Annotated in this window: 207 protein-coding genes and 2 tRNA genes (1 of these 209 only partly in view); 105 read left to right on the forward strand and 104 right to left on the reverse strand. The window is 61.4% G+C overall.

The window, feature by feature from the left end; genetic code table 11:
* Positions 1-248: 248 nt before the first annotated feature.
* The 3 genes from NKJ18_RS15090 to NKJ18_RS15100 form a co-directional block, all read right to left on the reverse strand.
* Entirely contained in the window at positions 249-2,129 is a 1,881-nt protein-coding gene (locus NKJ18_RS15090; protein WP_352758560.1) for an ABCB family ABC transporter ATP-binding protein/permease, read from the reverse strand.
* A gap of 24 nt (positions 2,130-2,153) precedes the next feature.
* The gene (locus tag NKJ18_RS15095) at positions 2,154-2,489 is read right to left on the reverse strand and encodes an ArsR/SmtB family transcription factor (protein ID WP_023805680.1); all 336 of its coding nucleotides are present in this window, start codon (positions 2,487-2,489) and stop codon (positions 2,154-2,156) included.
* Positions 2,490-2,719: 230 nt separating this feature from the next.
* Positions 2,720-4,405: a LysM peptidoglycan-binding domain-containing protein gene (locus NKJ18_RS15100; RefSeq protein ID WP_352758562.1), complete on the reverse strand. Its 1,686-nt coding sequence runs from the start codon at positions 4,403-4,405 to the stop codon at positions 2,720-2,722.
* A gap of 125 nt (positions 4,406-4,530) precedes the next feature.
* Between NKJ18_RS15100 and NKJ18_RS15105 the strand changes: the two genes are divergently transcribed.
* The 4 genes from NKJ18_RS15105 to NKJ18_RS15120 all read left to right on the forward strand — a co-directional run bounded on the left by NKJ18_RS15105 (position 4,531) and on the right by NKJ18_RS15120 (position 7,980).
* The gene (locus tag NKJ18_RS15105) at positions 4,531-5,142 is read left to right on the forward strand and encodes an LOG family protein (protein ID WP_023673582.1); all 612 of its coding nucleotides are present in this window, start codon (positions 4,531-4,533) and stop codon (positions 5,140-5,142) included.
* The gene (locus tag NKJ18_RS15110) at positions 5,129-5,404 is read left to right on the forward strand and encodes a hypothetical protein (RefSeq protein WP_156033733.1); all 276 of its coding nucleotides are present in this window, start codon (positions 5,129-5,131) and stop codon (positions 5,402-5,404) included. The genes NKJ18_RS15105 and NKJ18_RS15110 overlap by 14 nt, the downstream gene beginning before the upstream one ends.
* Before the next feature lie 121 nt (positions 5,405-5,525).
* A complete protein-coding gene (locus tag NKJ18_RS15115; protein WP_352758564.1) occupies positions 5,526-6,830 on the forward strand; it encodes a sulfotransferase family protein in 1,305 nt (434 codons plus the stop codon).
* A gap of 157 nt (positions 6,831-6,987) precedes the next feature.
* Positions 6,988-7,980, forward strand: a complete 993-nt coding sequence (locus NKJ18_RS15120) for a transporter (RefSeq protein WP_023709767.1) — start codon at positions 6,988-6,990, stop codon at positions 7,978-7,980.
* A gap of 66 nt (positions 7,981-8,046) precedes the next feature.
* Here the strand turns inward: NKJ18_RS15120 and NKJ18_RS15125 are convergent, their stop codons facing one another.
* From NKJ18_RS15125 to cysS, 9 genes are all read right to left on the reverse strand, one after another.
* A complete protein-coding gene (locus NKJ18_RS15125) occupies positions 8,047-8,733 on the reverse strand; it encodes a glutathione S-transferase family protein (RefSeq protein ID WP_023673578.1) in 687 nt (228 codons plus the stop codon).
* Between the two features lie 11 nt (positions 8,734-8,744).
* On the reverse strand, positions 8,745-9,674 hold the full coding sequence (gene rarD, locus NKJ18_RS15130) for an EamA family transporter RarD (RefSeq protein WP_023673577.1): 930 nt from the start codon (positions 9,672-9,674) through the stop codon (positions 8,745-8,747).
* A 138-nt stretch (positions 9,675-9,812) separates the two neighbouring features.
* Positions 9,813-11,429 (reverse strand): citramalate synthase, encoded by a 1,617-nt coding sequence (cimA, locus tag NKJ18_RS15135; protein WP_352758566.1) that lies wholly within the window; start codon positions 11,427-11,429, stop codon positions 9,813-9,815.
* 187 nt (positions 11,430-11,616) lie between these two features.
* A complete protein-coding gene (gene pip, locus NKJ18_RS15140) occupies positions 11,617-12,579 on the reverse strand; it encodes a prolyl aminopeptidase (protein WP_352758568.1) in 963 nt (320 codons plus the stop codon).
* 8 nt (positions 12,580-12,587) lie between these two features.
* Positions 12,588-13,064, reverse strand: coding sequence for a GFA family protein (locus NKJ18_RS15145; RefSeq protein ID WP_023687309.1), 477 nt, complete (start codon positions 13,062-13,064; stop codon positions 12,588-12,590).
* Positions 13,061-13,567 carry a GFA family protein gene (locus NKJ18_RS15150; protein WP_023687308.1) on the reverse strand — a complete coding sequence of 169 codons (507 nt, stop codon included), beginning with the start codon at positions 13,565-13,567 and terminating at the stop codon, positions 13,061-13,063. Before NKJ18_RS15150 ends, NKJ18_RS15145 begins: the two co-directional genes overlap by 4 nt.
* A 22-nt stretch (positions 13,568-13,589) precedes the next feature.
* A complete protein-coding gene (locus tag NKJ18_RS15155) occupies positions 13,590-13,976 on the reverse strand; it encodes a VOC family protein (RefSeq protein WP_023673572.1) in 387 nt (128 codons plus the stop codon).
* The gene (locus NKJ18_RS15160; RefSeq protein WP_352758570.1) at positions 13,973-14,377 is read right to left on the reverse strand and encodes an endonuclease domain-containing protein; all 405 of its coding nucleotides are present in this window, start codon (positions 14,375-14,377) and stop codon (positions 13,973-13,975) included. The genes NKJ18_RS15155 and NKJ18_RS15160 overlap by 4 nt, the downstream gene beginning before the upstream one ends.
* Before the next feature lie 283 nt (positions 14,378-14,660).
* Positions 14,661-16,094, reverse strand: coding sequence for a cysteine--tRNA ligase (cysS, locus tag NKJ18_RS15165; protein ID WP_352758572.1), 1,434 nt, complete (start codon positions 16,092-16,094; stop codon positions 14,661-14,663).
* Between the two features lie 390 nt (positions 16,095-16,484).
* On the opposite strand from cysS, the gene NKJ18_RS15170 reads away from it, so the two are divergent.
* Positions 16,485-16,640, forward strand: coding sequence for a hypothetical protein (locus NKJ18_RS15170; RefSeq protein ID WP_023673568.1), 156 nt, complete (start codon positions 16,485-16,487; stop codon positions 16,638-16,640).
* 138 nt (positions 16,641-16,778) lie between these two features.
* On the opposite strand, the gene NKJ18_RS15175 is transcribed toward NKJ18_RS15170, so the two are convergent.
* Positions 16,779-17,537: an SOS response-associated peptidase gene (locus NKJ18_RS15175; RefSeq protein WP_352758574.1), complete on the reverse strand. Its 759-nt coding sequence runs from the start codon at positions 17,535-17,537 to the stop codon at positions 16,779-16,781.
* 126 nt (positions 17,538-17,663) lie between these two features.
* Between NKJ18_RS15175 and NKJ18_RS15180 the strand changes: the two genes are divergently transcribed.
* From NKJ18_RS15180 to NKJ18_RS15195, 4 genes are all read left to right on the forward strand, one after another.
* Positions 17,664-18,071: an NUDIX hydrolase gene (locus NKJ18_RS15180; protein ID WP_023753097.1), complete on the forward strand. Its 408-nt coding sequence runs from the start codon at positions 17,664-17,666 to the stop codon at positions 18,069-18,071.
* A 67-nt stretch (positions 18,072-18,138) separates the two neighbouring features.
* On the forward strand, positions 18,139-18,516 hold the full coding sequence (locus NKJ18_RS15185) for a TIGR02301 family protein (protein ID WP_023705383.1): 378 nt from the start codon (positions 18,139-18,141) through the stop codon (positions 18,514-18,516).
* 328 nt (positions 18,517-18,844) lie between these two features.
* A complete protein-coding gene (locus tag NKJ18_RS15190) occupies positions 18,845-19,102 on the forward strand; it encodes a hypothetical protein (RefSeq protein ID WP_023673564.1) in 258 nt (85 codons plus the stop codon).
* 106 nt (positions 19,103-19,208) lie between these two features.
* Positions 19,209-20,012: a hypothetical protein gene (locus NKJ18_RS15195; RefSeq protein WP_352758576.1), complete on the forward strand. Its 804-nt coding sequence runs from the start codon at positions 19,209-19,211 to the stop codon at positions 20,010-20,012.
* 41 nt (positions 20,013-20,053) lie between these two features.
* On the opposite strand, the gene NKJ18_RS15200 is transcribed toward NKJ18_RS15195, so the two are convergent.
* Positions 20,054-20,431 carry a hypothetical protein gene (locus tag NKJ18_RS15200; protein ID WP_023816816.1) on the reverse strand — a complete coding sequence of 126 codons (378 nt, stop codon included), beginning with the start codon at positions 20,429-20,431 and terminating at the stop codon, positions 20,054-20,056.
* A gap of 239 nt (positions 20,432-20,670) precedes the next feature.
* Complete coding sequence (locus NKJ18_RS15205) at positions 20,671-22,002, reverse strand: dihydroorotase (RefSeq protein WP_352758578.1); 1,332 nt, start codon at positions 22,000-22,002, stop codon at positions 20,671-20,673.
* 82 nt (positions 22,003-22,084) lie between these two features.
* Between NKJ18_RS15205 and ygfZ the strand changes: the two genes are divergently transcribed.
* The 3 genes from ygfZ (at position 22,085) to NKJ18_RS15220 (ending at position 25,783) form a co-directional block, all read left to right on the forward strand.
* Positions 22,085-22,945, forward strand: coding sequence for a CAF17-like 4Fe-4S cluster assembly/insertion protein YgfZ (gene ygfZ / locus NKJ18_RS15210; protein ID WP_352758580.1), 861 nt, complete (start codon positions 22,085-22,087; stop codon positions 22,943-22,945).
* Complete coding sequence (locus NKJ18_RS15215) at positions 22,945-23,583, forward strand: HD domain-containing protein (RefSeq protein ID WP_023687298.1); 639 nt, start codon at positions 22,945-22,947, stop codon at positions 23,581-23,583. Before ygfZ ends, NKJ18_RS15215 begins: the two co-directional genes overlap by 1 nt.
* Positions 23,584-23,650: 67 nt before the next feature.
* The gene (locus NKJ18_RS15220; protein ID WP_352758583.1) at positions 23,651-25,783 is read left to right on the forward strand and encodes a putative bifunctional diguanylate cyclase/phosphodiesterase; all 2,133 of its coding nucleotides are present in this window, start codon (positions 23,651-23,653) and stop codon (positions 25,781-25,783) included.
* Here NKJ18_RS15220 and NKJ18_RS15225 read toward each other — a convergent pair.
* On the reverse strand, positions 25,752-26,600 hold the full coding sequence (locus NKJ18_RS15225) for an AraC family transcriptional regulator (protein WP_352758585.1): 849 nt from the start codon (positions 26,598-26,600) through the stop codon (positions 25,752-25,754). The genes NKJ18_RS15220 and NKJ18_RS15225 overlap by 32 nt on opposite strands.
* 91 nt (positions 26,601-26,691) lie before the next feature.
* On the opposite strand from NKJ18_RS15225, the gene NKJ18_RS15230 reads away from it, so the two are divergent.
* A complete protein-coding gene (locus NKJ18_RS15230; RefSeq protein WP_352758588.1) occupies positions 26,692-27,858 on the forward strand; it encodes an amidohydrolase in 1,167 nt (388 codons plus the stop codon).
* A gap of 12 nt (positions 27,859-27,870) precedes the next feature.
* On the opposite strand, the gene NKJ18_RS15235 is transcribed toward NKJ18_RS15230, so the two are convergent.
* On the reverse strand, positions 27,871-28,788 hold the full coding sequence (locus tag NKJ18_RS15235; protein ID WP_352653175.1) for a fatty acid desaturase family protein: 918 nt from the start codon (positions 28,786-28,788) through the stop codon (positions 27,871-27,873).
* Positions 28,789-28,873: 85 nt separating this feature from the next.
* Between NKJ18_RS15235 and NKJ18_RS15240 the strand changes: the two genes are divergently transcribed.
* A complete protein-coding gene (locus NKJ18_RS15240) occupies positions 28,874-29,773 on the forward strand; it encodes a LysR substrate-binding domain-containing protein (RefSeq protein ID WP_352758590.1) in 900 nt (299 codons plus the stop codon).
* 13 nt (positions 29,774-29,786) lie between these two features.
* Here the strand turns inward: NKJ18_RS15240 and NKJ18_RS15245 are convergent, their stop codons facing one another.
* The 8 genes from NKJ18_RS15245 to NKJ18_RS15280 form a co-directional block, all read right to left on the reverse strand.
* On the reverse strand, positions 29,787-30,059 hold the full coding sequence (locus NKJ18_RS15245; RefSeq protein WP_023670254.1) for a DUF3303 domain-containing protein: 273 nt from the start codon (positions 30,057-30,059) through the stop codon (positions 29,787-29,789).
* Between the two features lie 38 nt (positions 30,060-30,097).
* Positions 30,098-31,561, reverse strand: a complete 1,464-nt coding sequence (locus NKJ18_RS15250; RefSeq protein ID WP_023692866.1) for a RimK family ATP-grasp domain-containing protein — start codon at positions 31,559-31,561, stop codon at positions 30,098-30,100.
* 5 nt (positions 31,562-31,566) lie between these two features.
* On the reverse strand, positions 31,567-32,664 hold the full coding sequence (locus NKJ18_RS15255; RefSeq protein ID WP_023692865.1) for a peptidase C39 family protein: 1,098 nt from the start codon (positions 32,662-32,664) through the stop codon (positions 31,567-31,569).
* 159 nt (positions 32,665-32,823) lie between these two features.
* Positions 32,824-33,615, reverse strand: a complete 792-nt coding sequence (locus tag NKJ18_RS15260; protein WP_023687291.1) for an anti-sigma factor family protein — start codon at positions 33,613-33,615, stop codon at positions 32,824-32,826.
* Complete coding sequence (locus NKJ18_RS15265) at positions 33,612-34,130, reverse strand: RNA polymerase sigma factor (protein WP_023692862.1); 519 nt, start codon at positions 34,128-34,130, stop codon at positions 33,612-33,614. Before NKJ18_RS15265 ends, NKJ18_RS15260 begins: the two co-directional genes overlap by 4 nt.
* A gap of 162 nt (positions 34,131-34,292) precedes the next feature.
* A complete protein-coding gene (locus NKJ18_RS15270; protein WP_352758593.1) occupies positions 34,293-34,709 on the reverse strand; it encodes a type II toxin-antitoxin system VapC family toxin in 417 nt (138 codons plus the stop codon).
* Entirely contained in the window at positions 34,709-34,951 is a 243-nt protein-coding gene (locus NKJ18_RS15275) for a type II toxin-antitoxin system VapB family antitoxin (RefSeq protein ID WP_023670248.1), read from the reverse strand. Before NKJ18_RS15275 ends, NKJ18_RS15270 begins: the two co-directional genes overlap by 1 nt.
* A gap of 47 nt (positions 34,952-34,998) precedes the next feature.
* A complete protein-coding gene (locus tag NKJ18_RS15280; RefSeq protein ID WP_352758596.1) occupies positions 34,999-37,797 on the reverse strand; it encodes a DUF2339 domain-containing protein in 2,799 nt (932 codons plus the stop codon).
* Positions 37,798-38,044: 247 nt separating this feature from the next.
* On the opposite strand from NKJ18_RS15280, the gene NKJ18_RS15285 reads away from it, so the two are divergent.
* A complete protein-coding gene (locus NKJ18_RS15285; protein WP_023687287.1) occupies positions 38,045-38,509 on the forward strand; it encodes an NUDIX hydrolase in 465 nt (154 codons plus the stop codon).
* A gap of 100 nt (positions 38,510-38,609) precedes the next feature.
* On the opposite strand, the gene recO is transcribed toward NKJ18_RS15285, so the two are convergent.
* The 11 genes from recO to rpoZ all read right to left on the reverse strand — a co-directional run bounded on the left by recO (position 38,610) and on the right by rpoZ (position 48,024).
* Complete coding sequence (recO, locus tag NKJ18_RS15290) at positions 38,610-39,401, reverse strand: DNA repair protein RecO (RefSeq protein ID WP_023692858.1); 792 nt, start codon at positions 39,399-39,401, stop codon at positions 38,610-38,612.
* A gap of 102 nt (positions 39,402-39,503) precedes the next feature.
* Positions 39,504-40,397 carry an aminoglycoside phosphotransferase family protein gene (locus tag NKJ18_RS15295; protein ID WP_023742629.1) on the reverse strand — a complete coding sequence of 298 codons (894 nt, stop codon included), beginning with the start codon at positions 40,395-40,397 and terminating at the stop codon, positions 39,504-39,506.
* 45 nt (positions 40,398-40,442) lie between these two features.
* On the reverse strand, positions 40,443-41,369 hold the full coding sequence (era, locus tag NKJ18_RS15300) for a GTPase Era (RefSeq protein WP_023670243.1): 927 nt from the start codon (positions 41,367-41,369) through the stop codon (positions 40,443-40,445).
* A complete protein-coding gene (gene rnc / locus NKJ18_RS15305; protein WP_023692856.1) occupies positions 41,366-42,082 on the reverse strand; it encodes a ribonuclease III in 717 nt (238 codons plus the stop codon). Before rnc ends, era begins: the two co-directional genes overlap by 4 nt.
* Positions 42,082-42,831, reverse strand: a complete 750-nt coding sequence (gene lepB, locus NKJ18_RS15310; RefSeq protein WP_023670241.1) for a signal peptidase I — start codon at positions 42,829-42,831, stop codon at positions 42,082-42,084. Before lepB ends, rnc begins: the two co-directional genes overlap by 1 nt.
* Before the next feature lie 90 nt (positions 42,832-42,921).
* Entirely contained in the window at positions 42,922-43,335 is a 414-nt protein-coding gene (acpS, locus tag NKJ18_RS15315) for a holo-ACP synthase (protein WP_023670240.1), read from the reverse strand.
* Complete coding sequence (locus NKJ18_RS15320) at positions 43,332-43,916, reverse strand: DUF2062 domain-containing protein (RefSeq protein WP_023670239.1); 585 nt, start codon at positions 43,914-43,916, stop codon at positions 43,332-43,334. The genes acpS and NKJ18_RS15320 overlap by 4 nt, the downstream gene beginning before the upstream one ends.
* 274 nt (positions 43,917-44,190) lie before the next feature.
* Positions 44,191-44,571, reverse strand: coding sequence for a VOC family protein (locus NKJ18_RS15325; RefSeq protein WP_023835278.1), 381 nt, complete (start codon positions 44,569-44,571; stop codon positions 44,191-44,193).
* An 11-nt stretch (positions 44,572-44,582) separates the two neighbouring features.
* Positions 44,583-45,161 carry an orotate phosphoribosyltransferase gene (pyrE, locus tag NKJ18_RS15330; protein ID WP_023754778.1) on the reverse strand — a complete coding sequence of 193 codons (579 nt, stop codon included), beginning with the start codon at positions 45,159-45,161 and terminating at the stop codon, positions 44,583-44,585.
* Between the two features lie 102 nt (positions 45,162-45,263).
* Entirely contained in the window at positions 45,264-47,495 is a 2,232-nt protein-coding gene (locus NKJ18_RS15335; RefSeq protein ID WP_023670236.1) for a RelA/SpoT family protein, read from the reverse strand.
* A gap of 127 nt (positions 47,496-47,622) precedes the next feature.
* On the reverse strand, positions 47,623-48,024 hold the full coding sequence (gene rpoZ / locus NKJ18_RS15340) for a DNA-directed RNA polymerase subunit omega (protein ID WP_023670235.1): 402 nt from the start codon (positions 48,022-48,024) through the stop codon (positions 47,623-47,625).
* 331 nt (positions 48,025-48,355) lie between these two features.
* Here rpoZ and NKJ18_RS15345 point away from each other — a divergent pair, with 331 nt between their 5' ends.
* Positions 48,356-48,937, forward strand: a complete 582-nt coding sequence (locus tag NKJ18_RS15345) for a LabA-like NYN domain-containing protein (protein WP_023670234.1) — start codon at positions 48,356-48,358, stop codon at positions 48,935-48,937.
* Positions 48,934-49,599: a uracil-DNA glycosylase gene (locus NKJ18_RS15350; protein WP_023822745.1), complete on the forward strand. Its 666-nt coding sequence runs from the start codon at positions 48,934-48,936 to the stop codon at positions 49,597-49,599. Before NKJ18_RS15345 ends, NKJ18_RS15350 begins: the two co-directional genes overlap by 4 nt.
* Positions 49,600-49,867: 268 nt before the next feature.
* Here NKJ18_RS15350 and NKJ18_RS15355 read toward each other — a convergent pair whose 3' ends face one another.
* The 3 genes from NKJ18_RS15355 to dapA form a co-directional block, all read right to left on the reverse strand.
* Positions 49,868-50,575, reverse strand: coding sequence for a glycoside hydrolase family 25 protein (locus NKJ18_RS15355; RefSeq protein ID WP_352758601.1), 708 nt, complete (start codon positions 50,573-50,575; stop codon positions 49,868-49,870).
* An 82-nt stretch (positions 50,576-50,657) separates the two neighbouring features.
* Positions 50,658-51,137, reverse strand: a complete 480-nt coding sequence (gene smpB, locus NKJ18_RS15360; RefSeq protein ID WP_023687280.1) for an SsrA-binding protein SmpB — start codon at positions 51,135-51,137, stop codon at positions 50,658-50,660.
* A gap of 25 nt (positions 51,138-51,162) precedes the next feature.
* Positions 51,163-52,044, reverse strand: coding sequence for a 4-hydroxy-tetrahydrodipicolinate synthase (gene dapA, locus NKJ18_RS15365; protein WP_031355741.1), 882 nt, complete (start codon positions 52,042-52,044; stop codon positions 51,163-51,165).
* A gap of 277 nt (positions 52,045-52,321) precedes the next feature.
* On the opposite strand from dapA, the gene NKJ18_RS15370 reads away from it, so the two are divergent.
* Both NKJ18_RS15370 and NKJ18_RS15375 read left to right on the forward strand, forming a co-directional pair.
* Entirely contained in the window at positions 52,322-54,355 is a 2,034-nt protein-coding gene (locus NKJ18_RS15370) for a lytic transglycosylase domain-containing protein (protein WP_352758603.1), read from the forward strand.
* 322 nt (positions 54,356-54,677) lie between these two features.
* Complete coding sequence (locus NKJ18_RS15375; RefSeq protein ID WP_352758606.1) at positions 54,678-55,580, forward strand: alpha/beta fold hydrolase; 903 nt, start codon at positions 54,678-54,680, stop codon at positions 55,578-55,580.
* Between the two features lie 59 nt (positions 55,581-55,639).
* On the opposite strand, the gene NKJ18_RS15380 is transcribed toward NKJ18_RS15375, so the two are convergent.
* Together NKJ18_RS15380 and NKJ18_RS15385 are read right to left on the reverse strand one after the other, a co-directional pair.
* The gene (locus NKJ18_RS15380; protein WP_352758609.1) at positions 55,640-56,716 is read right to left on the reverse strand and encodes a tyrosine-type recombinase/integrase; all 1,077 of its coding nucleotides are present in this window, start codon (positions 56,714-56,716) and stop codon (positions 55,640-55,642) included.
* A gap of 240 nt (positions 56,717-56,956) precedes the next feature.
* The gene (locus NKJ18_RS15385; RefSeq protein WP_352580049.1) at positions 56,957-58,129 is read right to left on the reverse strand and encodes a porin; all 1,173 of its coding nucleotides are present in this window, start codon (positions 58,127-58,129) and stop codon (positions 56,957-56,959) included.
* A gap of 464 nt (positions 58,130-58,593) precedes the next feature.
* Here NKJ18_RS15385 and NKJ18_RS15390 point away from each other — a divergent pair.
* From NKJ18_RS15390 to NKJ18_RS15400, 3 genes are all read left to right on the forward strand, one after another.
* A tRNA-Ser gene (locus NKJ18_RS15390) sits at positions 58,594-58,684 on the forward strand.
* 268 nt (positions 58,685-58,952) lie between these two features.
* The gene (locus NKJ18_RS15395) at positions 58,953-59,195 is read left to right on the forward strand and encodes a GIY-YIG nuclease family protein (protein WP_023829059.1); all 243 of its coding nucleotides are present in this window, start codon (positions 58,953-58,955) and stop codon (positions 59,193-59,195) included.
* Between the two features lie 122 nt (positions 59,196-59,317).
* A complete protein-coding gene (locus NKJ18_RS15400) occupies positions 59,318-60,493 on the forward strand; it encodes a porin (RefSeq protein ID WP_352758612.1) in 1,176 nt (391 codons plus the stop codon).
* A 91-nt stretch (positions 60,494-60,584) separates the two neighbouring features.
* On the opposite strand, the gene NKJ18_RS15405 is transcribed toward NKJ18_RS15400, so the two are convergent.
* Positions 60,585-60,746 (reverse strand): hypothetical protein, encoded by a 162-nt coding sequence (locus NKJ18_RS15405; RefSeq protein ID WP_352758614.1) that lies wholly within the window; start codon positions 60,744-60,746, stop codon positions 60,585-60,587.
* Here NKJ18_RS15405 and NKJ18_RS15410 point away from each other — a divergent pair.
* The 9 genes from NKJ18_RS15410 to NKJ18_RS15450 all read left to right on the forward strand — a co-directional run bounded on the left by NKJ18_RS15410 (position 60,745) and on the right by NKJ18_RS15450 (position 69,213).
* Positions 60,745-61,857 carry a pyridoxal phosphate-dependent aminotransferase gene (locus NKJ18_RS15410; RefSeq protein ID WP_023692834.1) on the forward strand — a complete coding sequence of 371 codons (1,113 nt, stop codon included), beginning with the start codon at positions 60,745-60,747 and terminating at the stop codon, positions 61,855-61,857. The genes NKJ18_RS15405 and NKJ18_RS15410 overlap by 2 nt on opposite strands.
* 155 nt (positions 61,858-62,012) lie before the next feature.
* Positions 62,013-62,297 (forward strand): acylphosphatase, encoded by a 285-nt coding sequence (locus NKJ18_RS15415; RefSeq protein ID WP_352459652.1) that lies wholly within the window; start codon positions 62,013-62,015, stop codon positions 62,295-62,297.
* Between the two features lie 69 nt (positions 62,298-62,366).
* The gene (locus NKJ18_RS15420; protein WP_023692832.1) at positions 62,367-63,011 is read left to right on the forward strand and encodes a TetR/AcrR family transcriptional regulator; all 645 of its coding nucleotides are present in this window, start codon (positions 62,367-62,369) and stop codon (positions 63,009-63,011) included.
* Positions 62,980-64,143, forward strand: a complete 1,164-nt coding sequence (locus NKJ18_RS15425; protein WP_023692831.1) for an isovaleryl-CoA dehydrogenase — start codon at positions 62,980-62,982, stop codon at positions 64,141-64,143. The genes NKJ18_RS15420 and NKJ18_RS15425 overlap by 32 nt, the downstream gene beginning before the upstream one ends.
* A gap of 1 nt (position 64,144) precedes the next feature.
* A complete protein-coding gene (locus tag NKJ18_RS15430) occupies positions 64,145-65,752 on the forward strand; it encodes a carboxyl transferase domain-containing protein (RefSeq protein WP_352758616.1) in 1,608 nt (535 codons plus the stop codon).
* Between the two features lies 1 nt (position 65,753).
* Positions 65,754-66,284, forward strand: coding sequence for an O-acetyl-ADP-ribose deacetylase (locus NKJ18_RS15435; protein WP_352758619.1), 531 nt, complete (start codon positions 65,754-65,756; stop codon positions 66,282-66,284).
* 120 nt (positions 66,285-66,404) lie between these two features.
* A complete protein-coding gene (locus NKJ18_RS15440) occupies positions 66,405-66,779 on the forward strand; it encodes a hypothetical protein (protein WP_352758622.1) in 375 nt (124 codons plus the stop codon).
* Positions 66,780-66,824: 45 nt separating this feature from the next.
* Entirely contained in the window at positions 66,825-67,202 is a 378-nt protein-coding gene (locus tag NKJ18_RS15445) for a hypothetical protein (protein ID WP_023684512.1), read from the forward strand.
* Positions 67,203-67,251: 49 nt separating this feature from the next.
* Positions 67,252-69,213, forward strand: coding sequence for an acetyl/propionyl/methylcrotonyl-CoA carboxylase subunit alpha (locus tag NKJ18_RS15450; protein WP_352758625.1), 1,962 nt, complete (start codon positions 67,252-67,254; stop codon positions 69,211-69,213).
* Between the two features lie 65 nt (positions 69,214-69,278).
* On the opposite strand, the gene NKJ18_RS15455 is transcribed toward NKJ18_RS15450, so the two are convergent.
* A complete protein-coding gene (locus NKJ18_RS15455; RefSeq protein WP_023670204.1) occupies positions 69,279-70,400 on the reverse strand; it encodes an ABC transporter substrate-binding protein in 1,122 nt (373 codons plus the stop codon).
* A 386-nt stretch (positions 70,401-70,786) separates the two neighbouring features.
* Positions 70,787-71,053 (reverse strand): SEL1-like repeat protein, encoded by a 267-nt coding sequence (locus NKJ18_RS15460; RefSeq protein WP_006199745.1) that lies wholly within the window; start codon positions 71,051-71,053, stop codon positions 70,787-70,789.
* 438 nt (positions 71,054-71,491) lie between these two features.
* On the opposite strand from NKJ18_RS15460, the gene NKJ18_RS15465 reads away from it, so the two are divergent.
* From NKJ18_RS15465 to NKJ18_RS15485, 5 genes are all read left to right on the forward strand, one after another.
* Positions 71,492-71,833, forward strand: coding sequence for a DUF2147 domain-containing protein (locus tag NKJ18_RS15465; RefSeq protein ID WP_023687258.1), 342 nt, complete (start codon positions 71,492-71,494; stop codon positions 71,831-71,833).
* Positions 71,834-72,060: 227 nt separating this feature from the next.
* Positions 72,061-72,213 (forward strand): hypothetical protein, encoded by a 153-nt coding sequence (locus NKJ18_RS15470; protein ID WP_023692826.1) that lies wholly within the window; start codon positions 72,061-72,063, stop codon positions 72,211-72,213.
* A gap of 39 nt (positions 72,214-72,252) precedes the next feature.
* Positions 72,253-72,447, forward strand: a complete 195-nt coding sequence (locus NKJ18_RS15475; protein ID WP_023702175.1) for a hypothetical protein — start codon at positions 72,253-72,255, stop codon at positions 72,445-72,447.
* Between the two features lie 278 nt (positions 72,448-72,725).
* A complete protein-coding gene (locus NKJ18_RS15480) occupies positions 72,726-74,186 on the forward strand; it encodes an AMP nucleosidase (RefSeq protein WP_023731828.1) in 1,461 nt (486 codons plus the stop codon).
* A 140-nt stretch (positions 74,187-74,326) separates the two neighbouring features.
* Positions 74,327-75,340, forward strand: a complete 1,014-nt coding sequence (locus NKJ18_RS15485; RefSeq protein ID WP_502906164.1) for an endonuclease/exonuclease/phosphatase family protein — start codon at positions 74,327-74,329, stop codon at positions 75,338-75,340.
* A 25-nt stretch (positions 75,341-75,365) separates the two neighbouring features.
* Here NKJ18_RS15485 and NKJ18_RS15490 read toward each other — a convergent pair whose 3' ends face one another.
* Positions 75,366-76,112 (reverse strand): DUF922 domain-containing protein, encoded by a 747-nt coding sequence (locus NKJ18_RS15490; RefSeq protein ID WP_502906163.1) that lies wholly within the window; start codon positions 76,110-76,112, stop codon positions 75,366-75,368.
* Complete coding sequence (locus NKJ18_RS15495) at positions 76,109-77,788, reverse strand: electron transfer flavoprotein-ubiquinone oxidoreductase (RefSeq protein WP_352758630.1); 1,680 nt, start codon at positions 77,786-77,788, stop codon at positions 76,109-76,111. Before NKJ18_RS15495 ends, NKJ18_RS15490 begins: the two co-directional genes overlap by 4 nt.
* A gap of 302 nt (positions 77,789-78,090) precedes the next feature.
* On the opposite strand from NKJ18_RS15495, the gene NKJ18_RS15500 reads away from it, so the two are divergent.
* The 3 genes from NKJ18_RS15500 (at position 78,091) to NKJ18_RS15510 (ending at position 80,702) form a co-directional block, all read left to right on the forward strand.
* Positions 78,091-78,645: a hypothetical protein gene (locus tag NKJ18_RS15500; RefSeq protein WP_023698594.1), complete on the forward strand. Its 555-nt coding sequence runs from the start codon at positions 78,091-78,093 to the stop codon at positions 78,643-78,645.
* Positions 78,646-78,786: 141 nt separating this feature from the next.
* Entirely contained in the window at positions 78,787-79,665 is an 879-nt protein-coding gene (locus tag NKJ18_RS15505) for a uracil-DNA glycosylase (RefSeq protein WP_023731830.1), read from the forward strand.
* A 224-nt stretch (positions 79,666-79,889) separates the two neighbouring features.
* A complete protein-coding gene (locus NKJ18_RS15510; protein WP_023687252.1) occupies positions 79,890-80,702 on the forward strand; it encodes a helix-turn-helix domain-containing protein in 813 nt (270 codons plus the stop codon).
* Between the two features lie 19 nt (positions 80,703-80,721).
* Here the strand turns inward: NKJ18_RS15510 and NKJ18_RS15515 are convergent, their stop codons facing one another.
* Entirely contained in the window at positions 80,722-81,624 is a 903-nt protein-coding gene (locus NKJ18_RS15515; protein WP_023687251.1) for a DMT family transporter, read from the reverse strand.
* A 419-nt stretch (positions 81,625-82,043) separates the two neighbouring features.
* Between NKJ18_RS15515 and pepN the strand changes: the two genes are divergently transcribed.
* Both pepN and NKJ18_RS15525 read left to right on the forward strand, forming a co-directional pair.
* Complete coding sequence (pepN, locus tag NKJ18_RS15520; RefSeq protein WP_352758633.1) at positions 82,044-84,683, forward strand: aminopeptidase N; 2,640 nt, start codon at positions 82,044-82,046, stop codon at positions 84,681-84,683.
* Between the two features lie 310 nt (positions 84,684-84,993).
* Positions 84,994-87,315, forward strand: a complete 2,322-nt coding sequence (locus NKJ18_RS15525; RefSeq protein ID WP_352758635.1) for a PAS domain-containing sensor histidine kinase — start codon at positions 84,994-84,996, stop codon at positions 87,313-87,315.
* Positions 87,316-87,418: 103 nt separating this feature from the next.
* On the opposite strand, the gene NKJ18_RS15530 is transcribed toward NKJ18_RS15525, so the two are convergent.
* The 5 genes from NKJ18_RS15530 to NKJ18_RS15550 form a co-directional block, all read right to left on the reverse strand.
* A complete protein-coding gene (locus NKJ18_RS15530; RefSeq protein WP_352758638.1) occupies positions 87,419-87,892 on the reverse strand; it encodes an EF-hand domain-containing protein in 474 nt (157 codons plus the stop codon).
* A gap of 64 nt (positions 87,893-87,956) precedes the next feature.
* The gene (locus NKJ18_RS15535; RefSeq protein ID WP_352758639.1) at positions 87,957-90,923 is read right to left on the reverse strand and encodes a bifunctional [glutamine synthetase] adenylyltransferase/[glutamine synthetase]-adenylyl-L-tyrosine phosphorylase; all 2,967 of its coding nucleotides are present in this window, start codon (positions 90,921-90,923) and stop codon (positions 87,957-87,959) included.
* Positions 90,923-92,398: a sensor histidine kinase gene (locus NKJ18_RS15540; protein WP_023705427.1), complete on the reverse strand. Its 1,476-nt coding sequence runs from the start codon at positions 92,396-92,398 to the stop codon at positions 90,923-90,925. The genes NKJ18_RS15535 and NKJ18_RS15540 overlap by 1 nt, the downstream gene beginning before the upstream one ends.
* Positions 92,399-92,505: 107 nt before the next feature.
* Positions 92,506-93,180, reverse strand: coding sequence for a response regulator transcription factor (locus NKJ18_RS15545; RefSeq protein WP_023670185.1), 675 nt, complete (start codon positions 93,178-93,180; stop codon positions 92,506-92,508).
* A 254-nt stretch (positions 93,181-93,434) separates the two neighbouring features.
* Positions 93,435-94,988, reverse strand: coding sequence for a Do family serine endopeptidase (locus NKJ18_RS15550; RefSeq protein ID WP_023752740.1), 1,554 nt, complete (start codon positions 94,986-94,988; stop codon positions 93,435-93,437).
* Positions 94,989-95,179: 191 nt separating this feature from the next.
* Between NKJ18_RS15550 and NKJ18_RS15555 the strand changes: the two genes are divergently transcribed.
* A complete protein-coding gene (locus NKJ18_RS15555) occupies positions 95,180-95,449 on the forward strand; it encodes a CopG family ribbon-helix-helix protein (RefSeq protein WP_023670183.1) in 270 nt (89 codons plus the stop codon).
* Positions 95,446-95,754, forward strand: a complete 309-nt coding sequence (locus tag NKJ18_RS15560; RefSeq protein WP_023670182.1) for a type II toxin-antitoxin system RelE/ParE family toxin — start codon at positions 95,446-95,448, stop codon at positions 95,752-95,754. The genes NKJ18_RS15555 and NKJ18_RS15560 overlap by 4 nt, the downstream gene beginning before the upstream one ends.
* On the opposite strand, the gene NKJ18_RS15565 is transcribed toward NKJ18_RS15560, so the two are convergent.
* From NKJ18_RS15565 to NKJ18_RS15600, 8 genes are all read right to left on the reverse strand, one after another.
* Entirely contained in the window at positions 95,751-96,215 is a 465-nt protein-coding gene (locus tag NKJ18_RS15565) for a cytochrome c-type biogenesis protein (RefSeq protein WP_023743737.1), read from the reverse strand. The two genes, NKJ18_RS15560 and NKJ18_RS15565, sit on opposite strands and share 4 nt — an antisense overlap.
* Positions 96,212-98,203 carry a heme lyase CcmF/NrfE family subunit gene (locus NKJ18_RS15570; RefSeq protein WP_023743736.1) on the reverse strand — a complete coding sequence of 664 codons (1,992 nt, stop codon included), beginning with the start codon at positions 98,201-98,203 and terminating at the stop codon, positions 96,212-96,214. Before NKJ18_RS15570 ends, NKJ18_RS15565 begins: the two co-directional genes overlap by 4 nt.
* A complete protein-coding gene (gene ccmE, locus NKJ18_RS15575; RefSeq protein ID WP_023670179.1) occupies positions 98,203-98,646 on the reverse strand; it encodes a cytochrome c maturation protein CcmE in 444 nt (147 codons plus the stop codon). The genes NKJ18_RS15570 and ccmE overlap by 1 nt, the downstream gene beginning before the upstream one ends.
* Positions 98,647-98,649: 3 nt before the next feature.
* Positions 98,650-99,804 (reverse strand): c-type cytochrome biogenesis protein CcmI, encoded by a 1,155-nt coding sequence (ccmI, locus tag NKJ18_RS15580; protein WP_352758643.1) that lies wholly within the window; start codon positions 99,802-99,804, stop codon positions 98,650-98,652.
* A gap of 85 nt (positions 99,805-99,889) precedes the next feature.
* Complete coding sequence (locus NKJ18_RS15585; RefSeq protein ID WP_023687241.1) at positions 99,890-100,333, reverse strand: RT0821/Lpp0805 family surface protein; 444 nt, start codon at positions 100,331-100,333, stop codon at positions 99,890-99,892.
* Positions 100,334-100,507: 174 nt separating this feature from the next.
* Positions 100,508-101,926: an ATP-binding protein gene (locus tag NKJ18_RS15590; protein WP_352758646.1), complete on the reverse strand. Its 1,419-nt coding sequence runs from the start codon at positions 101,924-101,926 to the stop codon at positions 100,508-100,510.
* The gene (locus tag NKJ18_RS15595) at positions 101,910-102,575 is read right to left on the reverse strand and encodes a response regulator transcription factor (protein WP_023670175.1); all 666 of its coding nucleotides are present in this window, start codon (positions 102,573-102,575) and stop codon (positions 101,910-101,912) included. Before NKJ18_RS15595 ends, NKJ18_RS15590 begins: the two co-directional genes overlap by 17 nt.
* An 81-nt stretch (positions 102,576-102,656) precedes the next feature.
* A complete protein-coding gene (locus NKJ18_RS15600) occupies positions 102,657-102,917 on the reverse strand; it encodes a hypothetical protein (RefSeq protein ID WP_023670174.1) in 261 nt (86 codons plus the stop codon).
* Between the two features lie 279 nt (positions 102,918-103,196).
* Between NKJ18_RS15600 and NKJ18_RS15605 the strand changes: the two genes are divergently transcribed.
* Positions 103,197-103,583: an ester cyclase gene (locus NKJ18_RS15605; RefSeq protein ID WP_023732030.1), complete on the forward strand. Its 387-nt coding sequence runs from the start codon at positions 103,197-103,199 to the stop codon at positions 103,581-103,583.
* 6 nt (positions 103,584-103,589) lie between these two features.
* Here NKJ18_RS15605 and NKJ18_RS15610 read toward each other — a convergent pair whose 3' ends face one another.
* Positions 103,590-103,997, reverse strand: coding sequence for a DUF3168 domain-containing protein (locus NKJ18_RS15610; protein WP_023670173.1), 408 nt, complete (start codon positions 103,995-103,997; stop codon positions 103,590-103,592).
* A gap of 217 nt (positions 103,998-104,214) precedes the next feature.
* Here NKJ18_RS15610 and NKJ18_RS15615 point away from each other — a divergent pair, with 217 nt between their 5' ends.
* Both NKJ18_RS15615 and NKJ18_RS15620 read left to right on the forward strand, forming a co-directional pair.
* Complete coding sequence (locus tag NKJ18_RS15615; protein ID WP_023670172.1) at positions 104,215-104,424, forward strand: hypothetical protein; 210 nt, start codon at positions 104,215-104,217, stop codon at positions 104,422-104,424.
* Positions 104,425-104,455: 31 nt separating this feature from the next.
* Complete coding sequence (locus NKJ18_RS15620; protein WP_352758648.1) at positions 104,456-104,623, forward strand: hypothetical protein; 168 nt, start codon at positions 104,456-104,458, stop codon at positions 104,621-104,623.
* 42 nt (positions 104,624-104,665) lie between these two features.
* Here NKJ18_RS15620 and NKJ18_RS15625 read toward each other — a convergent pair whose 3' ends face one another.
* Together NKJ18_RS15625 and NKJ18_RS15630 are read right to left on the reverse strand one after the other, a co-directional pair.
* Positions 104,666-104,932 carry a DUF1488 family protein gene (locus NKJ18_RS15625; RefSeq protein WP_023670170.1) on the reverse strand — a complete coding sequence of 89 codons (267 nt, stop codon included), beginning with the start codon at positions 104,930-104,932 and terminating at the stop codon, positions 104,666-104,668.
* Positions 104,929-105,192, reverse strand: coding sequence for a hypothetical protein (locus NKJ18_RS15630; protein ID WP_023670169.1), 264 nt, complete (start codon positions 105,190-105,192; stop codon positions 104,929-104,931). Before NKJ18_RS15630 ends, NKJ18_RS15625 begins: the two co-directional genes overlap by 4 nt.
* A gap of 247 nt (positions 105,193-105,439) precedes the next feature.
* Here NKJ18_RS15630 and NKJ18_RS15635 point away from each other — a divergent pair, with 247 nt between their 5' ends.
* The 3 genes from NKJ18_RS15635 (at position 105,440) to NKJ18_RS15645 (ending at position 107,795) form a co-directional block, all read left to right on the forward strand.
* Positions 105,440-105,802: a co-chaperone GroES gene (locus tag NKJ18_RS15635; RefSeq protein ID WP_023727642.1), complete on the forward strand. Its 363-nt coding sequence runs from the start codon at positions 105,440-105,442 to the stop codon at positions 105,800-105,802.
* A 64-nt stretch (positions 105,803-105,866) separates the two neighbouring features.
* Positions 105,867-107,495, forward strand: a complete 1,629-nt coding sequence (gene groL, locus NKJ18_RS15640) for a chaperonin GroEL (protein ID WP_023687238.1) — start codon at positions 105,867-105,869, stop codon at positions 107,493-107,495.
* Positions 107,496-107,630: 135 nt separating this feature from the next.
* Positions 107,631-107,795 (forward strand): hypothetical protein, encoded by a 165-nt coding sequence (locus NKJ18_RS15645; RefSeq protein WP_023687237.1) that lies wholly within the window; start codon positions 107,631-107,633, stop codon positions 107,793-107,795.
* A gap of 12 nt (positions 107,796-107,807) precedes the next feature.
* On the opposite strand, the gene NKJ18_RS15650 is transcribed toward NKJ18_RS15645, so the two are convergent.
* Positions 107,808-109,361 carry a trimethylamine methyltransferase family protein gene (locus NKJ18_RS15650; RefSeq protein ID WP_023727643.1) on the reverse strand — a complete coding sequence of 518 codons (1,554 nt, stop codon included), beginning with the start codon at positions 109,359-109,361 and terminating at the stop codon, positions 107,808-107,810.
* Positions 109,343-109,648 carry a glycine cleavage T C-terminal barrel domain-containing protein gene (locus tag NKJ18_RS15655; RefSeq protein WP_023727644.1) on the reverse strand — a complete coding sequence of 102 codons (306 nt, stop codon included), beginning with the start codon at positions 109,646-109,648 and terminating at the stop codon, positions 109,343-109,345. Before NKJ18_RS15655 ends, NKJ18_RS15650 begins: the two co-directional genes overlap by 19 nt.
* 127 nt (positions 109,649-109,775) lie before the next feature.
* Between NKJ18_RS15655 and NKJ18_RS15660 the strand changes: the two genes are divergently transcribed.
* The 4 genes from NKJ18_RS15660 (at position 109,776) to NKJ18_RS15675 (ending at position 114,540) form a co-directional block, all read left to right on the forward strand.
* Entirely contained in the window at positions 109,776-111,935 is a 2,160-nt protein-coding gene (locus NKJ18_RS15660; RefSeq protein ID WP_023687235.1) for a transglycosylase domain-containing protein, read from the forward strand.
* 73 nt (positions 111,936-112,008) lie between these two features.
* Complete coding sequence (locus tag NKJ18_RS15665) at positions 112,009-112,593, forward strand: DUF1214 domain-containing protein (protein WP_023670163.1); 585 nt, start codon at positions 112,009-112,011, stop codon at positions 112,591-112,593.
* A complete protein-coding gene (locus NKJ18_RS15670; protein WP_023735535.1) occupies positions 112,586-113,134 on the forward strand; it encodes a DUF1254 domain-containing protein in 549 nt (182 codons plus the stop codon). Before NKJ18_RS15665 ends, NKJ18_RS15670 begins: the two co-directional genes overlap by 8 nt.
* Positions 113,135-113,529: 395 nt before the next feature.
* Positions 113,530-114,540, forward strand: coding sequence for a hypothetical protein (locus NKJ18_RS15675; protein ID WP_352625965.1), 1,011 nt, complete (start codon positions 113,530-113,532; stop codon positions 114,538-114,540).
* On the opposite strand, the gene NKJ18_RS15680 is transcribed toward NKJ18_RS15675, so the two are convergent.
* The 3 genes from NKJ18_RS15680 to NKJ18_RS15690 form a co-directional block, all read right to left on the reverse strand.
* Entirely contained in the window at positions 114,527-114,874 is a 348-nt protein-coding gene (locus NKJ18_RS15680; RefSeq protein WP_352758652.1) for a DUF1491 family protein, read from the reverse strand. The genes NKJ18_RS15675 and NKJ18_RS15680 overlap by 14 nt on opposite strands.
* A gap of 76 nt (positions 114,875-114,950) precedes the next feature.
* Positions 114,951-115,739 (reverse strand): peptidoglycan-binding domain-containing protein, encoded by a 789-nt coding sequence (locus NKJ18_RS15685; protein ID WP_023670159.1) that lies wholly within the window; start codon positions 115,737-115,739, stop codon positions 114,951-114,953.
* Positions 115,714-117,459: a sensor histidine kinase gene (locus NKJ18_RS15690; protein ID WP_352755845.1), complete on the reverse strand. Its 1,746-nt coding sequence runs from the start codon at positions 117,457-117,459 to the stop codon at positions 115,714-115,716. Before NKJ18_RS15690 ends, NKJ18_RS15685 begins: the two co-directional genes overlap by 26 nt.
* Positions 117,460-117,990: 531 nt before the next feature.
* On the opposite strand from NKJ18_RS15690, the gene NKJ18_RS15695 reads away from it, so the two are divergent.
* Entirely contained in the window at positions 117,991-118,359 is a 369-nt protein-coding gene (locus NKJ18_RS15695) for a DUF5330 domain-containing protein (protein WP_031355805.1), read from the forward strand.
* 116 nt (positions 118,360-118,475) lie between these two features.
* On the forward strand, positions 118,476-118,904 hold the full coding sequence (locus NKJ18_RS15700) for a SufE family protein (protein WP_023684547.1): 429 nt from the start codon (positions 118,476-118,478) through the stop codon (positions 118,902-118,904).
* A gap of 126 nt (positions 118,905-119,030) precedes the next feature.
* On the opposite strand, the gene NKJ18_RS15705 is transcribed toward NKJ18_RS15700, so the two are convergent.
* A complete protein-coding gene (locus NKJ18_RS15705) occupies positions 119,031-119,456 on the reverse strand; it encodes a Ros/MucR family transcriptional regulator (protein ID WP_023673680.1) in 426 nt (141 codons plus the stop codon).
* Between the two features lie 412 nt (positions 119,457-119,868).
* Positions 119,869-120,243: an SH3 domain-containing protein gene (locus NKJ18_RS15710; protein ID WP_023702200.1), complete on the reverse strand. Its 375-nt coding sequence runs from the start codon at positions 120,241-120,243 to the stop codon at positions 119,869-119,871.
* 114 nt (positions 120,244-120,357) lie between these two features.
* Here NKJ18_RS15710 and NKJ18_RS15715 point away from each other — a divergent pair, with 114 nt between their 5' ends.
* The 3 genes from NKJ18_RS15715 to NKJ18_RS15725 all read left to right on the forward strand — a co-directional run bounded on the left by NKJ18_RS15715 (position 120,358) and on the right by NKJ18_RS15725 (position 123,664).
* On the forward strand, positions 120,358-122,505 hold the full coding sequence (locus tag NKJ18_RS15715; RefSeq protein ID WP_023708426.1) for a S9 family peptidase: 2,148 nt from the start codon (positions 120,358-120,360) through the stop codon (positions 122,503-122,505).
* Positions 122,502-123,128 (forward strand): LysE family translocator, encoded by a 627-nt coding sequence (locus tag NKJ18_RS15720; protein ID WP_023692796.1) that lies wholly within the window; start codon positions 122,502-122,504, stop codon positions 123,126-123,128. The genes NKJ18_RS15715 and NKJ18_RS15720 overlap by 4 nt, the downstream gene beginning before the upstream one ends.
* Before the next feature lie 146 nt (positions 123,129-123,274).
* Positions 123,275-123,664, forward strand: coding sequence for an SET domain-containing protein (locus NKJ18_RS15725; protein ID WP_023673684.1), 390 nt, complete (start codon positions 123,275-123,277; stop codon positions 123,662-123,664).
* Between the two features lie 20 nt (positions 123,665-123,684).
* Here the strand turns inward: NKJ18_RS15725 and NKJ18_RS15730 are convergent, their stop codons facing one another.
* From NKJ18_RS15730 to NKJ18_RS15745, 4 genes are all read right to left on the reverse strand, one after another.
* A complete protein-coding gene (locus tag NKJ18_RS15730; protein WP_023705447.1) occupies positions 123,685-124,635 on the reverse strand; it encodes a cytochrome c in 951 nt (316 codons plus the stop codon).
* 9 nt (positions 124,636-124,644) lie between these two features.
* Positions 124,645-125,082 carry a c-type cytochrome gene (locus NKJ18_RS15735; RefSeq protein ID WP_023684552.1) on the reverse strand — a complete coding sequence of 146 codons (438 nt, stop codon included), beginning with the start codon at positions 125,080-125,082 and terminating at the stop codon, positions 124,645-124,647.
* Positions 125,083-125,241: 159 nt separating this feature from the next.
* Positions 125,242-125,844 carry a superoxide dismutase gene (locus NKJ18_RS15740; RefSeq protein WP_352535151.1) on the reverse strand — a complete coding sequence of 201 codons (603 nt, stop codon included), beginning with the start codon at positions 125,842-125,844 and terminating at the stop codon, positions 125,242-125,244.
* Positions 125,845-125,949: 105 nt separating this feature from the next.
* Positions 125,950-126,828 carry a branched-chain amino acid aminotransferase gene (locus NKJ18_RS15745; protein ID WP_023673688.1) on the reverse strand — a complete coding sequence of 293 codons (879 nt, stop codon included), beginning with the start codon at positions 126,826-126,828 and terminating at the stop codon, positions 125,950-125,952.
* A gap of 168 nt (positions 126,829-126,996) precedes the next feature.
* Between NKJ18_RS15745 and NKJ18_RS15750 the strand changes: the two genes are divergently transcribed.
* The 9 genes from NKJ18_RS15750 to NKJ18_RS15790 all read left to right on the forward strand — a co-directional run bounded on the left by NKJ18_RS15750 (position 126,997) and on the right by NKJ18_RS15790 (position 138,250).
* Positions 126,997-127,659, forward strand: coding sequence for a haloacid dehalogenase type II (locus tag NKJ18_RS15750; protein ID WP_023743721.1), 663 nt, complete (start codon positions 126,997-126,999; stop codon positions 127,657-127,659).
* A gap of 175 nt (positions 127,660-127,834) precedes the next feature.
* Positions 127,835-128,644 (forward strand): L,D-transpeptidase, encoded by an 810-nt coding sequence (locus NKJ18_RS15755; protein ID WP_023692792.1) that lies wholly within the window; start codon positions 127,835-127,837, stop codon positions 128,642-128,644.
* A 289-nt stretch (positions 128,645-128,933) separates the two neighbouring features.
* On the forward strand, positions 128,934-129,134 hold the full coding sequence (locus tag NKJ18_RS15760) for a hypothetical protein (protein WP_023684556.1): 201 nt from the start codon (positions 128,934-128,936) through the stop codon (positions 129,132-129,134).
* An 809-nt stretch (positions 129,135-129,943) separates the two neighbouring features.
* Positions 129,944-130,879: a helix-turn-helix domain-containing protein gene (locus NKJ18_RS15765; protein WP_306413643.1), complete on the forward strand. Its 936-nt coding sequence runs from the start codon at positions 129,944-129,946 to the stop codon at positions 130,877-130,879.
* Positions 130,880-131,112: 233 nt separating this feature from the next.
* On the forward strand, positions 131,113-131,532 hold the full coding sequence (locus NKJ18_RS15770; RefSeq protein ID WP_023684558.1) for a hypothetical protein: 420 nt from the start codon (positions 131,113-131,115) through the stop codon (positions 131,530-131,532).
* Between the two features lies 1 nt (position 131,533).
* A complete protein-coding gene (locus NKJ18_RS15775) occupies positions 131,534-136,483 on the forward strand; it encodes a YadA-like family protein (protein ID WP_352758655.1) in 4,950 nt (1,649 codons plus the stop codon).
* Positions 136,484-136,492: 9 nt separating this feature from the next.
* On the forward strand, positions 136,493-137,068 hold the full coding sequence (locus NKJ18_RS15780; protein WP_352758658.1) for an invasion associated locus B family protein: 576 nt from the start codon (positions 136,493-136,495) through the stop codon (positions 137,066-137,068).
* Between the two features lie 13 nt (positions 137,069-137,081).
* Positions 137,082-137,777, forward strand: a complete 696-nt coding sequence (locus NKJ18_RS15785; protein WP_023727661.1) for a hypothetical protein — start codon at positions 137,082-137,084, stop codon at positions 137,775-137,777.
* Positions 137,774-138,250 (forward strand): DUF4189 domain-containing protein, encoded by a 477-nt coding sequence (locus NKJ18_RS15790; RefSeq protein WP_023687219.1) that lies wholly within the window; start codon positions 137,774-137,776, stop codon positions 138,248-138,250. The genes NKJ18_RS15785 and NKJ18_RS15790 overlap by 4 nt, the downstream gene beginning before the upstream one ends.
* Before the next feature lie 4 nt (positions 138,251-138,254).
* Here the strand turns inward: NKJ18_RS15790 and NKJ18_RS15795 are convergent, their stop codons facing one another.
* Positions 138,255-139,124: an aldose 1-epimerase gene (locus NKJ18_RS15795; RefSeq protein WP_352758659.1), complete on the reverse strand. Its 870-nt coding sequence runs from the start codon at positions 139,122-139,124 to the stop codon at positions 138,255-138,257.
* A gap of 70 nt (positions 139,125-139,194) precedes the next feature.
* On the reverse strand, positions 139,195-140,745 hold the full coding sequence (locus NKJ18_RS15800; protein WP_352758662.1) for a helicase HerA-like C-terminal domain-containing protein: 1,551 nt from the start codon (positions 140,743-140,745) through the stop codon (positions 139,195-139,197).
* Between the two features lie 349 nt (positions 140,746-141,094).
* Here NKJ18_RS15800 and NKJ18_RS15805 point away from each other — a divergent pair, with 349 nt between their 5' ends.
* The 3 genes from NKJ18_RS15805 (at position 141,095) to NKJ18_RS15815 (ending at position 144,956) form a co-directional block, all read left to right on the forward strand.
* Positions 141,095-142,537 carry a methylmalonyl-CoA mutase subunit beta gene (locus tag NKJ18_RS15805; RefSeq protein ID WP_352758665.1) on the forward strand — a complete coding sequence of 481 codons (1,443 nt, stop codon included), beginning with the start codon at positions 141,095-141,097 and terminating at the stop codon, positions 142,535-142,537.
* Positions 142,534-144,654 carry a methylmalonyl-CoA mutase gene (scpA, locus tag NKJ18_RS15810; RefSeq protein WP_352758667.1) on the forward strand — a complete coding sequence of 707 codons (2,121 nt, stop codon included), beginning with the start codon at positions 142,534-142,536 and terminating at the stop codon, positions 144,652-144,654. Before NKJ18_RS15805 ends, scpA begins: the two co-directional genes overlap by 4 nt.
* Positions 144,655-144,719: 65 nt before the next feature.
* The gene (locus NKJ18_RS15815; RefSeq protein WP_023698162.1) at positions 144,720-144,956 is read left to right on the forward strand and encodes an AbrB/MazE/SpoVT family DNA-binding domain-containing protein; all 237 of its coding nucleotides are present in this window, start codon (positions 144,720-144,722) and stop codon (positions 144,954-144,956) included.
* A 7-nt stretch (positions 144,957-144,963) separates the two neighbouring features.
* Here NKJ18_RS15815 and greA read toward each other — a convergent pair whose 3' ends face one another.
* The gene (gene greA / locus NKJ18_RS15820; RefSeq protein WP_023698161.1) at positions 144,964-145,437 is read right to left on the reverse strand and encodes a transcription elongation factor GreA; all 474 of its coding nucleotides are present in this window, start codon (positions 145,435-145,437) and stop codon (positions 144,964-144,966) included.
* A 139-nt stretch (positions 145,438-145,576) separates the two neighbouring features.
* Between greA and NKJ18_RS15825 the strand changes: the two genes are divergently transcribed.
* Entirely contained in the window at positions 145,577-146,932 is a 1,356-nt protein-coding gene (locus NKJ18_RS15825; protein WP_352758669.1) for a TIGR03808 family TAT-translocated repetitive protein, read from the forward strand.
* Here NKJ18_RS15825 and NKJ18_RS15830 read toward each other — a convergent pair.
* Entirely contained in the window at positions 146,925-147,929 is a 1,005-nt protein-coding gene (locus tag NKJ18_RS15830) for an asparaginase (RefSeq protein WP_023709825.1), read from the reverse strand. The two genes, NKJ18_RS15825 and NKJ18_RS15830, sit on opposite strands and share 8 nt — an antisense overlap.
* A 27-nt stretch (positions 147,930-147,956) precedes the next feature.
* Positions 147,957-149,123 (reverse strand): acetyl-CoA acetyltransferase, encoded by a 1,167-nt coding sequence (locus NKJ18_RS15835; protein WP_023834449.1) that lies wholly within the window; start codon positions 149,121-149,123, stop codon positions 147,957-147,959.
* Positions 149,124-149,312: 189 nt separating this feature from the next.
* Here NKJ18_RS15835 and betI point away from each other — a divergent pair, with 189 nt between their 5' ends.
* Genes betI through betB form a run of 5 tightly spaced genes read left to right on the forward strand, consistent with a single transcriptional unit; the run spans position 149,313 to position 155,625 of the window.
* Complete coding sequence (betI, locus tag NKJ18_RS15840; protein WP_352758673.1) at positions 149,313-149,903, forward strand: choline-binding transcriptional repressor BetI; 591 nt, start codon at positions 149,313-149,315, stop codon at positions 149,901-149,903.
* A gap of 23 nt (positions 149,904-149,926) precedes the next feature.
* Positions 149,927-151,453, forward strand: coding sequence for a choline-sulfatase (gene betC, locus NKJ18_RS15845; protein ID WP_352758809.1), 1,527 nt, complete (start codon positions 149,927-149,929; stop codon positions 151,451-151,453).
* Positions 151,450-152,454: a threonine/serine dehydratase family protein gene (locus NKJ18_RS15850; protein WP_023805736.1), complete on the forward strand. Its 1,005-nt coding sequence runs from the start codon at positions 151,450-151,452 to the stop codon at positions 152,452-152,454. The genes betC and NKJ18_RS15850 overlap by 4 nt, the downstream gene beginning before the upstream one ends.
* Before the next feature lie 3 nt (positions 152,455-152,457).
* Positions 152,458-154,110 (forward strand): choline dehydrogenase, encoded by a 1,653-nt coding sequence (gene betA / locus NKJ18_RS15855; RefSeq protein WP_352758676.1) that lies wholly within the window; start codon positions 152,458-152,460, stop codon positions 154,108-154,110.
* 51 nt (positions 154,111-154,161) lie between these two features.
* Positions 154,162-155,625: a betaine-aldehyde dehydrogenase gene (gene betB / locus NKJ18_RS15860; protein ID WP_023715688.1), complete on the forward strand. Its 1,464-nt coding sequence runs from the start codon at positions 154,162-154,164 to the stop codon at positions 155,623-155,625.
* Positions 155,626-155,698: 73 nt separating this feature from the next.
* Here betB and NKJ18_RS15865 read toward each other — a convergent pair whose 3' ends face one another.
* Both NKJ18_RS15865 and NKJ18_RS15870 read right to left on the reverse strand, forming a co-directional pair.
* A complete protein-coding gene (locus NKJ18_RS15865; protein WP_023670740.1) occupies positions 155,699-157,936 on the reverse strand; it encodes a mannose-1-phosphate guanylyltransferase/mannose-6-phosphate isomerase in 2,238 nt (745 codons plus the stop codon).
* A gap of 11 nt (positions 157,937-157,947) precedes the next feature.
* A complete protein-coding gene (locus NKJ18_RS15870; RefSeq protein WP_352758679.1) occupies positions 157,948-159,468 on the reverse strand; it encodes a phosphomannomutase/phosphoglucomutase in 1,521 nt (506 codons plus the stop codon).
* Positions 159,469-159,668: 200 nt separating this feature from the next.
* Between NKJ18_RS15870 and NKJ18_RS15875 the strand changes: the two genes are divergently transcribed.
* Both NKJ18_RS15875 and NKJ18_RS15880 read left to right on the forward strand, forming a co-directional pair.
* Positions 159,669-159,745: transfer RNA gene (locus tag NKJ18_RS15875), tRNA-Pro, on the forward strand.
* Positions 159,746-160,176: 431 nt separating this feature from the next.
* Positions 160,177-160,842 carry a hypothetical protein gene (locus tag NKJ18_RS15880; RefSeq protein ID WP_352758682.1) on the forward strand — a complete coding sequence of 222 codons (666 nt, stop codon included), beginning with the start codon at positions 160,177-160,179 and terminating at the stop codon, positions 160,840-160,842.
* A gap of 209 nt (positions 160,843-161,051) precedes the next feature.
* Here NKJ18_RS15880 and NKJ18_RS15885 read toward each other — a convergent pair whose 3' ends face one another.
* The 4 genes from NKJ18_RS15885 to NKJ18_RS15900 form a co-directional block, all read right to left on the reverse strand.
* Positions 161,052-161,804, reverse strand: coding sequence for a DUF5677 domain-containing protein (locus NKJ18_RS15885; RefSeq protein ID WP_352758684.1), 753 nt, complete (start codon positions 161,802-161,804; stop codon positions 161,052-161,054).
* A gap of 259 nt (positions 161,805-162,063) precedes the next feature.
* Complete coding sequence (locus NKJ18_RS15890) at positions 162,064-162,861, reverse strand: hypothetical protein (RefSeq protein ID WP_352758687.1); 798 nt, start codon at positions 162,859-162,861, stop codon at positions 162,064-162,066.
* A gap of 613 nt (positions 162,862-163,474) precedes the next feature.
* Positions 163,475-165,382 (reverse strand): UvrD-helicase domain-containing protein, encoded by a 1,908-nt coding sequence (locus NKJ18_RS15895; RefSeq protein ID WP_352758690.1) that lies wholly within the window; start codon positions 165,380-165,382, stop codon positions 163,475-163,477.
* Between the two features lie 53 nt (positions 165,383-165,435).
* Positions 165,436-167,421 (reverse strand): ATP-dependent nuclease, encoded by a 1,986-nt coding sequence (locus NKJ18_RS15900; protein WP_352758692.1) that lies wholly within the window; start codon positions 167,419-167,421, stop codon positions 165,436-165,438.
* A gap of 683 nt (positions 167,422-168,104) precedes the next feature.
* Here NKJ18_RS15900 and NKJ18_RS15905 point away from each other — a divergent pair.
* From NKJ18_RS15905 to NKJ18_RS15930, 6 genes are all read left to right on the forward strand, one after another.
* Positions 168,105-170,006, forward strand: coding sequence for a gluzincin family metallopeptidase (locus NKJ18_RS15905; protein ID WP_352758695.1), 1,902 nt, complete (start codon positions 168,105-168,107; stop codon positions 170,004-170,006).
* A gap of 1 nt (position 170,007) precedes the next feature.
* Positions 170,008-171,555 carry an MBL fold metallo-hydrolase gene (locus NKJ18_RS15910; protein WP_352758697.1) on the forward strand — a complete coding sequence of 516 codons (1,548 nt, stop codon included), beginning with the start codon at positions 170,008-170,010 and terminating at the stop codon, positions 171,553-171,555.
* A gap of 45 nt (positions 171,556-171,600) precedes the next feature.
* Positions 171,601-172,629, forward strand: a complete 1,029-nt coding sequence (locus tag NKJ18_RS15915) for a patatin-like phospholipase family protein (RefSeq protein WP_352758699.1) — start codon at positions 171,601-171,603, stop codon at positions 172,627-172,629.
* Positions 172,630-172,897: 268 nt separating this feature from the next.
* Entirely contained in the window at positions 172,898-173,380 is a 483-nt protein-coding gene (locus NKJ18_RS15920; protein ID WP_352758702.1) for a hypothetical protein, read from the forward strand.
* Between the two features lie 3 nt (positions 173,381-173,383).
* On the forward strand, positions 173,384-174,289 hold the full coding sequence (locus tag NKJ18_RS15925) for a ComEC/Rec2 family competence protein (RefSeq protein WP_352758705.1): 906 nt from the start codon (positions 173,384-173,386) through the stop codon (positions 174,287-174,289).
* Positions 174,290-174,312: 23 nt separating this feature from the next.
* On the forward strand, positions 174,313-175,149 hold the full coding sequence (locus tag NKJ18_RS15930; protein WP_352758707.1) for a S1/P1 nuclease: 837 nt from the start codon (positions 174,313-174,315) through the stop codon (positions 175,147-175,149).
* A 406-nt stretch (positions 175,150-175,555) separates the two neighbouring features.
* Here the strand turns inward: NKJ18_RS15930 and NKJ18_RS15935 are convergent, their stop codons facing one another.
* The 4 genes from NKJ18_RS15935 to NKJ18_RS15950 form a co-directional block, all read right to left on the reverse strand.
* Positions 175,556-178,108: an MBL fold metallo-hydrolase gene (locus NKJ18_RS15935; protein ID WP_352758709.1), complete on the reverse strand. Its 2,553-nt coding sequence runs from the start codon at positions 178,106-178,108 to the stop codon at positions 175,556-175,558.
* An 846-nt stretch (positions 178,109-178,954) separates the two neighbouring features.
* A complete protein-coding gene (locus tag NKJ18_RS15940) occupies positions 178,955-180,442 on the reverse strand; it encodes a caspase family protein (protein ID WP_352758711.1) in 1,488 nt (495 codons plus the stop codon).
* A 674-nt stretch (positions 180,443-181,116) separates the two neighbouring features.
* Positions 181,117-181,965: a hypothetical protein gene (locus tag NKJ18_RS15945; protein WP_352758714.1), complete on the reverse strand. Its 849-nt coding sequence runs from the start codon at positions 181,963-181,965 to the stop codon at positions 181,117-181,119.
* A 37-nt stretch (positions 181,966-182,002) separates the two neighbouring features.
* Positions 182,003-182,701 (reverse strand): hypothetical protein, encoded by a 699-nt coding sequence (locus NKJ18_RS15950; RefSeq protein WP_352758716.1) that lies wholly within the window; start codon positions 182,699-182,701, stop codon positions 182,003-182,005.
* Positions 182,702-183,798: 1,097 nt separating this feature from the next.
* On the opposite strand from NKJ18_RS15950, the gene NKJ18_RS15955 reads away from it, so the two are divergent.
* Positions 183,799-184,458 (forward strand): hypothetical protein, encoded by a 660-nt coding sequence (locus NKJ18_RS15955; RefSeq protein ID WP_352758719.1) that lies wholly within the window; start codon positions 183,799-183,801, stop codon positions 184,456-184,458.
* 880 nt (positions 184,459-185,338) lie between these two features.
* Here the strand turns inward: NKJ18_RS15955 and NKJ18_RS15960 are convergent.
* Positions 185,339-185,941: a DUF924 family protein gene (locus tag NKJ18_RS15960; RefSeq protein WP_352758721.1), complete on the reverse strand. Its 603-nt coding sequence runs from the start codon at positions 185,939-185,941 to the stop codon at positions 185,339-185,341.
* 325 nt (positions 185,942-186,266) lie between these two features.
* Here NKJ18_RS15960 and NKJ18_RS15965 point away from each other — a divergent pair, with 325 nt between their 5' ends.
* Together NKJ18_RS15965 and NKJ18_RS15970 are read left to right on the forward strand one after the other, a co-directional pair.
* Positions 186,267-187,787, forward strand: a complete 1,521-nt coding sequence (locus NKJ18_RS15965; RefSeq protein ID WP_352758724.1) for a winged helix-turn-helix domain-containing tetratricopeptide repeat protein — start codon at positions 186,267-186,269, stop codon at positions 187,785-187,787.
* Between the two features lie 208 nt (positions 187,788-187,995).
* The gene (locus NKJ18_RS15970) at positions 187,996-188,784 is read left to right on the forward strand and encodes a DUF8453 domain-containing protein (protein WP_352758726.1); all 789 of its coding nucleotides are present in this window, start codon (positions 187,996-187,998) and stop codon (positions 188,782-188,784) included.
* Between the two features lie 411 nt (positions 188,785-189,195).
* Here NKJ18_RS15970 and NKJ18_RS15975 read toward each other — a convergent pair whose 3' ends face one another.
* The gene (locus NKJ18_RS15975; protein WP_352758728.1) at positions 189,196-189,867 is read right to left on the reverse strand and encodes a helix-turn-helix transcriptional regulator; all 672 of its coding nucleotides are present in this window, start codon (positions 189,865-189,867) and stop codon (positions 189,196-189,198) included.
* A gap of 309 nt (positions 189,868-190,176) precedes the next feature.
* Here NKJ18_RS15975 and NKJ18_RS15980 point away from each other — a divergent pair, with 309 nt between their 5' ends.
* The 9 genes from NKJ18_RS15980 (at position 190,177) to NKJ18_RS16020 (ending at position 200,416) form a co-directional block, all read left to right on the forward strand.
* Positions 190,177-192,078, forward strand: coding sequence for a BTAD domain-containing putative transcriptional regulator (locus NKJ18_RS15980; protein ID WP_352758730.1), 1,902 nt, complete (start codon positions 190,177-190,179; stop codon positions 192,076-192,078).
* Positions 192,079-192,092: 14 nt separating this feature from the next.
* Complete coding sequence (locus NKJ18_RS15985; protein ID WP_352758733.1) at positions 192,093-192,605, forward strand: hypothetical protein; 513 nt, start codon at positions 192,093-192,095, stop codon at positions 192,603-192,605.
* 12 nt (positions 192,606-192,617) lie between these two features.
* Positions 192,618-193,904, forward strand: coding sequence for a YcaO-like family protein (locus NKJ18_RS15990; RefSeq protein ID WP_352758734.1), 1,287 nt, complete (start codon positions 192,618-192,620; stop codon positions 193,902-193,904).
* Entirely contained in the window at positions 193,901-194,629 is a 729-nt protein-coding gene (locus NKJ18_RS15995; RefSeq protein ID WP_352758737.1) for a TfuA-like protein, read from the forward strand. The genes NKJ18_RS15990 and NKJ18_RS15995 overlap by 4 nt, the downstream gene beginning before the upstream one ends.
* A 182-nt stretch (positions 194,630-194,811) precedes the next feature.
* Entirely contained in the window at positions 194,812-195,852 is a 1,041-nt protein-coding gene (locus NKJ18_RS16000; RefSeq protein ID WP_352758740.1) for a hypothetical protein, read from the forward strand.
* A gap of 514 nt (positions 195,853-196,366) precedes the next feature.
* Positions 196,367-197,053 carry a hypothetical protein gene (locus NKJ18_RS16005; protein WP_352758742.1) on the forward strand — a complete coding sequence of 229 codons (687 nt, stop codon included), beginning with the start codon at positions 196,367-196,369 and terminating at the stop codon, positions 197,051-197,053.
* 15 nt (positions 197,054-197,068) lie between these two features.
* Positions 197,069-198,073 (forward strand): hypothetical protein, encoded by a 1,005-nt coding sequence (locus NKJ18_RS16010; protein ID WP_352758744.1) that lies wholly within the window; start codon positions 197,069-197,071, stop codon positions 198,071-198,073.
* 25 nt (positions 198,074-198,098) lie between these two features.
* Positions 198,099-198,911: a hypothetical protein gene (locus NKJ18_RS16015; RefSeq protein WP_352758746.1), complete on the forward strand. Its 813-nt coding sequence runs from the start codon at positions 198,099-198,101 to the stop codon at positions 198,909-198,911.
* A 659-nt stretch (positions 198,912-199,570) separates the two neighbouring features.
* Positions 199,571-200,416 carry a hypothetical protein gene (locus tag NKJ18_RS16020; RefSeq protein ID WP_352758748.1) on the forward strand — a complete coding sequence of 282 codons (846 nt, stop codon included), beginning with the start codon at positions 199,571-199,573 and terminating at the stop codon, positions 200,414-200,416.
* A gap of 748 nt (positions 200,417-201,164) precedes the next feature.
* On the opposite strand, the gene NKJ18_RS16025 is transcribed toward NKJ18_RS16020, so the two are convergent.
* The 3 genes from NKJ18_RS16025 to NKJ18_RS16035 all read right to left on the reverse strand — a co-directional run bounded on the left by NKJ18_RS16025 (position 201,165) and on the right by NKJ18_RS16035 (position 211,550).
* Positions 201,165-204,635, reverse strand: a complete 3,471-nt coding sequence (locus NKJ18_RS16025; protein ID WP_352758750.1) for an AAA family ATPase — start codon at positions 204,633-204,635, stop codon at positions 201,165-201,167.
* Entirely contained in the window at positions 204,632-205,891 is a 1,260-nt protein-coding gene (locus NKJ18_RS16030; protein WP_352758752.1) for a metallophosphoesterase family protein, read from the reverse strand. Before NKJ18_RS16030 ends, NKJ18_RS16025 begins: the two co-directional genes overlap by 4 nt.
* A gap of 70 nt (positions 205,892-205,961) precedes the next feature.
* Complete coding sequence (locus NKJ18_RS16035; protein WP_352758755.1) at positions 205,962-211,550, reverse strand: DUF3320 domain-containing protein; 5,589 nt, start codon at positions 211,548-211,550, stop codon at positions 205,962-205,964.
* Positions 211,551-212,341: 791 nt separating this feature from the next.
* On the opposite strand from NKJ18_RS16035, the gene NKJ18_RS16040 reads away from it, so the two are divergent.
* On the forward strand, positions 212,342-212,791 hold the full coding sequence (locus NKJ18_RS16040) for a Ros/MucR family transcriptional regulator (RefSeq protein ID WP_352758756.1): 450 nt from the start codon (positions 212,342-212,344) through the stop codon (positions 212,789-212,791).
* A 270-nt stretch (positions 212,792-213,061) separates the two neighbouring features.
* On the forward strand, positions 213,062-213,655 hold the full coding sequence (locus tag NKJ18_RS16045) for a thermonuclease family protein (protein ID WP_352758812.1): 594 nt from the start codon (positions 213,062-213,064) through the stop codon (positions 213,653-213,655).
* 33 nt (positions 213,656-213,688) lie between these two features.
* Here NKJ18_RS16045 and NKJ18_RS16050 read toward each other — a convergent pair whose 3' ends face one another.
* The 6 genes from NKJ18_RS16050 to NKJ18_RS16075 all read right to left on the reverse strand — a co-directional run bounded on the left by NKJ18_RS16050 (position 213,689) and on the right by NKJ18_RS16075 (position 220,165).
* Positions 213,689-214,843, reverse strand: a complete 1,155-nt coding sequence (locus NKJ18_RS16050) for a DUF4236 domain-containing protein (protein ID WP_352758758.1) — start codon at positions 214,841-214,843, stop codon at positions 213,689-213,691.
* A gap of 59 nt (positions 214,844-214,902) precedes the next feature.
* Entirely contained in the window at positions 214,903-215,943 is a 1,041-nt protein-coding gene (locus NKJ18_RS16055; RefSeq protein WP_352758761.1) for an OmpA family protein, read from the reverse strand.
* Positions 215,940-217,253: a methyl-accepting chemotaxis protein gene (locus NKJ18_RS16060; protein WP_352758763.1), complete on the reverse strand. Its 1,314-nt coding sequence runs from the start codon at positions 217,251-217,253 to the stop codon at positions 215,940-215,942. Before NKJ18_RS16060 ends, NKJ18_RS16055 begins: the two co-directional genes overlap by 4 nt.
* The gene (locus tag NKJ18_RS16065) at positions 217,253-218,023 is read right to left on the reverse strand and encodes a hypothetical protein (RefSeq protein WP_352758766.1); all 771 of its coding nucleotides are present in this window, start codon (positions 218,021-218,023) and stop codon (positions 217,253-217,255) included. The genes NKJ18_RS16060 and NKJ18_RS16065 overlap by 1 nt, the downstream gene beginning before the upstream one ends.
* Before the next feature lie 40 nt (positions 218,024-218,063).
* Positions 218,064-219,533 carry a hypothetical protein gene (locus NKJ18_RS16070; protein ID WP_352758768.1) on the reverse strand — a complete coding sequence of 490 codons (1,470 nt, stop codon included), beginning with the start codon at positions 219,531-219,533 and terminating at the stop codon, positions 218,064-218,066.
* Between the two features lie 338 nt (positions 219,534-219,871).
* Entirely contained in the window at positions 219,872-220,165 is a 294-nt protein-coding gene (locus tag NKJ18_RS16075) for a hypothetical protein (RefSeq protein WP_352758771.1), read from the reverse strand.
* 95 nt (positions 220,166-220,260) lie between these two features.
* Between NKJ18_RS16075 and NKJ18_RS16080 the strand changes: the two genes are divergently transcribed.
* The 4 genes from NKJ18_RS16080 to NKJ18_RS16095 all read left to right on the forward strand — a co-directional run bounded on the left by NKJ18_RS16080 (position 220,261) and on the right by NKJ18_RS16095 (position 221,925).
* On the forward strand, positions 220,261-220,539 hold the full coding sequence (locus tag NKJ18_RS16080; RefSeq protein WP_352758773.1) for a hypothetical protein: 279 nt from the start codon (positions 220,261-220,263) through the stop codon (positions 220,537-220,539).
* Positions 220,540-220,571: 32 nt separating this feature from the next.
* Positions 220,572-221,264 (forward strand): SOS response-associated peptidase, encoded by a 693-nt coding sequence (locus NKJ18_RS16085; RefSeq protein ID WP_352758776.1) that lies wholly within the window; start codon positions 220,572-220,574, stop codon positions 221,262-221,264.
* A 181-nt stretch (positions 221,265-221,445) separates the two neighbouring features.
* Positions 221,446-221,709 carry a hypothetical protein gene (locus NKJ18_RS16090; RefSeq protein ID WP_352758779.1) on the forward strand — a complete coding sequence of 88 codons (264 nt, stop codon included), beginning with the start codon at positions 221,446-221,448 and terminating at the stop codon, positions 221,707-221,709.
* An 81-nt stretch (positions 221,710-221,790) separates the two neighbouring features.
* Positions 221,791-221,925 (forward strand): YHYH domain-containing protein, encoded by a 135-nt coding sequence (locus NKJ18_RS16095; protein WP_352758782.1) that lies wholly within the window; start codon positions 221,791-221,793, stop codon positions 221,923-221,925.
* Between the two features lie 304 nt (positions 221,926-222,229).
* Here NKJ18_RS16095 and NKJ18_RS16100 read toward each other — a convergent pair whose 3' ends face one another.
* Together NKJ18_RS16100 and NKJ18_RS16105 are read right to left on the reverse strand one after the other, a co-directional pair.
* Positions 222,230-222,724, reverse strand: coding sequence for a hypothetical protein (locus NKJ18_RS16100; protein WP_352758784.1), 495 nt, complete (start codon positions 222,722-222,724; stop codon positions 222,230-222,232).
* 29 nt (positions 222,725-222,753) lie between these two features.
* A complete protein-coding gene (locus tag NKJ18_RS16105) occupies positions 222,754-223,629 on the reverse strand; it encodes an ATP-dependent DNA ligase (protein ID WP_352758814.1) in 876 nt (291 codons plus the stop codon).
* An 82-nt stretch (positions 223,630-223,711) separates the two neighbouring features.
* Between NKJ18_RS16105 and NKJ18_RS16110 the strand changes: the two genes are divergently transcribed.
* From NKJ18_RS16110 to NKJ18_RS16120, 3 genes are all read left to right on the forward strand, one after another.
* The gene (locus tag NKJ18_RS16110; RefSeq protein WP_352758787.1) at positions 223,712-224,083 is read left to right on the forward strand and encodes a hypothetical protein; all 372 of its coding nucleotides are present in this window, start codon (positions 223,712-223,714) and stop codon (positions 224,081-224,083) included.
* 265 nt (positions 224,084-224,348) lie between these two features.
* On the forward strand, positions 224,349-225,179 hold the full coding sequence (locus NKJ18_RS16115; RefSeq protein ID WP_352758788.1) for a thermonuclease family protein: 831 nt from the start codon (positions 224,349-224,351) through the stop codon (positions 225,177-225,179).
* Positions 225,180-225,201: 22 nt separating this feature from the next.
* Positions 225,202-225,807 carry a BRCT domain-containing protein gene (locus NKJ18_RS16120; protein WP_352758789.1) on the forward strand — a complete coding sequence of 202 codons (606 nt, stop codon included), beginning with the start codon at positions 225,202-225,204 and terminating at the stop codon, positions 225,805-225,807.
* Positions 225,808-226,958: 1,151 nt separating this feature from the next.
* On the opposite strand, the gene NKJ18_RS16125 is transcribed toward NKJ18_RS16120, so the two are convergent.
* Together NKJ18_RS16125 and NKJ18_RS16130 are read right to left on the reverse strand one after the other, a co-directional pair.
* The gene (locus tag NKJ18_RS16125; RefSeq protein WP_352758791.1) at positions 226,959-227,456 is read right to left on the reverse strand and encodes a hypothetical protein; all 498 of its coding nucleotides are present in this window, start codon (positions 227,454-227,456) and stop codon (positions 226,959-226,961) included.
* A 22-nt stretch (positions 227,457-227,478) separates the two neighbouring features.
* A protein-coding gene (locus tag NKJ18_RS16130) for a primase-helicase family protein (RefSeq protein WP_352758792.1) crosses the window boundary here: on the reverse strand, positions 227,479-228,270 show its end. It continues 1,602 nt past the right edge of the window; only the last 792 of its 2,394 coding nucleotides appear in the window; the start codon falls outside the window, past its right edge; the stop codon is at positions 227,479-227,481.

Genomic DNA, 228,270 nt, shown 5'->3' on the forward strand with positions numbered 1-228,270 from the left:
CGCCAAAATCTCCATGCCTTGCGATATCGCTGGCGCGAACCACCACGAAAGCGCAAATTTCAGTCCATGCCAAAGCTATCTTAGCGCCTATGCCCTTGAGGGGGAGATGGCCGGCAGGCCAGAGGGGGTCGGTTCGACTGGATGCGCCCCCTTGCGACCGATGAAGGTTAGCGCTCCACGCGCGGCGACCCCCTCTGTCGCCTTCGGCGACATCTCCCCCTCAAGGGGGGAGATCGGCGCTCCGCCGCCTAGCTCACCTCCGAAGTCCGCCTGCGCACAACCACACCCAGCTCATCGCTCTCGCGTGCAACTCGAAGCCTCTCTTCGGCTTCTGTCGCTTCGCGCTGGCGGTCCCACATCGACGCGTAGAGGCCATGCTTTTGCATCAGCTCGGCATGGGTGCCGCGCTCGGCGATCTCGCCGTCCTTGAGCACGATGATCTCGTCGGCGGTGATCACCGTCGACAGGCGGTGGGCAATGACGATGGTGGTGCGGCCCTTGCTGACCAGGTCGAGGGCGGCCTGGATTTCCTGTTCGGTGTGGCTGTCCAGCGCCGAGGTCGCCTCGTCGAGCATCAGGATCGGCGGCGCCTTCAAAATCGTGCGGGCAATCGCCACGCGCTGCTTTTCGCCGCCCGACAGTTTTAGCCCGCGCTCGCCAACCATCGAGCGGTAGCCTTCGGGCAGTCGTTCGATGAACGGGCCGATCTGGGCAAGCTCGGCGGCTTTCTGCATGTCTTCCTCGCTGGCGCCGATGCGGCCGTAACGGATGTTGTAGGCGATGGTGTCGTTGAACAGCACGGTGTCCTGCGGCACCATGCCGATGGCGCCGCGCAGGCTCGCCTGCGTCACATCACGGACATCCTGGCCGTCGATCAGCACCTGACCGCCCTGGACGTCGTAGAAGCGGAACAAGAGCCGCGAAATCGTCGACTTGCCGGCGCCGGACGGACCGACAATGGCCACCGTCTTGCCGGCCGGAACCTCGAAGGAGACACCTTTCAGGATCTTGCGGCTGGGGTCGTAGGCGAAGTGCACGTCGCGGAACTCGACCTTGCCGGCTGTAACAGCCAGTGGCTTGGCATCGGGCTTGTCGGTGATTTCCTGCGGCACATCGAGCAGGTCGAACATCTGCTCGATGTCGGTCAGCCCCTGGCGGATTTCGCGGTAGATGAAGCCGATGAAATTGAGCGGCACCGAAAGCTGCATCAGCATGGCGTTGATGAAGACGAAATCGCCGACCGTCTGCGTGCCAGCCTGCACCTCCAGCGCCGACATGCACATGACGATGACGGTGCCGAGACCGAAGATGATGCCCTGGCCGAAATTCAGCCAACCGAGCGAGGTCCATATTCTGGTCGCCGCCATCTCATAGCGTGCCATTGAGCGGTCGAAGCGCTCAGCCTCCATACCCTCGTTGTTGAAGTATTTGACCGTCTCGTAGTTGAGCAGGGAGTCGATCGCCTTGGTATTGGCGTCGGTGTCGCTGTCGTTCATGTCGCGGCGGATCGAGATGCGCCAGTCGCTGGCGCGCACCGTGAACCAGACGTAGAGCCACACCGTGGCCGCCACCACGACCACATATTTCCAGCCATAGGTGTAGGCGAAGATGCCGGTGGTCAGCGCGAATTCGAGGATGGTCGGCGCCGTGTTCAGCATGATGAAGCGCACGATCGTCTCGATGCCCTTGGTGCCGCGCTCTATGATGCGCGACAGGCCGCCGGTGCGGCGCTCGAGGTGAAAGCGCAGCGACAGCTGGTGCATGTGAACGAAGGTGCGGAACGCAAGCTGACGCACCGCATACTGGCCGACGCGGGCAAACAGCGCGTCGCGCAGCTGGTTGAAGCCGAGTTGCACCAGCCGCACGACATTGTAGGCGACGACCAGCATCACCGGCGCCAGCAGGAAGGATGGCAGCGGCGGCGGCGATTTGGCGTCACCGGCCAGAGAATCGGTCGCCCATTTGAAGAAGTACGGCCCGGCAACCAGTGTCAGCTTGGCAACGACTAGAAGCAGCGTCGCCCAGGTGACGCGTGCCCTGAGATCGGCGCGGTCGGCCGGCCACATATAGGGCCACAGATTGCGCAAGGTGCTGAAGGTCGAGCTATCGGAAACGGTTTTTTCTGCCACTTGTCTTGCCTTTTGGGTGAGAAATCAGCGGCCGGAGCAGCAGGAATTGACGAGTGCGGTCAGCGATGCGGAAACGTCGGCGAGCGCGGCGCGGTCGAGCTGATAGCGCGAGCGCTGGCGGTCGGGCTCGAAGCGGACCAAGCCTGCTTCGACCAGGATTTTCAGATGCTGGGAGACCGTCGACTGCGCGAGGTCGAGATGGTCGACAACCTCACGGCAGCAGCAGGAGCGGCTGGCCGACAGATGTCTAAGGATCTCGATGCGCGCCGGGTGCGAGAGTGCGGCGAAGCTCGCGGCAACGGCGCGGCTTTGGGGCGGTGCGCAGTTTGCGTGGTCTGGTTCAGTGAGCGAGTCTGCCATCGTTCATCGGCGATAGACGATGAACGGGTGCGTGGCAAGCTAACCCGATGGGTAGAGCGACCTAATCTCCCCCCTCGAGGGGGAGATGTCGCCGAAGGCGACAGAGGGGGTCGGTACGTCCTGACGCAACGTCGTTTGCAGCAAAGAGAAGGTCGGCGTTCTATGCGCGGCGACCCCCTCTGGCCTGCCGGCCATCTCCCCCTCAAGGGAGGAGATCAAGCGCTCGGCCGCTACTGCGTCTTCACCGGCGCCGTTGTCACCTGCTCGCCCATCGCCTTGAGGTCGGCGGCTTCGCCTTCCTTGGACTTTTCCGGAACCTTGAACACCTGCCCCGGCCAGATGCGGTCGGGATCGCTGATCTGGTCCTGGTTGGCGAGATAGATGGTCGAGAAGCGCACGCCGTGACCGTAGACGCGCCGTGAGATCCGCCACAGCGTGTCGTGCCTGCGGATGATCACCGCGCCGTCGGCATGTTCAAGCTTTGGCGCCACCGTCTCTGGCACATCGGGCGTTGCCGCCGCGACGACGGCTGGAACCTCAGCGGCAGGCGCTGCCGGTGCCGCAGGTGCCCCGGCAACCGCCGGGGCAGCCGGAGCCGGCGCTTCAGCCGCCGGTGCGGCTGGTGCGGACGCGGCAGCAGTTGGTGCGGGCTTCGCAGGGGCAGCCGCGATAGTGGCTGGCGCCGCAGGCTTCGGAGCGGCCGGTGCTTCGGCAGCAGCCGGTGCGGCCGGCTCAGCAGGCTTTGCTTCGGCGGGCTTGGTCTCGGTGGGCTTGGCCTCCGCGGGCGCCACGGCGGCGATCGCTTCGCCGGGTTCGCGCTCGAACGGCACGGCGGCGCGGGCCACGACCTTCACGCCGTCGGCGTCGAGACCGTCGACATGGATGGTGTAGCTGCCGACCGGGATGTCGCGCGTCGCCTCGACCAGGAAATGACCGTCGGGCGAGGTCACCGCATCACCAAGCAGGATATCGTTGGCATAGGCGCGCACCTTGCGGCCGGCGTCAGCCAGACCGGCGACGAAGATCTTGTTGCCGTCGATCTCGACCGCCTCGACGACGATCTTGGGTGCAGCCACGCCTGCCGCCGGCGGCGCTGCAGGTACTGCTGGCGCTGCAGGGGCAGTTGCGGCTTCCACAGCCGGAGCAGCAGGTGCTGTTTCAGCGGCCACGGCAGGCGCAGCCGTAGCAGGCGCCTCAGCGGCTGGGGCAGCGGCCTGATCGCCGGCGGCCGGTGCCGCGGGCTTGGTCTCAGGCGCCGGGACGCTAAGCAGCTCGGCCGGCTTGCCGGGTTCCTCGACCATCGCCAGCACCTGGCCGGCGGCGTCCTTGGGAACCGAAACGACGGCGGTCTGCACGGAAGGGGTAACCACATCGCCGGCCGTCGCGCGCAACGCAATCGTATAGTCGCCGGGCTTCAGCGGATCGTCGAGAACGATGACGAAGGCGCCGTCCGGACCGGCGACAGTCGAGCCAAGCACCGAGGAGCCGTTGAGGATCTCGATCTTCGAATTGGGCGCAGCATTGCCGGCAACGACGATCGAGCCGTTGCTTTCGACGCGCACGACGTCGAAGCTCGGCGCAACCGGGCCGGCCGCGGCCGGCGCTGGGGTTGTTGGGGCAGCAGCGGGCGCGGCAGGTGCCGCCGGAGCCGCAGCTTCGGTCGCGGGAGCCGTTGCGTCGGCAGGCGCGGGTGCTGCGGGAGCCTTGGCATCGGTGGGCGCGGCGGGCGCCGGCGGCAGCCTTCCCTCGGTCCCCGGATCGGCCGGCTTTTCAGCCGGCGGCGTCAGCGATGCAATCGCCGCAGGCGGCGTGGGATTCAGATACGGGTCGAGTGCGCCCGATACATAGGCGGTTCCGACGACCGCGACGGTCCCACCGGCCGCGAACAGAAACGCCTTCAATGGATTAACAGCCATATTTCCCCTACCCCTTAGCCACCTGAAGCCGGTCTAGCGTGTTTTGCCGGCACCGACAAGAAAAAGCCCGGGCTTGTCAGCCCTTGGGGCTTGACCCCGCATTCAGACCCAATCACCAATCACGAATGAACACGATTCGATCCGTCTGCGTCTATTGCGGCTCGTCTCCGGGCCGCGATGAAATCTATGCCAAGGCCGGGCACCTGCTTGGCCGCTCGCTCGCCAAAGCCGGCCTGCGGCTGGTCTATGGCGGCGGCACCAAAGGCATTATGGGCGCAGTCGCCGAAGGCGCGCTCAAGGCCGGCGGCAAGGTAACGGGCATCATTCCGCGCTTCCTCATCAACAAGGAGGCGACCGAAACCGCGCTTGACCGGCTCGACGAGTTGCTGATCACCGACAACATGCACGAGCGCAAGCACAAGATGTTCGAGAAATCCGACGCCTTTGTGGCGCTGCCCGGCGGCATCGGCACGGTCGAGGAAATCGTCGAGATCATGACCTGGGGCCAGCTCGGCCATCACCGCAAGCCGATCGTCTTCGCCAACGTTCAAGGATTCTGGGATCCGATGCTGGCGCTGCTCGACCATATGGCCAGCGAAGGCTTCATCCACACCGCGCAACGGGTCAAGCCGCTGGTGGTCGAAGACCCCGAGGCCATCGTCGCCGCCATCATGGTGGCGGGGTCGTCGGTCGATGCGCCGACGGAAGGCGTGCAGTCTGTAATTGACAAGATGTGAGGACGAAGCCGGCCTTGGCTCAGGCGGCCAGGAATTGAGCCCGGTTGGTGTCGTCGGCCTGGCGCACCAACTGCGCCGCGTCGTGCTGGCGCTCAAGGCTGCCGGCTACGAAACACTGGGCAACACCTGGATCGGCGACAGCAACAAGGCCAGCCTGGCCCAGAAGCAGAAGTCCAATGCGAAGCCACTGATCGACTGCATCTGCTTGGCAAGGATCTGTAGCGTTGGGGCAGCTGACTTCGATCTGTCCAGCTTTTCTTGAGCTCCGTCTTGTGCGCAATGTAAGCACGTTGGCGACGATTTCCATTTGCAGCCCGCTTCGCAGTTGGTTATCGGAGAACATTGGGCGGGAACGGAAATTTGGAGAGCGAGACAAAGGGGAGATGAATCCGCGCGAGCGATTGACGGCCGCGAAGGGCGAGATCGCGTCGGAACCAAGGACGGCGATCCTGGTCCTCGGAATGCACCGCAGCGGCACCTCGGCGCTCGGCGCCCTCGTCGCCGCGCATGGAGCCACGCCGCCGAAACATCTGCTGCCCGGGAGCCTCCACAATCCCAAGGGACATTGGGAAAGTACCCCACTCACCATCGCCGACGACCACCTGCTCACGGCGGCCGCCTCCTCCTGGCAAGATTGGCTGCCGCTAGATCGGCAGTGGCTGCAGTCGCCGGCAGCCGAGCGATTTCGGCCCATGATGACGGCGATCATTGCCAGCGAGTTCGGCGATGCCCCCCTGTTTTTCGTCAAGGATCCGCGGATCTGCCGGTTCCTTCCCTTCATAGCCTCGATCCTGGCCGATCTCAGGATTGACCCGATCGCATTTCTGCCTGTTCGCAACCCGCTCGAAGTCGCCTGTTCGCTGCAGGAACGGGATCAAATGGCACTGCCGACAGCGTTCATGCTGTGGCTCAGGCACGTGCTCGAAGCGGAGCATCATTCGCGACACATGCCGCGCTGTATCCTGCGCCACGAAGACCTGTTGAGCGACTGGCGACATCAGATGGACCGCGCGGCCAGGGAGACCGGAATCGTCTGGCCTGTCACGTCCGATCACGCCGACGCCGCAATCGCCGAGTTCCTGGACAAGGATCTGCATCATCAGCGGGCCTCGGTCGCTGATCTGCAAAACCATCCGGATGCCACGCCGTTAGTCCGCAGTGCCTATGCCATTTTGCGCAGTATGGCGTCTGAAGGCGACAGCCAGGACTTGCGCGACCAGCTCGACAGGGTGCGGGCGACGTTCGATGAGAGCTGCGATGTGGTTGGCAAGGCCGTTGCCGCAGGGAACCTGGCCGCTAAACGGCTACACGGCGAACTGGGAAAGGGCATCGTCGAGCGTGACGCCCTCGCTGACGCCCAACAGGCCCTCATCCGAGACCGAGACAGCTTCATGGCGGAGCGTGACGCGCTCGCTCACGCCCAGCAGGACCTCATCCAAGCCCGAGACAGCTTCATGGCGGAGTGTGATGCGCTTGCTCACGCCCAGCAGGACCTCATCCAAGCCCGAGACAGCTTCATGGCGGAGCGTGACGCGCTCGCCCTGGGCCAAGACGGCCTCGTAGCCGAGCGTAGCGCGCTGGCCAGGATCCGAGACGACCTGGTGGCGGAGCGCGATGCGGCGCTTGCGTCACGCAGATGGCGATTGACCGGACCGTTGCGATGGGTGAGCTCCATTCGTCGGCGATAGCAGCAAACACTCTAAACGCTGCTCGACAAACTGTGATCGCCTGTCAAGAAACCGTCACACGGAACCCGCCTCCCTCGTGTTACGAAGGACGGGTCGGCATCCGCGCGTCGGCATAGTCGAAATCTGAACCTGGTCGAAATTCTTGGCGAGGCGAGCCGTGAACATTGCTCTCAACGCGGAAGGCCTGTCGCCTTACCTGCCCGACGAGCACGGGCTGTTCTTCATCTACCATTTCACCGCCGAGGGCCTGCGCACCAAGGACGCGGCCGAGGTTGCATGGACATGGCGCAGCTACCAGCTGTCCGACCTGCGCGCCCGTCATGAGATCGCCGCCGAGCAGGCTCTGCCCGGGCCGGTGCGCGAAGCTTTCCTCGGCGCCAGCCAGGGTTGCCACATCGATCTCGAGGATGCCTGGCTTTATGGCGACCTGCCGGATCTGCGCCACGACTATTCGGCGGAAGCGCGCGGGCTCGGCCATTTCCGTTTTGCGCTCAACGACAAGACGCTGATCGGCGCGCGCAAGCAGCCACTGGAATCGGTCGATCTCATCCGCAAGGCGGTGGAGAGCGGCTCGCGCAAATTCCGCTCCCCCGCCGACCTGGTCGAAGCGGTCATGGGCCAGTCGCTCGACGGCATGGCGGCCGAGCTCCACGGTCTTGGCGATACGCTGGACGGCATCGAGGACCGTATCGTGCGCGATGCCTGGCACGGCGAGCGGCAGCCGCTGGTCGAGGCGCGCCGTCAACTGGTGGTCATCCACCGGCAGATGGCGACGCTCACAAACCTTTTTCGCCATCTCGACCATTCGCATCGCAATGAGCTGCCCGATCGGATCAATGACATGGCGACAAGGCTCTCGCACCGGGCACACACGCTCTATCACGACGGCGAGCAGTTGCAGGCACGCGCAAGGTTGCTGCAGGACGAGTTGATGGCCAAGCTGACAATGCAGTCCAACCAGCTGCTCTATGTGCTGTCGGTGATGACGGCGGTGCTGTTGCCGATGACCATCATATCAGGCCTGTTCGGCATGAATGTCGGTGGCCTGCCCATGGTCAATACGCCGATGGGCTTCTGGGTGGTCTCGGCGGTTTCGATCGTGATCGCCGCGGCGACCTACATGTTCGTAAGGCGGCTCGGGCGGACGTAACGCCTCGATCCCTTTGTTTTCACTCAATTCCCAAGGGAACGCGACGCGCTTTTCCTGGAATGCCCATCACGCCGTAGCGCGAAGATCCTCGACGATGGTGCCGGCGGCAGCGACCTCCGCCTCATGGTCCGGCTCCCGCCAGGTCTCGGCGAGACCCGCGGCATACCATTCCTGCATGGCCGGCAGGCCAAGCAATTGCGGGGGATAGGCTGCAGCTGCCCCTTCGAAAGACAGCCCATAGGATAGCACACGGAACGCCACCGGAGCAAAGAAGGCGTCGACGGCGGTAAAATGGCCGCCGGCAAGGAACGGCCCGCCGAACAGGGCAAGGCCATCGTTCCAGAGATCGCCCAAACGGAACAGATCCTGCTTCAGCGCGTCCGACATCGGCAACGGTTTCACCCGCAAGCCGCAATTCATCGGGCATGCGCCGCGCAAGGCCGTGAAACCAGAATGCATTTCGGCGGCGGCCGAGCGCGCCCAGGCTCGCGCCTTGGCCTCAGCAGGCCACACACCATGGTGGCGCTCGGCGAGATACTCGGCAATAGCCAGCGAATCCCAGACAGCCCAGCCGTCATCCACCAGGCAAGGCACGCGCCCGCTGGGCGAGAACGCCCGGTAGAGATCGAAACTGGGCCCGGTCGGAAACGGCGTCAATTGCTCCTCGAACGGAATGTCGAGGGTGCGCATCAGCACCCATGGCCGCAGCGACCATGACGAATAGTTCTTGTTGGCGATATGCAGCACGTACATCGAAAGGCTCCCTACTTCGGGGCCAACGCCACCGGGCGGATTTCACGGCCACGAAACATCGACCAGGAATACATCGCCAATGCCGCCCAGATCAGCGCGAAGGCAATTGCTTGCGTGGTGCCGAACGGCTCGTCGAAAATCAGCACGGCGATCAGGAACACCATGGTCGGTGCGATGTACTGCATGATGCCGATGGTGGAGAGGCGCAGAAGCTTGGCGCCGAAGGCGAACAGAAGCAGCGGCACCGAGGTGACTGGGCCGCAGCCGATGAGCAAAGCCATATCGGTGCCGTTGCTGGAGATGAAATGGTCCTGGCCGTTGACGACCAGGAAGACGATGTAGGCAAGCGCCGGCACCGACAGCAAAAGCACTTCGAGCAGAAAGCCCTGGCTCGGGCCGATCGGCAACGTCTTGCGGAAGAACCCATAGGCAGCGAAGGAAAAGGCCAGCGCCAGCGACACCCAAGGCAATTTGCCGGCATCGACGGTCAGAACGGCAACTGCGACCGCCGCCAGCAACACGGCCGCGATCTGCAGCCGGTCGAGCTTCTCGCCGAGCAACAACGCGCCGACGACGATGCTAACTAATGGGTTGATGTAGTATCCGAGCGCCGTCTCGACGGTGCGGTCGACCGAGATCGCCCAGACATAGATGGCCCAATTGACGGAGATCAGGGTCGCCGTCAACGCCGCCATGGCGATGCTGCGTGGTGAGCGGATTGCCGCCTTGAAATCGGCGGTCCGACCGGCCCAGACCAGCACCGCGGCGGCAATCGGCACCGACCAGACGATGCGGTGGGCGATCACCTCGATCAGCGGCAGATGCGCAACCGCCTTCATGTAGAAGGGCAACAGGCCCCATAGCAGATAAGCGCCGAGCGCGAGGAGAAAGCCGCTGCGGGCTTTGGAGTCGGCGTCGGGCTGGATCGTGTCGCTGGCCATGGCAACCGCTATGGCCCAGTGGGCCATCCAAAACCATCGCAAAATTATGATGGATCAATGGACTTCCGCTGATGGCTCAAGGGGCGGCGCAAGTTCCTCGCCCCACTTCGGGGGCGAGGAAACCCACGTCTTGCAACCCTACTCCGCCGCCACCAATCCCGCCATGTCGCGGTTCTTCATCAGCTTGTAGACGATCGAATCCATCAGCGCCTGGAAAGAGGCGTCGATTATGTTTTCCGACACGCCGACCGTCCACCAGCGTGCGCCGGTGCCGTCATGCGATTCGATCAGGACGCGAGTGATCGCCTCGGTGCCGCCATTGAGGATACGCACCTTGAAATCGGCGAGCTCCATGTCGGCGATCTCGCTCTGGAATTTGCCGAGGTCCTTGCGCAACGCGATGTCGAGCGCGTTGACCGGGCCGTGGCCTTCGGCCACCGACATCTTCTCCTCGCCCTCGACCATCACCTTGACGATGGCTTCGGAGACCGTCTTCAACTGGCCGTTGGCATCGAAGCGGCGCTCGACCATGCAGCGGAACGAAGTGACGTTGAAGAACTCCGGCAGGCCGTGCAGCATTTTGCGCGCCAACAGCTCGAAGGAGGCATCGGCGCCCTCATAGGCGTAGCCCTCGGCCTCGCGCTCCTTGACCACCGAGATCAGCGCATCGAGACGATGGTCGTCTCTGGGCACATCGATGCCGCGCCGCTTCAGCTCGGCGAGGAAATTGGCCTTGCCGCCCTGGTCCGAAACCATAACGCGGCGGCGGTTGCCTACCGCCTCGGGCGGCACATGTTCATAGGTCGCCGGCTCCTTGGCCAGTGCGGAGGCATGGATGCCGGCCTTGGTGGCGAAGGCCGAGGCGCCAACATAGGGCGCCTGCGCTTCCGGAGCACGGTTCAGCAATTCGTCGAAGGCGCGGGAAAGCCGGGATATCCCGGTCAGCGCCTCGGCCGAGATGCCGGTTTCAAACCGATCGGCGAAGGCCGGCTTCAGCGCCAGCGTCGGTACGATCGAGACCAGATTGGCGTTGCCGCAGCGCTCGCCGATGCCGTTCAGCGTGCCTTGGATCTGGCGCACGCCGGCCTCGACGGCGGCGAGCGAATTGGCCACCGCTTGGCCGGTGTCGTCATGGGCATGGATGCCGAGATGGCCGCCCGGAATACCTGAAACAATGACCTTGTCGACGATGGCGCGCACTTCCGAGGGCTGCGTGCCACCATTGGTGTCGCACAACACCACCCAGCGCGCGCCGGCATCATAGGCGGTCCTGGCGCAGGCCAGTGCGTAGTCCGGATTGGCCTTGAAGCCGTCGAAGAAATGCTCGCAATCGACCATCGCTTCCTTGCCGGCGGCAACAGCTGCTTCGACCGACGCGTTGATCGAGTCGAGGTTTTCCTCATTGGTGCAGCCGAGCGCGACGCGGACATGATAGTCCCAGCTCTTGGCGACGAAGCAGATGGCGTCGGACTTGGACTGCACGAGCGCTGCCAGGCCCGGGTCGTTGGATGCCGACACGCATGCCCGCTTGGTCATGCCGAAGGCGACGAACTTTGCCTTCGCCGTGCGCTTCTGCTGGAAGAAGGCGGTGTCGGTCGGATTGGCGCCGGGATAGCCGCCTTCGACATAGTCCATGCCGAACTCATCGAGCAGCTTGGCAATCGCGATCTTGTCCTCGACGGAAAAGTCGATGCCCGGCGTCTGCTGGCCATCGCGGAGGGTTGTGTCGAAGAGATAGAGGCGTTGTTTGGTCATTGTTCTGTTGGCGCGCGAGCACCCCCCTCTGGCCTGCCGGCCATCTCCCCCTCAAGGGGGAAGATCGGCAGCTTTAGCGTCGGTTCGTTTCCTGCAGCGATGAAGATTTGCGAAAGCGCCGATGACAGCCAATCTCCCCCCTTGAGGGGGAGATGTCCGGCAGGACAGAGGGGGGTGCCACGCGCTGTCATTTCCCCGCAAACCCATCCGTCGCGCGTATCAGCCGATCCAGAATCCCCGGCTCCGAATAGGAATGGCCGGCGCCTTCGATGAGGTGGAAATCCGCCTTCGGCCAGGCCTTGTGCAGGGCCCAGGCATAGCGCGCCGGGCACGGCATGTCGTAGCGGCCGTGGACGATTGTGCCGGGAATATCCGCGAGCTTATGGGCATCGCGCAGAAGCTGCCCCTCCTCCAGCCAGCCGGCGTGGACGAAATAGTGGTTCTCGATGCGGGCAAAGGCGATGGCGAAGTCGTCCTCGCCGAACTTGTCGCTGGTCTCCGGCTCCGGTAGCAGCGTGATCGTCTCACCTTCCCACAGGCTCCAGGCAAGGGCGGCTTCCAGCTGCGCCTTGCCATCGGCGCCGACCAACCGCCTGCGGTAAGCGGCCATCATGTCGCCGCGCTCGGCCTCAGGAATTGGCGCCAGGAAACGCTCCCATTTGTCGGGGAACATCTCGGAGACGCCGAACTGATAGTACCATTCGAGTTCGGCGCGGGTCAGCGTGTAGATGCCGCGCACGACAAGCTCGCTGACGCGATTAGGATGCGTCTCGGCATAGGCCAGCGCCAGCGTCGAGCCCCACGAGCCGCCGAACACCAGCCATTTTTCGAAGCCGCACATCTCACGCAGCCGCTCGATGTCGGCAACCAGGTGCCAGGTGGTGTTGGCCTCGAGCGAGGCGTTGGGTGTCGATTTCCCGCAGCCGCGCTGGTCGAACAGGATGACGTCGTAAAGCTTCGGGTCGAACAATTGCCGATGTTTTGGCGAGAAGCCGCCGCCGGGACCGCCATGCAGGAAAACGGCCGGCTTGGCGCCCCTGGTTCCGGAGCGCTCCCAGTAGATATGATGGCCGTCGCCGACATCGAGATCGAGCATGCCGGACTCGTACGCCTCGATCTCTGGATAAAGAGTACGAAGTTCACTGTTCATTTCATTGCTCATATCTTCAGGCCGTGCGCGGGCCAGTCCGTGGTTTCGTGGTCGGGATGCTGGAAGGAGATGATCTGCTCCTGGCGGGAGTAGAAATCCGGATCCTGATGCATGGGCTGGTCAAAGATCGTTTCCACCCAAGGCAATCGGACCGCGTAGTTGACCTGGATCTGCGGCGCCAGATCGGAGCGGTCGTCGAAGGCGCCGATGGCGATCTCCAGTGCGCCAGGTTGGCGATAGGTCAGCGGTGTACCGCAGCGGGCACAGAAGCCGCGATCGATGTTGACCGACGACTGGAAATAGGTGGGCTCTTCGCGCATCCATTCGACGCCATCCTTGGGCACTGTCACCAGCGCGCCGAAAAACGAACCGAACTGTTTCTGGCACATGCGGCAATGGCAGATGGACGCCCGGCCGAGCTTGCCCTTGATGCGGAAACGCACGGCACCGCACTGGCAGCCGCCGGTTCGAACTTCATCGGTCATGATTTTCCCTCTGGCGGCCGGTGTTCGGTGTCCCATTGTTCGGTGTCATGGTCGGGATGCTGGTAGGAGACGAGCTCGGCGAGATAAGGCGCCGACGACATGTCGGCCATAGTGTCCTCGCCCGGCAATTGCGGGATGGTATCGACATAGGGAAGTTTTGCCTCCGTGCCCCACTGGATCAGCGGCACGATATCAGCCGGATTGTCGAAGGCGCCGATGGCGAGGCCGATGCCGTCGGGCGCGGTAAAGGTCAGCGGCGTGCCGCAATTGGCGCAAAAGCCGCGATCGACATGGCTGGACGAGGCGAAATATTTCGGTTCGCCGCGCGTCCAGTCGAGTTTGGCGCCACGCACCGAGACCAGGGGCGCGTAAAATGAGCCGAACGCCTTCTGGCACATGCGGCAATGGCAGATCGAGGCGTCACCCAGCGCACCCTCGACGCGAAAGCGCACCGCGCCGCACTGGCAGCCACCGGTGTAGATCGGCCGGTTGTCGAGGCTCATGGCGTCTCACTCCGTTTCATAGTCATTCGGGCGCATGGCAGACGGCCTCGACATTGTTGCCGTCGGGATCCAAGACGAAGGCGCCGTAATAGTCCGGGTGATAATGCGGGCGCAGCCCCGGCCCGCCATTGTCCTTGCCGCCGGCGGCGAGCGCCGCGGCATGGAAGGCGTCGACCTCGGCGCGGCTGCGCGCGGTGAAGGCGACGTGCTGATGGGTCCTCGGCTTGTCATCGCTGGCCTGCAGCCAGAACACCGGCCGGTCGCGGCCATAGCCACCGACCTTGGCGCCGCCGGTATATTCCAGTGGCACCATGTAGATCAGCGAGGCGCCAAGCGGCGCTATCGCCTGGTCATAAAAGGCTTTCGACGCGTCGAAGTCGGCGACATTGATGCCGAGATGGTCGATCATGAAACAAGCTCCTCCCTTGCTGGCGCCGGCACGTCGGCGCCGGCCAAGCCGGCCCCGATGACGATGTGCTGGCAGGCATTGTCGATATCGCGGATGACGTCGTCCTTCCAGAAGCGCAGGATGGTCCAGCCACTGGCACTCAATTGAGCGCTGCGTGCCTTGTCGCGTTCTGCATCTTCTACGTCGGCATGCTGACTGCCATCAACCTCGACTACGAGGTGGTGGGCCGAACAGGCGAAGTCGACAATGTAGGGTCCAATCGGTACCTGTCGGCGAAAGCTTATCCCCATCAGCCGGTGAGCCCGCAACTCATTCCACAGTTTCAGCTCGGCATCGGTCATGACGCGACGCATGGACTTTGCATTCTTGCGCTGACGCGATGGAACGAGGTCGTGACCCATGCTCAGGCCACTCCGCGCTGGCGATTAGCGAAAACCGAGGCGAGGGCTGATCTCCCCCCTTGCGGGGGAGATGTCCGGCAGGACAGAGGGGGGTGCTGTCCCGCCAGCGTCTCAACCGGCAGCCATTGCGTTCTCAGAAAGTGGCCGAAATGAAAGTGGGCAAGAAGGAACGCTGGCGTTCCTTCGCACCCCCCTCTGTCCTGCCGGACATCTCCCCCGCAAGGGGGGAGATTGGCTGTCGCTGCCGCCTTCGCCAATCTTACAACGGTGTCTCGCGCCACCCTCACCGCTTTACCTCCCACGTCGTCACGCGTTCGCCCGTGACAGGATCCTTGCCGTCTTTCAGCTGCACGCCTTGCGTCAGCAACTCGTCGCGGATGCGGTCGGCCTCGGCCCAGTTTTTCGCTGCGATCAGTTCCAAGCGCTTGGCGATCGCCTTGGCGATCGCTGCCTCGTCGACCTTGGCCGCGCCGATATCGAAGCCGAGGAACAACAGCGATGCCTTCAGCGATGCGGCCGCTTCGTTGCCCTCCGCGGCCTCACCGGCAAGCTGCGTGAGTTGCTGGAAGGCGGCGTAGGTGGCGAGGTCGTCCGACAGTGCCGCCACAATCTCCGCCGGGACTTGCCCTGCCGACGGGGAGAGATCGGCGGCGCGCTTCCATTTGCGCAGCGTATTCTCGGCCTCTTCCAGCTTGCGTACGGAAAAATCGATCGGCTCGCGGTAATGCGTCATCAGCATCGCCAGCCGCAGCACCTCGCCCGGCCATTTGCGGCCGCCGAAAGTGTCGGTTTCCAGCAGTTCGGCGATGGCGTAGAAATTGCCGACGCTCTTCGACATTTTCTGGCCCTCGACCTGCAGGAAGCCGTTGTGCATCCAGACATTGGCCATGACGTCGGTGCCGTGGGCGCAACGCGACTGGGCGATCTCGTTCTCATGGTGCGGGAAGATCAGGTCGAGGCCGCCGCCATGGATGTCGAAGACGTCGCCGAGATAGGCGGCCGACATGGCCGAGCACTCGATATGCCAACCGGGCCGGCCCCTGCCCCATGGGCTGTCCCAGCCGGGCTCCTCCGGTGACGACAATTTCCACAGCACGAAATCCCCCGGGCTCCTCTTGTGAGCGTCGACGGCAATTCGCGCACCGGCCTGCTGTTCGTCGAGATTGCGCTTCGACAGCTCGCCATAATCCGGCATCGAGGCGGTGTCGAACAGCACTTCGCCGGCGGCGACATAGGCGTGGCCGCGTTCGATCAAACGTTCGATAAGGGTGATCATGTCAACCTTGCCGTCGGCGCGGCGCGCGACGAACTCGGTGGCGCGTGGCTCGACCGTCGGCGGCAAGCAGCCGAGTGCGGCGACATCCTTGTGGTACTGATCGGCGGTTTTTTCGGTGACGCGGCGGATCGCCTCGTTGAGCGTCAGGCTTCCCGACGCGATCTCGGCGCCGAAATCGCGCAGCGCGCGGGCGTTTATCTTGTCGTCGACATCCGTGATGTTGCGCACATACGTGACACCAGCCTCGCCATAGAGGTGACGCAGCAAACGGAACAGCACGTCGAAGACGATCGCCGGACGCGCATTGCCGATGTGGGCAAAGTCGTAGACGGTCGGGCCGCAGACATACATGCGCACATTCGACGGGTCGATCGGGAGGAACACGTCCTTCGTCCGCGTTAGCGTGTTGTAGAGGCTGAGACCCTTCGATGCGTCAGACATGCGTGCCCTTCCGGCCCGTTAAGTTCTGGATGGAGTCTAACCTGTGCCAAGGCACAAATCGGCTCCAGCCTGCTGGCCGGGGCGTTTGTCCACTCTGGGGAAAGATGAGGCGAAAACGTCCGGACCAGCGCGAAGCTAGCCAATAATGCAAATGCCACAAATGGCGGAAAACGTTTTCATCGGCGGCTTTATCGCCTTGGCCGGTGTTGCCGTCAAGTCGCAACTTCCGGCAAAAGCGTCGCTGGATCATAGGTCAGGAGCCGCTGAAACATTTTATTAAACATGTCGGCACAGTCATGAAACATTCGCCGGCTAGTCCACCATAGGTCACGATTCGGTCAGATTCGGCCGGCAAACGCAGACACGGAAATGTTACCAGGGAAGAGATCGATGTCACGAACCAAGCAGGAATCGAGCCGCGCCAAGCAACCGGCGCTCGCCAACCACTACCGTGCGATCGGCCCGGCCGCGATCGTCGCCGCCCTTCTCCATACCGCGAAGAATAAAAAGCCGGCGCCGAAAATCACTTCGCCCCGCGCTGCCTGAACAGGCATCGTGCCGGCCGCCGACAAGGCGTGCGCCGGAACGGAAGGCTGAGGCGCCCATAGCGCGCCTGAAAACAACAGCTCTTCCTATTGAGCAGGTTCTTCCCGAAGACCGGACCTGGCTTCTTGGGAGCGCGCTCTAAAACAGCGTCATCTGACTGTCGTCCGCGCCGGGCTTCTGGCGCCTGACCTTGCCGGGCTCGACGATGCCCATGTCCTGTATCTCCGGCCCGGTGTTGGCGACCTTGTTGACGAGGTCGGAGACCGGAATTGCCTCGAAGAAATCGGGCAGCGCGGGCTTGAGCAGGTCGGCCACATCGCGCGGTTCGAGCGTGCGGCAGTCCAGCCAGCGGGCAAAATCTTCCGGCGCGATCACCACCGGCATCCGGTCATGGATATGGGCGATGCCGGCATTGGCGTTGACGTTAAGAATGGCGCCGGTGTCCATTTCCGAACCGCCCGGCTCGGCATAGGTTTCGATCAGCCCGGCAAAGGCGATCAACCCGCCATGCCTCGGCCGCATCCAGTAGGGCTGGCCCTTCTTGCCGCTGCCGGATTGCTGCCACTCATAGAAGCCGGAGGCCGGAACCAAGGCACGGCGATGGCGCATGGCGGCTTTGAACGAGGCTTTTTCAATAGCGCCTTCCGAACGCGCGTTGATGAGCAGCGGAAATTCCCTGGTGTCCTTGACCCAGGTGGGGATCAGCCCCCAGCGCACCAGCATCGCCTGGCGATCCGGGAAATTCGAGCCCGGCATGCGCGGCGGCCCCGACAGCGCCATCAGCACCGGCTGCGTCGGCGCGATGTTGTAGCGGGCCGGAAAATCCTCCAGCTCCGCCAGGCCGAGCAAGGCGGCGGTCTGGTCCGGCGTGGCCGTCAGGGCAAAGCGTCCGCACATGGGAAAGCTCGATGAAATGATCCGATCGCGAAAGTGGCGATGGAACCGGCGTTGCGCAACCGCTAAAGCTCAATGCCGCCGGCCGGTCCACAAGGGTCTGGCCTCAAATAGGCGAAAACGAGATCGATGAACGAGCAGCGCAAGACACTTCCCGCAGTCTCGGTCGCCGTCGTGCGCGGCAGGACGGTGCTGCTGGTCAAACGGGCGCGGCCGCCGTCGCAGGGGCTTTATGCCTTTCCCGGCGGCAAGGTCGAGCCCGGCGAGACGCTGCAAGAAGCAGCGTCGCGCGAATTGCTGGAGGAAACCGGGCTGCGGGCGCAGGACTATCGTCCGCTTCGCGACATCCACATCGACGGCAGCGGCGAGAACCACCCGGTCGACTATCTGCTGACCGTGTTCGGCGCCGTTTATGCCGGCGGCGAAGCGACGGCCAGCGACGATGCCGAGACCGCCGCCTTCTATAGTCTTGATGAAATGGCGACGCTGCCGCTCGCGGGTGACGTCATGGAGGTGGCTGAAGAGCTTTTGGCCTGAAGCAGGCCGATATCTGCCGCTCCGAGAATCGCCTTGCAGGCGACAAAATGTTTCGTCAGATAGACTTATGACCCGCACCTCGCTGTTCCTTGCCGCATGCATCGCCGCCGCCACGGCTTTTGCCGTGCAGCCGGCGCTGGCCGCCGAGTCGCCGTTCGAGCCCGGGCTGATGCGACTGGCCGAGGTGCTGGGGTCGCTGCATTTCCTGCGCAATCTGTGCGGCGAAAAGGGCGACCAGTGGCGCACCGAGATGGAAAAGCTGATCGATTCGGAAAATCCCGATCCGGAGCGGCGTGCCCGCTTCATCGCCAGCTTCAACCGCGGTTACCGTTCCTTCGGCGGCACCTATACCCAATGCACGCCGTCAGCGACCGAAGCCATCAGCCGCTACATGAAGGAAGGCGAGACGCTGTCGCGCGACATCGCCTCGCGTTACGGCAACTGACGAGCGCCAGACGGCGTTTAGCCAACGCCTTTTCGAGCACCCGCCTTGTATCCACGGCACGTTGATGCAATCTTGGTGTTGCACTTGCGCAACAGTATTAACGAAACGTTAGCGCGCGAATGCGGAATTAACTCAAACTGAAGGTTTTCATCCCGCTCACCGGTCTAATCGGCTAAGTTTGAATCGGACCGAACGCAGGCGACGAAGTTTGTAAAGACGATCAAAAAAATGTCGTATTTACAGATACTTACTTAGCCTGCGTGAGATAGGGGCAGCCCAAGCCGGATCCGACCCGTCGGACCGCCGCTTGAAAAGGTGGACATCGCAAATGGAACATGGCGTCAACGACATCGACGCGCTTGTCAGGGAAGAAAAGCGCCTGACCGCGGTGGAAAGCCATAGCGAGGCCTGGGCGGAAGGTCTGTCGGCCGGCATAGAACCTGAAATCATCGCCGAGGCAGCGCTTGAAACCGCGTTCGGCGAGATGCTGCGAGCCAATGGCGAGACCTCGGCCCTTGCCCTGCTCGACCGCATGCGTGAAAAGGTGATCGCCGGCGCCTTCGAGCCGGAGCGGTTTCGGCACTAGGCGGCGCGCGTCTCAGAGGGTGCATCGCCAGCTTACCGGTTCTTTGACGACGGCGCGCCGTTTGGGCATCATGCCTGAAGAGCCTAGGCCCGAGGAGAGGCAAGCGGTGAATTTTTCGATGTCAGGCCGGCCTCGCGGCGTGGCCCTCAGCATCTGGCTTGCCGCTTCCTGCGCCGCGGGTCCGCTGGCGTTTGTCCTGACCAGCAACCCTGCCTACGCGTTGAGCGAGATCAAGCGCGAGGAGCTTCCAGTTCCTGCCGGGCCACCAGCCAATGGTGAGACGGCGCCGTCTGAAAATTCAGTGCCAATGCCCGATCTGCCCGGCACGGCGCCACCGGCGGTCAGCCAGCCGAAATCGCCCACGGAGCCCGGACAAAGCCAACCGGAGGCCCCCGCCAACGATGGCGGCGTGGCCAACCCGCGTGCCGATCCAGAAGCGCCGGTGCCCGAAGTCGTCTACGACCTTTCCAAATTGCCGGAGCCCGTCAGGCGCATGCGCGATCTGATGGTCGAGGCCTGCGTCAGCGGCGACATCGAGAAGCTGCGGCCGCTGATCGGCAAGGGCGACACCATGACCCAATTGTCGCTGGGCGAAATCGAGGGCGACCCGATCGCGTTCCTGAAAGGGCTATCGGGCGACAAGGAAGGTCAGGAAATCCTCGCTATCCTGGAAGAGGTGCTCAATGCCGGCTATGTCCATGTAGACGTCGGCACACCGCAGGAACTCTATGTCTGGCCGTATTTCTTCGCCCTGCCGCTTGACAAGCTCAACGCCAGGCAGCGGGTCGAACTGTTCAAGATCGTCACCGCCGGCGACTATGACGACATGAAGCAGTTCGGAGCCTACATCTTCTACCGCGTCGGCATTACGCCCACCGGGCAGTGGACGTTTTTCGTCGCCGGGGATTGAACGGCCGGCGAATAGCTGTCTCTCCTGCGCGGTTGAGGCGCTTATTTACAACTGTATTCCCAAGTGAAAATTTGAGGATGCTCAGCGTCGGGATCCTCGTCTTGTTCAGGATCCCTGCTTACGGCTATACTCCCCAGGGCGCTGACGCCATTTTGGCAACTACCCTTGATCAATCTCGCCACCATTCCAAAAACTTGCAGATGCCGATCTCGGAACGACATCTCCGCCAGCGGCCCATCATACTTTTCTCTGTTATGAATGACCTCTATGCGTCTCTTGTTCGAACCCAGGTCGATTATAGAGTAGTTGAATTCCGATCCGCTCAATTCAGACACACCCTGCTTCGGGGTATCCAGGGCATTTGCCGAAACTTCAGTCATACCCAGAATGATCAAGATAGCGGACATATATCTGAGCATAATTCCCCCCAATAAACGAGAATTAGAGTCTGTCTTGCCGGATGCTTTCCAGAGTAATTCCAGGAAAAGTGTGAAACGGCTTTCCGTCCGAATTGCGTCCAAACAAAGAGAGTGACGGATTCGGCAGAACAATGCACCGCTTTGGTTAGTAAATACGCCGCGGTATTGGCCTGTCCCGCCTGGCGGTCGAACGGGGATCCGTAGCCGAGGACACGTATGGTGGTTCGTTATCCGGCCGCCTAAGCCGGCAGCGCCTCGGAAAACTCCACCGGCCTGCCCTGTCCTGGCGTGACGATCTCGCCTTCCCACATCACGCGACGACCGCGCACGATGGTGCCGATCGGCCAGCCGGTGACTTCCTTGCCGTCATAGGGCGTCCAGCCGGCCCTGGAGCCGGCTTGCGCATTGGTGATGGTCTCGCGCCGCTGGAGGTCGACAATGGTGAAATCGGCGTCATAGCCTGCGGCGATACGGCCTTTCCGGGCCATGCCGAAGATGCGCTGTGGGCCATGGCTGGAGAGGTCGACGAAGCGCTGCAGGGTCAGCCGGCCTGAATTGACGTGGTCGAGCATGATCGGCACCAGCGTCTGCACCCCGGTCATCCCCGACGGCGAGGCCGGATAGGGCTTTGCCTTTTCGGCCAGCGTGTGGGGGGCGTGGTCGGAGCCGAGCACATCGACGATGCCTTGCGCAATGCCGTGCCAGACGCCGTCGCGATGGCGGACCGCGCGAACCGGCGGATTCATCTGGATCAGCGTGCCCAGCCGCGCATAGTCGTCGGCGGTGAGCGTCAAATGGTGCGGCGTCGCCTCGCAGGTGGCGACATCCTTGTGCTGTTCGAGGAACACGATCTCTTCGGCAGTGGAGATGTGCAGGACATGGATGCGGGCGCGGGTGCTGCGCGCGATGCGCACCAGCCGCTCGGTGCAGCGCAAGGCCGCGATCTCGTCGCGCCAGACGGGGTGTGAGGACGGGTCGCCCTCGACGCGCAAGCCGAGGCGCTCGCACAGCCGGAACTCGTCCTCCGAGTGAAAGGCGGCGCGGCGGCGGGTGTTGCGCAGGATCGATGCGACACCCTCGTCGTCCTCGACCAGCAGGTCGCCGGTGGACGAGCCCATGAACACCTTTATCCCGGCAGCACCCGGCAGCCGCTCGAGCTCACCGACATCATCGGCATTCTCGCGCGTGCCGCCAACCCAGAAGGCGAAGTCGCAATGCATCCGGCTGGTGGCGCGGCGCACCTTGTCGGCAAGCGCCGCCTCGCTGGTGGTCAGCGGATTGGTGTTGGGCATTTCGAAGACGGCGGTGACCCCGCCCAGCACAGCCGCGCGCGAGCCCGTCTCCAGATCTTCCTTGTGCTCCAGCCCCGGCTCGCGAAAATGCACCTGACTGTCGACGACGCCTGGCAGGACGTGCAGCCCGCGACAGTCGATCGCTTCGCCGGCCGAAGCTTGGCGAAGATCGCCTATTGCGACGATGCGACCACCCTTGACGCCGACATCGCGCGCGGCTTCGCCATCATGGTTGACCACAGTGCCGCCTGTCAGGATGAGGTCGTAGGTGGTGGCCATGGGCGTTCGGTCTCTTGCGGGGGGAGTATCGTCGGCTTACGTAAAGGCCGACTGTTTTGCAAGATCAGGTTCTTTGCCGCCCATGCCTTTTGCCCTGTTCAAAGACCGCGCCCTCATTTCCGTGTCAGGCCCGGATGCCGAGCATTTTTTGCAGAACATCCTCACCACCGACCTCGACACGCTGGGCGCCGGTGCGGCAAAACCCGGTGCGCTGCTTTCGCCGCAAGGCAAGATCCTGTTTGATTTCCTGATCTCGCGTAGCGGCGAGGACGGATTCCGGCTGGATTGCCGTGCCGACGTCGCAGACGACTTCCTGCGCCGGCTGATGCTTTACAAGCTGCGCGCCAAGGCCGAGATCGCGAAGCAGGATCAAGTGCTTGTGACGGTTGCGTGGGGCGATGATTCAAGCGCCTCACCTTCTGATTCAACGACACTTGCCGATGCCCGCTTCCGCGATGTGGTTGTGAGCCGTTCCTATGGCGGCGCATCCGTAGGTGGCGATCCGGCTGCATGGCAGACGCTCCGCATCGCCAATGGCATTGCCGAAAGCGGTCCCGATTATCAGCTCGGCGATGCCTTCCCTCACGACGTGCTGCTCGACGAGACCGGCGGCGTCGGCTTCAAGAAAGGCTGCTATGTCGGCCAGGAAGTGGTCTCGCGCATGCAGCATCGCGGCACCGCCAGGCGGCGCGTGCTGATCGTTTCGGCCGACCATGCCTTGCCCGCGCCGGGCTCGGAGCTGACGGTTGCGGGGCGGCCGGTCGGCACGCTCGGTTCCAGCGCGGGCACGGCCGGACTCGCCATTGCCCGCATCGACCGGGTCAAGGCGGCGCTCGACGCTGGCCAGCCGGTACTGGCCGGTGATGTCACCGTCTCGCTCGCCATCCCGTCCTGGGCGAAGTTCAGCTTTCCCAGGGAAGCCATCGGCGCGGAGGACGCCTGATGGCTGCCGATCGCGTCGGAGCGCCACCGCGCGCGTGGCAGCGCATGCTGTCGGGGCGGCGGCTCGACCTGCTCGATCCCTCGCCGCTCGACATCGAAATCTCAGACATCGCCCACGGGCTTGCCCGCGTCGCCCGCTGGAACGGGCAGACCCGCGGCGATCACGCCTTTTCGGTCGCCCAGCATTCGCTGCTGGTCGAGGCGCTGTTCAGCGAGTTGCAGCCGGACGCCTCGGCCAATGCGCGGCTGGCAGCACTGCTGCATGACGCGCCGGAATATGTCATCGGCGACATGATCTCGCCGTTCAAATCGGTAATGGGCGGCTCCTACAAGGAGTGTGAGCTGCGTCTCCAGCGCGCCATCCATCAGCGCTTTTCGCTGCCGCCCGAACTCGGCGTCGGCTTGCGCAAGGAGATCAAGCGCGCCGACCAGATCGCCGCCTATTACGAGGCGACGCTGCTTGCCGGTTTCTCGACCGCAGAAGCAACCGAGTTCTTCGGCCGGCCGCGCGGCTTCAATGCCGACCGCTTCGACTTTACGCCGCACTCGGTGACCTCCGCGCAAGCTGCCTTCCTCAAACGCTACGCCAGGCTTGAAAAGCAACGCCAGGCAACGGTTGCCGTGCATTCGGCGCAGTGAACATACGCTAAATTAACCAGCGGCAACCACAGTACCGGGTTTCGATCACGGTCAGCAGGCACGCCTCATGTCCGTTGCGCACGTCAAGGGTGGTTCGCCCGTCCGCAGACGGGGAGCCGGAGGCGTGGCCGCGCCACGGCAGATCGCCGACGAACTGCGCCACCAGAACGAGCGCTTTTCCGCGGCCGTCGAGAATATGTCGCATGGGCTGTGCATGTTCGACGCCGACGAGCGGATGATCATCTGCAACGGCAACTATATCAGCATCTTCTCCCTCGACGCGAAGATCGTGCGGCCCGGCATCGCGTTCCTGGACATTCTAGAGCACAGCGTCGACATCGGTGTCGCCTCACAGAGCGCCGAAGACCTGTATGCCATCCGCAAGCCCTATATCGAGCGCGCGCAAGCCTCGACCTACGAGGAAATACTGTCGGACGGACGTATCGTTTCCATCACGCACCGGCCGCTGGCCTCAGGCGGCTGGGTGTCGATCTATGAGGACATTACGGAGCAAAGGCGGGCCGAGCAGGAACTGAAGGAGCAGCACCGCCGCTTCGATGCGGCGCTCGCCAACATGTCGCAAGGCCTGTTGATGTACGACGCCGAAGGCACGCTGATCGTGCGCAACCAGCGCTTCCTCGACCTCTACAAGGTCACGCCTGACGACTTCCCGCTCGGCATGAGCCAGCGCGCCCTGCTCGAACAGATGGTGCGACTGCGCATCTATCCGTCGATGGACATCGACGGCGAGATCGCCAACACCAGAGCCAGCCTGCAGGCCGGTGAGGAGCGTTCGACAGACCGCAGCCTTGCCGATGGCCGAACGCTGCTGGTTGCGCGCCGGCCGCTTGCCGGTGGCGGCTGGGTGGCGACCTTCGAAGACATCACCGAGCGCCGGCGCGCCGAAGAGCGCATGAGCCACCTTGCCCATTACGACACGCTGACCGACCTGCCCAACCGATCGATGTTTCGCGAACGGCTCGACCAGGCGATGGCCGGCGATACACCGTTGGCGATCTTCTCGCTCGACCTCGATCGCTTCAAGGCCGTCAACGACACCTGGGGACACCCGGCCGGTGACTGGCTGCTGAAATGCGTGGCGGAGCGGTTGCGGCACAGCCTGCGCAGCGACACCGATGTGGTCGCCCGCCTCGGTGGCGACGAGTTCGCCATCCTGCAGTTCAATCCCAAAGGCGCCACCGATGCGGAACAACTGGCAAAACGCATCGTCGCTGTCGTCAGCCAGCCGTTTCGCGACAAGGGCCGCGACATGCATGTCGGCATCAGCCTTGGCATCGCGCTGTATCCCGGTGACGGCAAGGACGCCGACACGCTTTTGAAGAACGCCGACATGGCGCTTTACAGCGGCAAGAGCGAAGGCCGCAACGTCTACCGCTTTTTCGAGCCCGGCATGGATGCCTTGGTGCGGGCGCGCCTGGCGCTCGAAACCGATCTCGAGACGGCACTGAAACGGCGGGAGTTCGTGCTGGAGTTCCAGCCGATCACCAACATCGCGTCGGGCAAGATCGTCGGCGCCGAAGCGTTGATGCGGTGGAATTCACCGACGCGCGGCCTGGTGGCGCCCGACGATTTCATCGCAGCCGCCGAAGACAGCGGGCTGATCGTTCCGCTGGGCGAATGGGCGCTGAAACAGGCCTGCAGCGTGGCCGCCGGCTGGCCGCCTGGAATGCGCATCGCCGTCAATGTCTCGGCAGTGCAGATCAGAAGCGCCGACTTTGCCCGCAGCGTGATTTCGGCGCTGGCCGTTTCCGGTGTGCCGGCCAGCCGGCTCGAACTGGAAATCACCGAGACCGTGCTGATGGATGAGAGCGAGACGGTGCTGAAGACGCTGAGGCAGCTGCGCGAACTCGGTATCCGCATCGCGCTCGACGATTTCGGCACCGGCTATTCGTCGCTCGGCTATCTCAGGCGTTTTCCCGTCGACAAGATCAAGATCGACCGCTCCTTCATCCACGATATCGACAACAAGGACACGGCGGCGATCGTGCGCACGATCATCGGGCTTGGTGCCGAACTTGGCATCACCGTCACCGCCGAAGGCGTCGAGACCGAAGCGCAGCTCGACATATTGCGCAAGGCTGGCTGCGTCGAGGCGCAGGGCTTTCTGATCGGCATGCCGTCAAAGGCCGCCGACATGGCTCGACTTCTCAAGACGAGGGCAGCGTCCCGGCGCGCCTGAACATCCCCGGCGTCATTCCATGCGCGGCGCGGAAGGTGCGCGAGAGATGGCTTTGGTCGGAGAAGCCGGCCGCAAAGGCGGCACCGGCGAGATCTGAACCTTGCCGGATCAGCAGATCGGCACGGCGCAGCCTGCGGTCACGGATGAAGGCAGCAGGGGTGAGACCCAGCACTTTCCTGAAATCGCGGATAACTTGAAAGCGCGTCACGCCTGCGGCTTCAGCGAGCCGCTGCAAATCGAGGTCCGAGTTCAGATGGTCTTCGATGACCTGTTCATAGACCCGGAGCCGGCTTTTCGATCCGAAGCTTTCGACCGCCTCGCGCCGCCGGCCGCCCCAATCGCCATGGCGCAGGATGAGCTTGCGCAAGGCGATCAGCATGGATGTTTCGGCGCTCGTGGCATCACCCGATGACGAAGCCAAGTGCGCGACGCCTACTGCCTGGACGAGATCGGCATCATCGACGATCGCTTGCGAAAACAACGGCGGGCGATCCTGCCCGAGTTCGTCCGCGATCGCACCCATGAGCGAGGCCGACGGATAGAAGGTGCGGTAAGCCCAACCCTGGTCGGCACCCGCCTCGCCGTCATGCCATATCTCCGGATTGACGAGCAGAACCGTGCCCGACGGCGCGAGGACAGTCTCGTTGCCGATGCGGACCCGCTCGCACCCTTGCGTGATCAGGGCGACGACATAGGTCGGGTGCGTGTGCAGCTGGTAGCGATGCCGCGTGAAGCGCGCCTTGAGCATGCCAAGATCGCGAAAGCGCGGATGACGCCAGAACTGCGTCGTCTCCTGAGGCTGTTGAATTCCAGACACGGTCAATCCTGTTCAAGACGCTGCCGGCGCAAATCCTTTACGTGCTGGCATCGACAAGGCCGAATTTACGATAGCCGGCAAGGAGAGCGCAATGCTGCACAACGACCCCATCGCCGCCCTCACCCCGCAGGTGGTGGAATGGCGGCATCACATCCACGCCAACCCCGAACTCGGTTTCCAAGAGTATGAGACCGCGCGCTTCGTCGCCGACAAGCTGCGCACCTTCGGGCTCGACGAGGTTCATGAAGGCAAAGGCGGCACCGGCGTGGTTGGCGTCCTCAGAGGACGACCAGGCGTGCGCGCCATCGGGCTTCGCGCCGAACTCGATGCCTTGCCCGTGCTGGAGAAGACAGGATTGCCATATGCGTCGAAGAAAGACGGCGTGATGCATGCCTGCGGCCACGACGGGCACATCGCGATGCTGCTCGGCGCCGCCAAGCTGCTCGCCGACAACAGAGCCTTCGACGGCACCGTCTGTTTCATCTTCCAGCCGGCGGAAGAAAATGAAGGCGGCGCCATGCGGATGATCAAGGACGGACTGTTCGAGCGCTTCCCCGTGGAAGCCGTCTACGCCGTCCACAACTGGCCGGGGCTGCCGCTCGGAAAGATCGCGGCCCGTGCCGGGTCGATGATGGCGGCCGTCGACACTTTCGAACTGAACTTTGAGGGGACCGGCGCGCATGCCGCCATGCCGCAGCTAGGCGACGATCCCGTGCTCGCGGCCGGCGCCTTCGTTCAAGCCGTGCAGCGCATCGTCAGCCGTTCGGTCGACCCGCAAATGGCGCTGGTCGTTTCGATCACCCAGATCCATGGCGGCAATGTCGGCAACATCGTGCCGGGCAAGGTCTGGCTGCAGGGAACCTGCCGCTTCTTCGAGCCCACTTTGTCGGACGATTGCGAAAGGCTGATCGGCGACATCGCGCAAGGCATTGCCTCGGCGCATGCACTCACCGCCAAGCTCGCCTACAAGAAAGGCTACCCGCCGCTGGTCAACACGTCGGCTGCCACTGACCGGGCCGTCCAGGCGGCAACCGCGGTTGTCGGCCGCGAGCAGGTCGAGACCGCATTCAACCCGAGCCTCGGCTGCGAGGATTTTGCCTACATGGTCCGCGAAGCCGGCGGCTGCTATGCCTGGGTTGGCGCAGGAGCGGTCAGACTGGGCGAAGGGCTGCACGGCGATCGCTATGTCTTCAACGACGCCATCGTCCCCACCGTGCTCCGCTATTTCGTCACGCTCGTTGAGCAGACGCTACGCTGACGGCCGAGCGCCTCAGCGCAAGGTCTCGACGTATTTCTCGTGGAAGCTGACATAGCCGGGTTCGACGACTTTGAGATGGCGCTCGATCAGCTGGTGGAAGGCCGGCAGCTGATGGAAGGGCACGCCGGGATAGGCGTGGTGCTCGGCGTGATACGGCATGTTCCAGGCGACTTTGCGCACCAGCCAGTTGGTCAGCGTGGTGCGGGTGTTTTCCAGCATGTTGGCGACAAGCGGGCAGCGGCCATGCTCAGCCAGCAGATAGAGCCTGAGGAAAGGCTGGCCGAGCAGCGCCGGCACGATCCAGACATAGAGCAGTACACTTGCCTCGAACCACAGGGCTAGCGCGGCGACCACGACATAGAAAGCGATCATGGCGCGGGCTTCAGTGCGCACCTTGGGCAGGCCTTTCGGCGGCACGTAGCTGTCGTGGCAGCCGCCAATCGCGTTGGTGTAGAGTGTCTGCAAATGCCCCCACCACACCGGCAGGCCCGAGACGTGGACGATGTATTGCCGCATCGTCTCCGGTTTCGGGAAGGCGAGTTCCGGATCGTTCTCTGGATCCTGGGTGAAACGGTGATGGGCGAAGTGGAAATAGCGAAACCAGTCGGCGGGCAGCGCGATCGCCAGGCTGCAGACCCTTGCGGCGGCATCGTTGAGCCACTGCGTCTCGAACGCCGTCCTGTGCACCGTCTCATGCAGCAGCGTGAACAGGAAGACGATGAGAATGCCTTGCGGCAACATCAACAGCGGCCAGTACGGCACCTTGGCCGCAATCAGCCCGCCGATAGCCACAATCGCGCCGAGATGGAAGGCGAGTTGGACCAGACCCGGCCCGTCCGACTTGCCGGCCAGGCGGCTGCGCTGCTCATTGGTCAGAGACGCGACGACGTCGCGATGGTCTCTGGGTTCAAACTGGGCCGATACGGTCATGGCGCCAAGCTACTCGAATAAGAAAGCTTTCGAAAAACGAGGATTTCTGCGACATAGATAAGCTTACCTTACTATCGGATAGCCCATGACCGCGCTTCCTTCCCTGAGAGGACTTCAAGCCTTCGAGGCGGCGGCGCGCTCGGGGAGTTTCGCCGCAGCGGCGGATGAGCTCTCGATCTCGGCGGCCGCGGTCAGCCAGCTCATTCGCACCCTCGAGGAGCAGATGGGTCGAAAACTGTTCCATCGCGTCAACCGCCGCGTGATGCTGACGGAAGCCGGCGTCGAGATGCTGCCCCGGCTGACCCTGGCTTTTCGGGAGATCGGCAGCATCGCGCGTGGCAGCGATGCCTTCCGCCCGCGGCTTGTCATATCGGTGCCGCCGTCCATGGCGATGGGCTGGCTTTCCGAACGTCTCGCCGGCTTTGTGGCCAGCCACGGCGCCGTCGACATATCCCTGCGCGGCGATGACGATCCGGTGCCGTTCGACCGCGAACTGATCGACATCCGGCTGTCCTTCGGCCCGCACTATCGTGAACACCCGACCGAAGACATTGTCAGGGACGCCGTCTACCCCGTCTGCGCGCCAGAACTCACCGCCCAAACCTACAGCCTCGCCGGCCTGCCACTGATTCACACCGACTGGGGACCGACCGGCGCGTCGTTTCCGTCTTGGCGCACCTGGTTCGAGGCGGCGGGCATAGAACCCGGCCGCGCAGTGCAGCGCGGCCTGTCGGCGAACTCGTCGCGGGCAGCGCTCGACCTTGCCATTTCAGGGCTGGGCGTGGCGCTGGCGCAAGGCATTTATTGCGCCGGGGCGCTGGAAGAGGGCCGTTTGGTCCGGGCTAATGCCCTATCGATCGCGCTGCGTCAGCCATATTGCCTGACGATCCCGGAACGCAGTGCAAGGCGCGACCTGGTGGCGGCGTTTCGCAATTGGCTGATTGAGGAATGCCGGCGGTCGGTGGGTTCGCCGGTGCTCGGCTGATGGACCGAACTGCTCAGAGATGGCCGGCCAGTGCGGCGACCATGTCCTTGTTCGTCGCCACGGGAATGATCTCGAACTCCACCAGGTCAGACCATTCGATGACCCAGCGCTGCAGCAGCGTGACGTCATCGGCTTCGACCAAAAGGAAGCAGCGGCTCATATCAGCCGCGATCCAGGAGTGGTGCACGACAAGCGCGTCCGGCTTCAATCGGCCGCGCTCGCCGAAACGGCGGTAGATCTCCTTGCGGTCGCAGCCGGTGAAATCCTCGATGACGATGAACTGCATTTTTCCCCCTCGGTTGAATTACCGCCCGGGACCGCAAACTAACGCCCGGGACGGTCCAGCCGCTCCAGGAACCATTGCGTCAGCCGCACCCAGACTTCGTCCTTTTCGCCGGAATCCTCCCAGCCATGGTCGAGGTTCGGGTTGTCGTTGACCTCGATGACGAAGACGCCATCCTTGGTTTCCTTGAGATCGACGCCGTAAAGCCCGTCGCCGATGCAGCGCGCCGCCTTCACCGCGGTGTCGACGACATGCGGCGGCGTCTCTTTCAGCGTGAAGGTCTTGATGCCGCCCTGGTCGGGCTTGCCGCTGGCCTTGTGGTTGACGATCTGCCAGTGTTTTTTCGCCATCAGATAATGCACGGCAAACAGCGGCTGCCCGCCGAGCACGCCGACGCGCCAGTCATATTCGGTCGGGATGAATTTCTGCGCGATCAGGAGATCGGAATCCTCCAGCCACTCGGTGGCGAGCGTCTTCAGTTCTTCGAAGTTGCCGCATTTCTTGACGCCGCGCGAGAACGATGAATCCGGGATCTTCAGCACCAGCGGAAAGCCCAGCGTCTGCGCCGCCAGTTCGAGGTCCGAGGTGCCGGCTATCATCACCGTCGGCGGCACCGGCACCTTGTTGTAGGCCATCAGTTCGTTGAGATAGACCTTGTTGGTGCAGCGGATCATCGACAGCGGGTCGTCGATCACCGGCATGCCTTCCTGCTGGGCGCGGCGCGCGAAGCGGTAGGTGTGGTTTGAGATCGAGGTGGTCTCGCGGATGAACAGCGCGTCGTAATTGGCGAGCTTGGCCAGGTCCTTCCTGGTGATCGGCTCGATTTCGACGCCCATCTTTTCGGCGATCTTGGCCCAGTAACGCAGCGAGGAAATCTCCGACGGCGGCAGTTCCTCATGCGGATCGACCAGCGTGGCGAAGGTGTAGCGTGCCGGCGTGCGGCCCTTGGTGTCGCGCCACTCGCGGTTGGTGTACGTCTCGAGCGCCTGCACGAAGAGGGCTTCTTCCTCCTCGGCCATCCTGGCCAGCGGCAGGAAGCCGATCTTGCGGATCGAAGCCCATTCGGCGCTGTCCTTGATGTGAACCTCAAGCGCCGGAGCGCGGAACCAGTCGAACAACAGCTTGGCGAAGCGGTCCCAGACCTTCGACGGTCCGATGCCGAAGAAGATGCAGATTTTTTGCGGGAATACGCCACCGAGATCCTTGCGACATTTGTTGAGCGCCAGCTCCAGTTCCGGCAGCGCGTGCTCGTAGAGCTTGCGCTCGGACAGGTCGATCATCGTCTCGACCGTCGGGATGACCTTGTGGCCGCGCGAACCGGCGAGCAGAGAGGCATAATAGCCGCGGCTCTGGTAGGCGTAATTGTTCGACAGGTTGATGACCTTCGGCTGCTGGCCGCGAAACAGCGCCGGATGCGCAAGATAGTCACGGTTGGTGATGATCTTGTGCGGCGTCGCCGCCGGGTCGAGATCGTTCTGACGGCCGGTGAGGATGACCCAGGTCATTGTTATCAGCGTTTCCCAAGAGTGATGGCAGCACGCAGTCCGTCGCGGCCAAATTGCGCCATGTTCATGAAGATGCCGTGCGGCACGGGAATGTTGGCGGCATCGAGGATGGTCTCCTGTCTTTCGTCCTCGACCCAGGGATCGTGGATCAGGATGTGGTCGCCATCGTCGCCGATAGCCAGCACCCAATGCGGCACCTTCTTGCCGAACATCAGGAAGCCGCTGATCAGCACCAGCACCAGTTTTCCCTGAGCCAGGGCGCCGCGGATATCGTCGATGGTGAATGGACGGTAATTCACCGGGATGCCGTAAAGTTCCGCGCGGCGGCGAAAGTCCACCTGGGCAAGTTCCATCACCCGGCGCTTGTCGTCGCTGCGCACCGATTGCAAGAACAGCGCGCCATAGAAGGACACGAAGATTTCCGCCGCAAGCCCGCTTTCGTAGCCGGAAACCGCAAGGCCGAAGGGCTCGCAGCCGCCCGGGCCGGACATCATGAACACGGTCGTTGCCTCGCGCCATAGGCGGATTTCCATGACCGGATCGGGCACGAAGCCGGAATCGAAATTGGCCATCGCCATCATCAGGCAGCATGGACCGCAGGTGAACTCGCAGGTCTGCTGGTAGAACGGGACTTTGGTGGCGACCGGAATATCGCCGCGCAAGGTCTTTTCGTAGCGCAGCGCGGTGGCGCCATCCTCGTAATAGTGAGGCTCGCGACCGATCTTGCGGTAGCCGCTCTGCTCATAGATGCCAATGGCGCGAAGATTGTCCTCGCGCACTTCGAGACGCAACATCATGCGGTCATGCTCGAAGGCAGCTTCTTCGGCCGCTGCAAGCAGCATGCGGCCAATGCCGCGGCCGCTGAAAAACGGGCTGGTGGCAAGCGAATAGAGCCGGGCGACGCCGCTGCCCTTGCGAAACAGCACGATGGCGTAGCCGGCGACACGACCATCGCTTTCGGCGACCAGCATCTCGGCTGTCTCGCGTTCGATCAACAAGCGGAAGGAGCGCCGGGAAATGCGGTCACTGGAAAAGACCGCCTTCTCGATGGCGGCGAGGTCATCGACGTCGGACGCGCGGGCCTTGCGAATCTCGGCAGGCATGCGGGTTTGGAAAACCTCGATTGGGTGGAGGAAAAGGCCGCGGTCAAAAACGTCGCAAACATCAGCCGAAACGCCGATATCCATCAAGCGCTATCGCACTTCGAATAGGGCCGAATTGTGACACTTTCTACCCAGGCGCATTCCCGAAACGGAATGCGCTTAACTGGCGATACCCGCCAGAAGCTGACCGTAGGCGCGCTTGGCGACCGCAGCCAGCTGCTCTCGCGGCAGCGAGCCGACGACGGCGCAGGCATAGCCCTTGTCCAGCCAGTAGACCGCCTCGGGACCGTCGGCGTCGGCCATGTAGGTGCCCTTGGACTTGGCTGAGGAATCAGCGGTAACGAACAAGGAGATGCGCTGACCCTTGGCGTCTTCGTAAAGCAGCATCGCTGCCTTGCCCTGGCCGGCGGGCAGCAGCCGGCCGCCAACCAGCTGGAAGCCTTCCGCCACCAGATCCGGCGCCACCAGTTTCAGGCCGACGCGGTTGGACAGCCAGGTCTGCAGGTGATCCTTGTCGCTTGCCGGCACTTCCACCGCATGGCGCTGTTCGGCGGCATAGATGACATGGGCGGCGATCGCCTCTTCGGCCAGTTGGTCATCAGCGCCATCTTCCCTGCCGATGCCGTCGATGCCGGCAAAATAGCCGCCAAGACCGCCGATGACGAGCACTGCGGCCGCCGCGGCCGCAAGCCACCAGCGCGACTGCCGCGCCGCCGCTTTGGTCGCGCCTTCACCGCTAACGATCTGCTTGAACAGCACCGGCACGGGCTCGTCGAGCACACCGGCAAAGGCGGCGCGCAACGCGGCGCGGTCGGCGGTGTAGCGGGCGCTTTTCGCCTTCATTTCGGGATTGGCGTCGATCCAGGCGTCGTAGGCGGCGCGCTCGTCGCCCGGCAGCTCGCCGTCGAGAGCCATGTGGATATCGCGTTCGGAAAAATCGCGGCGGGTCATTTCTCGACGATCCTTATCGAGCGGCGGCGCGCCGTGTCATCGAGCAGGCTGCGCAGCTCCTCGCGTCCGCGCGCTATGCGCGACATCAGCGTGCCGGCGGGCACGCCGAGAATGTTGGCGGCTTCGGCATAGGAAAACCCTTCGATGGCGACCATGACGAGGGCGGCGCGGCGGTCGGGGCTGATCGCCTGCAATGCGTCGATGATCTCGCGCGAGGCGGCGTTCTCGGCCTGCTCGGCGGGGACTGTCTGCGCCTCGTTTGCGTCGAGCGGCAGGATCGCCGCCTCACCGCGCCGGTTCACCTTGCGCATCTGATCGATGAACAAATGATGCATGATCGTAAACAGCCACCTCCGGGGGCTTTCTCCTGTCTGCCAGCTTTCAAGCCGCAAGAGCGCTCGTTCGAGGCAATCCTGGACGAGATCGTCAGCGGATTCGCGGTCGCGCAGAAGCGAGCGTGCGTAGCGGCGCAGGCGCGGTATTTCGCCAAGGATTGCTGCCTTCTTTTCGTCCATGACCGCTGGTTCTGAGGTCGCCCTTGTTTAACCCGATTGAACGCGCCTTCCCGGCGCGGCGCAAGCGGCCAGCGCGAAGCGGTCTGCCGCCCCGGTCACCCAAGCAGTGAGATAACGAGTTGATCGGCTAAATTATTCCCCGCAATCAACAAAAGGGCCGAATTATCCTAAATCGGTCTGTGCGAAATCATGGCCTTTGTATAGCAGTGGAAGATCGCGGCTTTTCGCGCAGGCGTAAGCAAAACAGTCTCCTAGATTCAGATCCGCCTTGTGGCCAACGGCTTTGCCGTAATGGGCACTCGCGTCAATGGCCCGAGAGCTGATGTTGTCGTCAATGGCCAGACTCTCTCCCATGATCTCCACAATGAACTCATCGATCAGATCGCGGGCATGGAGAAGGGCTTCAGCGCTGGGTCTGCGCGGGCCGGCGCCGGCCCTTGCCAATGCCTGTGTTGCTTCGAAGTGAACCAACGGAGAAACCCAGACCTGCCCGGAAAAACCGGATAGCTGCTTCAGCAATTCCTCCCACCCAGGTTCCTGGTTGAGAATGGCGACGATCACCGACGCGTCGACAAACATCAGTCTTCCCACATCTCGTCGGTGAACTTCTTCATATCGAAATCGGGATTGGGCAGGCCAAGCTTCCTGGCCCTGTCCTGAAGACTGGCGATCCGATCGCGCAGCGGCACCTTCGCCCGATTGCGCTCAAGTTCGTGCACGAGCGCGACCCGCACCGCCTCCGTTTTGCTCGGAGCGTTCGTCTCGCGTTGCAATCTGCTGGCCAGCGCATCCACTTCGTCGTCGCGGATATAGAGCGGCATCGAATATCCTCCGTTGGATATTCATATATTCCATCTCGTATATCACTTCAAGTTGCAGCGTTGGCCTCCCTCGCCGCCCGCGTCAGCAGCCGCTGGTAGAACAGGCCGATGCCGATCAGCACGGCGCCAAGACCGATGAAGGACAGCGCCCTGAGCACGCCTTCCAGTTCCGACATGTCGAACAGGAAGACTTTTACCACGGCAATCGCGATCAGCGCCGCCGAGGCAATGCGCAGCACCTGCGACTTCAGCCAGACGCCGGCGGTGAGCAGCACGACGCCAATGACCAGCCAGAGCGCCGAATAGGTGTAGGTCTCAAGCTGCCCGAGGCCGCTCCACAGGCCGATGAACTCGCCCTTGAACACGCGCCTGACCGACAGTGTGGCGTAGGCGAAGACAAGCAATGCCGCCACTACCGCCAGCATCTGCGCATACCATGGCGGCCGCTTGTCCCTGGCATAGAGCGCCAGCCCGCCGGCGGCTATGGCCGGCAACAGGTAAGCCAGGAACAAGAGGTTGAACACCGGGATCTGGCCGGTCGATTCGTCGGTGAACAGCGGATTGAGCACCAGGAAATGCTGGAGGACGATGAAGGCGACCGAGAGCACGCCGGCGGCCATCGAGCCGTAGCGCAGCACAGAGCTTGGCGAGCGCATGTCGATGGCCACCAGTATCGCGCCGGCACCGATGGCGATCAGCGTATAGATCGCCTGTTCGGCGAGCGTCACCGGGCCGGTGTCGATGACGCCGCCATGCATGGCGTGGCGCACCAGCATGGCGACGGTGAGCAGCGCAAACAGGGCTGCACCCGCCTCCATCGCAAGGCGCGGCCGGCCATTGCCAGTTGTTGGTAGTGCGGGGGTGGTACGCGCGAGTTGCCAGGCGGCAAAGCCGAAGGCCAGCGCCGGTACGCCGTATCCCGGCAGCAGCCAGTTGAACACCGGCGTCGTCGTCAGGAACTCGGCACCGACGATGGTCGAATCGAAGGCGACGCGGCCCAGCACGGCAACGACCGCGCCGACCGAAATCCAGCCAAGCACCGGATAGCTGCGCCACCGCGTCGCCAGCGCCGGCACGATGGCGGCAACGCCGGCAAGAATGGTCGTCCAGCCGGAACCGAAGGCCATGTGCAGCATCAGGAGCCCGGCCAGAGCCGAGCCGCAAAGCGCGAAGGAGACGGCGACGTTGCCCTTGAGCGGCGGCTGTTCGGCGCGCGCAATCCATTCGCCGCCGGCGGCGAAGACGACGACCAGAAGGGCAGCTATCGCTGCGTAGACAAGGTCGCGGTCGAGATTGCCGTAGGCGAACCACAGCGTCAGCAGAATAAGCAGCGGCGAAGCGACGCCCCATGCCGCCCAGCATGCCGCGCGGACCCGTGCTGAGGCGGCGAAGCGGCGTGCGGCCCAGAAGCCGGCGCCGATGAAAACCAGGCCGAGGGCAATGCCGATGCGCAGCGTCAACGGATTTCCGGCCGCCACCGGCATGCCGTCAAAGCCGATATTCCCCTGGGTTATGTCGGAGCCGATGGTGGTGGGCGGAATGATGCCGAGATGGATCATCACGCTCACCACGCCGGCGGCATGCAGCAGCGGCAGCGCGCGCGGCCGGTAGAGTGCGGTAGCGACAAGGGCGACGAGGACGAAGGCGCCCGGCAAGGCGCCACCGGCGGCGACCAGCGTCGTGTCGACGGACAGGCCTAGCGCTGAAAACGCAACGAAAACGCCAGGCATGATCGAGGGCCAGTCGAAGCCCGCCTTTGCAGGTTCCGCTTCGCCGCCACGACTGCCCAGGCAAACAAAGGCAAGCACCGCCAGCGTCACCGCGTCGATGAACAGGACGACGGCAAGGTCGGCGAACCGGATGACGGCAAGGTCGGCGACGAGCGTACTCATCATGTAGGCGATGGTCCAGGCGCCGGTGCCGAAGAAGGCGGCCGCAATCAGGAATTTCCAGTCGCGAATGCGGGCGATCACGGCTGTGGCGGCAAGCACGATCGCCAGGTAGACGAACAGCGCCCATGGGTTGGGCGCCTGCGAGGACACAAGCGCCGGCGTCGCCATCGAGCCGACAAGGCCGATGCCGGCCAGGGCCTGACCGTGGACGAGAGCGGCGACAATGGTCGCTACGCCGATGGCGCCGAGCACGGCGAAAGCGAAGGCCGGGCCGACGAAACCGTAAATGGCGTGCGCGGCATAGACCGTACCGAACAGAATGAAGGCGCCGGCAGCCGTCAGGATCGCCGGAATATAGGCGCCTGCAGCCCCTTGCACCGGCACCTTGAAGCCGGTGCGGCGGATGAACTCGCCGCCGCCGATCAGCACCAGGCCGAGCAGCGCCGCCAGGGACAGCCGCACTTCGGGGCCGAAAATGCCGGCCTCGATGGTGTAGCGGATCAGGAACAGGCCGCCCAGGGCCAGCGCGACGCCGCCGACCCAGACCGCCCATCGTGTGCCGAGCGCGGTTTCGACCTCGGACTGGCGGGCTGCCTTCGCCGTGGCGGCAGGCGCGGATCCGGTGAATGCCGCCTTGGCCGCGGCTGACAGTTCTGGCACGGCCTCGCTGGTGGCCGCATCGGCTTCGGCGGCCGGTGCCTGGGCATGTGCCGCGTCGGCTGTTGTTGGCGAAGCTATGTCGGCAACTGGTGCGGTGGCCTGAGCGGCATCCGCCGGTGCGCTTGCAACCTGCTCGACCGGTTTGGCAACGGGCGGTGTCGCATGCACGCCGGACAGAACCAGGCTGCGCAGCGCTCCGAGCTCGCGCTCGATCAGACTGACGCGGCCCTGCTGGCGCAAGACGAGGACAAAAAGCACGATAACGACGACGGCGCCAATCAGGCTTTCAAACATGGCGGTTCCCCCAAACCAGGCCAGTTTTCACTGACAATTGCGGCGGCCACACGGCCACCCCAGACGGCTATTCAAGTCACGCCACCGCAATGGTGGCCGAAAAGAAGTTATCGAGCATGTTTCGTCGGCAAATTCCAGCGGCCTACGGTCTTTATCCTCACCCATCATCTGAGATAGCCAGGAATGGCATGCCGCCGCCACTTGCCCAGGAGCCATGCTATCCTCGGATGAACTGTGGGGAAATCGAATGCCGAAACGAAGTGCAGGGCTGCTGATCCACCGGACAAGGGCCGGCATTCTCGAATTTCTGCTCGTCCATCCCGGCGGCCCATTCTGGGCAAGGAAGGATGAAGGCGCTTGGTCGATCCCCAAGGGCCTCGTCGAGGACAATGAAGATGAGTTGGCCGCCGCCCGGCGCGAGGCTGGGGAAGAACTCGGAGTCAGCATCGAGGGTGATTTCGAGCCTGTCGGCAGCTATCGGCAAGCCGGCGGCAAGATCGTCATCGCCTGGAGTGTCGAAGCCGATTTCGATCCCGATGCCGTTAAAAGCAACATGTTCACGATGGAATGGCCGCCCAGGTCAGGCGTGACGAGGGAATTTCCCGAAATCGACAGGGCCGGCTGGTTTTCCTTCGCGGAGGCCAGCCTCAAGATCCTCGGCGGTCAGCGCGCCATCCTCGATGATTTCATGGAGCATCGCAAGGCCGGCTGAGGCTCTTGCCCTACGAGTACCCCCACCCTAACCCTCCCCACAAGGAGGAGGGAATGCTGCCGCATGCAGCTTTTGCTGTGAACCTGGACGGTTGCGGAGGTCAGCACCCACCGAGTCTCCCTCCCCTTTCTGGCGCAGCGTCTGCCGTAGTGGCGGCATTGCCGCCCGAATGATGCTTGCGCAAGGCGGCGAGGAAGCCGGCACGGGCATCGGGCTGTTCAATGCCGCGCGGCTCGTAGACATGGCGGGTGAAAAAGAAACCGGTCAGATGGAAGGCGTCCTCGAGTGCCGCGTGGTCCGCCCGCAAGCCGGAGCCGCGCTGCAGGAAGGCCGGCAGCGCCAGCATCTTGTCGCGCCACGGCGCACCGGCGGCTCGCGACACCGCACGGCCGGATTTCGGCGAGACATAGGCCAGATCCTGCCTGGCGCCGGTCGCCGCGCACTGGCTGAGATCGAGGCCGAAGCCGAGTTCGTCGAGGATGAGCAGTTCGAAGCGCGCCACCAGTTCCCCGGCGGCATCCGAATCGTCCAGATGGGCGATCATCACGGCAAGCGTCTCATACAGGCCGCCATGGGCGTCGCGCTCCGGCAGGAGCCTGAGATGCGCGGCCATGGTCTGCAGGCCGTAGACGGCGACTGCGCTGTCCATCAACCGGGCGGCATTCATCTCGATCGCCTCGGCCTGGAAGGTGCCGAGATGCTCGTCGAGGCGTGCCCGCCACAAAAGGTCGACGCGGTTGCCGGGCTGCAGCACCGGCTGCTGCTTGCGCGAGCGCCCGCCGCGCACCAGGCCGAGATGGCGGCCATGCGCACGCGTCATTACCTCGAGAATGGCGCTGGTTTCGCCATGCTTGCGGGTGCCGAGTATGATTCCCTCGTCGCGCCATTCCATGGCAGGAGCTTGTCACCGGTTGCATGGCGAAATCAAGATTTTGGCGCACCGCGTGCGATCTGTGCTGACATTGGATCTCCGCACATCGTCGAAAGGCTCCGATCACGCGAATTTCCGGTGATCGGCCAGGACGTCGTCGATGACGCGGCGCGATCGCTCGGCTTCGGCCTGGTTGGCGTCGTGTCCGGCAACGGTGATCAGCGCCTTCCACAGCGTCCAGCCGCGGCCGCGCGCCCAGGTCGCTTCATCGACGTCGATGGCGGCACGGAACGCCTCCCGGCTCTCGCCCTGGAAGAACGTCCAGGCGATCGCCAGGTCGCAAGAGGGATCGCCGATCCCGGAGGTGCCGAAGTCGATGACGGCGCTCAAACGGCCGTTTTGGACCAGAAGGTTGCCCCAGGCGACGTCGCCGTGAAACCAGACGGGCGACCCTTGCCAGGTGGCGGCAAGGGCCGCATCCCAGACAGCGGTGGCCGCCTGGGTGTCGATCTGCCCCTCCAGCGCCTGGAGTGCTTCCCTTGTCTGGTTGTCATACACGCTCGGCGATCCGCCGCGGAAGAAATTGTGCTGGCCCGCGGGCGGCCCGCCCGCCGGATCGATCCGCCGGAGCGCAATGAGGAACTTGGCCAGATCGACCGCGAACTGTGGGCGATCGGCGATTTCGGCGGTCTTGGCTGTTTCGCCGTCGATCCAGCGGTAGACGGACCATTGCCAGGGGTAGTCCTCCCCAGGCTCGCCCATCGCCAGTGGAACCGGGATCGGCAGCGGCAGAAGCGGCGCCAGCCTGGGCAGCCAGCGGTGCTCTTTTTCGACCTGCAAGGCATATGGTGCGGCACTCGGCAGCCGCAGAGTCATATCATTGCCGAGGTGGAAGGTTCGGTTGTCCCAACCGCCAAACGTCACCGGGCTCACCGGCAGATGCCGCCATTGCGGAAACTGCGCGTTGACCAGCCGGCGCACGAGATCGGTATCGATGGTCGGTTTTGGATCAGGCATGTCATCGTCTCAAACTGCCGGAGCGGCATTTCTAGACGATGAAGCTCAATGGGGAAACTCAAGCCCCATCTCACGGTAGCGTTCGGGGTCGTCGCCCCAGTTTTCACGCACTTTGACGAACAAGAACAGGTGCACTTTCTGCTCGAGAATGCCGGCTATTTCCATGCGCGCCGACTGGCCGATGGCGCGGATGGTCTCGCCCTTGTGGCCGAGCACGATCTTCTTCTGGCTGTCGCGCTCGACATAGATGGTCTGGTCGATGCGCACCGAGCCGTCCGGTTTCTCTTCCCATTTCTCGGTCTCGATATGCGAGGAATAGGGCAACTCCTGATGCAGCCGCAGATACAGCTTCTCGCGGGTGATCTCGGCGGCCAGTTGGCGCATCGGCAGGTCCGAGATCTGGTCTTCCGGATAGTACCAGGGGCCGACCGGCAGCGCTTGCGCGAGATAGTCGAGCAAATCCTTGCAGCCGGAGCCGGTCAGCGCCGAGACCATGAAGGTGCGCTTGAACGGCACCTTTTCGTTTGCTGCCGCAGCCAGGGCCAGCAGCGCCTCGTGCTTGACCCGGTCGACCTTGTTGAGGATCAGCACCATCGGCTGGCGGACGTCCTTCAGCCGCTCGAGGATGGCGTCGGCGTCACCCCTGATGCCGCGCTCGGCATCGATCAGCAGAAGCACGATATCGGCGTCCTTGGCGCCACCCCAGGCGGTGGTCACCATCGCGGTGTCGAGCCGGCGCTTCGGCTTGAAGATGCCGGGCGTATCGACAAAGACGATCTGCGCGTTGTCATGCGTGGCGATGCCGCGCACGATGGCGCGGGTGGTCTGCACCTTGTGGGTGACGATCGACACCTTGGCGCCGACCAGTTGGTTGACCAGCGTCGACTTGCCGGCATTGGGCGCCCCAATCAGGGCAACGAAGCCGGAATGCGTGGCCTCCGCTGCCGGAGGGAGATCTTCGCTGCCGGTCACGCCGCACTCCCTTGGTTGGCCCAGATGCCCTCGCGCATAAGAAACGCCGATGCCGCCGCTTCTTCGGCTGCGCGGCGAGAGCCGCCCGTGCCGCTTGCCGGCGCAAAACCGCCGACCTTCACGGACACCGTGAAAACCGGTTGATGTTCAGGTCCCTCGCGTTTCTCGATCGCGTATTCGGGCCTGACATCGCTGGTCTTGGCGATCCATTCCTGCAGGTCGGATTTCGGATTGGGCGGCTTGGCCACCACCTTTTGCGAGCGCGGCTCCCAGTAACGCAGGACGAATTGCCTTGCGGCATCGAGGCCGCCGTCGATATAGACCGCCGCGATCAGCGCCTCGACCGCATCCGCCAGATAGTTTCCGCCCGAGCCGCGCGAGCGCGCCTTCAAGGCAGCGTCGGCCCGAACCAGATCTTCGAGCTGCATTTCAATGCCGATCTCGGAGCATGTCCGCGCATCGACCAGGGCATTGAAGCGCGGGGCGATTTCACCTTCCGGCGCTTCAGGAAACTTTTCGAAAAGCAGGTCGGCAACGATCAGGCCGAGCACGCGGTCGCCAAGGAATTCGAGGCGCTGGTTGTTGCTGCTTGCCTTGACCGCACTGGAATGGGTCAGCGCGGTCTCAAGCAAACGGACATCCCGGAAGGAATGGCCGGTTTTGGCTGTCACCAAATCGGCCAGAGTTTCACCCGTCGGGCGCTTCAAAGCCATCAATTCACGAAATGGAACAGGCGCGACAGGCGCACCAGCGACGGCCATTTCCAGATCTCGAGCGGGCTCGCCTTCCCGGCGATCGAGAAGAAGACGATGTTAGCGCGGCCGACAAGGTTCTCCGCCGGCACGTAGCCGACGCTGAGGCGGCTGTCGGAGGAATTGTCGCGGTTGTCGCCCATCATGAAATAGTTGCCGGGGGGCACGACGAACTCGCGGGTGTTGTCGGTGATCGAATTCGGTGTCAGGTCGAGCGTGTCGTAGCTGACGCCGTTGGGCAGGGTCTCGCGATAGACGTCGACCGGCTCAGGCACTTCCGTGATATCAGGATTTTGGATCTGGCCGGTTTTCACACGAGGCACGCCCTGGCCGTTGATGAACAATTGGCCGTCCTTCATCTGGATCTTGTCCCCCGGCAGGCCGACGACGCGCTTGATGTAGTCGAGCGACGGATCCGGCGGGAACTTGAAGACCACCACGTCGCCGCGCTTCGGATCGGAACCCCAGATGCGGCCGGAAAAGATGTCGGGGCCGAATGGCAGCGAATAACGCGAGAAGCCGTAGGACCATTTGGTGACGAACAGATAGTCGCCTTCGAGCAAGGTCGGCCGCATAGAGCCGGACGGGATCGAGAAGGGCTGGAACAGCAACGTGCGGATGACCATGGCCAGCAGCAAAGCCTGGATGATGACGCTGACGATTTCGCCAAGCCCGCCGGATTTCTTCTCGGATTTTTCAGCCACGCTCATGTCGTCCTCGATTGTGCGTTGGATGGTATAGAGTCTCGGCGCGCGCTGGGCAACGTCAAGTCGGCGTTAGATAGCGGTCGTCTGATGCAATCAATGTGGCGCTTGTTCGGCGGGCAACGCCTCGATGATCACAAAGGCTTGAGCAAGCGGGAAATCATCGGTGATTGTGAGGTGGATCGCCGCTCTGTGCCCCTGTGGCAGGATTTTGGCCAGCCGTGCCGCCGCTCCCCCGGTCAGCGCCATGGTCGGCGCGCCGCTGGGCAGGTTGGCGACCCCCATGTCGCGCCAGAACACGCCCTGCGCCAGGCCGGTGCCAAGCGCCTTGGCGCAGGCCTCCTTGGCGGCGAAGCGCTTGGCATAGGAGGCGGCGCGGCCCTTGCGGCCTTCGGAGCGGACCTGTTCGACCTCGGTGTAGATGCGCTGGATGAAGCGCTGACCATGCCGTTCCAGCGACTTTTCGATGCGTCTGATGTCGATCAGGTCGCTGCCGATGCCGATGATCATTCCGCCGGAACTTCCCGTCCGCGGTGCCCGGCCTTATGCGCCCGCTCTGCCATGCGCTTCCTGCGCTGCTCGCGAAAGGCTGTCATCCCCCAGCGGGTAATGCCGTAGAAGATCAGCCCGAAGATCAGGCCGAGCGGCACAGCGCCGATCAGCATCGGCTCGAGCACCGGGTGCCACAGCTTTGCAAACGACAGCGTGTGCATCATCTCACCAAGATGCGCAGGCGGTCCGTTCTTGGGCAGGCGCTCATGCAGGATCAGCTTGCCGACTTCCCAGGACGCTCCCCACAGCAGCGGGAAAGTCAGCGGATTGCCGAAGAATACCGCGCCGAGGGCGGCGGCCACCAGATTGCCGGCGACCACCCAGCAGAGCACGGCGGCGACGGCGAAATGGAAGCCGAGCGGAAAGAAGGAGGCGAAAACGCCGGCCGCGACGCCGGCCGCGACCGCATGCGGTGTCGCCTTCAGCCGCAGGATGCGCTTGGAGAAATATTGCAACGAGCGCGAAAACGAGCGGCGCGGCCACAGATAGGTACGCACCCGCTCCAGAATGCCATCAGGCTTTCGGCGTCGAAAAAGCACTCTGTTCCAGTTCCCGGTTCGTCACGCCCAAATTGCAACCATCCCTGGCCGGGCGCGGTCGCTCCATCTTGCGCTTCGAGGGCGCAGAAAGGCAACAACGACTTTGATATAGCGACTGCCTTGCGGCGGAACAATGAAACGCCGCCGCGATGGTCTGCCGCAGGCGGGTAACAAGAGCGCCATTGGGGCGAAACTGAGGACAACACAACATCCAAGCGAGACTTTCATGACGACGATCAGGCCTGCCCGGGAAGACGACGCCGAGGCGGATAGACTATTCCCGATATTCGCTGACTTCGACCAAATTGCTGTCCGGGTCGCGGAAATAGACCGACATCATCGTGCCGCGGGCGCCGGTGCGCTCGACCGGGCCGACTTCGATGGCAACGCCATTGGCTTCGAGACTGGCGCAAATCTCGGCAAGCGGCCTTGCGGCGACCAGGCAGAAATCGCCGGAGCCAGGCATCGGCGTCTTGGCTTTCGGTTCAAAAGTGTGCGTTGCCTGATGCAGATTGATCTTCTGCGATCCGAACAGCAACGCCGTCGGCCGCTCCGGCTCGTCGAGGCGCTTCAGGCCAAGCACCCGCTGGTAGAAGGCGCAGCTGTCCTCCACCGAGCGGACCGTCAGCACGAAATGATCGATGCCGGCGATCATTGTGATGTCCCCTAGATGTTGCGGCTTCCTGGCTTAACGGCGGGAATGGCGGCAAGTTCCGGCGGCAGGCGGTCGGCGGGATAGGCCGGGACCTCGTATTCGGCAAGCGCGATCAGCGGCACGCCGACATTGGTCTTGCCGGCCGAGCGGTCGATGATGCAGGCCGCCGCCACGACCTCGGCGCCAATCGCGCGCAGGCAGTCGATGGTTTCGCGGATCGAAAGACCAGTGGTGACGATGTCCTCGACGATGACGACGCGCGAGCCGGCAGCGATCTCAAAGCGGCGCAGCCTGAACTCGCCGCCTTCGCGCTCCACCCAGATTGCAGGCACACCGAGATGGCGCGACGTCTCATAGGCCGGGATCAGGCCGCCGATCGCCGGGCCGACGACGTAGTCGATCTTGCCCGGCACCGCCTTTTGAATCTTCTCGGCCAGCGCCTTGCAAAGCCGCTCGGTCTTGTCGGCATGCATGAAGACGCGCGCCTTCTGCAAGAAGACCGGGCTGCGCAGGCCGGACGTCAGGATGAAATGCCCCTCCAGAACAGCGCCCGCCTCGCGGAAAATGCCCAGCACCTCGTCGGTATTCATAACTCGCCCCATGTCCATGGTGAATGGTGAAATGGTGAATGGTGAATGGTAGTGAGAGCGCCTTCTTTCACTATTCACTATTCACTATTCACTATTCACTATTCACCCATTCACACGCCGCGCATCGCTGACGCTCGAATTATCCTTGAGCTGCGACAGCAGCCGGTTGAGGTGCTTCAGATCCCAGACTTCGAGATCGATCAGCATTTCGGTGAAGTCGGGCGCGGTGCGCACCATCGACAGCGTATGAATGTTGGCGTCGTTGGAGGCAACGACCTGGGCGATGTCGGCGAGCGAGCCCGGCGCGTTGATGGCGGTGACCGAGACGCGCGCCGGAAAGCGCTCCTTGGTCTGCTCGTCAATGTCCCAGCGCACGTCGATCCAGCGCTCCGGCTGGTCGTCGAAGGCCTGCAGCGCCGGCGACTGGATGGGATAGATGGTGATGCCGGTGCCCGGCTGGACAATGCCGACGATGCGGTCGCCAGGCACGGCCCCTTCCGGCGCGAAACGCACCGGCAGGTCGCCGCGCACGCCGCGGATCGGCACCGCGCCATCGCGCGGCTGGTCCTTGTCCTTGCGCGCGGCTCGTGTGCCGGGCATCTGGAACAGCATGCCGGCGGCGTTGCGGATCTTCGACCAGCCCTCCTCGCGCTGCTTGGGGGCGCTGACGGTGACGCGCTCGTCCTTGTAGTCTGGGAAGACGGCCTTCATGACGTCGGTCGAGGCAAGTTCGCCGCGCCCGACCGAGGCCAGCACATCCTCGATGTCCTTGCGCGCCAGCCGGTGCAGCACCGGCTTCAGGCTTTCCTTGGTGAAGGTCTTGCCGGCGCGTTCGAAGGCGCGCTCGAGAATGCGGGCACCAAGACCTGAATATTGCTTGCGAATGGCGTTCTTGGTGGCGCGGCGGATGGCTGAACGCGCCTTGCCGGTGACCACCACCGACTCCCACGCCGCCGGCGGCACTTGCGCCTTGGAGCGGATGATCTCGACCTCGTCGCCGTTCTTCAGTTCCGTCATTAGCGGCATGATGCGGCCGTTGACCTTGGCACCGACGCAGGTGTCGCCGACATCGGTGTGCACGGCATAGGCGAAGTCGATGGGCGTGGCGCCGCGCGGCAGCGCAATCAGCATGCCTTTCGGCGTGAAGCAGAATACCTGGTCCTGGAACAGCTCCAGCTTGGTATTTTCGAGGAAGTCTTCCGGGTTGTCGCCTTCTGCCAGTTGCTCGATGGTGCGCCGCAGCCAGGCATAGGCGTTGGTCTCCTTCGAGATCGCATGGGCGGCGCCGTTCGTCTTGCCGCCGGTGTCCTTGTAGATCGAATGGGCGGCGACGCCATATTCGGCGATCTTGTTCATCTCGCGGGTGCGGATCTGCAGTTCGACGCGCTGGCGCGACGGGCCGACAATGGTGGTGTGGATCGAACGGTAGTCGTTCTGCTTGGGCGTAGAAATGTAGTCCTTGAAGCGGCCAGGCACCATCGACCATGTGGTGTGGATGGCGCCGAGCGCGCGGTAACAGTCTTCGACGCTGTCGACGACGACGCGGAAGCCGAAGATGTCCGAGAGCTGCTCGAAGGACAGCGCCTTGGCCTCCATCTTGCGGAACACCGACCACGGCTTCTTCTGCCGGCTCTTCACCCCGGCATTGATGGCATGCTTCTCGAACAGCGCCGACAGCGCCTTTTCGATGTCGGTCAGCACACCCTTGTTGCGCTCGAATATCTCGGCAAGCCGCGCGGTGACGGCGCGGTAGGCTTCCGGATTGATGAAGCGGAAGGCGATCTCTTCCAGCTCCTCACGCATGCCTTGCATGCCCATGCGCCCGGCCAGCGGCGCGTAGATGTCCATCGTCTCCTCGGCGATGCGCAGGCGCTTGGCCTCGGGCATGTGGTCGAGGGTGCGCATGTTGTGCAAACGGTCGGCGAGCTTGACCAGCAGAACGCGGACATCCTCCGAGATGGCCAGCAACAGCTTGCGCAGGTTTTCCGCCTGCTCGGCCTTCTTGGAGACGAGATCGAGCTTCTTCAGCTTGGTCAGGCCTTCGACCAGCTTGCCCATTTCGGGGCCGAACAGATCGTCGATCTCGGCCCGCGTCGCGGTGGTGTCCTCGATCGTGTCGTGCAGCAAGGCGACAGCGATCGTCGCCTCATCCATGTGCATTTCGGTGAGGATGGCGGCGACTTCGAGCGGATGCGAGAAATAGGGATCGCCGGAAGCGCGCTTCTGGTGGCCATGCTTCTGCATGGCGTAGACATAGGCCTTGTTGAGCAACGCCTCATTGACGTCAGGCTTGTAGCGCGCAACGCGCTCGACAAGCTCATACTGACGCATCATGGGCGGGTTCTCACGGTGCTGAAATGATTGATGCGCCGCACTGATGTACGGCGCATCTCATAGATAACCACGAAACACACGGGACGGAAGTGCCGGAATCATATTCCCGGCAGGTCCAGGGCAGCGATTAGTAGTCGTCGCTCTTTTCCGGGGGAACCAGGCCCTCGATGCCGGCCAAAAGGTCTTCCTCGGTCATGCGATCGAAGGTGACGTTTTCTTCCGCGTCGTCGGCGTCGGTAGCTGCAACTGCGTTGCCGGTCTGGTCGGCGATCGCCTCGCCGTCGGCCTCGGGCTCGTCAACCTCGACATGCTTCTGCAGCGAGTGGATCAGATCTTCCTTGAGGTCGTCGGGCGACAGCGTCTCGTCGGCGATCTCGCGCAGCGCCACGACCGGGTTCTTGTCGTTGTCGCGCGGCACGGTGATCGGCGCGCCCTGGCTGATCTGGCGGGCGCGATGGCCGGCAAGCAGCACGAGCTCGAAGCGGTTGTCGACCTTGTCGATGCAGTCTTCAACGGTTACGCGGGCCATTGATTGCCCCTTTCATGCCTGGATTTGATGGAAAACAGGCGCGGTCCATAACCCGAACGCCGCCAAAATACAAGCATTATGGCTCTGTGGCCCCATGGGCTGGCGAATGCCAGCTTCTGGCGCCGCTGAATGCCTTGCCGGCGAAGCCCGCCTACCGGGCGACGACACGGCTCCGATCACAATTGCTTGCAGTGCGCCCGGCACCCTTGGATTGCCGTAAAACTGGCGCTATCTCGGTTGACGAAAGGTCAGCCGGTTTATTTACGAGCCGAGCGATATAAACGACCCATTTCGATTAGTCCGCCACCTATTTCGAAAAAGGAATATTGCCATGTTCGACCCCCGTGAAAAAATCGCTCTTTTCATAGACGGCGCCAATCTTTACGCCACGTCGCGCGCACTCGGCTTCGACATAGACTACCGCAAACTGCTATCCAGCTTCCAGAAGCGCGGCTATCTGCTGCGGGCCTATTACTACACCGCTCTGGTCGAGGATCAGGAATACTCTTCGATCCGTCCCCTGATCGACTGGCTCGACTATAATGGCTTCAAGGTGGTGACCAAGCCGGCCAAGGAGTTCACCGACTCGACCGGCCGCCGCAAGATCAAGGGCAATATGGACATCGAACTGACCGTCGATGCGCTCGAACTTGCCGATGTTGTCGACCACTATGTCATCTTCTCCGGCGACGGCGACTTCCGCACACTGGTCGAAGCGCTGCAGCGGCGCGGCCGCAAGGTCTCGATCGTCTCCACCATGGCCTCGCAACCACCGATGATCTCGGACGATCTGCGCCGCCAGGCCGACCATTTCATCGATTTGACCTCGCTGAAGAACGAGGTCGGCCGCGATCCCTCCGAACGGCCGGTGCGCAGGCCCGAGCCGGCCGAAGTCGAAGAGGAAGACTATTGACGGCGGCGGCCTTGGACGCCGCTCCCGAACCCGACCGCGACTGCCCGCTCTGCCCGCGCCTGCATGATTTCATCGCAGACTGGCGGCAGCGCGAGCCGTCGTGGTTCAATGCGCCGGTGCCGACTTTCCTGCCGCCTGATGGCGAGGACGCCGTCGAGCTGCTGATCGTCGGGCTGGCGCCCGGCCTGCGCGGCGCCAACCGCACCGGGCGACCGTTCACCGGCGACTATGCCGGCGACCTGCTCTACTCAACGATGATCGCTCACGGTCTTGCCCGCGGCGAGTTCAAGGCGCGGCCGGATGACGGGCTCGAACTGATCGGCACCGCGATCACCAATGCGGTGCGCTGCGTGCCGCCGGAGAACAAGCCGGTCGGCGCCGAGATCGCCACTTGCCGCAGCTTTCTGGTGCCGACGATCGCGCGCTTTCCAAAATTGCGCGCCGTGCTGGCGCTGGGCTCGATCGCCCACCAGTCGACCGTCAGGGCGCTGGGTCAGCGCGTCGCTGCCTATCCGTTCAAGCACGGCGGTCAGTTGCCGGCCGGCGGCGTTACGCTGTTTTCCAGCTATCACTGCTCGCGCTACAACACCAACACCGGTGTTTTGACCGAACCCATGTTTGTCAAGGTATTCAGCGACATCGCCGCCTTCCTGCGCAATTAACGCCTTCAGAACCCCGCCAGCACGATCTTGCGCTTGGCTTGCCCGGGCGCGGATGACGAAGCTTGCCGAAAGGCGGGCATGACGAGACAGGCGCTCTCCAAAGCCTTGAGCGGCGACGGGAACCCGGAATTGCGACAATCATGAAAGTCCCGGAAGCGCTCGGTCTGAAACCGACCTTCGTTAGCGCGCAGACTGGCCGGAACGCTGGGTAGGACCGATCAGCGCCGCGATGTTTGGTTCCAATCTCGCGCCGGTCGAGCACGCCAGGTCAAGGCGCGGCCAACAACTCAGCCAGCTTCTCCTGCCCGCCCTTCAGCACATTCAGATCGACATCGCCGACGATGCCGTCGACGCGGCCCATATTGTGGTACTGCCAGTAGATCCAGTCGTTGCGACCTGGCTCCAGGAGCAACGAGCGACGCCAGAGCGGGCGAACGTCGATTTTCCCGGCATAGGCGTCCTCGGCCTCGTCGGTCAGGTAGATGATCGCCGGCTTGCCGAACGCAGCCTCAACCGGTCCGAGGAAGGCCTGGAGTTCCGCGCTCAGCTGCTCCGGCGAGGGGCGTTGCGGGCAGTTGCCGCCGAATTCGATGTCGACGACCGGCGGCAGCAGCGGCTGGTCGTGCGGCACCACCGCGATGAAATTTTTCGCCTGGTCAGCGCCCGGCCGGCAGAAGGTGAAGAAGTGATAGGCGCCGACGGCGAGGCCGGCCGCGCGCGCCTCGCGCAGATTCTTGGCGAAGGCATCGTCGACATGGTCGCCGCCCTCGGTCGCCTTGATGACCGCGAAGGCGACATCGTCGGCGGCAACGCGCCGCCAGTCGATCTCACCCTGATGATGGGAAACGTCGATACCCCTGACCGGATAGCTGTCACGATCCGGCGAGAACGTCCGGAAATAGAAGATGCCGCCTGCGGCGACGATGCCGGCGAAGACCAGACTGGCCGCACCCCAGAGGATGATCCGGTTCTTCAAGCCTTCCCCCGTCGTGTTTTGCTGTTGCAGCTGTTCGAAACTTGAAAGCCGATGTCTGGCTTTTCTGGGGCTGCCTGAGATTCTAGCCGCGTTCCTTCATGAGCCGGCCCTTTTCGCGCGACCAGTCGCGCTGCTTTTCGCTCTCGCGCTTGTCGTGCAGTTTCTTGCCGCGGCCGACGGCGAGCAGCAGCTTGGCACGGCCCTGGTCGTTGAAGTAGATTTTCAGCGGCACCAGCGTCATGCCTTCGCGGTCGATGCTCTGCGCCAGTTTTGCCATCTCGCGCTTGTTGAGCAGCAGCTTGCGGCGCCGCCTGGGCTCGTGGTTGAAGCGGTTGGCCTGCAGATATTCCGGCAGATAGGAGTTGATCAGCCAGATCTCGCCACCCTCGACCGAGGCGTAGCTGTCCTGGATGTTGGCCTGACCCTGGCGCAACGACTTGACCTCGGTGCCGGTTAGCACAAGGCCGGCCTCGACCGTGTCGAGCACCTCATAGGAAAACCGCGCCTTGCGGTTTTCCGCAACGGTCTTGTTGTTGGGATCGGCTTTTCTGACCTGGTTCATGATACGGAGAGGTGGCGCCTCATCCTTAATTTATCAAGCCGGCGTGTTTCATCGCCGCATCGATCTTCTCGGCGGTCGACGCCTCGATGGTCACCAGCGGCGAGCGCACCACGTTCTCGACCTTGCCAATTTTCGACAGCGCGTATTTGACGCCGCACAGGCCGGGCTCGAGGAAGATCGCCTTGTGCAGCGGCAGCAGACGGTCCTGCAATTCCAGCGCCTTGGCGCTGTCACCGGACAGTGTGGCTTCCTGGAATTCGGCGCACAGCCGCGGCGCGACATTCGACGTCACCGAGATGCAGCCGACACCGCCATGGGCGTTGAAGCCGAGGGCAGAGGCATCCTCACCTGAAAGCTGGATGAACTCCTTGCCGCAGGTGGCGCGCTGTTCGGACACGCGCTCGACCTTGCCGGTGGCATCCTTGACGCCGACGATGTTCTTGAAGTCGTGCGCCAGCCTGCCCATCGTCTCCGGCATCATGTCGATCACCGAGCGCGGCGGGATGTTGTAGATGATGATCGGCAGCTTGGTCGCCCTGGCGACGGCGGCGAAATGCTCGTACAAGCCGCGCTGTGTTGGCTTGTTGTAATAAGGCGTGACCACCAGAGCGGCGTCGGCGCCCGCCTGCTCGGCATACTGCACCAGACCGACCGCTTCCGCGGTGTTGTTGGAGCCGGCGCCGGCCACGACCGGAGCGCGCCCCTTGGCCACCTCGATGCAGACCTTGACGACATGGCGATGCTCGTCATGCGACAGCGTCGGCGACTCGCCGGTGGTGCCGACCGGGACGAGGCCCGTCGTGCCCTCGCCAAGTTGCCATTCGACGAAGGCGCGAAAGGCTTTCTCGTCGAAACGCCCGCTCTTTTCGAACGGTGTCACGAGCGCAGTAAGCGAGCCTCTCAGCATGTCGTCCAACTCCTTGGAACTTGTTTGTTTATGCATGTCGTCGTCCCAAAACCGGTTCCCACTTTTGGGCGACTGCATCGGGCGCCTTCTAGCCGAAAGCGAAGCCGCGCACCATAGTCTCGACACTGTTGCGCGGCAAGCATGCCGATGGTGCCAGCAAGCGCAATTCGAACGGCCTCGATAATCCTTTGTTTACGAGCTCTTCACGACCTAAGTCTAGGCTCTCGGGCACCTGGGCTTGCCATCTAAAGTGCCGCAACAGGGAAAGATCAGGATCATGCCGGCCGGTCGGCCACTCCGCTTCATATTGCTTGGCGCCGTTGCCCTGCTGATAGTGGGGACGGCGGCAAACGAGAGCGTCGACGAGCAGACGACCTCATCGATCCCGATGCCCGACATGCAAGGCAGAGCGCAGACCGATGCGCCCTCCCCCAGTATCGTCGTGCTGAAAAGCGGTCTCGACGCATTGGCGACCGGCGATATCGCCGCGGCGCGAGCCGTGCGCGAAACATTGCCGGCCCATTCGCTGGACCGCCATATCCTGGCCTGGGCAATCGCGCTCTATGGCGGCGACCGTGTGCCGAGCAGCGAGATTGCCGATACCGCAAAGATGCTGCCGAACTGGCCGGGCACCATGGCCTTGCGCAAGAACAGCGAGCGCGCGCTCTACCGCGAAAGCCCGTCGCCGCAGACCGTGGTGAAAGCCTTTGACGGCAGCCAACCGCTGACCTTTCAAGGCGTGGTCATCCTTGCCCGCTCCTATGGAGCTCTCGGCAACACCAAGGCGGCGCTTTCCGTGCTGTCGCCATTCTGGCGCACCGAGAAGCTGGAAGCCAGTGACGAGGCGGCCGTCGTCAAGGAGTTCGGCGCCATCATTCCGGCTGCCGACCATCGTTTCCGCATGGAGCGGATGTTTTATGCCGACCGGGAGAATTCGGCGCTGCGGGTCGCAGCCCTTGCTGGCGCGCAACCGCTGGCCGATGCCTGGGCCGCCGCCTCGCGTGGCGACAAGAACGCGGCCAAGCTGTTGAAAGCAGTGCCTGCCGCACAGCAATCGGCCGGCTATTTCTTCGCGCAAGCCGAATATCTGCGCAAGCAGCGGAAGTTTGCGGACGCCGCCGCGGTGATGATGAAAGCGCCAACGAACCGCGACGCGCTGGTCGATCCCGATGCCTGGTGGGTCGAGCGCCGCGTGCTGTCGCGCGCACTGGTCGACCAGGGCGACTGGAAGACCGCCTACAAGATCGTTGCCGCGCATGCCGCCGAAAGCCCCGCCAGCGCCGCCGAGGCCGAATTCCACGCCGGCTGGTATGCGTTGCGCGGCCTCAACGATCCTGCGACGGCCTCGACCCATTTTGCCCGCATCGCCGATCTCGCGCAGGGACCGATGTCGCTGTCACGCGCCTATTACTGGCTTGGCCGCGCGGCGGAAGTCGGCGGTCCCGGCAATGCGAAGGATTATTTCACCAAGGCGGCAGCCTATGGCACCACTTTCTACGGGCAGTTGGCGGCGGAACGGGTTGGCTTGCGCACGCTGAACATCGTCTATCCCGAGCCAAGCACTGCCGACCGCCAAAGCTTTGACGGCCGCGAAGCCGTCAGCGCCATCAAGCGGCTGCAGGAGGCGGGCTACGACCGCTATGCCGAGACGCTTTACCGCGACCTCGCCGGGCAGTTGACCAGCCCCGGCGAGCTGGCGCTGCTTGCGGTGCTGGCGGAAAAGCAGGGCAATCATTTCATGGCGCTGAAGATCGGCAAGATCGCCGGCGCGCGCGGCATCGATGTCGGCGCGCTGTCGCATCCGCTGGGCGTCATTCCCGACACCGCCGACATATCCGGCTCGGGCAAGGCGCTGGCCTATGCGATCGCCCGCCAGGAAAGCGAATTCAATGTCGGCGCCGTCTCCAGCGCCGGCGCGCGCGGCCTGCTGCAGCTGATGCCGGGCACCGCCAAGCAATTGGCGAAGAAGGCAGGACTGAGCTTTTCCCAGGATCGGCTGACCAGCGATGCCGGTTACAATGCGACGCTGGGGGCTGCCTTCCTTGGCGAGCAGCTCGACCGCTTCGGCGGCTCCTATGTGCTGACCTTCGCCGGCTACAATGCCGGCCCTAACCGCGCCAGCCAATGGGTAGCCAAGTACGGCGACCCGCGCGGCAAGGGCATCGACGCCGTCGTCGACTGGATCGAGCGGATTCCCTACACGGAAACAAGAAGTTACGTGCAGCGCGTGATGGAGAATTACGAGGTCTACAAGATGCGTATTTCGGGGAAGTACGATATAGTTGGGGATTTGGTGAACGGAAGGGGTTGAGGCGGCAGAGCTGTCGCCACGGGCAGTCGTTGGCGATCCTTCGCGCCCCCCTCTGGCCTGCCGGCCATCTCCCCCACGAGTGGGGAGATCAGCTGTCATTGCCGATTTCGCCAATCTCCAACGTCGAAGGAAGGGCGTAGCACCTGAACCGCCAATCTCCCCCCTCGTGGGGCCTCGTGGGGGGAGATGTCCGGCAGGACAGAAGGGGGCGCTGTCCCTCCGACATTTCCAAGAGTGTCAGCTTGCCGACAACCCTCGATTTGACCGCTCCCACCCTCGCCTGTAGCAGACGGAGACAATCCGGCCAGGGAGTCCTTTTAATATGTCGAGCACCGACGGCTTCTCCGACTTTTTCTACACCGCGCCGGACGGGCTCAAGCTTCACGCCCGCGTCTATGGCGAGACCAATTCGGCAGACTGGCAGGTCGTTTGCCTGGCCGGCTTGACCCGCAACGCGCGCGATTTCCATGAGCTGGCGCTTTATCTGTCGCAGCGGACCGACAATCCGCGCAAGGTCATCGCCTTCGACTATCGCGGCCGCGGCCAGTCCGCTTACGACCCTGATATCGGCCACTACACTATCGGCATCGAGGCCGGCGATGTCCTCGTTGGACTGGCCGCTCTGAACGTCGAGGAAGCGGCCTTCGTCGGCACCTCGCGCGGCGGGCTGATCATCCACGTGCTCGGCGCGCTGCGGCCAGCCGCGCTGAAAGCCGTTGTGCTGAACGACATCGGACCGGTGATCGAGGCCGCGGGGCTCGCCCATATCCAAACCTATCTCGACCCGGCACCGAAACCGAAGAGCCGCGCTGAGGCGATCGATGCGCAACGCGTCGCGCACGGCGCGGATTTTCCCGCGCTGACGGCAGCGGATTGGGAGCGGATGGTGTCGGCCCTTTACCGGGAGACGGGCGAAGGTCTCCTGCTGCCGGATTTCGACACGCAGTTGGTCCAGACGGTGGCGGGCCTCGACCTCAGCAAGCCGTTGCCGGATCTGTGGCCACAGTTCGAGGCGCTGGCGGCCATACCTTTGCTTGCCATTCGCGGCGCCAACTCGAAACTCCTGTCGGCCGACACACTCGACGAGATGCAAAAGCGTCATTCCGGCATGGAAGCGATCACCGTCGAGGGCCAGGGCCATGCCCCCTTCCTGGAGACAGGCAATCTGCCGGGCGCTATCGCGGCTTTCCTGGATGGAGTACCAAATTCTGCCCAGAAAAAGTAAACCCCAAGATCAAATTTTACTCCTGCAGTTCCGTGGCAGTATATGAAAGCCTTGGGTAACTATTTGGCTTTCGAGCTTTTCCGGGGCGCCTTAGGTGCCCTCGCCGCTGCCGCTTTGCTCTTTTGGGCAGGCGCTGGCACTGAGGCCGTGGTCAGCGGCGATGCGAAGGCGGAGTTTTTTCCATCGCCGGACAGCCCTTCGCCGCGGGGGGTTTCCAGCACGACGACGCAGCCGTCGAGATCGTTGGTGGCCAGATGGGCGTAGCGCATGGTCATCGAAAGCGTCTGATGGCCGAGCCACATCTGAACGCGGCGGATGTCGATGCCGCCCTGGACCAGACGTGACGCGCAGGTGTGACGCAAGATGTGCGGCACCACCTGATCGTCGGCGCCGAGACCGACTTCGGCCTTCGCATCGTTCCAGATGGCGCGAAACTGTGCCTGGCTGAGTTTGGTGAACGGACCCTTGGGCCGGCGGCCCTCTGACGGCGGCAGTTTGATCACCTCTTTGACCCGCTCGGTCATCGGGATGGTGCGGCTGCGGCCGGATTTGGTGATCCAGAACGAGACGCGATGTTCCTGGATATCGTTCCAGATCAGTCCAAGCGCCTCGCCGAGGCGGCAACCGCTGTCGACGAGAAAGACCGAGAGACGGTAGGCGTCTTCGCTGCGGGTCCTGATGGCGGCGAACAGCCTTGCTTCTTCGTCCCTTTCGAGGAAACGAATCCGTCCCGCCCGCTCCTTCTGGCGGCGGAACTCGGGCAGGCTGTGGATATCCCCCATCTTGTAAGCCTTGCGCAGCAGTTTGCTGAGGGCAGCCATCTTTCGATTGATGGTTGCGTTGCTGTTGCCGCGCTGGCGCAAGGTGCCGATAAGATTATCAAGGGTGCTCTGGTCAAAGGCGCTGAACCGTTCTCCGAGGAGAATCTCGTCTATTTCGCCGATGAAGGAGCTGACATTGTATTTATGTCGCCCATCATCCCAGAGTATGTCTCGGTATGCTGAAAAAAGCTCTCCGACCCGGTGCGACTTTACTTCTCTGATCTTGTTGTAGCTGTATTTTATCTTCGCACTTTGAGAAGAGAACATTGAGAAATGTTCGGAGGGGTCGCCCTCTTGTATCGCGTCGATGGTCATAAATTGCCACACCCCCGAGTGGATAGAGTCAGACCTACCCGCTTGGAAGCGTCCTTTCAAGAGATTTAATCACGCAGTTGTGAATTCATCCGCCCATCAGCGGATCCCACGAACTCATCCTACGGACTGTTCAGCTGCCGATTCCCCCTGTTCCTTCTGCTTGTCTTGTCCAGCCACGAAACAAAAACAGCCCGGGCGTTTATGCGCCCGGGCTGGTATTCACCTGTATAAAGCCAGCCCTTAGAACGAGCGCTGGAAGCGGAGCATGCCGCCGATGGCGTCGTCATCGCGGGCATCGGTCCAATCGGAGTCGCCAACGTTGATGTAGTCGACTTCGGCCGTGACCGTGAAGCCGGGAACGACGTCGTAGGCGATGTTCGCCGCGGCGCCGAAGTTCTTGTCTTCGTCATACGAAAGCTGGACGTTGAACGAGGTCTTCTCGTTGATGGTGTAGGTGCCACCACCCCAGACTGCCCAGTTGCCGCCCCACTGCTTGTAGAAGCCGCGGCCGCCGGCCGGGATTGCCCAGGTCGGATCCGACAGGTTGTCGTCGGTGCCATAGCCGCCAATGATGAACAGCGACAGGTTCTGCATCGGGGTGACGTCCAAACGCACCTTGCCGGCGACTTCTTCGTAGTTGCTGTCGTAAGCAATCACGCCGGTGATGGCGCCCCAGCCCTGTGTGTACTTCAGACCGCCGACGACATGCGGAACATAGCTGTCGATGGTGCCGACGACGCCAGAGCCTTCTTCGAGCGAGAGGACGGCGGAGAAGCCGTTGCCCGCATCGAAGTAGTACTGGATGACGTTGGTGTCGAAGCCGCCGTAGGGGACCAGCGTATCCTGGATGACGTTGCCGGCATAGCCGATGAACGTATTGAAGGCCGATTCGTCTTTACCGACGCGCAGGCCACCGAGCTGGATCCAGGCGAAGTTCAGCGAAACGCTCTTCATGCCGGCCGGATTGCTATCGAAAGCGGTTTCATCGACGAGGGGTGTGGCCGGATCATCAGCGATGTTGGTGGCGTACCGATTGTTGTTGCCGAAGTTGAAGCGGGTCTCGGTGTAGGTCTTCAAGGTGCCGAGTTCGGTTTCCTGGCCGGTCCAGGTCTTGAAGGTGGCGCGGGCATTCTTGTACCAGGTGTCCTGCGCGTCACCATCTTCGTGGTCGAGCGACTCCGCACCCGTGAATGCGCCGACGTCGCCGGCGCCGATATCGTAGCGGACATAGCCGCCGATGCGCAGGCAGGTTTCGGTGCCGGGAATGTAGAAGTAGCCCGAGCCGTAAACGTCGCAAATCTTGACGTATTCAGCCGGTTCCGGCTCGGCGACGACGACGGCGTCGGCGGCGCGCGCACCGGAAACTGCGATCAGGGCCGCAGCGGAGCCGAGGAGAAGGCTCTTAATGTTCATTTTCTGACCTCCAGTCAAAAGTTAAAAAACGGGTCTGGGTATTCTTTGCTGAAGGACAGCGTTCCCTGCCCCATCCCCACTACCGAAAAAGATGCGCACCGCGCCGCTCCTTCGAAATCGACATTACCCATGAGGCGGCGGCGTTCAACCACGATCGTACCGGCGAAAGGGCTATGCGGGCGCTATCCCCATGCGTTGTTGCACAAATGACACGATTTGGCCTCAGTCAGAAAGCTCTCATTAACTATCGAAGGGCCCGCAAGCCTTATCCAGCGCCGCGCAATGCGGCCGAATCCGGCGATGGCCGGCCAGAATTGCGGCCATGTCGCCGACTCGCCAGCCAGGGAACTGCCGTAGAATCGCCGCATGCAAAAGGCGCCGCTGCGGCCGAATGCGGATTTTTCAACGATTATCGCGCCGGCTTGTTGATTGTGCCGGCGCTTTTCTCTATCCAGCGGCGCAACGGAGAGGTGGCCGAGTGGTCGAAGGCGCTCCCCTGCTAAGGGAGTAGAGGTCAAAAGCTTCTCGTGGGTTCGAATCCCATCCTCTCCGCCATCCTGCTTCGCTCTTCGAGCTTCGCAGGACAAGCCCAACCCTCACCGCGAAGCAGGATGGCGGAGAGGATGCCCTCCGAAGCCTTGGCGTAGAAGGGCCGGACCGTGTGGTGTGCTACGTGCCGCACAGCGTAAGCCCAGACAATCCCTTGCAAAATTCGATTGGCAGTCCTGCTTCGCTCTTCGAGCTTCGCAGGACAAGCCCACCTCAGCGCGAAGCAGGATGGCGGAGAGGATGCCCTCCGACGCCCGGCAAGGGAGAGCAGCTCATGTGGTATGTGTATCTTCTGGGGAGTGCGGCTGCCGAACGCGAACGCTATATCGGCATAACGACGGACCTGAAACGACGGCTTGTCGAGCACAATGCGGGGAAATCCAGCCATACATCCAAGTTTCTGCCGTGGCGGATCGTCACCTATATGGCCTTTTCGAACCAGGGCAAGGCAGCTTCATTCGAGCGCTATCTCAAATCCGGTTCAGGGCATGCTTCCGCAAACAAGCGCCTGTGGTGATGGCCGCATCACCCGCAGCAAAGTTCCATTTTTCAATAGACCTCAACAATAACAACTGATTACAGCGAAAACGCCTGTCGCCGGCTTCACTGTCTTGTTCGATTCTGACTGGAGGTCAGAAAATGAACATTAAGAGCCTTCTCCTCGGCTCCGCTGCGGCCCTGATCGCAGTTTCCGGTGCGCGCGCCGCCGACGCCGTCGTCGTCGCCGAGCCGGAACCGGCTGAATACGTCAAGATTTGCGACGTCTACGGCGCCGGCTACTTCTACATTCCCGGCACCGAAACCTGCCTGCGCATCGGCGGCTATGTCCGTTACGACATCGGTGCCGGCGACGTGGGTTCGTTCGATGGTGCGAGGTCCTTCGACCATAAGGATGGCGACGAGCAGGATACCTTCTACAAGAACGCCCGTTTCACGCTGAAGACCTGGACCGGCCAGGAAACCGAACTCGGCACCTTGAAGACCTACACCGAGACCCGCTTCAACTTCGGCAACCGCAACGGCTACCCCTCGGCAGACGATCCGACGACCGAAGCAGACGAGTTCAACTCCAACCCTGCCGGCAACAAGAACGTTTCGCTGAACTTCGCCTGGATCCAGCTCGGTGGCCTGCGCGTCGGTAAGGACGAATCGGCCTTCGACACGTTCATCGGCTACGCCGGCAACGTCCTCCAGGATACGCTCGTTCCCTACGGCGATTTCGATACCAACGTCGTCCAGTACTACTTCGATGCGGGCAACGGCTTCTCGGCCGTGGTCTCTCTCGAAGAAGGCTCCGGAACCGTTGGCACCATCGACAGCTACGTTCCGCATGTCGTCGGCGGCGTGAAGTACACGCCGGGCTGGGGCGCCATCACCGGCGTCGTCGCTTATGACAGCAACTACGAAGAAGTCGCCGGCAAAGTTCGTTTGGATATCACCCCGATGCAGAACCTGTCGCTCTTCATCATGGGCGGCTACGGCACCGACGACAATTTGACGGACTCGAGCTATGCGATCGACGCCGGCGGCCGCGGCTTCTACAAGCAGTGGGGCGGCAACTGGGCTTTCTGGGGTGGTGGCACCTACACCATCAACGAGAAGACCTCGTTCAATGCCCAGGTCTCGTATGACGAATGGAAGAATCTCGGTGTTGCCGCCAACATCGCCTACGACGTTGTTCCCGGCTTCACGGTCACGGCCGAAGTCGACTACCTCAATGCAGGCAAGTTCGACGACGCCAATTTCTCCAACTTCACCAACGCCGACAAGAAGAGCAGCATCGGCGGTCTCCTCCGCTTCCAGCGCTCGTTCTAAGACGCTCAGCCTGGCTGAAAATCGAACCCGGCGGGCAACCGCCGGGTTTTCTTTTTGAAGCGCCCGTCGCCATTGGCTGCAGTGCTGGCCTTCAAAAGGGTTGCCGCCTACCGGCGGTCAGGTCGTAGAGCGTGGCCACCCGCGCCGATTTCATCACGGGCGTGATGGCCACTATTTCCAGCCGCGCCAGAACTTGCGCCGTCCCATTGGGCACGCTAGCAAGAAGGCCCATCTTCTCGTGAGCCTTTGCCATGCGCCAGCGCCCTGCCCTCACGCCGCTTGTCGGCGCGCTTCCCTCGACGGTGCCGTTTGTCGGACCGGAAGCGCAGGAGCGCGAGCGCGGACGTGCTTTTCGCGCCCGCATCGGCGCCAATGAAAGCAGCTTCGGGCCTTCGCCGCGCGTTATCGCCCGTATGGAGCGCGTCGCGCGTGACCAGTGGATGTATTGCGATCCCGACAATTACGATCTGAAGCAGGCTGCGGCCCGCCATCTCGGCGTCGGCGCCGAAAACGTCATGGTCGGCGAAGGCATAGACGGGCTGCTCAGCCTGGTGGCGCGCATGTATGTCGCGCCCGGCGACGCAGTGGTCACCTCGCTCGGCGCCTATCCGACCTTCAACTTCCACATTGCCGGCGTCGGCGGCCGGCTGGTCACGGTGCCTTACGAGAACGACAAGGAAAGCCTGGACGGCCTGCTCAAGGCAGTCATCAAGGAGAAGGCGCCGCTGGTCTATCTCTCCAATCCGGACAATCCGATGGGCAGCTGGTGGGAAGCAGGAGATATCACCCGCTTCGTCGAAGCGTTGCCGGAAACCACCATGCTGGTGCTCGACGAGGCCTATGGCGAATTGGGGCCGGCCTCGGCGCTGCCGCCGATCGATGTCGCGCGATCCAATGTCATCCGCATGCGCACCTTCTCCAAGGCATACGGGCTGGCCGGCATACGCTGCGGCTATGCGGTGGCGGAAGCCGAGGTGATCCGTGACTTCGAGAAGATCCGCAACCATTACGGCGTCAGCCGCATGGCGCAGATCGCCGGCGTCGAGGCGCTGGCCGACCAGGACTGGCTGCACACCGTGGTGGCGCGAGTCGCTGCCGGCCGCACACGTATAGCCGGGATTGCGGAGACGAACGGGCTGAAGCCGCTGCCATCGGCGACCAATTTCGTCACCATCGACTGCGGCCAGGACGGCGCCTTCGCGCTGAAAGTGCTGCAAAACCTTTTGTCGCGCGACGTTTTCATCCGCAAGCCGATGGCGCCAAGGCTCGAACGTTGCATCCGGGTCAGCGTCGGCCTCGATCATGAACTCGACATCTTTGCCGAGGAACTGCCCGGCGCACTCGCCGCGGCGCGGGGAAACTAGCGCCGCCGATTGCCATCGCAACAGAGCCTGCCGAGGCCGCCAAGGCCAAAACAGAATCAGCCGCGACCCCGACTCCGTCGATCCAGCAGCAATCCGAAGTCAAGCCTGTTGCTTTCGTCCGATTCCGCGCCAGTTTCTGTGCATGGGAGGCAACGATGGATGACCGGCAAAGGGCAGTGCAGGCGCGTGTGCATGGCAAGGTGCAAGGCGTCGGCTACCGGATGTGGGCGCGAGGCGAAGCGACAGGGCTTGGCCTCGTAGGTTGGGTACGCAATGAACGAGACGGCACCGTGACGGCCTGGATTGCCGGTGCCGATGCTGCGGTTTCCACAATGATCGAACAGCTCCGGCAAGGGCCAAGGGGAGCTTCGGTTTCGAAGGTCGAGACCGAGGAATTCGAACTCCTCGACGCGCCCATCGACTTTCGGATCATCGTCTAGACGGAACCACTTTGTTGCCGCTTGAATTAATTGAACGTTCTTTTTATTACTAGGTATCGGGAGACGTTCATGGCACGCACAACGGGATCCGACGGCGAAAAAACTGAAGCGGCCGTCCGGGAGGCTGCGGTCAGCCTGATCGCCCGCTTCGGCTACGAGGCAATGTCGATGCGGCAGCTTGCCGCCGAGGTCGGCGTCCAGGCCGCCGCGCTCTACCGCTATTTTCCGACCAAGGAAGACCTGCTGTTCACGCTGATGCGCGAACATATGGAAGGGCTGATCGAAGCGTGGGACGCCGCACGCCCCGACGCTGCCGATCCGGCAACGCGGCTTGCCGCCTATGTCGAAAACCACATCGCTTTCCACATCGAGCGCCGCCACTCCACCCATGTCTCGAACATGGAATTGCGCAGCCTGTCGCATGACCGGCTGACGCAGATACTGCGCATGCGCACCGCCTATGAGAAGGAGTTGCGCGCCATCCTGCGCGACGGCGCGGAGGCAGGCGCCTTCAGTGTCGATGACACCGGGCTCACTGCCATGGCCCTGATCCAGATGATGACCGGCGTCATCGTCTGGTTCCGGCCGGGCGAGCGGCTGTCGATGGCTGAAGTCACGGCGACATATCTTTCAATGACAATGCGCCTGGTTGGCGCGAAGATCGAAATCGGGGAGGAACGGCATGTACACGAACACACTCAGCTTCGGGCATGACGAGGACATCGAGGCGCTGCGCGATCTGGTGCGCCGCTTTGCCCAGGAGAAAATAGCGCCGATCGCTGCCGAGATCGACCGCAGCAATCAATTCCCCACGCATCTGTGGAAAGAGCTCGGCGCGCTCGGCCTTCTCGGCATCACCGCCGATCCCGATTTCGGCGGCAGCGGCATGGGCTATCTTGCCCACGTCATTGCGGTGGAAGAGATTTCGCGCGCCTCGGGCTCGGTTGGTCTCTCCTACGGCGCCCATTCGAACCTCTGCGTCAACCAGATCAACCGCTGGGCGACGCCGGCTCAGAAGGAGAAATTCCTGCCGGCATTGTGCTCGGGCGAAAGGGCAGGTGCGCTGGCCATGTCGGAATCGGGCGCCGGCTCCGACGTCGTCTCGCTCAAGCTGCGCGCCGAAAAGCGCAACGACCGCTATGTGCTCAACGGCTCGAAAATGTGGATCACCAACGGCCCCGATGCCGAAACGCTGGTGGTCTACGCCAAGACCGATCCCGAGCGGAAATCGCGCGGCATCACCGCCTTCATCGTCGAAAAGACGATGGCCGGCTTCTCGGCATCGCCAAAGCTCGACAAGCTCGGCATGCGCGGCTCCAACACCGGCGAACTGGTGTTCGACAATGTCGAGGTGCCCTATGACAATGTGCTGCATGAGGAGGGCCGCGGCGTCGAGGTCCTGATGTCGGGCCTCGACTACGAGCGCACCGTGCTCGCCGGCGGACCGCTCGGGCTCATGGCGGCCTGTCTCGACGTGGCGATCCCCTATGTGCATGAGCGCAAGCAGTTCGGCCAGCCGATCGGCGAGTTCCAGCTCGTGCAGGGCAAACTTGCAGACATGTATTCGACGATGAACGCCGCGCGCGCTTACGTTTATGCTGTCGCGGCTGCCTGCGATCGCGGCCAGACGACACGCAAGGATGCTGCCGGCTGCGTGCTGTTTGCCGCCGAAAAGGCGACGCTGATGGCGCTCGACGCCATCCAGCTGCTTGGCGGCAACGGCTATACCAACGAGTATCCGACCGGCCGGCTGTTGCGCGACGCCAAGCTCTACGAGATCGGCGCCGGCACCAGCGAGATCCGCCGCTGGCTGATCGGGCGCGAGATCATGGCGGAAGGGGTTTAGCATGGCCGTACTCCAAACCCAGATCTCGCCCTCCTCCGAAACCTTCCGCGCCAATGCTGAGCGCATGCGGGCGCTGGTTGCCGACATTGCGGAGAAAGCAACCAGCGTCGAGCGCGGTGGCTCGGAGGAGGCGCGCGAGCGTCATGTTTCGCGCGGCAAGCTGTTGCCGCGCGAGCGGCTGGCGCAATTGCTCGACACCGGCTCGCCTTTCCTCGAGATCGGCCAGTTCGCGGCATGGTCCATGTATGGCGAGGAGATTTCCTCGGCCGGCATCATCGCCGGCGTCGGCCGTGTCGAAGGGACCGAGGTGATGGTCGTGGTCAACGACGCCACGGTGAAGGGCGGCACCTATTATCCGCTCACGGTGAAGAAGCATTTGCGCGCGCAGGAGATCGCGCTGCAAAACAATCTGCCTTGCGTCTATCTGGTCGACAGCGGCGGCGCCAACCTGCCCAACCAGGACGAGGTGTTTCCCGACCGCGAGCATTTCGGCCGCATCTTCTACAACCAGGCCAACATGTCGGCGGCCGGCATTCCGCAGATCGCCTGCGTCATGGGCTCATGTACTGCGGGCGGCGCCTATGTGCCGGCAATGTCGGACGAGACGATCATGGTGCGCAACCAGGCGACCATTTTTCTCGGCGGCCCGCCGCTGGTGAAGGCGGCTACGGGCGAAGATGTCAGCGCCGAGGAGCTTGGCGGCGCCGACGTGCACACCAGGCTGTCCGGTGTCGCCGACCACTATGCGCTGGACGACGAACATGCGCTGGCCGTCTGCCGGCGCATCGTCAAAAACCTCAACCGGCGCAAAACCGTAAGCCTGACGTTACAGAAACCCATGCCGCCGCTTCATGATCCGCGTGAACTCTACGGCATCGTGCCGACAGATCTGCGCCAGCCCTACGATGTGCGCGAGGTGATCGCGCGCGTCGTCGACGGCTCCGAGTTCGACGAGTTCAAGCAGAATTACGGCACCACGCTGGTCACCGGCTTTGCCCATCTTCAGGGCATGCCGGTCGGCATCATCGCCAACAATGGCGTGCTGTTTTCCGAAAGTGCTGTGAAGGGCGCGCATTTCATCGAGCTGTGCTGCCAGCGCAAGATCCCGCTGATCTTCCTGCAGAACATCACCGGCTTCATGGTCGGGCGAAAGTACGAGGCCGGCGGCATCGCCAAGGACGGCGCCAAGCTGGTGATGGCGGTTGCCACCGCCAAGGTACCGAAGGTTACAATGATCATCGGCGGGTCGTTCGGCGCCGGCAATTACGGCATGTGCGGCCGCGCCTACTCGCCGCGCTTCCTATGGATGTGGCCGAACGCGCGCATTTCGGTGATGGGCGGCGAACAGGCGGCGACCGTGCTGGCGGTGGTCAAGCGCGAGGGCATCGAGCGCAAGGGCGGTGAGTGGAGCGCGGACGAGGAAGCGAAATTCAAAAGGCCGATCCTGATGAAATACGAGCATGAGGGCCACCCGCTCTACTCCTCGGCGCGGCTGTGGGACGACGGCATCATCGACCCGGCGAAAACGCGCGAGGTGCTGGCGCTCAGCCTGTCGGCCGCACTCAACGCCGACATCGAGGAAACGAAGTTCGGCGTGTTCAGGATGTAGGATGAGCAAGTTCGGCGAACGGATACATGTCCACACCGGCGACATCACCAGGCTTGCGGTCGATGCCATCGTCAACGCCGCCAATTCCTCGCTGCTGGGCGGCGGCGGCGTCGACGGCGCCATTCACCGGGCGGCCGGCCCGGAGCTCGAATTCGAATGCCGGATGCTGAACGGCTGCAAGGTCGGCGAAGCAAAGCTTACCAAGGGCTACAGGCTGCCGGCACGTTACATCATCCACACGGTCGGACCTGTCTGGCAAGGCGGCGGCAAAGGCGAAGCCGGACTGCTCGCCTCCTGCTATATCCGATCGCTCGAAATCGCCGCCGCCAGGGATTGCCGGACCGTGGCATTTCCGGCGATCTCCACCGGCATGTACCGCTATCCGAAAAATGAGGCGACGCAGATCGCCGTTGGCATCGCAGGTACCTTCGTCGGACAGAACTCAACGCCCGAAACAGTTATTTTCTGCTGCTTCGACGAGCCAACAGCTCAACTATACCGACAAGCCGTTGCTGCCATTGGAAGATGCTAGTCTGCATGGATAAGATGGTTCATCCACCTACGCAAAAGCAATTTTCGGTTAGCAGGCTGGCGGCGCTGGAGAATAGACGCTATTGTTCATCCCGCATTGGGCAACGGGGAAGGGGTAAAGATGAGGCCGAAATATTCGGGAAAAACGACTGCGTCGGTACTTGCAGCATTGCTTATATTTGCGGTACCCGGCGTTGGCGCCGCGGCATCGCTGGCGGGAAGCAAAGGCGACATCCATTTCTATCCGTATTTGCCGAAAAGCCCGAAAGACCAGTGCACCATGGCTTACAACGCCTATGTGGCCGCCGGCGGCCATTCGGCCTATGCGACCACGCCCTATGCCCGGATCCGTTCGTTGTACATCATCTGCGGCTCGGGCTTGAATGCACCGTCACAGAAGGCTGCCGAAGAACGGGCGATGAAATCCTGCGAGTCCGCCCGCAGCCATTACAAGGTCATTACAGGTGCGGGCTGCGAAGTTGCGGCATCGAAGTAGGCCGACAAGCATCGGCTTGGGTATTTTTCAAATGGGCGGCGCAAGATGAAATCGACACGCATCAAACGAATTACTGTATCGATGCTTGCCGGCCTGCTCGTATTTACGGCACCCGGTATCGGGGCGGCTGGATCGCTGGCGGGCAGCAAGGGAGACACCCGATTCTGGCCTCCGTTGTCACTGAATCCAAAGGAGCCCTGCACGAAGTCGTACAACGCCTATGTCGCGGCGAGTGGCCACTCGGCCTACGCGACCACATTCTACTCGCGCGTCGACGATCTTTACATCATCTGCGGTGCGCGGCTGAACGCGCCATCTCAGAAGGCCGCGGAAGAGTTGGCGTTGCGAAGCTGTCAGGTTGGCCTGAAAAAGTGGAAGGTTCAGACCGCGAGCGGCGGCTGCAAAATCGCGGCTTCGAAATAGGCTCATTCCTGCCAGACCGGCGCCGCCCGAGACAAACTCTGGAGGCTCCATGTTCGCCAAGATCCTGATCGCCAATCGCGGCGAGATCGCCTGCCGGGTGATACGCACGGCCAGGAAGATGGGGGTGCGCACCGTTGCCGTCTATTCCGACGCGGACGCCAAGGCTCTGCACGTCGAAATGGCTGACGAGGCGGTGCATATCGGCGCTTCGCCCGTCGGTGAAAGCTATCTGCGCGGCGACAGGATTGTTGCGGCGGCGCTGGCGACCGGCGCCGAAGCAATTCACCCCGGCTATGGCTTCCTCTCGGAAAACCCCGATTTCGTCGACCAGGTGGTGGCGGCAGGGCTCACCTTCATCGGCCCGTCGGCCGCCTCGATCCGCGCCATGGGGCTGAAGGACGCGGCCAAGCGGCTGATGGAAAAGGCCGGCGTGCCGGTGGTGCCGGGCTATCATGGCGAGGCGCAGGAGATCGTGCTGCTGGCGTCCAAGGCGCGTGAGATCGGCTATCCCGTTCTGATCAAGGCGCGCGCCGGCGGTGGCGGCAAGGGCATGCGCCGGGTCGAACATCCCGACGATTTCTCCGAGGCGCTGTCGGGCGCACGGCGCGAGGCCAAGGCCGCGTTCGGCGACGACCGCGTGCTGGTCGAAAAATATGTCGACAAGCCGCGCCACATCGAGGTCCAGGTGTTCGGCGACAATTTTGGCAATGCCGTGCATCTCTATGAGCGCGACTGCTCTGCGCAGCGCCGCCACCAGAAGGTGATCGAGGAAGCGCCGGCGCCCGGCATGACGCCGGCGCTGCGCAAGGCGATGACGGAAGCGGCGGTCAAAGCCGCCAAGGCGATCAGCTATTCGGGCGCCGGCACCATCGAATTCATCGTCGACGCCTCGCAGGGGCTGAAGGCCGACCGTTTCTGGTTCATGGAAATGAACACCCGCCTGCAGGTCGAGCATCCCGTCACCGAAATGGTCACCGGCACCGACCTGGTCGAGTGGCAGTTGCGGGTAGCCGCCGGCGAAAAGCTGCCGAAGACGCAGAGCGAAATCACGCTTTCCGGCCACGCCTTCGAGGCGCGCATCTATGCCGAGGACGCGGCGAAAGGGTTTCTGCCGGCGACCGGCACGCTGCATCACCTGGCGTTTCCCGACAACGCGCCCGAAGGCGCCAGCATGCGCATCGAGACCGGCGTGCGGCCCGGCGATGCGATCTCGCCCTTCTACGATCCGATGATCGCCAAGCTGGTCGTCCATGCCAAGGACAGGCAGGCGGCACTCGATGCGCTCGGCACTGCGTTGTCGCAGACCGAGATTGCCGGCTCGACCGTCAACACCGCGTTTCTCGCGGCACTTGCCGCGGACGCAGATTTTTCGGCCGGTGATGTCGATACCGGCCTGATCGGCAGGCATCAGGAAGCGCTGACCGCGGTCGCCCCGCCGCGCAGCGAGATCGTTGCCGCGGCGGCCCTTGCCGCGGCGGGCGCCGGTGCCTTGCCGCCGTCGAACGATCCGTGGTCGTCACTTGCCGGCTATGCGCATTTCCACAGCGTTGCGCGCCGCACGCGCCTGCGCCATGGCGAGGACGATATACTGGCGCGTGTTTCAGTGCGGCCGGACGGGCGCTTCGAGGTGGCGCTCGACGCGCCCTATGACAGCGTCAATTCGCATGATCTTCGCGCCGCCCCTCGCCTTGCCCGCTGGCCAGGCCACGTCACCGTGTTCGAAGGCGCCGTCGGCTACAGTTTCCTCGTCCCGGATCCGCTGGCGCGAACCGACGAGGCGGCCGCCGCTTCCGGCAGCCTGCGCGCGCCGATGCCGGGCCTGGTCAAGCTGGTGCGCGCGGCAAAGGGCGAAAGGGTGATCAAGGGCCAGCCGCTGTTGATCCTGGAAGCGATGAAGATGGAGCACACGATCGCGGCCAGCCATGACGGCGTGATCGCCGAGATCGCCACAGAGGGCGCGCAGGTCACCGACGGAACGGTGCTGGTGCGCTTCGTTGAAGAGGCTTCATAGCCGGCTGGAGGCTTGAACAAAAATGGCCGGGACAAGCCCGGCCATTTCCATGAGTACGCGGCCGCTTACTGCGCGATCGGTGCGTATTTGCCGTCGTGCCACTGGTTGATGTCGTAGCTGGCGTTCTTCAGATCGCCCTTCTCGTCAAAGGTCACGTCGCCGACCACGGTGCTGAACGGCGTGCCGTTCTTCAGCGCTTCGGCGACCTTGACCGGATCGTCCGTTCCGGCGCGCTTGACGCCCTCTGCAAACGCCTGAACGACGGCGTAGGAGAACAGCGTGAAGCCTTCCGGCACGAAGCCGCCCGCCTTGATCTTGGCGATGGCTTCCTTGGCTTCCGGCTTGGCCTGCGGGTCCGACGGGAAGACGAACAGGGTGCCTTCACCGGCGGGGCCGGCGACCTGCCAGAATTCCGGCGAGGCGATCGAGTCCGGCATGATCAGCTGGAACTTGACGCTCTGCTCGGCCGACTGACGCAGGATAAGCCCGGCTTCCGGGTGATAGCCGCCGAAATAGACAACGTCGGCCTTGAGGTCCTTCAGCTTGGTGACGAGAGCCGAATAATCCTTCTCGCCGGCATTGATGCCTTCATAGTCGATCTCCTTGAGGCCACCGGCATTCATCGTCGCCTTCACGGCATCGGCAACGCCCTGACCGTAGGCGCTCTTGTCATGCAGGATAACGACATTCTTGCCGGCATATTTCTTGGCGATCCACGGGCCAATGAAGGCGCCCTGCGCGTCGTCACGCGTATAGAGACGCATGATCGTCGGCCAGCCGGCCTTGGCGGCGGCATCGGTCAGCTCGGGATTTGAAGAGGCCGGGCTCATCATCAGCGCGCCGGCCTCGGCGTAGACGGCGGAAGCCGGGATGCTCGAACCTGAACAGGCATGGCCGTCAATAAACTTGACGCTGTTGGCAACGATCCGGTTGGCCACCGAAACCGCCTGCTTGGGATCGCACTGGTCGTCCTCGATGTCGAGCTTGATCATCGAGCCGTTGACACCGCCGGCGGCGTTGATCGCGTCGGCGGCTGCCGTTGCGCCCTGCTTGAACTGGTCGCCGATCGTGGCGAGCTGTCCGGTCATCGGGCCGACCACCGAAATGGTGATGTCATCGGCAAAGGCAACCGGCGCGCTCATCATCAGGCCAAATACGGCCGCGCTCAAAATACCCATTTTTTTCATGGTGATAGAACTCCTCCCACACTCGCGCAGCCGCTCTGGCCGCGCTTCTTTCCGAAGGCGGGACAATTTCATCCTTCATTGGGCCTGTCTAGGCGCATCGGCGCCGCTCGATTGGGCCTCATCAACGCAAAAAGCCACGCCAGCCTGTTCCGGCCGGTCGTGGCTTTTTGCTCGTAGCAGTCCCCATGCGCCCCCGCGCCACGAAAACCTGCCCGCCGTCCCCATTGTGCACGACTGGACCGTGCCGGCCTGCCGCGTTCTTGTTCTTTCATGGTCGGCCGTCTTGTCGCGGCCTTGTCGTTTCACCGGTTCCGACCGTCTTTGCGGTCTTGATCCCGGGGCTTCCCTGTTTTCGATAATCTGCCTGCGATAATCTGCTCGCGATCTCAGTGCATCGTCATCCATTCGCGGGCTTCGCGCAGCGCCTTGGCGATCTCGACCTTGGACATTGCGGCCGACAGTTCCGAGCGCAGTTCCGCGGCGCGGACCGAGCCCTTGATGGCGGCGATGTTGAACCATTTGTGGGCGGCAACGACATCGGTCTCGCAATCGCGGCCGGTCGCATACATCATGCCCAGTTCGAAAAGAATGTCGGCCTGGGCAGTTGCCCCCATGGCGCCGAAGCCGGCTTCAAGCATTTCAAAACGTGCCATTTTAGTCCCCTGTCTGGCTCCCGAGAGCGGGCCTCTTCTGTCCCCCGGTGTTCCCTGGGGAGCCGCTCTTTCGATGCTTCCGAGAATGAGGCCGAGCCTTGAATCCGTCGTTAAATGGCGTGCTTAATTTGGAGAAAACAAAGCTAAAACAAGAGGTAAACGCGGAAATTCGTTAAGGATACAAAGTCAGCAATCCCGCCGTTTCTCGACCGATTTGACGAAAATTTGCAAGGCGCCGATCAACACTCTGCTAACCACGCGAACCAAAAGCCAACGCCTCGATCGTTTCATTTCCACGGGCTGCACTCTCCCGACCCCGCATGAAAATTGCGAAACCTTCCGTCGCGGCACGCTTTTGTTTTGCCGGGAGCTGGATTAGCTTACGTTTGCGTAAGGGGCAGAGAGGCGGCTGCCCCATCTAAACCAGGGAGGACAGATATGTTTCGCAAAGTGAGCTTGGCCCTGGCGGCCGCCGTGATGATGGCTGGTGCGGCTTGGGCCGATCCGATCGAAGGCAATTGGAAGACACAAGCCGGCGACACAGCAGTTATCGGCGGCAGCGGTTCATTCTCCATCACCCTGAAGACCGGCAAATATGCCGGGAAGACCATCGGTTCGCTCAAGGCGGCCGGGGCCAACAAATATGCCGGCAACATCACCGATCCGGCAAACGACAAGACCTATTCGGGCAAGGCAACACTGTCGGGCACCTCGCTCAAAATGAGCGGCTGCGTGCTCGGCGGGCTGATCTGCAAGAGCCAGACCTGGCACAAGCTTTGATCTTGCTGCTTTGAGTTGACCAACGGGGCCTTCACAGGCCCCGTTTTCTTTTTGCAGGACGGTCCGCGCCATAGCGACGACCGTGCCGTTTGCGGCGGCGCAAACCCGAACCGACGCTCTCTCTAAGACCTCGTCAATCACTTTGAACCGCAGATGAACGTCGGCATCAGCGCCGGTTCAGTCGCATCAGGGCATTTTGATGGCGTGTTCAAGGAGACACTACGCAAATGCTCGCTCGCCGCTTCACCATCGTCTGCCTGTTGATGAGCCTGTTCGGGATGCTCTTCGCCATCCTCGTGGCCGAAGCCGGCCGCCCGGCCCGTTCCTGGGATGCAGCCAGTTCCTGCCAATTCGATTGCATGAACCATTTTCGCCCCTGAGACGACAAAGACATAGATCCAAACAGAAAAGCAAAAGCCATGAACCGCATCGCCATCAACGCCCTCCAGACCCTTCGGCTCCTGCCGCGGGCGGCGCTCGTCCTGGTCGTGCTGTCGGCGCCGGTCCTGGTCATGCCGATGATGCGGGCCAATGCCGACACGACGATCGACGCGCCGGCGACGAAGAAGCATGGCGTCGGCTTTGTCTTGCTGGTCAGTCTGCAGCGCGGGTAAGGTGTGCGGGTATTAAGGTGATGCCGGCCTGCAAGTGGCGGCCTTTGGTGCTCACATACTTCGAGTACGCTCCGCTCCGGTTCTCGAAGCCAACCAGTTTGGTCGCTTCGCGCCCGTCTTCGACTCCGGCTCAGCCTTACCTGAATCTCAGCACACCTTGGGCGTGGACGAATAAATCGACCACTTGGCGGCCATCCTCCCCTCCCAAGTGCGGCCTCAAGTCTCTATATTGAGCCATGGAAAAGCGAATCTACCCACAAGCTATCGAATCGGTCGTCATGCCGGAGCCTTTCGGCAAGCAGAGCTTCGACGACGCCAAAAAGGCCGTGGCCGCCTTGCAGGTGCTCTACGACCGCAACACCAAGTTTCTGCGCGACTCCTTTGCCACGCTTGCCGCCGGCGGCGACGAAAGCAAGCGCTACCGCGCCTTCTACCCAGAGATCGGCGTCACCACCAATTCGTTCACCCAGATCGACTCGCGCCAGGCTTACGGCCACATGCCGACCCCCGGGCATTTCTCGACCACCATCACCCAGCCGGTGCTGTTCGAACGCTATCTCGTAGAGCAGCTTCGCCTGATCATGCGCAATCACGGTGTGCCGGTAACGGTTTCGGAATCGACCACGCCGATCCCGCTGCATTTCGCGTTCCTTGAAGGAACCCATGTCGATGGCGCCGCCGCCGACCGCATCAAACGGCCGATCCGCGACCTGTTCGACGTGCCGGATCTTGACGGCACCGACGACCAGATCGCCAACGGCACCTTCGAGGTCGCGTTCGGCGAACCAAGGCCGCTGGCGCCGTTCACGGCGCAGCGCATCGACTATTCGCTGCACCGCATGACGCACTACACGGCGACGAGCCCGCAGCATTTCCAGAACTTCGTGCTGTTCACCAACTACCAGTTCTACATCGACGAGTTCGTCGCCCGCGCGCGGGCCCAGATGGCTGAAGGCGGCCACGGCTATACCGAATTCGTCGAACCGGGCAATGTCATCACCAAGGCAGGGCAAAACGCACCCAGCGAAGGCGTGGCGGCGCCGCGCCTGCCTCAGATGCCAGCCTATCATCTGAAGAAGCCGAACCATGGCGGCATCACCATGGTCAACATCGGCGTCGGCCCGTCCAACGCCAAGACGATCACCGACCATGTCGCGGTGCTGCGACCACATGCATGGCTGATGCTCGGCCATTGCGCCGGCCTGCGCAACACTCAGGCGCTGGGCGACTATGTGCTGGCGCATGCCTATGTCCGGGAAGACCATGTGCTGGACGATGACCTGCCGGTGTGGGTGCCGATACCGCCGCTGGCCGAGATCCAGGTGGCGCTGCAGGAGGCGGTCGCCGAAGTCACCGGACTTTCCGGCTACGATCTCAAGCGCATCATGCGCACCGGCACCGTCGCCACCATCGACAACCGCAACTGGGAACTGCGCGACCAGCGCGGACCGGTGCAGCGGCTGTCGCAGTCGCGCGCCATCGCGCTCGATATGGAATCGGCCACGATCGCCGCCAATGGCTTCCGCTTCCGCGTGCCCTACGGCACGCTGCTTTGCGTCTCCGACAAGCCGCTGCATGGCGAGTTGAAGCTGCCCGGCATGGCGACCGAATTCTACAAGCGGCAAGTGGCGCAGCATCTGACCATCGGCATCAAGGCGATGGAGAAGCTGGCGGAAATGCCGATGGAACGGTTGCATTCGCGCAAGCTGAGAAGCTTTTCGGAGACGGCCTTTCAGTAGACCGGCTTGCCGTAAATGTTTGCCGCGAGGCGTTTCGTCATCTTGATTGGGCCGCATTTCAGCCGATAAAGGCCTGATACCTCGGCAATGTATTACCCGGTCTATGGGCAAAACCCGGTCTGATGGCACGCGTGCGAAAGATGATGGCTTCAATGGCGTTCCTGGCAATGCTCGGCCTCTCGGCCGCGCTTGTAGCCGGGTTCTTTGGCGCACTGCATCCGGCCTTCGATTCCTTTGCCCATTTCCGCATCCATTTTGCCGTGCTGATGGGGCTGATTGCGCTGCCGCTGCTCGCCACCTCGTTTCGCCTGCAGGCGGGCGTGGGCCTGCTGCTGGCCGTGGCCGCCTTCGCCAGCACGTTGAGCACCTTGCCGCGCCTGTGGCCGGTGCAGGCCGCCAATGACGCCGCGCCCGGCAACGAACCGGTCTACCGGCTGCTGCAGATGAACCTGCGTTTCAACAATCCGACACCCAAGAAGGTTCTTTCGCTGATCGCCAGGACCAACCCAGACGTGATCACGCTCGACGAAGTATCGGCCATGTGGGCGACCGAACTCGGCTATATCCAGAACGCCTATCCCTATCGCATCCTGTGCGCCCATCCCGACGGCGTGTGGGGCGTGGCGCTTTTGTCCCGGCGACCTTTTGCGGCCGGCACCGAGCCGCATTGCGAACCGCGCGGCGCGATGGCGGCCGCCACCGTCGATTTCGGCGGCACTCCGGTCGATGTCGCGGCGATCCATTTGAGCTGGCCGTGGCCGAAGGAACAATACTGGCAGATCGGCGAGTTGACCGAGACGCTCACCTCGCTCGGCGAGACGGCGATCATGGCCGGCGACTGCAACGCCGTGCCGTGGAGCGCCGCGGTACGGCGCGTTGCCTCGCTCGGCGGACTGACCGTGATGCCGTCGGCCGGACCGACCTGGATCCACCGGACCCTGCCCGATTTCCTGCGGCGCTATGTGGGCCTGCCGATCGACCAGGTGTTTTCGAAGGGCGGGGTGACCATCCTGTCGTCGACGAAGATGGAAGAGACCGGCTCCGACCATCTGCCGGTGATGGTGGAATTTTCATTGATGCGCGACGAGACCAAGCCGGTCGACGAGGATTCTACCGCGACTGTGTCGCTGATCCAGCCCAGCATGGGCGGCTAGATCGTACGCCACGGGGCTTACGGTTTCACAAGCCTACCAAGGCCTCGATGATGCGCTCGACATGGCCGCCTTCACTGTGCTCGCGCGCGTCGAACGCGATCTGTTTTGCCTCATAGAGCTTGGAAGTGGCTTGCAAGCGCCGCGTGGCTTCGACGCGCGTTTTGTTGCATTGCGGATCGTTGGCAAATTTCAGGCCGCGAACCGACCGCTCGGCAGCCTGCATCATCTGCCCGGCGATACGGCCATGGGTTCCTTCATGAGCGAGAACGCCTGTGAAAAACCGGTTCCAGCGTTTGCGCAGCGCCGGCGTGACGGCCGAGGCGACGCGCGGGTAGGTGTAGGCGATGTTGAGCGTTCCATTGGCCTGGCGCAGGCGGCAGACGCCGTTGACCTGACCCACGTCCAGGCTCCAGTCGGCGGTGTAGCTTGTCTGCGCGATGGCGTGGGTCATGAAACCGTGCTTGGGGCCCCTGCGGTTCATGGCGATAACCAGACCGGCACCTGTCGTGCCGGTGATGTCATAGGTTCGCGTCTTGACGACGGTTTTCACCCCCGCCGACGCCGTCCCGACGACGCCGCAGGCCGCGCTTATGACGGCGACGCAAAACAAGACCAACACGCGCATGCCATTTTCCCCATGGACACGGCAATGAGACCACAAGCAGACGACGGTTTCAACAATCTTTGGCGCCGAGCGCCTTAGATGCCTTGGTAAACCCGGCCATCGCCGCCATTTTTGCTGGTTGAGACGGCCCCGGTCGGTGAGGCTCACATGCCCTGATAGACCGGGCCTTCGCCGCCTTGTGGCGGCACCCAGTTGATGTTCTGGTTGGGATCCTTGATGTCGCAGGTCTTGCAGTGCACGCAGTTCTGCGCGTTGATGACGAAGCGCACATCTTTGGCAGACGGATCGGCGGCGGCGTTGCCGTCCTTGTCGACCCATTCGTAAACACCGGCCGGGCAATAGCGGGTCGAAGGCCCGGCAAAGACATCATGCTCGGAACGCTTCTGCAACTCCATGTCGCCGACGATGAGATGCACCGGCTCGTTTTCCTCGTGATTGGTGTTGGACAGGAACACCGAGGACAGGCGGTCGAAGGTCAGCACGCCGTCCGCTTTGGGATAGGCGATCTTCTTGTGCTTGGCCGCGGGCTCAAGCGTGGCATAATCGGCCTTGCCATGTTTCAGCGTGCCGAAGGGCGAGAAGCCGAACAGCGTGTTCAGCCACATGTCGAGACCACCGAGGCCGACGCCGATAATGGTGCCGAAGCGCGACCAGAGCGGCTTGACGTTGCGGACCTTCTTCAAATCCTTGCCGATATCGGTCGCGCGCCAGGCGTCCTCATAAGACGACAGCTCGTCATTGGCGCGGCCGGAGCCGATCGCTTGCGCGACATGCTCGGCCGCCAGCATGCCGGACAGCACCGCATTGTGCGAACCCTTGATGCGCGGCACGTTGACGAAGCCCGCCGCACACCCCATCAGCGCGCCGCCGGGGAAGGAGAGTTTCGGCACCGACTGCCAGCCGCCTTCGGTAATGGCGCGCGCGCCGTAGCCGATGCGCTTGGCGCCCTCGAAGGTGCGCGATATCGCCGGATGCGTCTTGAAGCGCTGGAATTCCTCGAAGGGAGACAGCCAGGGGTTCTTGTAGTTGAGATGCAGGACGAAGCCGACCGCGACCTGGTTGTCCTCCAGGTGGTAGAGGAAGGAGCCGCCGCCTGTCTTCAGGTCGAGCGGCCAGCCGAAGGAGTGCTGCACCAGGCCCGGCCGGTGGTTCTCGGGCTTGACCTGCCACAGCTCCTTGAGGCCGATGCCGTATTTGCCGGGCTCACGCCCGTCCGACAGTTTGTACTTTGCGATCAGCTGCTTGGACAGCGAACCGCGCGCGCCCTCGCCGATCAGCACGTATTTGCCCATCAGCGCCATGCCCGGCGCAAAGCCCGGGCCATGTGTGCTGTCTTTTTCGACGCCCATGTCGCCGGTGATGACGCCCGTGACCGCGCCAGCATCGTTGTAGACGAGGCTGGCGGCAGCAAAGCCCGGATAGATTTCGACGCCTAGCGCTTCAGCCTTGGTCGCCAGCCAGCGGCAGACATTGCCGAGCGAGACGATGTAGTTGCCGTGATTGTTCATCAGCGGCGGCATCAGGATATTGGGCAGACGGAACGAGCCGGCGGGGCCGAGCACCAGGAAATCGTCGGCCGTAACCGGCGTCTTGAAGGGGTGGCCATCTTCCTCGCGCCAGCCCGGCAACAGGCGGTCGATGCCTATGGGATCGACGACGGCGCCTGACAGAATATGGGCGCCAACCTCGCCGCCCTTTTCCAACACCACGACGGAAAGCTCGGGATTGACCTGCTTGAGACGGATCGCTGCGGCAAGGCCCGCCGGGCCGGCCCCGACGATGACCACGTCGAATTCCATGCTCTCGCGTTCGATCTCGCTCATCAACCCCTCCGCACTGGCCAACCGTTTCCGGCATTTTGCTGGCTCCTGCGCTGCATAGCGCATCAATCCGCGACAGGAAACCGGCGCTGACGTGACAATGCCGATTTCGACAAAAAGTCGCGGATGACAACTCTGCCGCAAGCGTTTTGCGCGCGGCCGCGCTCAGCGTCCCATATTTTAATTGTTCGACGGCTCTCTTATCGGCCATACTTATTTCCATGCGCACGCCGTCCGGCTATTCATTGACGCGCTTCCCCCTTCCGCCCGGCCGGACGTGCCGAGCGATCCTTCTCGCCCTTTCAATGCTTACGCCGGTTCGCGCTCAGGCCGAGCCGGTGAAGGTGTGGGCGACCGGCGCCTATTCCTTTTCCGACGAGCTTGGCGGTTTCCACATCACCGGCGCCTCGGGCACCGGCACCAAGGAAGATCCGTTGGTCATCTCCGAGGAGCTGAATTCGTCGACGCCGGTGACGCTCACCATCCGCACCACCAAACCGATCCAGCCGTTCAGCACCAACGGCGAATTCGCCAACGGCATCCTGTACATGCGTATCGAGGTGCTCAACAACAGCGGCCAGGCCTGGGTCGAATTCCAGTTCGAGCTGCAGGAGATACTCAACCAGCCGAGCGTGTTCGGCGACGGCCTGTCCTTCGACCAGCGCAACAAGACGCCCGACAACATCCTGTCGAGCGCGTACGCCGATTTCGACCGCGATTTCGAACCCTATGACCGGCTCTTGTTCAAGAGTGGACAGATCGACCCGCTGAAGAGGGGACGCTTCGAGTTTCTGATCACCGACTACACGCCGCGCTGGACGTTCTATCTGGTGCAGGATCCGCGGATACCGACGGGGTAAGCGGCAGACGCCGTGAAAATCGCCACGAAATGCCCTTCGTGATTGGCGAAAGCCGACGAGCGCGTAATCTCCCTCCTTAAGGGGGAGATTACTAACCGCCCAACCTTGCAAATCGTCTCTCGGCGGACGAATGTGCCCGGCATGACTGCCGCCTCCCCCAACAACCGATCCGACCTGGCCGAGTTGCTCGCCTTCTACGCCTCTGCCGGTGTCGACGAAGCGTTGGAGGACGCGCCGGTGAACCGGTTTGCCGGGGCAGCACCGGAGCGCCCCGAGCGCACAACGGCGCCTGCCGCGCCGCCTCGCGAAAACAAGTTTCCGGAACAAGCCGCCGCCAGCCCCGGGCTGGACGCAAGCCGGGTGCCGGACGCGCCGGCGCGTTCCGTTCCGGCCATGGCGACGGTGCCCGACGAGGCACAGGCGGCCCTGGCCCGGCAAATGGCGGCAAGTGCCTCGACGCTCGACGAACTGCGCCAGCACATGGCGTCGTTCGATGGCTGCAACCTCAAATTCACCGCCAAGAACCTGGTCTTTGCCGACGGCAATCCGGAAGGTTTGGTGATGTTGGTCGGCGAGGCGCCCGGCCGCGACGAGGATATTGAGGGCCTGCCCTTCGTCGGCCGCTCCGGCCGGCTGCTCGACCGCATGCTGGGGGCGATCGGGCTTGACCGGACTTCGGTCTATATCGCCAACGTCATTCCCTGGCGGCCGCCCGGCAACCGCACGCCGACGCCGCACGAGACCGAAATCTGCCGCCCCTTCATCGAGCGGCAGATCGAGCTGGTCAATCCGAAGGTGCTGGTCAATCTCGGCGGCCCTTCGGCCAAAACCCTGCTCAACACGACCGAGGGCATTCTGCGCCTGCGCGGCAATTGGCAGGTGCACACGACGGTGTCGGGCACTGCCATTCCGGCCATGCCGACGCTGCACCCGGCCTATCTCTTGCGGACGCCGGCGCACAAGAAACTGGCGTGGCGGGATTTTCTCGAGGTGAAGGCGAAGTTGCGGGAGCTGGGGTGAAGCGCGCCTCTTCCTTCCACCCTTGTGGGGGAAGGTGGATCGGCGCGCAGCGCCGAGACGGATGAGGGGTGTTCCAGCGGAGTGAGACGTTGGCGTTCCCTGGAACACCCCTCATCCGACCGAGCTTCGCTCGGCCACCTTCTCCCACAGGGGGAGAAGGGAGAACCGCGCCAATGACCTCCCAGGTAATTGAAATACGCCTCTCCCCGGCCTACTCATCCCCCATGACAACAGCCCAAACCTCCGCCGGCAGCCTGATCCGCGAATGGCGCACGCGCCGGCGCATGAGCCAGCTTGATCTCGCAATGGAGGCTGAGATTTCCCAGCGTCATCTCTCCTTCGTCGAAAGCGGCCGCGCCGCGCCCTCGCGCGAGATGGTGCTGCATCTGGCCGAGCAGCTTGAGATTCCGCTGCGGCAGCGTAATCAGCTGTTGCTGGCTGCCGGCTTTGCCCCGAGCTTCAGCGAGCGGCCACTCACAGATACGACGCTGGCGCCGGCGCTTGCCGCGGTCGAGAGCGTGCTCAAAGGGCATGAGCCGTTCCCCGCCCTCGCCGTCGACCGGCACTGGAACCTGATTTCCGCCAATGCCGCCATCGGCCCGTTTCTGGCCGATGTTGCCGAGCCGTCGCTGCTCCAGCCGCCGGTCAATGTGCTGCGCCTCAGCCTGCACCCGAACGGCATCGCACCGCGCATCGTCAATCTCGCGGAATGGCGGGCGCATCTGCTGGAGCGGCTGAAACACCAGAACGATGCCGCCGGCGATCCCGTCCTGGTCGAGCTGGAGCGCGAATTGCGAACCTATCCGTCCGGGCTCAAGGGTGCGCGGCCGGTGCCGGTCGAGCCCAACGGCATCGTCCATCCGCTGCGGCTGGCGCATGGCGACCAGGTGCTGTCCTTCATCAGCACCATCACCGTCTTCGGCACGCCGCTTGACGTGACGCTGTCGGAACTGGCGATCGAGTCTTTCTTCCCGGCCGACGAGCAGACGCGAGCGGTGCTGGTGCGGCTGGCGAAGGAACGTGCGGAAGCTAACTGAGCCAACCCCGCGGACCTCCTCACCCCTGTGGTGGCGCTGCCTTGCGCGTTCGGGTGCGTTCCAGGCCGAGTTGGCGCTCGCGCCAGATGATGAACATGCCGGCGGCAACGACGATCACACCGCCGACGAGCGTGTTGATGGTGGCGATATCGCCAAAGGCGAAATAGCCGACGACCACGCCGAGGATCATCGAGGTGTATTCGAACGGCGCCACCACCGAAGCTTCGGCATGGCGGTACGCCGCCGTCATCAAAATCTGCGCCAGCCCGCCACAGAACCCTGCTGCGACCAGCAGACCGGCCTGCAGCGGCGTCAGCGCCTGCCAGCCGAAGGGCAGCGTAAGCAGCGCCATGACACTCGCCGTCGCCGAGAACCACAACACGATGGTCGCTGTTCGTTCAGTCTGGACAAGATTGCGCACGAGCAGGATGGCATTGGCGGAGATTGCTGCAGAAACAAGAGCAGCGATGACGCCCAGCACCTCCTGGTCGCCGAGCGCGACGCCCGACGTGAGCAGCGTCAGCTCCGGCCAGGAGATGATCAGCACGCCGACCAGACCGACCGCAACCGCGCTCCAGCGATAGACGCGAATGGCTTCGCCGAGGAATAGCGAGGAGAACACCACCACCAGCAAAGGCTGGGCATAGTTCAGCGTGATCGCCTCAGGCAGCGGCAGCCGGGTCAGCGCAAAGAAGCCGAGCCCCATGGCGCAAACGCCGACGACACCGCGCGCAATGTGGTTCAGCGGGCGTTTGGTGGCGAACGCCGTACCGAGTTTTCTCTTGAAGGCCAGGAAGGCGATGATCGGGAAGATGGCGAAGAAGGAGCGGAAGAAGACGATCTGGCCGGCCGGCAAAGTGCCGGCGGCCTTGATGCAGGTTTGCATGCCGACAAAGACCGCCACCGACATGACCTTGAGCATGATCCCGGTGAGAACATTAGAGCGCCGCGCGTCGTCTTCGACGCGCAAAGGACGCTCTGACACTTTAAATCTGCGCATCGTGCTTTCCAAAAATCGACATCGATTATTGGGCCGATGCGCGCCGGGATGATCGGACAGTTTCCCGCCCGCTTCGTCTCCAGGTCCGGCTTTCACTGTTCTGTTGCTTCCCGGATCTCCGCTGAGATGCGCGTCGAACGACGCGGTACACAGGCGCCCATGCCGAACTTCGATCTGACGACGGTCATCAAGGCCTCACGATGATGGCGGAAGGGGAACGCCCCGAAATAGGCATTGGCGCAGTTTTGTCGAGTGACCGTTTCGTGTAAAGAGCGCGCAACTTTAGATTAATGGGCCAGGACACGTCAGCGGCTCCGATAGCGACAGGGAAACCCAAGGGAATGCGAACCGATACCGGCCAGGTCTTCAAGCTCGAAGACTACCGCCCCAACGACTTTTCCATCCCGCAAACCGGCCTCACCTTCCGCCTTTCGCCAGACGCAACGCGTGTCACCGCAGTGCTGACGATCGAACGCCGCGATGGCGCCGCCGCCTCGACGTCGCTGGTGCTGGACGGCGACGGGCTGGTGCTCAAGCGCATTGCCATCGACGGTCGCGAGCTTGCCCCGGCCGAGTATCTCGCCACGCCGGACCAGCTGACCATTTTGAGGCCGCCGGCCCGTTTCCAGCTGCTGCTCGAGACCGAGATCGCGCCGGCCAGCAATGAGGCGCTGATGGGCCTCTACCGCTCCAGCAATGTCTATTGCACGCAATGCGAGGCCGAGGGCTTTCGCCGCATCACCTATTTCCTCGACCGCCCCGACATCCTGTCGGTCTATACCGTGCGTATCGAGGCAAGGTTGGACGAAGCGCCGCTGTTGCTTTCCAACGGCAATCCGGTCGAAAGCGGGGCGCTTGCCGACGGCTGGCACTTTGCAGTCTGGCACGACCCCTTCCCCAAGCCATCCTATCTGTTTGCGCTCGTGGCCGGCAATCTCGGCAAGGTTGCGGACAGTTTCGTCACCATGTCCGGGCGCGAGGTCGAACTCGGCATCTATGTCGAGCCAGGCAAGGAGGGGCTTGCCGGCTACGCCATGGACGCGCTCAAGCGCTCGATGCAATGGGACGAGCAGGCGTTCGGCCGCGAATACGACCTCGACGTCTTCAACATCGTCGCCGTCTCCGACTTCAACATGGGGGCCATGGAGAACAAGGGCCTCAATATCTTCAACGACAAATATGTGCTGGCCGACCGGGAAACCGCGACCGATGCCGATTTCGCCAATATCGAGGCGATCATAGCGCATGAGTATTTCCACAACTGGACCGGCAACAGGATCACCTGCCGCGACTGGTTCCAGCTCTGCCTGAAGGAAGGGCTGACGGTCTTTCGCGACCACGAATTCTCCGCCGACCAGCGCTCGCGCGCGGTCAAGCGCATCGCCGAAGTGCGCACGCTCAGGGCGCACCAGTTCCCCGAGGACCAGGGACCGCTGGCGCATCCGGTCCGGCCGCGCCGCTACCGCGAGATCAACAATTTCTACACGGCGACCGTCTACGAAAAAGGCTCGGAAGTCGTGCGCATGATCCGCACCATTCTCGGACCTGACACGTTCCGCGCCGGCATGGACCTCTATTTCGAGCGCCATGATGGCGAGGCCGCGACGATCGAGGACTTCCTGAAGGTGTTCGAGGACGCCTCCGGGCGCGACCTGTCTCAGTTCGCGCTCTGGTATCACCAGGCGGGCACCCCGAACCTGACCGTCAGTTCGACGCACAATCCGGCGACGCGCGAGTTTACCCTCGAGATCGAGCAGTCGGTGCCGCCGACACCGTCGGAGAGCCGCAAGCGCCTGATGCACATTCCGCTCGCCTTCGGCTTGGTCGGCGCCGGCGGCGAACCGGTCGCCTATGGCGGCGTCGAAGGCGCCACCGTCGAAGACGGTGTCATCCATATCCGCAAGCGCCGACATATGGTGCGCTTCTCAGGCGTCGCCGAGCGGCCGGCGGTGTCGCTCAATCGCGGCTTTTCGGCGCCGATCACGCTTTCGGTCGAGCAGAAGGCCGACGACCAGTTCTTCCTCGCCGGCCATGACAGCGATGCCTTTGCGCGCTGGCAGGCGTTCAACACGCTGCTCACCGATGCGCTGATAGCGGCCTTCCGCCAGATCCTCGGCGGCGCGAAGCCGGCTTTCACCGCCAGGCTGACCGGACTTGCCGGCAAGATCGCCGGCGACGAGACCCTGGAACCTGCCTACCGGGCGCTGGCGCTGTCACTTCCGGGCGAGGCCGACATTGCCCGCGACATCGGCACGAACATCGATCCCGACGCCATCTTTGCCGCTCGCGAGGCGTTGGCGCTGGCAATCGCGCGCGCCAATCAGCAAACGTTCACCGACCTATACGGCCGCCTCGCCGGCGACGGGCCGTTCAGCCCCGACGCGGCAAGTGCGGGACGCCGCGCGCTGCGCAACATCCTGCTCGACTACCTCTCGCTGCTGCCGAAAGGTGCTGCGCTCGCCGCCCGGCATTTCGAAACCGCGACCAACATGACCGACCGCGCCGCAGCGCTGACCGTCCTTGCGCACCGCCATGACGGTTCGCCGGAGGCGATCAAGGCGCTGGCCGATTTCGAGGCGCGTTATGGCGCCGATCCGCTGGTCATGGACAAATGGTTCCAGATCCAGGCCAGCGTGCCGGGACCCCGGACAGTCGACACGGTACGCGAGCTGACTGGTCACGCAGCTTTCTCGATGGCCAATCCGAACCGGGTGCGCTCGCTGGTCGGCACATTCGCCAGCGCCAACCAGACCGGCTTCCACCGCGCCGATGGCGAAGGCTACCGGTTTTTTACCCAGACCGTACTCGAGGTTGAAAAACGCAATCCGCAAGTGGCGGCCAGGCTGGCGACAGCGCTGCGCTCGTGGCGCTCGCTGGAGCCGGGCAGGCAAGCCAAGGCCAGGGAAGCGCTGCTGGCCATCGCCGGTGCCGAGAACCTGTCGGCGGATTTGCGGGACATTGTGGAGCGAACGCTGGCCTGATCCCTCCCCCTTGAGGGGACGGTGGGCAGCCGCCGAAGGCGGATGGACGGGTGGGGTCGTTGCGGCAGTGCGCGACCTCGACCAACTTCGACCGTGATTGAGAGAGTCGAGCGCTTCGCCGAGGACCCCACCCGGCCCTTCGGGCCACCCTCCCCTCAAGGGGAGGGATTTCAGCGTTATTTCAATCAATTTTTAATGTTTTTCGGCCGCGCCTCTGGACAAGGCGAATCACCTTTGATTCTTTACAGACGATTCGGATGTGCGGTGTTGCCGGATCGTCAAGCGTACGGAAATTCGGGGAGTGCCATTTATGGCCAAGGCGGACGCGTGGGGCGCGCCCGAAGGGACGGCTTTTGAGCGGCGCAAGGCGCGAGGCGACGGCCTCGCCGGCAATACGCGGCTCATCGCTGAACCAGCCTACCGGCGGCTCCTGGCTGCCGAACCCCTTCTGCGCCGTTCGATACCGGCTCTCATCATCATCTTCCTGATCGTCATCGCCGCACTGCGCGTGCTGTCGCTGATGAACGAGCGCGACGAGGCCGAGCGCGACGGCAAGGCGGTGCTAGGTCTCGCCGCCGGCCAGATGGCGAACGCAATCTCGGCCGACCCGACCGCGGCATCCAGCGGTGCAATTGATCTTCTGGAAAGCACGAGCCGCCAGGGCGCCATGGGCAGAAGCCATGTGCTTGTGATCACCGACAGCGCCTTCAAGATCATTGCCGTGTCGCCGCTGTCGACCGGCTGGCAAGGGCGATCGCTGGACAGCCTGGTGCTGGACGGCCAGCCGCTGTTCATGTTCGGCGACCGCGCCGGGGTCATGGATGTCAGCATCGGCGGCCAGGACTGGTACGCGGCGGTGAGCCTGACCCGGGACCGCAAGAACACCGCCGCCGTGCTGGTGCCGCAGGAAGCGGTGTTCGACAACTGGCGCAAGACCGTCTCGCTCAACGTCACGCTGTTTGTGCTGACAGCCGGCGTGCTGATCATCATCCTCTACGCCTATTTCGGCCAGGCATCGCGCGCCCAGACAGCCGACCGCATCTATCTCGAAGCCCATCAGCGCATCGACATGGCGCTGGTTCGCGGTCGCTGCGGCCTGTGGGACTGGGACATGGTGCGCGGCAAGATGTACTGGTCGCGCTCGATGTACGACATGCTGGGCTACGAGCCCTGCAACTCGATGCTGTCGTTCGGCGAGGTCGACGACATCATCCACCCTGAGGACGGCGACCTGTTCGAGCTCGCCAACAAAATCGTCGAGCGCGAGATCGACCATATCGACCAGGTGTTCCGGATGCGTCACGCCGACGGCCAGTGGGTGTGGATGCGCGCCAGGGCCCAGGTGATCGACCCGGAAGCGCCTGAGATCCAGCTGATCGGCATTGCCGTCGACGTCACCGAGCAGCGGCATCTGGCGCTGCGCTCGGAGGCGGCCGACCTGCGCCTGCGGACCGCGATCGAAAACATCAACGAATCCTTCGTGCTGTGGGATGCCGCCCAGCGCCTGATCATGTGCAATTCCAAATACCAGAAGGACAACGGCCTGTCGGACCGCGACGTCATGCCGGGCGCTGCGCGCGCCGTGCTTGAAGAGCGCATGCTGGCCTTCGCCTCTGAACGGCGGCTGGCCAACACCAACGGGCCGCAAGGGGGCGCAACCTTCGAGCGGCAGCTCTCCGACGGCCGCTGGCTGCAGGTCAACGAACTGAGGACCCGGGACGGCGGCACGGTCTCCGTCGGCTCCGACATCACCCAGATCAAGCTGCACCAGGAAAAGCTGGTCGACAGCGAGCGCCGGCTGATGGCGACCATCCACGACCTCAGCCTCGCCCGCCGGGCCGAGGAAGAGCGCGCCAAGGAACTGGTCGAGCTCAACCGCGAATATATGAAGGAAACCGAGCGCGCCGAGGCCGCCAATCGGGCCAAATCCGAATTCCTAGCCAACATGTCGCACGAGCTGCGCACGCCTCTCAACGCCATCATCGGGTTCTCCGAACTGATGGAACAAGGCCTGTTCGGGCCGCTCGGTTCGCCGCGCTACGAGGAATATGCCAACGACATCAACGGCAGCGGCAAATATCTGCTCGGCGTCATCAACGACATACTCGATATGTCGAAGATCGAAGCCGGCCAATTCTCGGTGGACCGCGAGGAAATCGATCTCTGCCCGCTGATCCGCGAGACGGTGCGGGTGATCTCGCTGCAGGCGGCGGAGAAATCGATCACGGTCGAAACCCGCATCGCTGATACGATGACGCTGTTCGCCGACCGCCGGGCGATCAAGCAGATCGCCATCAATCTGCTGTCGAATGCGGTGAAGTTCACCGGCCAGGGCGGCCATATCTCGGTGCGCGCCCGCAACACGTCAGGCGCGCTGGTGCTGACCATCGAGGACAATGGCTGCGGCATTCCGAAGGAGGCACTGAGCAAGCTTGGCCGCCCCTTCGAACAGGTGCAGAACCAGTTTTCGAAGAACCACGCCGGTTCCGGCCTCGGCCTTGCCATCTCGCGCTCGCTGGCCGAGTTGCAAGGAGGAGCGCTGAAAATCCGCTCGACCGAAGGCGTCGGCACGATCGTGTCGGTGCGCATCCCGGTGAAGAAGGCGCAACCGGCGGTGAAGGCGGCGGCCTGACGGCCCGCCAATGCCAGCGGTGCTCTCCGCTGCGTTCAAGGACTGAGTAGGCGCGGTCATGTAAGGACTCCGGCGGCTTCGCCGCCGGAGCCACAATCACCACTCACTCCATGCTGTCGTCGCCGCCGTCCCATTGGTGGTGGCGGCCCATGCGGCCTTTCTTTGGGAGTTCGTTGCGCTCGATCTTGCCGTCATTGTTGCGGTCGAGCATGGCGAATACCTTCTTCTCACGCCCGGTGATGTCGTCCGTGGTCAGCGTGCCGTCGCCCTTGGTGTCGTAGCGGGCGACGATACGCTTTGCCATTTCCTCGAACCGCGCCTTTTCCAGCGCGTCGGCGAGCTGGGCGACTGTCAGCTTGCCGCCATTATCGGCGACCAGCTTCTTCAGCCGCGCGTTCATGGCGTCGGAAAACTGGTCGAAGCTGATGGTGCCGTTGGAATCCTTCATCGCCTTGTCGAGGCGCATCATCGCGCCCTCGCGCATTCTGGCGCTGGCATTGTTCTCGGCATAGGCGGTGGTGCCAACGGCGCCGGCAAGCGCGACGAAGGCAAGGGCAAATCCGGTTGTCTTTCTCATGGGTATCTCCTGTTGCATCGTCACCCCCGATGCGATCCGAAACAGCCGCCAGCGCTTCACGCCCTCACGACCGTTTCGTACGAAGCAAAAGGTCGAAATCCTTTCTGACCTTTTGCGACGTTTCCTTGAGATGTGCTTCCAGCACACCGAAATCCGGCAGGTCAGTCACCGCCAGAAGCAGATCCGACAATCCCGGCGGAACGTCATCGCGTTCGAATGCGCCGGTGAGGCAAAGCCGCGTCATCTGGGTCAGTGCCAGATAGAGTTGGTAGGCTTCGCAAAGCTGCTGCCTGACGTCAGCCTCGGCGAAATCCGGCGACAGATGCGCCAGGATTTCGCCGGTCGCGGTCACCCTGCGGCCGCCTTCGACCTGCCCGGTTATAACCGCCACCTGCGCGATGAATTCGAGGTCGATGAGGCCGCCGGAGATGAGCTTGATGTCCCAGAGATCGCGCGGCGATTTTTCCTTCTCGATCAGCGCGCGCATCTCGGATGCCTCCGCCCTCACCTTGGCGGCGTCGCGCGGCAAGGCCAGAAGTGCCGCCACCTCGGCCTCGACCTCGGCGCAAAGGGCCGCGTCGCCGCCGATGGCGCGCCCCCGGGCCAGCGCCATGTGCTCCCAGGTCCAGGCCTCCTGGCGCTGGTATTTCTTGAAGGCATCGATGTGGGTGGCCACCGGCCCCTTGTTGCCGGATGGCCGCAAGCGCAGGTCGAGCTCGTAGAGAACGCCTTCGGCGGTCGGCGCCGAGACAGCCGCGATCAGCCGCTGCGTCATCCTGGTATAGTAGTGCGATGGTGCGAGCGGCTTGTCGCCGTCGGACTCGTCGGCATCCGGGTCGTGGTCGTAGAGCAGAATGAGGTCGACGTCGGAGCCGGCGGTGAGCTCGCGGCTGCCGAGTTTGCCCATGCCGAGCAGCGACACGGTGCCGCCGGCGATGCGGCCATGACGCAGCGCGAATTCGGTGGTCACCGCCTGCAATGCGGCGTCGATGGTGAGGTCGGCGAGATCGGAAAAGGCGCGGCCGGCGCGCGCCGGGTCGATCGAGCCGGCGAGCAGCCTGACACCGATCAGGAATTTCTGCTCGGAGGCAAAGATGCGCAAACGGTCGAGCACGTCCTCATAAGCCCGGTCGCCTTCGATGAAAGCGGCCAACCGCGCTGAGAGATAGGCTCGGTTGGGCAGTTCGGCGAGCAGCGCCGGGTCGAGCAGACCGTCGAAGACATGCGGGCGCCTTGTGATGATTGCCGCCAGCCGAGGCGCGGCGCCCATGATCGTCGCCATTAGTTTCAGCAGGGCGGGATTCGACTGCAGCAGCGAAAACAGCTGGATGCCGGCGGGCAGGCCGGCGAGGAATTCGTCGAAGCGAACCAGCGCCTCGTCGGCCCGGCGCGTCTGGCCGAAGGCTTTGAGCAGCGCCGGCGTCAGTTCGGTCAGCCGCTCGCGCGCTTCCGCAGACTGGGTGACGCGGTAGCGGCCGAAATGCCAGCCTCGAATCACGCGGCAGATGTCGCTTGGCCGCTGGAAGCCAAGGCCGTGCAAGGTCTGCAGCGTGTCGGGATCGTCGACATCGCCGGTGAAGACCAGATTGCCGACGCCGGCCGACAATTCAGGCGCGGTCTCGAACAGCGCGGCGTAATGGCGCTCGACCTCATGCAAAGCCGCGCGAAAGGTTTCGGCAAATCTGGCGGCATCGGCAAAGCCCAGCATATGGGCGATGCGTTCCAGCCCTTCATCATCGTCGGGCAGAATATGCGTCTGCTCGTCGGCGACCATCTGGATGGCGTGTTCGACGCGGCGCAGAAACCAATATTGCTGCGTGAGCGCGTCGCGTGCATCGGCGGTGATCCAGTTGCGCGCCGCCAGCGCACCCAGCATCGGCACCGTCTCGCGCCCGCGCAGCTCCGGAAAACGGCCGCCGGCGATCAGTTGCTGGGTCTGGACGAAGAATTCGATTTCGCGAATGCCGCCGCGGCCGAGCTTGACGTTGTGTCCTTTGACCGCGATCTCGCCATGACCCTTGTGGGCATGGATCTGGCGCTTGATCGAATGAACGTCGGCGATCGCCGCATAGTCCATGTATTTGCGCCAGACATAGGGCTGCAATTCCCGCAGGAACGCGTCCCCGGCATCGAGATCGCCGGCCACGGGACGCGCCTTGATCATGGCGGCGCGCTCCCAGTTCTGGCCGCGCGCCTCATAGTAGCGAAGTGCTGCCTCGACCGGGATCGCCAGCGGCGTCGAGCCTGGATCGGGACGAAGCCTCAAATCGGTGCGGAAGACATAGCCGTGCCCGGTGCGGTCCTGCAGGATGCGGACCAGCCTGCGGGTCAGGCGCGCAAACAGCTCTGTGGCGTCGAGCGGATCGACGATTGCCGGCGCATCCGGATCGAAGAAGACGACGAGGTCGATGTCGGAGGAGAAATTCAGTTCATGCGCGCCAAGCTTGCCCATGCCGAGCACGATCCAGCCGGATTGCCGTGACGGATTTTCGGGATCGGGTAATTTGAGCTTGCTTTGGCTGTGCGCCTCGCGCAGCAGGAAGTCGACCGCCGCGCAGGTGCAGGCATCGGCGAGATTGCTGAGGCGCCTTACCGTCAGCGCGGTATCGGCCTCGCCGGAGAGGTCTGCAAGTGCGATCAGGAAGTGAGCTTCACCCTTCCACTGCCTGAGTTCCATCATCAGGCTGGATTCGGAAACGGTCTCGGAAAAGGCGGCCTTGCCGATCGCTTCGGCGATGGCGAGCAGCCGAGCCTCGACACTGCCATCGAACAGCGCGTCGAGGATTTGCGGCCGGCGGCGCGCGACATCGCGGAGGAAAGGCGAGAGATCGAAGACGGCAGCGAGAAACTCCTGGGCCGCGCCCTTGCCTCCTAGGAATTTCGCCAGCCGCGGCAGGTTCTCGTCCTTGGCATCGCCAGCGATCTCCGACAGTTCACGCCGGGCGCGGGTCTCATCCAGCGGCGCGAGCTGCGCCGCCAGTTGCAGGCGCCATTCGGTCTCGATCCGTTTCTGCGCCATCCGCACCGCCATCAATGGTCCTCCCGCCCCGGGAAGCTCATGATAACGGACAATCCGGGATTGGCAGGCAGAAGTTCAAGCCGGCCATTGTGAAAAGTCATGATCGCCTTGGCGAGGCTGAGACCAAGGCCGGATCCCGGCTGCGAGCGGCTCTTTTCCAGCCGCACGAAGCGCTCGGTCGCCCTGGCGCGGTCGGCATCGTCGGGGATGCCATGGCCATTGTCGGAAACGGAAAGGCGGATTTCGTGACCGACGCGCTGCAGGGCTACGCGCACGGCAGGCTTTTCCGTCGCATCGGTCGAGTATTTGATGGCGTTGTCGACGATGTTCGACAGTGCCTGGCCGATCAGCTCGCGGTTGCCATCGACGGAAAAATTCCCGTCCGCGGCAGTTTCAAGCACCACGCCAGCCTCCTCCGCCACCGGCTCATAAAGCTCGACAACGTCATGCACCGCGGCGGCGAGATCGACCTTGCTGGTGCTCTCCGAGGAATAGCCGGCCTCCAGCCTGGAGATCATCAGGATGGCGTTGAAGGTTTTTATCAGCTGGTCGGATTCGGCGATGGTGCCTTCCAGCGCCTGCCGGTAGTCGGTGGTCTTGTGCTTGCCCGAAAGTGTCGCCTCGGCGCGGTTGCGCAGTCTGGTCAGCGGCGTCTTCAAATCATGGGCGATGTTGTCGGAGACCTGCTTCAGCCCTTCGTTGAGCGTCGCTATCCTGGCCAGCATGGTGTTGAGGTTTTCCGACAGGCGGTCGAACTCATCGCCGGCGCCGGTCACCGGCAGCCGTCCCGTGAGATCGCCGCCCATGATGCGCCGGCTTGCCTCCGAGACGCTGTCGATGCGCTTCAGCGCGGCGCGGCCGACAAGGAACCAGATCAGCAGCCCGCCCAGGCCCATCATGCCCAGCGCCAGCATCAGGGCGCGGCGGACGACGGCGCGGAAGCGCTCGGGCTCGCCGAGATCGCGGCCGACCAGCATGATCATCTGGTTGGGCAGCCGCAGCACCAGCGCGATGGCGTTGTGGCCCTTCTCGCCCTCGGACTGAATTTCGGTCTCGCCGGGCTGCGCGCCATTCGGGTCAGAAGCCTGGTTGCGCTGCCGTTCGAGCTCACCTTCGCCGAAACGGCGATAGGAGAAGGGTTCGGTCGTCCAGCCATCGGTCTCGAGCACCCCCGGTGCCAGGCTCTGCACGTTGCCGGTGAGGATCTGGCCGTTGACATCGGCAATGAGATAGAGGTTGGCGCCGGGCTGGCGCGAGCGCTGCTCGACGACGCGCACCAGGCGCGGCAGGCCGCCGCTCTGATAGGCACGGGCGAGGCCGAGCACCTCGTCATTGATGGTCTGCTGGGTCTGGCCGGTCAGCATGCGGGCCGACAACGACGTCATGTAGAAGACCAGCAACACGGCACATAGCGCGAAAAGCAGGAAATAAAGCGCTGAAAGTCGCGCCGCCGTCGTCCTCATGATGGCCGGCAGGGAAAGGGCCATCGAGTTCTAGCTCATGATGAGATTTGGCTGAAATCTCACCATGACCTACCCCTTTGTTGGAGCATGATCTTCTCCAAAAACCGGTACCTACTTTTTGGGATCATGCTCTAGCCGCTCTTCAGCATATAGCCGGCGCCGCGAACCGTATGCAGGATCGGCTTGTCGAAACCCTTCTCGATCTTGCCACGCAGGCGCGAGACGTGAACGTCGATCACGTTGGTCTGCGGATCGAAATGATAGTCCCAGACATTTTCGAGCAGCATGGTGCGCGTCACCACCTGGCCGGCATGGCGCATCAGATATTCGAGCAGGCGGAATTCGCGCGGCTGCAGCGTGATCTCGCGCGCCGCGCGCTTGACCGAATGGGACAGCCGGTCAAGCTCGAGATCGCCGACCCGGTAGACGGTTTCGGCCTCCCTGGCGCTGGCGCGGCGGTTCAGCACCTCGACGCGGGCGAGCAATTCGGAAAAGGCATAGGGCTTGGTCAGATAGTCGTCCCCGCCGGCGCGCAGACCGGTGACGCGGTCATCGACTTCGCCCAGCGCCGACAGGATCAGCACCGGCGTGGTGTTGCCGCGCGAGCGCAGGCCGGCAATGACGGAGAGCCCGTCGCGGCGTGGCATCATGCGGTCGACGACCATCACGTCATAGTCGCCGGCATCGGCCAGCGCAAAGCCGGTTTCGCCGTCGCCGGCGACATGGGCGGTGTGCCCAGCCTCGGCAAAGGCCTTCTGCATATAGTCGGCCGCCTCGCGATCGTCTTCTATGACGAGAATCTTCATAGAGCCGTTATACGCGATTTCGCCGGAAGATTGAGGGGCCGCCATGAGCGCAAAAGCTTTCGTTCAAGCATGTCGTTTTGCCAAAACCGCCGTGCACTTTTGGGCGACATGCTTCGATGTTAGAGCGGCAGCGGGCGATGGGGGCCCGCTGCCGCCGGGGGCAGAACACGATGACTGACTAACGCGTTCGGCCCCTTGCTTCCCGTGCGGCGGCTCGGGGGTGTTGAAACCGCCGCACTGGAAACTGTGTGATGTCAGCCTTTGGCGACTGGCAGCGCGACGAAGCGGTTTGAATCGTCGCGGGTGATCTGCATCAGCACCGCCTTGCGGCCGGACTTGACCGCATCGGCCATCGCCTTGGCGACGTCTTCGGTGCCGTTCACCTCCGTCGAATTGACCGAGGTGATGACATCGCCGGGCTGGATGCCGCGGTCGGCGGCATCGCTGTCGGGATCGACATCGGTCACCACCAGGCCCTTGCCGTTTTCCGACTTGGTGACGGTGAGGCCGAGATCGGCCAGCGCGGCGGGCTTTGCCGGTGCCGCGGGCTGCTGCGGGTCGGCCGAGGCCTGCTTGTCAGTGGATGGCAATGTGCCGAGATCGACCTTGATGGTCTGGCTCTTGCCGTCGCGCCACACCGTGACGTCGACCGACTTGCCGGGTGGGTAGGCGCCGATCAGACGAGCCAGTTCCTTCGGCGATGCGACGTCCTTGCCTTCGACCTGGGTGATCACGTCACCGGCGGTGATGCCGGCCTTCTTGCCGGGGCCACCGTCCTGGGCGCCCGAAACCAGAGCCCCGTTCTGCGACTTCAGGCCCAGCGATTCGGCGATGTCCGATGTAACCGGCTGGATTTCGACGCCGAGCCAGCCACGCTGCACCGAGCCGCTCTTCATCAGATCCTGCACCACCTGCTTGGCGGTCGAGGCCGGAATGTCGAAGGCGATGCCGACGCTTCCGCCCGACGGCGAGAAGATCGCGGTGTTGATGCCGACGACCTGGCCGTTGAGGTTGAAGGTCGGGCCGCCCGAATTGCCGCGGTTGACCGAAGCGTCTATCTGGATGAAGTCATCATAGGGACCGGCGCCGATATCACGGCCACGGGCCGAGACGATGCCGGCGGTGACGGTGCCGCCGAGGCCGAACGGATTGCCGACGGCCACCACCCAGTCGCCGACGCGAACCTTGGAATCGTCGGCGAAATCGACATAGGTGAACTTGCCGACGCCATCGACCTTGAGCACCGCCAGATCGGTGCGCGGATCGGTGCCGATCAGCTTGGCGTCAAGCTCCTTGCCGTCATTCATCACCACTGTGAAGGCGGAGCCTTCCTCGACGACATGGTTGTTGGTGACGAGATAGCCGTCATCGGAGATGAAGAAGCCAGAACCCTGCGCCACCGGACGCGGCTGGTCGTTGTTATGGTCGCGGTGGCTGAAGCGACGATTGCCGCCGTCATGGCCGTTCTGATCACCAAAGCCGCGGAATTGCTTGAAGAACTGGCGCAGCTGCGGATTGTCGGGCAGGTTGTTCATGCCGTCCGGATCGTCGGACTGGTCGGAGCCGTCATCGGCGGCAGGCTCGATCTTGGCCTTGACCTTGACGCTGACCACGGCCGGCGAAACGCGCTCGACGACATCGGCAAAGCCCGGCACCTGGGGCGCTTCGACCCGCACGGCGTCGGCCAGAACGGGAGCTGTACCAGTGGCAACGGCGCCGAAACCGATGCCGCCGGCAATGGCCAGCGAAGCGGCGGCGGCCAACAGGCGTTTGCGGGTGCGGGAATATGGGTTGGGGGCGATAGTCATGGGTCTCGTATCCTCTTTTCACTGGATGCGGCTCAGGCAGAGCATCCTCGGACAAGAGAAATAGAGAGGCGCACATTACGGCGCCATTTCCGGTGCATGAAAGTTTTGTAATGTTGGGCGGTCGCACAAATCGCTTGGTTGCGCTCGCCTGCTGCCCTATGGTGTACACAACTCAGCACAAGGCTTTCACAATGACAGCAAGCACCACCATGACCATTCGAGTCTCGTCCGAGACCAAGCTGAAGCTGGAGCAGATCGCTACCGATACCAGGCGTAGTAAATCGTTCCTCGCCGCCGAGGCGGTCTCAGCCTATGTCGATCGCGAGCTGGATATCATCGAAGGCATAAAACGTGGCATGGCCGACGCAGAGGCTGGCCGCGTCGTGCCCCACGACGACGCCATGGCGGAGGTCGACGCGGTGATCGAAGCAGCGAAAGCCAGGCGCGCAGGCAAGGCGTGAAGCGGTTCGTCACCTGGTCGCGAGAAGCGCTGGACGATCTCACGCAGCAAGTTGCCTTTATCGCTCAGGACAATCCTGCCGCCGCCCGACGCCTCGCGGACCGTATCCGTGAAATGGGCCGGGGCCTTGGTGATATGGCGACGGGCCGACCTGGCCGGGTAACAGGCACTTATGAGAAGCCCATCGGCCGCCTGCCCTACATCATTGCCTATGAATTGCGCCTGATCGCCGGCCGTCAGAGCATTGTTATCCTGCGCGCCATCCACACGTCGCGGGACTGGCCTTTGGAGGAATGGCCGAGCTAGTCGCTCAGCATCTTGTCCAGCGCCGCCTGTTCCTCGGCGCTCAGCGCCTTGGTTGCCAACGAGCGGCGCGGGCGTGTGGTCAGCACAATGTAAATGCCGCCGACTAGAAGCAGAAGCACCGGCGTGCCCCAAAGCAAGGCGTTGCGCGGGCTGAAGCGCGGCTTCAACAGCACGAACTCGCCGTAGCGCGACACGATATAGTCCATCACCTGCTGGTCGGTATCGCCGGCAACCAGGCGCTGGCGCACCAGGATGCGCAGGTCGCGGGCGAGGTCTGCATCGGATTCGTCTATGGACTGGTTCTGGCAGACCATGCAGCGCAGGCCTTCCGACAGTAGCCGCGCCCTCGCCTCGAGCGCCGGATCGGTGAGAACCTCGTCCGGTTTCACCGCTTGCGCCGCGCCGGCAAACAGCAGCGCCAGAAGCAGGGTGAACGAGGCCAACGAGAACCTGGTGCTCACGGCGCGCCTGCCGACGGCATGGAGGCTGCCTGCTTGCGGCGGCGCGAGGGTGCGCCAACCCGCAGGCGACGGTCGAGCAGCGACATTGCGGCTCCCGCCATCATCACCAGAGCTCCGCCCCAGATCAGCGTCACCAGCGGCTTCCACCACAGGCGCACCACGACGGATCCATCGGTGCCTTCATCGCCCAGCGACAGATAGAGCTGGCTGAAGCCGATCGTCTCGATGCCGGATTCGGTCGTCGTCGTCTGCCGCACCGGAAAGAAGCGCTTGGCCGAGGTGATTTCGGCTGAAACGCCGCCATCGGCGCCGATCAGGGAAAAGCGGCCGCGCTGCTCGCTGTAGTTCGGACCCTGCGCCGGGAAGAGGCCGTCGAAACGCAGCGTGTGGCCGGAGAGTTCGACGCTCTCGCCGGCATGCATCGACAGTATCCTTTCGGTGCCGAAGCACAGCGTGCCGACAATGCCGAGCGTCGTCAGCCCGAGGCCGAAATGGGCAAGTGCAGTGCCGAACACCGAACGCGGCAGGCCGGCGAAACGGCGCAGCATGATGGCGTGCGACACATTGCCAAAGCCGGACTTGACGGCGAGGTCGGTGAGCGCGCCGCAGACCAGCCAGCAGGCGAGGCCGACACCAAGGGCGGCGAACACCGACGCGCCGTCGATGAACAGCCCGGTGACCAGCATCGCCAGGAGAGCGGCGCCGAAAGCCGCCATCAGGCGCTGGGCGACGGCATAGAGGTCACCGCGCTTCCAGGCGAGCAATGGTCCGAAAGGAACCACGACCAGCAGCGGCACCATCAGCGGGCCGAATGTCAGGTTGAAGAAGGGGGGGCCGACTGAGATCTTGCCGGCCGAAAGCGCTTCGACCGCCAGCGGATAGAGCGTGCCGACCAGCACGGTGGCCGTGGCCGTGGTCAGGAACAGATTGTTGAGGACAAGCGCGCCTTCGCGCGAGATCGGGTGGAACAGGCCGCCGGCCGTCAGCCGCGAGGCGCGCAGCGCAAACAGGGCCAGCGAGCCGCCGATGAACAGCGTCAAAATGCACAGGATGAAGATGCCGCGGGTCGGATCGGTGGCGAAAGCATGCACCGAGGTCAACACGCCGGAGCGCACCAGGAAGGTGCCGAGCAGCGACAGCGAGAAGGTGAGGATGGCAAGCAGCAGCGTCCAGATCTTGAGCGCCGAACGCTTCTCCATGACGATCGCCGAATGCAGAAGAGCCGTGCCGGCCAGCCACGGCATAAAGGAGGCGTTTTCGACCGGATCCCAGAACCAGAAGCCGCCCCAGCCGAGCTCGTAGTAGGCCCAGTAGGAGCCCATCGCGATGCCGCCGGTGAGGAACATCCAGGCGACCAGCGTCCACGGCCGCACCCAGCGCGCCCAGGAGGCATCGATGCGGCCTTCGATGAGGGCGGCGACCGAGAAGGAAAAGCAGATGGAGAACCCGACATAGCCGAGATAGAGCAGCGGCGGATGGATGGCGAGGCCAAGATCCTGCAGGACCGGGTTGAGATCGCGGCCCTCGATCGGCGCCGGATTGAGCCGGGTGAACGGATTGGATGTCGCCAGGATGAACAGGAAGAAGGTGGCGCCGATCGCCCCTTGCACGGCCAGCACATTGGCGCGCAGCGTCGCCGGCAAATTGGAGCCGAAGACGGCGACCAGCGCACCGAAGAAGGTCAGGATCAGCACCCAGAGCAGCATCGAGCCTTCGTGATTGCCCCAGGTTCCGGTGATCTTGTAGATCAGCGGCTGCAGCGAATGCGAGTTTTCCCACACGCTCGCCACCGAGAAATCGGAACTTGCATAGGCGCCGGCGAGTGCTGCGAACGATAGCGCCGTGAGCGCGAAGCCGGTGACCGTGACGGGACCGCCGACAGCCATCAGCCTCTGGTTGCCGGTACGGGCGCCGATCAGCGGCACCAGCGTCTGCACCAGCGACAGCACAAAGGCGAGGACGAGCGCGAAGTGTCCGGTCTCAACCATTACTGGCTCTTGCTCTCTTGCCACACGCCCTTGGCCTTCAGCCCGTCAGCGACTTCCTTGGGCATGTAGCGCTCGTCATGCTTGGCCAGCACGCTGTCGGCGACGAAAACGCCGTCGGCGCCAAAGCTGCCTTCGGTGATGACGCCCTGCTCCTCGCGGAACAGATCGGGCAGGATGCCGGTATAGCTGACCTTGACCGATTTGTGCGTGTCGGTGACCGAGAACGCAACCGTCGCGCCCTGCCCGCGCACGACCGTGCCCTTTTCGACGAGGCCGCCGAGCCTGATGCGCTGTCCCGGCTGCAAGCTGGCGGTGGTCAGATCGGCGGGCATATAGAAATAGGAGGCCTTCTGGCCCAACGCATAGAAGGTCAGCCCGGTGGCGGCGCCGAGGAAGGCAAGACCTCCGACAATAACCGACAATCGCTTCTGCTTGCGCGTCATGTCCTACTCCGTCGCCGTCAGGCCGAGCGAGGCGGCAAAGGCGGTGAATTTCTTCGCTTCCTCACTGTCGGCGCCAAACACGACAATACCGCGATGCAGCGCGTCGCGCGCCTGGTCGGCCTTGCCCAGCACAACATAGGAACGAATGAGCCGCATCCATCCTTCCGTGTCGCGCGGATTTTGCCGCAATTTTTCGTCGAGGCCGGCGACCATGGTTTCGATCATGGCCTGCCTGTCCTGCGGCGCCATCGACGAGGCGGCATCGACGGCTGCGGCGTCGGGGCCTTTGGCGGGCTCTCCTGACGCGACGCTGCGGTTGGCGGCCTCGGCCAGTGCCTGTTGGACAGCTCCGCGCCATGGCGAATCCTGCGGCAGGGAATCGAGCATTTTCTGCCAAGCCGTGGTTGCCTCGGGTATGTGGCCTTCCTGGGCCAGCGCCATCGCCAAATAGAACGAGGCTTTCGCGTTTCCCGGGTCGAGTTTTAGCGCCTGTTCGAAAGCGTATTGCGCATCGGCCGAAACGATGCCGCCGGCCGCATTGGCGATCGCTTCGCCGAGACCGGCCTCGCGGGCAGCCGTGTCGCCATCGAGGCGGATGGCATTGCGATAGGCGGTCACGGCATCGGGAAAGCGCTGCAGGCGCAGATAGATCGGGGCGAGCACGTCCCAGCCGCGTCCATCGCCAGGGTTGGCGGCAAGATGGGCCTCGGCGCGCGCCACCAACTCGTCGACCGAACTATCGGCCGGATTCTTGGCCAGCCGTTCGGCAAGCGGCTGCGACGGCAGATCCGGCGAGCCGAGCTGGCTGTAAAGGCCCCAGCTGAGCAGAGGGACCGCCAGTACCGCAGCCGTTGCCACCAGCCTTGCCGCCTTTGACGGCTGCCGCGTGCCAGGCGCATCGGCTTGACCGACATTGGCTTGACCAACATCTCCCAGGCGAAGGATGCGGCGGGCGATTTCGGCGCGCGCCTCCTCGGCTTCCGCCGGCTGGATCAGCCCGCGCGCGGCGTCACGCTCAAGCTCGGCCAGTTGGTCGCGATAGACTTCGAGGTCGTGGTCGCTGCTGGTCGGAGCGTCCTTGCCGCCACTGGTCAGCGGCAGCAGCACCGTCAGGCTTGCGCCCAGCGTGAGGATTGCGGCTATGACCCAGAACAGCATGGTTCTTCCAATAGAGCGAGAGCCCTGCTCTCACAACATGAGGGTGCTGCGACGCTTTGACGGGATTCCGACCCCGGCCCAATGTTCAGGTCAGCGGCGTCCAGCTGCCGTCGGCGTTGCGGCATGCGGTGCCCCGCGCGGTCTGGCCGGCCGTGCCGGTAAACACCGTATGGGTGTACTGGCGGCAATCCTGCGAGCCGACGCGGTAGGGCTGGGCCGCGACGACTTCGCCGGAATGAGCCGAACTGTCGCTCTTCCACGTCACCTTCTGGCCGCTCGCCGTATATTCGAGCGCCTTGTATTCCGCCTCGAGCGCCTTGCGCTTCTCGGTGCTGTTCAGGCCGCTGCCGATCGATCCGCCGACGAGCCCGCCGGCCATGGCCGAGATGATCGTCGTCGCGACTTTGGCCCCTGAAGGAGGCGACGCGGGCGGGTTGGTGATGGAGATATCCGGGCCACTGCCCTTGCCCAGCGTTCCGCAGCCGGAAAGAGCGAGCAGTGCGGAAACGAGCGCAACGCGAATCTTCATGCCAACAACCGGTTTTCTTGAACGGGATGCGCTGGGGGCCGCGTCATCGGGGGCGTCAGGACGTCATACTATTGATATTTGTCGGAAATTTGGCCGTTCTTAACGGCTTTTGCGCAATCGAGGGGCCGCCATAACACAGGCATTCGGCCGTGTCGATTGGCCCTGGGCAGTACATCATTGCAAGCTCCGCAAGCGCACAACCGCCTTCAGCCCGCCCATCGTGGAGCGTTCCAGCGCCAGTGCCCCGCCATACTCGTTGACGAGGTCGGCAACGATGGCAAGTCCGAGCCCGGTTCCCGGCTTTGTCTCGTCGAGGCGCCGGCCGCGTTTCAAGACATCGCGGGCCTTGTCCTCGGGGATGCCGGGACCGTCATCCTCGATCGATAGCTCGAACAGGCCGGCTGCGGCCGGCGTGACGGATACGGCAACAGTGCTCCTTGCCCATTTCATCGCATTGTCGAGGAGGTTGCCGAGCAGTTCCTCCAAATCCTCGCGCTCGCCAGCAAAGACGATGTCGGCCGCCGGCAGCGTAAGCGACAGGCTGACATCAGGCTTGAGTTTTTGCAGCACGCGCACCATGCGCTGCACCAGCGGGGTCACCGGCGTGCGGTAGACGACGCTGTCGCGCTGCGCGGCGACCCGAGCCCGCTGCAGATAATGGTCGACCTGCTTCTGCATCGACGCCGCCTGGTCGGCGATGAGCTGGCCCTTGGCGCCGCCGAGCGCCCGGCCCTCATTGATCAGCACGGCGAGCGGCGTCTTCAGCGAATGGGCAAGGTTGCCGACCTGCGTACGCGAGCGCTCGACGATGCGCTTGTTGTTTTCGATCAGCGCATTGGTCTCGTTGGCGAGCGGCTCGATCTCGGCGGGAAACTGGCCGTCGAGCCGTTGCGCCGTGCCTTCGCGCACCTGGGCAAGCGCGTTGCGAACCCGGCGCAAGGGCTGCAGGCCGAGCAGGATGGCGATCGCATTGATGGCGATCATGCCGACGCCGAACAGGCTGAGATAGGTCAACAGGCGGCCCTGGAAGGTGGCGATCTCGTGCTCGAGCTCGGTCTTGTTGCCCATTACGCGGAAGCGCGCGGCGCGGTTCTTGGCATCGAGGACGAATTCGCTTTCGAACACTTGCAGTTCCTCGTCACCGATGCCGTCGGTGGAATAGCTGCGCTGGAAACTGGAATTGAAAGGCACCTCGGCAACGGTCGGCGACGGGATCGTCGTGGTCATCGAGGACGAATGAAGGTTGCCGTGCACGCCTTCGGAAGCCGGCTCCACCGACCAGTACCAGCCCGAATTCGGCTCCGAGAAGCGCAGGTCGCCAAGGTCGGGAGCACCGGTGAGCTGGCCGGATTCGGAAACGCCGACCGAGCCGATCAGATTGAACAGATGCGCCGACAGCAGGCTGTCGAAGCCGCGCTCGCTGGCCTGGCGGTAGAGCGTGGTGATCAGAGTGAAGATGACGATCAGGGTGAGGATCGCCCAGATCGTGGAAAATCCGATGACGCGGAAGGCCAGCGAGCGCGGCCAGAGCCGCGCCGAAAAAGGCTTCCTTGCTGGTATGGGGAGCGGTTCCGCCTTACGCCTCCGGCTCACGCATGCGATAGCCCATGCCGCGCACGGTTTCGATCATGTCGATGCCCATCTTCTTGCGCAGCCGGCCGACAAAGACCTCGATGGTGTTGGAATCGCGGTCGAAATCCTGGTCGTAGAGATGCTCGACCAGCTCGGTGCGCGACACCACCTCGCCCATATGGTGCATCAGATACGCCAGCAGGCGGAACTCATGCGAGGTCAGCTTCAGCGGCACCCCGTTGACATCGGCCTTGGAGGCCTTGGTGTCGAGGCGCAGCGGCCCGCAAGTGAGCTCGGACGAGGCATGGCCGGCGGCGCGGCGGATCAGCGCCCTCACCCTGGCCAGCACCTCCTCGATGTGGAACGGCTTGGTGACATAGTCGTCGGCGCCGGCATCGATGCCCGACACCTTGTCGCTCCAGCGGTCGCGCGCTGTCAGGATCAGCACCGGCATCTTGCGGCCGTTGCGGCGCCAGCGCTCGACGACGCTGATGCCGTCCATCTGCGGCAGGCCTATGTCGAGCACGACGGCATCGTAGGGCTCGGTGTCGCCGAGGAAATGCCCCTCCTCGCCGTCATAGGAGCGGTCGACGACATAGCCGGCATCGACCAGCGCGTCGGCCAGTTGCCGGTTGAGATCCTTGTCATCTTCGACGACGAGTACGCGCATGATCGGTCAGGCCTGTTGATGGGTCAGCTATAGGCCGATTCCGGTGGTCTGGGAAACGACCCTGCAAGGGGGAAGATTGGATCAGTTCGCCGGGACGACGATCTCGGAGCGGCGCGGACGCTGGCCGTCCTTGCCCGGCACAAGCACGACGATGACGCAGACCTCCTGGCCGCCACGCGTCGTCTGCGAAGCCTTGGCCAGCGTGCCGCCATTCTGCTCGGCAACCTGCTGGCCGATCGCGTAGCAATCCGCCGCGGCTGCCGGCGTCGCTTGCGACGCCAACAGGCCGGCCGCTGTGAGCGCCAGTATCGCGGTTCTGACATGAGAGCGAAGCGTTTTCATGGTCGGCGTTGTAACGCAACTGTGCTGAACGTGAAATGAACGGTGAACGGGTGAAAATCCATCCCCGCAATACCCCCTGCGCGCGCAACGAATGAATGCGATCCTACCGCCCAGTCCCTCAGACCGGGCAATGGATTCATAACCGGAAAACCGGCTGCGCGGCTATGGTGTTTGCGCGCAGGTTCTCAATTCGCAGCCAGATTGGGAACAGGTCAAGGCGAGACCATTCTGGGGCCGCCCTAAATAGCGCGGGAAAACGTCAAATCATCGGAGTGCGCCATGACGGATAAACACCTTGCCGACCTTTACCGGGGCTATATCGCTTGCCTGAATGCCCAGGACTGGGCGAAACTTGGAGACTTTGTCGGCGACGAGGTGCAGCACAATGGCGAAATGCTGGGCCTGTCGGGTTATCGCCGTATGCTCGAAGGCGATTTCGAGGCGATTCCCGACCTCCGCTTCAACATCGAACTGCTGGTCTGCCAGCCGCCGCGCGTGGCGGCGCGCCTGCATTTCGACTGTCATCCCAAGGGCGTGCTGTTCGGCCTGCCGGTGAACGGCAAGCGCGTGTCGTTCGCTGAGAATGTTTTCTACGAATTCGGAGAGGGTCGCATCCGCGAGGTGTGGTCAGTCATCGACAAGGCCGAGATCCAGGCGCAGATCTAGGTTGCTTCAATCACTTTGTTCGGTGAGAGCGCGTATCCGCAGCACCCCGTGGTAGAGCGCCAGGTCCTCGTCGTAGCGGGCCTCGGCGAACTCCAGCGACAGGCGGGTCTGGTCGCGCGAGCCGGTGGCGAAAGCGGCGCCGTCAAGGCGCGCCCGGATGCTGTCCATAATCAGACGCGTCTCGGCCTCGCCTTGCGCCTTCGACCAGACATGCAGCGTGATGAGCTGGTCGTCATCATTGTCGGCGCCGGTGTCCAGATCGAATGCGCTGGTCCTGCCATAGGTCACATAAGGGAAGGCGGCACTGTCGGCCGCCTGCTCGCGCAACCCGGCGCCGCCGAGCAGCGCCGTCAGCGAGGCATCGCTCTTCAATCTCATGAACAAGGCTTGCAGCAAATCGCCGGGCGCCGTCATCGTCGTCTCCGTTCGCCTGTCACGCTTTGAACAACCTCAGTTTCGCGCGCAACCTAACCGCGTTGCACGGATTTCGCCAGATGACGATCCGCCTGATGGAAGGCGGCGAATCGGGCGGCATGGCCCTTTCACGGACCGGGTTCTATTTGGCATGCGGGGAGTTTCAAGAAGGGTGTTATGAGGAGCCCTGTTTTCTCCGGCAATTCGAGGTCATTTCATGCGAACGCCACCGCTGCTGCCGGCTTTTGGAAAGCTTGGCGTCAAGCCCCCGGTCGCGATTGCGGCAGCACCCGCCCTGTCGAAGAGGACCGTGGCCCTGCGCATGCGCGAGATACTTTCAATGCATGGCGGCCTGGCCTTGAAGCTGTCGGTGGTGGCCTGGACAATCCTGATCCTGGCGGCGGCATTTTTCATGTCAAGGGCCTGATGCCGATATGGCAAACCGCTACGCGTTGCGCATGGACGAGCCCGAGAGCTGGACTATCTTCGACATCTTCACCGGCCAGCCTGTCGAGCTTAAGCAACAGGTAAAGGTGGCCATGAATTTGCGGGATGCGGAAGCGATGGCCGACCGCCTGAACAGCCGGGACGTCAAGCGGCGGGCAAAAGCCGACCGCAAGTCCTGACGCACGCTGATCTCAGCCGCTCTGATGCAAGACGAACGCGCGCTAGCCGAAATCCGCGGCTGTGAGCACATAAATGCTCTTGCGGGTGCGGGCGTAGGCCTTGCTGGCAATGTCATGGATGGAGCTGGACGCGGTGTCGAAGGCCGCCAGATAGGTGGCTTCCGCGGTCGCCGTCCCTGATGGCGCCTTCGAGAGGGCATCGGCGGCGACAGAGAAGGAAATCTGGAACATGCCGTCATGGCCGACAAAGCGGATGCGCTTGCCGGCCTCGTCATAGAAGCGGCTTGGATTGGGGAATGTCAGGCTCATGACGTGCCCCCCTTCGGCGCGGCGGCGGCTTTCTTGACGGTAGCCCGCTTCTTCTTCGGTGTCGGGTTCAAGGCTTCCGCGACGCGGTCGGCCTCTTCCTTGGCCAGGCGCAATTCCCTGAGCCTTGCCGTCTTGATCTCCCTGGCCCTCGCTTCGGACATGTAGTCGGAGGTTGCCTTGTTGCGCTCGGCCGTCTTCTTCTGCTTGTCCATGAAGCGGGCTTCAGCTTTTTCCATGATGCTCTGATTGCCTTCGGCCATCGCCTAAATCTCCTTCGTGCCTGAAATTGTGAAATCGAACTTACGATATAAATAGCCACTTTTGCCTCGAAATTCAATTTTTTGAAATATCTAGGCGCCTCGCGACGTTTCGAACCCTGCAGACATCATAATACTTTTTAATATTTAATTTTGGCCACGAATAATTTTTGGCACTCCTATCTATCGAGTGCCAACACGCCTATAAGAACGGCGCGGTCGCCTATGCCGGCCCCAGAAAGAAGTTCTCATGAAGTTTCGGCCACTCCACGACCGCGTCGTCATCCGGCGCGCCGAAGGCGATGTCAAATCCAAGGGCGGCATCATCATTCCCGACAATGCCAAGGAAAAGCCGCAGGAAGGCGAAGTCATCGCCGTTGGGCCGGGCGCACGCGACGAAAACGGCGCGCTTGTTCCGCTCGACGTCAAGGCCGGCGACTTCATCCTGTTCGGCAAATGGTCGGGCACCGAGGTCAAGATCGACGGCGAGGACCTGCTGATCATGAAGGAAGCCGACATTATGGGCGTCATCGGCAAGAGCGAGACGGCCGCTATCGGCAAGAGCGGGACGGTCGTCACCGAGAAGAGCGTCAAAGCCAAGAAGGCTGCCTGACCGGCCTGGCTTTGCCAGGCTCCGGCGAGCCGCTTGCTTCACCACACCAACGGGATTGAAAAAAATGTCTGCCAAGGAAATCAAATTCGCCACCGACGCGCGCGACCGCATGCTGCGCGGCGTCGAGATCCTCACCAATGCGGTGAAGGTCACGCTCGGCCCCAAGGGCCGCAACGTCATCATCGACAAGGCCTATGGCGCGCCGCGCATCACCAAGGACGGTGTGACGGTGGCCAAGGAAATCGAGCTTGCTGACAAGTTCGAGAACATGGGCGCGCAGATGGTGCGCGAAGTGGCTTCGAAGACCAACGACCTCGCCGGTGACGGCACCACCACCGCCACGGTGCTGGCCGCATCGATCCTGCGCGAAGGCGCCAAGCTGGTTGCCGCGGGCATGAACCCGATGGACCTCAAGCGTGGCATCGACCAGGCTGTCGCCGCCGTGGTCAAGGACATCAAGGCGAAGGCCAAGAAGGTCAAGTCGTCGGCCGAGATCGCGCAGGTCGGCACCATCGCCGCCAATGGCGATGCCAGCGTCGGCGCCATGATCGCCAAGGCGATGGACAAGGTCGGCAATGACGGCGTCATCACCGTCGAGGAGGCCAAGACCGCCGACACCGAACTCGACGTCGTCGAAGGCATGCAGTTCGACCGCGGCTATCTCTCACCCTATTTCGTCACCAATGCCGACAAGATGCGCGTCGAACTGGAAGAGCCTTACGTGCTCATCCACGAGAAGAAGCTCGGCAATCTGCAGGCGATGCTGCCGATCCTCGAAGCAGTGGTGCAGAGCGGCAGGCCGTTGCTGATCATCTCGGAAGACGTCGAAGGCGAAGCACTGGCGACGCTGGTCGTCAACAAGCTGCGCGGCGGCCTCAAGGTCGCGGCCGTCAAGGCGCCGGGCTTCGGCGATCGCCGCAAGGCGATGCTGGAAGACATCGCCGTGCTGACATCGGGCCAGATGATTTCCGAGGATCTCGGCATCAAGCTCGAAAACGTCACCATCGAGATGCTTGGCCGCGCCAAGCGCGTACTGATCGAGAAGGACACCACCACGATCATCGACGGCGCCGGCACCAAGGCGACCATCCAGGCGCGCATCGCGCAGATCAAGGGCCAGATCGAGGAGACCACGTCCGACTACGACAAGGAGAAGCTGCAGGAGCGGCTGGCCAAGCTCGCCGGCGGCGTCGCCGTGATCCGCGTCGGCGGCGTCACCGAGTCTGAAGTGAAGGAAAAGAAGGACCGCATCGACGACGCGCTGAATGCGACGCGCGCGGCGGTGGAAGAAGGCATCGTGCCCGGCGGTGGCGTGGCGCTTCTGCGCGCAAGATCGGCTCTGGCCGGCCTGACCGGCGCCAATGACGATGTGACCGCCGGCATTTCGATCGTGCTCAGGGCGCTGGAAGCGCCGATCCGCCAGATCGCCGAGAATTCCGGCGTCGAAGGCTCGATCGTCGTCGGCAAGCTGTCCGACAGCAAGGACCAGAATCAGGGCTTTGACGCCCAGAACGAGGTCTATGTCGACATGATCAAGGCCGGCATCGTCGACCCGGCGAAAGTGGTGCGCACCGCGTTGCAGGACGCCGGCTCGATCGCCGCCCTTCTGATCACCGCCGAAGCGATGATCACCGACGTTCCGGCCAAGGATGCGGCGCCTGCGGGCGGCGGTGGCGGCATGGGCGGCTACTGACCATCGCCCGAAAATTGCCCGCTGGGAATCTGGGCGGGCATAAATCAAAACAGGCTGCCGGGGACATTTCCCCGGCGAGCCAGGAATTTCCGTCAGTCAGTCAAGACCAGTCATCAACGACAGGGAGATCGACAGATGATCACATTCGCCCCGAAGCCAAACGCTGTATCCGCGACCAAGCCGGCGGAGGAGAGCCGCTTCGATCGCATCCGCCGGATTGCCGCCGACAAGCACAGGCAGGCCGATGCCGGGCCGATTCGCCGCGAGCCGTCGAAGACCGGCGACAAGCGGCCGACGTGACGGCTGCCAACCTCACGACACCGGCAACGCTCCGCCCTCTTCGGTGCGGCGGGCAATGTACTCGTCGAGCACATCGGATGTGGCAACGGCCGACGCCGGCGGCTGGAAGTCGGCCAGCGTCCGCTTCCAGATGCCGGTGGCGCGCTCGGTGGCCGACTTCGAACCGGACTGCGTCCAGCTGCCGAAATTCGACCAATCGGCGACCAGCGGCTCGTAGAAGGCGGTGCGGTAGCGCGTCATGGTGTGGCCGGCGGAGAAGAAATGCCCGCCCGGCTGGACTTCAGCGATCGCCTCGAAGCCGATCGAATCCTCGTCGCCGGGGGTCGTAGCGCAGAGTTCGGCAACCGTCTGCAATGCCTCGATATCGGTGATCAGCTTCTCGTAGGAGACGCTGAGGCCACCCTCCAGCCAGCCCGCGGCATGGATGCAGACGGTGGCGCCGGCAAGCACCGAGCCCCACAGCGCGAACTGCGTCTCGTGCGCCGCCTGCACATCGGAAATGTTGGCCGCACTGCCGCCGCCGGACCGCCAAGGCAGGCCGGTGAAGCGCGCCAGCTGGCCGGCGCCCAGCGTCGCCTTGACGTGCTCGGGCGTGCCGAAGGCCGGTGCGCCGGACTTCATGTCGACATTGGAGGAGAAGGATCCGTAGACCACCGGTGCGCCCGGCCGCACCATCTGCGCCAGCGCGAGACCAGCCAGCGCCTCGGCATGCTGCAGCGTCAATGCGCCGGCGACGGTGATCGGCGCCATGGCGCCGGCCAGGCAGAAGGGCGTGATGACAGAGACCTGGCCGGCCCTGGCGAAGTCGATGATGCCTTGCGCCATCGGGATATCGAGCTGGCGCGGCGAATTGGTGTTGATCACGGTGTAGCAATGGACGCCGGCCAGGAACTCGTCCTGCGAGAGCCCGCGCGCCAGCCTGATCATCTCGAACCCATCCTCGACCTGCGGCGTGCCGCGGGCGAAGACGAAGGGGAACTTGTCCGACAGGGTCAGCTGCGCACGGTTGACGGCATAGTGGCGCAAATGGTTGTCGACATCCTGCGGCTCGATCCAGGGGCCGAGCATATGCAGCACGTCGAAATTCTGAACAAGCTTGGTCAGTTCTTCGAAAGCGGCGAGCGTGCCCGGACGCCGTCCGCGTTCGAGATCGGTGACGTTGGGCGCCCCGGCTCCGGCCAGGAACGTCATCGAGCCGAGCTCCAGCATGAGATCGCGGCTACGGTTGCCCGCCAGCGCCCGGATGGATTTCGGCGCCGAGGCCAGTGCCGCAGTGACAATATCGCGGCCGATGCGCACCATCTGGCTGTCCTCGTCGACCAGCGCACCGGCTTTGGCGTAGATCGCCCGTGCCTCCGGCAGCAGCACCTTGATGCCGAGCTCTTCCAGCACGCGCAACGCCGTGTCGTGGATGGCCGCGACCTGGTCGTCCGAAAACACCGGCTGCGGCAGGAACGGGTTCTTGAGCGAGCGATAGTTCGGGTGGCGGCTTGACCCGCTGCCGGCCTCACCGGTGTGCCCGCGCCGGCGCTCGCGCCTGGTCTCCCTTATAATGTCATCGACCATGGCCAAAACTCCTCATTGCCGCATCGCCTGCCCTCGGGGTCGTATGGCGAGGCCGGAATAATTCGCGCCGGCCGCTCGACGCCGACAATGTGCACCCAAAGCGCGGTCCCCTCCCCGGCGAATTCGTCGCCCAGCAACGTCAGCGCGACGCTTTTGCCTATTGTGTAGCCATAGCCGGCTGAGGCGACGAAGCCGACGCGCCGGCCCTTGTGCCAGACTGGCTCGAAGCCACTGGCGTCGGCATCGACGGCGTCGACCTCCAGCGTCACGATCCGGGCGGCGCTCAACAAACCGTGCGGTGTGGCCTGGCTGCCCTTGTGAGCCGGGCTGAAATGGAAGAATAGTCTTCGCCGGGTATGCCCGCCCTGAAATTGCCCGCTTGCGGTTCTCAGGTGGGTGGGGTGAGTTTCGGGAATGGCCAGTCCTTTAGAACGACGTCCAAGACGAAGAGGTCCGATCGCCGCCGCACTGCTGGCGGTGGACGCGTGGATCGATTCCTCGCTCTACGAAATCGGCTTCAAGGCCGGCCAGTTCTGGGAATCGGCGACCATTTTTTCGCGGCGCTTCCGAGTCACCGGCTGGCGACGCGGCATCATCGAGGTGCTGAGCGAAGGTTTTACGATGGGCGCCGGCGGCGTCGTCGTGCTGCTCGCACTCGCGATGCCGGCCTTCCAGATCACCACCGGCGACTGGCGCAGTCAGGGCGATTTCGCCGTCACCTTCCTCGACCGCTACGGCAACGAGATTGGCCAGCGCGGCATCATCCAGCGCGATTCCGTGCCTGTCGACGAGATGCCGGACCATGTCATCAAAGCAGTGCTGGCGACCGAGGACCGGCGCTTCTTCGAGCACTACGGCATCGACGTGCTCGGCCTGTCGCGCGCCATCTTCGAGAATGTGCGGGCCAATTCCGTCGTCCAGGGCGGCTCCAGCATCACCCAGCAGCTGGCCAAGAACCTGTTCCTGTCGAATGAGCGGACCTTCCAACGCAAGATCAAGGAAGCCTTCCTGTCGCTGTGGCTGGAGGCCAATCTGTCGAAGAAGGAGATCCTGCAGCTTTATCTCGACCGCGCCTATATGGGCGGCGGCACGTTCGGCATCGAGGCGGCGGCGGATTTCTATTTCGGCAAGAGCGTCAAGGATCTGAACCTCGCCGAGGCGGCGATGCTGGCCGGCCTGTTCAAGGCGCCGACCAAATACGCCCCGCACATCAACCTGCCCGCTGCCCGCGCTCGCGCCAATGTGGTGCTGTCGAACCTCGTCGATTCCGGTTTCATGACCGAAGGCCAGGTGCTGCAGGCAAGGCTGCATCCAGCCGAGATCGTCGACCGCGGCGAGCAGAAGAGCCCGGATTATTACCTCGACTGGGCCTTCGATGAGGTCAAGAAAATCGCCAAGCCCGGCCAGCATTCGCTGGTCGCCCACACCACTTTCGACGCCAACATCCAGAAAGCGGCGGAGGAATCCGTCGAATTCCATCTCCGCCAGTTCGGCAAGGAATACAACGTCACCGAGGGCGCCGTTGTAGTGATCGAGACCAATGGCGCGGTACGCGCCATTGTCGGCGGCCGCGACTATGGCGCAAGCCAGTTCAACCGCGCCACCAAGGCGCTGCGCCAGACCGGCTCCTCGTTCAAACCTTACGTCTACGCCACCGCCATGGAGCACGGGTTCACCCCGGACTCCGTCGTCTCAGGCGGGCCGATCAGCTGGGGCGGCTGGTCACCGCACAATTACAATGGCGGCTCGGCCGGCAATGTGACGCTGATCACGGCGATCGCCAAATCGATCAACACCGTGCCGGTACGGCTGGCCAAGGACTATCTCGGCATCGGCCCGATCAAGGCGATGGCCGAATCATTCGGCGTGGAATCGCCGCTGGAGTCGCACAAGACCATGGTGCTCGGCACATCGGGCATGACGGTCATGGACCAGGCGACGGGCTACAGCGTGTTCGCGCAGAACGGCTTCGCCGGCTCGCGGCACGGCATCACCCAGCTCGTCACCCGCACCGGCGATGTCGTCTACGACTTTGCCAAGGATGCGCCGGCGCCGCATCGGGTTCTGTCGGAACAGGCTTTGAAATACATGAACACCATGCTGGCTGCGGTGCCGGCGATCGGCACCGCGCGGCGCGCGCAGCTGCCCAACATCGTCGTCGCTGGCAAGACGGGGACGACGCAATCCTACCGCGACGCCTGGTTCGTCGGCTTCACCGGCAATTACACGGCTGCCGTCTGGCTCGGCAATGACGACTTCACCCCGACCCGCAACATGACCGGCGGCACGCTGCCGGCGATGGTGTGGCAGCGGCTGATGGTCTACGCGCACCAGAATATCGACCTGAAGCCGATCCCCGGCCTAGACAAGCCCTTCGTCGACGAAGAGATCGCGGCCAAAGCCGAGGAAGCGGAGAAGAAAAACGCCGATCAGGCAGCCGCCGATGCCGCGGCCGAGCGCCCGGCGGTGTTGTCCAGCCGCACGACACAGACGCTGCGCGAGATGACCAAGGTGTTCCAGACAGCGCCCGTGCTCGGCTCGCCGCAGACACCGGAGACCCTGTCGGCGCTTTGATTCCACAGCGCTGCTTGCTCTGTGGCCTGCCCCGCTATATCCCCGAACGATAATTCTCTCGTCCCGGTTCTTCATGCTCAAGACCGCCTTTTTCACGCTGCTTTCGCTTGCCATAGCCATCGGCCTCGGCGGCGGCAGCGTCTGGTATGCGCTGCAGGCGCAGAGCGGCGTCGGCGCGATCAGCATCGGCCAATGGACCGCCTTCCCCGAGATCGGCACGCAAGATGCCGACCCCTATTCGAAGGCGCGCGTGGCGCGCGAGGGCGTGCTGGCGCTCGGCAAGGCGGAAGGCTTGTCCTTCATCGCCGAACGCGATGCGGCCGGCGATGAGCTTCAGCGGCAATGCGACTACAGGATCGAAGGCAGTTTCCCGACCGCCCGGTTCTGGACGCTCTATGCCGCGGATCAATCGCTCGGCGTGGTCGACACCGGCAAGCCGAGGCTGGCGGCGCTGCAATCCTACCAGGTGCTGCGTCAACCCGACAATTCGGTGATCATCGCCGTCGGCAACCGTCCGGCCCCCGGCAACTGGCTTCTGACCGAAGGTTTTGGCCGGATGTATTTCGTGCTCACCTTCTACGACACGCCGATTGCCTCAAGCACCGGCCTTTCCGACGTGTCGCTGCCCCGGATCGTCAAGGCTGGCTGCAATGCGTAGGTTGCTGCACGCCATCCTGCTCGGCCTGCTCGGCGCCGGCATCGTCCACATCGTGGTGCTTTTGCTGGTGCCGGAATTTACCGAGCGCGATGCCTGGTCACGGCTGGCGATGGCCTCCGACCTCTACAAGATGACCAGGCTGGATGCCGAGGCGGGCGGCGCGCCGGTGGTGAAGTCGGTGGATCCGCTGTTTTACGCCGCCGCCTGCCGCTTCGACCTTGCCGAAGGCGTGGTGCGGATCAAGGCGCCGGGCAGCGTGCCGTTCTGGTCGGTGTCGGTCTATGACCGCAACGGCCACAATTTCTATTCATTCAACGACCGCACGGCGACCGGCAACAAGCTGGACACCGTGGTGCTGACGCCGGCACAGATGATCGACGTGCGCAGGGAGCTTCCCGAAGACCTGCAAGGGGCGATCTTCGTCGAGGCGCCGATCGAGGAAGGCATCTTCGTCATCCGCGCCTTCGTGCCTGACGACAGCTGGAAGCCGGTTGTGTCGCAGTTCCTGGACCAGAGCTCCTGCGAACTGCAGGACTACTGACCTCACCCCGACGACCAGCAAATTCAGTGGTGCGGAACAGGCGTCCGTGGTGTGCCCGGCTGGTCCGCCGGTCGCGCCTGGCCCGCCAATGGCGGATGCTCGTAGCGGACGCCGGGAAAAATGATCACCGCCGCCGGCGTACCGGTGTCCTGAACTGCTCGATTGACTGGTGCCGATCGCGGCACGAAAGACAGTACCATGCCCATGGTTCGCGTATTCCTCTCGGTTGCCCCGGAGCACAACGCAACGCCTCCAAATGTGATTAAGGCCGGCAGAGGGTTAACGGAGCGCTAACGGATCGCGGCTAATTTGATGTTTGTTCCAGGCCTCACGCGAAACCGACACAGTTGCGGTTGAGCAGGTCCGGGTTGTGTCGAGTGTCGGGCGTATCTTCCGTGTCAGCTTCGGATTTCAGGCAAATCGCCATACGGACGGAATCGGGAAAAGCCGAAAGGCTGTTTCGCGCCGCCGTGTCGGCGTTCTGCTCGCTGACCCGCCCGTCGCGCCGCGAGATCGCCCAGCTCGAGGATCTGACGCTGCCGCTGTTCGACAGCGTGCCGGTCGAATCGCGCCGCTATGTCGCCGCCGCCCTGTCCGAATGCGAATATGCGCCGGCCGCCCTGGTGCGGCGGCTTTGCGAGGAGCCGGTCGATGTCTGCGCCCCCTTGCTGGTCCGTTCGCGGGCGCTGGGCGACATCGACCTGATCGCGTTGATCGGCCGCCACGGCCTGCCGCATGCGCGCGCCATTGCCCGCCGCAAGGATTTGAACCCGACCATCGCGCAGTTGATCAAGGCGCTGGAAAAGCCGACCTTGGTGCGCGTGCGGCAGCCCGAGCCGATCGCCGACGTGGCGGGCAACGGTGCCGAAGCCACTGCCGCCGCTCCCAGCGCACCAAAACTGCCCGGCAGCGCCGCCGAAACCGCCAGGCGCCGCCTGCGCTCGATGATGCTCGCCGAGGGCGAGGCGACATCGGTCAATCCCTTCGCCGGCTCAGCAACTTACAGCAAGCTGCGCGAGACGGCGCTGACCGGCAACGCCGCCTTCTTTCAGACCGCGCTTGCCGACGCGCTCGACATCGACTTCTCGACGGCGCGGTCGCTGACCGAGCATTCGAGCTATGTCTCGCTGCTCGCCGCGCTGCGGGCGCTCGACCTCAGTGAGGACAGGGCATTCCTGATCGTGGTCGCGGTTTACCCCCGGGAGTTTCCGCACCCGCAGGCGATCCGCATCTTCCTCGACCGCTACCGGCTGCTGCACCACGAGGCGGCGCTCGACAAGGTGCGCGGCTGGAAGGCCGAAACATTGTCGCGAGCGGTGCGCGGCAACACCCCTGTCGCCGCGAATGGCGACCAAGCGCCGGACGTCGACAAAGCCAGCCTAGGGGCCAGCCTCAAGGCGTCTTGACGGAGAGAAGCTCCTCGGCGGAAACCGTTCCGGCCTCGATCTCGACCACCCAGATGTCGGGATCGAATTTTTTCTCCCGCTCAAGCCTGGCGTCAAGCGCGGCGGCATCGTCGCCGGCGCCGAGCAGCGTGAAAAAGCGATCATCCGGTTTGTCCGAATCGTAGCTCGTCTGCGGCGCCGGGCCGAACAGGGAGACGTCGCCCAGCCTGCCGCGGGAGAGCACGAAGACAGCGCCGGCCTCGGTCGCGCCGCGCTTGACGACGGCCGCAAAGCCGCCGGCGCCGAAAACACGGCGCAGCAGGGCCGACACCCAAAACTCGGTGGTTACGCGCATGACGAAGCTCCGGAGGACATGCGCGGCGTCTTAGCCGGATTTTCGGCTATCCGCGAGCGGTCGTCTTGACCACCACTCAATTGGTCAGGCCGATCTCGCGCATCTTGACGTAGACGACCTCGTCGGGCTCGCCCGTTTCCGGCAGGCCGAACAGCGACTGGAATTCCTTGATCGCCGCCTTGGTGCGGGCGCCGACGACGCCGTCGAGTTGCATGTCGTCATTGCCGAATGCCTTCAGGCCGGCCTGGATCTTGACGATGCGGGCATCGGGCGCTTGGGCGGATACCGGCGCGGAAACCGGGATGGGCGCAGGCGCGGCCTCGGGCGCGGCAACTCGAGCGGCGGCCATATCCACGGGCCTCGGCACAGGATGCGGGATGCCAGCTGTTGTCTGCTTGGCGCCGAGCTGGTCGAGCAGGACGGCGTCGATCTCACCGGAGGCCGGCAGGCCAACTTTCTGCTGGTATGCCTGGATCGCCTTTTGGGTATTCGGCCCGGAAATGCCGTCGACCGTTCCCGTGTAGAAATCGAGATCCTTCAGGATGCCCTGGACCTGCTCGACGGTCGGATCGCTTTTGACCGGAGCCGGGCCGGGCCGCAGGATGTTGATGGTGGTTTCGGGTTCGTCCGCGCCGGGGTGCGGAAAACCCTCGATGCTGCGGGTGGCGAAGAAGGCGCCGGCATGCGGAAACGGCTGGTACCACAGCGCGTTGGCGGAAACGTAGAACAGCGTCACCAGGAAGGCGGTCGAGCCGCCGACCAGGACCGGATTGCGCGAGATCGCGCCGCCCAGCGCAATCGCGCCGGCCTCGAACGCGCCGCTGCGGCGCTTGACCGCCTTAGGCTGTTTTGCGGAGCGAGCCATTCCTGTCCCCTTTCGCGTCGCCTTTCGTCCTGGTCGCGGGCATCGGCAGCACGCCGTTCCTCTCGGTCGCGCTCCTCTTCGGCCCGTTCACCGGCAGGCTGATCGTGACCGTCGTCCCCTCGCCCGGCATGCTTTCGATCGACATCGTGCCGTCGTGCAGCGCCACCAGGCCCTTGACCAGCGACAGGCCGAGCCCGGTGCCCTCGAAGCGGCGCGTATAGTCGTTCTGGATCTGCATGAACGGCTTGCCGAGATTGACAAAATCTTCCTCGGCGATGCCGATGCCGGTGTCCCTGACCCAGAAATGCAGCCGCGAGCCGATCCGCTTGGCGCCGACGATGATATCGCCGCCATCGGGCGTGAACTTGACCGCATTGGAGACGAGGTTGATCAGGATCTGCTGCACGGCACGACGGTCGGCATTGATCTCCCCGGCGTCCGGCGCAATCTGCGCCTGGAGATCGATGTTCTTGGCATTCGCCTGCAGCTGCATCATCGACTGGCACATCTCGACCGCTTCGATGAATCGGAACGGTTCGGGCTCGGTCGCGTAGGCGCCGGCCTCGATCCTCGAGACATCAAGGATGGAGGTGACGACGGCAAGCAGATGCTGGCCCGACTCCTTCACCAGGCTGACATACTCCTTCTGGCGCGGGTCCTTGAAGCCGCCGAACATCTCATGCAGCAGCATGTCGGAAAAACCGATGATGGCGTTGAGCGGCGTCCGAAGCTCATGGCTGACGACCGCCAGGAAGCGGCCCTTTGCCACCTCGGCCGACGCTGCGGCCTCATTGGCGGCAGCAAGCTCGTCGCGCAATTCGGCAGTCTCGTCGTTCTCGCGCAGCAGCAGAGTGAAGGTCTCCTGCTGCTCTTCGGCACGCATCAGTTCGAGCTGAAATGGCCGGTAATTGTCGGCCGTCGAGGCGCTGCCGTCCTGCGGCAGCCTTACCCGAAGATCGAGCCGGCGCGCCAGGGCGCCATCGCGCATGTCGGCAAGCGCGCTGAGATAAGCGACGCGATCGGACAGGTGGATGCGGTCGAACAGCCCGGCGCCGAAAAGCAGTTCCGGCGGCAGCTTCAGGATGGTGCGCGCCTTGGCCGAGGCATCCAGGACCTCGCCATGCCGGGCGACATGCAGGACAACGGCGTCGATCATGTCTTCAAGGCGGTCGTTTGGAAGCAGCGCGGGCTGCGCGCGTGCGGCATCGCCTAGGGCTGCGAGCCGAGGAACCAGCGTCAGGCCCCAGGCGAGCGGCAGCAGCCAGTGCCACGCCGCGACTTGCGCCCCGCCGAGCGGGACGACAGAGGCGACAAAGGGCTGCAGCAGCATTGCGGCCAAGGCCGAGAGGCCGCCCCAAAGTGCCGCGCGCTTTGAACCGCCGATCCACCAGGCCTCGAATGGCAGTGCCAGGGCCAGCAGCGCAACCGGCGACGCCAGGCCGCCTGCTGCCGCGACGGCGCCGGCAAGCGCAAGACCGCCGGCGGCAAGGGCAACCTGGGCTGCCAGCGTCATCTTGCCTGACGCCGCCACCAGCAAGGCGGCGAACCAGCAAAGACCGAAGGCGGCGAAAATGGCTGCGACGGTGACGGCGGCGCCCATGCCCGAGGTGACCAGTGTCACCGCCGCACCGGCGGCGAAGAACGGAGCGGCAAGCATGATGCCGATGAACCGGCGCTGGCGCAGGCGATCGCCCTGGCCGATGATGGCCGGATGGACCATGCGTTCGCAACCGGCCGCCAGCGCGCCAGGCAGTTCAATGTATCTGGCAGTTGTCAAACTCAACGCACTCGCACCCGGTCGTGACTGCCCTGCTTTGCAGGTCGCTTTTGCTTGTTTGAAACTCGCATCCAGCGTTTAAGGAATGAATAAGGCTGACCGGAACAACGAGCGCGCTGCGGCAAAAATTGGAGCGCCGGCACCGGAATGCACCGCCATTTGTGGCCATAGTAAACGGAGCGTTATGTGCAAAGGGCGTGCTCGTGGCTGCGAAACCCTGAGCCGGCATGCCTGCTCTTCTGAAGATATCCATGCGCAACAATCGCTTAGATGGTTACTGCAAGGTTAAGAAAATTGCCGGCATTTGAGGCTAATGCACTGCAAAACGCCTCGCTTCGAATTTGCCTAAAATTTGAGGAAAATTTTCGCTGAGCAAGAAAGCCGTCCTTTGCGCCTCATGTGCCATTGTCGCTGATATAAAGAGGTCATTGCGCATGGACGCATGATCCGGTCATTGGACGAGAGGGCAGATCGATGGGCTTTTTGATAAGAATGGCGTTCTGGTTTTCGCTGGTGTTGCTGGCGCTGCCGCTGACCGTCGGCCCCGACGAGGATGGCCGCGAGAGCGTCGGGCCGTTCCAAGCGCTTTTTGCGGCGCGCGAAGCGGTCGGCGACATCGCGGCGATTTGCGAGCGCAAACCGGACGTCTGCGAAACCGGCAAGTCGGCGATGCATACGATCAGCGCCCGGGCCAAGGAAACCGCCAAGATCGCCGCCGCCATGCTGGACGACAAGAGCGCCGAGACCTCGCCCGATACATCGCTGGCCACCGGCAGCGTCGCCAAGGACATCGTGCTGCCGGCGACAGTCAACATACCTGCCAAGCTGGTGGCGAAGAACTAAACACCGTTTCAGCTGTATCTACAGCGACACCGCAGGCCGGTCGGACCTCTCGATGCCTGCGGTGCTTTTCTTCTTTTTCCGTGACGCCGCAGCCGCGGATGACTATATCCCGAGCAATGGCCACGACGATCCAGACGATCCGCGACGACTTCTCCCTGCTCGACGAGTGGGAAGACCGCTATCGCTATGTCATCGAGCTCGGCGAAGCGCTGCCGCCATTTCCCGACGCCGAACGCAACGCCGCCAACAAGGTGCCGGGCTGCGTCAGCCAGGTCTGGCTGACCACGAGCCGAGCGCCGGGCGCCGATCCGGTCATCACCTTCACAGGCGATTCAGACGCTCATATCGTACGCGGTCTGGTCGCCATCATGCTGGCGCTGTTTTCGGGACGGACTGCCAGCCAGATTCTTGAAACGGACGCCGAGGCGACGCTGAGGTCGCTTGGCCTCGACGAACATCTGTCGCCGCAGCGGGCCAATGGCCTGCGCTCGATGGTCAAGCGCATCAAGCGCGACGCCGAGATGGCTCTCAAGCAGACTGCTTGATTGCTCTATCTTCTCTTCTTTCGACGCAATTCCAAGGGAAAGCGCTCGGCAGTTTTCCTGGAATTGTTCTAGAAACAAAAACGGCGCCGTAAGGGGCGCCGTTGATCTTGTCCATTGGAGCCGGTGTTACCGCCCCTTGCGCTTGCGGCCGAGGCCCATCTTCTTGGCCAGCTGCGAACGGGCAGCGGCATAGTTGGGGGCAACCATCGGATAGCTGGCGTCGAGATTCCACTTCTCGCGGTATTCATCGGGCGTCAGACCGTAATGGGTCATCAGGTGGCGCTTCAGCGACTTGAACTTCTTGCCATCTTCAAGGCAGACGATGTAATCGTCATGAACAGAGCGCTTCGGGTTTACCGCAGGCTTCTGCTTGTCGGCCGGAGGCTGTTCGCTTGCTCCGCCCACGCGCCCGAGAGCGGCATGGACATCAGCGATAAGGTTCGGCAATTCGCCGACCGGCACGGGATTGTTGCTGACATAGGCTGCCACCACATCGGCGGTCAGCTCGATCAGCGCATCGCTATTTCTGGAAGGTGTTTCGACGATATCCATGGTTTAGGCCCCAACGAAGGATGTTTCTGTTTGCGCCCTTTTTGGAAGATCGGGCATGGCGCGAATTTCACGCGGGAAGAGCTTCATGGATTCGCGTCCGGGCATCTTAATGAGCCCACAGACAAAGTAAGTCAATTCGCATCTTGTGCTATATTCAACGATATTCATCGAATAGTCGCTCTTCAGCTTCAATCTTTCGTGCACTCTGTAACTTCGCGATATTTTCTGGTCGGACCAGGACTAGCATGACGTAAGGTCACGCCATCGCTAAATCAGCAAGGACTCATAAAGTGGGCAGCGATGCTTGGTCTATGCTTCAAGATTTGGGCAGCTGATTGTCGGATTCGTACCAAACCGCAAGTTGCAAAGCGTTGGCGAAACCCGCCGAAGAAGATCTTCGGTCTGACCGGATTCAATACGGCGTGAGGTATTTTCCATAGACCCAGCCACTAACAAAACCACCATTTTGCGCCGGGTCGTGCCAAACTTGACACCATTGATAGCGAATTGCCTGTTTCTGTTTCCAGTGCGGCTGGCCGGCGATCTCCAGAAGATTCAAGCCGCCGGTGCACTTGCCGGTCATCTGCAGGATCGTCCCGTTGGGATAGGCGGCCTGCTTCTGCGAGGTGCCGGACGGATATTTGCGAACGTTGAGCGTGTCGCCGAACGGCACGCCAGCCACTTGCCAAGCGGCGAACGCGGTTGCATGAGACTGGCCGGTGAAAGCCAGAACGGTCGAAGCGACGACGGCGAGAGCCGCAGCGGTGTTGATATGGAAATTCATCATCCTCTCCTTTTGGCTCATCTCCCGAGCCCGCCGCAACCAATACATCCCGGCCCTTGAACCCGCGCTGATCGGCGTGTTCATTTGCCATTCAAGTAATTTCTTCAGTGAGACGCAATGACCAAGACCTCAGCTTTTCCGACCGCCAGCCCGCCGAGCCCCGAGAAACACCCCGTCTTCGACACGCATCACGGCATTACCCGCACAGATGACTATGCCTGGCTGAGGGCCGAGAACTGGCAGGCGATGTTCAGGGACCCTTCCCTGCTTGAGGGCCGCATCCGCGCCCATCTCGAAGCCGAAAACGCCTATCAAGCAGTGCTTATGGCCGATACGCTAGAGCTTCGGAAGCAGCTGTTCGGCGAGATGAAGGGGCGCATCAAGGAAGATGATTCGACGGTGCCGATGAAGGATGGCCCCTATGCTTACGGCTCATCCTTCAAGCTTGGCGGCGAACAGCCCCGCTATTTCCGCATGCCGCGCGATGGCGGCGATGAGCAGATCCTGCTCGATGGCGACGCGGAAGCCGAGGGCAAGCCCTATTTCCGCCTCGGCGGCGTCGACCATTCGGCCGATCACCGCAAGCTGTTGTGGGCGTTCGACGACAAGGGCTCTGAATTCTTCACACTTCGCGTGCGCGATCTCACCAGCGGCAAGGAACTGAGCGACCAGATCGAGGCCACCAGTGGTGGCGGCGTCTGGAATGCCGCCGATGACGGCTTCTTCTACACAAGGCTCGACGACAATCATCGCCCGTCCAAGGTGCTGTTCCACGCGCTCGGCGGCAGCCCCCTTAATGACCGGCTGATTTATGAGGAAACCGATCCCGGCTTCTTCATGGATGTCGGCGGCACGCGCTCCAACGAATGGATCATGATCGGGATCAACGATCACGAAACCTCGGAATATCACCTGATGCGCGCCGATGAGCCTTTCGCCGAGCCAAAGCTGGTGGCAAAGCGCGAGACTGGCCTGCAATATGATCTGGAAGAAGGCGGCGCCATCTTCTTTATCCTCACCAATGCCGACGGCGCCAAGGACTTCAAGATCATGACGGCGCCGGCTAATGACCCGGTTCGCGCCAATTGGGAAGAGCTGGTGGCGCACGAGCCAGGCCGGCTGATCCTGTCGGTGGTCGGCTTCAGGGATCATATGGTCAGGCTCGAGCGCAAGGAAGGGCTGCCGCGCATCGTCGTGCGCGATCGCCGCAGCGGCGAGGAGCATCTGATCTCGTTCGACGAAGAGGCGTTCTCGCTCGGCCTGTCGGGGTCCTATGAATACGACACCGAGATCATGCGCTTCACCTATTCGTCGATGACGACCCCGGCGCAGGTCTTCGACTACAATATGCGCAGCCGCGAACGTGTGCTGCTGAAGACCCAGGAATTGCCGTCCGGTCACAATCCGGATCATTATGTCACGCGCCGGCTGATGGCGCCGGCCGCCGATGGCGAACTGGTGCCGGTCTCGCTGCTGCACCACCGCGACACGCCGCTCGATGGCTCCGCACCGTGCCTGCTTTACGGCTACGGCTCTTACGGCATTGCCATTCCGGCGGCGTTCAACACCAACTGGTTCTCGCTGGTCGACCGTGGCTTTGTCTTTGCCATCGCCCATGTCCGCGGCGGCAAGGACAAGGGCTATGGCTGGTATGACGACGGCAAGCGGGCGCACAAGATGAACACGTTCACCGATTTCATCGCCGTCGCGCAGCATCTCGTCGCCGAGCGTTACACCCAACACGACCGCATCGTCGCGCAAGGCGGCTCGGCCGGCGGCATGCTGATGGGTGCGATCGCCAACATGGCGCCGCAAAATTTCGGCGCCATCGTTGCCGAGGTCCCCTTTGTCGACGTGCTGACCACGATGCTCGACGCAAGCTTGCCGCTGACGCCGCCGGAGTGGCCGGAATGGGGCAACCCGATCGCGTCGGCGGAAGATTACCAAACGATCGCCGCCTACTCACCCTATGACAATGTCGCCGATCACGACTACCCGCCGATCCTGGCGCTGGCCGGCCTCACCGATCCGCGCGTCACCTATTGGGAGCCGGCCAAATGGGTGGCGCGGCTGCGCGAGCGCAAGAGCGGCGACAATCCGGTGCTGTTCAAGATCAACATGGATTCCGGCCATGCCGGCGCCTCCGGCCGCTTTTCAAGGCTGGAGGAGATCGCCTATACCTACTCCTTCGCGCTCAAGGTTACGGCCAAGCCCGAACCCGAGGTTACGGGCAAGGCTGAGAATGCAACGGAGGCGTCGCAATGATCGATCTATCCACCTTGACGGCTTACATAGCGGTTGTGCTTGGCTTTGTGTTTATTCCAGGCCCAGCCACGCTTTTGACGGTCGCGCGAGCGACGAGTTCCGGAACCAGGGTTGGCGTCGCTACGGGCGCGGGCGTCGCGGCTGGCGATGTGTTCCATACCATCATGGCGATGGTCGGCATTTCGGCGATCATCGCCACTTCGGCAACGCTGTTCAGCGTCGTAAAATACATCGGCGCGGCGTATCTCGTTTACCTCGGCATCCGCGCAATCATCGAGAGAATACCGGCCGACCCTACTGCCGGCGCACTCGCGATCTCCGCCAGCAAGGCGTTTCGTCAAGCTGTCCTGACCGAAGTGCTTAATCCAAAGACGGCGCTTTTCTTCCTCGCCTTCCTGCCCCAGTTCGTGCGGCCTGAAAACGGATCGGTGATGCTCCAGCTGATGACGCTGGGCATAATCTTTGTTCTGCTCGGCCTTTTCAGCACAGTCGTCTTTGCCGTGAGTGCGGGCCGGCTCGGCACGTTCCTGCGCCGCAATCCGTCGGTGGTGAAATGGCAAGGCAAGGTGGTTGGCGGCATCTACTGCGCGTTAGGCGTCCGTCTGGCCTTGCAGCAGCGCTGATGTCGATGCGAAAGGCGCGCCCGTCGAGGCGCGCCGATCGTCACTTTTTGAATTCCAGGCTGCTCATTTTCACTCGCATTTGCAATGGCTGCGCGCTACCCAATGCGCGCCACCTTCCAGACCATGACATACGCAAAGGGGCCACTATGTTGCTCGTCGACACCTATCTCGAGAAATCACCGATCCAGGGCATCGGGGTTTTCGCCAGGAACCACATTGCCAAGGGCACGCTCGTCTGGAAGCTCGACCCCAGATTCGACCGGATCATCGACGTCGAGACCTATGAAGGCGAGAGCGGCCCGGTGAAGAACTATCTCGACCGTTATTCCTATCCAGACCGCCGGGATCCGAACTACATCGTCTTCGAAGCCGACGACGCCCGCTACATGAACCATGACGACGAACCGAATTGCGACGTCTCCTCGCCCGAGGAAACCTATGCCTTGCGCGACATCGCACCCGGCGAGGAACTGACCTGCAATTACAGCCATTTCTTCGAGACGGGCTTCGACTTCCTCGGCGATCGCCACCTGTAGATCGCCACCTGTGGCCGGGATCACTTGGCCGGCTTGCTGCGCACCGGGTAGCCGTTGGGATGCGGCGGCACCGCCTTGAGATAGGCGGCTATTGCCGCGCGATCTTCCGGCGGCAGTTCGGCCATGTTGCGCTGCACGTCGACCATGGCGCCGCCGACCGAATCGAAATCAGGGGTAAAACCGGTTTCGAGATAGTTGGCGATGTCGGCTTCCGACCAGTCACCGAGCCCGCCTTCGCCCGATGTGATGTTCGGCACGATGCCGCTGCCTTCGGCGGCCGCCGCGCCAGCCAGCCACTGGCTCTTCCTGGTGCCGCCGGTGATGTCGCGCGGCGTGTGGCATTCGCCGCAATGGCCGGGCCCCTCGACCAGATAGCGGCCGGCGAGTACCAGATCAGGCGTGCCATCGGCAAAGGCAATCACCGGCTCTTTGCTGAGATGGAGCCGCTTCCACAGGCCGAGGCCGCGGCGGATGTTGAAGGGGAAAGTCAGGGAATTGTCGGGCGCCTTGCCGGCGACCGCCGGCAGCGTCTTCAGGAACGCATAGAGATCGGCAATATCAGCCGGCTTCATCCGGGCGTAGGACGCGTAGGGAAAGGCCGGATAGAAATGCTCGCCCGACGGCGACACGCCCTTCAGCATGGCGTTGGCAAGGTCCTCGACCGTCCAGGCGCCGATGCCGTCCTTGGGATCCTGTGAGATGTTGGGCGGCACGAAGGTGCCGAACGGCGTCTTGAGCTCGAGGCCGCCGACCAGTTGCAAACGGCCGTCGCCTTGCGAGCCCGGCTTGGCGTGACAGGAGGTGCAGCCGCCGGCATTGAAAATGCGCTTGCCCCTGGCGGCGTCGCCGGGGCCGAGCTGCGCCAGGGTGTCAGTGTCGAGCTTGACCGGCGCCGACAACAGCCAGCCGGCGCCGGCACCGACGACGCCCAGGACAAGGGCGGCGCCGACAAATTTTTTCCACAAGGGCATTGCCCGGGATCAGCTCTTCTTCACCCGATAGGTCTTGTGGCAGGTGCCGCAATCACTGCCGAGCGTATCGATCTGCGCCTTCAGCGCATCGACATCGGCGGGTGCGGCGGCGACTGCGGCCTTGACGTCGGCGAGGTACTTGTCTTCGGTCGATTTGAAGCCCGCCATGTCTTTCCAGATTTTGGGCGAGGCGGTGGTATCACCGCTGTCGCTGCCGGCCGGGAACAGCGTGTCGACATCGAACTTCTCGGCATTGACTTGCAGCGCCTGCAGCGCCGTCAGCACGGCGGCGGCATCGAAGTCTGCCTCGCCCTTGGCGATTTTTGACAGGCCGCCGACGATCTTGCCTCGTTCCTTCATCAGTCCCTGTCGGTCGAGGATCGGGTCGGCAAAAGCCGCCGAGGCGGCGAGGCTGAGCATAGAGATGGCGATAACAAGCTTTCTCATTCAATTGGCTCCAGGATGATGAGGGGTCGCGACCTAACGTTAACGGAGGGCGGGCCGGGATTATTCCCTGTCCGCCGGCCGGATTCTGCCGAATTTTGTGTGCCTGCTGCTTCAGCTGAGAAAGAAAAGCCCCGGAGTACCGGGGCTTCTCTGGGTCGATCAGGCTTTCGCGTCTTCGTACATTTCAAGGACATGGTCCCAGTTGATGAGGCTGTCGACGAAGGCCTCGAGATATTTCGGCCGCGCGTTGCGGTAGTCGATGTAATAGGAATGTTCCCAGACATCGACGCCGAGGATCGGCGATGCGCCATGGACGAGCGGGTTCTCGCCGTTCGGCGTCTTGGATATCGCCAGCTTGCCGTCCTTGACCGAGACCCAGGCCCAGCCCGAACCGAACTGCGTGGTGCCGGCGGCGATGAAGTCGGCCTTGAACTTGTCGTAGCCGCCGAGGTCGGCGTCGAAAGCCTTCTGCAGGGCGCCCGGAAGCTTGTTGCCGCCGCCGCCCTTCTTCATCCACTTCCAGAAATGGATGTGGTTGTAGTGCTGGGCTGCGTTGTTGAAGAGGCCGGCATTCTTGCCGAACGACTGCTTGACCACCTCTTCGACCGACAGATCGCCAAGGCCCGCTTCGGCGGCCAGCTTGTTGCCGTTGTCGACATAAGCCTTGTGGTGCTTGTCGTGGTGATACTCCAGCGTCTCCTTCGACATGTAAGGCTGCAAGGCCTCGTAGTCGTAGGGCAAGGCGGGCAATTCAAAAGCCATCGGTCATACTCCTCATGGAAAAATCCGGTGCGGATACCGGATTAAGATAGGGCTGCATTGATCTGGAACAACTCCGGAATGAAGCGCCAATTGCCTTTTAGCGGCTCAACCGGCGGAAGTCGAATGCGCCCATTCCCAATAAAGGTCGCGCGCTTTCTTGGCCACCGGCCCGGGCTGCAGATCGCGGTCCTCGATGCGGGTGATCGGCACGACCTTGGAATGATTTCCGGTCGAAAAGATCTCATCGGCTTCGAGAAAGTCGCGCACCGACAGCATCTTCTCCGTGGTCTTGAAGCCGTAATCGCCAAGCAGCGTCATGGTGCGCGAGCGGGTGATGCCGGACAGGAAGGTGCCGTTGGGCGCCGGCGTCAACACGTGGCTGTCCTTGACCAGGAAGATGTTCGAGGTTCCGGTCTCGGCGACATTGCCCAGCATGTCCAGCACCAGCGCATTGTCGAAGCCGCGTCCCTTCGCTTCGAGGATGGCGCGGCCATTGTTGGGATAGAGGCAGCCGGCCTTGGCATTGGTCGGCATGGTCTCGATGGTCGGCCGCCGGAACGGCGACACGGTGATCGAAAAGCCGGTCGGCGAGATCATCGGCGATTCGTAGAGGCAGAGGCAGAAACGGGTCGAGGCCGGATCGGCCGGCACGCCCATATAGCCGCCATGCTCGGCCCAGTACATCGGCCTGATGTAGACCGCTGTCTTGCCGTCGAACTTCTTCAGCCCGTCCCAGGTCAGTCCAACAATCTCATCGGCGCTCATCGACGGCGCGAGGCCGAGCGCGGTCGCCGATGCGTTCACCCTAGCGGCATGCAGCTCGAGATCGGGGGCGACGCCTTCGAACCAGCGGGCGCCGTCGAAGACGCTGGTGCCGAGCCACATGGCGTGGCTGCGCGGACCCAGAATGGCGACGTTGCCTTCGTACCAGTCGCCGTCGACGAAGGTCCATGTCGCCGATAGCGCCGCAGTCGCCAGTGTCATTGTTCGGTTCCGCTTCAAAGCTGCCTGTGCCAAGCATTGGAAGATGCTTTGACCGGCGCCGTCAACCGGCATGGAGCGGTTTTTGTTGAGGCCAGAGCGCCCCAAGAAAGCGATCAAGACTACAATCGATGCTTGCACCTTGCGCCGCCTGCCCTCAAAACTGTCGCCATGCATTACGCGGCTTACGTTTTCGACGCCTATGGCACGTTGTTCGACGTGCACGCCGCCGTGCGCCGTCACGACGGCGAGATCGGCCCTGACGGCCCGCTGCTTTCGGAAATCTGGCGCGCCAAGCAGCTGGAATATTCCTGGGTGCGCACGCTGATGGGCGGCTATGCCGATTTCTGGCAGCTCACCGAACAGGCGCTCGATTTCGCCCTGCGCAAGGTTCCCTCCGCCGACAAGGGACTGAAGGCCAAGCTGCTCGAAGCCTATTGGCGGCTCGACTGCTATCCGGAAGTGCCGGCCGTGCTGAAGGCACTGAAAGCATCCGGCGCCAAGCTCGCAATCCTGTCCAACGGCTCGCCCGAGATGCTGGAAGCGGCGGTCAAGTCGGCCGCCCTCGACCAGGTGCTGGACGATATCTTTTCGGTCGACGCCGTCAGGCGCTTCAAGACCGACCCGTCGACCTACGACATGGTGGCGACGGGCTGGCGACTCTATCCGGGCGCCGTCTCGTTCCAGTCGTCCAACCGCTGGGACATCGCCGGCGCCACCAAATTCGGCTTTCGCACCGTCTGGATCAACCGCGCCAACCAGCCCGAGGAATACCGGGATTTCCCGCCGGCGCTGATCCTGCCGTCGCTTGAAGGCCTGCTGACCGGCGGCTGATCACTCTGTTGCCTTCGAGCAACAGTGGCAGGGCGGTCACAGCTTCGCCTTTGTTTGTCCACCCTCAGGCCAGAATCGGAACCGCCTATCGCGTCAGGCATTGGGGGAGGCCGACCACTGCGCCGCTTGAAGGCATTCACGCTTTCTTGCGATTCGAGACTTAAAAAAGGCAACCATGTTGAAGACCGAAATCGACCCCTATCGCCTGAGCCGTCGCGGCTTTCTGAATGCTGCAGCCCTTGGCGCCGCTTCGATTGCGGTCTCCGCCTGCACCACCACCGGACCGGCGCCGGCGCCGGTCGAACCGCCACCGCCGACCTATGACGAGCCGCCGCTCGGCGACTATGCGACGATGTACGGCCCGATTTCCGACAGCGGGTTCGAGCTCCCGGCCATCCCGATCAAGAAGATGGACCCGCAGTTCCTGCGCCAGATCGTTCCCGATCCGACCGGCCAGCGGCCAGGCACCATCATCGTCGATACGACCAACCATTTCCTCTATCTGGTGCGCGAAGGCGGCCAGGCGATCCGTTACGGCGTCGGCCTCGGCCGCGCCGGCTTCGAATGGTCGGGAGACGCCGTCGTCCAGTGGAAGCAGAAATGGCCGAAATGGACGCCGCCCGATGAGATGGTTGCCCGCCAGCCTGAACTGGAAGAATACAGCGCCAAGAACGGCGGCATGCCCGGCGGCCTCAAGAACCCGCTCGGCGCCCGCGCGCTCTACCTGTTCCACGACAACGTCGACACGCTCTACCGCCTGCATGGCTCGCCGGAATGGAACTCGATCGGCAAATCCGTCTCGTCAGGCTGCGTGCGCCTGATAAATCAGGACATCATCGACCTCTACGACCGCGTGCCGTCGAAGAGCCCGGTCATCGTGACGTCCGACATCGGCCAGCCGATGGCGGCGAGCGCAAACCGCAGAGCCATCCCGATCGATGGCGGGGTGCCGGATGGCTCGGTCCTGCTCGGCCCGGTGACCTGATCGACTTCATCGATGCCATGAAGCGGCAGGTTCCGCTCCATGCGGCAAAGCTCGCCAGGATCCCGATAGCTTTACGCGAATGCCTGGGGTTCGCATCCAAGATGTGCAATGCCGGCAACAGGAGGCCAAAAAAGACGTCCAGACGAACCATGGAGCCGCTGCAATCGGGGCGGCCATGCCCTGTCAATCTCGACGCTGCTGTGTTTCGTTACCGATTGATGTATATTAGACGGGAGTATGATTGCAGAGACATACATTTCATTAGATCATTGATGGCGGGGGAACGCCGATGGTGGGATTTGATTTCGATAGTCCGCCTGCCGACGGCGCCGAGGCCAACCTGTCGGCCGAATGCGAGCGCCAATTGCTGCCGCTCGTCCGCGGAATTGTCGAGGCGGCGGTTGCCGCCGGGTGGAGCCAGGAAGACGTTCTTCTGGCCATGGTCGAGCTGTCCTGGGATCTGTACGAGAAACGCCGAGGCGATCTTTAGCAGGCCTGCGTGAGCCGGATAATTCCGTAGCGCCGGCCAAGCCAGGCCATGTTTTTCTCGCGCGAACTTTTTTCTTCACTTACAATGTTTTTTCTATCCACGGGATGCGCTACGCTGCCTTTGGGCAGGACTATGGGGGATACAAATTACCGTCCGGATTTCCGGGTTGGCTGTTTGCACGGCACGGAATTTCGATGGGCTGGCAAAGCGGCTGAGGCAAGGCTGAATGAAAAATGCGGGCGAGGTTCAGGAACGCAGCGCAGGCGCCGATCGGGTCGATCGGCACGCCCTCGGACATAATGCCCGAAAATGCCAATCCCAGAAGAGCAACCATGCGGGGGAGCGGGATATGCTCTGTCCGCAGCCCTGGATCGCTCCCGGAGGGTCGCCATCGCCGAAGTCGCCTACCTCGCGGGATTTTCGGATCAAGGCCATTTGGCCACCGCCATGAAGAAGCACAAGGGAAAGAAGCCATGATTCGGGCGATAACTGCTGCCGGATCGTCCGTGGCAATGACAGATAGTCGACCAGCTCTGTCAATGGCCGCGCGATCTATATTCGGAATACAACGCTGGATTGCGACGGCACACTATGCACAATAACTAGGCAAAATGGTAAGATAAGATCGGAAAATAGTCAGGTAGCCTTGGCTAAAAATTCAAACCTGTAAATTTATAGTCAAAATCCTGGTAAAATTTTCATTTGAGCTCAAATTCTTCTTTGCAATATAAAGCAGCATCTGTAGGATTCGAAGGAACGCCCAGGAGCAAACGTGAATTCTGGGCGCCTCGATACAGCACAGGATTGGATTGATCGGCGCAGCAGTGGCAGAGACGAAGATGCAACATAGAGGCAACGTCCAGGAAAGCGCCGGGACAGAGCGGCGGCGCGCGGATCGTCGCATCTTCGACGGAATTCCGGAAAGCGCGGGGCGCTACCTGGTCACGTTTCGAGGCGGCGCGGCACATGTCGTTCATGGGCCGGGATCACACACATTCAAAGCGGCGGAACATTTCGCTTCGGTTCTGCTTACACCCTCACCAGGGATTGCGGCATCGCTGGGCAGCGACAAAGTCCACGAATACGACGGCGACGTCGGCATGATCATGATCGTCCCAGCCGACCTCGGCGGCAAGGTGACTCGGTCATCCACCACGGAAAGCGTAATCGTGGCGCTCACCCCCGAGAGTCTCTTCGAGCTGGCAACGCGTGAATTCGACACCGGCCATGCCGAGCTTCAGCCGCCGCCGTACGGGACCGTCGACTTCCAGGCGCTGCAACTCGCGCAGTTGCTGAAGGCGGAACTGACGGATCGGGAAACTCCAAACGAGTTCTATATCGATTCGTTGGTCACCATGTTCGGCGTCCATTTGCTTCGGAACTACGCAGGAGCGCGAAAGTTGCCACAAGCCCCAAAGGGCGGTCTGTCGAACCGCAGCGCCCGGCGGGTGCGGGAATTCCTGGAGGTAAATTTTTCCAGCAAGATCGCGGTGGCCGAGCTGGCCGCACTCTGTGGCCTTTCGCCGAGCCATTTCATCCTGGCATTCACCAAGACTTTTGGCGAGCCGCCGCACAAATATCTGCTGCGGCTGCGTCTCGATTTCGCCGAAAAACTTCTCATCGAGAGCGACCTGTCGATTGCGGAAGTCGCTCATCTCAGTGGATTCTCGGACCAGAGCCACTTGACAGTCACCATGTCCAGATACCGGAACAGAACCCCCAGGCAGGTGAAGCTGCAACGTTAACGCTTGTTGCGGCGCGCATGATTGTCCGCGGCGATACCTCGATTGATCTTCAGTATAGTCGAAGGTTGTGTGGCAGAGCAGTCACAGTCGTCGCGCAGGGACCAAATACCGGATTTTCCTACAAAGATTCCGGACTATTCCAAAATACCTGCACCGCGAATGTGCTCATGGTCGCGATGGAAGTCATTTGGGGCGGGGGAGCAACCAGATGATACAGCATGTCGGATTGTCCCATGGACATTCAATTCGCGGAAATCGAGGTCTTCGCGCCTAAGGCCGAAGCGGCCTGGGCTGCACTGCAACGCCAATACGCCAGCCGGATCAGCGCTGCGGAACTCGACCATCTCCTGGCCTGTTTCGTGCTTGGACTGACCTCTCCGGCTTGTGGTGAAGGCGATCCGGGATTTCATTTCGATCTCTGCCGCGCGCTGGTGGCGGTAAGCCTGCCGCCGGAACGGACGGAGGCTGCACTGCATACGGTTCCAGAACCGACTCAGCCATGGGTCGCGAGCGCCTATCAGCTGATTGAAAAACAAGGCGCGAAGGTCGGTCTCTCGTTGCGGGAGAAGACGCGCAATTTCGAAGATTTTTTGGCCACCGAGGCGAATGGTGCGGCACATCAGGGCGCCTCGGCAATTGCGAGGAAAAACTAGCATGACCAGACGCGTCGAGGGGCGGATAAGGATCGCATTTCTTCCCGGATTTGTTGGAAACTGGCTCACGGGCGCGACCGACAGTCGCTCGGTCCGCCGCCGCCTGATGGCGGTGTTGCGCATGGCTCACCGGGTTCTTGGCCTCGGTCGCAAGAATATGGGTCTGGGAACATTGGGAAGGGGCACCAGCGTGCGTTCGGCCTTGGCCTGCGGCGTGAGCCCGGCCAGCATGATTGGAGGCTTGGCCGCGATCGCCGCGATCGGCCTCACCACACCGGCCCAGGCACAATACCAGGCTGGCGGCGGTTCGGCGACCGGCGGCAACGCCGTCGCCATCGGTAACGGCGCCGCGACGAATGGCAATAACAGCGTGGCGTTGGGCAGTTCCAACAGTGCAACGGGCGACGGCACGATCGCCATCGGCTATGCGATGGGTGTCAATGGCCTCAATTCCATAGGCATAGGTGTCTTCGCAGGCGCAACCGGCGTCAATGCCCTCGCCGTGGGCGGGAACGCCAAGGCCAACGGGGACGCAGCAAGCGCTATTGGCGTCAATTCGGTTGCAACCACAAGCGCGGCCGCTTTTGGCAATAATGCGCGTGCCGACGGAGTCAACTCGACCGCGATCGGCCCTGTTACCCGGGCGACCGGATTGCGCGCCACCGCGCTCGGGTTCGGGGCAACGGCATCCGGCGTGGATTCGATTGCCCAAGGTAACAGCGCTGTCGCAAGCAACCAGAATGCCGTCGCCATTGGATTCCAGGCGACCGCGACCAGCATCAACTCCATCAACATTGGCGGGCGCACCCTCGCGGGATCAGGCGCGCTCTCGCAGGGCGCCATCGCCCTTGGTACGGATGTCACGGCAAATCAGCAAAACACCGTTGCCATAGGCGTCCTGACCAAAGCGACCGGAACGAGCGCAACGGCGATGGGCAACACCGCCAGTGCCTGGGGCAACCAGTCCATCGCATTCGGCGTCGGCGCACTGGCGGGTGTTCAGGCCAACACCGCACTGCCCAACAGCATCGCGATCGGCACGAATTCGGTCTCTTCCGGCGCTTCTGCCGTCGCGCTCGGCACCGCCGCGAAAGCATCTTCCGCCGATGCCGTTGCGATGGGAAGCAACGCCAGTGCGTCGACCCAATACGGCGTCGCAATCGGCCTGAATGCGGCAGCCTCCGGTACAGGCGGAGCGATGGCACTTGGCCAAGGTACGATCTCGAGCGGTGTCAATTCCGTTGCCCTCGGCGTCCAGGCCAGTGCCACCGGGGCAGGCGCCAATGCCTTGGGCACCTTGTCCGTTGCTTCGGGAGGCAATTCCACAGCCCTCGGCACCAGTTCCACGGCCAGCAACAACTATGCGACAGCCGCAGGCTGGGGATCTGTCGCCAGCGGCGCTGATTCCGCTGCCGTAGGACGTGAGGCCGTCGCGTCGGCGCTTGACGCAACGGCGATGGGGTACATATCCAAGGCCTCGGGCCAATACAGCACCGCCGTCGGCGCCAACGCAAACGCCACCGCCACGTCCAGCACGGCGATCGGCCAGAACGCGTTTGCAACCGGCGTTCAAGCATCCGCTTTCGGCGTAGGAGCGAATGCCGGCGCCCAGAATGCGGTTGCGCTGGGCGCCCTCTCCACCGCCAGCGCCACGAGCGCCATCGCCGTGGGCAACAACGCCAAGGCGGATTCGGCCGAAGCGGTCGCCATGGGCACCAATGCGGTGGCAACCGGCGGCAAGGCCGTCTCCATCGGTTCGGGCAACACGGCTTACGGCAACGGCGCGGTCTCCATCGGCGATCCGAGCTATGCCAGCGGCACCGGCGCCTTCACCGGCGGCGCCAACAACATCGCCAACAGCGACGGCACGGCAACCGCCACAGCCGCAAACCAGGCCGCAGGCGCGGTTGCCATCGGCAACAACAACAAGGCCGTCGGGCAAGGCTCCGTGGCGCTGGGCAATGGCTCGACGGCGGGTGCAGCCGGCCTTGCCGGCAATGTCGCGCTGGGCAACGGCGCGACGGCGACGGCAAGCTCCGGCGACGTAGCGCTCGGTTCGGGCTCGGTGACCGCGACGGCGGTCGGCACCAGCGGCGCGACGATCGGCGGCACGGCCTACAGCTTCGCCGGCACGACGCCGACGAGCACTGTCAGCGTCGGCGCGCTCGGCGCGGAGCGGACCATCACCAATGTCGCGGCGGGCCGGCTCAGCAATTCGTCGACCGACGCCATCAATGGCTCGCAGCTCTTCGCCACCAACCAGCAGGTGACGCAGAACACGACGGCCATCGCCGCCAACACCGCCGACATCACCAATCTCGGCAACACGATCAACAGCATCAGCACCGGTGGCGGCATCAAGTATTTCCACGCCAATTCGACGGCGGCGGACTCGTCCGCAACGGGCACGGACTCCGTTGCTATCGGACCAGTCGCGACCGCGACGGGGACAAACGCCATCGCGGCCGGCACCAATTCGAGCGCCTCCGACGCCAACGCCTCGGCCTTCGGCAGCGGCGCCGTCGCATCGGCGCTTGACGCAACGGCGATGGGATACATCTCCAAGGCCTCGGGCCAATACAGCACCGCCGTCGGTGCCAACGCCAATGCCACAGCCACGTCCAGCACCGCGATCGGCCAGAACGCGTTTGCAACCGCCTTTCAAGCGACCGCTCTCGGCGTAGGAGCGAATGCCGGCGCCCAGAATGCAATCGCGCTGGGCGCCCTCGCCAACGCCAGCAACGCCGGCGACGTGGCGCTCGGCTCGGGCTCGGTAACCGCCGCGGCGGTCGGCACCGCCGGCACGACGATCGGCGGCGTCGCCTACAACTTCGCCGGCACGACGCCGGCAAGCACCGTCAGCGTCGGCGCGGTCGGCGCGGAACGCACCATCACCAATGTCGCGGCGGGCCGGCTCAGCAATTCGTCGACCGACGCGATCAACGGCTCGCAGCTCTTCGCCACCAACCAGCAGGTGACGCAGAATACGACCGACATCGCCGCCAACACCGCCGACATCACCAATCTCGGCAACACGATCAACAGCATCAGCACGGGCGGCGGCATCAAGTATTTCCACGCCAATTCGACGCTGGCGGATTCGCAGGCGCTGGGGACGGATTCCGTTGCCATCGGCCCGAATGCTGTGGCCAACAATGCCGGCGACGTGGCGATCGGCGCGAATGCGGTGTCGACTGCGACCACGGCGGTCGGCGGCACCACGATCGGCGGCGTTGCCTACACCTTCGCCGGCGCGACGCCCGCTGGTGCATTCTCGGTCGGCTCGGTGGGCGCCGAACGCCAGATCCAGAACGTCGCGGCCGGGCAGTTGAGCGGCTCCTCGACCGATGCGGTCAACGGCTCGCAGCTGTTTGCGACCAACCAGCAGGTGACGCAGAACACCACCGATATCGCTGCCAATACTGCTGACATCACCAATCTCGGCAATTCGATCAGCAATATTACCGGCGACACCTCGCTGGCCTACACCGACGCCAATGGCGACGGCATCCGCTATGTGCGCACCAACGACAGGACGCTTGCCATCGCGGACTCCTTCGCGCAAGGGATCGGCTCTTCCGCCCTGGGCTACCAGGCGACCGCGAGCGCCGACAATGCGCTGGCGCTCGGCCGCGACACCCAGGCCAGCGTCATCGGCGGCGTGGCGCTCGGCGCCGGCTCGGTTTCGGATCGGGCGGTCGCACCCGTATCGGGATCGATCCTCTCGGGCACCGGCCTCATTCCCTACAACACCGCGGACATGAGCCTGCTCGGCGCCGTCTCGGTCGGCACCTCCACCTCCTATCGCCAGATCATCAACGTGGCCGACGGCACGCAGGACCAGGACGCGGTCACGCTTCGCCAGTTGAAGGGCGCGCTGAGCTCGTTCGCGGTGACGGGGAGCCTGTACTTCCACGCCAATTCGACGGCCGCGGATTCGCTTGCGGTCGGCGTCGATTCGGTTGCGGTCGGTCCGCGCACCACCGTCAATGGCGACAATGGCATCGGCATCGGCAATGGCGCCATCGTGCAGCAGACGGCGCCGGGAGGCATCGCGATCGGCCAGAATTCGACGGTCAACCAGGCCGACAGCATCGCCCTCGGCACCAACGCGACCACCAACGGAGCGCAGGCGGTGGCGCTCGGCGCCGGCGCAAAGGCCAACGAGCCGGGCAGCGTCGCGCTCGGCGCGGGCTCGACGACGGCGGCGGCGGTCGCCACCACCGGCACCACGATCAACGGCGTTGCCTATACCTTCGCCGGAACAGCTCCGACGAGCACGGTCAGCGTCGGCACCGTCGGCAACGAGCGCACCGTCACCAATGTCGCGGCGGGCCGGATCAGCGGCACCTCCACCGACGCCATCAACGGCAGCCAGCTCTTCGCCACCAACCAGGCGGTCGAAGCCATGCAGGGTAGCGTCGGCGACCTGAATCAGTTCGCCGTCCAGTACGACAAGGACGGGAACGGCAACAAGTCCAACTCGATTACCCTTGCCGGCGGCGACCCGAACACGCCGGTGGTCATCCACAATGTCGGGCCGGGCGTTGCCAACACCGATGCGGTCAATGTTCAGCAGTTCAACAGCGGGTTAGCACTCAACCTGGACAATTCGAAGAACTACACCAACCAGGTGGCGGCCACCACGCTGCAGCAAGCCAATGCGTATGCGGACTCCAAACTCAGCCAGCTCAACATGGACATGGGAGAGGTCAGGGGCGAGGCGCGCCAGGCTGCGGCAATCGGCTTGGCGGCCGGCTCGCTGCGCTACGACGATCGTCCCGGCAAGCTGAGCGTGGCCGCCGGCGGAGGCTATTGGCGCGGTGAAGGCGCCCTGGCCTTCGGCGCCGGCTACACCAGCGAGGAAGGACGTGTTCGAGCGAACCTGTCCGGTACGACGGCAGGCGGACACTGGGGTGTCGGCGCGGGCGTCAGCCTTACGCTGAACTAGAGCCCGGCCATGATCAGGCAGGCAGTCCTTGCTGTCGCGATATCCATCACGTCAATGCTCCTGTCCGGCCCGTTAGCGGCCGGGCAGGAAGCGATCCCTTCCGGCTACAGGGTAAAACCTTCCGACGTAGCGATCCCTGCGGATGCGAAGCTTGGCGAGTATCAACGGACCACCCGTCCGTTCGAGAACTGGACGCTGATCTGCGACGAGAACCTGAAGGCGCGCCAAAAGGTCTGCAATGTCACCCAGATCATCGAGGACCAGGCAGGACAGGTTGCGTTCAGCTGGTCGCTTGCCGCCACCAAGGAAGGCAACCCCTACATGATCTTGCGCGCCCCGCCGATCGCCAAGAGCGACGCTCCTGTCTCGCTGACATTCGAGGGGCGCAAGGAGCCGATAAAAATTCAACTCGACGGATGCAATCAGGCCGTCTGCGTCGGCATGCTGCCGGTTGGTCCGATCATGCGCGAACAGATTTCGAAGGCCGCGGCATCCGTCATCTCCTTCCCGACCACGGATGGCAGGACGATCAACGTAACCGCGACCCTCAAGGGCTTGGCCGCGGCCGTTGCGGCGATCAATTGACGAGGCAATCGCGATGAACCAGCAATCGATCCATGACCGGATAATGTCCCGCAACCAGGGAAAGGATGCTGTCCGGGTCGGCATCGAAGACCGGAGCAGACCGCAACGAAACCGCGCGAGGACCGCTGTCTTCTCGTTGCTCGCCATTGCCGTCGTCGCCACGGCCGGCTTCGCGGCCATGCGCTACGACCTGCTCCACAATTTATTGCCGCAGCCGGCGGTCGCGGAGACCAACCAGCCCAATCCGGCCCTGGCCGAGACGCCATTTCTGCAACACGCCAAAGAGGCAGGCTTGCAGTCTTGTTCCAACATTTTCCCAGCCCTCGGGCAGATGCTGACAACCGGCACGACGTACAGCGTCCAGTCGATCTGGAACAACGAGGCCCCCGACAAACACCTCGTGGAAGCCCTGGTCGGCATGAACTACGCCACACAGGGCTACAGCGGCCCGGCGGCAGGCCTGGTGTTCGCGGCACCCACCGCATCCGTTTGCGAAGGTACGATGGTCAGGGTGGCGCCATTCGCGGCCAATTGCGCCGATGTTCCGGCCCTGCTTCCGAAAGACAGCAAGCTCGCCAACAATCTTGGACAAATCAGCGTCTATGAACTGGCCAATGGAGGGGGCAACGCGATGCTGCTGCCAACCGGCAACAGCTGCGTCGTCATTTCCGTGGCCTCGGCAGCAGGTAAACAAGGAGGCGTACAATGAGGGTGAATTCCGCCATTGCGGCGATCGGCATGCTGTTGCTTTGCGCCGGACGGCTGGGCGCGGCGGACCTCGCCCCGGCGGCGGACGTGCCCGAGCCGCCGGCCCAGGAGGAGAGAGGCATCTGGGCGGCGATCGCCTATTCGAGCCCCGACGAGAAGCACGGCTTCTTTTGGGGCGCCGACAAGCGGCAGGAGGCGATGGACATCGCGCTGAAGCATTGCCAGAACGCCGGCGGCGGCAGCTGCGCCGTGGTCAGCGTATTCCGCAATCATCGCCATTGGGACGATGACGACAATACCGGCTTTCCCTACAAGCATTGCGGCGCCCTCGCCGTAGGCGAGAAGCCGGAAGGGCGGCTGACCAGTTGGGGCGCCGAGACGGCGCAAACACGCCGGGATGCCGAAGACCTGACACTGCAGGCGTGCGAGCGGAACGGACAAAAATGCAAGATCCGCGAGTGGGTGTGCACATGACGCATCAGAGCGAAGCAGCGGAATGCCAATCAAGGCGCATGTTTGCACTCAGCGTAGCGCCGTGCTCAAGCGGGGTCAGCCCTTCGCCGTGATGCGCATCGACGGTATGCGACACCGGCTCGAAGCAGAAGAAATCCGCATCCATCGACGGCGAATAGAGGATAAAGACGTCGAGCGGCGGCGAGGCGGTGAGCGAGATGGCGATCCTGTCCTCGGGCCGGGTGATCCTGGCGCGGCGGTCCCAGCCGTCGAAGGCGTTGTTGACCCAGCTTCGCGGCAGCAGGGAGGCGTTCGAGAAATTCCACGCGGGGTAATCGGCCACCGGCGCCACGCCGACCGGCAGATGATGCTTGTCCTCCAGCCAGACCCGCGCCGCCTTCGCCTCGAGCGTCGTTCCGGCGCTGCGCGGGAACCAGGGATGAAAGCCGAGCCCGTAAGGCAGGCGAATGCCGGTGCGATTCTCCACGGTGAGCGTGGCGTCCAGGGCTCCGTCATGCAGCGCATAGGCGACCCGTGCCGTATATCGGTAGGGGCCGATTTCACCGGCGTCGAGGACCAGTTCCGCCTCGGTGGCGCTGTGGCTGGCAATCCGCCACTCCCTCTGGAAGCCGTCGCCATGGATTGGAAAGGCCTCCCCCGGCACGTTCGGCTCGATCGCATGGAAGCGGCCGTCGAAGACGAAACCGCCGCCTGAGATGCGGTTCGACCAGGGAACCAGAAGCTGGCAGCCGGAGGCGCCGGTGCCATCGTCGGGGCGGAGCAGCGGCACCGTTGCGCCGCAGACCAGTGCATCGAAGCGGGCGATCGCCGCGCCCTTTTGCGGAGCCAGGACCAGACGGGCGCGGTCGTCGCGCAGTTCCAGGAGGCCGGCCACCCCTACCAGCCGCCGTCAATAGCGATATTTTGGCCGCTGATCATGTCCGAGGCGGGCTGGCTGACACTTTTCACCGCCCCCTGGACAGGCTGCCCAGAATCCCGCGCACGATCGCGCGGCCGACCGACGAGCCGACCGAGCGCACCACCGCCTTGATCGCGGCCTCGGCCACGGTCTGGCGATTGGAGGGCCGGGGCGCCGGGGCGCGGCGACCGCCTGATTGCTGTGGCGGCGAATCGTCATTGCCGAAGCCGGGGATGGTCCAGCGTGAGCGGCCGCTGTCGGCCGGCTGTGCCTGTTCTTCCGCCTCCTGCGCGCCCACGGCTTTCTTCTGCAGCATCTCGAAGGCCGATTCGCGGTCGATGGTCTGGTCGTACTGGCCGGCAACCGGGCTCTGGTCGATCAGCTTGCGGCGCTCGTCCGCCGTGATCGGGCCAAGCCTGGACGACGGCGGCCGGATCAATGTCCGCTGCACCATGGACGGCACGCCCTTGACCTCCAACGTCGAGACCAGCGCCTCGCCGGTGCCGAGCTGGGTGATGGCGGTGGCGCAGTCGAAATCCGGGTTGGGCCGGAAGGTGTCGGCGGCGGTCTTGACCGCCTGCTGCTCACGCGGCGTATAGGCGCGCAGCGCGTGCTGCACACGGTTGCCGAGCTGGGCGAGAACCTTTTCAGGGATGTCCAAAGGGTTCTGCGTGACGAAATAGACACCGACGCCTTTCGAACGGATCAAGCGAACCACCTGCTCGACGCGGTCGATCAGCACCTTCGGCGCATCGTCGAAAAGCAGATGCGCCTCGTCGAAGAAGAACACCAGCTTCGGCCTTTCGGGATCGCCGACCTCGGGCAATTCCTCGAACAGCTCCGACATCAGCCAGAGCAGGAAGGTGGCGTAGAGCCTGGGGTTCATCATCAATCTGTCGGCAGCGAGCACGCTGATGGCGCCGCGGCCGTCGCGGGTGGTGCGCATGATGTCGGCGATGCGCAAAGCCGGTTCGCCGAAGAAATGCGCCGCGCCCTGCTGTTCCAGCACCAGAAGCGTGCGCTGGATTGCGCCGACCGACGGCTTGGTGACATTGCCGTAGCGCGAGCTGATCTCGTCGGCGCGCGCTGCGATGTTGGCCAGCAGTGCTTGCAGATCCTTCATGTCGAGCAGCAGCAGGCCATCCTCATCGGCGATGCGGAAGGCGATGTTCATGATGCCTTCCTGCGCTTCGGAGAGGTTCATCAGCCGCGACAGAAGCAGCGGCCCCATTTCCGAGACGGTGGCGCGGATCGGATGGCCCTGCTCGCCGAACAGGTCCCAGAAGATGACCGGGAATTCCTGGAAGTCGTAAGGGTCGAGCTTGACCTGCTCGGCCCGCTTGACCAGGAAATCCTGCGCCTTGCCCATCATGGCAATGCCGGACAGGTCGCCCTTGATATCGGCGCAGAACACAGGCACGCCGGCATTGGAAAACCCCTCGGCCAGGATCTGCAGGCTGACTGTCTTGCCGGTGCCGGTGGCGCCGGTGATCAGGCCATGGCGGTTCCCATATTGCAGCAAGAGCTGTTCGGCGCGCTGATAGCTGTCGTCGGGCTTGCGGCTGGCGCCGAGGAAAATGCTGGTGTCGTCAGCCATATGACCATGTCTCCGCAAACTGATGTGTTAAAAGCCTGTGGCCGTGCCGCAGGGTATAGTCAGGCCATTGCGCAGCGACAATGCTATTCTCCAATTGGGCTATCCATCCAGTTGGCTATTCATCCAGATTGGGCCAATCGTCTAAATTGAACCAATCCTCCAAATCGGTTTTTGGAACTTGCGGATTTTGCCGCTGTTTGGCAATCGTTCCATGGTTCGTCCACGCAGGCTGCCCTATGTCAGGGAAGCGAATCCCAACCGCGCAAGCGCATTGCATTGCGATATCTGGCAGGGAACCGTAGACTGGACGGCTGACGCTGGTGCGGCCGCATAAAAACGAGGAACATGGATGGGCGCCGGAGCCTTGACCAGGAGCATCGAACCCGCTGACGTCGAGCGCCAGCGTTGGCTGGCCTTGGCCGAAAAGGCGCTCGCCGGCGCCTCCTTCGAGGAAAAACTGGTCTCGCATACCGACGATCAGATTCGCATCGAACCGCTCTACGATCGCGCCGCCGGCGCCGAGCCGCTTGTGCGCGCCAACCCCAAATTGCCCTGGATCGTCAGCCAGCGCATTGACGATCCCGATATCGGCCGCGCCAAGGCGCAGGCCCTGGACGATGTGGCACAAGGCGCGACGGGATTGTCGCTTGTCTTCGAGGGTGCTCCGAATGCGTTCGGCTATGGCCTGCCAAGGACGGCGCAGGCGCTGGAAACGGTGCTGGATGGCGTACCGCTCAACCGCACGCAGATCCGCATCGACGCCCATCCCTGGAGCCGTGCCGTCGCCGACTGGCTGGTGGCGTTCCTGAGCAAGCGCCGCTCCGACCCGGCAAAGCTGAACCTCTCCTTCGGCATCGACCCGGCGGCAATCTTTGCCGGAACCGGCCGGCTGCGCACGTCGATCGAGGCGTTGCAGGCATCGATGCCGCAATCGCTGGCGCATTTCTTCTCGCTGGGCGTGCCGGGTGTGCTGCTGGAGGCCGACGGGCGGGTGTTCCACAATGCCGGCGCCACGGAAGCGCAGGAACTCGGCACCATGCTCGCTTCCGCCGTGTCCTACCTCAGGATGTTCGAGGATGCGCGCCAGCCGCTTGTCTATGCCGCTCCCCATATCGGCTTTGCGCTGAGCGTCGACCAGGACCAGTTCCTGTCGATGGCCAAGGTCCGGGCCTTGCGCAGGCTGTGGGCGCGCATCCAGGAAACCTGTTCCATCCCGGCATCGACAGCCAACATCCATGCCGAGACGTCGTTCCGCATGATGACGGCGGCGGATCCCGAAACCAACATCCTGCGCACCACCATCGCCAGCTTTGCAGCGGCAGCAGGCGGCGCGGACTCGATCTCCATCCTGCCACACACCATCGCCCTCGGGCTGCCGGCCGGCTTTGCCCGCCGCATCGCCCGCAATGCGCAGTTGATCATGGCCAATGAAAGCCATATCGACCATGTCGCCGACCCAGCATTTGGGTCGGGCGCAGTCGAGGCGCTGACCCTGGGCCTGTGCGAAGCGGCGTGGGAAGAGTTCCAGCGGATCGAAGCGGAAGGCGGCGTTCTGGCAAGCCTGCAGCAAGGGCATATCCAGAAGCGCGTCAAGGCAGCATCCGAGCGCCGCGCCGAGGCCTACCGGTCGGGTGAACGGGCAATCATCGGCACCACGCTTTACCCGCTGAAAAACGATGCCCCGGTCGAGACGCTGGCGGCTGAGCGGCGGCCGCCTTTCACAGAGGGCGTGGCGGTGTGCGAGGCGCTGTTTCCGGTCCGCATCGACCAGGCAATCGGAGCCGCACAGTGATCCCGGATTTCAGCCACATTGGCTGGTCGGCGCCACGGCGCGCGCCGGTCGAGGTCAAGGGCCAGCGGCTGACGCCGGAAGGTATTGCCGTCAAGCATCTCTACAGCCAGGGCGATCTCAAGGGGCTGCCGCATCTCGACACCTATCCGGGAATGCCGCCCTTCGTGCGCGGTCCCTACCCGACCATGTATGTCCAGCAGCCGTGGACGATCCGGCAATATGCCGGCTTCTCGACGGCCGAGGAATCCAGCGCCTTCTACCGGCGCAATCTCGCCGCCGGCCAAAAGGGCCTTTCGGTCGCTTTCGATCTGCCCACCCATCGCGGCTATGACAGCGACCATCCGCGCGTTGCCGGCGATGTCGGCATGGCGGGCGTGGCCATCGATTCCATCCTCGACATGCGGCAATTGTTCGACGGCATTCCGCTGGGCGAGATGACGGTGTCGATGACCATGAACGGCGCGGTGCTGCCGATCATGGCGCTCTATATCGTCGCGGCCGAAGAACAGGGCGTTGCTCAGAAGGATCTCGCCGGCACCATTCAGAACGACATTCTGAAGGAGTTCATGGTCCGCAACACCTACATCTATCCGCCGAAGCCCTCGATGCGGATCGTGTCGGACATCTTCTCCTATACCTCCCAGCACATGCCGAAGTTCAATTCGATCTCGATCTCCGGCTATCACATGCAGGAGGCCGGCGCGACCGCGGACCTGGAGCTCGCCTACACCATCGCCGACGGCATCGAATATGCCCGCGCCGGCGTCGCCGCCGGGCTCGACATCGACCGTTTCGCCCCGCGGCTTTCCTTCTTCTGGGCGATCGGCATGAACTTCTTCATGGAGATCGCCAAGCTCCGCGCGGCGCGCCTGTTGTGGGCGACCCTGATGCAGAAGAATTTTGCACCGAACGACGAACGCTCGCTGTCGCTGCGCACCCATTGCCAGACCTCCGGCTGGTCGCTGACGGCGCAGGACCCCTACAACAACATCACCCGCACCATGATCGAGGCGATGGCGGCGACGCAGGGACATACCCAGTCGCTGCACACCAACTCCTTCGACGAGGCGATGGCGCTGCCGACCGACCACTCGGCGCGCATCGCCCGCAACACGCAGTTGATCCTGCAGAAGGAATCCGGCACCACCCGCATCATCGATCCGTGGGGCGGCTCGGCCTATATCGAACGGCTGACGCACGATCTGGCGGCGCGTGCGCTCGCCCATATCGAAGAGGTCGAGGCGCTTGGCGGCATGGCGGCAGCAACCGAACAGGGCATTCCAAAACTTCGCATCGAGGAAGCGGCGGCGCGCACGCAGGCGCGTATCGATTCCGGCGAGCAGATACTGGTTGGCGTAAACGCGCATCGCCCCGAGAACGACATCGACGTCGACGTGCTGAAGATCGACAATGCCGAGGTCAAGGCCCGGCAATTGTCGAAGCTGCAGAACCTGAAAGGCACGCGCAATGTCGGCGCGGTCGAGAGCGCGCTCGATGCGCTGACCCGCGCTGCGCAGGGTAACGAAAACCTGCTGGAATTTGCCATCCGCGCCGCGCGCGCCAATGCCACGGTCGGCGAGATCTCGCTGGCGCTCGAAAAAGTCTTTGGCCGTCACGTCGCCTCGGTGCAAACGATCTCCGGCGTTTATCGCAATGCGCTCGGCGACAATCTGACGGTCGACCGATTGCTGGAGAAGCTCGAAGCTTTCGAGAAGAAGTCCGGCGGCAAGCCGCGCATCCTGGTCGCAAAGATGGGACAGGACGGCCACGACCGTGGCCAGAAGGTGATCGCCACGGCCTTCGCCGATCTCGGCTTCGACGTGACGGTCGGCGCGATGTTCCAGACACCCGAGGAGATCGCCAGGCTGGCGGTGGCGCAGGACGTCCATATCATCGGCGCCTCGTCGCTGGCGGCGGGGCACCTGACACTGATCCCCGAATTGCGTGATGCGCTGAAGAAACTCGGCCACGCCGACATACTGATCGTCGCCGGCGGCGTCATCCCGCCGCAGGACTATGACGCGGTGCTGGAAGCTGGCGCCGCGGAGATCTTCCCGCCAGGCACGGTTATTCCGGAGGCTGCGGATCGGTTGCTGGACCGGCTGCTGGCGAGCTGATGGAAAACAGTTGCACTGCTTATCAAAGTTGCGTTACAGTATCGGGCGCAACCTATGGTATAGCTATGAACACCATCATTCACGGACTTGAGGACGGATCGGGCGTTGTAATCCTGCCGCGGGAAACGCTCGACAGCTTGAGCCTGCAAGTGGGCGATGAACTCCAGATCATCGAAACCGACGACGGCATCATCCTAAGGCCGGTGCCGTGTGACGACGTCGAACGGCAAATGCGTGCTGCTCGCGATGTCATGGACAAGTATGAGCCCGCGTTGCGAAAGCTGGCTGTGCAAATAGGGTGAGCTGGCGTCAGGCGTCCGACAGCTTGACGATTTCCCATTCCTTGCCGTTGACGCTTGCGACGTCGCCGACCTTCTTGCCGAACAGCGCCACGGCCATTGGCGAGACGTGTGAGATGCTGCCCTTTGAGGGGTCGGCCTCGTCCTCGCCGACGATCTTCCAGTGCACTTTCTTGCGGTCATCGCTTTCCAGCGTGACACCCATGCCGAAGCGCACCTGGTCGCTGCCCGGTTCCGGCACGGAAAGCTCGGCGCTTTCGCGGCGCGCTGTCCAGTAGCGCAGGTCGCGCGAGACGACGGCAATGCGCTCGCGATCGGCTTTTCGCTCGGCTTTCGCCAAAATGTCGCGCAGATCGGCCAGATTGTCCTCGATCATCGCCAGGCCGCGCTCCGTCACCAGATTGCGGTGTTGGCTGATCGGCCGCTCGCCGATGCCGGCAATGGCGTTTTCGCTGTCTTCCTCGCGGGTAAAAGCCCTGCTCATCGGATAAACTTAGGCCCGCTTCGGCGACTGTACAAGCCACTTGCCGGACCCGGTCATTGGCCGGACTATCGCCGAGCGGAGACCTATGCGGCTGGCCCAATTCCTGCGAAGAACCATTTCATCGCAGGGATCTGTGCCGATGTTGAACAGACGAACGCTTCTCAAGGGGACTGTCGGCTTTGCGGTGCTCGGCGTTTCGCTGGACAACGCCTTGGCGAAGACGGCAGCGCTTGGCTCGATCAATGCCGCCGAGCTTGGCGTGGAGCCGGACGCACCGGACGACCAGAGCAAGGCCTTCGCCACGATGCTAGCCGAGGCAAGCCAGCGCAATGCGCCGGTGTTCCTGCCGCCGGGCACCTATGTCGTGTCCAACCTGACTCTGCCCGCCCGCGTCAGGCTTTCGGGCGTGCCGGGCGCCTCGCGCATCCTCTATGGCGGCAATGGCCATTTGCTGACGGCCGAACAGGCCGAGCATATAGAGTTCACCGCATTGGTCTTCGACGGCGCCAACGGCGGGTTGGCCGACGATGCGCAAGGCCTGCTCGACCTGCGCCGCGTCGCCCATCTCGTCATCGACAATTGCACGATCACCGGCAGCGGCAAGCATGGGCTGGCGCTGGAGCATGCGTCGGGCCGCATCGAGCGGTCCGAGATTTCGGGGGCTGCGGACGCCGGCATCTACTCCGTCGAGGCCGCTGGCCTGGCGATATCCGACAACACCGTATCCGACTGTGGCAATGGCGGCATTCTTGTGCATCGCTGGCAACAGGCCGAGGACGGCACGATCGTCAGCGGCAACCGCGTGCAGCGGATCGGCGCGCGCGGCGGCGGCACCGGGCAGAACGGCAATGGCATCAACGCCTTCCGTGCCGGCAATGTCTCGGTCACCGGCAACATCGTCTCGGACTGCGCCTTCTCGGCGATCCGCGCCAACAGTTCCAGCAATCTGCAGATGACCGGCAACACCTGCTCGCGGTCGGGCGAAACCGCGCTCTATTCCGAATTCTCCTTCGAAGGCGCCATCATCGGCAACAACATCGTCGATGGTGCCGCTAACGGCATCTCGATCGTCAATTTCAACGACGGCGGCCGTATGGGTGTCTGCTCAAACAACATCGTGCGCAACCTCTCGACCACCGGCCCCTACCCCGCCGACGCGCCGGGCTTCGGCGTCGGTATCAGCGTCGAGGCCGACACCACCGTCTCGGGCAATGTCATCGAGAACGCGCCGCTCTACGGCATGCAGATCGGCTGGGGCGCTTATATGCGCAATGTTGTGGCGACGGGAAACATCATCCGTCAGGCCGGAACCGGCATCGCCGTCACTGTGGTAGAAGGCGCTGGAAACGCCATCATTTCCGACAACGTCATCGACGGCGCCAGGAACGGCGCCATCATCGGCCAGCGCTGGGCCGAACCGGCGACCGGCGACCTCGCGCGGTCAAGCGTAAGCGGCTATGCGCATCTGACGGTCGAGCGAAACAGGGTCAGCTGAGCGCCGTCGTCGGCCGCAGCGAGCCGACCTTGGCGCCGATGCGGCTTTCGATCGGCGGATTGGCCCGCTCCAGAAGGTTCGCCGCCAGTGCGCCGTCGGCGCTGAGAAGTTTTGCCAGCACAGCAGCAATCATCACCTCGGCGGCGCGGCCGGCGCCGTCATCACATTTCAGCGCGATGCCGAGGCCAAGCTCCGGAACGGCAGCGCAATAGACGCCCTCGGCGCCCGTCTTGACGAAGATGCGGCCGGGCGCGGCCTGCATCAGCGCCACATCGGCCTTGCCGGTGCCGGCGACCAGGAAAGGCTCGGCCATGCAGGCAGACAGCAGGCGTTTGGCCGCCTTGGCACGCTCAGGGCCAAAGCTCCTGCCCGTAGCCATGCGGGCAAAGCCAAGGGCAAAACTTTTCAGCGGCACGGCATAGGTGGGGATCGAGCAGCCATCGGTTGCCCGGTGATCCGCATCGTGGGCAGCGCCGGTCACCGCCTGCATGGCGTCGCGCACCATCTCCTGCAAACCATGGCCTGCCTTGACGTAGCCTTGGTGGGCAATCCCTGAGTGCACGCAGGTGCAGAGAAATCCGGAATGCTTGCCCGAGCAATTGTTGTGCAGTGCGTTCGGCGAGACGCCTGTGCGGGCCAGTGCGATCGTCGCGTCGTGGCTCGACGGCCAATGCGCGCCGCATTCCAGCGCCGACTTGTCGAGGTCGGCCTTGGCCAGCATCGCCTGCGCCAGTTCGACATGCGCGGGTTCGCCTGAATGTGAAGCGCAGGCCAGCGCCAGTTCGCGGTCGCCGAAGCCATAGGCATCGGCGGCACCCGTTTCGACCAGCGGCAGCGCCTGGATCGCCTTGACCGCCGAGCGCGGAAACACCGGCCGCGCCGTATCGCCGATCTCCAGGACAGGCTTGCCGTCACCGTCAAAGATTGCGACAGCGCCGCGATGGGCGCTCTCGACGATCGCGCCGCGCAAGACTTCGACCAGAACCGGATTTGTCATCACCACCCCGAAAAATATGGGCCGCTTCTACCTGATCCGGTCGAGGATGGAAACGTAGTTGGCGACGGCAGCGCCACCCATGTTGAAGATGCCGCCAAGCTTTGCGTCCGGCACCTGGATGCCGCCTGCTTCGCCGGTCAACTGCATGGCGGTCAGCACATGCATCGACACACCGGTGGCGCCGATCGGATGGCCCTTGGCCTTCAGCCCGCCCGAAGGGTTGACCGGCAGCCTGCCGTCTTTTGCAGTCGTGCCGTCTAGCGCCAGCCTGCCGCCCTCGCCCGGCTTGGCTAGGCCCATCGCCTCATATTCGATCAGCTCGGCAATGGTGAAGCAGTCATGCGTCTCGACGAAGGAGAGGTCGTCGAGCGTCACGCCGGCCTTCTTCAAAGCCTGGTTCCAGGCCTGCTCGCAGCCTTCGAAGGACAGGATGTCACGCTTCGACATCGGCAGGAAATCCTGGACATGCTCGTTGGCGCGGAAGGCGACGGCGCGGCGCATCTTCAACGCCGTCGAGGTGTCGGTCAGCACAAGGGCGGCGGCGCCATCGGAAACCAGGGAGCAGTCGGTGCGCTTCAGCGGACCGGCCACAAAGGGGTTCTTCTCGCTTTCCTGGCGGCAGAATTCGTAGCCGAAATCCTTGCGCATCTGCGCGTACGGATTGTCGACGCCGTTCTTGTGGTTCTTGGCGGCGATCATCGCCAGCGCATCCGACTGGTCGCCATAACGCTGGAAATAGGCCTGTGCGATCTTGCCGAAGACGCCGGCAAAACCGGCCGGCGTGTCGCCCTCTTCCGGCAGATAGGAAGCCTTGAGCAGGTTCTTGCCGATCTCGGGTCCGGGCGTCGTCGTCATCTGCTCGGCGCCGACCACCAGCACGATGCGGGCGGCATTGGCGTCGATGGCGCGGATGCCTTGGCGGACCGCTGCCGAACCCGTGGCGCAGGCGTTCTCGACCCGCGTCGCCGGCTTGAAGCGCAGCCGGTCATCGGCCTGCAGCACCAGGCTGGCGGTAAAATCCTGAGGGGAGAAGCCGGCGTTGAAATGGCCGAGCACGATCTCGTCGACCTCGTCCGGGCCAATGCCGGCATGGTCGAGCGCGTCGACCGCGACCTTTGTGATCAGGCCCTCGAGCGTCTCGCCTTCAAGCTTGCCGAAGCGCGAATGCGCCCAGCCGACGATGCATCCGGTCATGGCAACCTCCGTTCGCCGCAAGCCTAACATGTCATAGCGCGGCATCAGCCTCTATTATTGTTCAACAGTGAACCGTTTTCCAGTCCAAAGGATGGGCCAGAGCGACACGATCGGTTGATCCGAGCGCGAGTTTTTTATTGATTGATCCGTCAATAAAAAATAATCTCGGTTTTAATCTGGATCTCCCCAATGCCGAAAGTCGGAATGGAACCGTTGCGCCGCAAGGCGCTCATCGACGCGACGATCTCGGCGATCGGCGACCGCGGCTCGCTTGATGTGACCATGTCGGAGATCGCCGGACGGGCGGGCGTGTCGTCGGCCCTTGCCCACCACTATTTCGGCGCCAAGGACGAACTGCTGCTGGCGACGATGCGGCACATACTGGCCGAGCTGACCATCGACATGCGGCGCGCCCTGCAATCCGCCGGCTCGCCGCGCGAACGCGTCTCGGCGGTGGTCGCCGTTAACTTCTCCGACATCCAGTTCCGGCCGGAAACCATCGCGGCCTGGCTCGCCTTTTATGTCGAGGCACAGAAATCATCGGCCCTGCGCCGGCTGCTCAGGGTCTATGCGCGGCGGCTGCACTCGAACCTGATGAGCGGACTGACCGGCATACTGCCGCGCAACGAGGCCGACCGCGCGGCGGAAGCGGTCGCGGCGATGATCGACGGGCTGTACATCAGGCGCGCGCTGAAGGACGGCGTGCCGGATGCTCAAACCGCGATCGCGCTGGTCGAAGATTATCTCGAAATCAAACTCGGCGGGCGACAGACACAGTGACAGCCTCATTGACAGCCTCAGAGATATCAAGGCGACCCAACATCCTGATCGTCATGGTCGATCAGCTCAACGGCACGCTGTTTGCGGACGGGCCGGCGGACTTCCTGCATGTGCCGCATCTCAAGGCGCTGGCCGCACGCTCGGCGCGCTTCGGCAACAACTACACGGCCTCGCCGCTTTGCGCGCCGGGCCGCGCCGCTTTCATGAGCGGGCAATTGCCGTCGCGCACCCAGGTCTATGACAACGCCGCCGAATTCGCTTCCTCGATCCCGACCTATGCGCATCATCTGCGCAGCGCCGGCTACTACACCTGCCTGTCGGGCAAGATGCATTTCGTCGGGCCGGACCAGTTGCACGGTTTCGAGGAGCGGCTGACCACCGACATCTATCCCGCCGATTTCGGCTGGACGCCGGATTACCGCAAGCCCGGCGAGCGCATCGACTGGTGGTATCACAATCTGGGCTCGGTCACCGGCGCCGGCGTTGCCGAGATCACCAACCAGATGGAGTATGACGACGAGGTCGCCTTCCACGCGGTGCAAAAACTCTACGATCTTGCCCGCACCTCCGAGGACGAGGCCAGCCGGCCCTGGTGCCTGACGGTTTCCTTCACCCACCCGCACGACCCCTATGTCGCACGGCGGCAATATTGGGAATTCTATAAAGACTGTCCGGCGCTTGAGCCGGAGGTGGGAATCATCCCCTATGCCCATCAGGACCCGCATTCGCAACGGCTTTACCGGGCCAGCGACTACGACAGTTTCAACATCACGCCGGAGCAGATCCGCCGCTCGCGGCGCGGCTACTACGCCAACATCTCCTATCTCGACGACAAGGTCGGCGAGTTGATGTCAGTGCTGGAGCGAACGCGCATGCTGGACGACACCATCATCCTGTTCTGCTCCGACCATGGCGACATGCTTGGCGAGCGCGGCCTGTGGTTCAAGATGAATTTTTTCGAGGGCTCGGCGCGAGTACCTTTGATGATCGCCGGCAAAGGCATTCCTGCAGGGCTGATCGAGGCGCCGGTCTCCAACCTCGACGTGACGCCGACGCTGTGCGATCTCGCCGGCATCGACATCTCCGCGATCGCACCGTGGACCGATGGCCAGTCGCTGCTGCCGTTGCTTGATGGCGGACAGCGCACCGCGCCGGTGCTGATGGAATATGCCGCCGAGGGCTCCAACGCGCCGTTGGTGGCGATCCGCGACGGCCGCTACAAATTCATCCATTGCGAGATCGACCCGCCGCTTCTGTTCGATCTCGAAGCCGATCCGCAAGAACGCACCAATCGTGCCACCGATCCGGCGCATGCCGATCTGGTGGCGGCCTTCACGGGAGCCGTGCGAGCGCGCTGGGACATGGCGGCATTCGATGCCGCGGTGCGCGTCAGCCAGGCGCGGCGCTGGGTGGTTTATCCCGCGCTGCGCAACGGCACGCATTACCCCTGGGAGTTCCAGCCACTGCAGAAGGCGTCGGAACGCTACATGCGCAACCACATGAACCTCGACAATCTCGAGGAACAGAAACGCTTTCCGCGAGGCGAATGATGACAATTGTCCCCTCCCTCGAGCACCTCAGACAGGCCTATGCCGTGACGTCGAAGGCGACGCAGATCACGCCTTTGCTGGAATCGACAGCCTTGGCCAAGGAGACGGGTGCGGCCCGCGTCTTCATCAAACCGGAATCGCTGCAATGGGCGGGATCGTTCAAGGTGCGCGGCGCCTATTGGCGGTTGAAGCGGCTGTCGCCGGATGAGGCCATAAAAGGCGTCGTCGCCTACTCCTCCGGCAATTTCGCGCAAGGGTTGGCAGCCGCCGGCCAGACGCTCGGCATTCCCGTCACCATCGTCATGCCGATCGACGCGCCGGCCGCCAAGCGCGATGCCACTGCAGGCTATGGCGCGCGCGTCGTGCTGACCGATCATGGCGAGCGCGCCCGTGAAGAGGTCGCAGCCGCCAAGGCCCGCGAGATTGCCGAGACCGAAGGGCTGGCGTTGCTGCATCCATTCGACGATCCGGAGATCGTTGCCGGCCAGGCCGGCGCCGGGCTCGAAGCGCTCGAACAACTCGAGGCAAAGGACGCCAGTGCCGACCTTCTGTTCTGCTCGGTCGGCGGCGGCGGACTGATCGGCGGCATGTCGCTCGCCTTCCACTATCTGTCGCCGGCAACCGAGATCATCGGCGTCGAGCCGGAAGGCTTCAACGGCATGGGTGCATCGCTAGCGCATGGCGCCATCGAGACCATGCCGATCGCGCCGAAATCGATTTGCGACGGGCTGATGTCGCGGCGGCCGGGCGACGCGCCGTTCGCGGCGGTCAAGACCGCTGGCGTGCGCGGCATCACCGTCGACGACCAATCGGTTAGGCGAGCGATGAAGATCGCCTTCGAGCGGATGAAGCTGGTGCTCGAGCCGTCAGGCGCCGCCTCTCTGGCGGCGCTGCTCGGCGGCAAGGTGGATGTGACGGGTAAAACGGTCCTGGTCATGGCTACCGGCGGCAATGTCTCGCTCGCCGATTTTATTTCGCATATGAACGATGGGCGCATGTGAACCATGCTTGAAGCAGACTTCGTCATCATCGGCTCCGGCTCGGCCGGCTCGGCCATGGCCTACCGGCTGTCGGAAGACGGCAAGCATTCGGTGATCGTCATCGAGTTCGGCGGCACCGATATCGGGCCGCTGATCCAGATGCCGTCGGCGCTGTCGATCCCGCTCAACATGAGCCTTTACGACTGGGGCTTTGCCAGCGAACCAGAGCCGCATCTCGGCGGCCGCGTGCTGGCGACGCCACGCGGCAAGGTGATCGGCGGCTCGTCCTCGATCAACGGCATGGTATATGTCAGGGGCCACGCACGCGACTTCGACCACTGGGCCGAACAGGGGGCGGCCGGCTGGGGCTTCGCCGACGTGCTGCCCTATTTCAAGCGCATGGAGGACAGTGACGGCGGCGAGGACGGCTGGCGCGGCCACGGCGGCCCGCTGCACGTCCAGCGTGGCCCGCGCAAGAATCCGCTCTACGGCGCCTTTGTCGAGGCCGGCCGCCAAGCCGGGTTCGAACTGACCGACGACTACAATGGCTCGAAGCAGGAAGGCTTCGGACCGATGGAGCAAACCATTCGCGGCGGCCGCCGCTGGTCGGCGGCGTCAGCCTATCTGAAGCCGGCGCTCAAGCGGCAAAATGTCAGCGTGATCAGAGGCTTCGCCCGCCGGGTGATCATCGAGAATCAGCGTGCCGTCGGAGTCGAGATCGAAGCTCACAAACAGATTCAGGTCGTTAAGGCACGACGTGAGGTGATCGTTGCCGCATCATCGATCAATTCGCCCAAGATCCTGATGCTGTCCGGTATCGGCCCGGCCGCGCATCTCAAGGAGAACGGCATCCAGGTCGTGGCCGACCGGCCCGGTGTCGGCCGCAATCTGCAGGATCATATGGAGCTCTACATCCAGCAGGAATCGACCCAGCCGATCACGCTGAATTCGGTTCTCAACCCATTCTCCAAGGCGCTGATCGGGGCGCAGTGGCTGTTCTTCAAGACCGGCCTCGGCGCCACCAACCATTTCGAGGCCGCGGCCTTCGTGCGCTCGCAGGCCGGCGTCGACTACCCCGACATCCAGTATCACTTCATCCCGGCTGCGGTGCGCTATGACGGCAAGGCGGCGGCGAGGGCCCATGGCTTCCAGGCCCATGTCGGGCCGATGCGGTCGAAGTCGCGCGGCTCGGTGACGCTGCGCTCTCCCGACCCGAAAGCGGCACCGGTGATCCGCTTCAATTACATGTCGCATCCAGACGACTGGGCCGAGTTCCGCCACTGCATCAGGCTGACTCGCGAGATCTTCGGCCAGAAGGCTTTTGACGGCTTCCGCGGCAAGGAAATCTCGCCGGGTTCGCATGTCCAGTCGGACGAGGATCTCGACGCCTTCATCCGCGATCATGCCGAGAGTGCCTACCACCCGTGCGGCACCTGCAAGATGGGCCGCGCCGACGACATCATGAGCGTGGTCGATCCGGAGTGCCGGGTCATCGGCGTCGACGGCCTGCGCGTAGCCGACTCCTCGATCTTCCCGCGGGTGACCAACGGCAACCTCAACGCGCCGTCGATCATGACCGGCGAGAAGGCCTCCGACCACATTCTCGGCCGCACGCCGCTGGCGCCATCCAACCAGGAACCCTGGATCAATCCGCGCTGGCAGGTGGCGGATCGATAGGGCATTGTCCGGCGGACTGCTCCGCAATAGCGAATACATCTGGAGAACAGCATGCGCGCCCAGCCAACGGCATCGCACTATGTCAACGGCCGCTACATCGAGGACGAAGGCGGCGCGCCGCTGCCGGTGATCTATCCGGCGACCGGTGAGGTCATCGCCACTTTGCATTCGGCGACTCCGAACGTGCTGGAGCTCGCCATCGAAGCCGCGCGGGCCGCACAACCGGCCTGGGCGCGGATGAAGCCGGTCGAGCGTGGCCGCATCCTGCGCCGCGCCGCCGACATTTTGCGCGCGCGCAACGCCGATCTGGCGCGGATCGAGACGCTTGACACCGGCAAAGCGATCCAGGAGACGCTGGTGGCGGATGCACTATCGGCCGCCGACTGCCTCGAATATTTCGGCGGCGCGGTTGCCGCCTTCAACGGCGATGCGATCGATCTTGGTGGACCTTTTGCCTATACGCGCCGCGAGGCGCTCGGTGTGTGCGTCGGCATCGGCGCCTGGAACTATCCGATCCAGATCGCCGGCTGGAAATCCGCCCCCGCGCTCGCCATGGGCAACGCCATGGTGTTCAAGCCCTCGGAGAACACGCCGCTGTCGGCGCTGGCGCTGGCCGAGATCTACTCAGAGGCGGGCCTGCCCGACGGGCTGTTCAACGTCGTGCAAGGCTATGGCGATGTCGGCGCCGGCCTGGTCGGCCATGATGTCGTTGCCAAGGTTTCGGTGACCGGCTCGGTGCCGACCGGCCGCAAGGTGCTGTCGCTCGCCGGCTCGAAGATGAAGCATGCGACGATGGAACTCGGCGGCAAGTCGCCGCTGATCGTGTTCGACGATGCCGATCTCGAAAACGCCATCGGCGGCGCCATGCTCGGCAATTTCTATTCGAGCGGGCAGATCTGCTCCAACGGCACGCGTGTTTTCGTACAAAGCGGCATCCATGACCGCTTCGTCGACCGGCTGGTCGAGCGGACGAAAAAGATCCGCATCGGCGATCCGCTCGATCCTGAGACGCAGATGGGGCCGCTGGTCAACAAGGCGCAGCAGGAGAAGGTCGTTTCCTACATCGCGGCCGGCAGGCAGGATGGAGCAACGCTCGCCTGCGGTGGCAACGTGCCGTCGCTGCAAGGGTTCGATGGCGGCTTCTTTGTAGAGCCAACCGTGTTCACCGGTGTCACCGATAAGATGCGCATTGCGCGCGAGGAGATTTTCGGGCCGGTGATGAGCGTGCTGAAGTTCGACGGCGAGGACGAGGTGATCGACCGCGCCAACGACACCGAATTCGGCCTCGCCGCCGGCGTCTTCACCCGCGACCTGCAGCGCGCTCATAGGGTGATCGCCGAACTGCAGGCCGGCACCTGCTGGATAAACGCCTACAATCTGACGCCGGTGGAAATTCCGTTTGGCGGGGTGAAGCAATCCGGCATCGGGCGCGAGAACTCGCTGGCGGCTTTAGCGCTCTATTCGCAGCTGAAGGCGGTGTATGTCGAGACCGGGGATGTAGCGAGCCCGTACTGAGGGGTTGGCGCGAGGCACCCCCCTCTGCCCTGCACGGCAGAGGGGGGTGCCTCGCACCGGCCTCTCAACAACCTCACCCCTTCTGCGCTGTCCCATCAAGATACTGCGTCAGCGCGCAGACCAGATGATAGAAGATGCTGGCCGGCACGTCCGATGCCAAGGAGCGGCCGCGTTCGTCGATGCGGTCGATCCACAGGCCGAGCGGCGCCGGGTCGATGTGCCAGCGGAATAGCCGGCCGACGCGCGCCTCGATTTCGGGCTTGAGGTCGGGACCGCCCGAGCCATCCAGCGCAATCGCCGCCTTGATCGCTTCCGCCTGCGGCCAGCTGCGCGACACAAGGTCGAGCGGCAGGCCCTGTCTGGAGACCGCGCCGTAGGCAAGGCCGGTGGCGCGGTTGAGGCCGTTGGCGATGGCCGAGGCGTAGAGCTTGCGGGCAAAATTGCTCAACTCGCCCTGGCCGCTGCGGGCGACGAAATCGGTGAGCAGCGAGGCCCATTCGAAATGATGGCCGGGCTCGGTCCATGTGCCCTTCTCGCCGGCGGCCGGCTTCCACCCGGCGTCGAAATATTCGCCCAGCGTCCAGCTCTCGGCATCGAAGAAATGACTGCGGAAAAGGTCGATGATGCGCGCGGCGCGGCGCAGATAGGTGCGGTCGCCGGTCGCCTTATACCAGGCGAGGAAGGCCTCGAGCAGATGCATATGCGGGTTGGAGCGCCGCTCGCCCTCGCCATCGGATGTCTCGAGAAAGCCGGTCATGCGGCTGTCCTCGAGATGCGCGTCGAGGAACACGAAGGTCTCCTGGCCCAGCCGCAGCGCATCCGGATCGCCGCACATATGCGCATGCGCCAGCGCCAGCAGCACGCAGGAATGGTCGTAGGCATCCTCGGTTGGGTCGGCGACGGAGCCGTCGACATTGAGCGTGCGCACCCAGCCGCCCCGGTCCGTGCGGCCCTTGCCGGCCATGAAGGCGATGCCATGGGAGATCAGGCGATCGGCTGGACCGTCCCAGCCGCGGGCCTTGGCAACGGCGAAGGCGTAGACTTGCCTCGCCGTCGTGCGCATGCGCTTGGGCTTCAACAGCGCCTCGCCGTCGAAGCCGAGCGCCTCGTGGAAACCGCCATGACGCTCATCGACGCCTGAAGTCGACCACAGCGGCAAGGTCTCCTCGAACAGCCAGTGATGCACGCGCCGACGCCAGGCGCCGCTCTCGATGACGCGGTCGTGTGCCGGGGTGAACCTGGTTTCCAGCCGGCCCGACTTTTCCAGCTGCTCGACGATCTTCTTGACGTGCTGGCTGTGACTGACCGGGGCAACGAAGGTGGCGTCCGCGGTCGAGACGATGGCGACATCCTTCATGCCGATCGCCGACAAAAGCCGGCCGTCGCTGCGGATGTAGGAGTTCTCGCAATCGATGGCGACGACATCGCCGACGACGACATTGCCCTTGGCGTCGGCAGGGCCGACATCAAGCAGCGACTGCCAGGAGCCGAGGTCGTTCCAGCGGAAGCCGGCCGGCACCATGGCGATGTCCTTGGCCCGTTCCATGATGGCGTAGTCGATCGAGTTCGACGGGATGGCGGCGTAGAGGTCGAGCGGCATATAGAGGCCGGACAGGTCGCTCGTTGCTGCCTTGTAGGCCGCTTCGGTGGCCTGCCAGATGTCGGGCTGGAAGGCCGCAAATGCGTCGCGCATGGCGCCGGCGCGAAATAGGAAAATGCCGGTGTTCCAGTAGAAGGTGCCCGCACTGAGATAGCTCTGCGCAGTGGCGAGGTCGGGCTTTTCGACGAAGCGCGACACGTCGAAGACGCCGCCGCTTTCGGCTGCGACTTCGATATACCCATAGCCGGTCTCGGGCTGCGTCGGCTTGATGCCGAACACCACCAGACGGCCGGCAAGCGCTGCCTGGCTGCCCGCCTCGACGCTCTGCCAGAACTGCTTGGGCGTGGCGATTTCGTGGTCTGACGGCACCACCAGCACCAGGCTGTCGCCGAACTCCGACAATGTGCGCAGCGCGGCCAGCGCCACGGCGGCAGCCGTGTTGCGCCCGGTCGGCTCGAACAGCGGGCCACCGCCGGCGAGGTCGAGGCCGGCAAGGTCGGCATGCACGCGCTCGGCATGGCGCTCGGCGGCGATCAGGAAGATCGGCGTTTCGCCCTCCGGCCGCGCCGTCAGCCGGCGCAGTGTCTTGGCCAGCATCGAGCCGTCGCCGGAAAGATCGTGGAACTGTTTCGGGTTGTCCTCGCGTGACAGCGGCCACAGCCGCGAACCGACACCGCCGCTCATGACAAAACTGACGATGCGCTCGGTCATGAAAGGTCCAATCAGAACGTCTGGTTGTAAGCGCCGACTTCGGGGCTGCGGCGCAGCACGGCGTCGACCGCCTCGAACATCTGCCGGCGGCGGTCGGACGATACCGGGCTTTCGACAACCACGACAAGCTCCGGCTTGTTCGACGACGCCCGTACCACGCCCCAGGTGCCATCTTCGGCCACGATGCGCACGCCGTTGACGGTGATCAGCTCGGCGATCTTCTGGCCGGCAAAAGCCTTGCCGGCGCGCTGTATCGCCTGGAAGTCCGCCACCACCCGACCGACCACGCCGTATTTCACGTCATCGGCGCAATGCGGCGACATGGTCGGCGTGCCGAAGGTCAGCGGCAGCGCGCGATAGAGATCGGCCATCGAACTTATGGGGTTGCGGACGAGCATCTCACAAATGGCTATTGCCGTGATGAGACCGTCATCATAGCCGCGGCCGATCGGCGGATTGAAGAAGAAATGGCCCGACTTCTCGAAGCCGGCGACGGCGCCAAGCTCGGCGACGCGGCGCTTGATGTAGGAATGGCCGGTCTTCCAGTAATCTGTCTTCGCGCCGTTGGCGCGCAGGACGCTGTCGGTGTTGAACAGGCCGGTCGACTTGACATCGACGACGAAGGTCGAGCCGGGGTATTGGGTTGATATGTCCCGCGCGAGCATGACGCCGACCTTGTCGGCAAAAATCTCGTTGCCCTCATTGTCGACCACGCCGCAACGGTCGCCGTCGCCGTCAAAGCCCAGCCCGACATCAGCACCTGTTTCCAGCACTTTGTCCCTGATGGCATGCAGCATCTGCATGTCTTCCGGGTTCGGGTTATAGCGCGGAAAACTGTGGTCGAGCTCGACATCGAGCGGGATCACCTCGCAGCCGATGCGCTCCAGCGCCTGTGGCGCGAAGGCGCCGGCAGTGCCGTTGCCGCAAGCGGCCACGACTTTCAGCTTTCGCGCGATGCGCTTGTCGCTCACCAGATCGTCGAGATAGGTCTCGCGAAAACCGGAGACGAATTCGTAGGAGCCACCGCCGGCAAGATCGAAATCGCCCGACAGCACGATCTGTTTCAGGGCGCTCATCTCCTCCGGTCCGAAGGTGAGCGGCCTCGCCGCACCCATCTTGACTCCGGTCCAGCCATTCTCGTTGTGCGATGCGGTGACCATGGCGACGGAAGGCGCGTCGAGCGCGAACTGGGCGAAGTAGGCCATGGGCGACAGCGCCAGGCCAATGTCTTTCACCTTTGCGCCCGCCGCCATCAGGCCGGAAACCAGCGCCAGCTTGATGGCAAGCGAATAGGAGCGGAAATCATGCCCGGTGACGATGTCGGGACCCGCGCCAAGACGGCGGATCAAAGTGCCCAGGCCCATGCCCAACGCTTGGACGCCGATCAGGTTCAGGTCCGGCGGTTGCGTCGAACCGGCATGGCCAAACCACCAGCGCGCGTCGTATTCGCGAAAGCCGGACGCCTTGATCAGCGCTTCGGTTTCGAATTCGAAGCTGTTGGGCCGGGCGTCGCCTACGATTTTCAGGGGCAAGGCAGCAAAGCTCCAGATGGCGAAAACACGATTTATCGAGGCTGCTGCCTAGCACACAAGGCTTTAAGCCAGGTTTATCCCGGGAGGGAAAGCCAAGCTTTGCGGCAATGCCCAACGAAAGCCAACGAAATGCGACAGAAGCGCTGCCATTGCCGCTTGCAGGAACGGTATGCGGCAGCTATAAGCCCGCGGTCTGGTCACGGAGTGTAGCGCAGCCTGGTAGCGCACCTCGTTCGGGACGAGGGGGTCGCAGGTTCAAATCCTGCCACTCCGACCAGAAAAAACAGACACTTAGGTGTTTGTTTCTCCCGAGACCCCACAGATTTCCCCACAGAAAATCGAGAACCCGGGCGCATGACTTCACCTCAGCAGCGTTCATTCACCGACAGTTGTCGGATGACTGCAATTAGCTGAGAGCGGACCGTCAGCTTACAATTGTTCTGACGCGGCCGTTCCACTGTTCACCCATCAGCTGACGTCAAACCCCGGTCTTGAAATCGGTTGCACGCATTCTGCCCCGTCTCTTCCCGTGCCAAAAAATCCGGTTGTCTGCCTGTTTGCCCGCGATTTTCCGCATCCTGTTACGCTGTGTACGTGGCCGTGCTACTCAGTTGGGTGGCAAAATGGTAGCCGTCGGTTCTGGGGATGTTCCCTGAGGCCAGAGATTCACTTGCCCAAAAAAGGGACAAACCTCGGTTGAGGCTCGTGATGGAGCAGTCGGTTATGACGACCCGCCTAAAGAGCCGGATCAAGGCCATTGAAAAACTCGAAAAGGACTTCATCAAGAAGGCTGGGGTCCATCTTGATGCCGGCGACATGTATCTCACCCACATGTTTCTTCTAGGGGCTGCCCAGCGTACGCTATGTCAGTCTCGCGGTTTCCGGCATCTGATTGGGAGCAAGAACTTTCCATCCGCGACCGTCCTGCTGAGGACTCAAATCGACACGGCAATGCGGATGAATGCTCTGCCCCTCATCCAAGATCGTGAAAGCAGCATGAAAAGGTTGATGGCGAACGAGGTCCAATTCGACAGATTGACCACTATGGATGAAGGAAAGCAAGAGCGCCTAACGGACGCCTATCTCAGGAAACGGCTTTCGGCTGAGCATCCCTGGATCGATAGAGTCTATACTGAGACTTCTGACTTTGTTCATTTGTCGTTTCGTCATCTGTGGACCGCAGTGGCGGGTGTAGAGGATGAAACTAGGACAGTTCGCTTCGCCCTCTCGGGCATGGAAGCTCAGCGTTCTCAGTCTGACTATTTTGAAGTCTGCGATGCCTTCGCCGCCGTCTCGAAACTCGCCTATACGATGATCCTAGCTTCTTGGGGTCCTGTCCGACCTCCGCAAGAGAGACCTGATCGGGCGGCCTGACCCCATAAACTGGTAGCGGGCCGCTTGGCCCACTGGGATGAAAAGGCCGCACTACAAACCGATCAGGTTCCCAAAAAATTCCTGCGAATGAGCCGACGGCATCACGAAGAGACCGGCCGCGATCATCAATAATAGATGAGAAAAAATCACCGCTGATTCGGCCGAATACCTTGCTTCATCGAGTTCGAACCAGAATGCTGCACGCCACGTTACGACGTTTCCAACTGCATCATTGTGACGGTCGCTGAAGGGTCCTCTATGGCTTCTATTCTGCGCCGGAGATCCAACGCCCTATCCTGAGCATTGGTCTTGAAGTAATCGTGTATGATTACATTGGATTGACCGAGGACTGCGATGAAGGTGTGTAGAGTCGCCACCAGAGCGCCCTCCTCCATCTCCGACATTACAATCAATTCAAGCTTGTTCTCGTCGCCGTCGTCCGCAAATCGGAAGTGACGCCTGATGAGAGCCCGCAAATTGTTATGGGTCTCGCTGCAAAGCTGATTGTAGACAGACCGGTACTCATTCTCCATACCGGCGCGTTTGAAACGCTCGAACGTGTTCATCAATGGGGCGATTGCGGCGAGTCTCGCCAACTCGCTTGTGTGGAAGGCATTCGATTCGGCATCGGCTATCACGGAAGCGAGATAAGGATTGTCAGGGTCAGCACCTTTGGCAAGTCTCACCCACTCATGGTGGTAGCTCATTTCCATTTGGTGCATGTAACCATCGTCGGACGCCAGATTTACGAGGTCAACATAGGCCTCAAGGCATGAGCGCAGGATGATGTCGAGACTCGCACTGCGCCCTTTGGCTTGCAGGATCATTGCGCTGTCCACCTGCTCAATCACGGTAGAGTAAAGCGCAATAAGAGTGCGGTGGACTTTCTGTCCCTTGTTGAAAACCACCTGCGGCAGCATGTCCATGGTGGCCGCGAACAACTCTGGGAGAAAATCGTTCATTGCCCCTCCTGTCACGGTCGATACTACTGCGATTGGGTCGTATGCGCGCGCCTTCTGGAAATAGGAAGAGCGCCGATCGCGCTGGCGCCGACTGTCAAATCGGGGTTTCTCTCGCGCCTTTAGCTTTACGCCTGGTTGTGGCGCTGGTGCCGAATTATCGTGACAGCCGTGAGCATAATCGAATTGACCAGGATAGAGATCACTGAAATGACGATTTCGGCCCGTGGGCAAACGCCAGCTCGACCAGCGTGTAGGGTTTCTAGTCCTCCGGTGTCTCCTGCCGAACGTCTTTCTCAAGAGCCATCAATACGTCCTCAATCTCTATCATCTCATCCTTGAATTTCGACCGTGCATCCAATGATTTTGACGCCAGATGAAGGAGAGAGACTGGTGTTATGCATCTTTTCTTAATGCCTTTGTTTATATATACAATGTTTTTATCGATATCTGTCTTCATGTGTTGGAACGCAATAGAAAAGTGCGATTTATGTTCATAGTAATTATTCCCGAAAATGAGTGAATCCAGTCTTCTAAGGTCGTCTCGGAGGTCGCTGATGAACCGGTAAGGTATACCCTTCTCATCATCATATTGCTTGATGAGTCTCAAGAATTGATCGCGTTCGATAATATATTCTTGCTGAGACTTGTACATTTCATGGAGCTCATCTAACGTGGCTGTGACTAAACGAACAAAAGAGTTATACAAAGGCCTCTCCGTCTTATTTAGGTATTTTTTTCGCAGTGAGGCGGTGCCGGTAAAATATCTATGTTCGATTTCGAGGCGCTTTAAAGATGAATAGTGAATGCTCCCGTCCATCGATAGGAACTGATTCATCCAATATCTTGAGTTTCGTAACACTCTTACTCTTACAGATGAAGCTCTTTCCCTTTCTTGAATGAAAATGTCAATCAAACGAACAGATATCCATGTTCCAATTAATTCCACGGAAAAGTTTTGAATAAATGGAATTAGCCATGGAGGAATATTATTCTTGAATTCGACGGGAATCAATAAAAAGAACCAAGGCGGCTGAGCAAACGCGAGATACGCAAGCATGACGCATATGACGCCTATGACGTCGATTACTATAGCTAGCTTGTGCAAAGGTATCATTGTCTATCCACTACCACTCGATGGGATCACTTTTTTGGAAGGTTTGCTCGAAGGCCTGTCGTGGTGAGCCCCGGTCGATCGAGTGTAGCTTATTCTTGCCGAAACTCTACGCGTGTGTGACGATTCGGTTGTAGTAGGCCTAAGTCTCTTGACGCGAAGAACGCGGCATTGATCGCTTCTGATCCGTGGTCGTCCATCGGACTATTCGACCAACTTGGCCGACGCCATCTGCCTCGAAATCATCAAGAGTGCCTCGGTGCGCAAGATCGGGCCATGGAGGAGATGCCTTGCGGCGACACGATCCACACCTGGCTGATGAATGTGACGCCATACAGTCGCACCCTAGCTACCTCGTTTGCGGACGTCGGGAGCGATGCTCCAGAATGACCGAATTTAGGCAGAAAGTTGCCGGCCGGCTTTCAGACGAAAGGACGTTAAAGCCGACCTAATCTGCAGAGCTTCCCGGAGAAGCGGCCCTAACAGTTTCGATATTCTAAGTCCGAACGATCGACCGGAGCCGTGGCGGTGTCGAAATCGCTGCTCTGCAACCTCTGGTCTAATGTGGCGGACACTCTAAAAGTACCCACCCACGACCTTCTAGGAGAAGTCGATCGGACGCCGTCAGGGTGTCGCTCCTCAGGGCTAGACAAAGCAAATGTGAGGGTCGGCTCATCGCGACGTAGTGAAGCCTGAGACCTCTTTGTATAAGAACACCCTGCTTCGCTCCCCCCGATGAAATTCCCAGGAGCCAAGGCTTTAGGGTGCTCAGGTAGTGGTGCCGGTAGTAAGATTCCAGCACGAGCGTCGACGTGTGAGTCTCGCCTTTTACCGAGTGGATCGAGCCAAGTCTGACAGATACTTGTGGTTCGTTGGCAGGATATTGGTACATGTTGGACGAAGCGGAGATTGAAACCTCGGCCACTTTGCCTGCAGCGACGACCCAGGAAAGAAAGGCTTTGGCCTCCGGAGTGGCGATGTTCGCGCCGCGGAGTTTTCCGGCAACTGCTTCGATTGCCTTGGCCAACTTGTTGTTCCACAGCTCAGGCGTGGTGCTTCCCGCCTTCCTGACAAAAAAATCCAGTAGCCGCTTGTAGTTAAACGAAGCCGTCTCATCCGGGGCGATCGACAGGACAACTTGGTGCGGATTTTTGACCCTCTTAGTTGTTCCTTCGTAGCCTTCGCGACGAAGAAGCTCGAGCATGGCGAGGGCGACGGCGTTCACGAGCGGGGCTGTGCGACGAAGCCGGCTGCTTTCACGCCACCCGGCCATGACGTACTGGCTGAACAATTCAGGAACTGGTTCGCGGTGGACGATGTCAGGGTTATAGGCAGGAACATAGTGGCCCATCCAACGAGGGATCTTGTCGTCCTCGCCCTCTTTATGGACACCGGCGACGGCGGTGAACTCGCCTGACCGAAGTTCGTTGGAAGAAAAAACTTCGAGCAGATACTCGCAGTACCGGGGCAGAACCGACCGGACGGATGCGTCATCGAAGAGGAAAATCGCTGGGGGTCGTGGGTCATTCGGTCCGAGACCCACCAGCCCCTGTGGCGTAACGGCGAACGGATCGGCGAGGCCAGCTATTACGGTTCCAAATCGAAAACTGTTGGGAAGATCAACGCGGACAATCTTAGGCCCGGGAAACCTGTCTGTTTCCGCGCCGTTGGCGACGCCGCTGCTCTGGTAGATAGCCTGATTGGAGTCTCCAAAGCGTTGCCGCACCGACGGGTTATCGCCGTCCATAAAGACTCTGCTCAACAGGCAGGACTGTTCTTCGTCATTGTCCTGAACCTCATCCATAAACACCAAAGGAAACCGATGACGCATATCGCGGGCCAAGTCAGGGCGTTCCGCAACTACCTTCCGAGCCCACACGAACAGTTCATCGTAGCAGAAATAGCCCTCCTCAGAGCTCGATTTGCATATTTCCTGAATGAGCTTGAATGTTTCCGTGTGGGTTTTCCATCGCGACCGCATTTTCTCGCCGCTAAAGTCTTCCTCGTCATAGCGGAGGAAGGACCGTCCATCGCCGTTGTTTTGCTGATTCAGATAAAGCTTTGTCTTGTAGGCGGCCTTCTTCCAGCGATGTTCGATTGCGACTTCACTGTTGATGACCGTAATCGGATTACCCTTGGACCGGAGGTAGGGCAACGCCAGAAATTCATTAGCGAAGCCATGAATTGTGCCAACGAAGTGCGGATACCCCATAAGCATGGCGCCTTCGGCGCAAGAGCTCAGGCCGCGCACTATCTCGTCTCTGGCGGCGTTGGTGTGCGACAACACGCACATACCGGAGCGCAGGGAGGGCCACCGCCGGGCCAGAATTGCCAGCTTTGCAACGAGTAGTGTCGACTTGCCGCTACCTGGGCAGGCTTCAACGTCAATAGTATCCATTCGCTGGATTACAGTCATACGTGGATCTTTGCCGTCGGCGCCCGAAAAAGCCGTGGGTGGCAGCCCCATGACCCGGCACACCCAGTCGACATCGCCTTCCGTGACCGTTGGGGGGACAAACATCAGGGAATGACTGGTAGCGGTTCGGTCACGTGTTCGATGGCGTCGACCAGATATTTGGGTAGTGTTTGCCGCAATTCCGCGACGGCGAGTTGGCCGGTCTCGACTGCCTCAGATAGTAGGGAAGCCAGATACTGGGCAGATATCGCCTTGGAAACTCCGTCCTTCATGAAACGGGCGTAGACCTCTGATGCCAGTTCCTCGATGGCTTTTCCGGCAAATGCTAGCGCAGCGAACTCCGCCTTCGCAAATGTGATTTCCGTGTCACGCTTTTCGGGAGACTTCAGCAAGGTTTCATCTTTGTCAGTCAAGTGAGCGGCGAGCCAGACAAATTCCCCCAGGCCACTGAATGCGAGGTCATATTCAAGGGTCCACTCGTTCGCGACGAACGTTTTGATCTTCTGACCGCTTGCCCGCGCCTCAATACCCGCCCGCCGACCTGCAAGCTCGGTCCCGGGAAAATCTTGCTTTGCTCTCCACTTTCGCCTTGAGCCCTTAAGCGGCGGAAATGCCTCGCCAGTTTTCAGCGCACCGACGATCCACGGGGCGCAATCCGGCATGACGTCCATGTCAGTGACGCAGCTTACCGGGATACCGATCTCGCCGTCGGCCTCTGGATTTTCACGCTGGAGGATACGGGCAAAGCGCCCAAGCCCGGTACCCTTCACGTCAATGATCGAGACACCGTACTTCTCAAGATCTCTGCCTAGGAGTTGGGCAAGTGTGGGTATGAGGATGTCTTCGGCAGGCCCTTCGACAACAATTACGCCGCGGGCAAAAAAGAGGTTGGCTTTGGTGATGTCGAGATAGCGTTCCAGGAACGGGTAATCCGATGCGGTCAGGCTGGTTTTGCCTTTGGCGAGTGGAAATGCCTTGCAGTCCTTGATCAGCACCATGTTGTCCAGCTTAATCTCCGATGCGAGATTCGGACTGTGGGTGGTGACGATGACTTGGATTTTCTGACCGTCATCCTTCACCTTGCCGACGTGGCTTTGCAGGAAGCCCATGAGCCTAAGCTGCCGCTGCGGATGCAGGTGGGCTTCCGGTTCCTCGATCATTAGGAGCGGAAATCCTTCTTCTTCTCCGGCCAGCAGTAGAAGTTCACAGGCCATGAAAAGCAGATTGTTGGAACCAAGACCGCGGCCCAGAAAACCATCTGTGATACCCGGCGCGTTGAGGATGACGTCCAGCTTTTCGAGTATCTGCCGCAGGCGGGCATCGTCGTCGCCGTTGCCGCTTACGGCGATGTGCGCGGTCAGCTCGTCGTTTGCGAACGAGAGCGGGGAAAGATAATCGTCATTCAGGCGTCCCCTCGCCTTCCTAATACCTTCGTTGCTCTGAAAATGGTGGTTCGTGTAATCGAGGAGACCGACGAGACTAAGGGAGGCTGGGTCAAGACCGGGGAGTGCGGCGTTGTCGAAAGCGACCCCATGCGACTTGATCTCCTTCGTATTCTGAAGGATCTGGGCCAGACGGGAGCCCCTGCCCGCAGACAGGGCGCGTTCCGCATCGCGCAGGGGACGTAAATAGGTTGCGGAAAGGAGCGCGCGAGCCTTACTATCAAGGACCGGCCCTTCTCCGCCGTCACCTGACCGCCACTCAGTGGGAATGAACCGACGGGCCCCTGCGTGCATACGCTTAGCGGTCCACGTTACATGAAGAACCGTCCCTCCAGTGGGCATGTAACTGAGATACTCCGCGAACGCACCCCGATCGGCGGAAGTCAGACCATCGAATGTGCAGCAGATGCTGATGTTCTCGACCTGCGTTTTTGCAGCGACATCGAAGTGGAAATCATTTGGGTGAACGCGCAGGTATTCTTGGTCACGGGTCCCCAAAACCATCCGTATGGCGTCAATTATTGCAGTTTTTCCAGAGTCGTTTTCTCCCACAAGTGCGGTGATGCCCCTATTGAGCTCAAGGACAAAAGCATTTTCACCTTCACCGAACTGACGAAAATTACTAATCTCCAACTTGGACAGATACACCGAATCACTCTCCCGCTAATAAAGAGACGCTGACATCCGGCGTACAACTGTCAAGTTGCAATGTCTTTCCAGTGGGCAACTTCCCAGTAAAGGGTCCAGCTGCCTCACGGATGCACCAAGCTCATGTCAACAATTGAGATTGTACGGTGTATAGCTAGCTCCGGCGTAGCCTTAATCCGCGCTGCATAGTTAGCCTTATTCAAGCTGTGAAAATTAGAGGTCACCTGAGGCCGCTAGCGAGGGTCCGTCCAACGTATCCCACGATGGTGCTCAAAATATCCTTCGAGCCCTTCACAACCGAGGCGGCTTGCATCACGCAGTCGTCGCCCGGTGATCTTTGGCATGTTCGCGCACAGGGCCCGCTTTTAAAAAATGGCAAGACCTCCCTTCATGACCGACTTGAGGCGCATTGCTGATCGGCAGATTTTAGCCGGAAGCTGACGGGCAGCTCCTGGTGACGTCAGATTGCCGATGACGGAAGGTCGGGCGGCACCACCTGTGGACCTGCACGACCCAATGCTCTGGTCATTCCGAAAGTGGCAAGAGCATTTGCCGTATTTTATGCCTGTAAGCGCGTCGACTATTGACCCACAGATTCGAGCGTGTTTCTAATACAGTGAGGGTGTATTTTCGAAAAGTCTTTCGATCGACATTGCTTGAAAAACTAGGGTGGGGGCAACGTCATGCCGGAGCAATATACGGCTCCGCCTGTTCGCCGGTTGCGTGTCTATGCATTCGACCCGCAGGCGTCTACGTCGGTCGCGACTGCAGGCGTTAATGTCGCAACGATAAAAATACCTTGGGAGCAGAGATGGGAAGAAGAAATCCAGCCCGGCCCCGTCAATGACTATCTTGAAGTTATTGATATCGATCCGGTCAGCGGGCAGTTTTATGAGCCCGTAAACCTCAATCATCCCTATCTTCTGGCTCAGGACGGCCTTGCCCCTTCGGAAGGCGACCCCCGCTTTCACCAGCAGATGGTGTTTGCGGTCGCAATGAAGACTATCCGAACGTTTGAACGAGCGCTTGGCAGAAGGGTTTTCTGGGCTCCGCGTCGCGTTCCCAACGGGCGTAAGTACGAGCCGGTCTATAAATTGCGGATTTATCCCCATGCACTTCGCGAGCCCAATGCTTACTATAGCCGGGAAAAGAAGGCCCTCCTGTTCGGCTATTTTCAGACGTCCGCACACAGCGCCGGCGCCAAATGGGTGTTTACCGCGTTATCGCATGACATCATCGTGCATGAGGTCACGCATGCAATCCTGGACGGACTTCACCGGAGGTTTGCTGAGCCGACCAGCGTAGACAGCTTGGCTTTCCACGAAGCCTTTGCCGATATCGTCGCGCTGTTCTCGCATTTTTCGCTCGAGGAAGCCGTAAGCGCCCAGATCGCGAAAGATGGCGGCAGGCTCGACAATCGCTCCCTCCTCAGCGGTCTCGCTCGACAGTTCGGCGAGGCTACCGGCCGGGACGGGGCCCTTCGCGAAGCGATTGACGATCACAGCGGCGCTGCGCCCGTGATCTTGCGCGACGACATGACCGAACCTCATGAGCGCGGCGCGGTCCTCGTGGCGGCCGTTTTCGATGCCTTTCTTTCGATTTATGAGAACCGCACTGCTGATTTGCTCAGAATCGGGGGCATCAAACCCGGCACGGGTCCCGACCAAAACCTGCACCCAGACCTGGTCAAGCGATTAACACGGGAGGCGAGCAAGGCGGCGGAACACGTGATGCGGATGTGCATCCGTGCCCTCGACTACCTTCCCCCCGTAGACGTTCGCTTTGGCGATTTTCTTCGGGCGATCATTACGGCGGACTACGACCTGGTACCCGATGACGTGCTGAATTATCGGCTCGCCATCATAGAAGGGTTTCGGCGCCGCGGGATCATACCGGAGGGCTGCCTTTCTTTAGCTGTAGACAGTTTGTTGTGGGAAGCTCCGGTCCATCATCTGGCGGCCGATTATGACGATTTGGATCTGGACTTGGAGCCACAATTCGATCGGACGACGGCAATCAAGACTGCCGAGGAGAACGCGGAGAGCGTGCATTGGTGGATCTTGGGATCGGAGAGCTTTCGGACCACCGAGGATAAGCCATGGCAAGAGGTGTGCGGGGTTGTTTTCCGACGAGATCTGATCTCAGATGACGACCGCGAGACGATACTAAGCCGGCCAGGGGACCCGGAGGCATATGCTCCGCCCGTGGAAATTCATTCTGTAAGAACCTCCCGGCGGACGGGACCTGACGGCCAGGACCTTCGCCAACTGATCATAGAAATTGTGCAGCAGCGGCGCGGCTTCTACGATCCGAAAGAACAGAAATTCCAAGACAAGCGCGGCGATAAACCGAAGAACGGGGACTTTGTTTTTCGCGGCGGTGCCACGCTCATTTTCGACCTTCGGGAGGGTCACCTGCGCTACGCAGTCCGAAAACACATTAGTGACGATGTCCGGCTGGAGCAACAACGCGAGTTCCTTGGGGGTTATCGCTTCGGCTCGACCGCGTTCGGCTATGGTCTGCACGGGGGATCGAGTGGCGCAGCGTTGGACGAACCTTTCGCTCTGGTCCATCGGGGAGGTTAGGTTGGCGATACTGAAGCGCTTGAGCATCAGGATGTATCGCGGCATCTTGGGTGATTGCTTCCTCATTCGCACCACCTTGGATGAGGCCGGTGCGGAGGTTGAGCGATCCATACTGATAGATTGTGGGGTTCTCCAGAACGTCGCCGCTGGAGTCGACCTGATCGCCAAACTCGACCCAAAGGTCGTGAACCGGATTGGTAAAAAGCGCCTAACCGAGGTTGAGGCGGGCCCGGCCCGTATTTCAGCGATCGCGAAGGACGTCCTGAAGACCGTCGGCAAGCGAATTGACCTGCTGGTCATAACCCACGAGCACTACGACCATTTGTCCGGGTTTGCATTCGAGAAAGGTGCATTCCTTGACGGTGCAGTTTCCATCGGCCGGCTTTGGATGGCTTGGACCGAAAACCCAAAAGATCCGCAGGCTTCGGCCTTAAGGGCACGATTTTCGAAGGGAAAGCAGGCATTGGCCGCGGCGGCCGCGCTGGCTGAAAGTGACGCGCATCCCGGCTTGAGAACCGCAGCTGCGCTTGCCGCCTTCGCCGGGCCGGTCGCCGTGAGCGGGTTAGGTGCATCAGGCGTCTTCGGGACGGCCGAAATCATGCAAATGCTCAAGGATAAGGCTGGTGCCGATTCAACATCTTATCTCGAGCCTGGACAGGTCATTGATCTCGACGAGTTCAATATCAAGGCCTTTGTTCTTGGTCCGCCTCGAGACGAGGCCTTGCTGCGTAAAGACACGCCATCCAAGGGTCATGCCAAGGAGGTTTATCTGACGCGTCTGGACGCCGCGGCGGCGGCAGAGAGCACGGTGAATGCCCAGCTCTCGCTTCAAGCCAAACGAACCGACACAGTACTGCCTTTCTCGGCCGTTTACCAAAGACCCCTGAACAAGAAAGCCCGTCGCAAGGAACCGACCGAACCAAAATCTGTGGTTGGCAACCTGTATGACGCTCCGGCTGCGGAGTGGCGTAGGATCGACAGTGATTGGACAGGCTCGATCGAGGCTCTGGCCCTGAAGATGGATTCGGATACCAACAACACCAGCTTGGCACTGGCGTTTGAACTCCCCGATGGACAGGTATTGCTGTTTCCCGGCGACGCCCAGGTCGGGAATTGGCTGTCGTGGAACGACCAGACCTATCCTCCCGCTGCGATGAACATGTCCTCGGGCAAACCTGTCACGGCGGAGGACCTGTTGCGCCGGACAACCTTTTACAAGGTCGGACACCATGGCAGTCATAATGCCACGGTCAAAGCGCTCGGTCTGGAGCGCATGGTCGACCCACGACTTGTAGCCGCGATACCGGTCGTAGAGGCGGTCGCAGCCATTCAAGGTAAGGGTCGAACGGAACCTGGAAGCGGGTGGAGGATGCCATTCGAGGAGCTTTACAAGGCGCTCCAGGAAAAAACCAAGGGACGCATCGTTCAGGGCGACGGTAACCCGACCGCCGAGCAGCAAGCTTTCAGTGACAACCCGACGTCAAGGCAGCGGCCGGTCAAGATCGAACACAACGATCTTTTTGTTGAGATGACGTTCGATCTTTCATGATGCCAGCCGCTCGGGTCAGCGGGGAATTCTCAAGGGTGTTGTGCGATGGTCGTTCAAATCAACGGCGAAACCAAGAAACTTGGAATTGCGCTCTCGGGGGGCGGGTTTCGTGCTGCCGCGTTCCATGTAGGGACTTTTACGGCTCTCCGAGAACTCGACTTACTCGACAAGCTGGATCTCATCAGCTGCGTGAGCGGCGGGAGCGTGGCAGGCGCCTACTTGGCGCTGAACTGGGGCAGACAGGACGTGCTGAAGGGCCTGTCGGACTATTTGCTGACAAAGTCGATCGCCGTCTCCTCGATCATCGGTGGCATTCTGGACCCCTTCGAAACGCGTCTAGAGAAGCTTGGCGCGAGTTACGATCGGGATCTGTTCGCGGGTGCACAGTTATCCGCTCTCAGAGATGGTCCACGAATCTATTTCAACGCCACCAACTTGGCCACCGGCAACATGTTTTTCTTTGTTGCAGGCAAGGCATTGGCCGCTGGGGAAGACGGTGGAGAAACGATGGGCGAGCACGAGAGCGGCACCGCGAATGCGAGTAATTATCCAATCAGCTTGGCGGTGGCGGCATCCTCAGCCTTCCCGCCCGTCTTTCCCCCGCTACGGCTCAATGCCGATATCTATCCTAATCCCCTGAGCGACTACGCGACGCTGAGCGATGGAGGCATTTACGACAATCTGGGCGTGAACCCGTTGATGCGAGCTCGGCGCAATCCCGTCGATGTGTGTTTTGTAAGTGATGGCGGCAAGCCGTTCGCCGTGTCCGCTCATCCGACAGAGTCCGGGACAATCGTGCTCAAGGAGGCGATCAACATCCTGATGGAGCAGGTCAGAGGTCTTCAGTTTGCTAGGCTGCAGTTGGCTTACGAAGCCAAGAAAGGGCCGAAACCCGTCTGGTTTTCAATAGACAGTAGGAAAGGGGAAGAACGGCCGGGCGACGCCGCCTTTGCCTCTCTCGTGTCCACAGATTTAAAGAGGTTGGAGGCCGAAGAACTTGAAGTTTTGGTTCGACACGGTCGCGCCCTGACAATGGCCCGGGTAAAAACCTACACTCCGGAACTCCTCGATTAGTAATATTTATGTCTGAATTGGAACAGAACAAGCTATATGCCTACTTGTCGACAAAACATAGCTATAACTACTCTTATTCGATCCCGCCTGATTGACTTCAATCGCCTAACTTTAATCTACAGCATTACTTCTCCGAAATCCGCAGGCTTACAGATGATTTTTAACACAGACAGCATTTGGATGAAGGCAACGCTTTGACCAATTATCTAAGAGCTATCTGTTGAAATCAAGGCGTCGATTTTCTATATCCAAGTAGCGCGGGGGGGCCATGAGTGACATTTTAGCCAAAATCTCGTCCTACAATCTTTTCAACAATTTGGTACCGGGCGCTATTTTGAGTGCGCTACTCTCAGTCCTCGACATCTATCACATCGAGAGCCTGTCTGTCGTAGCCGACTTGGTGGTCTACTATTTTCTGGGTATGATCGTCAGTCGCGTGGGATCGATCATCGCTGATCCTATCCTGCGGCTAGTTCGTTTGCTACCTCAGCGCAACTATCCAGCCTTTATTGTCGCAAGTGCCAAAGATGAGAAAATCCTAGTATTGCTGGAGACCAGCAACATGTACCGGACCATCTTCGCGCTCCTGTTAGTTGTCCTTGCCGCTTACGACCTGCGGTCCTTGAGTACCGGCTTGTCAACCGCAACGGCCATAAATTGCGGGCTTTTGGCCTTGGCGGCGTTATTTCTCGTCTCCTACCTCAAGCAAAACTATTTCATCACCAAACGTGTCGAGCATCACAAGGGCTAAGCCATGTCGCTCGTCAAATCGCTATCGGTCGGCAACGGCGACATGTTTTACATTCTCCACAACAGCGATAATTTCACCATGATTGACTGTTGTATGAGCGAGATCCTGAGAGAGGCTATCGTCAAAGAGATCAGGGCGGTTTCCTCGGATAAAGGGATTTCGAGGTTTATCTCAACTCATCCAGACGAAGACCACATTCTGGGTCTGCCCTATCTCGACGACGAGATCAAGATAGTGAATTTCTATTGTGTGGCCAACCACGCGACCAAGGACAACCCTTCAGAGTCGTTCAAGCGCTATTGCAAGCTGCGGGACTCCTCTGCCGCCTTCCACGTTTACAAGGGCTGCACACGCAAATGGATGAACCTCAGTGATGAAACGCGATCGAATGCCGGCATCAGCATTCTGTGGCCCGATGTTTCGAACGCAAGCTACCAGGCTGCGCTCAGGGACGCCGCAGAAGGTTTAGCTTTTAACAACATGTCGCTTGTCGCCCGCTATGCGATCGAAGACGGTGCAAGTTTTATGTGGATCGGCGATCTGCACACAGAGTTCATGGAAGAGATTTTCGACAGGATCGAGCTGCAGAAAACCACGGTTGTTTTTGCGCCTCACCATGGCCGGAACAGCGGGAAAATCCCAAACTCCTGGCTCGAAAAACTTGACCCTCAGATCATCGTGATAGGCGAGGCACCCTCGCGTCATCTGAACTACTATACCGGCTATAAAATTGTGACCCAGAATGAAGCCGGCGACATCACAATGGACTGCATAGCAAATAAGGTTCATTTCTACGTCTCGAACAAAGACTATTCTCGTGACGACGTTCTTGATGATGAAGGCATGTCGGATTATCCTAACTATGTAGGCTCGATAACCGTCGAAACCGAATACACTTTGGATGGATGAAAGGGGCGTCCGGAGGGAATGCTATGAAGTCATTCGCAGTTGGGCTGCTGGTTGCCGGTGTCGCTTGCAACCAGGCTAATGCGTGGGGGCCAGAAGGGCATTCGATCGTCGCGGAAATTGCTCAGCGGCGGCTGTCCTCGACCGCGCTGTACGAAGTCAAACGCATCTTGGGCGGTGAGGTGGCAATGGCATCAGTGGCGAGCTGGGCCGACGATGTCCGCTATGCAGTCCATCCTGAGAGCTACAACTGGCATTTCGTGGACATTCCGCTGGCCGACAGCAAGTACGATCCGGTTTCCCAATGCGCCGCAAATGCCCAAGGCGACTGCGCCATCGCTGAGATCGATCGGGCCGAGCATGAAATCACCTGTGCTTCGGACCCCCTACAACGCAGAGACAGTCTGCGCTACCTCATTCACATCGTTGGAGATTTGCACCAACCCTTTCACACGGTGTCCGACAATACCGGCGAGAACGCGCTTGCGGTGACGGTCAAGTTTGGCGGCTTGATTAAACGCCCTCCAAAGGCTCCGGCCGACAACCTTCATGCGGTCTGGGACAGCATGATAATCAAGCAAACTACCTATGCCTGGGGATCATATGTCGACCGCCTTGAAGGCGATTGGCTGCTGAAGCATCCCGAGGCCTCTGAAACGCTTGACCCGGTAGCTTGGACCCTTGATGCTCACATTTGGGCTCAACAGATGGCTGCAGGTCTTGTCAATGGAGCGACGCTTGACAACGATTACTACGCGAAGGCTCTGCCCGTCGTGGACGAGCAGCTCGGCCGCGCGGGCTTGAGACTGGCCGCGGTGTTGAATCGCTGGCTCGGAACAGGTCCGGCTTGCCCTCTTCACTGACCTCCTTCAGGCACTACCGCGCGGGAAACAGACGTGCGAACGGATTGGTGAGTGATGCAAACACGGTTCATCGAGCGCAACGCGCAGGCCATGAGTGCGCAACGCCTTGATCTCTCGAGCCACGATGGGTTCGCGCTGGCCAGGATAAACCGATTGCGTCACCACCAGAATGATACGTTCAGGGGCACGTTCTCTCGGCCGAACGCGGCTTCGAGACGCCGATAGAGAGTTTCCTATACCAAAGCCAGTATTTTTAAAGACGATTTTCCAGCTGAGAATGCCCACTTCGGCAATATGATTGTGACTGAAGCCGTTGAGCAACGCTGATCTGGACGCACCCAATAGGCTTCGACCTGATCTTCTTGCCGTCATGCCAAGACGGCTGGAGCGTCGCGAAAGCCGCCGACTACCGAACAACCAAATTTGCCGCAGGTTTGTCTGTCCAGGCCGCAATAAGGCCTTGCATCATTGTCGCATCGATCATGCCTTTTATGGCTTCGAAGCGAGCTTCGTCGTGACTAGGATGGCCGACGTTTGAAAGCAGATAGGCAAATGCACCTACGGTCTGCAGGAACCGTCGAAGCGTTCTCCAGTCAGAAGTGTTTTCCCTCGGCAACCAAAGATGGTGGGGCCACTTTATGACCCCGGCGCTCAGTTCGCCTGGTATCGACGCCAACAGCCGTCTCATTGTCGTGGGTGTCATGTCGTCGGTGAGAAGCCAAGCCTGATTGCGGGTGCTCACTCGCACAATCAATCCCCCGTCATTTGTGCGCTTCGCCATCCGCGTATGATGGATGGAGACCATGGTATCCGCATCAGGCGCGAAGTCGAATGTGTCGATCCAATCTGTGCTTCGGCTTGGTCTGTCTGCATCGATCCAGGCCCTTTCGGCACCAGAGCTCAACAGGTGCAGGACCCCATTGTTGTGGGTCTCCTCGAAGTTCAATCCGAGAAGTGTCTTGCGCAGCGAATTTAGAAGGTCGAGACCCGCCGGGGCTTTGATCAGGTCGTTGGCCGGAATGATATCGTCTTTGGCGGAAAGCCCGATGATGATCTCGTCGATGGGAATCTTTGCATCGATCAAACTCTCCAGTCCACCGATATGGTCCAGATCGGAGTGGGTAATTATCAGACGGATCTTCTTGGGCGCGGCGCTGCCCGACCCGATAAGGGCGCGAACCTTTTCTACCAAGTCGTCGCTCTCCCCAGTGTCTACCAGAATTATCGAACCGTCGATCAGCTTGATGTAACTCGCATCGCCTCTGCCCTGCAGTTCCATGACAGACAACTCCGGTTGCGCTGTCGCCTTCTGGTGCCCATTGAGACTTGGAGTCTGCACGACAAACTCCGGACCTGAAAAACCAACAGTGTCAGGTGCGTTCACCGCGTTTCGGGCCGCCTTCAGCCTGGCTTGTTCGAGGGTAAGTACGTTGCTGAAAACTTTCAGCAAGTCGTCATCAACGTCCGGGTCGAGCGGACTGTCGACGATCATGTTGAAGGACGAGAACTCTTTTCCAAGCGAAGGGCTGAGCTCGGCGCGTGATATCAATCGCCGCGAGATGCTTCCGTCTGGTTCCACCCACTCGATACAGATCTTATCGTCGTCGCCGACCGAGAGCTTCGCAAACTTGTCGGCCAGGCTTGCTACCTGCATGCCCAACATGGATTGGATAGCGCTCAAATCACGAAACTTCGCGAAGGCGCTTTCCTCCAGCGATTGCTCAATGGGGTTCTTATCAAGGTCAGTCGCGCAGCTTAGATCATCCAGCAAATCGAATTCCACATGGCCGCTTATCTTGTCGCGCTGGTCGAATCTTGCAAAAGCCGCAGCCCTCACCGCCTCCCCTTGCGTCATTACCCCCGCCCGCCTCGTTCGAAAGAACTGATCGACTGATCCTCCGATCCGATATGCGGAATTGCGAGTTGTAACGTCATCACTAACATCGTCATTTGTTAGAGCGGCTCTGAGGGAGGCTGCAGACGCAGTCTGTCTGTCCAGTCGGTAGACGTCCGCCAGAGACTTGAACAGCGCCTCGTCAGACGCTGACATCGTGTCCTGTTCGACTTTCGACCCCAAGGCTTTGAAGGCATCCGCCAAAGCGCCTCGGTCATAGGGGTCGAGCCCTGCTAACTGCGAATACCAAAGCAGCCAGTCGGCTCTGTCATTTTCTGAAATGGCGACATCAGCCCCGGTCAGGGCACGGATCGACTTTTCGACCACAAAGTCTGCTGCTTCGCGCGCATCTGCCGGGTCAATGTCACTGCCGGCGGCAGACGAGGAATCGATCCCGGCGGGAAACGACTTCCATTCGAACCGTTGTCTCGCTTCCTCCAGAGAGAGCAATAGCTCGGAACTCGAACTGACATTGCTGCCCTTTGCGAGAACGCTTCGGACTGCATCAAAGGCGCTGCTTACGGCCATCAGAGCGGGCTTGGCTTGCCACGCCTTTAATGCGGAGTCGGTGTCCTGCTGGGTTTCACCTGCTATCGCTAGGCCGTTGACGACAATCATGTAGTCGAATCCATCGTCCATCGGCTCGACCGCAAGCTGGTCGGCCAGCCCCACGCCGGAAATAGTAAGCCATTGGTCGGCGCCCGGCTTGGTAGCTTCTTCTAGGCTTTGTTCTTTGACCTCCACTCCATCCTTGAACCTCTTGACCCGGACGTTGCCCGCAAAGCCCCCCATTGATGCGTCTGGCGGCGAGCGATCGTGGTCAATGCAAAAAGCAGGTAATGCGAACCCGTCGCCTTCATCGGACTCGAGCAGCGTGCTTGTGCCCGGTGGGAAATTCGCTCCGCCCCCCGACCAGCCGGTCGTTGAGATGAAATAGTTGCCAACGGGCAAGCGCATCCGTTGCACCGGATCCGCGCGAGCCTCAATTGCGGAGAATGACACAGCACAGATGAGAATAAGAACCCATGCCTTTAGAAGTGCTGACAGTCTATTTTCGCCCGACATTTTCCTCTCCGCAGGAATTCCAGCCGCCACATTGTTTTATTCGCATTCGCAGTCAGAACACCAGAAACCATACTTGCGCGCAAGGCAAACGAGCGGCGACGTCAGAAGACTTTCTGCTATGTAATATTATCTAGTGGACAAGTATATATTAATTCCTCAACGGAACAGAGACCGTTGATTGCAGCACGCGCGCACTTCTATATTTAAGATCGCAGATTTTTCATTTTAACACAAGAGTTGCGATTTCGACACTTGGAGTTCAGCGACTCCGGAAATCGCTCATACGATAAGCGTTCGGAATCCGTGGTTGATCGGGACGTGAGAGTACTGAGACAGTGCGATCATGCCCAAGCGTGGAAGATCACAAGTGGTCACTCGATACATACCCCCGTTTACGGCACCACCTTTCCGAATGAAGGTAATAAGTGATTGATAAGTATCATGAATATTGCCATAGCGGTTTGGACCACAACCAACCCGCTCGATATCCGTCGGGAATGCGGGATCACGCCGCGTCGCGCTCGAATCATAATCGCTTTGAAAGGCGTGACTTGAGCATCTCTGCCGCGGAGCAAACTTGGCGCAACGGGTTGATAGAAAAGAAATTAGGCGGTTGTCCTGTTGAAGTCGCTATGGGGAAGAAATGCGCCCTGCCCTGCCCACACTGCAATGCCGATTTCACGCCCTGGCTGAGATCGAGATGACTGAAATTGGCCGGAAGCCGTCGGTCTGCTATCAGAGTCCGTTTGGCGGATAGCTGCCGCTCGGCTCGACCTCAAGGCCTCCATCAGTGTCCCGATCAGTATGTCTTGGAAGAGGAAATTGGCCCGACGACTCTGTGCAGGCTTAGGCAAGCAGAAGCTGGGACGGACCGGCGAGGCCAAACCGGTACTGGTGTGCGCGATCCAACAGCGCCGAGACCAACTGCCGCCCGCCGCCTGAAAGGCTAACTCGGCCGGCCCCGACATCGAAGCGGATCCGCGTGCCGTCCGGAGCAGTGTAGGTTATGCGCTTGAGATGTTCTTCGTCACGGAGCTGACCACCAAGTGCTTCTTCCATGTCCTCGAACAGATCTACGAGGGTATCGTAGCTAAGCGCGTCCGGCGACACCTTGACCACGATGCGCTCGAACATTGGGCCGAACGTATCGTCGATTTCCTCCCGGTGCTCGTGGCTCTCGCCTCGCAACACCAGCCGGCGAATGATGACAAAGGATGCCGGGTCAGACTGGTCTTGACGTGTATCGATTGAGAAGCGGAAGTACTCGGTGTCGAGGCTGCCCTGACCATCGCCACTCTCACGAGAAATTTCGCGGCGTCTAAGGCCGAAGCTCGACTTGACCGTGTCGTAGAGCTCCTGGATCTCTTCATCAATGCGCTCCGCCAGGAGGTCGCGGACGAAGCCGGTTGCGTGGTCATTGATGGAGTCCGGCTCGAAATGTCCTCGCGATCGGCTGAAGCCAGGAAGCGACCGAATGCGGCCGGACTCGACTCCTTCGAGATACTCTCCGATAGGGGCGAGGCTAATCCGGCGAAGGTCGCCCGCTGTCGCTAACGGCGCGCGGCGCTCTGGCACCTCGCGGATAGCAAAGGTGTTGGATGCGCTGATCATCGCTTGCGGCCACTGCCTTTGCCGCCGCTCAGTGCTCCGCGTCAAGTATGCGGGCACTTCCCGGCGAAGGTAATCCCGCAATCCAGCGTCGGTCAGGAACCGGCCTGGTCCCAAGGCCCCTTCCGCCTCGCCCCGGAGCGCCTGAAGCAGGAAGTGCGTCCAGATACCGTGACGGAGTTCGTCACTCGGGTAAGACTTCTGTCCCGGTTCGCAGGAGAGAAACAAAGCACAGTAGCTAGCTGACGTCAGGAACTCAGCAAGTTCGTCTCCGCTTAGGTCGCTGACCACGTCCCGCGCCCTAACGAGCGGCCTGAAGTCCGCTGCACATGCGTCAACAAACGCGAGCGCGCGACGGCAGTCTGATTCGGTAAGCGGATCCAAGAGAACCTCGCGCAGCAACAGCGTCGTGCCTTCAGGGTTATGCGCGTGGCTGTCCCAAGCTGTAATCCGGTTTCCGCCTGCGCTGTGGAAACCATGCCCTGCATAGTAGAAGACAAACAAATCATCCTCTCCGAGTGACGCGATGGCTTGGCGGAGAGAATACTCGATGTTCCCCCTAGTGGCGTCGTTGTCGACGAGCAGTTCTAAATCGAGGCGATCTTCACCATAGATGCCGCGGAGCGCTTCTCCAAAGCCTTCAGCGTCGCGCCGAGCATAATGCACCCTGCTCAGAGCACCGGAGGAGCGAGTCTGATACATTTCCAAACCGACAATCACTGCCACCACGCGTCCGGACGACGGAAGAATCGCAACCGGGACAACAGGAGCCGCCCGTGTGACGGGCCGCCGCGCCATACTAAATCCTCCCCGCTTGGCTGATAGCTTTGTTGACCTCGATTTCGCTGATTTCGTGCATGCTGTGGATGATCATGTCCCGCGACAGATGAGTAAACCGATATTGTCTTAGTAGCCGGGCCGGCGGTCGACCTCAAGGCAGTGATGGAGCCGGGCACCATCCTCTACGCCATCCTGCCACCTCACGCGGGCAAGAAACTGAAAACGGCCCGCGCACCGTCGTATCCACCGCACGCAAACCCTACGATGTCATCCCACGCTCCACCTTGCTTGTCGAGATTGCCAGCGCGTCGCCAATACGAGAGTCTATTTACCGCTGTTGTCGTCCGCCCAGATCCAGAAACTCCGAACTATGCCGGCTTCGAGAAGGCTCTGCTGGGCGACGCAACCCCAGCGCACGGACATGGAATCGCTGGTGCCCGGCAAGCCATACGTGGACATCGAGATCGAACCGAGCCCGGCTGCAAAGCCATCGCCGGCACCGTGCGTCCGTCTCGGTCGTATGAGGTCTGCCTTTCGCGCCAAGCGGCCTCCCGCCCATCCTGTGACCCGGCACGGGTCTCACGGTTGGGGTCAGAACTCGTCCATCTGCGCTCCGCTGTTCAAGGGGAATCGGGGAGTTCGGACACCCGCATCGACTCCTCGAAGTCCGCGAGGTTCTGGTCCGTCGGTATCTGGCTGCGGTCGTTGAGGCCCCGCATCGCGTCGGCGACATCGCGATGGCTGAGCGTGCCCAGGATCACGCGTCCAGACTCGAGTTGGTAGTCCAGCGATCCGCACCACGAGTTCACTCGGCCGCAGCCGGGAGCATAGGCAACCTGCTTTGGCTTGCCGCTGACCTCGTGCTTGGCGAGCGACACCCGCAAGTGCTCAAGCAGCGCGAACTGTATGTGCGTGAGTCTCAGGTCCCCTTTGATGGCATCGACGATACCGGGATCGGTAGCTACGCGTTCGAGTTGCTCGGCCCGCATCTGCCGGGTCGGGTGCAGATAGCCCGGATCGGTCTTTAACGCCTTGATCTTGAGCACCAGCCCGCCGGTTTGCGAGAGTTTTACTATGTCCTTGGCCCGTTGGCGCCAGGTGCGCAGCAGCTCGTAGGCCGAAAAGATCCACATTTGCGACTGGGCGTTGAGGAAGGCCAACTGCCCGATGTCCATCCTGTCGCCGACGTGTTGCAGCGTTTCCTGCTCCAACTGCGTGATGAAGCGGTCGACGATCTCGAGATTGGTGATTTGGAGACTAAGATAGGGATCATCGAACAGCTGGAGTGACGTCAGCCCCCTGCGGAGTGCGGTCCAGTCGATCTGGTCGAAAGGGGTGTAGGGGAGCTCGCCGTAATAGTCGTCACGATCGTCGTCCTCGTCTTCCACCTGGAGGTCGGCTCCGGCCTGCGCAATGGTTCGATGACCGATCATAGCGCTGCAGGCGCGGCAGCGAAAATGCTGGCGCACTTGCAGCGAGCCTGCCAGCCACGCTAGATGGGCCCTGTCAGTTTGGGTCCCACCAGCGCGAGGGATGGATGTCGAGCGGGGAGGCGCGGCAGTGCGGGCAGTGGAAGAGGTTTTCCGCCATTTGCCGGCCGGTGAAGGACCTGTCGCAATGCATACAGAACCATGTGTCGCTGACGCCGCTGAAGAGAGGATGCTCGGCGCGGCCGGCGCCGTCGGGGACGGTCGAGCGCCGCGGCCAGTCCGAAGCGATACGGGCATGCACACGGCGACGCCACTGTTCGGCGATTGCGAGGGCTGCGGTGCGAAAGGGCTCCTCCAGGATTGAGTTGGCCTTGATGCGCCTGTCGGTCACGCTGATCTGCGGCGGGGCCGATGGGGCCTCTGGCAGCATGATCTGCCAGCCACGTCCCCACATGAAGACGTCATCGGTTTCGGTGCTGACGGTGTAGGGGTGCCCCTCGATCTTGCCTCTGAAGCTTTCGGCGCCCACTGCCTGTTCAGGGGCGGTATCGATTGAGATGAGGGGATTGGCGACCGTAGCGAGCGCATCGGCGGTCGCGAGCTCGGCCGGTGAGGGTTCCCAGCCTTTCTTTTCCGCGACAGTGAGGGCGTGCCAGTGCGGGTAACCGAGGCTCTGCGCCACCAGTTCGAGTGCGCTGATATGCTTGATCCGCCGAGCTCGGGCGATCTTGCGGGCGGCTGACTTCAGGCCCTTCAGGCGATCAGGTTGGCTCATGATCCATTCCTTTTCGAGGTCACGGATCCGACCAGGTGCCCACTACTGACGGACCCGCCCCGAGGGGAATGGGTTGGTTGAGGCTCAGCGAAATCGCACTGCGAGGCTTTGGAGCGTGGGCACACAGGCCCGTGCGAGGGGCCGAATCAGAGACTGCGGCCTCTCGCGCGCAAGGTCAAGGGGCTCCTGCGCCGCCGTGCTCACGGATACATTCGAGCAAGAACCCACTGCGAGCGCTCCGCAGTGGCGTCATCCGTTGAATGTCGGCCCAGGTATCAAGTCAGTCTGACGGCCCTCTCCTGGCGCGGTGCGGAGGTAACCGATCGACTGCTTACGCCCAAAGCTGACGCCTATGAAGCCGTAAATTCAGTGGCTCGCTGCTGGCACGGCGCCAGTGGCGCCTTCGGCAACGGGCGAGAAGGAAGTGCAGCACACTGTAGGTAGAACACTGATGCCGATAGCCCAAACGGCAGTGAGCGGGCGCCTAGACGATGTTGTTCACTTCGAACCCTTTGGCAGAGAGAAACTGATGCAATCCCCTGAGTTTCGAGAGGAGCTCATCGAAAGTGATAACGACCACCTCTCGTTGATTGCCTCGAAACAGCTCGCTCTTTTTTCGCGGTCTCGGCTCGAAATCGCGCAGAGCTGACCCCTTGGCCGCACAGGAGCGCTGCCACTAAGCATGATGGCGCAGCCTCGTTGATTGGTGTCCGGTTTGGCGCACCCCGATCTTCAGCGCGGTCGCCGGTAATGTCAGGTTTAAGGCAGTGGCACAGCTAACATTGATGACGAAGGAGGCGCAAAACTGCCGTTCACCTTCTTGGAAAAGGCGTCACCTTGGGGTCGGCGGTTCTGCCTGCAAAATCCTTGGAAACGTCCAACAGTGTGAAAACCCAATTTTACACTGTGAGCACCACAGACACTTACCGAAGCAATTAGCCAATGCGAAAGCACACCCTTCACACGGGTGGGGCCGAAGGTTCAATTCCGGCATCGCCCACCATCGAACGTTTTGATAATGTGGGGTAACGTTCCGACAGGTCTTTTGCCTTAGAGCTGACTGGCGCGCGTTTGGCGAGAGATTGTGAGAGGTTGCCGTGGGCGGTTCCAGCGAAGAGTGGCTTGAAACGCAGAACGAGCGCTACTCCGATATCGACTACGAGTACTACCGCTACGTCAAGGATTTCGTGCCGAGCGACCCTATGCAGCGGTACTACCATGCTATCGAACTCATAGATGAAATGCTGATCCAATCGGGAGAACTAAAGCTGTTTCCCATGTTTCATCGGATGATGCTGGTCCAGCATGTCGCGATGGTGGAAGCATATCTCGCGGACAGGCTCATCCTTTACGCCACACAGATGGAGGAAGTTAGGCGAAACCTCGTGCTGGGTCATGCCCCTTTAAAGGCGCAAAAATTCTCTCTTGAAGCTTTCGTCGGCAATGCCGACCTCGTCACTGAAAGGGTCACCGACCACCTTAAGCGCATACTTTACCATGAGCTGGAGTTGGTCTCTGAGATTTATCAGTGCGCGCTCGGCGTCAAGATATTCGTTGATGAGGACGCTGAAGCGAAGATGAAGGCGGCGATGATCGACCGACATCACTGCGTGCACCGCAATGGGCAGGACAATGAGGGCAAGCTGCTAAAGCAAATCGATGAGGAGTACATCAGTCGTATCCGCGGCTACTTCGTCGACATGGTCAACCATATCGAGGACCAGTGCCAATCGTGGAACGCCAAGCTCCCAATGTGATGGCCAATCCGCTAAGCGCCGAATCTTGGCGGATGAACCCGACGCCCGTGGGCTTCGCGGCTTCTCTCAACGCCTCCATCCAGGTGTAGGTTTTGCCGGTACCCCAATGCCCTCGGATGCAAAGCACCTCGGCCGCTGGCGACCGCAGGAACTTTGCAATTTGGTTCTGGACGTTTTTGACAGACATCGCGCTGACCCCTCAGAAAACTAACGCCCGAATAGCACGATCGGCATAATATTTCTGAGCGAGCAAATCGGAGATCGACGGGCCTAGTGTGAAATTAGTCTTTCACACTAGACTCCCCACTCCCTTTGCGGCGGGTCGATCTCATGGAGACGACGGCAGTTATTCGCGATGCCAATAGCTGCCGTGGTTGGTAAGAGAGCAGATAACCGGGTTGGTGCCGAAAGCGGAATGGCGGCTATTGGCGTCCGAAGAACGATGGCGGACGTTCAGCGGGTGAGTCCGGCCAAGTAAACTCGAAGTGGTCATTCGCAACCGCGCAAACCCCTGACAGCGAGGTGCTGGCGGGACGTTTGGCGTAGTAAAGTTTTGCGCTCGCAACCAACGCAAATGGGCGTATCGTCGGCATATCGGCCGGCGACTGAGAGCGCAAGACTCCCGCAGTGGACTGGGCGCGGTAGAATCCATAACTACTCGGCGCGCCCACGAGACCATCTGCCTCCGCCGAAACCTCTTTTCGGGCGGCGGACTTGCCGCCTGGCCGGCGCTTTTCCCCACTTAGGCACCTCAACCCGCCCAGCGGCGCCAGCCATCTTCTCCCTGCTGTCTCGTGCCGGCTAATCAAATGCCCGCTTCGGGTTCCAATGCAGCCCGAGTGGCTAGGGAAGCTAACCTGGCTCGGCGACAGCGGACTGGTCAGAAGCCTCTCCCGGAGCTCGACAAGAACGCCCTTTCCTCGACCGTGGACTGGCGCCCGAGGACATCGTTCCGATGTGGAAAGCGACCGAAGCGCGCAATAATATCGTGATGCTTCCGGATTTGGTCGACAGTCGGCTGCCAGAGGGGCCGAGATTCGGCGGACGCCGCCACCAGCCTGCCTTCAGCTAGGCCCAGGATGTAGTTCTGGTCGTCTAGGTCCTCGTGATGCACGAAAGGAAGGCCCAGCGTGAATTGCTCGAGCGTCTCATAAGCCTCCCATCCATCCGCAACCATTGTCCTCGCGAGATCTCGGGCGAGCGGATCGTAGGCATATGCCTCGGCACTGGCACGGTGGATATTGCGTGGAAACTGGTCGAAAAGAACGACCAGCGCTATCGCTTCCTGACGGCTCAGTTGCTCCGAGGCCCACATTTGTCCAGCGGCTGCAGCGATCAAGTGACCGAACCTTCGACGTATGACTTTGTCGGTCTCTTCGGATTGTTCCATCCAGAACCGGACGCGCTCGCCTGCCGTGGCCTCAGTGCAGGGCTGTCCTCCGAACCAGAACTGGTAGGTGTGGCTGAGATCCACTTTGTCCATCCGATGAGCTCCTCTCGATTGATGCGGGTTGGAAGATCCAGTGCGCCACCACCAGCGCAACCGTTGCCAAGTTGAAGAGGATCGCCAGCACCAAGCATGTCGATGGCCCGCTGGCTGCCTCGTGCCGGGCTTCTATTGTCGTTCTTTGCAGCGCACTCTGGTCACGGAGCAGTGCAAGCTCGGCGAAGGGGTCATGCCAAACGTAGGGAAACATCCGGGCCTCCTCCCGTTTTGATCATGGGAGATTGGCCTGAGGGCGTGGATCGAGTATCGAAAAGGGTCCGAAATACTTCCGAAAAGTGAGCCAGCAAGGTCGACCGGCGACATGCACCCGCGCTTGAATATTGGCGATCTGGAATTTGATCCGGTGACGGAATCGGTCCGCCGCAACGGCGAAACATGGTCGCTTGGTTCTCGAGGCTCCCGTCTCCTTGCAGCCCTGCTCAGGCGCCGCGGCGACATTCTCACCAAATCGGAGCTGATGGATGCTGCATGGGAAGGGCGAGCCGTAGAGGAGAGCAACCTTTCGGTACAGGTTGCCTCGCTAAGGAAGATCCTCGGCAAGGGCTCTCACGGCGACATCATCGTAACGGTGCCCCGCATCGGATATCGCCTTGCATTGCCCGACGTCTCTGGCCGTCCTGCCTCGCCGCTCAGCGAGAGGCCGTCGGTGGCGGTTCTTCCCTTCTTCAACCTGAGCGAAGACCAGGAGCAAGCCTACTTCGCCGACGGCCTGGCGGAAGAAATCATCGGTGTCTTGGGCAAGGTTCCGGGACTGTCGGTCATCGCGCGCAACTCGAGCTTTGCTTATCGCGACCGGAACATTGACGTCAGAAAAGTAGGCGCCGACCTCGAGGTCCGGTTCGTGCTGACCGGAAGCGTGCAGCGTTCCGGCCAGAGGCTGCGCATGTATGTAGAGCTGGCCGACGCCGCAAATGGCTCGCAGGTCTGGTCGACGCGGTTCGATCGCGATCTTACCGACATTTTCGTGATCCAGGATCAGGTTGCTCGCGAGGTCGCGGACGCGCTTCGCCTTTCGATATCTCCGCGCACCACTCTAGTCGAGCTCGAAGGGAAGTCGGCGAACCTCGAAGCGTTGGACCTGTCCCTTAGAGGCAGAGCGATACTGTTTGCAGAGAGTCCATCTCCGGACCGGGCGCGCGCCGGCATCGAACTCATGCGCCGTGCGCTTGCCGTCGATCCCACCCTGCCCGGGCCCTACGTCGCCCTTTCAATAGCGTTCTTGACCATGGCCGTGAACCGTTGGCTACCGGACGTCACCGCCGGGGTCGCTGAAGCACGCCAATGCGCCGATGCCGCCGTCGAGATCGATCCGGACTTTGCACTAGGCTACGGCATCTCGTCGATTGTGGCCTTGATGGAAAAGGACGGCGCCCGCGTCGAGACCGACTCCCTCAAGGCCTTCGAAATCAACCCTAACCATACCCTCGTTCAAGTGGGACGCGGCAATGCGTTCACGCATGGCGGCCGGCCTCTGGAAGCTATCCCCTACTTTGAGGAGGCCATCCGGCTCGACCCGGCGCTGACTCACCAGAACCTGCACCACCTTGCAACGGCATACCTCTTCGGAGCACGCTACGAAACGGCAGCATCGTTGCTCCGGGCGCGCATCCTGCTGGTCCCAAAAACCGATATGTCGCGCGGCTCGTGCTCGGCGCTTGGTCATTTGGGTCAAGTGGAGGAGGCCCGCCGAGTCTGGAACGATCTAACTGCCATCAACCCGGCCTATTCACTTCGGGAACGACTTTCGAACTTCTGGTTCGCCAGTCCGTCCGATCCGGAGCGAATTGTTGAAGGTGCCGCCAAAGCAGGTTTGCCGATCTAGCGCGCAATTCCGGTAGTGGATCCCCGATATTCCTCCCAGTCGCTGAGAAGGACGTCGCGACGGATACGCGTCGATACTACAATGTCCGCTTATGGCGCCTTTCGTACGGGCAGCCTTGGGGCCGAAAGCGGCCGGTCTGCCACGGGGACCGTAACCTGAAGAGCCGTCGTCCAACTGCATTCTGCGCGTAACACGACCCCGCCGCCGCATGTTGCGTTCGATGTTCTCGGTTTCTCCGCGCGCCGGCTATCCGCATTCAGCCGCCACGATGCCCACTCGATTAGCTCGCAATATTTCAAGGAATACGAATTGTGCTATTCTCATCACCATGAGGGAAAGGGGCATACAGGATTATCTTGTCGTGGTGGGGTCCGTGCTTGTCGGCGGCTTCACTTTCTTGGCTTTTCACGACTTTGCATTTGCGTCCATTCAATGGTGCACTGAGGGAGACGGTGATTGCATTAGGGAATGGGTTGGCGCGCTTTCGGGATGGGCCGCTACGATCGCCGCGTTCGCCACAATCCCCATCTTGGTCATGACATTGAATGCCAGCCGGAAGTCGTCCGAACAGCAGCTCAGGGCCTACTTGCTCATGGGCCGATCCAAGTTCGAAATAGATGGCAACCGCATCAAGTTGGAAATCAGATACAAGAATTCCGGGCAGACGCCTGCCCATGACGTTCGATGGTTTTCGGCTTGGAAGGTGTGCCCGCTCGGTCAGTTCCTGCCAGAGACGTTCGAAGTGGTGAAAATACATCGGCGAGGCGATATCGCTCCGGGCCAGGAAGTCACTACCAATACGGTCGATGAATTGACCTTGGAAGACGGTGAGAGCGTTAAATCAGGTAGGGACGACTTCATTTTTTACGGCACGATCGAGTATCGGGACGTATTTGGAAACGAGCGCCGGACGGACTTCAGATTCCAAAGCCACCTTGATGATGGAAAGCTTAGCGAGCAGATGCTTGTGTGCACTGAGGGCAACAGGTCGAACTGATAGCCTCACGCAGAGGCCCCTGAATAGAGAAAGCTCCGCTGCTTTGCTAGATGTCGGGCGGGGCACTAGAGATGGAACCTCTCAGTCATATGGGTTGTCGTGCAGGAAAGGCACTACAACCCCACGACCTACTTTCCCTGGTCGCGTATCGAGCAAACTTTGTGTGAACTGGGTTGAGGGAAGTTGGCATGCGCTGAGTAGTGGCCGAGGCAACGGCAGCGTGTCTATGACACCTTCAGGGCGGACTGAAATTCGTCTTGACGAGATGCCCGGCAGTCGAGCGCACGGATCGTCAATCAGGTCTGCGTGCAACGCTGAACGGAAATAGTCAGGCCCAAATGTCGCAAATGGGCACCGCTTTTCAAAATGTGGCGACTACTTCATTAGATCAATCGCACTCTCTTAGGCTGTCTATTGGTTCAAACGCCTCGGGCAGAGCGACAAGACCAGATGGATCAACTCGGATTGGTTTCGACACCCAGTCTTCTGAAGAATGGCCTTCATGCGCTGCCGGATGGTTGAGATCGCAACACCTCGGATCTCAGCGGCTTTTTGCAACGAGTTTCCTGTAGCGACTGAGTGCACCAGTTCCGCTTCCGCCTTCGACAAGAAGACTGTTTTGGCGAACGAAGTAAAGGCTGCTCTATCGAGATCCTCCTGCGCGGTGGCGAGTTCGACGACCATCAAGCTCGGGCCGTAAGCTGCGCCGAGCCCGGTGTGGATCGCGTCGCGAAAAAAGCCTTGCCCATTTCGAATGGAGACCGAGAGCCAAGTATCACACGCTATGTCGCGTTCGAACAGAAAGGCACTTTCCCTCCCCGTCGAGAGCAGCCGCGATAGTTCGATATGAAATCGCCGGTCGAGATCCGGCGAGTCAAATGCAAGACACCCCCGGACAAGGCGTGCCGGCCTCTTCCGTCTCAGCATGTCGATGCAAGGCGAGTTTGCAAATGCTACCGTCGCATCCTCCGCATCGATCACCAGGGTCGCCGTCCGCCAGTCCGGACACAGGAGGGGCAGTATTTCGTTGCCCACGGTCTTGGTGCCTCCCGCTTTGTACAATTCAATGATCGATCCACCCATCTGCTCGGGCCATCGGTAAAACCTGTTGAAACAGCGCCGGCTTTTCACACGGCAATCGCGCGCATCGGTTCATTCCTCGCCCTGATCACAAGATTGGTGCGATGCGTGACACCGACGTGACTTGGCGTGACGACACTACCATTTGGTAGTCGCAAATTATTGCTCTGATGTCATTAATCTGACCAGCTTGAATGAGCTTGGCGGCTTGAACTTAAAAATACTTGAACCGCGAAAACATTTGGATAATGTTGTAATCTGAGGCAAAGAAACTGAAAAATGGCGACAGTTGGGGAGCCGTCAGTTCGCATAATGGGCACTCCGGCAATCGCTGGACAGCCCGCCGAAGCGTTTTTTCCAAGTAAAGCTTTTCAACTTATTGCCATACTCAGTCTATCCACCTCCGGAAGGGTATCACGTAGGGAGATTGCGGATCTTCTGTGGGCGAGCGATTCCGAAGGGGCGGCGCTTTCAAACCTAAGGCAACTTATTGCCCGGATTAAGAAAGCCATCCCTGCCGAGAGAGGGCTTCTGGAGGTCGACGCCTATTCCGTTGCGCTTGGACAAGAGCGCGACGAGATCGATGTTTGCCGTCTTATTGCCAGCGCCGGCAATGACGATCCAACGGCATGCGTCGATGCCATTCGATTGGTTCGAGGCGACCTGCTTGAGGGGGTCGATGACACAACCGATCAATTCTCGCATTGGCTGGCAATCGAACGTGGGGCTTTTCGTGAGCGGTTCTTTCTTATGGCCCAGGCAGGCCTGATAGAGCTTACAAAATATGGCCGGGCACCGGAGAAGAGTCTCCAACTAATAGCCGAGAGAATGTTGGCCTTCGAGCCGGAGCGCGAGCAGAGTTATCGCGCGCTCATAGAGGCGTACGGTCGAAATGGGATGTTTGACGAGGCGCGACGTATCCATAACACACTCTGTCTTATGCTCGAGCGCGAATATGGATCCGCACCGTCGCCCGAAACAGCAGCTGTCACCCGCCGCGTCTTCGCGTCCCGCCCGCAATATGGCCCTGCAGTGGTTGCTACCAACCTGGCGGACGAGCGCCCACGGGTCGCCTTTCTTGCACCCTTGTATGTCGACCAGGCAGCACAAAATCATCTGTTGAGATTTCTGGTCGAGGACGTTGCAAACGAACTTGGGCGGCATAGGAGCTTCCTGGTCTTGGCTCCACATAGTTCATTCAAGGTAGACCATCTATCCGGGACTCCTGTCGACAATTCTGTTCTGCGGGCAGACTATACGATCAGTGGTTTCGTCAAGCCCGACAATGGCGCCGCCGTGCTTGCGTTGCGTATGACAAAAAGCGATGCGGGCGAACTTGTCTGGGCAGGGGAGTTCCCGATCGATCCGGCTGCATTCTTTAAATGCTTCAGCCTGCTTTCGCGACGGATCGCGGGAAGTGTGGGTTTGGCGATCGAACGTGACCGGCTTGCGACGCTTCGCGCCAACTGTGACGGCAGCGCATACCTGCACTATCTTGAGGGCCAGAGATGGCTGACGAATTGCGACCTGCCCAAATTGCGCAAGGCTCGTAAGGCGTTCAAGCAGTCGGTAGAGACCAATCCAGGCTTTGCGCCGCCAAGGGCACGCATCGCCCAGACGCTCTATCTCGAGTGGATCCAGCTCGGTGGACAGGATCCAGAACTCTTGAATATCGCGCGCGAACAGTCGGAGATCGCGCTGGCGCTCGATCCAAACGACGCCATAGGCCATTGGATGAAAGGTACCGTCGCGCTCTACCAGCGCGACTTCGACGAATGCGAGGCAAAATTCGCGGAAGCCGAAACGCTGTGCCCGAACTCGGCGGATCTCCTGGTCCAGTATGCCGACGCCCTGTCTCATCTGGACTATCCAGACCACGGCTGGGCCAAGTTCGAGCAAGCGATCGATCTCAACCCGCTGCCGCCCGATCATTATTGGTGGGCCGGCGCTAGTGTCGCATTCCACCAGCAGTCGTTCGAGAAGGCCATCGAGCTGTGCGGCAAGCTTGCCGATGACGAGCCTGTCCTTTCGATGCTGGCTGCCTGTCACGCTCAGCTTGGGCAGATGGAGCAAGCGCGATCTTATGGCCGGCGCCTGAAGGAGCTGTTTCCGAAGGGGATGGCGATTGAAAAAAGCAAGCGGGTTTCGCCGGATCGTTCGCCGACACACCGCGCGATGCACATAGAGGGACTTCGGCTCGCCGGAGCGATTTAACAGGGGAGACGGAAATGGCCAAAACGACTTATCACAGAATTTATGTCATCGGCGACAAAGAGACGGGCGTACTTGTCCTGACGCTCGATCCACTGCGCGCCGCGTTGGTGGGGCGCGACAAGATCCAGGAGTATGCGGACCGTCATACGCTGACATTCGACACCGTCTTCGGGCAGGTTGCGGCGGCAATCAAGGGACTTATCCTCGAAACCGATCCGCCAGGTGGGCCGAAGAACGGCGACATGGTCTTGACGGCTTTTGCCGAATTGATCGGCCGAGGCGCGACCGTAACGGACGCGGAGTTCTGCTTCATCTCCGAGGTCGATAAATCGGACTGGACTACCAAGAGAAGCGGTTTCTTCCCGATCGAACCCTTCATCACCGACCTCGACGCATTCACGCAAGGCAACCTGCCGAAGTCGATATTGATGGGTCCGGGCGACAAACCGGCAACCGGCAAGGCGTCAAAGACGGGAACGGCAAAGAAGGTTGCCGGGAGTTCGAAAAAGGCAACCAAATCCGAATGATCTGACATCGCCATGTGGGCCTGCAGTCTAGACGATCTGGCGGAGGAGGCGCGTGCGCTTGGCCGGCGGTTGCGATCGCCTGCCGGCGAACACGGCTCGCACTCGGAACCGCCGACGGCGGGTGCGCTGCTGGCTTTGTTGGGACCATCACTGCGCAGTTTCGGCATTACACGCGTCGGCGACCTGACCGGGCTGGACACGATCGGGATTCCGGTCTTCTTCGCATGCCGGCCGAATTCGCGGACCTTGTCGGTATCCCAGGGCAAGAGCCTTTGCGCCGTCGAGGCGCGCCTCGGCGCGATCATGGAAGCCCTCGAACAGGCTGTCGCGGAACGTCACGAAAGCCTAGTCGTCGAAACCGCCAGCCGCCGCGAAATGGTGTCGCGCGGCCTCGAATGCCTGAACCCCGCCACGACCTTGCGCTGTTTTCCTGACGATCGAGATCATTCGCGCCAGCGATGCTGGGTGCGAGGCGTATCGCTGCGCGACGGACGGGATGTCCACGCCCCGTTCGAACTTGCCGGGCTGGATTTTCGAACCGGAGCCGGGTGGGACAATGCGGCCTATAGAATGTCGACGGTCGGGCTTGCGGCCGGCGCCTCGCTCGCTGACGCCGCGCTGCATGGCCTGCAAGAGGCGATCGAGAACGACGCCACCGCGTTGGTGGATATTCTCGGTCTGCGAACAACGCTCGCCCGGCCGGTCCTCGTCCGGCCCGGCCGGCATCCCTTGCTCGACGAAGCCGTGGCGAAAGTGGAGCGCGCCGGCTTGCGGTGCTTCTTCGCCGAGCTTCGTGGTGGCGTTGAGATCGCCACGATCGCCGCCTTCGTGACGTCGCCTCTCGGCATGCACGAAAACCTCGGCATGCGCAGTTTCGCCGGCTTCGCCTGCCGTCTAATACCCGAGCAGGCAGCGCTTGCGGCATTGCTTGAGGCCGTGCAATCGCGTCTGACCCAACTTGCCGGGTCGCGCGACGACCTCGAGCCCGAAAACTACCGGCAGGATGGGATGCCGCTCGACGATCTGGCCGGCACTCCTGTCTGGCTCGATGAGATCGATCGCCGTGCCGATGACTCGACCGCCTACGGCGAGGCAGGACTGCGGCGTCTTCTGTCCATCCTTCCGGGCCATGAGGGAGCGGACGTATTGCTGATCCCGCTCGGCGCCGTGGAACCTGGTGGCATAAGAGTGGTCCGGATCATTGTCTCGGGCCTGCAATCGGCCGCAGGAAACGGTGTCGTGCGGCTCAGTGCCAACACGCTCGAAACCATGCTCGCCGGCACCAGGGTGCTGGCATGAAGGTCGTTTTCGCCGGCCCAAGCATCCACGGCCTGGACAATGCCTTGCTTGCCGCGTGCGAGATGCACCCGCCCGCCGGCTGCGGCGACGTGCTGCGTGCGGTGGGGGCAAGCGCCGACGCGATTGGGCTGATCGACGGTGTTTTCGAAAGCGAGCCCTCGGTCTGGCACAAGGAAATCCTGTTCGCGCTGGCGTCGGGGGTACGGGTGATGGGCGCCGCCAGCGTCGGCGCATTGCGGGCCGCCGAGTGTCATGCCTTCGGCATGGAAGGCATCGGCGCGATATTCGAGCAGTACAGTTCCGGCGAAAGGGTTTGCGATGCCGACGTGGCGCTGGCGCATGCACCGGCGGAGCTCGGTTACGCACCGCTCACCGAGGCGCTTGTCGATATCGAACCGGTAATCGCCCGACTCGCGGCGGAGGACTGGTTGGGAGCCGAAGAAGCCGAGGCCCTGCTGGCTGCTGCCCGGCACATGCACTTCAAGCAACGAACCTGGAATGCAGTTCTGGACGCGGCGGGTTTAGATAAAACCCGCCGCCCCGGATTGGTGCGTGCCAGGCGCGGTTTCGGTCTCAGCCAGAAACAGCGGGATGCCAGCGAGATGATAGCGGCTATCAGCGCCTCGGAGCCGCTAGTTCACGCGGATCGACATGCATTCGAATTCAGTCGAACCGCTTTTTTTGATCAGCTGCAGCGTCAGACGCCATTGAAGGATCCACCCTAATGCTAGTGAGGTCGACAACAGGCGAGTTCTTCAACGACTGCGCGGGACAGATCACGCAGCTTGCCGTCCAGATTGAAGCCTATCTGTTCACCGACGAGCACGCCGCCAAGAAAGCAGCTTATGAAGCGCTGCTGCGGTCGTTTCCCCGCGACATCACACTTTCAATTCTCGTCGACGCGACGATGCAGGCCATGGTCCAGACATGGTTGTCGGCCATTGGGCTTACCTGCCTGTACAATCTCATTCCAGTGCCCGGAAACAAGGTCAGCCTCGGCGGCGCCTGGATGCGCGACGCCTTTCTCTGTGCCACGCAGAACGGCGTAACTGAATATCTCAAGCCCAGCATCGGCAAGCTGGGTGGCGACCAAGCCGAATGGCTGGCTGCCAGCAATGGCACGGCGGTCATCCATCTCGACGAAATCTTTCTCGATGGCGGCGACAGTCTGGTGGGCCAGGATTTTCGCCTTGCTGGCAACAGAGCGGTAAGGACGACATGCGAGTTGGTGGACCATCAATGCAACTACGCCACCGCGCTGGGCCGGTTTGCCAAGCTCGATCGGCGGCGTTTCTACCCCGTAGGCTACCGCCCGAGCGGAATAAGACACAAGACGCTCTGGTTCAGGGACCAGATTCGCCGCAGGTTGGACGCCGCGCGCCAGCTGAAAACTGCCGCGCAGCCACCGCCCGGCGGGTTCCCGCTGCCATCCCTGCCCCTGATGCAGGTCTTGCTCGAAATGCTGCGTCTTTTCCTTGAGGACGGCCTCGTGCAGGATTGGGCTCATATCGACCTGGTCGTATCGGTGACAGGCCGCAAGTCGAGCGGCAAGGATGTGCTGCTGGTGGCTAAGACTGCATTGTCGGCGGCGCCAGGCGAGGAAGAGATCCTGGAAAGTGACCGTCTCGATGCGCTTGCCACCTATCTCGGCGAATGCGGATTCGACGTGAGACTGAACCCGGCGCCCTATCTTGCCGATCCCGGACGAACGCTTTGGTATAACAATACCATCGTGCAGACCGGACCCGACAAGGTCTGGCTGCCGCAATTTTCCGACGCCGACCCGGGCTACCAAGCCGCCGACGATGCCAATGTCCGGATCTGGCAAGATCTCGGATTCGATGTGGTGCGAGTGCCAGGCTGGTTTGCCTACGTTAAGTCGTCCGGCTCGATACGCTGCGCGACGAATGTGCTCGGGCGCAGGTATCATCCAAATCAACCCAGCTGAAAAGCAGAAGTCTCGTATAGTTGCGTCGAACAATCGGCACCGAGCTTTGCATAGCAAGTCACGCCCGGGTCACGTGCCTACCCGCCCTCGCAATATGGTCACGACGACCTATCCGGAACGCACCACTGCCTTGAAGTCCGCACATGCTGATCAAACCAGCATAGAGATTTGAACAGGATATCGGGTGATTCCGATGGCAGGTGGATCGCCTAGGAATTCGAACGTTTCATTCGTAGCGCTAACAACCTCCGGGAACGGAATCGAAACAACGCGCCGGACCAGCTGCCCGCACCCGTTTCCAAATATAGCTGTCTGAGACGCACCTTCATGGCCAAATCTGCCACCTAGCCCCCAGAAACTTTCATGTCACGGCCATGTCACGCCCTCTAGCCGAGGCTCCCTTGGCTAGAGGGCCAACCGCTTCGCTGAAGAAGTTGATCACGAGCTAGCACGGATGCTCGGCAGCGAGTGCTGTCGACTTTGGCGGCGCTGGGCTGCGGCGATGAGGGTCAAGATGTCATCACGTTGGTTAAAACTGATGTTGTCAATGGGTGTGGCGGCGATGCCGTCAATTGCATGCGCACATCAGGTATTTCGCATCACCGACGGCTCAACGCCTGTCGTCCAGGAGATCGAGCCTCCGGCTCTCAAAGAGACGGCGGTGTATGACGCGCCAGACTGTTCGATATTCGCCTCATCCGATGGAGCGCGGCTTTTTGCGATTCCAACCAAGCTCATACGAGTTCCTGGCCGCAACGGCGCCCTGCTCGGGGCATCGCTCGAGAGCGAACCTCAGGATCATATCGTAGTCATCCTGCTGCACGGCATTGATCGAGGCGCGATCGAAAACTGCATCAAGGCGTTCCAGCTGACAGATGGCTCAGGTGTTAAGGTAGAGCTATACCCAGCGTCCGTATACGACATAGAACTCCTCAGCGATCCAAACGATTTTAGAGTATTGAAATTCCACTTTCAAGCCAGCGCCGCATCATCTATCGACGATAATTTTCGTATCATGACCATTATACAGTCTTCTTCCAGGAGAAACGCCGCAACAATAAAGAAGGCACTTGCCGGCAAGCTCGATGCTTTAGCAAAAATCAAAATCAAGATTCTGAAAAACGATGGATCGACAATATACAAGACCGTTACAGTACCGGTCGACATCGGAGACATCAACCTTTCATCACAAGGTCTTTAAAAACGGAGAACGAAAATGCTACTTTTCCACGAAGTCGCCAGGACAACCAACTACATGACAGTGTATAGAGACTCCGATGACATGAAGTTATTCTACTATATACCACAATTCGCTGAGGTAGCGAAGCGGAATGATGGCAAGCTGGCGTTCGGCGCCGCGTTCTTTGAAAAAAACCCAAATGACCCGAACGATGGCTTCTCACTGTACAATTTTGGCGTCCGCGGAGTCTATCCGTCAATGGAGCTTGCTAGGGTCAAGGCCGAGCTCGAAGCTCAGTATGGCGGTCCTGTTGCGCTTCAGCCGGTCAATCCCTCCGTGTCGACGCCATCACTCTCTCCAATTACGGACGGCATCTATCGCTCGATTAAATGCCAGCTCAATGGGGGAAACCTCTACACCGACCTCGCGGCTTCATTCACGCTTGATGAATCCCTCGAACCGACCTTCTCTGAATTGATGAAGAGCGGTGGCGTGGGCTGGGCAGGCGCTATTACCTACAAGGTCCTTACCAAGCGGACAACGTTCCACTTCAAGATCACAGCCAACTGGCACCGGGTCCAGGAGCATTTCCGTGCGCAGGTTTCGGTTAAATACTGGTTCGTCAGTGCGAATATATCGTACGAAACCCAGAAGCTCATTCAGAACGGCACGATCAAAATCGATATTGATGGTGGCTCTCCGTCAGAGCGGGAGAAAGTCATGAGTATCGCTGAGAAGATTGCGGCACGCCTGTTCGTACCGAGTCTCGAAATGAACCCGCTACCGGATCACCCGACCGGATCGGCTCTCTGCGTAAGCCTCAATTATAGCAAAATAGAAGAAGACAAAACAGAGGTATGGGAAGGAACGTATAGTGACTACGAAGAAAAAGAGCTCGGCATGGCCGCATATGTTCGCGATATCCCTGAAAGCTACTTCGTCAATTTCGACAAAGCCAAGTCATTCATCGTCGACCTTGACATCGCTGACACGCACAGCCTGCATTTGGGCAAGCCGTTGGTGAAGTCGACAAAGCGTTGAAAAGAACGATAAGCGAGGTAACTCCATGAGGCCGGCTAAGCAATACAAAACAACACTTGGGTTGATAACGCTCTATGAAGACAAATGGCGGTCGGAAATATTCTATGTCCCGCGCTTCTTATATGGCAATTTGTCGGAGAGCGACCTTGGATCGAAACTTTTGCTCAGAGGTGAGATCAAGTTGGGTTTGACTGCGGCTGAACTTTCTAACCTAACATCGCAAGCGCCCAACAAGAACGTCGTTCCAGTACCCATCAATAGCTTCCATTTCGACGGAGATTGGCCAAACGAACCAAACGGACATTTGCTGCAATTTACGGTGCTTTCTCAGCTGCCATTTCCGTCAGTGATTTTCGCCGCTACCTTGAACAAAGTCGCGCCGGAATATCAGGAAAAACTGATTGCTATCCGAGATGCGTGGCAAGATGCGAATCTCGCGACAGGTCGCATGCGGCTCGAAATCATTGTTGACGATATCCTTCTAAAGCTGTCAGCGAGTGCCGACAATCAGGCAATCGTTGCGAGGCGAAAAGCGGAACTCGCCGAAAGGCGACTTACGCTTCTCCAGATCGCCTCATTCTACGACGTGCTTGTGCGAAGCAACGTCATAGCCGGCAACGTCGAAATAGGCGATCCAGATTATGCGAGAAACCTCTGGCAAGAAAAGACATTCGGGGATTTTCTGAAAGAGCATTTTCATGCGAGTTCGGATGCTGAGAACTTTGATGAGGGCAGCACCATTCGGTTGTGGGATCAAGTGCCTGTTAGAGTAGGCGATCTCACTGCGCAATGGAGTGGTGTGAAGAGCGTCGTGGCGACTGACATGGCAACCATATGATCTGACTTGCGGCGGGCGCGCGGCTCTGCGCGTAGAGGGCAACTAGTCAGGCCATGGCACTTCAGATTGGGAAGAAGCCTCTCAATCTGGAGCCATCCATTGATGATCCTGGTTGGCGGGTTCGTCGGCGCCGATCCCGACCTTCCCGGGCTGGATAACGAGAGATCGCGCTACGGCATCGGCGACTCTACCAACTTGTCAGACAATCAGGGGTGATCCAAGCTTGTACGTTCAAATCCAGTTCTTCTCTCCCGGCGTCGAGCTTTTTTTGACCTTTGGCTAGGCAAAGACCGCCACGAATGTCTGCAAAACTGGTAGTAGACTTGACTAGCTGAAACCGAGTGTCCGCCCTAGCGCCCTCGAACTTAATTCCGCCGTCAATGACGTCCGCTTTCAGCCGGTGGCTACGTGATCCTGAACGATGGATATAGGGCGCGTTGCCGGCCCACTGCTTTGGAGTCGAAAACGGCCGGCTACAATTGCCCATTAATGGCTGCTTCGGTGCAAGTATAACGGTGGATATCCGGGTCAATAAATTGCGGGCGATCTTCGACTCGCGTAGGCGCTTATAGTTGAGTGTGGGGAATACGGCCACGGGGACGCGGACCGCTTCGATAGTTCATGCGTGCGCCCGACAAAGCCCTTTTCTGGAGGTTTGCATGCGACGCAAGTTGCCCGTTATACTAATGGCATTCGGCCTTTTGTCGGGATGCGGGACGCGGGTCCCGGACATGGCGCCCAGCGGGTATGCCCAAGACGATACCATAACCGAGAACGATATTATCAAGCACGTCCAGTGCGAGATCGCGACCGGAGCCGAGAAGGCAATAGCTATGTGGGCCGATCAAAACGTTCCCGTGGATTGGCTTAAGACTTGGCAGGCCAAGGTGAACCTTAAGCTCGTCGTTGACGACACGGGGAACTTCAATCCAGGTGTGTCGATCATTGATCCGATGAGAAACGTGATCTCCACATTTCCTACGGGCGGCAACGTCACCAGCTCGCAGAATTTCACGCTCGGCTTAGGCTTGCAAACTTCAACCCAAGCGACACGAACCGAGACAATCGCGTTCACTTATCTGCTCGGCGACCTCATGGCCCATGTCAAGGAAAACCGAGGTGGCAAAGAAGCTGTGGGACAGTATTCCGGTGAGGACTGCGTCGGCTACGGTCGCGTTCCGATCCTAGGGACGCTCAAAATCGATGACTTTATCATCGCTAAGGCCGGTCTTGCCGCGGGAGGCGATCCAATACCCAACAACGGCAAAGTCTCGCCGTTCACGGTGTTCAGTGACGAGGTTCAGTTCATCGTCACCGTGTCTGGCAACGTGAATCCGGTATGGAAACTGGTTCACGTAAGCGCCAACGTTGGGAATAGCCCGCTGTTTAACGCCAGCCGCAAACGCACGCAGACCGTAACCATCACGATGGGTCCCAGCGACTCCAAGGAAATCCAAGCGATCTATAACGCGAACCTGATCGCGTCTGCGATACGCGATCAGTGAAGGGAGCTAGGCCATGAACCAGAATTCCGTTCCGGAAAGCCTTCAGGATGCCATTGATAATTTCAATGCCGAGGTCGCCACCGATGAGCAGATAAAGAAGTATACGGACTATCTTGATAAGCTCACCACCGAATTCAGCCACATAGAGCCGTTCGCAAAGGCGCGTCCATGCAATGATCCGCATAGATCGAACGACGATTTTTGCAGATATGCTAACACTTGCTACCAAAATAGGCGACTGGTTGGCTACTGTGATGGGAACAATTGTAAGCTATATCTTATTGATTGCAAACCATAGGAAATTTTTTCCGTACAGTATTGTATTATCAGTTTATTGTTCACTTGAAAAAATGATAGTGAAAATAGCAGAATTACTAGTTTCTGCGACGGACGACATCCAACCGGGAAACTGCCCTCTATAGTGTATCCAGCCTCCTGAAAGCACTGCCCTTTACTTGATCGAATTCGACTACGCTGGCCGACCAGATCGCTTCGGCAAGTTCTCTAAGCCGCTGGATGGCTCTTTCGGCGTCATCACCGGCGCGACCGCGTTGAACATTTTTCCTTCTTAATACTGCCGGCTCAGCTCGAAACCGAACTGCGCGGCACCTAGTCCGCATGTCCGCTTTCGGTAACACGAAACTTCAAATGAAGGTCTGACATTAGGCGCAAAGCAGCCGTTTGCCGTCGGGCTAAGAGCGGTTGTCCACCTGCTGCGCTCTTTCAAAACTCATGGGCCAGACGACATCTATGCGAGTTGATGGATCCTCGTTCCCGGCACGACGGCCTCAGCGATTTCAGATAAGTGCTTGTGGTGCGTGAGATAGATGACCTGACCTGTGTTCGCCATCTCCCCAAACAATCTGAAAACCTCCTCCGACCGAATATGGTCGAAGGTCTCCATGATGTCGTCGGCGATGAAGGGCACCGAGGGCCGGAATTGCGCGAACTCGTAGTAGCCGGCGAGCCTTAGTGCCAGGTAGAGCTGAAAGCGCGCGCCCTTTGAAAGCGCGTCGGTGACCTTGGATTGCCCGTCACCCTGCACAGCGATGAGCACCTCGCCGCCTTTTGCGGGCTGGGTTGTAAGCCCTGAATACTGGCCACGTGTCATTAGCTTGAACGCGTCTGATGCACGCGCCATCATCCCCGAGCGGTGGCTCTCACGGTAGATTCGCAAAGCATTTCCAGCCGACAGGATGCCAAGCTTTAGCTCTATGTAGCGGGTGGCCTTCTCCTCGATTTCCAGCAGAGTTGTCCGCCGTTCGGCATCCAAGCGAGCAACCTCGCTATCGCCGCCGATGGCGTCCAGCTTGTCGGCCGCGCGCGTCTGCCGGATCAGCTGCTGCTGGATGATTTCATCGAACTGGCGAAGCCGCTGCTCACCCTCAGCCTTCTCGACCGCGAGGCCGTCGAAATCGATCGCGTCCAGGATCGAGCGGGCCTGCTCGAATCCGTCGGCCGCGAGCTCCGCCACTATCCGTTCCTCAAGTTCGGCGACGGTGGCGCGCAAGCTATCGCGCTCACGCAACAGTTCATCGCGTTCGACTACCTCGGGCAGAGTGGCGACACCAAAGACGCCCAGCACCTCGTTCTTGCGGCGTTCGTGTGCCAAAATCTCAGTGTCGAGGATGTCGCGCGCCTCCTTGAGGCGCTTCAGGTCATTGCCGAGGCTTGCTTTCGTTTCGCGTGTCCGCTCGGCACGCTCTAGGCGCTCGGCAAGGCGGATGGCCAACTGCTCCGGCTCGCTATCCTTCGTCGGCTCGTCGGCTTCAACCGCAACGACGATGACCTCGACCAGAAAATTGGCCCTGTCGGCCTCCATCTTGTCGATACGCAGCTGCAGATCGTCCCGTTCCTGCAGGCTTCTTGACAGTTCGGCTAAACGATCGAGCACAGTGCCGACGCCGGATGCTGAGAGCCCGCTTTCGAGCCAAGTTCCCTCGAGTGCTTCGGTAATGCCGGCCAGCCATTCCTCCTCACGACGCTCCGCCACGCCTTCGGCAACCCGTCGGGACGCTAGATCCTCTTCTTTGGAGCTCACCATTCTGAGCGCCTCGGCATACTCTGCGTCCACCTTGCGCTGCCGATCCAGAAACAGCTCAGCGATGACCATGATTGCTTCGAGGGTGTCGCCGGGCTCAGATACTATGCCGACGCTTTCCAGCGCTGCTCTCATTTCCAAGCGTATCTGCTCGCCGGCGTCAGCGGCTCGCTCCGCCTTCCTGCGCGTAAGTTCGATCTGCTCCCAGGCAGCCAGCGCATCGCTGCGCGCCCCGATCTGATCCTCGATCCTTTCGATCAGGCGCTCAGACGAATGTTCCACGGCGTCTCCGAGCAGATCTCTGGCGGCCGCGCGGATTTCCAACAATTGGGTATCCACATCCTTGCCGAGCTGTGCGCGTAGGATGGCATTGCGTGACAGGTCGGCCGCGGCCTCGGCCAGGTCGCGGGTTGTTGCCCGGATCTCGGCCAGGTCCGCCGCGCCGGCCAGCCGGCCTGCGCTGGCAATGTCATCGCGCGCCAATGCCACGGCGAAATCGTCAGCGGTGTCACCGGTCAACACTGCGCGGTGCATTGCCCACGCATCCTCGCGGACACGGCGGATCGCGGCAGCCGCTTCATTGTCGACAACGTCGACCGAGGCACGAAGGGCATCCAATCGTGCCGCGAGTATGGCATGGCTGCCCTCGTATTCGGCGAGGCGTTCGGCAAGCACGGCGGTGTTCCTTGCCAGTTCTGACGCTACAGTCTTCCAGGCGGCAATGTGCCCGGCGCTCGGAACCGCGACGTTGGCGAGAGCAAGGGCATCTCCGCTCCATGGATGCAAGCGCGCGAGCGCCGCCTCCCATCGAATTGTTCCCGCATCTTCCGCCTCGCGAGCCGTCCTGATGTCTGCCTGGTGTCCGCTTGCTCGCGCTTTCGACAAAGCCGAGCCCAGCCTTGCCCTGGCAGGTTCGGGCACCGCCCTTTCCTCGCCGACCCGCTGCCTTGCCGCCTGCAGCGCATCGAGTGCTGCCGCGGCTTCGTCGCGAGCGGCGCGCACCCCGGTAGCAATCCCGGACCTCTGCTCGACCATAGCGCGAACGACGCCAACGGTGACGGCAGGCAGAAGCAGCGCGGCAGGATCCGGCTCGGAAGATCGGCCCAAGGCGGCAAGGCAGCTTGCCACGGTGTTGTTGAGGATTTGCAGCCCCATCCTACGAGTGGGCAAGTCAAAGCCAGCCGCGGTATGGCGCACCTTGCTCTCCGCCAGCCCGCGAATGCGTTCCGAAATCGACAGGACCGATTCATCCTCGTCGACCGCAGTGACTTTTGCCGCCAAGCGCTCGACCTCGTCGATGTTTGCGGACAGCCGTGTTCTGAGGCTGGCATCGTCATCGATCAGCTCGGTGACACTACCCGTCCACGTGCGAGCTGGGGAGGCGATGTCCGGCAGCTCATTCAGCCGGGCAATCTTGCGCCGGATATCCGCCAGCATCGGCGCAGCACGCACGTAACGAGCAATGGTATCCAGCCTGGCCACCAGCACCGCTCGGTCGCTGATGGTCCGGTCGTATTGCTGCGCTGCATCGAGACGTTCGGCCTCCAGGCCCTCATAGGTCGATGCAAGTGTGTCGATCGCATCCCTGCGCGACTTCACGTCAACAAGGCGCTTCTTCAGCAGCGCCAGTTCGGTCCCATGCGCCTGCTTCCGATACAGAGCGTCTGCTTCGGCCTCGAGGGCGTTCAACGTATCACTTGCGTTCCCAAGACCGGCGCTGGCCGTGAAGAGGAGCTTGCCGAGGTCGCCCCGCGACTCCAGGATCGACTTCCCGCCCGCTTCCAGCGTCTCGTCATCGAGTGAGAACATCGTCGTGTAAGCCTCACGCGACAGTCCGGCGAGATGCGCCGTGATAGCCACCTCGCTCACCGGTTGGCCCATCGCGTTCAATAGCGAATTAGTACGCTGTTTCGTACGCGTGAACGTGTGCTCGGAGCCGGCCAGTTCCAGCACGCCGCCGATGCGCATGGCGCTGTACTCGTGCAGGAAGTTGTAGCGGCTCCGTTCCTCGATGCCGAACAGCAAGTCTAGATAGGCGGAAAGCGCGGTCGATTTGCCGGCCTCATTCAGGCCGAACACGATATGTAGGTCAGGTCCGGATTCCGGTTTGGGTCCGAAGTCGATCGAACCATCGGTGAACTTTCCATAACGAATGAGGTCGAGGCGCCGCAACCTCATGACGATCCACCGAACTTAAGGCGGGCAGTCACCAAGTCCGCGCCCCTGGAAAGCACCTGATCGAGGAACCGTTCCAGCGCGGCTTCGTCCTTCCCAGCAAAATCGCGTCCGTCGGCCGGAAGGTCGGTGACCATCTTTTGCACGAACGCCCTCGCCTCGGCGCGGAAGGCCTCCGACTTGGCATCGGCACGCATGGATTGCTCGAGTTCAAAAACCGGATCAGCAATATCCTCGGCCGTCTCCGCCCGAGGTGGTGCGAGGTCAAGCTCGAGCTTTTCCACCCATGTATGGTCTAGCTGTTCCGCAGCCTGTTCGGCTTCGGCAAGAAGGAGGTCCTTGTCGCGGATCAGCGCCCACATCAGTGGTGACGTTCCTGTCAGGCCAATGCGGGCCACAGCATGACGCGACCGGACGGCGACCCGCATCTCTTCGAGTGCGTATCGAACACGCGCGACTGCCTCGGGCCACTCTACTGCTCCGGTAAGGTCGACGCTGACCCGTTCGAACTGCGCAACGCTGGTCAGCCTTTCCTCGATCTCAATCGAACGGTCGTCGCGCACCGTCACCAAGGTGACTGATTTCTCGCCGGCCTCATTGATGTCCCTCCCCTGCGGTATTCCCGGCATCACAACCGTGCTTGCCCCGGAATAGACTTGGCGAACGTGAATGTGGCCAAGCCCCCAATAGTCGAAACCGTGGGCGTGCAAGTCAGCGATGCTGCAGGGCGCGTAAACATCGTGACCGGGCGATCCCGCCAGACTGGTATGCATGATGCCTACGTTGACGGCCCCTTCACGAGCAGCCGGATATTTGGTCAGCAGGCTGTCCGGCGCCTTAGGGTTCGCAAAGCTCAAACCATGGAAAACGACGTCCAGACCGCCGGCTGTCTGCAATACCGACTGAGCACGACCACCAAAGATTGTAACGGTGTTGGGAAAAACCAATTGTTTGGAAATCCGCGACAGGGCGTCGTGATTGCCGCGGATCTTGAGAACCCTGATGCCGGCCTGATGCAAGCGCATTATCTGCGCGCCCAAGAACCGCGCAGTCTTCATCGAAGTCTGATCGCCATCGTAGAGGTCGCCGGCTATGACCAACGCGTCCACACGTTCCTCAAGGCAGAGATCCACTATCGAAACGAATGCCTGGCGGCTGGCGTCGCCCACCAGCCCGGCAAGATCGGGATTTCGCATCGCCAGCGAACGAAGCGGCGAGTCGAGATGAATATCGGCCGTGTGTACGAATCGAAATGCCATTCGGCCTCCGCCGGGGAAAGAGGTGTTCCGAGCTTCGACAGAATTGCAACGAGAGCGCTGCAGCGCCCCGTTACACTTCGGCTAATTTCTCGCTCGCGGATTCGCCGGCCACCAACAAGCCGTCTTGGGGCCGTAACAATCCCTTGGCAACTAAGTCGGCGACCCCAGCTGAAATCAGCTGCCTCAATTGTGCGCTTGTGGCTTTGAAGCCCAGCATCCTCGCAACGCCTGTGGCGATTTCTTCCTCTGTCGCACCGAGGTTGGATTTCACGACTTCCATGGCGCCTTGGGCAACTTCGTCCTGCGCAATCATTTCGGGCCTACGCAATCCAGGGGACACGACCCCACTGCGATCCCTGAGACGAACAGGAGCACCTGGCTTGAAGCAGAAGTTGCCTCGACGGGCTACTGCACCACCTCTCTGTGCTATACCCACCCCTCGCTCGATTGCATCCTGAATCCTGCCACCGGCCCGCTGCAGACCCCACGCATCCCGAATACGCGAAACTATTTCGTCGACATGGATTGGCGTTTCTGTAGCCACGACCTGCTCGACCAGCCCGGCCATGATTCCGCTGGGCGTCTCGTGGAGTTCGAACGGTCCCGGTCGCTTTAGTTGAGTCTCCTCGTAGGTTCGATTGGGAGTCTCGGATCCGTTTGTGCTCTCGAGACCGATTTCCGTCACATTCCCTCGGTCGACCGTAACAACCTGCACAGCTACAGCACGATTTCTCTGGACCCCCAATTCGGCCCGCTCATCGAGTTCGTTTCTGGCAGCCTCAATCGCTAGTATGGTTCGCTCCAGCTGCTCACGAGGTCGTTGGAACCAGTCAGCGCTCCAGATCCGATGAATAATCCAACCATGGTCTTCCAGAACAGACTGCCGAAGCCGGTCTCGATCCCTGGCAGAGCGAGATGAATGATATTCTGCGCCATCGCATTCGATGCCGAGAATATAGCGGCCTGGCCTTTCTGGATCCGCAACCGCGAGGTCGATGAAGAAGCCGGCAATGCCCACCTGAGCATGAACCTGATAACCCTTTTCGATCAGCGCGTTGGCTACCTGTTCTTCAAAGATTGAATCCATTTCTCGAACCGTGGCCTGGGCAAGCGAAATTCGCCCTGTTCTCGCGTAGTGCAAGAAGAGCTTGAAGGCGAAGATGCCTTTCCCTTTGCCGCGCTCCAGGTCGATGTCCTCGTCTGTGATGGACGCGAATACTTCGCAGCTGCGCTTGGCACGGCTTATGAGGACGTTGAGCCGACGCTCGCCGCCTTCCGCACCAAGAGGGCCAAAACGCATGGCCATGTATCCCTGCGCATTCTTGGCGTACCCCACCGAGATCATGATAACGTCACGCTCATCGCCTTGAACATTTTCGAGGTTCTTGACGAAGAATGGCTCGCTGGGATGCGCGTGAAAGAATTCTTCGGTGTCGGGATTTAGTCGCCGCAGCGCTTCGAGTTCATCCTGGATCGCGCGGCGTTGGCTAACCGAAAATGTTGCAACGCCTAGAGTCTCTTTCGGGTTCACCTTTGCATGACGGATGATCGCCTCCGCTACTGCTCTCGCCTCTACCGGATTGGTTCCTGTGCCGCCGGAATCGAAGACCCCCTCCGGCACATGATGAAACCGCAACCCCATACCTGCCTCTTGGGTATAAGGGCTTGGCACGATGAAAAGCCGGTTCTCGTAGAACTGGCTGTTCGACACTGCGATTAGAGATTGGTGACGGCTACGGTAGTGCCAGCGGAGCATACGCTGCGGCAAGCCGCGGGCCGTGAACAGGCCGAGGATGCTTTCAATGTCGGCGACCTGCGCGCCCTCACCCTCGTCATCGTCAGACTGCGAGCCTGTCATCTTCGCGAAGAATGTCGTGGGTGGCAGTTGGCGTTCGTCGCCAACAACGACCACCTGATTGGCTCTGGCGATCGAGCCAAGCGCGTCCACGGGTTGTATCTGAGACGCCTCGTCCATCACGAGCAGATCGAAGGACATCCGGCCGGGCGACAGGAATTGCGCCACCGAAAGCGGGCTCATCATGAACACTGGCTTCAGCGCCTGGATGGCAGGGCCTGCCTTCTGCATCAATTGCCGGATGGGCATGTGGCCCCGTCTGCGCGCCATCTCAGAACGAAGCAGCCCGACAGGTCCAGCTCCGCCGTCTCTTGAAGGAATTTTCCGGTGATGGGCCGTTACAACTTCGATTGCGCCGGCCTTGATGCGCTGGCGGTCCAGATCTGCGAAGTCACGTACAGCCCGGGAATGCAGTTCCCCGTCGAACCTTGCCAGCTCCGGCTCATCGGTCGCCATCGCCAGAAACATTCGTTCGTAGTAGGCCATATCAAAAACTGATCGTGCCGATCCTGTTGTAATCTGGCCGTTGGCCAGGCCGTCTATCAACTGTCCCAGTCCAGCCTTTCGGGCCGTTTCGGATCGCTCTTCATAGGCAACCCATTTCGAGAGCTGCTCCTGATGATTGAGCCAACCCTGCAGCCGAGAAACGACCTCGCCTATCGCGACGTCCGGAAAATCGTCTACTCCAAACAAGGAGGGAGCATCGGCTTTCAAATCCCCTGTAAGCGCCTTCAATTCCCGCGCTGCCGCTTGGGCCGCTTCACGTGCTGAACGAGCCGAGTTTGCGATCTCGATTCTTTCAGGCAACCGCGCAGCCAGATGTCGAATCGAGCCATTTTCTTTCAGCCAGAGCTCGGCTTGCGTGAGAGCGGCCCAATCGGATCCTCGACCGTGCCACGACGAGCCGAATGCGAACTTGCCTAGGCTCTCTCCCGCATCGATCTCTTGAGCAAGCGCTTGTAGTCTGCCTAGTCGGCGCAGTAGCTCCACCCGCTCAGCGATCAGATCCGGAACGTCAGTCAGAACCTGTCGTGACGCATCATCGGCTTGAGCTACAGTGCTCGCCTTCGCTTCCATCAGTTGCAGTGAGGCCCGCTCGGCGGAAGCCACATCACCTAGCACGGATGACGCGAGATGGCCGAGATCGTTCCAGAAACCTTCAATAATCGGCCGACCGATTTCGATAACCTTACGAACTCGCGCTGCACGCGCACCGGCCTCGGAGCGTTCCGCCATCCGGCCGGCGATAATCCGAGGTTCGGAGCCCAGCCCTCGTAAAGTGCGCATCCATTCCACTAGCGCCAGCAGTGGCGCAGATGGCGATCGCTCCCCACGCCAATCTGCCCCGAAGGCGGAACGGCCAAAAGCGTCGCCTTCGCGGACTCTTGCTGCGGCAGCCTGACCCTTCATCAAAAGGTCGAGGAGACCAACTATCTGCGTCGCAGGCGCGCTGGGGTCGACCACAATAGTCCGCACAAGTGCAGTGGCGCGACGGTAGTCGCCGTTCAATGCTTTCAATATCCCGGTGTGTGTGGCGAGCGCTTGCCGCGCCGAGGCCACCTCGGTGTTCCACGCGGCGTCAACGACTTTCGCCTGGAGTTCTGCCCGAGTAGCTTCAAGCGTCGCGATGCTCTCTGCCAGATCGCCTGCTTGCTCGAGTCCGGAGTCCCAAACGGTGGCTGCAAAAGCCTCCGGACTTGCGTCAGGTGCTGCCGCTACTCGCTCGCCGGTCACGACCAGCCTGAGCAAGCCTGCCAACGTGTCAGGCAATATCGCCGATCCGAGTTCCTGATTGAGGCGCTCAGCTTCTTCCCTCAAGCGTGGGAGCAGCACGGTCAGCTGTCGCGCACGATGGAAACCATCTTTCGGAAATTCCGAGGGAAGCTTTGCAAGCTCTGTCTCGAGACCTTCAATTGGCGCGTCGATAGCCGTCGTCGCCAACTGCTCCGAAAGTTCCTCCGACTTGCGGGCGAAATCCGTTCCTGACCAGAGAAGCGATGAAATGTCTTTCGGACGCTCATCCCATACCGGGGAGACGAGCGCCTCGGCAGGAAGTCCAGGTGCGGACGCGAGAAGCTCGGCGCGATCTTCTATCTCGCCGCTGTCGCTGAGAATTTTCGGAGGCTCGGCTTCGATCCGCTCGGCGATACCGACCAGTTTGGCGTGCAGAGCCTTGGCTTGATCCAGCAACGACGCAATGCGTGGGACGAGCCTCTCAATGGTCGTTGGAAGAACGACATCCAGGCTCACTCCCCGCCAAGGATGGTGGATCGGCAAACCGATTTCGTTGATCCGCTGAGAGACCTCATCGAGTATCTTGCGACGTTGCGAAACACCGTCATTTGTCCAGCTTGTGGCAGCCGCAAGTTCGATGTCCACGGGTTTCTGACCGGCCTGCCTTAGGCGGGTCAGCTGACCTAGAACCTGATAGGCGGTGAGTTCGGAGGCTCCATATGGAACATGCATCCTCGTAGCATGTGCATTGAGTTTGTCCCGGGCCTCCAGCAGGCGTTCAGTCAGGGAAGAAGGAAGCTGTCCCCTGGGCGATCCGAGTTGCCAGGTTCGCCGCAGCTCCTCTAGCATCATGCGCTTGTTCGCCTTGTTACTATGCAGCTCAAGGCAGGCGTCCCCCACCCCAGCAGTGTCAAGCCGTCGCTTGACGACCTCCAGCGCGGCCATCTTTTCGGCCACGAAAAGCACAGTCTTTCCGTCGGCAACGGCCGACCCGATAATGTTTGCGATCGTCTGCGATTTTCCTGTCCCGGGCGGACCTTGGATAACGAGGTCGCGACCCCTTCTTGCATCATGGATCGCCAGCGTCTGAGAACTGTCGCTGTCGACGATATGCAACATTTCGGCAGGCGCAATATGCGGATCAATCGCAATGTCGTCCGACATCAGCGGTTCGCGTGTTTCGAAACCATCTGAAAGAAGCGAGCGGATCTTCGGTTGTTCGATAATCTTTGCGCCATCCGGCCAGAGATCCGGATCCAGGTCACGGTACATCAAGAACTTAGCGAACGAAAAGAAGCCGAGCACCATATCATCGGCAGGCACCTGCCAACCCTCTTTGGTCGACACTGCTTCGGCAACGGCATCGAGGTAGGCCGAGACGTCGAAGTCGTCTCCTACTTCAAAACGCGGCAGGGCGAGCTTGTGGATGCGGTCGAGATAGAGTTCCAAGGAGAGGTTTGCGGTAAGATCTTCCGGACGAGCTCGCAGCCGAAACTTTTCTCCAGCGGCCCCTCGCTCAAGCCGCACCGGCACCAAAATGAGAGGAGCCTGACGGATGTTTTCTTTGTTGTTCGGGTCAATCCACTTCAGCATTCCAAGGGCCAGAAAGAGGATATTGACGCCCTGCTCTTCCTCGAGTGTGCGGGCATCATGGTAGAGATCAAGGAGCCGTCGCTGCAGTCCGGTTGGGGTCATACGCGTCTGCAGCTTGGTGTCTGAGTGTCGCGCGGATATCCCTCTATCGTCGACTTCCTCGTCCTCAGGCTGAGCGAGAGCGACGGGGGAATAGTCGATTTCCTCGTCTGTAGGGTTGCTTCCATCCTGGCCCGCTTTCGGCCTATCGGGCTTGCCGGCCAGGAAGGTAAAAGCCTTTCCTTCGGTTACCAGCAACCGATAGATTTCGGACGACTTCTCGTCGACGATATCGATCGTCTTCGCGCTCTTGGAAAACCGCGGCACATTCAAAAGTCGATTGCGGGCGGAAAGATCGAGCAACTCCATCCTGGCGCGCTCGAGTTTCTCCTTCAGAGGCAGATTGCTTTGGAAGACTGACTGTTTTACGTCCAACACTTACCCCCCCGTACAAGGCGGACCACCTAGAGCCTGCGTAAGGGTTCGCGCAAGAAAAACAGCCGTTCTCAACTTCAAACGACTGCGGTCAACCCTGCAAAACGATTAGTATTGTGACATCAGATACGGGCGAAAGATATTATGCTTTGGCCCAGACCTCCTACCTAATCACCATCTGACGAGGATGTCTTCTCCCGACTCCCATATGCAGCAGCGTCGAGTATGTCTTGATCCGACGTGGAGAATCGGTTGCGGTATCGGATAGCCCTCGCACTCGGGGCTCGGTCCGATTCGTTACCCTTCTCGTCAGCAACACCACCCTTTGGCCTTACCTTTGGGGATCTTTCGAAAATGTCATAGATACGATCCTCACTCTCTGCGACTGTAAATCCATCCATCGGCTACTCTCAAGCCGCTTTCTCGGTCATACAAAGAAAACGCCTTTCAAATATTAGGCAAAGGTCGCCACGGGTTTCCGAAGGCAATGGCGCTTGGGCGCTCGCTAAAAGGTCGCGACTAAAAATCGTTGCCCATTGCTGCCCCATTGGCTTTACGATCCCGGAAAATAGGCTCTGCTGCGATAGCGCGCGAGCATAAACGGCGGAACGCCACTTCGCTTCGCGAAGGCTAGATGCCGTTTCCTACTTTTCCCCCCACTAGCCCAGACATATTGACGGGGCGACCATGTTCGATGCACGAGATGCGAACGCGTTCATCCGTTGGAGGCGGCTGGTTTTTCCAACGGAGAAGTAATAGATGGGTGTTATATTGCCAAATTGTGGAGTGATGAATTGGCTGACGGAATCGAAAATACCGCTGGCGCACTGATCGAGCTCACCGCCGATATCGTCGCGGCCTATGTAAGCAAAAATCCAGTGCCTGTCTCTTCCCTGCCCGACCTCATTGCGAGCATAAATTCATCCTTGGCGCGCGTCGGTCAGATCGCTGAACCAGAGAAGCCGACCCAAATTCCAGCGGTGAACCCCAAGCGCTCAATTACTCCAGACTACATCATCTGCCTCGAGGACGGCAAAAGATTCAAGTCTCTTAAGAGGCATCTGAATACGGGTTTTGGCCTCACACCCGATGCCTATCGTCAGAAATGGGGCCTGCCGAACGACTACCCAATGGTGGCGCCGAACTATTCGGCTAGTCGCTCTAACTTGGCAAAGTCAATGGGCCTCGGTCGCAAACCAGCGCCGGCGAAAAAGGGGCCCACGAAGCGGGCGAAGGCACGTTAGAAATCATGCGGCCTGCCCTTCGCGACGGATCGGAAATTGAATAGCAATCGCTATTCTCATCGTCGCCGCGCGCGACCAAGGCGCGTCGCGGAACCAATCGCCCGCAGACGTTTCTTTCCAGATGTGCCCTTGCCTCTGATCCTAGTGATCGTGGTGGCCTTGGCTGCTTACGCCACCCACTATTTTACAGGGCCGGGCGACCAGTTAGGTGGTCTGGATATAGCAAACTCGACCGGGTCGAGACCGGCGCCGATTGTCGGCATAGCATCGGTGGTTGATGGAGACACGATAGAAATCCACGGGCAGCGCGTCCGCTTCAACGGCATCGATGCACCCGAAAGCCGCCAATACTGCACTTACGCGAGCGGACATCAATACCCCTGCGGGCGCCAGGCGGCCGAAGCACTGGCGAATTTCCTTGCGGCTTCGCGGCCTGTCCAATGCACATTTGTTTCATGGGACCGGTACCGTCGCTTCGTCGGTGATTGCCGTCGCGCGGACGGTGTCAGCGTCGCGTCCTGGATGGTTGAACATGGTCGAGCCTTGGACTGGCCCCGCTACAGCCACGGAGCCTATGCGCAACAGCAAACTAATGCTGAAACCGCTAGGGTCGGAATCTGGATTGGAACTTTTGACAAACCTTGGGATTGGCGCGAACAACATTCCGAAGCTACGAACCCAACCAAAAGCCCACTTGGGCTCATCAGCCGTCGCCAGGTAGCACAGAGCTACTCATGCCAACCTCGCCGCTTTTGCACGCAGATTTCAACTTGCGAAGAAGCGCGTTGGTATCTCGCCAACTGCTCATGGGGGAGCAAGTTGGATCGAGATAGCGATGGGATTCCGTGCGAAGGCGTTTGCTGACCTGGGCTCGTGCTTTGAGCCCATCCCCGACCGTCACTCCCTAGAGTGCGCATTTAGCGTTATGGATTGGCGGTCGGAGCTTCGATGCAATTGAGCGAGCTCCGACAGAGCCTGGCAAAAGGGCTGACTGACGTTTGTCTTGGAAAATTCCACCAGCTCGTTAAGTCCGGACGGGCTAGAAAACCGCAACGCTTCGTAGCGGCAGACAGGGATCTGCCGATTGTCTTTGAAGCGCTTGTCGGGCCCGCCGTTTTTGTTTGGGTGAGCCCAGGTGTAGCTCACGATCTCCGCATCAGATGGAACTTTGCCGGTCTCGATAAAATTACTCGGGGCGAATTGGGTCTGCAGATCGGCATATCCGACTGCGCCGTATCGGTTTCCGTCCTTCACCAGCACTAGGTCAGGCATGAAGAAGAGCACCTGCCGACCCACATGGATTGAAGGCGGAGTAACGTTGCTGCGCACAACCTTCGGCAAGGAGCTTTCAAGTGTCGTGGGCTTTTTGTCGACCAGCATGCTGGCCCCGGCATTTCGCTTCCAAGCCGTCAGATCCTCTATCTTGCCGCCGGCAGCGACATGCCATCTCCCTCCGCAGCCGGTGAGAGTTTCGAACGCGCCGACAAGTCGCCCGTAGGCGGCCTCCGCGTCTTTTTCCAGATCGTAATAGAGCACGCTTACCCGGCGGTAGCTGTCAAACCATTTGCCAATGAGCATACCCGGCACAAAGGCACCGATGCCCAGCACCGGTGCGGCACCTCCGAGCTTGGTCCCCACAAGGAAACCTGCAATCCCGAACAGAACCGCGAGTGCTACGGACAGCCGCGTCTGCGATTGCCTAGCATTGATTTCATCGAGCACATTGGCGAATGTCTCGTCACGCATCTCCACCACATCGCGGGACTCGATTTCTCTCATCACGACGCCGTCAGAGACGTATTCCGGGGGCGAGGATTGTGGACGGGGTTGCGGCGCAAATGGGGTTTGAGAGAGCTGCACTACCTTCTTCGCGCTGGCCTTGCCTAAAGTGCCACGATAATAGAGCCCACCGACGCCGGCGTGGATGTAGTGACCTCGTGGCCCAGTGCCGATGCGGAGGCCCTTCACGCCAACGGAAGCGCCAACCCCACCGGACGAAAAGTTAAAGCGGAATGGTCCCGCACTGATCGATTTTCGAACGTAAAACCCCATAGCCCAATCCCCCCAACTCAACTGCCGTACCGGCTAAGGCGCCAGTGTTTCGTCGCCATTCATGGTTTGGCGCCGCCAACCGGCGCCAATTTTGATCGCTGCCTCACCCTTATCTCAATGCGTCTTCGAGCCCTCACATCGCCCATCTGCGCTCCGTCGGTGAGATGATCGCCGGGCAGGATGAGCTGACCACCTGACATCGGCAAAATCGTAAACCCCTTTAATGCAGGCATGTCACTGAGCACACTCGTAACTGAAATCGCGCGCGCCAGCCCAAGGCCAGCATTGTCGGCGGGATGGAGTGAGCCGATTTCCACTTTCCCTGACAAGACCGGTTGGAGCCCCTTGTCCATGTTGGAGGATTCGCCCGCCATTGCCTGTTCGTCCGTGTGTCCAATCACCTCAATCACGTCGACACCGTACGAGGTTGCAGTGCCGGCGATTGTCTTCGCAAGATCGCGCAACTTTGTTTTGAATGGATCCGAAAGCTCTGCGCTTCCGGTATCGAAATTATAGCCATCCAGTTCGCTAAGACTAATGATCGGCGGCCAATCGTGAGGTTTTGCTGCTTGCGTCGGCTCTGCAGCCTTCTTGAGCGCATCCGTCAGATCCTGCAGCCCTTTGTCGGTGCCGATGTAACCAAATTCTTTCAAGACCTTCGCCGCATCTATCATGGCCTTGGCCTGATCAACGCTTATGTCGTTGTCCGCAAGGACCTTCGCGACAGGGGCATTTCGCACGACCTCCTCCAGGGAAATACCTGCTTCCTTGACCGACTTAACAGCATCCTTGGCCAGGACCAGCTCGCGCCATTCTTCGTCGGGAACGGTTCCCCCGCTCGCGGGCTGAAACACCGCTTTTATCTGAGCCAGAAGCCGCTTGTTTTCGGATTCGAGCCGCTGCACGTTTTCCTTGTTTGATTGAGCGGCTCGCAGTGCCTCATCGGTTTCTTTCTGCTTTTTCGTGATGATAGCACCGGCTGCTAGCAGCAAGCAGAACACCAAAAGCAGCATCGTCTCGGCCATGGTCAGGCCCAGTATCAAACCGCGGCCGTAACCCTTGCGCTCGAAGGCGACCGAAGTCCCGCCAGCGTCACTCACCTGCCCCACCAACTGGTTCGCTTAGGCGGTTCCGTTCGTTCTGCGGGAGGCTCGCTTCCCAGAGATTGGAAAGCGTCTGGTTGGGGCTCAGGCTCGACCCTAATCGGTGCGCTCTCGACGATGTCATTTGCGGCCATATCTGCCCGCGGCTGTTCGATCGCGATAGGTGCGTTGAGAGGGGGAGCAGGCCTCGGCGCGTGGAGGGTTCTTCCTGCCAAGGTTGCGACAAGGTCTCCGGTATCCTTGCTTTGCTTTTGCACCACTGCAGCAAGCGCCTGGGTCAAGCGCTGTTGCGCATGGACGCTCTCCGCTGTTTGCTCTGCGGCTGCCACAGCCCTTTCCACACCTGCGGCCACTTTATCCACAGCATCAACGATGCCCGCCATGCGGGCTTGCTGTTCCTGCGAAGCCGTCTCTGTTTTGACAGCATACTGAGCGACCGCGCTGCCAAGGAGCTTCACCATCGGCGCCAGATCGTTCTTAAGGACCTCATCAGGGACGACAACCTTCTCCAACTTGGTGGCTACGCTGTCGGCCTGTTCACCCAGTCTGCCAACTGAAGAGGACATTGAGCTGTTGGCTTTGTCGAGCAGATCGGCTGCCGCCTCGACGCGCTGTGCGATCGACGAGAACTGACTTTCGATCTGCCCAAAATTGTCGCTCAAAGCGTTGCTGAGCTTTCCCGAGGCCTCTTGAACCGGTTTGATCGATTCCATTGCGATTTTATCCAGCGCCGATCTTATGTGCTCTCCGTTCCGCTCCGCTTGAACGGCAATTTCGGCAAAACCTTCCTCCAACATCTGATTGCTGACGCGGCGAAAGTCAGCAAATTCCCTGGTCACACTTTCCATCTCGGCCCTTACACGCCGCGTCATATCCGCGAGTTCGTGCCTGGCCGTCCGTTCGATGTCGGCAGGATCGCGGCGCATCTGATTGTAAAAGATCCGCAGAGCAATGCCGGTGATCGTCGACGTCACCGCGATGCCAAAGTTCCTCACGATTGTGTCAGTGGATCCTTCGGACCCAAACTGAAACAGCGATACGCCGAGACTCGTCAACGTAAACAGGAAACCCATGTAGTAGAGATTGTCGCCAGTTTGCTCATCGTGGAGCCGCAGCTTGCCGGTGAAGACGGACGCGGCAAGATAGACGAGCATCAGGCACACCGGTGCGCTCGCCGCCATTATCGGGTCTACGCCCGACAGCTTCGCTATTGCGATGAACACGCAGCCACCCAGGGTTAGCGTCGCAAAGACGACAAGGGGCAGGCTCGGATGTCCTAAGAAAGACTCCCCTCGCTTCTTGGTCATCAGTTTAACCCCTCCAACCCTACCAGCTTCTCAAAATCACCATGATGGCTTTGAACCCACCGGGTCCAGAACTCTGCATGTTCGAAAGACCCAAATGGCTTCTTCGCCCTATCGACGTAGAGTATCGTGACCCCAACGCCGTCAAGCGAAGTCCCGTAAGTCCTGTCAGCCGCGCTATCAAGGTACTTCTGATAATCGAGACCCGAACGATATTGTGAGTACAGCGCCGTATGTTCAATCATATCTGACGCGACTATTATTCGTTTTGCGGTCTTGTCTTTCGCCAAACCGCTATCGAATAGCGACAGTTTGATTTTCTGAATTCCGGCCATGATCGGAGATTGGCTCGCCGATTCTCCATTGGGAATCTGGTCGGGAAGCTTCGTCAGAGGATCCTCGAATGCATCTTCCCATTTCTTCTGCCGCCGAGACGGATTGTTCGTCCAGCTGTCGACCGTCGAGCCATCGCCCGGATTGCATCCATCAAACATCACAGTCAGGTCGCCGGGCGTCGCGCCCAGCGTCAATATCTTCAGATAGCCGCCAGGCTCGACGCGCCCAATGGTCTTGCGGAATTCATTCTTCAGATCCGCCATGGTTATCGGCGAAATCGGGTCGGTGGCGTCGATCAAGACCGCTGTTAGGCTTACAGGTCCGTCCAGTGGGCAATTCGTGCTGGTGTCGATTTGGTCCTTCCCGGATCTCGACCACATCCAAACAAAACCAGCCAGCATCACAGTCGACAGCACGGCCAATCCGGTTGCTGCCACAATTGTGCCGCCACTGCCTTTCTTTCTTCTGCGACCCCGCCTAGCCATTCACGCTGTCCGGATGAAGCTTGTCGAGATCTCGGTACTGTTCGATCCCGCGCTCGCATTCCAGCCCGATGAGCCGCACCTGAGCGTTTAGTTCTTCCTGCGCGTCACGAATTGAGGCGCCCAGGTCCTTCTCGCTCCATTCATCGTCGGACGATATCAGGGGTTTTATGCGCTCGAGTTTATAGGATGTGGCAAAATGTTTTGGCGCTGGCTCTGTGCGGGCCTGGATATTGGCCTCCCTGTACTTTGCGAGAAGCTGGTTGCAGGCTCGCTCCAGCTGGTCTTGATGCTGCGCAAAGAGCGTTAGCAGCCTCGACCGATGGTCGACGATCGCCCGATGCTCCCTGCGTCTGCTCCCCAGCCGCTTAACGATATCCTCCACCTTCTCGTTGTGCTCATCACGCACCTCTTGCAGAGCCTCGATCAGCTCGCTCTTGCGCTCGATGTAGTCTTCCCGCCTGGCGACCAATCTGTTTTCAACACCCGCATAGCCCGGGTACGGGTCGAGCACGAACCAACCGTCGATAAATGCAAAGATCGAAAACATGAGGCCGATCGCGAACAGGAGCCAGGATTTCACGTCCATAAGGCCAGCCGGATTGGCGAGCATGCTGCGCACGACCTCGACCCCGGCTCCATCTACAAAGGATCCGCTGACCTCGCGGTAATGCGCAAGCGCCAAGTTTATGGTCAATGCCAAGCCGATATAGGCCACTATCGACAGCGCGCCGATCAGCTTCACGAAAAACGATCTGTGGGTCACCAGGCGTGCACAGAATATTGCGAAAAGCAGAGCGGCGCCGATGTTCAAAAACGAGAACGCGGCGGCTTCGAGGAGCCCGCCAAAGAATCCCTGTTCATTTCCTTTCGCAAGGAAATTTCCGTTCATCGCCGTTTCGATGAGGAACAGGAAGATTAGCAGGGAGACTCGGAAAACATGGGCCGCTCCGTGCTGAACCCTCACGGCGCGGACAAGCCCGTGCTTCTGTTTGAACCAATCGTGTTCCTTCTCCGCATCGTTGAGCGATTTGCGCAAGCCGTGAAGTTCGTCCAGGCCCACTGCGATCGAGGCCTTGAAGTCGGAAACACTGGCGGCGTTCGCCTGACGGATCAGACCAAACTGCTCTTCAAAGTCGAGGCCAGCCAGTCGTCCGGACAGAAGCTGTAGGCTGTCCTCGAGGGTGTGGTGTGCAGCCTTCTTTTCGTCCTCGACCCTCTCGATCACCATGTGCTCAACATCGTCGAAAGTCTTGGCCGCCTTCGGAGGTTGATTCGCCTCTCCCCGCTGCGTTCCACGACCTGCGAGATCCATTTCGCGATCAATTTTCGCGATATCCAGGCTATTGAACAATTGGGTACTAGCGCGGAAATCGTGATTTGCGTCCAGCAGAGACTCTCGCAATTTATTTAGTTTTTCGAATTTTGATCCCACTGCACGCCCCGCACCCAAATTTTCCTGCATCAGGCCCCAACACAAAATGGCTTCTATGCACAGTAGAACCAAAGGGCAACCGCGTTGTCATGACTCTCCGGCCAATTGTTGAGAAGACGATTGTCTTAAGTCATATGCCAACGATAGCGCTCGTGGCTCTTGGCCTTACTATGACCAGAAGGACCGCAGCGCATCGATCTTAAGAAAGACTTCTATCTCGAAGGAGCCTGAAAGTCACACCGGGGGAAAAGGCCTGGTGCGCTTGGTTGTGTTCGCATCTGGCGATTTCAGTGGTTCGACAATGCCTACAGCCGCTTCCGGGGCGTTCGTTCTCGGTCTATGTCGGATGGTTTCGTCCTTGCCATTCGCTACCCCCTAAACCTCTCCGTGTGCCAGACAATTTTGCCGCCTACCTTCATGGGCTTGTGGATTATCAAGCGCTTCGGCAGATGCTCAGGATGAACCTCCATTAACGTGATCTTGACCTGAGGCTTGCAGCGGTTGCAGTCGAATTTCAGCTTCTGCGGATCCACGCCGCCGCCATAGACCATCATGAGATCGGCCGACCGGCAGTAGCGGACATTGCCGCAACTGCATTCGGCTTTCACAAGCATGTTGTGCCGGGTCGCCTTGCCCAGCGTGTCGATCGGATCGTGCGCCATGGGGAACAAACAAAGGAACATATTCCTGTTCAGTCAAGAGGGATTGACTCCGATGTTCTTATTTTGTTCACTGTTGGCAAAACGGAGACACAGCCATGAAACCGATCATCGCCACCGAATCCGAACAGCCCGAGCTGTACGCCCTGGTAAAGCGCGAGCGTCCAGCGATTAACAGGGCGGTCAACAAGATGGCCAAGCAGATGCGTGGCCTGTCCGATGTTAGTCAGAAAGTGGCTATTGCCCAACTTACCGCAACCTGGGCCTTGGCGAACTATCCTGAAGACCCCGATCTTGCGTTATCTCTTTCGGAGGCAATCCGCCATCAGGCCGACATCTATCTCCGGGAAATCACAAAGGCCGGCGTTCGCCACTGATCGAGATTTCTGCGGGCAACTAGGGGTAAGACATGTGCGGTCGCTACACCCGATATCTGTCATGGTCGGAAATCCACCGCCTCTACCGGCTGACGGCACCGGCTGAGGTCGGCCGGAATGACGCTCCACGCTACAACATAGCGCCTACCGACGAGGTACCGTTCATCACCCTTGGCGACGACGGCAACCACAAGCTTCGGGCCGGCCGCTGGTGGCTGGTGCCGTTCTGGGCAAAGGAAATGCCTAAAGCGGCAATGTTCAACGCCAGGATTGAAGGCGTCGACACGACCCCGGCTTTTCGAGATGCTTTCAAGTCGAGACGCTGTCTCATCCCTGCCGACGGCTATTATGAATGGACGATTTCACCGGCAGACGGCAAGAAAGACCCCTGGTTCATCTTCCAGCCCGGACACGCGCCATTCTCATTCGCTGGGCTATGGGCCTACAATTCAAATCTGGACGTCACGAGTTGTACGATCATCACCGAACCGTCAGCGGCGCCCATCAGCCAGGTTCACGACCGGCAGCCGCTCATTCTTGATCCCGCCTACTATGACGCCTGGCTTGACCCCAAAACGCCCGCCAGCGACCTGAAAAATGTCCTCAGCCACGACATCGACGGGCAACTGCAGTTTTATCGGGTCGGCCGAGAGGTCAATGCGGCCGCCGTCAACAAGCAGCCGAACGATCATGCAGGGCTCATCGAACCAATCAAGCTGCTATGAGTGACGAAATCAGACTCCCGCGGCAGGAGCACGTCACGGCGCCGAGAATTCAGCATCACTGCTGCGAGCATGCAGGCTGCGCCAAAGATGCGGGCTGGGGCTTCGCTAAGCCAAAGCAGGCGCCGCATTGGTTCTGTTTCCAGCATCGCGGCGACGGTGAGCGATTCCTATAGGAGACACGATGTCCGACAACGTTTTACCCATGACGAGCAAGCCAAAGCTAATCGTCGTCGTTGCCTTTGACCGCGCCGACGACGGCGAACTCTTCACCGCTTTCGGCCCTGTCGACCAGCAGAGCGAGGAACGCGCCACACGAGCTGCCAAGGCATTGGCTGGCAAGCACGCAGGCGTCATCGCGTGGAGCCGCGACGCCGATCCGGCGCTGGGTGACTATGGTCCGCCTACCACCCTCTTTGTCAGTGGCGAAGTTCCAGATATGGAATGATCACTAAAAGCCTCTCTTGAATGCGCTTGTGCCAGCGCCGCAATAATGCTTTTTAGGAAAAATACTTGGGAGGGGAATATTATGAAAACAACATTTTTTACTGCTTTTGTGGTTGCACTAATGGCGTTCGCGGCAGGAGCATATGCCCACGGCGGCGGCACAGATGCCAATGGCTGCCACACCAACCACAAGACCGGCGAATATCACTGCCACTGATATGCTGAAAAACATACTTTCGACACCGGCCAACCGGTCCGGTTGGTGGCTGTCGTCACCGCTATTGCTGGTTACGCCTGGCGCCGTGGTCCTATCGCTTTCTGTGTAAGGCAGGACCAGCCGCCACACCTGTCGGACGGTCGACGAGGTGGCCCTTGATCGCGGCACCGTAGTCGCCATTGCAAACGCTGTCGATCAAATCCGCTCGAAGCTGGCCCCTCAGACCTAAAAGAAAGCCCGGGTTCAAACCGGGCTCGGGAGGTAACTTTTGGAACACCGAAAGTGGAATGGCTATTCGGTAGCGCTACCTTGCATCGTCATCATGACAGCCGGATGATGGTTCATCAGGCAAAAACTGCTTGTCCCCGAACATCAGCCGATACCGCTGGCCCAGATGATTGATGAGCGTTCTTGCCTCAGCGACCGAATGGAAAACCGCAAGGGTTACGACAATCCCATCGTCATCGATGCGCTCAAGCCGATAGGCGTCAGGGCGCCCCGGATTATCTTCGTCAGCCAATGATAAATGCTCCCCAGAGAGCATATTAGCCGTCTTTAATGAACCTTTAGTGATCTGGATTATCGCGGTAAGCTCGATCCAGCGGTTAGGTTCCAGCGGGTCCCCGATGGCCGCGTCGTCGACCTCGGCTTCCATCTCGTCGCTGACAGCCTTGGCCTTGCCTATGCCGACCAGGGGGACACCGTCATATCCATGAAGCCACGCTTCGGTGTGTTCTCCCAGTAAGGTGGCACTGCACGCTCCTTGCCATCCTTCATGGCCTGTACGCCTTACATCCATGAGTAGTTGGCGCGCTCCTCTGATCTTTCTTAGCCACGGCCATCGGTGTCGTCCTCTCGGAAGTCTTGCAGGGAAGCGTGGCGAAGGTCTGCCTCGCCGCGCAGATGCTTCACACGGCCGATCAGGCCCGGCTTGACCCATTGTGACGCCGGCCGCTTCGTCCCCTTCGGCGCCGGTCCGGCGTGCTCCTGGACGCGCTTCCACAACCGGTCTCGGATTGCGCCGCGCGAGTTGATGAAGGCCGAGCCGACGTAGTGCCCGCTCCCGCGCTCCGCCATCAGGGCAAAGGCGGGCTTACCAGGTTCGCGTTCCACGCCGATGATATCGTATTCATCAACCGCATAGGCCTTTATCTTGAGCCATGCCGTTGAAGCGCCGGAGCGATAAACGCTGTCCTTTCGCTTTGAGACCATGCCTTCCAAGCCGGCATCATCGACCAACTTAAAGATGGCTTTGGCGTCACCGGGAAGCGCTTCGCTAAACTGGATTCTGCCGCCGGCCGGGATCATGGCTTCCAGAATGTCACGCCGATCCTGAAGGGGCATGTCGCGCAGATCGTGACCGTTTAGGTGCAGAAGATCGAAGGCCACGAAATCGAGAGCATGCTGGCGCCGCGTGATCGCGCTGCGCAGTGCCCTGAAATCAGAGAGGCCGGCCTCATTGGTGACGATGGTCTCCCCATCGAGAATGGCGCTATAGACCTTGAGCCCTTCGGCAGCCTTGGCAAGGTCGCGGTATTTCGATGTCCAATCCAGGCCGCGGCGGGTGAAGATGCGCGTGCCGTCCTCGTCGATGATCATCTGAGATCGATAGCCGTCGAACTTGACCTCGTGAATCCAGCCGTCGCCTTCGGGAGGCTTCTCGACAAGGGTCGGCAACAAGGGCTCGACGAACTTCAGACGCATGAACACACCCACCGGCGATTCAATTAGCATGCGCTGATATAGTTCCGGAACATTTTAATCGACTGGAAATTATTCGATAGCGATGACGAAGCTATCTGACCCCGGCCCGCCCATCCCGGTCAAGCGACACGGCGCCGAGCCGATGGACCGGCTTGCCAAAAAACTCACTCTTCGCGCGAAGGAACAAGCGCTCGCACAAGCGAACGAGCGGGAAACCCTGCGGAACCAAATCGCCGAAGCCTACAAAAACCTGGCTGAGATGTCCGAACGGCTCAAGGCCGCAGATCTTGCGGACGGGCGCCTGAAAATGTACCGCCCGCACTATGGAGGCAATTTCTCTTGCCCAATCTGTTGGGTGGAACGCGGCACTATCAGGATGTTCCGGCTCGAAGAGGAGCCGAACCAGGCGTACCGCTGCAAAGCATGCGGTTTCAACGAACTGAATGATCAATGACAGGAAAAGCACGTCGTCAGGCGCGAAAAAAGCCCGCCGGCGTGAGCCAGCGGGCGTAATAATGCCTTGCTGACGAGGGGTTTGAATTCTCGTCGCAAGGCTAAATTAGCTGACGCTCACATTATGGGCAACTAGTCCTTACGACCTATCGCGTTGATCAGCTGCCGGCATTAGGCGTTGAAATTCACCACGCCTGCGCATGGCTACGCTCGTCTTCTGGACTCTTTATTGAAACAGTCGCATCCTCTGTCCGGGGAAGAGGGGCGTGGACAAATACCGATACGACAATCGTTCTGATCGCTGGCGAAAGCGAACCGGTGCCAAGCATAGCCGTGCGCACCGATGGGCGAGCGTGCCGCTACGCCTGATCTTTGTGACGGTGGCCGCGGCTGGCGCTCTGGTCGCGCAGACCGCCATCCAGCACAGCCAAAGTTTGTCAGAGATCGATGCATCGAACTGGTTCGGTCCGAAGCCGGCGCCGATTGCCGGCGTTGCCTCAGTCATCGACGGTGACACTATTGAAATCCATGGCCAGCGCATCCGCTTCAACGGGATCGACGCTCCGGAGAGCAAGCAGTATTGCGACGACGCCAAGGGCTTCGAATATCCCTGCGGCCGCAGGGCCGCTGAAGCGCTGGACACATTCTTGGCGGCTTCGAGACCGGTCGGCTGTACATTCGTGACTTGGGACCGCTATCACCGCTTTGTAGGCGATTGCAGGCGCGCCGACGGCACCGGCGTGGCCGCCTGGATGGTGGAGCACGGCCAGGCGTTGGATTGGCCGCGCTTCAGTCACGGCGCCTATGCAGAGCAGCAGGCGAAAGCGGAGGCCGCGAAGGTCGGGCTGTGGGTAGGATCGTTTCAGGCGCCCTGGGATTGGCGCGTGTCGCACGCAGACGGCGCGAAGCCGTCGAGCCACCCGCTTGGCCTCGTCACCCGCAAGCTGGTCGCTCAGAGCGGCTATTCGTGCGAGCCGCGGCGCACTTGCTCTCAGATCGGTTCCTGCGACGAAGCGCAATGGTATCTGCAGAACTGCTCGTGGGGCGGAAAGCTCGATCGCGATAAAGACGGCGTCGCGTGTGAGACGTTGTGTTAATGCAAGGGTGAGGGATCTGTCGATGGACGAGAAGTTCTACAATCGCGTCGGCGGCGACCGTATCTCGTCACGCCAAATCGACGAACTCATTGGACTCGCGCGTGGCCTGGCCGCGGACGGAACGATCAACACGGCCGAAGTCGAGTTCCTTCAAAAGTGGTTGGCGGCGAACGCGGAAATCAGCAATCAACCGATCATCCGAACCTTGTACCGGCGCGTAAATGAGATTCTTGAGGACGGCGTGCTCGATGCCGGTGAACACGCCGAACTTCTCGATACGCTGAACAGCTTTTCGAACCGTGATTTCGAGCTGGGTGAAGTGCTGAAGCCGACGACCTTGCCTCTCTGCAATCCGGCCCCGACCTTGACGTTCGCCGACCGGCTATACTGCTTCACAGGTACGTTCAATTTTGGTCAGCGAAAACACTGCGAACAGGCTATTGCAGATCGCGGTGGCTTCTCCGGAGGCCTTAGCCAAAAAACGGAGGTTTTGGTGATTGGTGCCTACGCCACCGAATCGTGGAAGCACTCGTCATTTGGAGACAAGATCGTCAAGGCGACCGATTGGCGCGACCAGGGATTGCCCATCTCGATCGTGGCCGAGAGCCACTGGGTCGGTTTTCTTTGACTGCGATTGGCGCACTACTGGGGCAGTCTCCGGCCCCGATGCCTTACACTAGCCTGCCCGCGGTCGCCGCTTGGATGCTGGCCTTGCTCACGCGTAGCGCCGCGAAGCCGCCCAAGCACAAGGTGTAGGTTTTCGTTTCTAGCCACACGATCAGCTTCTTCCATCGGACCTACACCAAGCGCCGGGAGCGGATCGTGTGAACATGCTCGCCGGTCGCGTGAAATAGCTGCGTTCGACGAGCGACTGGTTCTCGGCCGTGGAGCAATCCCCGCGACCGCTGTTCTCTCTGACCAAGGTTAAAGAGCATGGCAGGCGACAAGAGTAAGCAGGACCAGCGACCGAGACCAGGTGTCAACTCAATGCAGGTAAGATGGAGTTTGCGGTCGGATCGGGTTTTCCCCGCCAATATATTCTTCTATCATATTATCATATTTATCGATGATTCTTTCATAGTTTTCACATACCTGCAAGAACTTATCATATTTGCTTGATATCATTGTGTCTTTTACTACACAATTTAGTATAATAAAATATAATCGAGTACGCATGTTCAACGAAAACTTTTATGGCAGCTCTGTTCATGTTTGAAATGATATCCCCGACGTTAATGGACAATTTGACACTCATTTTTTCCTGCTTAGCCACGTTGGACATTAGGTCTGCGAACTTATTAAGGTAATTTTCAACCTCGCAGTCAGTCATCTTAAGGATAAACGACAGATCCGGCTTCTCAGTAGCTCCAAACTTTCCTTTTGTTCCGATGGAGTCTTTTTGCTTAATCATTAAATTTCTTCCCTAGTTGCGCCGTCGCGCCTACCGCGTCGGCCTGGCAACGAAAATGGGGGGGTCTGCCACGCATTTCGATGGGTAGATTTGGCTCTTCCTAGAGTACCGTCAAAAATGATCAGCCCGCAGTTAGGGCTCGCGCACCGCCATCCCAAAAACCACACGGAGAGGATGCGCCAGCCTCACGACATTACCCGACACCTCTGACAGTCAATCGAACGAGATAAGTGCCGTGGCTACGGCCGGGGGCCAAGAGCCTGTTAAAGTCAGTCCACCTTATGTGAGGTTCTGAGCTTGTCGGTTCCCATGGCTGAGGGTCTAGTGCTGATGGGCGACTAATCTTTGGCTCAGCGCGCTTCCAACAATTATTTCACCAGGCTAGACCGCTCTACCTCACGGAAATTCCGCCACAACCGGTTCACCGCGGGGAACAGATTGTTCACGCCCTCTAACTGGGTGATACGATCGCGTACGGCATTCTCGCTGATCACATCTAACGGCATGCCCATCCCCTGGAGCCAGAGCGCCGAGAACTGCCAATCAGAACACTTCCCACCCGACAGCCACTCGGCGATCCTGTCCGGGCGGTAATATATGCGGTTGCCCTGCCCCCGCCGCATCGGTTCGGTTGCGGGGCCTAGGTCCCGCATCCGCCAGTTCGCGAGGGACTGGAGGGAGGTGCCCAGAAACCGTGCTGCAAGGCGGGACGGTATCGGGCGCCATGGAGGGAGGCTTGTGGTCATGGCGATCGAGTAGAAGTGCTTTATGTCGACGTGCTTAGCGATCCCTTCTGGTGTCCAACTGTCCAACTGTCCAACCTCTTTTTCTTCAAGGTAATAGTTAGAAAAGATAGAAGTCTGCATGGTCCTTGCTCCGCGCGCCTGGTTAGTTGGCCAGCTGGACAGCGGCCGCGATAGCGGGAACCAGGCCGGATGACACAGCATCCGGGTCTCTCCCCATCAGGGCGGCTCGGACCTCATCGTTTGAAGAGTTCATCCAGTTTTCGATCTCCTGCCACGCCCAGACATAGCCACGCGGCGACCGTCCGAGGCGCGGAACGGACGTCTTAGTGCTCCGCTTACGGTCGCCAAGCCTCTTAAGGATCGGGGTGACCTGCTGCACCGTAATTGTCTTCCTCATTCGCGCCTCAACCGCCTCGGCCACGTCCTCGGCGAGGTACACGGGACGATTGAACGGGGCAGAGCCGGTTTCTCGCAGGTCAACGATGACCTGTTCCAGCACGGGCGCGCTGGCCCGGATCAACTCTTCCTTCGCACCGGTTAGCGGTGGCTCGGCATTTGCATCGAAGTCGGAGAGGTCGAAGTTCAGAAGATAGTGTTTGAAGGCGGCGACGCTCTCGTCCGAGTGGCCTACCTTCCTGAGATGGCGGTAGTAGGCGTCTTCCCGCTTCGGTGCCTCCACCTTGCACACGAAGAGCCGACGGTCGTCATGCTCGATGGCCATCGGCTTATCGCTGTTGGTCATGATGATGATGCCGCGAGGCGTCCTCACGTTGAACGCATCAACCCCCTTGCGCTCGACCGACTGGGTCTCCTCAGTGGCCCATCGCTTTAGCCGGTTGTAGGCGGTCTTCAGCTCATCGATCTGCAGTTCGTCGAGAGCCAGCAGGCGAACGTTTCCCAGCTCCGCCTGCCAACGCTCCCCGAGAATGCCACC

Source organism: Mesorhizobium sp. M0217 (assembly GCF_040321955.1).
GTDB lineage: Bacteria > Pseudomonadota > Alphaproteobacteria > Rhizobiales > Rhizobiaceae > Mesorhizobium.

Excerpts from the sequence above, each read along its gene's own strand:
- NKJ18_RS15095 (WP_023805680.1), bottom strand. The coding sequence starts at position 2,489 with ATGGCAGACTCGCTCACTGAACCAGACCACGCAAACTGCGCACCGCCC.
- NKJ18_RS15100 (WP_352758562.1), bottom strand. The coding sequence starts at position 4,405 with ATGGCTGTTAATCCATTGAAGGCGTTTCTGTTCGCGGCCGGTGGGACC.
- NKJ18_RS15105 (WP_023673582.1), top strand. The coding sequence starts at position 4,531 with ATGAACACGATTCGATCCGTCTGCGTCTATTGCGGCTCGTCTCCGGGC.
- NKJ18_RS15115 (WP_352758564.1), top strand. The coding sequence starts at position 5,526 with ATGAATCCGCGCGAGCGATTGACGGCCGCGAAGGGCGAGATCGCGTCG.
- NKJ18_RS15125 (WP_023673578.1), bottom strand. The coding sequence starts at position 8,733 with ATGTACGTGCTGCATATCGCCAACAAGAACTATTCGTCATGGTCGCTG.
- rarD (WP_023673577.1), bottom strand. The coding sequence starts at position 9,674 with ATGGCCAGCGACACGATCCAGCCCGACGCCGACTCCAAAGCCCGCAGC.
- cimA (WP_352758566.1), bottom strand. The coding sequence starts at position 11,429 with ATGACCAAACAACGCCTCTATCTCTTCGACACAACCCTCCGCGATGGC.
- pip (WP_352758568.1), bottom strand. The coding sequence starts at position 12,579 with ATGAACAGTGAACTTCGTACTCTTTATCCAGAGATCGAGGCGTACGAG.
- NKJ18_RS15145 (WP_023687309.1), bottom strand. The coding sequence starts at position 13,064 with ATGACCGATGAAGTTCGAACCGGCGGCTGCCAGTGCGGTGCCGTGCGT.
- NKJ18_RS15150 (WP_023687308.1), bottom strand. The coding sequence starts at position 13,567 with ATGAGCCTCGACAACCGGCCGATCTACACCGGTGGCTGCCAGTGCGGC.
- NKJ18_RS15155 (WP_023673572.1), bottom strand. The coding sequence starts at position 13,976 with ATGATCGACCATCTCGGCATCAATGTCGCCGACTTCGACGCGTCGAAA.
- NKJ18_RS15160 (WP_352758570.1), bottom strand. The coding sequence starts at position 14,377 with ATGGGTCACGACCTCGTTCCATCGCGTCAGCGCAAGAATGCAAAGTCC.
- cysS (WP_352758572.1), bottom strand. The coding sequence starts at position 16,094 with ATGTCTGACGCATCGAAGGGTCTCAGCCTCTACAACACGCTAACGCGG.
- NKJ18_RS15170 (WP_023673568.1), top strand. The coding sequence starts at position 16,485 with ATGTCACGAACCAAGCAGGAATCGAGCCGCGCCAAGCAACCGGCGCTC.
- NKJ18_RS15175 (WP_352758574.1), bottom strand. The coding sequence starts at position 17,537 with ATGTGCGGACGCTTTGCCCTGACGGCCACGCCGGACCAGACCGCCGCC.
- NKJ18_RS15180 (WP_023753097.1), top strand. The coding sequence starts at position 17,664 with ATGAACGAGCAGCGCAAGACACTTCCCGCAGTCTCGGTCGCCGTCGTG.
- NKJ18_RS15185 (WP_023705383.1), top strand. The coding sequence starts at position 18,139 with ATGACCCGCACCTCGCTGTTCCTTGCCGCATGCATCGCCGCCGCCACG.
- NKJ18_RS15190 (WP_023673564.1), top strand. The coding sequence starts at position 18,845 with ATGGAACATGGCGTCAACGACATCGACGCGCTTGTCAGGGAAGAAAAG.
- NKJ18_RS15200 (WP_023816816.1), bottom strand. The coding sequence starts at position 20,431 with ATGCTCAGATATATGTCCGCTATCTTGATCATTCTGGGTATGACTGAA.
- NKJ18_RS15205 (WP_352758578.1), bottom strand. The coding sequence starts at position 22,002 with ATGGCCACCACCTACGACCTCATCCTGACAGGCGGCACTGTGGTCAAC.
- ygfZ (WP_352758580.1), top strand. The coding sequence starts at position 22,085 with ATGCCTTTTGCCCTGTTCAAAGACCGCGCCCTCATTTCCGTGTCAGGC.
- NKJ18_RS15215 (WP_023687298.1), top strand. The coding sequence starts at position 22,945 with ATGGCTGCCGATCGCGTCGGAGCGCCACCGCGCGCGTGGCAGCGCATG.
- NKJ18_RS15220 (WP_352758583.1), top strand. The coding sequence starts at position 23,651 with ATGTCCGTTGCGCACGTCAAGGGTGGTTCGCCCGTCCGCAGACGGGGA.
- NKJ18_RS15230 (WP_352758588.1), top strand. The coding sequence starts at position 26,692 with ATGCTGCACAACGACCCCATCGCCGCCCTCACCCCGCAGGTGGTGGAA.
- NKJ18_RS15235 (WP_352653175.1), bottom strand. The coding sequence starts at position 28,788 with ATGACCGTATCGGCCCAGTTTGAACCCAGAGACCATCGCGACGTCGTC.
- NKJ18_RS15240 (WP_352758590.1), top strand. The coding sequence starts at position 28,874 with ATGACCGCGCTTCCTTCCCTGAGAGGACTTCAAGCCTTCGAGGCGGCG.
- NKJ18_RS15245 (WP_023670254.1), bottom strand. The coding sequence starts at position 30,059 with ATGCAGTTCATCGTCATCGAGGATTTCACCGGCTGCGACCGCAAGGAG.
- NKJ18_RS15250 (WP_023692866.1), bottom strand. The coding sequence starts at position 31,561 with ATGACCTGGGTCATCCTCACCGGCCGTCAGAACGATCTCGACCCGGCG.
- NKJ18_RS15255 (WP_023692865.1), bottom strand. The coding sequence starts at position 32,664 with ATGCCTGCCGAGATTCGCAAGGCCCGCGCGTCCGACGTCGATGACCTC.
- NKJ18_RS15260 (WP_023687291.1), bottom strand. The coding sequence starts at position 33,615 with ATGACCCGCCGCGATTTTTCCGAACGCGATATCCACATGGCTCTCGAC.
- NKJ18_RS15265 (WP_023692862.1), bottom strand. The coding sequence starts at position 34,130 with ATGGACGAAAAGAAGGCAGCAATCCTTGGCGAAATACCGCGCCTGCGC.
- NKJ18_RS15270 (WP_352758593.1), bottom strand. The coding sequence starts at position 34,709 with ATGTTTGTCGACGCGTCGGTGATCGTCGCCATTCTCAACCAGGAACCT.
- NKJ18_RS15275 (WP_023670248.1), bottom strand. The coding sequence starts at position 34,951 with ATGCCGCTCTATATCCGCGACGACGAAGTGGATGCGCTGGCCAGCAGA.
- NKJ18_RS15280 (WP_352758596.1), bottom strand. The coding sequence starts at position 37,797 with ATGTTTGAAAGCCTGATTGGCGCCGTCGTCGTTATCGTGCTTTTTGTC.
- NKJ18_RS15285 (WP_023687287.1), top strand. The coding sequence starts at position 38,045 with ATGCCGAAACGAAGTGCAGGGCTGCTGATCCACCGGACAAGGGCCGGC.
- recO (WP_023692858.1), bottom strand. The coding sequence starts at position 39,401 with ATGGAATGGCGCGACGAGGGAATCATACTCGGCACCCGCAAGCATGGC.
- NKJ18_RS15295 (WP_023742629.1), bottom strand. The coding sequence starts at position 40,397 with ATGCCTGATCCAAAACCGACCATCGATACCGATCTCGTGCGCCGGCTG.
- rnc (WP_023692856.1), bottom strand. The coding sequence starts at position 42,082 with ATGGCTTTGAAGCGCCCGACGGGTGAAACTCTGGCCGATTTGGTGACA.
- lepB (WP_023670241.1), bottom strand. The coding sequence starts at position 42,831 with ATGAGCGTGGCTGAAAAATCCGAGAAGAAATCCGGCGGGCTTGGCGAA.
- acpS (WP_023670240.1), bottom strand. The coding sequence starts at position 43,335 with ATGATCATCGGCATCGGCAGCGACCTGATCGACATCAGACGCATCGAA.
- NKJ18_RS15325 (WP_023835278.1), bottom strand. The coding sequence starts at position 44,571 with ATGATCGCCGGCATCGATCATTTCGTGCTGACGGTCCGCTCGGTGGAG.
- pyrE (WP_023754778.1), bottom strand. The coding sequence starts at position 45,161 with ATGAATACCGACGAGGTGCTGGGCATTTTCCGCGAGGCGGGCGCTGTT.
- NKJ18_RS15335 (WP_023670236.1), bottom strand. The coding sequence starts at position 47,495 with ATGATGCGTCAGTATGAGCTTGTCGAGCGCGTTGCGCGCTACAAGCCT.
- rpoZ (WP_023670235.1), bottom strand. The coding sequence starts at position 48,024 with ATGGCCCGCGTAACCGTTGAAGACTGCATCGACAAGGTCGACAACCGC.
- NKJ18_RS15345 (WP_023670234.1), top strand. The coding sequence starts at position 48,356 with ATGTTCGACCCCCGTGAAAAAATCGCTCTTTTCATAGACGGCGCCAAT.
- smpB (WP_023687280.1), bottom strand. The coding sequence starts at position 51,137 with ATGAACCAGGTCAGAAAAGCCGATCCCAACAACAAGACCGTTGCGGAA.
- dapA (WP_031355741.1), bottom strand. The coding sequence starts at position 52,044 with ATGCTGAGAGGCTCGCTTACTGCGCTCGTGACACCGTTCGAAAAGAGC.
- NKJ18_RS15370 (WP_352758603.1), top strand. The coding sequence starts at position 52,322 with ATGCCGGCCGGTCGGCCACTCCGCTTCATATTGCTTGGCGCCGTTGCC.
- NKJ18_RS15375 (WP_352758606.1), top strand. The coding sequence starts at position 54,678 with ATGTCGAGCACCGACGGCTTCTCCGACTTTTTCTACACCGCGCCGGAC.
- NKJ18_RS15380 (WP_352758609.1), bottom strand. The coding sequence starts at position 56,716 with ATGACCATCGACGCGATACAAGAGGGCGACCCCTCCGAACATTTCTCA.
- NKJ18_RS15385 (WP_352580049.1), bottom strand. The coding sequence starts at position 58,129 with ATGAACATTAAGAGCCTTCTCCTCGGCTCCGCTGCGGCCCTGATCGCA.
- NKJ18_RS15395 (WP_023829059.1), top strand. The coding sequence starts at position 58,953 with ATGTGGTATGTGTATCTTCTGGGGAGTGCGGCTGCCGAACGCGAACGC.
- NKJ18_RS15400 (WP_352758612.1), top strand. The coding sequence starts at position 59,318 with ATGAACATTAAGAGCCTTCTCCTCGGCTCCGCTGCGGCCCTGATCGCA.
- NKJ18_RS15410 (WP_023692834.1), top strand. The coding sequence starts at position 60,745 with ATGCGCCAGCGCCCTGCCCTCACGCCGCTTGTCGGCGCGCTTCCCTCG.
- NKJ18_RS15405 (WP_352758614.1), bottom strand. The coding sequence starts at position 60,746 with ATGGCAAAGGCTCACGAGAAGATGGGCCTTCTTGCTAGCGTGCCCAAT.
- NKJ18_RS15415 (WP_352459652.1), top strand. The coding sequence starts at position 62,013 with ATGGATGACCGGCAAAGGGCAGTGCAGGCGCGTGTGCATGGCAAGGTG.
- NKJ18_RS15420 (WP_023692832.1), top strand. The coding sequence starts at position 62,367 with ATGGCACGCACAACGGGATCCGACGGCGAAAAAACTGAAGCGGCCGTC.
- NKJ18_RS15425 (WP_023692831.1), top strand. The coding sequence starts at position 62,980 with ATGTACACGAACACACTCAGCTTCGGGCATGACGAGGACATCGAGGCG.
- NKJ18_RS15430 (WP_352758616.1), top strand. The coding sequence starts at position 64,145 with ATGGCCGTACTCCAAACCCAGATCTCGCCCTCCTCCGAAACCTTCCGC.
- NKJ18_RS15435 (WP_352758619.1), top strand. The coding sequence starts at position 65,754 with ATGAGCAAGTTCGGCGAACGGATACATGTCCACACCGGCGACATCACC.
- NKJ18_RS15440 (WP_352758622.1), top strand. The coding sequence starts at position 66,405 with ATGAGGCCGAAATATTCGGGAAAAACGACTGCGTCGGTACTTGCAGCA.
- NKJ18_RS15445 (WP_023684512.1), top strand. The coding sequence starts at position 66,825 with ATGAAATCGACACGCATCAAACGAATTACTGTATCGATGCTTGCCGGC.
- NKJ18_RS15450 (WP_352758625.1), top strand. The coding sequence starts at position 67,252 with ATGTTCGCCAAGATCCTGATCGCCAATCGCGGCGAGATCGCCTGCCGG.
- NKJ18_RS15455 (WP_023670204.1), bottom strand. The coding sequence starts at position 70,400 with ATGAAAAAAATGGGTATTTTGAGCGCGGCCGTATTTGGCCTGATGATG.
- NKJ18_RS15460 (WP_006199745.1), bottom strand. The coding sequence starts at position 71,053 with ATGGCACGTTTTGAAATGCTTGAAGCCGGCTTCGGCGCCATGGGGGCA.
- NKJ18_RS15465 (WP_023687258.1), top strand. The coding sequence starts at position 71,492 with ATGTTTCGCAAAGTGAGCTTGGCCCTGGCGGCCGCCGTGATGATGGCT.
- NKJ18_RS15470 (WP_023692826.1), top strand. The coding sequence starts at position 72,061 with ATGCTCGCTCGCCGCTTCACCATCGTCTGCCTGTTGATGAGCCTGTTC.
- NKJ18_RS15475 (WP_023702175.1), top strand. The coding sequence starts at position 72,253 with ATGAACCGCATCGCCATCAACGCCCTCCAGACCCTTCGGCTCCTGCCG.
- NKJ18_RS15480 (WP_023731828.1), top strand. The coding sequence starts at position 72,726 with ATGCCGGAGCCTTTCGGCAAGCAGAGCTTCGACGACGCCAAAAAGGCC.
- NKJ18_RS15485 (WP_502906164.1), top strand. The coding sequence starts at position 74,327 with ATGATGGCTTCAATGGCGTTCCTGGCAATGCTCGGCCTCTCGGCCGCG.
- NKJ18_RS15495 (WP_352758630.1), bottom strand. The coding sequence starts at position 77,788 with ATGAGCGAGATCGAACGCGAGAGCATGGAATTCGACGTGGTCATCGTC.
- NKJ18_RS15500 (WP_023698594.1), top strand. The coding sequence starts at position 78,091 with ATGCTTACGCCGGTTCGCGCTCAGGCCGAGCCGGTGAAGGTGTGGGCG.
- NKJ18_RS15505 (WP_023731830.1), top strand. The coding sequence starts at position 78,787 with ATGACTGCCGCCTCCCCCAACAACCGATCCGACCTGGCCGAGTTGCTC.
- NKJ18_RS15510 (WP_023687252.1), top strand. The coding sequence starts at position 79,890 with ATGACAACAGCCCAAACCTCCGCCGGCAGCCTGATCCGCGAATGGCGC.
- NKJ18_RS15515 (WP_023687251.1), bottom strand. The coding sequence starts at position 81,624 with ATGCTCAAGGTCATGTCGGTGGCGGTCTTTGTCGGCATGCAAACCTGC.
- pepN (WP_352758633.1), top strand. The coding sequence starts at position 82,044 with ATGCGAACCGATACCGGCCAGGTCTTCAAGCTCGAAGACTACCGCCCC.
- NKJ18_RS15525 (WP_352758635.1), top strand. The coding sequence starts at position 84,994 with ATGGCCAAGGCGGACGCGTGGGGCGCGCCCGAAGGGACGGCTTTTGAG.
- NKJ18_RS15530 (WP_352758638.1), bottom strand. The coding sequence starts at position 87,892 with ATGAGAAAGACAACCGGATTTGCCCTTGCCTTCGTCGCGCTTGCCGGC.
- NKJ18_RS15535 (WP_352758639.1), bottom strand. The coding sequence starts at position 90,923 with ATGGCGGTGCGGATGGCGCAGAAACGGATCGAGACCGAATGGCGCCTG.
- NKJ18_RS15540 (WP_023705427.1), bottom strand. The coding sequence starts at position 92,398 with ATGGCCCTTTCCCTGCCGGCCATCATGAGGACGACGGCGGCGCGACTT.
- NKJ18_RS15545 (WP_023670185.1), bottom strand. The coding sequence starts at position 93,180 with ATGAAGATTCTCGTCATAGAAGACGATCGCGAGGCGGCCGACTATATG.
- NKJ18_RS15550 (WP_023752740.1), bottom strand. The coding sequence starts at position 94,988 with ATGACTATCGCCCCCAACCCATATTCCCGCACCCGCAAACGCCTGTTG.
- NKJ18_RS15555 (WP_023670183.1), top strand. The coding sequence starts at position 95,180 with ATGACAGCAAGCACCACCATGACCATTCGAGTCTCGTCCGAGACCAAG.
- NKJ18_RS15570 (WP_023743736.1), bottom strand. The coding sequence starts at position 98,203 with ATGGTTGAGACCGGACACTTCGCGCTCGTCCTCGCCTTTGTGCTGTCG.
- ccmE (WP_023670179.1), bottom strand. The coding sequence starts at position 98,646 with ATGACGCGCAAGCAGAAGCGATTGTCGGTTATTGTCGGAGGTCTTGCC.
- ccmI (WP_352758643.1), bottom strand. The coding sequence starts at position 99,804 with ATGCTGTTCTGGGTCATAGCCGCAATCCTCACGCTGGGCGCAAGCCTG.
- NKJ18_RS15585 (WP_023687241.1), bottom strand. The coding sequence starts at position 100,333 with ATGAAGATTCGCGTTGCGCTCGTTTCCGCACTGCTCGCTCTTTCCGGC.
- NKJ18_RS15595 (WP_023670175.1), bottom strand. The coding sequence starts at position 102,575 with ATGCGCGTACTCGTCGTCGAAGATGACAAGGATCTCAACCGGCAACTG.
- NKJ18_RS15600 (WP_023670174.1), bottom strand. The coding sequence starts at position 102,917 with ATGAAAACGCTTCGCTCTCATGTCAGAACCGCGATACTGGCGCTCACA.
- NKJ18_RS15605 (WP_023732030.1), top strand. The coding sequence starts at position 103,197 with ATGACGGATAAACACCTTGCCGACCTTTACCGGGGCTATATCGCTTGC.
- NKJ18_RS15610 (WP_023670173.1), bottom strand. The coding sequence starts at position 103,997 with ATGACGGCGCCCGGCGATTTGCTGCAAGCCTTGTTCATGAGATTGAAG.
- NKJ18_RS15615 (WP_023670172.1), top strand. The coding sequence starts at position 104,215 with ATGCGAACGCCACCGCTGCTGCCGGCTTTTGGAAAGCTTGGCGTCAAG.
- NKJ18_RS15620 (WP_352758648.1), top strand. The coding sequence starts at position 104,456 with ATGGACGAGCCCGAGAGCTGGACTATCTTCGACATCTTCACCGGCCAG.
- NKJ18_RS15625 (WP_023670170.1), bottom strand. The coding sequence starts at position 104,932 with ATGAGCCTGACATTCCCCAATCCAAGCCGCTTCTATGACGAGGCCGGC.
- NKJ18_RS15630 (WP_023670169.1), bottom strand. The coding sequence starts at position 105,192 with ATGGCCGAAGGCAATCAGAGCATCATGGAAAAAGCTGAAGCCCGCTTC.
- NKJ18_RS15635 (WP_023727642.1), top strand. The coding sequence starts at position 105,440 with ATGAAGTTTCGGCCACTCCACGACCGCGTCGTCATCCGGCGCGCCGAA.
- groL (WP_023687238.1), top strand. The coding sequence starts at position 105,867 with ATGTCTGCCAAGGAAATCAAATTCGCCACCGACGCGCGCGACCGCATG.
- NKJ18_RS15645 (WP_023687237.1), top strand. The coding sequence starts at position 107,631 with ATGATCACATTCGCCCCGAAGCCAAACGCTGTATCCGCGACCAAGCCG.
- NKJ18_RS15650 (WP_023727643.1), bottom strand. The coding sequence starts at position 109,361 with ATGGTCGATGACATTATAAGGGAGACCAGGCGCGAGCGCCGGCGCGGG.
- NKJ18_RS15660 (WP_023687235.1), top strand. The coding sequence starts at position 109,776 with ATGGCCAGTCCTTTAGAACGACGTCCAAGACGAAGAGGTCCGATCGCC.
- NKJ18_RS15665 (WP_023670163.1), top strand. The coding sequence starts at position 112,009 with ATGCTCAAGACCGCCTTTTTCACGCTGCTTTCGCTTGCCATAGCCATC.
- NKJ18_RS15670 (WP_023735535.1), top strand. The coding sequence starts at position 112,586 with ATGCGTAGGTTGCTGCACGCCATCCTGCTCGGCCTGCTCGGCGCCGGC.
- NKJ18_RS15680 (WP_352758652.1), bottom strand. The coding sequence starts at position 114,874 with ATGCGCGTAACCACCGAGTTTTGGGTGTCGGCCCTGCTGCGCCGTGTT.
- NKJ18_RS15685 (WP_023670159.1), bottom strand. The coding sequence starts at position 115,739 with ATGGCTCGCTCCGCAAAACAGCCTAAGGCGGTCAAGCGCCGCAGCGGC.
- NKJ18_RS15690 (WP_352755845.1), bottom strand. The coding sequence starts at position 117,459 with ATGGTCCATCCGGCCATCATCGGCCAGGGCGATCGCCTGCGCCAGCGC.
- NKJ18_RS15695 (WP_031355805.1), top strand. The coding sequence starts at position 117,991 with ATGGGCTTTTTGATAAGAATGGCGTTCTGGTTTTCGCTGGTGTTGCTG.
- NKJ18_RS15700 (WP_023684547.1), top strand. The coding sequence starts at position 118,476 with ATGGCCACGACGATCCAGACGATCCGCGACGACTTCTCCCTGCTCGAC.
- NKJ18_RS15705 (WP_023673680.1), bottom strand. The coding sequence starts at position 119,456 with ATGGATATCGTCGAAACACCTTCCAGAAATAGCGATGCGCTGATCGAG.
- NKJ18_RS15710 (WP_023702200.1), bottom strand. The coding sequence starts at position 120,243 with ATGATGAATTTCCATATCAACACCGCTGCGGCTCTCGCCGTCGTCGCT.
- NKJ18_RS15715 (WP_023708426.1), top strand. The coding sequence starts at position 120,358 with ATGACCAAGACCTCAGCTTTTCCGACCGCCAGCCCGCCGAGCCCCGAG.
- NKJ18_RS15720 (WP_023692796.1), top strand. The coding sequence starts at position 122,502 with ATGATCGATCTATCCACCTTGACGGCTTACATAGCGGTTGTGCTTGGC.
- NKJ18_RS15725 (WP_023673684.1), top strand. The coding sequence starts at position 123,275 with ATGTTGCTCGTCGACACCTATCTCGAGAAATCACCGATCCAGGGCATC.
- NKJ18_RS15730 (WP_023705447.1), bottom strand. The coding sequence starts at position 124,635 with ATGCCCTTGTGGAAAAAATTTGTCGGCGCCGCCCTTGTCCTGGGCGTC.
- NKJ18_RS15735 (WP_023684552.1), bottom strand. The coding sequence starts at position 125,082 with ATGAGAAAGCTTGTTATCGCCATCTCTATGCTCAGCCTCGCCGCCTCG.
- NKJ18_RS15740 (WP_352535151.1), bottom strand. The coding sequence starts at position 125,844 with ATGGCTTTTGAATTGCCCGCCTTGCCCTACGACTACGAGGCCTTGCAG.
- NKJ18_RS15745 (WP_023673688.1), bottom strand. The coding sequence starts at position 126,828 with ATGACACTGGCGACTGCGGCGCTATCGGCGACATGGACCTTCGTCGAC.
- NKJ18_RS15750 (WP_023743721.1), top strand. The coding sequence starts at position 126,997 with ATGCATTACGCGGCTTACGTTTTCGACGCCTATGGCACGTTGTTCGAC.
- NKJ18_RS15755 (WP_023692792.1), top strand. The coding sequence starts at position 127,835 with ATGTTGAAGACCGAAATCGACCCCTATCGCCTGAGCCGTCGCGGCTTT.
- NKJ18_RS15760 (WP_023684556.1), top strand. The coding sequence starts at position 128,934 with ATGGTGGGATTTGATTTCGATAGTCCGCCTGCCGACGGCGCCGAGGCC.
- NKJ18_RS15770 (WP_023684558.1), top strand. The coding sequence starts at position 131,113 with ATGGACATTCAATTCGCGGAAATCGAGGTCTTCGCGCCTAAGGCCGAA.
- NKJ18_RS15775 (WP_352758655.1), top strand. The coding sequence starts at position 131,534 with ATGACCAGACGCGTCGAGGGGCGGATAAGGATCGCATTTCTTCCCGGA.
- NKJ18_RS15780 (WP_352758658.1), top strand. The coding sequence starts at position 136,493 with ATGATCAGGCAGGCAGTCCTTGCTGTCGCGATATCCATCACGTCAATG.
- NKJ18_RS15785 (WP_023727661.1), top strand. The coding sequence starts at position 137,082 with ATGAACCAGCAATCGATCCATGACCGGATAATGTCCCGCAACCAGGGA.
- NKJ18_RS15790 (WP_023687219.1), top strand. The coding sequence starts at position 137,774 with ATGAGGGTGAATTCCGCCATTGCGGCGATCGGCATGCTGTTGCTTTGC.
- NKJ18_RS15800 (WP_352758662.1), bottom strand. The coding sequence starts at position 140,745 with ATGGCTGACGACACCAGCATTTTCCTCGGCGCCAGCCGCAAGCCCGAC.
- NKJ18_RS15805 (WP_352758665.1), top strand. The coding sequence starts at position 141,095 with ATGGGCGCCGGAGCCTTGACCAGGAGCATCGAACCCGCTGACGTCGAG.
- NKJ18_RS15815 (WP_023698162.1), top strand. The coding sequence starts at position 144,720 with ATGAACACCATCATTCACGGACTTGAGGACGGATCGGGCGTTGTAATC.
- greA (WP_023698161.1), bottom strand. The coding sequence starts at position 145,437 with ATGAGCAGGGCTTTTACCCGCGAGGAAGACAGCGAAAACGCCATTGCC.
- NKJ18_RS15825 (WP_352758669.1), top strand. The coding sequence starts at position 145,577 with ATGTTGAACAGACGAACGCTTCTCAAGGGGACTGTCGGCTTTGCGGTG.
- NKJ18_RS15830 (WP_023709825.1), bottom strand. The coding sequence starts at position 147,929 with ATGACAAATCCGGTTCTGGTCGAAGTCTTGCGCGGCGCGATCGTCGAG.
- NKJ18_RS15835 (WP_023834449.1), bottom strand. The coding sequence starts at position 149,123 with ATGACCGGATGCATCGTCGGCTGGGCGCATTCGCGCTTCGGCAAGCTT.
- betI (WP_352758673.1), top strand. The coding sequence starts at position 149,313 with ATGCCGAAAGTCGGAATGGAACCGTTGCGCCGCAAGGCGCTCATCGAC.
- NKJ18_RS15850 (WP_023805736.1), top strand. The coding sequence starts at position 151,450 with ATGATGACAATTGTCCCCTCCCTCGAGCACCTCAGACAGGCCTATGCC.
- betA (WP_352758676.1), top strand. The coding sequence starts at position 152,458 with ATGCTTGAAGCAGACTTCGTCATCATCGGCTCCGGCTCGGCCGGCTCG.
- betB (WP_023715688.1), top strand. The coding sequence starts at position 154,162 with ATGCGCGCCCAGCCAACGGCATCGCACTATGTCAACGGCCGCTACATC.
- NKJ18_RS15865 (WP_023670740.1), bottom strand. The coding sequence starts at position 157,936 with ATGACCGAGCGCATCGTCAGTTTTGTCATGAGCGGCGGTGTCGGTTCG.
- NKJ18_RS15880 (WP_352758682.1), top strand. The coding sequence starts at position 160,177 with ATGGAGCAGTCGGTTATGACGACCCGCCTAAAGAGCCGGATCAAGGCC.
- NKJ18_RS15885 (WP_352758684.1), bottom strand. The coding sequence starts at position 161,804 with ATGAACGATTTTCTCCCAGAGTTGTTCGCGGCCACCATGGACATGCTG.
- NKJ18_RS15890 (WP_352758687.1), bottom strand. The coding sequence starts at position 162,861 with ATGCTTGCGTATCTCGCGTTTGCTCAGCCGCCTTGGTTCTTTTTATTG.
- NKJ18_RS15895 (WP_352758690.1), bottom strand. The coding sequence starts at position 165,382 with ATGGGGCTGCCACCCACGGCTTTTTCGGGCGCCGACGGCAAAGATCCA.
- NKJ18_RS15905 (WP_352758695.1), top strand. The coding sequence starts at position 168,105 with ATGCCGGAGCAATATACGGCTCCGCCTGTTCGCCGGTTGCGTGTCTAT.
- NKJ18_RS15915 (WP_352758699.1), top strand. The coding sequence starts at position 171,601 with ATGGTCGTTCAAATCAACGGCGAAACCAAGAAACTTGGAATTGCGCTC.
- NKJ18_RS15920 (WP_352758702.1), top strand. The coding sequence starts at position 172,898 with ATGAGTGACATTTTAGCCAAAATCTCGTCCTACAATCTTTTCAACAAT.
- NKJ18_RS15925 (WP_352758705.1), top strand. The coding sequence starts at position 173,384 with ATGTCGCTCGTCAAATCGCTATCGGTCGGCAACGGCGACATGTTTTAC.
- NKJ18_RS15930 (WP_352758707.1), top strand. The coding sequence starts at position 174,313 with ATGAAGTCATTCGCAGTTGGGCTGCTGGTTGCCGGTGTCGCTTGCAAC.
- NKJ18_RS15935 (WP_352758709.1), bottom strand. The coding sequence starts at position 178,108 with ATGTCGGGCGAAAATAGACTGTCAGCACTTCTAAAGGCATGGGTTCTT.
- NKJ18_RS15950 (WP_352758716.1), bottom strand. The coding sequence starts at position 182,701 with ATGAGCCAACCTGATCGCCTGAAGGGCCTGAAGTCAGCCGCCCGCAAG.
- NKJ18_RS15960 (WP_352758721.1), bottom strand. The coding sequence starts at position 185,941 with ATGGACAAAGTGGATCTCAGCCACACCTACCAGTTCTGGTTCGGAGGA.
- NKJ18_RS15965 (WP_352758724.1), top strand. The coding sequence starts at position 186,267 with ATGCACCCGCGCTTGAATATTGGCGATCTGGAATTTGATCCGGTGACG.
- NKJ18_RS15970 (WP_352758726.1), top strand. The coding sequence starts at position 187,996 with ATGTTGCGTTCGATGTTCTCGGTTTCTCCGCGCGCCGGCTATCCGCAT.
- NKJ18_RS15975 (WP_352758728.1), bottom strand. The coding sequence starts at position 189,867 with ATGGGTGGATCGATCATTGAATTGTACAAAGCGGGAGGCACCAAGACC.
- NKJ18_RS15980 (WP_352758730.1), top strand. The coding sequence starts at position 190,177 with ATGGGCACTCCGGCAATCGCTGGACAGCCCGCCGAAGCGTTTTTTCCA.
- NKJ18_RS15985 (WP_352758733.1), top strand. The coding sequence starts at position 192,093 with ATGGCCAAAACGACTTATCACAGAATTTATGTCATCGGCGACAAAGAG.
- NKJ18_RS15990 (WP_352758734.1), top strand. The coding sequence starts at position 192,618 with ATGTGGGCCTGCAGTCTAGACGATCTGGCGGAGGAGGCGCGTGCGCTT.
- NKJ18_RS15995 (WP_352758737.1), top strand. The coding sequence starts at position 193,901 with ATGAAGGTCGTTTTCGCCGGCCCAAGCATCCACGGCCTGGACAATGCC.
- NKJ18_RS16000 (WP_352758740.1), top strand. The coding sequence starts at position 194,812 with ATGCAGGCCATGGTCCAGACATGGTTGTCGGCCATTGGGCTTACCTGC.
- NKJ18_RS16005 (WP_352758742.1), top strand. The coding sequence starts at position 196,367 with ATGTCATCACGTTGGTTAAAACTGATGTTGTCAATGGGTGTGGCGGCG.
- NKJ18_RS16010 (WP_352758744.1), top strand. The coding sequence starts at position 197,069 with ATGCTACTTTTCCACGAAGTCGCCAGGACAACCAACTACATGACAGTG.
- NKJ18_RS16015 (WP_352758746.1), top strand. The coding sequence starts at position 198,099 with ATGAGGCCGGCTAAGCAATACAAAACAACACTTGGGTTGATAACGCTC.
- NKJ18_RS16020 (WP_352758748.1), top strand. The coding sequence starts at position 199,571 with ATGCGACGCAAGTTGCCCGTTATACTAATGGCATTCGGCCTTTTGTCG.
- NKJ18_RS16025 (WP_352758750.1), bottom strand. The coding sequence starts at position 204,635 with ATGAGGTTGCGGCGCCTCGACCTCATTCGTTATGGAAAGTTCACCGAT.
- NKJ18_RS16030 (WP_352758752.1), bottom strand. The coding sequence starts at position 205,891 with ATGGCATTTCGATTCGTACACACGGCCGATATTCATCTCGACTCGCCG.
- NKJ18_RS16050 (WP_352758758.1), bottom strand. The coding sequence starts at position 214,843 with ATGGGGTTTTACGTTCGAAAATCGATCAGTGCGGGACCATTCCGCTTT.
- NKJ18_RS16060 (WP_352758763.1), bottom strand. The coding sequence starts at position 217,253 with ATGACCAAGAAGCGAGGGGAGTCTTTCTTAGGACATCCGAGCCTGCCC.
- NKJ18_RS16070 (WP_352758768.1), bottom strand. The coding sequence starts at position 219,533 with ATGCAGGAAAATTTGGGTGCGGGGCGTGCAGTGGGATCAAAATTCGAA.
- NKJ18_RS16075 (WP_352758771.1), bottom strand. The coding sequence starts at position 220,165 with ATGGCGCACGATCCGATCGACACGCTGGGCAAGGCGACCCGGCACAAC.
- NKJ18_RS16080 (WP_352758773.1), top strand. The coding sequence starts at position 220,261 with ATGAAACCGATCATCGCCACCGAATCCGAACAGCCCGAGCTGTACGCC.
- NKJ18_RS16085 (WP_352758776.1), top strand. The coding sequence starts at position 220,572 with ATGTGCGGTCGCTACACCCGATATCTGTCATGGTCGGAAATCCACCGC.
- NKJ18_RS16090 (WP_352758779.1), top strand. The coding sequence starts at position 221,446 with ATGTCCGACAACGTTTTACCCATGACGAGCAAGCCAAAGCTAATCGTC.
- NKJ18_RS16095 (WP_352758782.1), top strand. The coding sequence starts at position 221,791 with ATGAAAACAACATTTTTTACTGCTTTTGTGGTTGCACTAATGGCGTTC.
- NKJ18_RS16100 (WP_352758784.1), bottom strand. The coding sequence starts at position 222,724 with ATGGATGTAAGGCGTACAGGCCATGAAGGATGGCAAGGAGCGTGCAGT.
- NKJ18_RS16105 (WP_352758814.1), bottom strand. The coding sequence starts at position 223,629 with ATGCGTCTGAAGTTCGTCGAGCCCTTGTTGCCGACCCTTGTCGAGAAG.
- NKJ18_RS16110 (WP_352758787.1), top strand. The coding sequence starts at position 223,712 with ATGACGAAGCTATCTGACCCCGGCCCGCCCATCCCGGTCAAGCGACAC.
- NKJ18_RS16120 (WP_352758789.1), top strand. The coding sequence starts at position 225,202 with ATGGACGAGAAGTTCTACAATCGCGTCGGCGGCGACCGTATCTCGTCA.
- NKJ18_RS16125 (WP_352758791.1), bottom strand. The coding sequence starts at position 227,456 with ATGCAGACTTCTATCTTTTCTAACTATTACCTTGAAGAAAAAGAGGTT.